This is a genomic window from Streptomyces sp. NPDC048825, from assembly GCF_043198355.1.
Lineage (GTDB): Bacteria > Actinomycetota > Actinomycetes > Streptomycetales > Streptomycetaceae > Streptomyces > Streptomyces xiangluensis.
This window is the reverse complement of sequence record NZ_JBICUR010000018.1, coordinates 57379-225506: the sequence shown is the minus strand read 5'-3', so window position 1 is coordinate 225506 and position 168128 is coordinate 57379. Positions and strand designations below refer to the sequence as shown.

Genomic DNA, 168128 nt, shown 5'->3' with positions numbered 1-168128 from the left:
ATGACGATCGAGTCCTTGCCGCCGGAGAAAAGAATCACCGGCCGCTCGAACTCACCCGCCACCTCACGGAAGATGTGCACACCCTCCGACTCCAGAGCGTCCAGATGGGAGAGCGCGTACGGGCTGTCCGTCTCCTCAGGAACAGTGGCGACGGTCGTCATGCGAGACCCCTTTCGGTGAGCAGCGCGTGAACCGCTGCCGCGGACTCCGGCACGGTCTGGGTGTGCGACTCGATGCGCAGATCGGGCGACTCGGGCTCCTCGTACGGGTCGTCGACCCCGGTGAGTCCGGAGATCTCGCCCGCCGCCTGCTTGGCGTACAGCCCCTTCACATCGCGCTCGGAGCACACCTCGACCGGAGTGGCGACATGCACCTCGAGGTACGCGGTGCCGCCGGCCATGTGGCGCTTGCGCACCGCCTCACGGCTGTCCGCGTACGGCGCGATCACCGGAACGAGCGTCTTGACGCCGTTACGGGACAACAGGTCGGCGAGGTAGCCGATGCGCTGCACGTTCGTGTGCCGGTCCTCGCGGCTGAAGCCGAGGCCCGCCGTCAGGAACGTACGGATCTCGTCGCCGTCGAGCACCTCGACGCGGTGGCCCTCCGCACGCAGCCGGTCGGCCAGCTCGTACGCGATCGTGGTCTTGCCGGCGCTCGGCAGACCCGTGAGCCAGATCGTGGCTCCGGTCACTTGGTTCTCCTGGTTCCTCGGCATCGTCGAAGGCACAGTCATGGTCAGTCGTGCAGCCCGCACTCGGTCTTGGCGCGGCCCGCCCAGCGGCCGGCGCGCGAGTCCTCGCCCTCGAGTACGCGGCGGGTGCAGGGGGCGCAGCCCACGGAGGGGTAACCGTCCATGAGGAGCGGGTTGGTGAGGACGCCGTGCTCGGTGACGTACGCGTCCACGTCGTCCTGCGTCCAGCGGGCGATCGGCGAGATCTTGACCTTGCGGCGCTTCTCGTCCCATCCGACGACCGGGGTGTTCGCCCGGGTCGGGGACTCGTCGCGGCGCAGGCCCGTGGCCCATGCGGTGTACTTCGTCAGCCCCTCTTCCAGGGGCTTGATCTTGCGCATGGCGCAGCACAGGTCGGGGTTGCGGTCGTGCAGCTTCGGCCCGTACTCGGCGTCCTGCTCGGCCACGGTCTGCCGCGGGGTGAGCGTGATGACGTTGACGTCCATCACGGCCTCGACCGCGTCGCGGGTGCCGATGGTCTCGGGGAAGTGGTAGCCGGTGTCGAGGAACACGACGTCCACGCCGGGCATGGCGCGGGCGGCGAGATGGGCGACGACCGCGTCCTCCATGGAGGAGGTCACGCAGAACTTCTTGCCGAAGGTCCTGGCGGCCCACTGAAGGATCTCGAGCGCGGACGCGTCCTCGAGGTCACGGCCCGCCTGCTCGGCGAGCGCCTTCAGTTCCGCATCCGGATCCGTCTCGATATCAGACTCTGCCTGAACCGTCGTCATATCTGTTCCCCTCCACCGTCAGTGCGCTGAAGCCCCCGGGACAGCAGCCCGAGGAACTTCAACTGGAAGGCTCGATTGCACGCTCCGCATTCCCACGCGCCATGTCCCTGCTCGCTCGGACGCAGGTCCTCGTCGCCGCAGTAAGGGCAGTAGAACGGCGCGGCTCGTTCGCTCACCGCTGCTGCCCTCCGTCCGCGTCCATGCGTACGCGGCCCACGAGAGCGCCGATCACGGCGCCCGCGCCGGCGCACAGGAGGGCGCTCATGGCCACGACCACGAGGAGGCTCACGACAACGCCTCCTCAGAGGCGCGAGCCGCCCATGTGGCGAACCTCTCGCCCTCCTCGCGCTCCGCCTCGAAGCGCTTGAGGACCCGCTCGACGTAGTCCGGCAGCTCCTCCGAAGTGACCTTCAGGCCACGGACCTTGCGGCCGAAGCCGGCCTCCAGGCCGAGCGCGCCGCCGAGGTGCACCTGGAAGCCCTCGACCTGGTTGCCCTCGTCGTCCAGGACCAACTGGCCCTTGAGACCGATGTCCGCGACCTGGATACGGGCGCAGGCGTTCGGGCAGCCGTTGATGTTGATGGTGATCGGCTCGTCGAACTCGGGGATGCGGCGCTCGAGTTCATCGATCAGCGAGGCCCCGCGCGCCTTGGTCTCGACGATCGCGAGCTTGCAGTACTCGATGCCGGTGCAGGCCATCGTGCCGCGCCGGAACGGCGACGGCTTGGTGGTGAGGTCGAGCGCCTCCAGGCCCTCGACGAGCGAGGCGACCTTCGACTCCTCCACATCGAGCACGATCATCTTCTGCTCGACGGTCGTACTCAGCCGGCCCGAGCCGTGTGCCTCGGCCAGCTCGGAGATCTTCGTGAGGGTCGTGCCGTCCACCCGGCCCACGCGCGGTGCGAAACCGACGTAGAAGCGGCCGTCCTTCTGCCGGTGCACCCCGACGTGGTCGCGCCAGCGCTCCACGGGCTGGTCGGGCGCCGGGCCGTCGACGAGCTTGCGCTTCAGGTACTCGTCCTCGAGGACCTGACGGAACTTCTCCACGCCCCAGTCGGCGACAAGGAACTTCAGGCGGGCGCGCGTACGAAGGCGCCGGTAGCCGTAGTCGCGGAAGATCGAGATGACGCCCTCGTACACATCCGCGACCTCGTCCAGCGGCACCCAAGTGCCAAGCCGCTGGCCGATCTTGGGGTTGGTGGACAGGCCGCCGCCGACCCAGAGGTCGAAGCCGGGGCCGTGCTCCGGGTGGTTCACACCGACGAAGGCGACGTCGTTGATCTCGTGCGCCACGTCGAGGAGCGGGGAGCCGGAGATCGCGGACTTGAACTTGCGGGGCAGGTTCGAGAAGTCCTTGTTGCCGATGATCCGGCGGTGGATCTCGTCGATGGCGGAGGTGCCGTCGATGATCTCGTCCTCGGCGATCCCGGCGACCGGCGAGCCGAGGATCACGCGGGGCGTGTCACCGCAGGCCTCGGTCGTGGACAGCCCGACGGCTTCCAGGCGGTCCCAGATCTCCGGGACGTCCTCGATACGGATCCAGTGGTACTGGACGTTCTGCCGGTCCGTGAGGTCGGCGGTGCCGCGCGCGAACTCCTGCGAGATCTCGCCGATCACCCGCAGCTGCTCGGTGGTGAGCCGACCGCCGTCGATCCGCACCCGCAGCATGAAGTACTTGTCGTCCAGCTCCTCCGGCTCCAGGATCGCGGTCTTGCCGCCGTCGATCCCGGGCTTGCGCTGGGTGTAGAGGCCCCACCAGCGCATCCGGCCACGCAGGTCGTTGGGGTCGATCGAGTCGAAGCCCCGCTTGGAGTAGATCGTCTCAATGCGTGTCCGTACATTGAGACCGTCGTCGTCCTTCTTGAACTGTTCGTTGCCGTTGAGCGGGGTGAAGTGACCCACGGCCCACTGGCCCTCGCCACGGTGACGGCTCACCTTGCGGCGGGGCGCGGCGGCAGCAGGCTTCTGTGGGGTGGCGGCCATGGTTACGTCCTTCGGGACAGACGGGGAAAGCGACTCGGAACCTGCGCATGGGGGCGCATGTGGGCATACGCGCGCGTCATTGCGCAAGGCGAGGCAAGGGGGAGAGGTGCGGCGGCGGTGCTGCCCGGGACCGGAAGGCCCTGTCGGATGCAGCTGCTCAGCTCGCCGGACAGATGGCGCTGGACATGCGGCCGAGGTCGACGTGGCGCCGACTCACCAAGGCAATTCCAGTTCCAGACATGACGGAAGCGTGTCATGGCGATCTGGACAGAGTCCAGCTTCGTCCGCGATGCGGACACCCTTGTCCCGTATCATGAGACAAGGGTGTTGTTGGTCACAAGCCCTGCCACGGGGCTTGTGTTTCCCGGTCTGACCAGGTCAGACGGCCGACGCCCCGGGCCAGGGACCGGCGGAGGCGATGTCCGGCTCCTCGGCCACCTTCGTGTCGAAGAGCTTGAAGCCGCGCCGCAGGTAGTTGTCCATCGCATGGTCCCCGTCCTTGCTGCATGTATGCAGCCAGACCCGTTTCGTCGGAGGCCTGCCCGGCCAGCGCTCGGCCAGGTCCCAGGCGCGCGCGGCCCCGTACGACAGGAGATGCCCGCCGATCCGCCGGCCCCGGAAGGCCGGGATCAGCCCGAAGTAGACGATCTCCGCGACGCCTTCCGCCTGCGCCTCCAGTTGTACGTATCCCGCGGGCGTCCCGCGCTCGTACGCGACCCAGGTCTCGACCCCCGGCCGCTCCAGGTCCTCCTGCCACTGGGCGTACGTCCAGCCCAGCCGGTCGGTCCAGCGGATGTCGCCGCCGACCGAGGTGTACAGGAAGCGGCTGAACTCGGGCGAGGGCACCTCGGAGCGGACGATCCGGACGTCGCCGGCCGGCTCGGCCGCGGGCAGCAGGTCGGCCGGAGAGGTCTGCTCCAGCGACCATGTGGTGACAGCGATGCTCATGCGGGTCAGCGATACCACGAAGGCGAGCCCGGCTTCAAAAAACGGCTCACTCCAACGAGCGGTCCACCGAGGACAGCGGAACCGCGTACAACACGCGTTCGGACACGGTGCCCGGCTGCCACGCGGTGGCCCGGTCCGCAGCCCGCTCCGGAAGCTCGTTCGCCCGGCCCGACGCGGTCGCCGCCCGCCCGGTCAGCGTCCACAGCTCGCCGGTCTCCTGCCAGTACGACATCGCCTCCGTGTCCCGCCCCCAGCAGGCGTACGACTCCTCGGCGCCGCACTTCGCGGCCTTGGCGGCGCTCTCGTTCTGCCGCCACAGCGTGCCGTGCTCGCCGCGCGCGTCCGGTGCGTGCCCGGTGTACCAGTTCGGCTCGCTCGCGCCGTTCGGCCGGTGCGAGAGGACCCCTTGCAGGCCGACGGCGTCGGTCTCGTACGCCTCGTCGGCGCGGACGCGTCCCCCGGCGTCGGTGGCGAGCAGGCCCGTGCGGTCGCCCGCGCTGCTGTAGTCGTAACGCCACACGCGCCCCGGCTCGCCGCTGTCCGGGCGGAACCACTCGTTGGCGACCAGGCTGTCCGGCGTGGAGGTGCGATCCAGGGAGACCGAGGCGAAGCAGGGGACGCGGTCGTTCGTGGTGGCGTCGCAGGCGCCGCCGGTGAGGCTGTACGAGCCCATGGCCGGCATCACATACCGGTAGCCGTGCGCCGACCAGCCGTCCTTCACCCTGCCGACGGCGCCGCTGACGACGTCGGCGCGCAGGATGCGGTTCATGTCGAAGACGAACAGGGCGTCGTTGCCGGCGGCGCCGTTCCGGGCGGTGACGATCAGCTTGTCCTGGTACCAGACCATGCCGCCGATACGGGAGCGGACGGCCTCGAAGTTCTTGCCGCCGTCCAGCGGGGCCACCAGCAGGACCCAGCGGTACTTCAGGTTCCCCGGGTCGTTCGCGTCGATGAAGGCGACCCGGGCGAGGCCCTGGTCCTCCTCCTGCGCGCCCGCCCCCTGACCGTCGTGCGTCCAGCCGGAGAGGATCACACGGTTGGAACCCCACCTGCCGTCCTCGTCGGAGTCCCCGGAGGTGGTCACCGACTGGGGCTGCCACTTCTGGGTCCGGGCGTCGCTGTCCGCCCAGCAGTACGCGCGTGTGGCGGCCGGCTCGACGGGCAGCGCGGCCTCCTCCGAGGCGCCGCAGTCCGCCCTGTTGCGCATCGTGTGGTTGGCGTTCTTCAGGACGCCGTCCACGCCGACGTTCCCGCCCATCCCGCTCGCGAGGGTGTCGAGGGTGTCCTGGCCGACGAGGTTCTCGTGCAGCTCGAGCTTGTCGGTCTCGGACGAGGAGCTGAGCGCGGTGAGGGCGCCCGGGTTGTCGCTGCTCGCGGCCTGTGACGTGCTGATGAGGCCCGCGGCGACGGTGAGGGCGAGAGCGGTCCCGGCCAGGCTCGCGCGCAGCGCGCGCCCCTTCTTGCGGCGGCGGTGCTTGCCTCGATACGCCATGGTTCCTCCCGCGTCGTCGGCCAACTGCCCTTCCCGATCAGTGCGTTGAACACGGGCGCGACAGTGTGGGGGGCCGTGGGAGGGATGGTACGTCAGGTGTCGCCGGGCCTGGGCGAATACGCCGGAATAGGTGGTACGAGAGGGAGGCGCCGGTTCGACGCCGCGCCCCCCTTGTGTCGTACGCCTGCCTACGCCCCGACTAGGAGACGGGCCGCGCCCGCTCCACCACCGAGGCCAGGTCCAGGCTGTGCGGCAGCGTCCCGAACGCCGCCCCCCAGTCCCCGCCGAGACGCGACCCACAGAACGCGTCGGCGACCTCCGCAGGCGCGTACTGGACGAGCAGCGCGCCCTGGAGCACCAGCGCGATCCGCTCGGCCAGGCGCCGGGCGCGGCCCTCGATGCCGTCCAGGTCGGCGAGTTCGGCCAGCAGGTTCTTGATCGCCCCGTCCAGCCGGTGGTCGGCACCACGGGCCCGGCCGATCTCCTCCAGGTAGGCGTTCAGGGCGTGCGGCTCGCGCTGCATGGCCCGCAGGATGTCCAGCGCCTGGACGTTGCCCGCGCCCTCCCAGATGGAGTTGAGCGGCGACTCGCGCAGCAGCCGCGGCATCCCGGACTCCTCCACGTACCCGTTGCCGCCCAGGCACTCCGACGCCTCGACGACGAGCGGTGTGCAGCGCTTGGTCACCCAGTACTTCGCGGCCGGCACGGCGATCCGCAGGAACGCCCGCTCCTGCTCGCTCCCGTCGTCGTACGCGGCGGCCAGCCGCAGCGACAGCGTCGTCGCGGCCTCGGACTCCAGGGCGAGATCGGCCAGTACGTTGCGCATCAGCGGCTTGTCGATCAGCTTGCCGCCGAAGGCCTCACGGTAGGTGCTGTGGTGCACGGCCTGTGCGACCGCCTGCCGCATCAGCGAGGCGGCACCGAGCGCGCAGTCCAGCCGGGTCACCGCGACCATCTCGATGATCGTGCGCACCCCGCGCCCCTCGTCCCCGACCCGGCGCGCCCAGGTCCCGTCGAACTCGATCTCGCTCGACGCGTTCGACCGGTTGCCCAGCTTGTCCTTCAGCCGCTGGATCAGGAACACATTGCGCGTGCCGTCTTCCAGCACCCGCGGCACCAGGAAGCACGTGAGCCCGCCGGGCGCCTGCGCCAGCACCAGAAAGCCGTCCGACATCGGCGCCGAGCAGAACCATTTGTGGCCCGTCAGCTCGTACGTCCCGTCCTCGGCGAGCGGACGCGCCACCGTCGTGTTCGCCCGTACGTCGCTGCCGCCCTGCTTCTCCGTCATGCCCATGCCGAAGAGAACGCCCGCCTTCTGCGAGGCGGGCCGCAGCCCTTGGTCGTAGACGGTGGAGGTGAGCCGCGGCTCCCACTCGGCCGCGAGCTCCGGGTCCGTGCGCAGCGCGGGCACCGCCGCGTGCGTCATCGACATCGGGCAGCCGTTGCCCGCCTCGACCTGCGTCCAGACCAGGAACCCGGCCGCCCGCCGCAGATGCCCGCCCGGCCGCGTCCACGCCGCCGTCAGGCCCGCCGAGACGCCCTTGCCCAGCAGCCGGTGCCAGGACGGATGGAAGTCGACCTCGTCGATCCGGTGACCGTAACGGTCATGCGTACGCAGCCTCGGCGGATTCTCGTTCGCCAGCACCCCCCACTCCTGGACCTGCACGGAACCGGCCGTGCGCCCCAGCCGCGACAGCTCCTCGCGCGCCTCGGCGAGGAGCCCCGGATCGAGATGCCGCTCGACCGCTTCCGTCAGCACCCGGTCGGCGCCGAAGACGTCATAGCCGACAAGGGGCGGAACCTGATTGGTCACTGCGTGGGTGCCGGTTGCCATGTGAGGAAACTACCCCCGGGTAGGGCAGCCGTCACGTTCGAGTGCGGAGGGTGAGGGACGCACGTCGGGGCAGATACGGTTAGGAGCGTGCAGCCAGCAAGTGAAACACCAGAGAGCCCACCCGGCAGGCTTCACCGGGCCCGTGCTCTCTACCGGAATGTCTCCAAGCGGAGAACCGCCTGGCTGCTGGTCAAGGACACTGTCAACTCCTGCATCGAGTACCGGATCCTGGGCCTCGCCGCGGAGGCCGCGTTCTTCACGCTGCTGTCCGTGCCGCCGCTGCTGCTGAGCATGCTGGGGCTGCTCGGCTACGTGGACTCCTGGACCGGCGCCGACACCATCGCCAGCGTCGAGACCAACCTGCTGGAGGCCTCGCGCACGATCCTCACGGACAAGGGCGTCTCGGAGATCGCCCAGCCGATCCTCCACGACGTGATGAAGGGCGGCAGACCCGACGTCATCTCCCTCGGTTTCCTCTTCGCCCTCTGGTCGGGCTCGCGCGCCGTGAACGTCTTCATCGACACCATCACCGTCATGTACGGCCTCGACGGGGTCCGCGGCATCGTCAAGACCCGGCTGATGGCGTTCCTGCTGTTCCTCGTGGCGCTGCTGATCGGTTCTGTGGCGCTGCCGCTGATGGTCGCGGGCCCGGACGCCGTGGTGAACCTCGTGTCGTGGTCGACGACCGTCGTGCAGATCCTGTATTGGCCCGTCGTCATCGTCCTGTCCATCATCTTCCTGACGACGCTCTACCACGTGTCCGTGCCGGTGCGCTCCCCATGGATCGAGGACGTGCCCGGCGCCCTGGTCGCGCTCGGCATGTGGGTGCTTGGCAGCTTCCTGCTGCGGATCTACCTGACCAACACCGTCGAAGGGCCCACGATCTACGGATCCTTGGCCGCCCCCGTCGCCGTACTGCTGTGGATCGGTGTCTCCGCCTTCGCCGTACTCGTCGGAGCGGCCGTCAACGCGGCCATCGACCGGGTCTGGCCGGCCGCCGCCACGGCCGCCGCCCGCGCCGTCAACGAGCAGCTGCGCGCCGCGCAGGCCGCCGACTTCGTGGCCCGCGCGGCGGCAGCCCGCGCCGCCGCCGACCCCGACGACCCGGACATGCCCTCCGAGTTCCCGGAGCGCTGGTCCCGCTTCCTCCCCCCGGAGGACGTGACGTCACGGCTTCGGACGACCGCGAAGAGCTCCCCGAAGAACGGGGACGAGCCGCCCACGCAGGACTGACCGCCGGCGCCGGAACGGGGCTAGACCTTCCACACGCCCTGCGCCGCGTGCTCCCGCGCGAAGTCCGTGAAGTCGCGCGGAGCGCGGCCCAGCACCTGCTCGACCCCGTCGGTGGTCTGCGCATTGCTGCCGTCGAGCAGCGCCTCGAAGACCTCCTGCAGGGACGCGACCTCCTCGGCCGGCAGCCCGAAGTCGCTCAGCATGGCGCCGTACTCCTTGACCGGCACCGGCACATAGCGGATCTCCCGGCCCGCCGCCGCGGAGATCTCCGCCAGGGCGTCACGGAAGGACAGCAGCCGCGCCCCGGTGATCTCCAGGGTCCGCCCCACGTACGAGGAGTCGGTGAGCGCCTTCACCACCACGTCCGCGATGTCCCGCGCGTCGATGAACGGCACCGGCACCTCGCCCGCCGGGAACACGAACTCACCGCCGCGCACCCCCTCCAGCAGCAGACCCTCACTGAAGTTCTGCATGAACCAGTCCGCCTGCACCACCGTCCACTCGGCACCCGACTCGCGCACCGCCCGCTCGGCCGGCTCCGCCTGCGCCTCACCGCGCGCCGACAGCAGCACCAGCCGCCGTACGCCGAGCTCCAGCGCCCGCCGCGCGAGGGCACCGATGCTCTCGGCGGCGCCCGGCGCACCGATGTCCCCCGGATACGCCACATAGGCCGCGTCGGCGCCACGCAGCGCCTCGTCCCATGTGGAGGAGTCGGCCCAGTCGAAGCGCACCGCGCCACCGCGCGATGCGGCCCGTACGTCGAATCCCGCCGCCTGCGCCGCCTGAGCCACCCTGCGCCCCGTCCTGCCCGAGGCTCCCGTCACCAACAGCGTCTCGTTCCGCGTGTTCTCTGTCATGAAATCCAGTGAACTGCCCTGCGCGGAAAGGGAACATCGCTGAAGCTCTCGTTCCTATAAGCGCGCGTCTACTCTGAGGTCATGGACGTACTCGCAGGCCTTCTGGAGGGTCCACGCGCGCGTGGCGCCTTCATGATCCGAGCGTGTTTCGATCCACCCTGGTGCGTACGTGTCGAAGACCGTGCCCCGCTCACAGTGATGCTCGTGGTCCGCGGTGACGCCTGGATCACCCCGGACGAGGGAGAGGGGCTGTTCCTGCGGGCCGGCGACCTCGCCATCGCGCGCGGCCCGGACCCGTACACCTGCGCCGACGACCCTTCCACCCCGCCGCAGGCGCTGATCGGGCCGGGCGCCGAGTGCTTCTATCCCGACGGCCGTTCCCTGAACGGGGTCATGGACCTCGGAGTCCGCACCTGGGGCGACCGGCTCGACGGCTCCACGGTCGTGCTGATCGGGACGTACACCATGCAGGGCGAGATCAACGGCCGGCTGCTCGACGCCCTGCCACCGCTGCTCCGCCTGACCTCCGAAGAATGGGCCTGCCCGCTCACCCCGCTCCTCACCGAGGAGATCGTGCGCGACGAGCCCGGCCAGGAGGTCGTCCTCGACCGGCTGCTCGACCTGCTGGTCATCGCAGCGCTACGGGTCTGGTTCTCCCGCCCGGAAGCCGAGGCGCCCGCCTGGTACCAGGCTCTCGCGGACCCCGTCGTGGGCCGGGTGCTCAGGCTCCTCCAGGACGACCCTGCGCACCCCTGGACGGTCGCCTCGCTCGCCGCGAAGGCGGGCGTCTCCCGGGCCGCGCTCGCCCGCCGCTTCAGCGAACTCGTGGGCGAGCCCCCGATGACGTATCTGACCGGCTGGCGCCTCGCCCTCGCCGCGGACCGGCTGCGCGACACCGACGAAACCATCGGCGCGATCGCCCGCCAGGTCGGCTACGGCAGCGCGTTCGCCCTGTCCAGCGCCTTCAAGCGGGTGTACGGGGTCAGCCCGCAGGAGCGCCGGACCCGAACCGCGTAACCTGACGTACGTGTACGCGGAGCGGCCCTCCCGGCTGACGGACGCCGTCGTCTGGACGAACACCCCGTCCGGCACCGGCGCCGGGCCCGTCCTGCCCGACGGCTGCATGGACTTGCTGTGGAACGAGGGACGACTGCTGGTCGCCGGACCCGACACACACGCATACGTCACCGAGGACACGCCGCGCTCCTGGGCGGGCGTCCGCTTCTACCCCGGCACCGCGCCCACACTCCTGGGCGTGCCCGCGCACGAACTACGCGACCGGCGCGTGGAGTTGGCCGACCTCCGGCCGCTGTCCGAGGTACGGCGCCTGGCCGCGCAGGTGAACGCGGCCGACGACCCGGCGAGCGGCCTCGAAGAGGTGGCGCTGCGGTGGGCGTCCGGCACCGCACCCCCCGACCCGCTGCTGAGAGAGGTCGTGGCCGCCCTCCACGCGGGCCGCCCCGTCGCCGCGACCGCCGACGAACTCGGCGTCGGCGCCCGCCAGTTGCACCGCCGCTCACTGACCGCCTTCGGCTACGGCCCGAAGACCCTCGCCCGCGTACTACGGCTGCAGCGCGCCCTCGCCCTGGCCCGCGCCGGGGTGCCCTACGCGGACACGGCGGCGCGGACCGGGTTCGCCGATCAGGCCCATCTGGCCCGGGACGTACGGGAGTTGGCGGGCATGCCGTTGGGTGAGCTACTGGGACGCACCGGGTAGCGGCGCGAACAGGCCCACGTCGTTGCCGTCCGGGTCGAGCAGGCTCGCGTACCGCTGCCCCCATTCGGCGTCCCACGGTTTGAGCCCGCTGTCGTACCCGGCGCCGACCATCTCCTCGTACACGGAGTCGACCTCGGCCGGGCTCTCGCACAGCAGGGCCAGAGAGATGCGCCCGCCCCCGCTCGGCGGCTGCCACTCCGGCGCGAAAGAGCGGATGGTCTCCTCGCTGTCGAGCATCAAGCGCAGCCCGCCCGGCAGTGGGGCCTCGGCGTGCGGCTGCTTCTCGGAGCCCTCGGGGAAGGACAATCCGAGGCGGCGGTAGAAGGCTACTGAGGCGGCCATGTCGGAGGCCACCATGCCGATCGCATCGAATCGTGGAGTCATGCGGCCACCGTAGGCAGGCAGTTGGAGCGTGGTCTTGTAGGAATCGGACACGTCCGGGCCGATACCGTCGCCCTGTTCTTTACCGGCCGCTGTCCACGCGGCATGTACGACCTCGACGTGGGCCTGCATCGCTGGGTGATGCGGGTGGTGGCGTACGCGACGCTGCTGACGGATGTCCATCCGCCGTATCGGTTGGATCAGGGGGCGCGTGAACCGTAAGACTCCCGCCCGTCAGGAGCCGGGGTGTCCGGCGCGTCGCGCCCGGATTCGGGCCGGCAACGACCCGTGCCCGCACTGCTACCCGCCCCTCACGCCAAAGAGCTGTACAGGAACGGAACTTGAAGCCGCCCGGTTTCGTCGGCTCGCGAATTATGCGAGAGGTATTGACGCTGATCACCGGAACCCTAATTATCCAGTTGCTCGACACTTCGACCCTTGTTCGGCTTATCGAACGCTTCAGGGCCGCACCACCACCGGCGCCCGAACAGCCACTGACGGGGCAAACCGGAGCCGCTTGCTCAAGGATGACGAGGTCCTTATGCGAAGACGTAGTTTCAGCCTCAGACGCCCGTCCGCGGTGCTCGCAGCCGCGGTCGCGGCCTTGGCCGCGTTGGCGGCGCTGCTCGTCGCCGGCCCGGCTCAGGCGGCCACCACCAGCGACGTGCGCGGTGTTGATTCCGGCCGCTGTCTCGATGTGGAGGGCTTCAGCCAGACCGACGGCGCGAACGTGCACATCTGGGACTGCCACGGTGGAACCAACCAGCAGTGGACGTTGACGGACAGCAACCAGCTGACCGTGTACGGCAACAAGTGCCTGGATGTCCGGGGCGGCGCCACCACGTCCGGGAGCCCGGTGCAGATCTGGACGTGTACCGGCAGTGACAACCAGCAGTGGCGGGTGAACTCCGACGGCACGATCGTCGGCGTGCGGTCCGGGCTGTGCCTGGACGTCTCGGGCTGGGGTAAGACCAACGGCACGGCGGTGCAGATCTGGTCGTGCCACGGCGGCACCAACCAGAAGTGGACCGGCCTGTCCGGGGCGAGCAACACGTGTGCTCTTCCGTCGACATACCGGTGGACCTCGACCGGTCCGCTGGCGCAGCCCGCGAACGGGCAGGTCGCGCTGAAGGACTTCACCACCGTGAAGTACAACGGCAAGAACCTGGTCTACGCGACCACCTCCAACGGATCGTCGTGGGGCTCAACGATGTTCAGTCCCTTCACGAACTGGTCGGATATGGGGGCGGCCACCCAGACCGGGATGACCGATGCCGCGGTGGCGCCCGAACTGTTCTACTTCGCGCCCAAGAACGTCTGGGTGATGGTGTCCCAGTGGAGTCAGTGGCCGCTCTACTACCGCACGTCCAGCGACCCCACCAACCCCAACGGCTGGTCCGCCAAGCAGCCGCTGTTCACCGGCACCCTCCCCCAGAACCCCGATCCGAACCGGAAGGACGCCCCGATCGACCCGACCATGATCGCCGACGACCAGAACATGTACCTGTTCTTCGCCGCTGACAACGGCAGCATCTACCGGGCGAGCATGCCGATCGGGAACTTCCCCAGCAGCTTCGGCTCCTCGTTCACGACGGTCATGAGCGACACGGAGAAGAACCTGTTCGAGGCGCCGGAGGTCTACAAGGTCAAGGGCCAGAACCAGTACCTCATGCTCGTCGAGGCTCGGGGTGTGAACGAGCAGCGCTTCTTCCGCTCGTTCACGGCCTCCAGCCTGAACGGTTCGTGGACCCCGCAGGCCGCCACCGAAAGCAACCCCTTCGCCGGCAAGGCCAACAGCAATGCCACCTGGACCAACGACATCAGCCACGGTGACCTGGTCCGCGACAACCCCGACCAGACCATGACCGTCGACCCCTGCAACCTGCAGCTCCTCTACCAGGGCAGGAACCCCTCCTCGGACGGCACCGAGTACCTGACGCTGCCGTACCGGCCGGGCCTGCTCACCCTGCAGCGCTGACCCGCCTGATCCACGGTGATCGCGAGGGGGTGCGGTCCGCCGACGCGTAGACGAGCGGTCTACGGCGTGGGCGACTCCACCTGCTGACCGACACTCACCGCCTTGAGGAACCCCAGCCGCGCGTCGGCTGGGGTTCCTCTCTTTCGTGGAGGGCGATGACCAGTGACGACTTGGCGTTCGGCTTCCTGTCTTGCTGGTGACCACCCTTGCTCAGCAAATAGCGTCGGATGGCATGGCAGCAGCTCAGCTCGACCCCCGCGTCCTCGTCTACACCCGAACCACGGCCTACCGCCACGAGTCCATCCCGGACGGCATCGCGGCCGTACGCTCCCTCGGCGCCGCGCACGGCTTCACGGTGTACGCCACGGAGGACGCCGGGTTCTTCGACGCGCCCGTCGATCCGTACGCGGCCGTCGTCTTCCTCTCCACCAGCGGTGACGTCCTGACGTCCGCGGGACGTGAGCACCTCGCCGCGTACGTCGAGGCGGGCGGCGGCTTCGTCGGGGTGCATGCGGCCGCCTGCACCGAGTACGACTGGCCGTACTACGGCGAGCTGCTCGGCGCCCGGTTCGCCCGCCACCCCGACTATCAGCCGGGCAAGCTCCTCGTCGAGGACCGGGAGCATCCGGCGACCCAACGCCTGCCCGCCGCTTGGGAGTTCACGGACGAGTGGTACGACTTCCGGGCCAGTCCGCGCGATTCGGTACGCGTCCTCGCCTCCGCCGACGAATCCTCGTACGACGGAGGCGGGATGGGCGACGACCACCCGCTGGTGTGGTGCCGGGAGCAGGGGACCGGGCGCGTCTTCTACACCGCGCTCGGGCATGCTTCGGAGGCGTACGAGGACCCGGACTTCCGGGCGCATCTGCTCGGCGGCATCAGGTGGGCGGCGCGACTTCAGCCGTAGGCCGGCCTTACGCGGACCCCGGCACCGGCCCCGTACTCTCCCGCACCACCAGCCGTGTGGACAGCTCCGTCCGGGTGCCCTCCGGCCGTTCGCCCGACATGATGCGGACCAGCAGGCGCAGTGCGGTCGCGGCCATCTCGGACAGGGGCTGACGGACCGTGGTCAGCGAGGGTGCGGCCCAGTGGGCCTCGGGCAGATCGTCGAAGCCGACGATGCTCATGTCGTCGGGGACGCTCAACTTCCGTTCGGCCAGGGCCTGGTAGCAGCCGAGGGCCATCTTGTCCGAGCAGACGAAGACGGCCGTGGGCGGTTCGGGCAGGTCGAGGAGTTCCAGCATGCGGCGGTGGGCGGTGACCTCGTCGAAGCTGCCGTAACGGAGGTACTCGGGCCGGTGGCGGAGCCCGGCCGCCGCGAGCGCCGAGCGATAGCCGGCGACGCGGGCGCTGCTGCACATCTTGCGCCGGTGGCCGGCGATGACCGCGATCCGCTCGTGACCGAGGGCGAGCAGGTGCTCGGTGGCCGTCACGCCGCCCTGCCAGTTGGCGGCGCCGACCGAGACCACGCCAGGTGGCGGATCGATCACCGGGTCGATCAGGACGAACGGGATGCGGTGCTGGTCCAGCCAGGCGTACTGGGACTGGGTGAGCTCCGCCAGGTTGAACAGCACACCGGCGGAGCCACGCGCGGACAGCTTGTCCAGCCAGCCGCGCTCGGGGCGCCCACCGCGCGTCCGGGTCAGGCCGGCCGAGACGACCACCTCGAAACCCGCGTCGTGCGCCGCCTCCTCCACGCCGTGCAGCACGGCGCCCGACCAGGAGGAGTCCAGCGAGTGCACGACGAGATCGACCAGTCCCGGCGACTTCGCCGCGTCGAACCGCGGTCTGCGTACGTATCCCAGCCGGTCGAGCGCCTCGGTGACCCGGCGGCGGGTCTCCGGCGCCACGTCCTCCCGGCCGTTGACCACCTTCGACGCCGTCGGCACGGACACACCGGCCTCGCGGGCCACGACCGCCAGCGTCGGGCCGGCATCGGTCCCGGTACGCACCATGGAAGCCCCACCTCTCCGCCCCGTCCCGAGGGCCGGCGAAAGTTTCGTATCGCCACGGTCTGGCACGCGGGAGGGCGTCGACCGGTTAGAAAGCGCTTCCTACATTACGGCCGCGGGAAGTGTACGGGGAAGGGGTGGTGTTCGTAGGAATGCTCGGAAGTCGAAACTTTCGAAATGTCGAACAGGCGGGACCTGTTCAGTCGACGACCGCGGTGGCTTCGAGCTCCACCAGATGCTCGGGAACGTCCAGTGCCGCAACGCCGATCAGCGTGGCCGGCGCCATCGGTGTGACGCCGAGCTTTGCCGAGGCCCGGTCGATCCCCTCCAGGAGCAGGGGCATCTTGTCAGGGGTCCAGTCGACGACGTAGAGGGTCAGCTTCGCCACGTCGGCGAAGGACGCGCCGGCCTCGGCCAGGGCGGTGCCGAGGTTGAGGTAGGCCCGCTCGACCTGAGCGGCGAGGTCGCCTTCGCCGATCGTGACCCCCTCGGCATCCCAGGCGACCTGCCCGGCGATGAAGACCAGCTTCGAGCCGGTCGCGATCGACACCTGCTGGTAGACCGGGATTTCCGGAAGTCCGCCGGGGTTCAGCAGTTTGATGGCCATGTTGTCAGCCTCCTTGTCGTGAGCCCGAGTCCTCGTGCTCTCTTGTGGTTACTCGGGAACTGTAAGAGAGTGAGCGCTGACATGGAAGAACGCACTTTTCGGTGACTGGGGAACCATATGGAGACCAAGCAGTTCACGGGCTCACCCGAGGACGCGGACCTGACCCGCGCGGACTCTCTGGCGCGGGAGATCTTCTCGGACGTCGCCAATAAGTGGGCGCTCCTGATCATCGAGTTTCTCGGTGACCGCACCCTGCGCTTCAGCGAGTTGCGGAACGAGGTCGAGGGCATCAGCCACAAGATGCTCACCCAGAACCTGCGCATGCTGGAGCGCAACGGTCTGGTCGAGCGGCGAGTGCACCCCACCGTGCCGCCACGGGTCGAGTACACGCTCACCGAGGCCGGCCAGGGCCTGCGAGCCACGATCGACGGAATGTGCAACTGGACCCGCCGGTACCTCGCCCACATCGAGGCCTCCCGCCGCCGCTTCGACGGCTGAGGGCTCAAGCGACCGTCCGTAAGTTCCGGGAATCGGCCGTAACCTCAACTCGCCCTGAGCGACCCCGAGATCGACGTGATCGCCTCCGGTCCCACCCGGCAGCACCCGCCGATCAGCCGGGCGCCGGCCTCCTGCCAGCCGCGTACCTCCTCGGCCGCGAAGGTGGAGCGGCCCGCCCAGGTGCGGGCCTCGGCGTCCCAGGTCTCGCCGCTGTTGGGGTAGACGACGACCGGCTTGCCGGTGACACGGGCGGCGATCTCGATCGCGCCGTCCACGTCCTCGGGGGCGCAGCAGTTCACGCCGACCGCGATCACCTCGTCCACGTCGGCGGCCAGGGCGAACGCCTCCTCCAGCGGCTGCCCGGCGCGGGTGCGGCCGCCTGCCACGCTGTACGACAGCCAGGCCGGCACCCCCAGCCCGCGTACCGCCCGCAGCAGTGCCTCGGCCTCGTCGGCGTCCGGCACCGTCTCCAGCGCCAGGACGTCCGGCCCGACGAACGCCAGTGCCTCCAGACGAGGCCGGTGGAAGGCCTCCAGTTCGGCCACGCTCAGGCCGTACCGGCCGCGGTACTCGGAGCCGTCCGCAAGCATCGCGCCGTACGGCCCGACCGAGGCCGCCACGTACAGCGGCCGCGTGACGCCCTTCGCGCGCGCCTCCTCGGTCGCGTCCAGGGCCAACTCGGTGCTCAGGGCCATGAGTTCGGCCGCCCGCTCCCGCTTGATCCCGCGCCTCGCGAAGCCCTCGAAGGTGGCCTGGTAGCTGGAGGTGATCGCGACGTTCGCACCCGCCTCGAAGTACGCGAGGTGCGCCTCGGTGATCGCCTCGGGCCGCTCCGCGAGCAGCCGCGCCGACCAGAGTTCGTCGCTCAGATCGTGCCCGGCGGACTCCAACTGGTTGGACATGCCGCCGTCGAGCACGAGCGTCCCCGCGGCGAGTGCGTCGGCGAGGAGAGGAGCGGAGAAGAGGGCGTCGCTGGTCATGCAACGACGCTAACGGAAGCGGGGGCAAACACCGTTGTGTGTCCAGTACATGAACAGATCGACCACGATGTGGGATTGGGGGATACGATCACGACCCTCCCCTCCCCCTCCCCCTCTCCCCACGGACGCCCCATGCCTGCCGCAGACACCACCGACGCCGCCGAGCCCGTACCCCCGTCGCCGACCGACGAGACCCCGGCGTCCATACGCCCCAAGGGCTTTGGTCTCGCCGCCGCCACCGCCCTCGTCATGGGGAACATCATCGGCGGCGGCATCTTCGCCCTCCCCGCCACCGTCGCCCCGTACGGCACGGTCAGCCTGCTCGCCTTCCTCGTCCTGTCCGTGGGCGCGGTGCTGCTCGCGCTGCTCTTCGGGAAGCTCGCGCGCCGCAGCCCCGTCACCGGCGGCCTGTACGTGTACCCGCGCGACGCGTTCGGCGAGTTCGCCGGCTTCCTGTCGGCCTGGTCGTACTGGACGATGACCTGGGTCAGCATTGCCGCGCTCGCCGTCGCGACCGTCGGATACGCCGACGTACTGCTGCCGCTGGGCGACAACAAGGTGCTGCAAGCGGCGGTTGCGATGGCCGCGCTGTGGCTGCCCGCCGCCGCGAACTTCGCGGGCACCCGCTGGGTCGGCGGCGTGCAGATCGTCTCGACCGTCCTGAAGTTCGTCCCGCTGCTCCTCGTCGCCACCGTCGGCCTCTTCTTCGTGGACACCGACAACTTCGGCCCCTTCAACGCCTCCGGCGAGAGCGTGCCCGGCGCTCTCGCCGCCTCCGCCGCGCTGCTCCTCTACAGCTTCCTCGGCGTCGAGTCGGCCGCGATGAGCGCGGGCGAGGTCCGCGACCCGGAACGCACGGTGGGCCGCGCGAGCGTCCTGGGCACGCTCGGCTCCGCGCTCGTCTATCTGCTCGGTACGGTCGCGGTCTTCGGCCTCGTACCGCACGGTGAACTCGCCGAGTCCGGGGCACCGTTCGCCGACGCCGTCGACGCGATGGCCGGCGGCCACTGGGGCGGCACGCTCATCGCCGCCGTCGCCCTCGCCTCGATGGTCGGCTGCCTCAACGGCTGGATCCTGATGAGCGCCCAGATGCCGTACGCCGCCGCCCGCGACGGGCTCTTCCCCGCGCCCTTCGCCCGCGTCGGCAAGGGAGGTGTCCCCGGCTTCGGCGTGCTGGCCTGCGCGGTCCTCGGCACGCTGCTCATCGCCCTCAACTACACGGCGGGCCCGGACACCACCTTCCGCGTCCTCGTCCTCATCACCACCTTCACCGGCTGCGTGCCCTACCTGCTGTCGGCCGCGGCCCAGCTGTACTGGCTCGCCCAGGGCACCCGCGAGCGCGTACGCCCCGCCGGGCTGGCCCGCGATCTGGTCGTAGCCGTTCTCTCGTTTGCCTTCTCGTTCTGGCTGATCGCGGGGGCGGGCTACGCGGCGGTCTACCAGGGGGTCTTGTTCCTGTTCGCGGGGATTCCCGTGTACCTGTGGCTTCGGGGGCGACGCGCCTGAGCTCCGCCGGTTGTGCGGTTTTCGGGTGCGGCGCCGTCGTGGCTGGTCGCGCAGTTCCCCGCGCCCCTAAAAAGCCTGCGGCTCCACTCGCCCCAGCCACGATGTGCCGGCACTCTCCCACCGGCGGGAGGGGACGTGGGCCGGTGCGTCGTATGCCCGTCGCGTAGGTTCTGTCTCAGGCCACCTGCGCCCTGTGGAAGCCGAAGGGCCGTATGCCCACCCTGCGACGGGCTGACGCACCGGCCCGCGGCCCCGACCCACCACGCACCCAAGGGGCGCGGGGCTGTGACATCAGCGGCTCCGCCGCGGGGCGCGAGCAACCACAACGAACCCGCAGCTTCAAACCGCGCCCCCAGCGGAGCGCCCCCGTAGGCCCCGCCTCACCGCCGGAGGCACTGGCTAATCTGCACGGGTGACCACCGACCTGACTCTGCTGCCGCGTGTCGCCTATCGCGGACAGGAGGTCACCGCGCCCCGGCTCCGCGGCCTCCTGGCGCTGCTCGCGGGCGACTTGCGCACGGGCTGCAGCATCGAGCGGCTTGTGGAAGGGCTGTGGCTGCCGGACGAGTTGCCGGAGCGGCCGGGAAAGGCCGTGCAGGTCCTCGTGTCCCGGGCGCGGGCGCAACTGGGCGCCGACGTCCTCGTCAGCACGCCTACCGGATACCGGCTCACCCTCGCCGAGGACCAGGTCGACAGCTCCGCCCTGCTGTTGTACGCCGCCGCCGGCGCGGACCGGGCCAGGGCCGGGGACCACGCGGGATCGCTGGCCGCGGCCGAGGCCGGACTCGCGCTGTGGGAGGGCACTCCTGACGGGGGCGGCGACACCGACGACCCCGTAGCCGCGTTACGCGCCGAGCGCGCCCCCGTCCGCGCCGCGCTCGTACGCGCGCAGGCGCTCGCGCTCGCCCGGCTCGGGCGCCACGCGGAGGCGGCCGGGCCGCTGGCCGTGGCCGCCTCGGAGTATCCGCGCGACGAGGAAGTGCTCGCCGAGCTGCTGCGCGGCGAGGCGGCGACGGCGGGCCCGTCCGCCGCGCTGACGCGGTACGAGGCGTACCGGCGTGAGCTGCGCGAGACGCTCGGTACGGATCCTGGAGCTCAACTCAAGGTCGTACAGCAGGAGTTGCTGCGGGGCGAGGCGCCCACGGTCCGGCACGGCGTGCCGCACGAGCCGAACCCGCTGCTGGGAAGGGACGAGGACATCGCGGCGGTGCAGCGGCTGCTGCGTACCTCCCGCGCCGTCACCTTGGTCGGCCCCGGCGGCCTCGGCAAGACCCGGCTCGCGCACGCCGTCAGCCGCCGGGCCGAGCAGCGCGTGGTGTATTTCGTGCCGCTCGCCGGTGTCACCGCAGACGCGGATGTGGCCGCGGAGGTGGCCTCCGCGCTCGGCGCGGGCGAGGGGCGGGCCGGCGCCATGAGCGGCCATGCCCCGGCGGACCCTGTGTCCGGCATCCTCGGTGTGCTCGGCTCCGGGCCCGCGCTGCTGGTGCTGGACAACTGCGAGCAGGTCATCGGGGGCGCCGCCGACCTCGTACGGGCCCTGGTCTCGTCTTCGAAGGGCCTGCGGGTGCTCGCCACCAGCCGGGCCCCGCTGGGCCTCACATCGGAGGCGGTGTACGCACTGCCGGAGCTCGGTCTCGACACCTCGGCCGAGCTGTTCACGCAGCGGGCCCGGGCCGCCCGGCCCGGCGTGGAGCTGCCGCCCGACGCGGTGGCCGGGCTGTGCCGCCACCTCGACGGGCTGCCGCTCGCCGTGGAGTTGGCGGCGGCGCGAGTGCGAGTCCTTTCGGTGCCGGAGATCGCCCGCCGCCTCGGCGACCGGTTCGCGCTGCTGCGGGGCGGGGCGCGGGACGTGCCCGAACGCCACCGCACGCTGCACGCGGTCGTGGAGTGGAGCTGGAACCTGCTCGACGAGGACGCGAGGGCAGCGATGGGCACGCTGTCCGTCTTCCCCGGTGGCTTCTCCAGCGAGGCGGCGGAGCAGGTCCTTGGCGAGGATGCGCTGTTCCTGCTGGAGCAGTTGGCCGATCAGTCGCTGATCACCGTCGCCGACACCCCGGCCGGCGTGCGGTTCCGGATGCTGGAGACCGTACGGGAGTTCAGCGCGGCCCGTCGCGCGGAGGCGGGCGAGGACGAGGAGGCCATCGGCCGGTTCCTCGTCTGGGCGCGGGACTTCGGGGTCGCGAACCACGACTGGCTCTTCCGCTCGGAACCGCTGACCGACTTGGAGCGGATCAGGGCCGAGCAGGACAACCTCGTGCTGGCCCTGCGGCACGCCCTGGCCCGTACGGACGGCCCCACCACCGCCGCCCTCACCGCCGTCCTCGCCGCCCTGTGGTCCATCGGTTCCAGCTACCCCCGCCTCGCCGCCCTCGCCGCGGACACCGGCCCGCCGCTGTCTCACTACTACCCCGAGCCCGAATACGTCGAAGTCGCCCGCGCCGCCGCGGTGTTGTGCACGACGAGCCTGTTCATGGGCTACGGCCCGCATGTCGTACGCCAACTCGTCACCCTCAGGCGGCTGCCCCCGGCCCCGCCGGACACGCTGCTGCGCGCCATCGCGGTGGTGCTGAGCGCGGTCCCCGAGATGCTTCCGCCCGACTACGAAGTGCTGCAGAAGCTCTGCGACAGCGAGCAGCCGCTGCTCGCCGGCACCGCCGAGTGCGTCGCCACCTACGTCTGGGAGTCGGAGCACGACATCGACCGCGCGCTCGCCTCGGCTCGGCGGATCATCGCCGCGCTGGGGCCGGTCGACAACCCGTTCCTGCAGGTCATGGGCCACTCCCGGCTGAGCGAGCTGTGCTTGCAGACGGAGCGGGGCGAGGAAGCGTACGAGCACCTCAAAGCGGCGCTCCAGGCGCTGCTGCGGCTCCGCGACGAGCACGACCTCATCGGCATCCGCTGGGGCCTCGTCCTCGCCTGCCTCCAGCGCGGCGACCCCGACGAGGCCGAGTACTGGCTGCGGCAGGCGGAGGGCGCCGACACCACGAAGCAGGAGGCCTACAGCATGGACATCCTCGGGCGCGCCGAGATCGCGCTCGCCCGCGGACTGACGGAGGTCGGGCTGGGCCTGTGGCGCAGCGCCGTGCAGCCGCTGCCCGCAGTCGGCTCGATACACGGCGGCGACCCCTTCTTCGACCGGTGGGTGCTGCAGATGCTGGCGGTGGCGGTGACGGCGCACGCGCACGCCGGCCGTCTCGAGCTGGTCGCGGAGTTGGTCGACCGGCTGCGGCAGGGGCTGCGGACCCTGCTCTCCGGTCCGTCCGGCTCGCCCATGGAGTTCCCTGTGTTCGGGACGGTGCTGCACGCGATGGGCATGGCGGGGCTCGCGTCCGGGGACACCTCCGCCGTACGGATGATCGCGCTGGCCGAACGGCTGCGGGTGATGCGCGATTTCCAGCCGACGATGTCGGCGGACCGCGCCCGGAAGGCGGTCGGGGCCGCCGGGAACGCTGCCAGGGCGGCGTACGCCGACGCGGTGTCGGAGTACGCCGCCCTGGGGCGGGACGAGCTGCGCGAGGCAGCCCGCGCGATCATCTCGGCTACTTCGGGTCGCGGTTGAACAGCGACGTCGACCAGCGGTAGCCGAGCACGGTCAGGCCGACGCACCAGGCGATCGCGATCCACCCGTTGTTGCCGATCTCGGTGCCGAGCAGCAGGCCCCGCAGGGTCTCGATGGCGGGCGTGAACGGCTGGTACTCGGCGATCGGCTGGAACCAGCCCGGGATCGCGTCGATGGGGACGAAGGCGCTGGAGATGAGCGGCAGCAGGATCAGCGGGTATGTCATGTTACTGGCCGCCTCGGGGTTCGGGCTGGCCATGCCCATCCCGACCGCGATCCAGGTGAGCGCCAGGGCGAACAGCGCGATCAGTCCGAACGCCGCCAGCCACTCCAGGGCCGTGGCGTCGGTGGACCGGAAGCCGATGGCCACGGCGACGGCACCGACGAGGACCAGGCTGGCGAGCACCTGCAGCACGCTGCCGACGACGTGCCCGACGAGCACGGACCCGCGGTAGACCGCCATCGTGCGGAAGCGGGCGATGAGGCCCTCGGTCATGTCCATGGAGACGGAGATCGCGGCCCCGATCACGGTGCTGCCGATGGTCATCATCAACAGGCCCGGGACGAGATAGGCGATGTAGTCGGAGCGGTCGGCGCCGCCGCCACCGATGCCCGCGCTCATCACGCCTCCGAAGACGTAGACGAAGAGCAGCAGCAGCATGATCGGCGTCAGCAGCAGGTTCAGGGTCATGGACGGGTAGCGCCGTACGTGCAGCAGGTTGCGGCGCAGCATCGTGTTCGAGTCGCGGACGGCGAGGGAGATCCGGGTCGGGCGGGCGGGAGCCAGGGGGGCGCTCATCGGACATTCTCCTTGGGCTGGTTGGGGACCTTGGTGCTGCCGGTCAGGGCGAAGAACACGTCGTCGAGGTCGGGGGTGTGCACGGTCAGCTCGTCCGCCTCGACGCCGGCCGAGTCCAGCCAATCGAGGATGGAGCGCAGCTCGCGCTGGCTGCCGTCGCTGGGGATGCTCAGGGACAGCGCCTCGTCGTCGCGGGTGGCCTCGCGCAGGGCGACGGCGGCGGACTGGTACGCGGCCGGGTCGGTGAAGCGCAGCCGCACGTGCCCGCCCGGGATGAGCCGCTTCAGCTCGCCGGCGCTGCCCTCGGCGGCGATCTTGCCGTCGCTCAGCACCGCGATGCGGTCGGCGAGCTCGTCGGCCTCCTCCAGGTACTGGGTGGTGAGGAAGACGGTGACGCCGTCGGAGACCAGCTCGCGGATGATGCCCCACATGTTGTGGCGGCTGCGCGGGTCGAGGCCGGTGGTCGGCTCGTCGAGGAAGATGATCCGAGGGTTGCCGACCAGCGTCATGGCGAGGTCGAGGCGGCGGCTCATGCCGCCGGAGTAGGTGGAGACGGGCTTCTTCGCCGCCTCCACCAGGTCGAAACGCTCCAGGAGTTCGGCGGCGCTACGGCGGCCCTCGCCGCGCGAGAGGTGGTGCAGGTCCGCCATGAGGAGCATGTTCTCCTCACCGGTGATCAGCCTGTCGACGGCGGAGAACTGCCCGGTGACGCCGATCGCGGCCCGCACGGCCTGCGGGTCGATGGCCAGGTCGTGGCCGCCGACGTGCAGCTCGCCGGCGTCGGCGGTGATGAGGGTGGAGAGGATCTTGACGGCGGTGGTCTTGCCCGCGCCGTTCGGGCCGAGCAGGGAGAAGACCGTGCCGGTCGGCACCGCCAGGTCGATGCCGTCGAGGACCGTCTTGTCCCCGTAGGCCTTGCGCAGCCCCTTGGCCGCGATGGCGAGTGAGTGCGATGTCGTTGTCGTCATGACGGAGAGGTTGCGGCAGGGCGCATTCAGCGCGGTTTCAGGGTGCTTTCAGCACCCTGAAACCGGGCTGCGCGCCGGCCCTCCGTGAGGAGTTCGCGGAGCCCGTGCACGGACACGGCCTCAGCGGGGCGCGCTGTCCCACAGGTCGGTGCGGTGGCCGTCGACCAGGGCGGCGATCCGGGCGAGGACTTCCTCCACGGGCAGCGGATCGAGCCGACGACCGTCGCGCAGGCGCACCGCGACCAGATCGCCGGCGGCCTCCTTGGCGCCGATCACCGCCTGGTACGGCACGAGGCGGGCCTCCCGGATACGGGCGCCCAGGCTGCCGCGTTCCGGTCCGGCGATCTCGGTCCGCAGCCCGCGGCGGGCGCAACTCGCGGCGAGCGCAACGGCGTTCGGCAACTCGGCGGCGGAGACGGGAAGGATCGCCACCTGGGTCGGCGCGAGCCAGGCCGGGAAGGCGCCCCCGTGCTCCTCGATGAGATGCGCGACGGCCCGCTCGACACTGCCGATGATGCTGCGGTGCACCATGACGGGCCGGTGCTTCGCGCCGTCCGCACCGATGTAGTGCAGCTCGAACCGCTCCGGCTGATGGAAGTCGACCTGGACGGTGGACAGGGTGGACTCCCGGCCCGCGCCGTCGACCACCTGGACGTCGATCTTCGGCCCGTAGAACGCGGCCTCGCCCTCGGCAGCCTCGTACGGCACACCCGATCGCTCCAGCACCTCGGTGAGGATGGAGGTGGACCGCTGCCACAACTCCGGGGCGGCGACGTACTTCCCACCGGGGCCGGGGAGGGACAGCCGGTAGCGCGCCGGGCTGATACCGAGCGCCTCATAGGCCCGGCGGATCATCTCCAGGGCGGCCTGTGCCTCCTCCGCCACCTGGTCCAGGGTGCAGAAGATGTGCGCGTCGTTGAGCTGGATGGCCCGTACGCGGGTCAGCCCGCCGAGAACGCCGGACAGTTCGGAACGGTACATGCCGCCCAACTCGGCCATGCGCAGGGGAAGTTCGCGGTAGCTGTGCGAGCGCGAGCGATAGATCACCGCGTGATGGGGACACAGGCTGGGCCGCAGCACGACCTGCTCGCCGCCCAGATCCATCGGCGGGAACATGTCGTCGCTGTAGTGCGACCAGTGCCCGGAGATCTCGTACAGCTCCCGCTTGCCGAGCACCGGCGAGTACACATGCCGGTACCCCGCCTCTCGCTCGGCGGTACGGATGAACTCCTCCAGGACGTGCCGTACGACCGCGCCGTCGGGCAACCAGTACGGCAGCCCCGCACCGATCAGCGGGTCGGTGTCGAACAGGCTGAGCTCACGGCCGAGTTTGCGGTGGTCGTTCATAGCGGTCTCCTCACGGACGGATCACGAACGGCTCCGAGCGAGTGACCGCACAAGCCGAAGCCCCGGGGCACTCGCCCCGGGGCTTCGGACTCAAGACATCGAATCAGCGCGCCGGGACACTCTCCGGCGTCGTCGTCATGTGGGCGCGCTTCATGCCGGGGACGGTAACAGAGACCGGGCGTCGTCCGCACGAGACTTTTCCCGCTACGTCGTCGAGCGGGCCCTCTTCCTCCCACACCACTCCAACGACTGGCGTCCGCTGGGAGGACGCCTCGGCCGGCCCGGTCAGGGCGTGATCGGGTGACGGTCCAGGAACTGGGCCAGGGCATCGGCGACCGGTCGGCCAAATGAGATGACTTGTTACGATCACCGCATGCCTGAGGCCGCCGTCCCGCTCTTCCCTCAGCTCGCGGACGAAGTCCGAGAGATATTCCAAGTCCCGCCGGACCGCGCGAAGTTGGAGCCCCTCACGCACAACCCGAAGAACGGCGTCACCGGAGGCGTGTGGCGGGTCCGCGTCGCCGACCGGTCGGCCGTGCTGAAGGTGCTGACCCGCGGGAAGCGCACGACCGCGACCTGGGCCGCCTCGGAAGATCCGCGGCACTGGAACTTCTGGCGGCGCGAGGCGCATGTGTACGAGGACGGGATCGCCCGGACCTGGGAGCCGTGGGGGATCACCGCGTCCAAGCTGCTCGCCTCCGTCGAACGCCCCGACGGCGACGTGGCGTTGTGGCTCGAGGATGTGGCGGGCGAACCGGCCACGGGATGGTCTGTCGACGCCCACGCCCGGCACGCACGGCGGCTGGGCGCGGCCCACGGCAGGGCGCTCGCGGAAGGCGTGGACGGTGTGGAGGGCATGGACGGCCGCATGGACGGCATGGAAGGCGTGGTCCTCGACCGGCCCTGGTTCAGCCGCCGTTTCCTGCGGGACTACACCGCCGCCCAGACGGTGGGCCGCGAGCTGCTCGACGACGACGCGGCGTGGCGGCAGCCGCTGGTGCGCGACCATTTCCCCGCCGGGCTCCGTGAGGAGATGGTGCGGCTGCGCCACGAACGCGAGTGGTTCCTGCGGGTCATGGAGTCGCTGCCCCGCGTCTTCAGCCACCTCGACCAGTGGCCGGCCAACCTCGTCTCGCACCACGGCAGAAGCGTGCTGTTCGACTGGGCGTTCGCGGGCGACGGTGCCCTCGGCGAGGACATCGGCAACTACATCCCCGACACGATCTTCGACGGGTTCCTGCCCGCCGCGCGGCTGCCCGAACTCGCGACCGCCGTCTACGAGGGCTACGTCCGTGGCCTGCGCGACAGCGGCTGGCAGGGCGACGAACGGCTCGTCCGGCTCGGCGTGTGTGCCTCCGCGGTGAAGTACGACTGGCTCACCGCCCTGATGCTGTCCCGCGCGGGCGACGCCCAGCAGCTCGACTACGGCGGCAGCCGCGCCGTGGAGGCCGAGCACCGCTACCGCGAACGGGGCATGGTGCTGGCCTTCCTGGCGGACTGGGCCCGGGAAGCCCGCGGCCTCGTGACCGAACTCGGCTTCGGCCACTGAACCTTCAGTCGCTGAACGCGGTCGCTCGTGTGACCTTCTCCCAGTCGGCGATCTCCGCACGGACCCGGTCGAGGTGGCCGACCACCGCATCCACGGCGTCGTCGCCCAGGGGAAGCCGCAGCGGAGTGCGCTCGGCGTTCAGCGCCGCGAGGATCGCAGCCGCCGCCTTCGCCGGATCGCCGGGCTGGCTGCCGTCACCGGCGGCGACCATCCGCCGCGTCGGCCCCACCGTCTCGGCGTACGCGTCGAGTTCCGCACTCGCGCTGATGTTGCCGAACAATCCCGTACGGAAGGCGCCCGGCTCGACGATCAGCACCTTGATGCCGTACGGCCGTACCTCGTCCGCCAAGGCCTCCGACATGCCCTCAAGGGCGAACTTCGTCCCGCTGTACGCGGAGAATCCGGCGAACGACATCTGACCGCCCATGCTGCTCAGCTGCACGATCGCCCCGGAGCGGCGGTCGCGCATGTGCGGCAGCACGGCGCGGACCAGGGCGGCCGGCCCGAAGACATGCACGTCGAAGAGGTCCCGCAGCTCGGTGTCCGTGGATTCCTCGAAGGCGCCGACATGGCTGCGGCCCGCGTTGTTGACCAGCACGTCGATCCGCCCGTGCCGCTTCACCACCTCCCGCACGGTCGTCTCGATCCGAGCCGCGTCGGTGACGTCCAGGGCCACCGCCTCCACCTGGTCGGGATGCGCCGCGACCAGGTCGTCCAGTGCGGCCGGACGGCGCGCCGTCGCCACCACGACATCACCCGCCGCGACCGCCGCCTCGGTGATCGCCCGCCCGAACCCGCTGTTCGCCCCGGTCACCAGCCATACCTTGCTCATCTCAGGCTCCTCGCTCGTCGACTCCCTGTGCCGACAAGCCTGTCCGTGAACCCGGTCGCCGGTCCAAGACCTGTCGTGATAACCGTTGGTTATGGACGTGCACGGCAGAGATCTGAGGTACTTCGTCGCGGTCGCCGAGGAACTGCATTTCACCCGGGCCGCCGAGCGGCTGTACGTCTCGCAGCCTGCCCTGAGCAAGCAAGTCAGGGCCCTGGAGAGGCAGTTGGGAGCGCCGCTGTTCGAGCGGGACAGGCAGGGGGTACGGCTGACACCGGTGGGCGCGGCGCTGCTGCCGTACGCCCGTCGGGTCCTCGCCGACTGGGAGGAGGCCCGGGGCGCGATGGAGCGGGCCAAGGCCGAGCAGGCCGCCGTCCTCGTCGTGGGCATGAGTACCAGCCCCGCGCGGGGCGGCCTGCTTCCGGCCATCCGCTCCCGGTTCACCGAAGCGCGCCCGGAAGCCACGCTTCGGCTGCGGCAGATCGGCTGGGAGGACCCGACCGCCGGGCTCGCGGACGGCTCGGTCGACGTGGCGTACGTATGGCTGCCGGTCCCCGACCTCGACCGTTATACGTACGTCGTGGTCGCCGAGGAGCCACGCCTGGTGGCCCTGCCCCAGACGCACCCCCTCACGGCGCGCGAGTCCGTCGACTTCGCCGATCTGCTGGACGAACCGTTCCTCGCCCTGCCCAAGAGCGCGGGCGTGCTGCGCGAGTACTGGCTCGCCCTCGACGAACGGCCCGGCGGCCCGCCGCGTATCGGAGCCGAGATCGCGAGCACGGACGAGACGTACGAGGCGCTGGTGGACGGCCGTGGCGTCTGCCTGGTCGCGGCCGGGAACGCGCCGCTGATCAGCCTGGGCGGTGTCGTCACCCGCCCGGTCCACGGCCTGTCACCCAGCAGACTCGCCCTCGCCGCCCGCGCCGACGACAACCGCCCACTGGTACTCGACTATGTGCGGGCGGCCCGGAAGGTGTCGAGCCTCGTCAGCTGACCGTCCGGACGCTTGACCGTCCAGGAAGGTTCACGCAGCATGCCGTCCACCCTTTCGTCCCGTACGCCTGCGCCTGCTCACCGGCACGATCAGCGCCGCCAGGCCTCCCAGAACCGCCGCTGCCACCCACCACGCGAGCGGTATGGAACTCTCCTCGCTCGCGTTCCGGGTGGCGGCGGACTTCGGGGCGGCGCCGGAGGGCAGGGGAGTGGAGCGGGAGGTCGCTGAGGGGCTCGGGGTGTTCTTGCCGGAGGTCAGGACGACGTCGTTGCCGTCGCCGCCGCGGTAGCTGATCCGGTACTCGGTCTTGCCCACCTTGAGCTTGGCGCCTTCCTTCAGGCCCTTGAAGGTACCGGTGGTCTTCGACTTGCCGGTGTGGTCGATGACGGTGACCGCCTTGGAAGACGCCGAAGAGGTCGGCTCGACCACGAGCTTCCCGCCCAGCCGCAGCGCGCCCCCGACCTTCAGCGCCCGGTCCTTCACGGTCAGTTGGCCGCCCGCGCCCTGCGTGTAGTCCCCGGTCACCGTCACTCCGCCGGCGACCTTCCCCGTACCCGTATTCGTCACCGTTCCGACGACCTTGCCCTTGCCGGCCAGGGACGAGCTGAGGTTCAGCGCCCCTCCGGACGCCTTGCGCACATCCAGCCGCGCGCTCGGTGAAGTGAGCCGGATCCCCTTGCTGCGCGCCAGACTCGCCCCGTCTAGCGCGAGCGTGCCCTTGGTGACGGTCGTTGTGCCCGAGGTCGTCACGCCGCCGGTCAGCGTGGTCGTGGCGGCACCCGACTGCGTGAGGGAGCCGCTGCCGCTGATCTTGGACAGGGAGAGCGGCTTGGCGGTGTTGCGGAGTACCAGCGAGCCGTTGTTGACGAGCTTGTAGAGGTCGCCCTTGGTGTAGAGGCCGCCGTCGCCGCCCGACTTGCCGCTGCCCAGGCGCAGTACCGCGCCCTTTTCGATGGTCGTCGAGCCGTTGTAGTGCTGGACGGCGGCGAAGGTGACGTCGTTGCCCCTCGTCCCCTTGATGACGATGTCGCCGGCGCCGGGAGCGGACAGGGTGTCGTGGAAGACGCCGCCGCCGATCGGCGCGCCCAGCGTCACGGGCCCGTTGTAGTTGAACGTGAGCAGGGAACGGGATCTCGCTGCGAGCAGGTTGATGTATACGGTCTCGGCGGTGCCCGGCATGAAGATCTTGTTCGTGGTGCCGTCGCCCCACTGGACGTTGGCGCCCTTGATGTTGGTGCCGCGCTTGTTGATGTTCTTCCGCGCGGGCGTCCAGTTCAGGGCGGGGTCGCTGAGCGAGGGGTTCGTGTCGCCGCCCTGGTTCGACCAGCTGTACTGGCCGGTCAGGACGACCTTGCTCCCCGGCCGGGACTGGACGTTGATGTCGCTGCCGTACTCGCGCTGGTAGAAGTCCATGCCCATGGTCACGGTCTGGCCCAGCGGGGTGTCCACCGTGTACGTGCCCTGATTGAGGATCTTGCGCACGTTCGGCAGCGACGTCGCGAACTCCGGGCGTCCGGCGTTCACCTGTGTGCCGTTGTCGATCACGCCGGAGAAGGAGTGGGCGCCCGACAGGTCCCAGGTGCCCCAGAGGAACCTCGGCTGGGTGATCAGCCCGGAGCCGCTGATGGTGCCCAGGTTGTAGGCGCTCTTCAGGGAGAGCCGCAGGGTGCCGTCGACCCGGATGTTGTCCTGGTTGAGCCGGAACGCCGGGGTGTTGTACGGGAAGTGGCCGATCAGCCCGGTGGTGCCGCCGTTGCCGTACTGCAGGGTCGCACCCCGCTCGACCGTGATCGCGGGCGGGTCCGGGTTGGTCGTGGTGACGTACGGGTGGTTGCCGCCCTGCGTCCTCACCGCTTGCCGCTGCCGTGACTTCGGCAGCGTGAAGTCGCTGTCCTTGGTCAGGATCAGGGTGCCGGAGCCGCGCACGGTGAGCGTGCCCTCGCCCCGGAACACCCCGTTGTACGTGGTCTTCCCTGCCGGCACCGTCACCACCGTGTCGCCGTCGAGCGTCACATCGCGGCCCGCGAGTACCGCCGCGGTGACGTCGTCGGCTGCGGCGGGTGCCGCCATCGCGCTCGGCGTGATGATCCCTGTCGCGAGCACGGCCAGCGCCGCGCCTGCTCCTGCTGCCCGTACCCGGATGTTCTTGTTCACGCCTGTGGAGACGGGAGCGGTGCGGGGCCGATAACAAAAAGTTGGGTCCGACTTTGGATCGGAAAGTGTCCGACTTTTTCTAACCTCCCGACCCGTTGACCTCCTCGTAACACACCCTTACCGTTTCGGCGTTCGGAATGGCAGATACCGTTCGAGATCTCGAATGGCCCAGTGTGAGGGAACGACATGAGCCGCCTTGACGAGAGCCCCGACATCCCGAGCCGCAGACTCGTCCTGAAGGGCGCCCTCGCCGCGGGCGCGCTCACCGCCGTGCCCGGAATCGCCGAGGCCGCCACCCCGGACGCCACCGGCGTGGGCTCCTCGTACGTCAACCCGCTCGTCCGCAACCGCGCCGATCCGCACATCCACCGTCACAGCGACGGCTACTACTACTTCACGGCCACGGCCCCCGAGTACGACCGGATCATCCTGCGCCGCTCCCGCACCCTGCGCGGACTGACGAAAGCATCCGAGTCCGTCATCTGGAAGAAGCACGCCACTGGAGACATGGGCGCGCACATCTGGGCGCCGGAGATCCACCACATCGACGGCAAGTGGTACATCTACTTCGCCGCCGCGCCCGCGCACGACATCTGGGCGATCCGCATCTGGGTCCTGGAGAACGCCGGCCGCAACCCCCTCGAAGGGGAGTGGACGGAGAAGGGCCAACTGAAGACGGCCTGGGAGACCTTCTCCCTCGACGCCACCACCTTCACCCACCGCGGCACCCGCTACCTCGCCTGGGCGCAGCACGAGCCCGGCATGGACAACAACACCGCGATCTGGCTCTCGGAGATGGCCAGTCCGTGGACCCTGACTGGTCCTCAAGTCCGGCTCACCACACCGGAGTTCGACTGGGAGACCATCGGGTTCAAGGTCAACGAGGGCCCGTCGGTCATCGAGCGCAACGGCCGCGTCTTCATGTCGTACTCGGCGAGCGCCACCGACCACAACTACTGCCTCGGGCTGCTGACCGCCGCCGCCGACAGCGACCTCATGGACCCGGCGAGCTGGTCCAAGTCGCCGACCCCGGTCTTCACCAGCAGCGACACCACGAAGCAGTACGGCCCCGGCCACAACAGCTTCACCGTCGCCGAGGACGGCCGCACCGACGTCCTCGTCTACCACGCCCGCCAGTACAAGGAGATCGTCGGCGACCCGCTGAACGACCCCAACCGCCACACCCGCATCCAGAAACTGGGCTGGAAGCCGGACGGCACACCGGACTTCGGCATCCCCGTCGCCGACACCCGGGTCCGCGAGCCGAAGGCGACCAGCCGCTACACGATGACGGCCTTCACCAACAGCAGCGAATCCAACCTGTACGTCTACGAGTCCGCGGACGCACTGACGTACAACCTGCTGAAGGGGCCCGCCTACACCCCGCCCACCGGCCTGATCCGCGACCCGTCGATCATCAAGCACACCGACGGGTACTACTGGATCGTCCACACCACCAACTGGACCGGAAACACCATCGGGTTCGCGCGCAGCAAGGACCGCGTCAACTGGTCCTTCGTCGCCAACCACACCCTCCAGACCCCCGGCCTGGCCCGCACCTGGGCGCCCGAGTGGTTCGTCGACGCCAACGGCAGCGTCAACGTGATCGTCTCGCTCGACACCACGAACAACTACATCTTCCGGCCGCACCTGCTCACCGCGACCAACGCCTCACTGCGCAACTGGTCCGTACCGAAGCCCCTTTCGGGCCTGGACGACTCCAACTACATCGACACGTTCATCGTCCGGCACGGCGGCAAGTACCACGCGATCACCAAGCAGGAGACGACCAAGTACCTGGAGTACGCGGTCGCCGACCGTCTCGCCGGTCCGTACACCTTCGTCGGCAAGGACGACTGGGCGGGCTGGGGCAGCTGGCGCGAGGGCTCCGCGCTCGTACGGCTCGACAACGGCGGCTGGCGGATCTACTTCGACGGCTACGCCGAGAAGAAGTACTACTACAGCGACAGTCTCGACGGTCTCAAGACCTGGACCCCGATTCGGCAAGTGCCCCAACTGACCGGCTTCGCACGTCACTTCACTGTTCTGAAGGAGAGTGTCTAGATGCCACATGCTGGGACAAGACGTGCCGCAACACGACGTGGTGGAGCAGGACGTGCTGGGATGAGGCGTCTGTACGCGATCCTCGTCGCCCTCGCTCTCGCGGTCGCCGGAGCGCTCGTGACCGCGGCCCCGGCGCAGGCGGCGCCCCAGACCATCACCAACGGCACGCAGTTCACCGACACTTCGGGCAACCCCTTGCACGCGCACGGCGGCGGGGTCATCAAGGTCGGCTCGTACTACTACTGGTTCGGCGAGCACCGGAACTCCGACAACACCTTCCGGTACGTGTCGGCCTACCGCTCCACGGACCTGAAGAACTGGGAGTTCCGCAACAACGTCCTGACCGAGGCCACCGACCCGGAGCTGGCGACCGCCAACATCGAGCGGCCGAAGGTCATGTACAACGCCGCCACCGGCAAGTACGTGATGTGGATGCACAAGGAGAACGGTGTCGACTACAGCGAGGCCCGTGCCGCCGTCGCCGTCTCGGACACCGTCGACGGCGACTACACCTGGCAGGGCAGCTTCCGCCCGCTGGGCCAGCACATGTCCCGTGACATCACCGTCTTCACCGACACCGACGGCACCGGCTACATGGTGTCCGCCGCCCGCGAGAACTACGACCTGCACATCTACCGGCTGACCAGCGACTACACCGGTATCGCCGCCCTCGTCGCCGACCCCTGGCACGGCGGCCACCGCGAGGCCCCGGCCCTCTTCAAGCGGGGCGGCGTCTATTTCATGCTGACTTCGGGCGCCACGGGCTGGAACCCCAACCAGCAGCAGTACGCGACGGCCACCTCGCTCGCCGGCCCATGGACGGCGATGCGCAACATCGGCGACTCGACGACGTACGGCTCGCAGACCGCGTACGTCCTTCCCGTGCAGGGCAGTTCGGGCACCTCCTATCTCTACATGGGCGACCGCTGGGGCAACTCCTTCGGCGGGACGGTCAACGACTCGCGGTACGTCTGGCTGCCGCTGACCTTCTCGAACTCCACCACGATGTCCATGTCCTGGTATCCGGAGGTCACCATCGACACGGCCGCCGGGACGATCACCGGCCGGGGCGGCCCGTACGAGACGCTGGCCGCGCGGCACAGCGGCAAGTGCGCCGACGTCCCCGACCAGTCGATCCTCGCGGGCGCCCAGATCAAGCAGTGGACCTGCAACGGCGGCGGCAACCAGCGGTTCTGGTTCAAGGACCTCGGCAACGGATACGTCCAGCTGATGGCCCGTCACAGCTCGCTGTGCCTGCGGGAGAACGCCTCCAACGTCACCCAGGAGGCCTGCTCCACCTCGGTCACCACGCAGCAGTGGTCGGTCACCACGTCCGGCGGTTACCTCACGCTGAGGTCCCGCGCCAGCGGCGAGTGCCTGGACGTGAACGGCGCGTCGACCGCCGACTCCGCCGCGATCATCACGTACGCCTGCAATGGAGCGACCAACCAGCAGTGGACTCGGGCCAGTTGACGCTCACGCTCAGTCCGTCCGGTGGAGGAGGAGTTCGGCCGACTCCTCCACCAGGCGGTGCAGCACCGGTACGTAGTTTCCGTCGCCACCGAGTTCGGTCAGGAGGCGCGCGGCTTCGTCGCGGAAGCGGTCCAGATCTGCTCGGTACTGCTGAAGACTGGCGGGCGCGAGAAGGAAAGCTGTGAGCTCCGACCTCGCTTCCTCGGAACTTCTCGCGGCGGCGTGCAGGTCCAGGAGACGGTTCCTGGACCGCGGTGACGCGTTCTCGAGGGCACAGGCGAAGAGGTACGTGACCGTTCCGTTCCGCAGGTCCTCATTGCGGCCGGAGAGGATGTCCTCCTGATCGTTGAACAGCTGCCACAGGATGCCGAAGACATCGCCGAACTCACGCCACATCCGTATTCGTTCATGTTCCGCGCCGGCCAATATCGCACCCATCGCCGTGATCATGCCGAAGGGTGCCCCGGATTTACCTCGGTACGTCGTGACCACCGAGTCGCGCGTAGCGCCGCCGGCGTCTCGACGCAGATCGCTCAACTGCCCCTCGGTGCCGACGATCCAGCAGGTCACGAGCTCGGCCGCCAGGGCGCCCCGCACCGAGTCGGGAACCTTTTGCGACTGAATGATGTGCAGAGGAAGGGGGTTTCCGCTGATGATCGACGCGAGCAGTGCCTCGTTCTCGCCGATCTCCCTGGAAACGCCCGCGCTCTCCCCGTCCGCCAAATCGTCGAGATAGCACGCGGAAGTCCACCACAGCACATGGATCGCGGACAGTGGAACGGCCGGTCCGGGATCTCCCGTCTCGGCTCCGTGCACCAGGAGCGGCAGCACTTGCAGGGGATACCTGAACTTCTGGTGCCGCAGAAGTTCGGTGACCGCGTTCTTGACCGCGGTCGAGGAGGGGCCGAGCCGTTCGATGCCGGCATTCATCTCGGCGTCGATGTCCGAGGAGAACTGCCGAAACAGGTCCAAATATGAGGTGGAATTCACAGTGACTTCCTTTTTGTCGTGCCGTTTGCGGTATCGATTCGATCACTCCGAAACGTGGGCCAGCCAGAGCGACTTCCGGTCATGGCCGATTCCCTTCGGGTGATACGGAGCCGAGATGCCACACCCCTCTAGAAAGCGCTTGCCATCGCGGGGTACGGTCCAGCGACCAGGAGGAGTCGACCTGTTGAAGGAGCCGCGTTGAGACGCACCCTGATCGCCGTGCTGGCCACGCTGACCGCAGCCACGGCTCTGTCCGCCACCCCGGCCTCGTCCGCCACTCCGGCGCAGGCGGGCGCCCGCGGCGCGGGCCTGGAGAACTGCACCGCGACGGCCTGTCACTTCGACGTCGCGCCCGGCACGTACGACGTACACGTCCGGCTGGGCGGCGACACCGCGGCGAGTACCGGCATCACCGGCGAGACCCGCCGCACCCTCCTCCCCGAGACGGCCACGGCAGCGGGCGAGCGCGTGGCCCGCAGCTTCACCGTGAACGTTCGCACCCCTGAAGGCGAACCCACCGGCCCCGACGGCACTCCCGGCCTCGACCTCGTCCTCGGCGGCTCGGCCCCCGCGCTGGCCGGCATCCGCGTCACTCCGGCCCTCGCCCACGCTCGAATTCACTCGCGCGGGGGGACCCCCATCGCCCGCCAGATCTTCCTCGTCGGCGACTCCACCTCCTGCGACCAGCCCGGCGCCCCGTACTCCGGCTGGGGCCAACAGCTGCCCCAGTACCTCCGCAAGGGCCTGTCGGTCGCCAACTACGCGGACTCCGGGGAGAGTACGGTCAGCTACCTCGACAACCCCGCGCTCTTCGCGACCGTCCAGCCGCTGATCCGCAAGGGCGACCTGGTCCTCATCCAGCTCGCCCACAACGACAAGCAGACCGACGAGGCGACGTATCGCGCGAACCTCGAAACGCTCGTCGCCGGCGTACGCGACCGGGGCGGCCGGCCAGTACTGCTCACGCCCATCGTCCGCCGCTGGTTCAACGCGGACGGCACCCTCAACAACGACACGGCGCTCCTGGTCAACGGCCTCGGCGTCGACCACCCCGCAGTCGCCCGCTCGGTGGCCGCCGCGCACGACGTACCGCTCATCGACATGACCGCCAAGACCAAGGCCCTGGTGGAGTCGCTCGGCGTGGAGGCCTCCAAGGCGCTCTACCTCTACAACGAGAAGCGGGACAACACCCACACCTCCGCGCACGGCGCGACCGTCTATGCGGACCTCGTCCGCGACGAGCTGGTCGCCCAGCGCCTGGTCCCCAGGGGCCTGGTGAGGTGACCCAAGACCCTGGGGCGTCCCGACCGGAACCGGGGCGCCCCAGGTACCTCAGCGCTCCGCTGGGAGGGCAGTGATCAAACCGCGGGCCGGTGGGGCCTGGTCGCGCCCGCGCGGCGGAGCCGCAAATCGATACAGCCCCGCGCCACTAAGAGGCCTCCGGCCTCCTCAGGGGCGCAGTACCGCACCGGACTTCACCAAAGGCCGCTCAGACAGGAAGCACGACCCATGATCGCAGGCGTTCCCGAGGACGACCGCACCCTCAGCCCGTACACCGGCTACACGCGCGCCCACTGGGCGGCGGCGGCCGACTCCCTGCTCGCCGCCGTGGAGCCCTACGCCTCCGAGGACCGAGCCCTCTACCACCTGCCCGGCGACCGTGAGAGCTGGTCGGGCCGCCTGTCGGACGGCCTGGAGGGATACGCCCGTACGCTCCTGCTGGCGGCCTTCCGCCGCGACGAGAAGGCCCTCGCGCGCTACGCCGACGGGCTCGCCGCCGGAACCGCGGGTGTCTGGCCGCGTATCGGGGACCACAGCCAGCCCCTCGTCGAGGCCGCCTCGATCGCCCTCGCCCTGCGCCTGACCCGCCCCCTCCTGTGGGACCGCCTCGACGACGGCGTACGGCAGCGGGCGGCGGCCTGGCTCGGCGACGCGCTGACCGCCGAACCCTGGCCCTGCAACTGGGAGTTGTTCCCGGTGACAGTCGGCGGCTTCCTGGCGGAGATCGGCTACGAGACCGAGGCGTCGCGGGCGGCGATCGACCGCGGCCTCGACCGCATCGAGCAGTGGTACGTCGGCGACGGCTGGTACACCGACGGTGACGGCCGCAAGTTCGACTACTACAACGGCTGGGCGATGCACCTGTACCCGGTGCTGCACGCCTGGCTCGCGGACGACACGCGCCTGCTCGACCTGTACGGCGGCCGGCTGTCGACCCATCTCGCCGACTACGCCCGCCTGTTCGGCGCCGACGGCGCCCCCATGCACCAGGGCCGCTCACTCACGTACCGCTTCGCGACGACCGCACCGCTGTGGCTGGGCGCGCTCACCGGGCGTACGCCACTGCCGCCGGGGGAGACACGACGGCTGGCGTCCGGCGCGCTGAAGTACTTCCTCGACCGGGGAGCCGTCGACGACCGAGGCTTGCTGAGCCTCGGCTGGCACGGCCCCAACTTCGCTGTCCTGCAAGGCTATTCGGGCCCGGCGTCCCCGTACTGGGCGAGCAAGGGCTTCCTCGGTCTGCTTCTCCCCGCGGACCACGAGGTGTGGACGGCGACCGAGGAGCCCGGCCCGGTGGAACGGCAGGACGAGGTGCGGCCGGTCGGCCCGCCCAACTGGCTGCTGCAGTCGACCAGTTCGGACGGCCTGGTCCGCCTCCACAACCACGGCAGCGAGGACGTCCGCTACGACCCGTACTACACGCGACTCGCGTACTCGACTGTTACGGCGCCTTCGGAGGCGTACGACAACAGCGTGATCGTCGACGAGGACCCGAGCCGAACGCGCATCGAGCCGTTGGGAGTCGGCGAGGGATGGGTGGCGTCCCGGCACGAGGCCGGGGGCTCTGCGCGGGTCACGAGCCTGGTCGTGGCGTCCGGCGCGGTGGAGGTACGCGCCCACCTGGTGACGGGCGCGCCTCCCGGAACCACAGTGCGGGTCACGGGCTGGTCGACGGGGGAGGGGCGGGTCGGACAGGACGGGCAGGACGGCCAGGAGGGGCTACGGGCTGAACTCCTCCCGGCCTTCGGCCTGTCGGGCACATCCACCCTGACCGGCGTGACGGGCGAGGAGCCCACGTTGTTCGTGGCCCTCGCCCGTCTCACCGCCGAGTCGGACCCCCTCCCGCTCCAGGCCCTGGTGTCCGTGGAGGTGGAGGGGGCGTATCAGGTGCGCGTCCGCTGGGCCGACGGCCCCGAGACGCGTTTTCGGTTCAGCGCGTCAGACGGGCGATCCGCAGGGTCTTCGTGGTCGGTGACGCCCCTGTGAGTGCCGTCGAGTAGGACGGCGTGACGGGCGCGTACGCCCAGGTGAGGGAGCCGTCCGCGAGGGTCGCGATGTCACCCGTGATACGGGCCTTGACGACCTTGTCCGGCGTCTTGAACCTGCCGTTCCAGTCGATCAGGCGCAGGTGTGTGCCGGTGAAGGTGCCCGTGCACGTGCCGTTCGCGCACTTGGCGTTCTTCAGGGACTCCCAGGAGACGAGGAGCCGGTCCTTGCCGTACGGGGCGATGCGGACGTTCACGTGCTCGGTGCCGGGGGCGTTCGTGAGGTGGACCGGCTTGCCCGCGGGCGTGTTGCGGTTCTTGAGGAAGGCGACGGCGACCTGATGGGTCTTCGTCTTCGGCTTCACCGTCCAGCCGCGGCCGCTCGCGTCGTCCGGGTTCTTGGCGGCGGAGGCGGCGCCGCGGGAGGCGAAGGCGGTGGCGTAGCGGCCGCTGGACGACTTCACGAGGTCGCCGGTTCGGCCCGGGAAGGTGCCGCCGCAGTAGCCCGCCCAGCACTGCTCGCGCTGCACGACCGGCGCGTTGTCGGGTGCGCCTATGCCGGTCGACACGAACAGGCCCGAACGCCAGTCGTCGAAGCAGAGGGAGGTGAAGGCTCCGGTGGGCTCGGCGTGCAGCGCGATGCCTTCGTTGTGGCTGCAGCCCCAGCTCCAGCCGCCGCTGAGCTTCGCGCCCTTGGCGCTGACGTACGCCAGCTTGTCGCCGAAGTGACCGTCGGCGAAGCCGCCCGCGCCGTGGACGACGAAGTACGCGCCGTACTTCTTCCCGTTCCAGGCGAGCTGCCCGTCGAGCAGCGGCGCCGTGTCGTGCGAGGCGGTGCCCGTGAGCTTCGTACGGAACGCCTGCTTGCCGTTCTTGTAGCGGACGAGCGCGGCGGCCGTCTCCTTCCACTTGTTGCTGTCGGAGACGCGGGTCACCAGCGCGAACCCGTCGTTGTGCGCGACCAGCCCGCCGACTTCCTTGGCGCCCTTGACGACCGTGTCGGAGCCGGAGCGCTTCCCGGCCTTTGTGAGCGGCGTGACGTGAATCCCGTCGGACGCGGGCCAGGCCACTCGGAGGGTGCCGTTCGGCGCCACGGCGGTCGCCGTGCGTGTCCACTCCCGGGTGTTGTTGTAACCCGCCGACAGATAGGGGAACTTGGCCGGGATCTTCACCGTGGTGTTCGTGACGGCGAGGTCGTCGGCGGCCTTCGGCGCGGGGTTCGCCGTGGCGGTCGCGTACCACGCACCGGTCAGCAGGACGCCCGCCGCGAGCGAACCCACCACGGGCTTGCGGGCGATTCGGCGACGGCGGTGTCTTGTTGGGGGTGTTACGGATGTTGCGGGTGTCATGCCTCCGAGTCGCCGCCGGCCGGGTGGAGGTTGCCGTGCGATCGAAGTTCGGAACGCTTCGGCCGGCACCGAAGTGTCCCGCTTCTAGCGTTGCGCTATGACCGACGACCGGATCTACACCCTCTACAAGGCGATCCGTGGGATCGCCGACCATCTTGTCGACCGCCTGGCCGAGTTGGAGCCCCGAAGCCTGCTGACCCGGCTCGCCCGGATCTGGGCGAACCGGCTCGGCACCCTGACCCCGGAACAGCTCGACCACTCTCCCGGCGACGGCTGGACCTTCCGCCAACTGGCCTTCCGCCTCACGGAACCCATGTACTACGCCGACGCGGTGGGTGACCCCTCATGACCGCCTTCGCCGAGCTCCACCACCGGGACACGCCCCTGCTTCTGCCCAACGCCTGGGACCACGCCTCGGCGGCGGCCCTCGCCGCGCAGGGCTTCGAGGCGATCGGTACGACCAGCCTGGGAGTCGCCGCGGCGGCCGGACTGCCCGACGGCGCGGGCGCCACCCGGGACGCGACGCTGGACCTGGCCCTACGGCTCGGGCAAGGGCCGTATCTGCTGTCCGTGGACGCCGAGGGCGGCTTCAGCGACGACCCGGACGAGGTCGCCGAGGTCGCCCGCGAACTCGCCGCCGCCGGAGCCGTCGGCATCAACCTGGAGGACGGCCTCGGCTCCGTGCGACTGCACGTAGCGAAGATCGCCGCCGTGAAGGCCGCCGTGCCAGGCCTCTTCGTGAACGCCCGCACGGACACGTACTGGCTGGGCGATGGCGACGAGCAGGAGACGGCCCGTCGCCTCGACGCCTACCAACAGGCAGGCGCCGACGGCGTGTTTGTGCCGGGGCTGACCGACTCGACACGCATCGCCGCCCTCGTGAAGACCCTCCACGTCCCCCTCAACATCCTCTACTCACCGTCCGGCCCGGCCGTCCCCCAGCTCGGCGACCTCGGCGTGCGCAGGGTCAGCCTCGGCTCCATGCTGTACCGGCGGGCACTGGGCGCGGCGCTGGAGACGGCCGCCGGCATCCGGGCCTGGCGCACGCCCAGCGGGAGCGCCCCCGCATACCACCAGGTGGAGGCGCTGAGCCCGCGCCGGGAGGCGTGAACCTGGTACGGTTATAGCTTTCGTGGGTACGTAGCCCTGTGGACTCCGACCGGCAAGGGACCGAGGAAAACCATGGATATGGACGTCCCCGGCGACAAGCGACTGGCCGCCGCCGTTGTGATGCACAAAGGGCGTGTGCTGCTGGTGCGGCGTAGTGAGACCGAGCGGTTTCTGCCCCGGGTGTGGGGTGTGCCCTGCGGGAAGCTCGAACCGGGGGAGAGCCCTCAGGACGGCGTTCTGCGGGAGTTGAAGGAAGAGACCGGGCTTCTCGGCGAGGTCGTCCGGAAGGTCGGCGAGTCGTCGTTCGTGAGTCGGTATCGCGGGCACGAGGTCAAGAACTGGCAGGACAACTTCCTGGTCAAGCCCCTCTCCCGGCACATCACGCTGCCCGAGCCCGACCAGGCGTACGCCTGGTTGAGCCCGGCCGAGCTGAGCACCGTCGACATCGACGAGTACAACCTGGACATCGTGCGGCAGGCGCTCCAGCGCCCATGACCGGGGCACAGGCGCTCGTCAGCTCCTGAGCAGCTCCGTCAGTGTGGCGAGTTCGCTCAGATACTCCTCCACCCTCAGCGGCACCTTCGGCACCGCGCCCGGATGCGGTCCCGCCGCCGTGAATACATCGGTGTGCCGCCGTCGCCCGCTGCCCGTCTCCAGGAAGAGCGTCACCGTCGGCTCCGCCGTCTCGGTCCACGCGCGGTGCAGGGTGTGGGCGGGGAGGGCGTAGGTGCTGCCCGCCGCGTACTGAGCCACGTGCGTCAGACGCAGCCGGGAGGGGCCCGCGGGCTCCAGAAGCCAGTCGGCGGCGGTGTCGGACAGGGACTCCTGGTAGCGGTCCGCCTCGATTCCTCCGTCGGCGTCGCCCGCGATGCGCACAGGCGCGTACAACTCCATCGTCAGCTGCCCCCGTACGACATAAGAGGCAAGCGGGGAACGGTGGTTGTGGATGTCCTCCTTGCCGACCGCGCCGCGGCCGGCGTGCCACAGGTGGGCGCGCAGCATGTGGTGCGGACCGCCGTCGATGAGCAGGAGCTTGTCGAAGCCGAGGACATGGCGGTACGAGAGCCGGGCGCAGCCCTCCGGATCGCCCTCGCCGGAGGCGAGTTCGGCGGTCAGTTCCAACAGCCGGTCGGGGGAGCCGAGTTCGGCGATGACGGAACGGGCCGCCAGCACCCGTTCGTGCTCGGGCAGTTCGCCGTCCAGTGCCTCGGCAAGGAGCCGCCTCGCCGCCTGGACCTGCCGACCACCCATGCACGCTCCCTCCGACTCAGCCATGCGGCTGGTACATCCATACGGCATGACCGCGCAGCGCCGAAAGACCTTGATAGGTCATCCACATGGGACGGCGCAGCTCGCTGGTGGTGTCCTCGCGGGGCCAGGTCCATATGCCGTCCGTCTGCGCGGCCCATACGGCGGTGGCCGCGCCGTCCAGCCGCTCGCGCCACTCCGCCTCCAGGCCGTCCTCGCGCGCGATGTCGCGGGCCCCCGGAGTGAGCAGGGCGCGGACCACCCAGGAGGCGGTGAAGTGCCGTACGTTCAGGACCTCGTGGCGTGACGGGTCGTCGGAACGTGGCCTGCGCACCTCCTCGCGGAGGCTGGACAGGTCGAGGCAGGAGTCGTGCGGGGCGTCCGGACAGGCCAGCAGCCAGCGGACGCCGTCCTCGCGGGCGGCGCGGGCGCCCGCGCTCTCGCCCAGGACGCGGGCCGCGCGGTCCAGGGCGACCACGGCCAGCGAGGTGTGCAGCGGGGACGGCGGGCCGTGCAGGGGCGCGAGGCGGTAGCTCCAGCAGCGGCGGTGCTGTCGGCGCGGGTCGGTGACGGCGCCGTCGACGAGGGCCTCCTGGAGGACCGGCAGTACGTCGGAGCGGGGCGCGGCACGCAGCAGGCCGCGCAGCACGGTCGTCACGACATGCGTCAACTCGCGCCCGGTGCGGTCGAGTTCGAGAGTGAAGCCGGACTCACAGCGCGCCACCTCCGCGGCCACCCGGGCCGGGTCCACGCCGGCCCTGGCCAGTGCGCCGAGCACCAGCGCGGTCACCTCGGGCCGGGCCACCGTCCCTTGCGAGCGCGCCGACCAGCCGCCGTCCGGCAGGCGCAGCCGCCACAGCGTCTCGACCAGGTCGCCCGTGCTCAACCGCCCGTCGGGGACACCGAGATCGAGCGCGATGTGCAGCCCGTACGCCGTACCGACCGGCGTCGGCCGGCCCGCGCTCTCGCCGAGCGAGTGCGGCCAGCCGGTGAGCCGCCCGCACCCCGGATCGTCGACCACGCAGAGCTGCTCGGCGAGAGCGTCGTATGCCGACGAGAACAGCTGGGGGAGCGGTCCTGGCCCGGACAGCGACGTCGATCCCGCGGTGAACTGCCCGGTCCCTGCGAGCGCGTTGCGTTCTGACCGGGCCCGCAGCAGCTCCGCCGCCAGCCACGCCGCGAGCGCCGTACCGAGTCCGGCGACCCCCGCGATCGCATACCGTGCGGCCTGCCCGTCGATGCTGTCCGGCAGCAGGCCGAACAGCGCCTGGAACACCGCGTAACCGGCGGCCGCGCAGCCGAAGCCGCCCAGCCACCGTACGAAACGGGGTGGCCGGGGACCGTCCGGCACGGGCGGCACGGGATCCGTTCTCAACGGCCCCCGTCCCAGCTGCTGTTGAGTCAAGGCGCGCTCCCTCCCCAGGGGCGGCACACGTGGGTCATGGCGAAGATTCCAGTCTAAGTGGTCAGTGGGACGGCTGGTGTTGGGACCGGAAGCACTCTCTCCATGGGTGCCACATTGGTGATACCCAGGTGATACCCGGTGGCCTCAGGAAGGCTTCCTCTCCTGACGGGGCCAGTGCTCCAGGAGTACGTGCAGGGCGTCGAGGGCCCGCTCCCAGGACGCCTGTACGTCGCGTGGGGCGCTGAATCCGCCACTGGCCTCGAGGCTGCAGTAGCCGTGGAAGGTGCTGCGCAACAGGCGTACGGCGTCCGTGAGATCGGGCTCCGAGAGTCCGTAGCCGCGCAGCATTCCGTATGTCACCTCGGCGGTCCGCCGCAGCACGTCGGACTCGGCGACCACGGCAGGGTCGACCCGGATCTGCGTGGCCGCGTACCGTCCGGGGTGCTCCAGCGCGTACTCCCGGTAGGCGCCGGCGAACGCGACCAGCGCGTCCTTCCCGGCCCGCCCGGCCACGACCAGCTCGATCCGCTCGATCATCTCGCCGCCCGCCAGCAACGCGAGCCGCGTGCGCAGCTCCTGCACGTTCTTGACGTGTGAGTACAGACTCGCGTCCTTCACGCCGAACTGCCGCGCCAGCGCGGTGACGGTGACCTTCTCGAACCCGACCTCGTCGGCGAGATCGGCGGCGGCCGCCACGACACGGTCGGTCGTGAGCCCGACTCGGGCCATGGGTGGTTACCTCCGCAGGAGCGCTGCCTAGTGCCTCTAGGCAGGGGCCCAATCTACAGAGGGAGGGGGCACGCTGGTCGCTCGGGCGGGTGGTACGGATCACGGGCTTCGTGAGCCCAGGAGTAGAGACGATACGCATCGTCTTGCTACAGTGAACGCATGGCTTTCTTCTGCTCTCTCTGAGTCCGGGCACGGCCAATACCGCCGTTTCTGCTGTCCGTAGACATTTCGCATCCCCAGGGAAAGCCGCATGCGTGAACGCGCCCATACAGCTGTGCCCGCTGCCGTGGCACAGCTGTCCGTCAAGAACGTCACCAAGTCGTACGGCACCCGGACCGTCCTCGACCAGGTCACCTTCACCGTCCGCCCGGGCGAGAAGGTCGCCGTCATCGGCGAGAACGGCTCCGGCAAGTCCACTCTGCTGGGGCTGCTGGCCGCAGCAGAGGTGCCGGACGCCGGGGAGATCACCGTCGGCTTCCCCGGCGGCACCGGCCACCTCGCCCAGACCCTCGACCTCGACCCGGGCTGCACCGTGCAGGACGCCGTCGACCTCGCCCTCACCGAACTGCGCGACATGGAGCGCCGGCTGCGCACGGCGGAGGAACGCCTCGGCGAGGCGTCGGAGGACGAACTCGCCGCGTACGGCGAACTGCTGATCGCGTACGAGGGACGCGGCGGATACGAGGCGGATGCCCGCGTCGACGCCGCCATGCACGGGCTCGGGCTCGCCGGGATCACCCGCGACCGCGTGCTCGGCTCGCTCTCCGGCGGCGAGCAGTCGCGGCTCGCGCTCGCCTGCGTGCTGGCCGCCGCCCCCGAGCTGCTGCTCCTCGACGAGCCGACGAACCACCTCGACGCAGCGGCTGTCCACTGGCTCGAGGAGCATCTGCGCGCGCACCGCGGCACCGTTGTCGCGGTCACCCACGACCGCGGCTTCCTGGAGCGCATCGCCACCACGATCCTCGAGGTCGACCGGGATGCGCGCACGGTGTACCGGTACGGCGACGGCTGGGCCGGCTACCGCGCCGCGAAAGTGGCCGCCCGACGTCGTGCGGAGCAGGAATACGCGGACTGGCTCCAGGAGGTGGCCCGTGCCGAGGAGCTGCTCGAGGCCGCCGGGAAGCGGCTGGCCACCACCGGCAAGGACCCGCGGCAGGGCTTCGGCAAGCACCGCCGCTCGCATGAGGCAAAGCTCGGCGGGCAGGTGCGGGCGGTCCGGGAGCGGCTGGCCCACCTGCGGCGTAACCCGGTGGCGGCACCGCCGGAACCGCTGCGGTTCACGGCGGCGCTGTCGGCGGCGGGCGGCGACGACCGCCTGCTCGTCGAGCTCGAGGGCGTAGCGGTCGGCGAGCGGCTGCGTCTGGACGGGCTGCTGGCGATCGCGCCCGGGCAGCGGCTGCTGGTCACGGGCGGGAACGGGGCGGGCAAGACGACGCTGCTGCGCGTCCTGGCGGGCGACCTGGAGCCGGATGCGGGCACGATACGCCGCTCTCCGCGGATCGGGTACCTGGCGCAGGAGTTGCCCGCGCGCTCCACGCGGCTCCCGCTTCTCGCCGCCTTCGCGGCCGGGCGACCCGGGCTGCCGGAGGAGTACGCCGAACAGCTGCTGGCGCTGGGCCTGTTCCGTGAGGAGGACCTGCACGTCCCGGTCGCGGCGCTGTCCGCAGGGCAGCAGCGGCGGCTGCAGATCGCGAGACTGGTGACCCGGCCCGCGGACCTTCTCGTACTCGACGAGCCGACGAACCACATCGCTGTCGATCTGGTCCAGGACCTGGAGTCGGCACTCGCGGCGTACCCGGGCGCGGTGGTCGCGGTGTCGCACGACCGCGGCTTCCGCGAGCGGTTCTCAGGACAGCGACTGGAGCTGTGCGGCGGCCGCAGATGCTGACCCTCGTCGAGGTAGCAGAACCGCTCCCGATCACGATCCGGCCGCGTGGCTCCTCCTGCTCGCAAAGCTCCCCGGCCTCATCGGCGCGAGCGAGCCGGACCGCGCACGCCGCGAGTGGCAGATCCTGGAACCTCTCGTGCGCTCACGCACGGCGTTCGGAGAAGCGTTCCCGGGGATCGATCTCCAGCCCATCCACGGCGACTCCCCGCCCGCGAACATCTTCTACGGCACCGACAAGTACACAGCGGCGTGGCCCCCATGGGCTGGTTCGTCTGCGGCGAGAGGGCTGTGCGACCCTCTCGATGTCATCTCTCTGAAAGGGCTGGTCATGACGCTCGGCATGGTTGTCTTCGACTTCTCCTCTCGCGCTTCGACGCGGGAGCCGTAGCCCCACCTGCCCTGACACGCGCGCCCGTGCTGCAGCACGGGCCGTTTGCCCTGCTCCTCGTCGAAGTGCTCTTCGTGCCCCTGCACGTTCGATCACGAGGAGTACTCGGTGTCCACCATCCACTGGACCGAGACGAACACCCCCCGTTCCGCCCACTGGCATTCCGAGAGCGCGACACCGCCTCCCAGCCGGGTCATCGGCGCGGACGACCGTATGAAAGCCGCCACGGCATACCGTCTGGCCTGCGAAGGCACCGCCTTGCTGTGGCGGGGCGACTTCCACAATGCACGTCAACTACTGCAGGCGATGAGCCGCCGCATCGACCGGAAACCTCCCCGGCAAGGCGACGGCCCGGCAGAATCCTTCCACCTGCACCGCCGGGCCCGCAGCCACCGCGCCCGCGTGCTGGGCAGGCTCCTCGTTCTGCTGGACGACGCCCACTGCCTGAACCTGCGCAGAGCCCCCGATGTGCGTCAGGCATGCACCGAGGCATACGGTCCGCCGTCCGAGCCGATGGCGGTCTCGCTCACAGAACTGCTGGGCGTGATCGGAGCGCATCAGTGGCGCACGAAGGGCGTGGAAGTATCGGCCCTCGACGCTCGTATTCACCCGCACTATGGCGTGTTCTCCCCGGTCAGGGGCGAATACGTCGACCTCGTTGCCCATGCGCCACTCCCCGCACCGGCGGACCACCGCGCGGGTCGCCGCACCGCATTCGACCTCGGGACGGGGACGGGAGTGCTCGCAGCCGTCCTGGCGGGCCGGGGGATCGGCCACGTTGTGGCCACGGACAGTAGCCCGCGTGCCCTGGCCTGCGCACGCGAGAACGTCCGTCGACTGCACTTCACCGGGCGCATCGACGTCGTGGGCCCCGGCCTGTATCCCGACGGGCGCGCGGACCTCGTCGTCTGCAACCCGCCCTGGATTCCGGCCCGGCCCACCTCCGCCGTGGAGCAAGGCGTCTACGACCCGGGCGGCAGCATGCTCCGCAACTTCCTGGACGGAATGACCGCCCATCTCGAACCGGGAGGTGAAGGATGGCTCATCCTGTCGGACCTGGCCGAGCGCCTCGGACTCAGGACGCGCAGCGAACTACTGGCCGGCATCGAGGCGGCGGGTCTGCACGTGGTGGACAAAATTGACACCAGGCCGCGGCATCCGCGAGCGAGGGACACCGCTGATCCCCTCCACGCCGCTCGGGCCGCGGAAGTCACCTCGCTTTGGCGTCTCGCCGGCAAATGACGTCCAGCGCCGCCGGCCGCCGTCCCCGGACTATACCCGTGGGGGTATCGTCCGGGGAGGGGTTTGACGGTGCTTCAGCTCAGTCGACAGGTGCGTACAGCACCCCCAGCTTGTCGATCTCCGTGCCCGCACGGCCCGTGAAGCCGACGATCTGCCAGCCCGCCGGGGCCGTGTACGTCACGGTGTTCGAGGTGGCCGAACCGGCCGTCACTGTACGGGACTTGTCCGTCGTGAAGGCCGCCGAGAAGATGCGCGTCCGGCCGTCCTTCTGGCCGCTGGTGAGCTTCACCGAGGTGAGGTGCTCGTCGGCGGCCAGGGTGAGGGACGTGGCCGTGCCGCCCGTACCGCCGTGGGTGAGGGACGTACCGCCGTCGTGGGTCAGGGATACGGCGTCCAGGCGGGCGTTGCCGCGCAGGGTGAGCGTGCGGGGCGCGGGCGTGGCCGGCAGTTTGTCCGCGTCGTTGAAGGCGGTGCCGTGCGGGCCGCCGAAGAAGTCGCTGGCGCGGAGGTTCGCGGGCAGGGTCCAGGAGAAGTCGACCGCGTGCGGGAAGTGGTCGGAGAGGTTGCCGCCGGCGGAGTCCAGGAACTTGGACCAGTCGTTGTTGTAGCGGGTGGCGTCGAGGTTCACCAGGTCGCTGCCGCGGTAGAGGACCTTGTCCACCACCTCGCAGCCGTTCGTCGGTGCCGTCTCGGGGCAGACGAGCGCTTCGCCGCCCTGCGCGGGGGCGTTGCCGCCGCGGACCAGGTCGACCCAGGGGTCGCTCAGGCCGTTCTCGTTCACGAGCGTGCGGATGTTGTCACCCGCGCGCGTGTAGCGCGTGTTGGTGTCGCCCATGACGATCACCGCGTTGCCCGCCGAGTTCGCCTGGATGAAGTCGGAGAGCTGGTCGATGTTGGCGCGACGGGCCGCGAGGGCGTCGTCGGTCGAGTCGGCGTTCGTGTGGACGTTGTAGAGGTCGACGAAGACGCCCTCCGCGAGCCGCACCCGGGCCAGCGAAAAGCCCTTCGGGGTCAGGCAGTTGGTGCCGGTGCACTTGTTCCACTTCACCCGCTGGAAGTCCTCGAAGGCATAGTCCGAGAGGGTGTTGAGGCCGTCGCCGAACGGGACGCCGCCGCTGGTCGCGGTGCGGTGCGGGTGGTCGTCGCCCGCGTACAGGGCGGCGTGGTAGTTGAAGTCCTCCTGCACATTGACGATGTCGTACGCCCCGAGTCGCGGGGAGATCAGCGGGGTGTTCTTCGCCGGGTTGCCGGAGCTCAGCCCCTCCGGGAGGCCCGCGACGTTGTACGTGAGGACGTTGAAAGTGCCCGACGAGGGAGCGGCGGCCGTCGCGGATCCCGTAGTCGTGGTGGCGGCGGGTGCACTGGCCGTGGCTGTGGTGGCGAGCCCGGCCAGGGCCAGCGCGCCCGCCACAAACGTTCCGATGAGCCTTCTCATGGGGGGTGTCTCCAGGGGACGGAGGAAGGGAGAGGGAGATCAACGGTGCTCAGGGTCGAGGCCAACTCGTGTTCTGTACAGGGGTAGTTGGGAGAATGCCGCGAGAATTGTGAAGCGTGGGAAGAGTTGATGCGACCAAGTCACCTGCGAATCACGATGTGGTTGAGCATTGTTCATGTTTCGCGCCGAGTCTCGCACCCGCGCGGTCATACCGACAGCGCGAAGGCGAAGAAGGCACAGAAGGCAGGCCGACATGGGTCACGGGCACGGACACGGTCACGCGCATGGACACGGGCATCACCACCACGAGCACGACCACCAGGGCACCGATCTCCCGGCCGCCTTCGACACCTCCGTACCCGACGAGGCCCTGACGCCCGAGCAGCACTCGCGCCGCTCCATGCTGCGGCGCGCGGGCCTGCTCGGTGCGGGTCTGACGGCGGCCGGAGTGCTCGGCGGGACGGCCGCCGCGCAGGTGTCCACGTCCGCGCCGGCCGCCAAGGGCCGCCGACGGGACGGATTCCTGTGGCTGGCCGGCGACCACCACATCCACACCCAGTACAGCAACGACGGCAAGTACCGCGTCTCCGACCAGGTCCGCCAGGGCGCCCGGCACGGCCTGGACTGGATGGTCATCACCGACCACGGCAACGCGACGCACGCCAAGATCGGCGTGGAGAAGGTCAACCCGGACATCGTCGAGGCCCGCGACACGTACGAGGACACCCTCGTCTTCCAGGGCCTGGAGTGGAACATCCCGGCCGCCGAGCACGGCACCGTCTTCGTCCACCCCGGCAAGAACGAGGTCTCCGTCCTCAAGCAGTTCGAGACCGACTACGACGGCGGCGTGAAGAAGGCGACGGACTCGACGCCCGCCAACGAGGCCCTCGCCGTCGCGGGCCTCAACTTCCTTGCGCAGCAAATCCAGCGGCGCAAGGTCAAGGACATCCTGATGCTCGCCAACCACCCCGCGCGCAAGGGCATCGACTCGCCGCACGAGATCCGCGCCTGGCGCGACGCCACATCCGCGCGCCACCAGATCGCGGTCGGCTTTGAGGGCGCCCCCGGCCACCAGGCCGCCGGCATCGAGAAGTCGGTCGGCATGGGCCGCGCCCGTGGTCTGTACGACGGCAGCCCGAGCGCCAACTCCTTCGCCGGTTACCCCCTGGAGAGCTACCGCACCTGGGGCGGCTTCGACTGGATGACCGCCACCGTGGGCGGCCTGTGGGACAGCCTCCTCGCCGAGGGCAAGCCCTGGTGGATCACCGCCAACTCCGACTCCCACAACGTCTACACGGACACCGCCAAGCGCGGCGGCCCCGACAGCGACTACACCGCCAACGGCAAGCACACCGACCCCGTCTACAGCGGCAAGATCGACCTCACCGAAGGCGACTACTGGCCCGGCCAGTACAGCCGCACCCACGTCGGCGCCGACGGCTTCAACTACGCCGCCGTCATGGACGGCATCCGCGCCGGCCGTGTCTGGGTCGACCACGGCCAGCTCATCAGCGGCCTGGACGTACGCGTCTCGGGCGGCAGCCGCTGGGCCACGCTGGGCGGCGCGCTGCAGGTCAAGAAGGGCACGCGCGTGACGCTGACGGTCGAGGTCGCGCTCGCCGGCGGCGCCAACTGGGCCGGTTACGTTCCCGAGTTGGCCCGAGTCGACGTCATCCAGGGCGACGTCACGGGTGCGGTGAAGGACAAGGACACCTTCACCGCGCCGACCGCGAAGGTCGTCAAGTCGTACGAGGTCGGAAAGTCCTTGGGCAGGGTCAAGCTCACGTACGAACTCGGCCGCGTCGACCGCCCGCTGTACGTCCGCCTTCGCGGCACCGACGGCAACCGCTCGGCAACGGGCCTGATGGGCAAGGCAGTCGACCCGTCCGGCCCGGCGATCGATGTCGTCGGCGACGCGGACCCGTGGATGGACCTGTGGTTCTACTCCAACCCGGTGTGGGTCCTGCCCTCGTGACCACGTTGGGGCGTGGCGGGGCCTTCTGGGTCGACACCGAGGCGACGTCGCTGAGCGAGGCGGACCACCTGCTCCAGTCGCTGGCCGCCGAACTCGCCCTCTCGGAGGGCGTGTTCGGCTGCACGCACCTGGTGCGGGGCGAGCGGCCACGGGTTGTGCTGTCGTTCACCGGGGCGTCGGCGGAGGCGTCGCGACTGCTGACGGACAAGGGGTACGAGGTGACGGCCGGCGTGCCTGACACGGCGGGCCGCGCCGTCCTGTACCCCGGGGTCGGGCGGCTGACCGGGACGGTGACGGTCGCGGAGGTGGTGTCGGGCTCGGCGATCGAGCGGGTTGCGGTGCTGGGAGGATCCGGCGAACCCGCGCCGGATCAGCGGATCTTGACGAGGGACTTCGTACGTCCGGAATGGCGGGACGGCGAACTGGTCCTCACCGCCATGCCTGCCGCGGGCGGGGTCCTGGTCCCGTTCGAGGTACCGGACCCGACGCCGTGCTGCGCGGACCACTGAACGCCGCCGCTCAGTGGCGGGCGGCGTACGTGACGAACTCCGTCCAGGTGGGGGGAGAGGGCGAGCTGGGGGAAGGGTACGACGGTCTGGGCGGAGGTGCCCGCACGTAATCCGGTGGTGGGCTGCAGCCCGGCACCGGCAGAGTGACCGTATGCCGACACCACCTCCCACACCCAGCGCTGCCTTCCTCCCGGGCCTCGAACTCTCCCGGATCCTGTACGAGGAGGCGGTGCGGCCGATCCTCGCCGAGGCGTACCCAACCCTGCGGTACACGGCCGCGCGGATCGGTTCGGGTTCCGAGGTGCTGGGCTTCGACACGGCGCGGTCGGCGGATCATGAGTGGGGGCCGCGGCTGAACCTGTTCCTGGCGGCCGAGGATGTCGCCGAGCACGGCGATCGCATCCACCGGGTGCTGGCGGATCGCCTGCCCAAGGATGTGCGCGGCTGGCCTACACACTTCCGGCGCCGGGTCGACTCCGTGCTGGACCCGGTGTCGGGTCACATGGAGCTGGTCGACGGGCCAGTCGACCACCGGGTGTCCGTGGACCCGCTCGGGCCGTGGCTCGTGGCGCAGCTCGGGGTGGACGCGCTCGCCACCACCGAACTGACCGTGTACGACTGGCTTTCCATCCCTCAGCAGCGACTCGCCGAGGTGACGGGGGGCGCCGTCTTCCACGACGGACTCGGCACCCTGGAGGCCGTACGGCGACGCCTTGCCTGGTACCCCGACCAGGTGTGGCGTCACCTGCTGGCCTGTCAGTGGCAGCGGCTCTCCCAGGAAGAGGCGTTCGTCGGCCGCTGCGCGGAGGTCGGGGACGACCTCGGCTCGGCGGTCGTCGCCGCGCGCCTGGTACGCGACCTGATGCGGCTGTGCCTCCTCCTGTCGCGGACGTACGCCCCGTACAGCAAATGGCTCGGCAGCACCTTCGCCCGACTGCCGGTTGCCGCCGACCTCACCCCGTCGCTACGAGGTGCGCTGGCCGCGACCGAGTACGCGGACCGGGAACGGCACCTCTGCGACGCGTACGAGAAGGTCGCCACCCTCCAGAACGCCTTCGGCCTCACCGACCCGGTCGACCCCACCCGCCGGCGCTACCACAACCGCCCGTTCCTGGTCCTGCACGCCGAACGCTTCGCGCAGGCCCTGAACCGGACGGTCACCGACCCGGAGCTGCGCTCCCGGCCGCTGATCGGCGGGGTGGATCAGTGGGTGGACAGCACGGACTTTCTTGGCCTCGTCGGTGGTCAGGACGCCGGGTCGAAGCCCTTCGACAGGCCGCTGTAGGCGGGCTTCGCCCCATGGCTCTCGTTGTACGGCAGTGCCGCCCCGTACCCGTGGAACGTGCCCGGCACCCACGTCACTCCCGGACCCGCCCCGCCAGCACCGCCGCCCCCAGCGCCGACACGATCAGCATCACCAGTGCCAGTCGCAGATCGGCCGCGCCCGCGAGGAGGCCCACGGCCGGGCCGGCGAGGAGGAAACCAGGCCACTGGCCGATGGTAATGACGGAGACGCCCTCGCCGGGCGGGACTCCTGGCTGCTGGCCGGCCAGGCCGATCGCCGCCGGGAGGACGCAGGCGATGCCCAGCCCGACGACGGTGAAACCGGCCAGAGCGAGCGGCAGGCCAGGTCGGACGAGGACGAGGGCCGTACCCAGGGCGACCGTCAGCAGCGAGAGCCGTACGAAAGCGCGTTGGCCCAGGCGGGCCACGAAGCGGTCGCCCAGCAGTCGTTGCACCAGGATCGCCACGGAGAAACATGTGTACGTCGTCGCACCGAGCGCCGAGCCCTCACCCAGGTAGTCGGCCGTGTATACCGAGCTCCACTGGGACGCCGCGCCCTCGACGAAGGACGCCAGGAACGCGATGGAGGCGAGCAGGATCAGCTGGGGAGTGAAGCGCTGCCGTACGGACCGACGGCGTTCCTTGCGGATCTCCTCGTCCGGCAGCCAACCGGCGGACACGAGCAGCAGCGTCCCGAGGATGCCGCTGCTCACCGCCATCTGCACGCCCGGCGACACCCCGGTGGCCGCGGCGAGCGTGCCGAGGGCGCCGCCGGCCAGTACCCCGCAGCTGTAGGCGGAGTGGAAACTCGACAGCAGGGGCCTGCCATAGCGGCGTTCCACCGCGACTGCCAGCGCGTTCACGGGTGTGGCCAGAAACGTCGCCGCGACACCCCAGAGCGTCAGCCCGGTCACCAGGGCGGGGACGGTCGACGCCCCCGCCAGCAACGGCGCGTTGAGCAGGATGAGGGCGGCTGCCGAGAGGCTCAGCAGGCGCGTGCTCACCCGCCCGATCAGCGCGGTGATCAGTACGATCGCGACGAGGTCCCCGGCGGCCGACGAACTGCTCATCAGCCCCCACTCGGACACGTCCAGGCCGACCGCACCCCGGATCGCCGGGATGCGCGCCATCCAGCCGCCCTGGGTGGCGCCCAGGATCACGAAGACCAGGCAGACCGAGAGACGGGCCCGTAAGTCGGACGAGGACGGGGACGACGATGACGATGTCGTGGCCGTCTTCAACCGTTCACCCCCGTGTAGTGCCGCAGACTCCACCTCCACAGCAACCTGGCGCCCAAGTACGCCACCGCCCCCAGCAGCGGGGAAGCCGCCGCCAGCCAGTACGGCATCCCGGTGTCGTGCCCGTGCCCGCTCAGTACGGCCGCCGGGAAGTACGCCACGAACGCGAGGGGCAGCCCGAACGTCAGGAAGCCGCCCACCGCCTTCGGCAGCACGTTCAGCGGATAGCTGCCGAAGGTGCCGAGCAGTTCCTCCAGCCAACGGCCCCAGTAGTCGGCGGCCGGGAAGCGGAGACAGGCGCAGGCCACCACCGTGAAGAGGGCCGCTTCCAGGAGCATTCCGCCGAGTACGCAGATGATGAGGTAGGTGATCCGGCCCGCCGTCCAGTCCAGTTCGCTGCGGGACAGCGCGCCCACCATCAGGCCCGCCGCCACCGTCAGGTCGCCGATCGCGTTCGTGGGGAAGTACTGGAGCTGTACCTGGCGGTAGACCGGCATCGGGCGGACGAGGTACGTGTCGATCACCCCCTCCTGGATGTGCCGGCTCAGACCGTGCACCCGGCCGAGGAAGAGGACGAACAGGCCGTGGGCCAGCATCCGGATCGCCGCGATCAGCAGGACGTCCGCGCTCTCCCAGCCGCCCATCCCGGTGAACCGGGTCAGCAGGACCGTCGCGAACACGATCACCGACACCTGCCAGATCGCACCGATCGCGATCATCATGAGGAACTCGGAGCGATACTCCAGCTGCGCCCGGAAGTTGAGCTTCGTGATCCGCCACACGGTCCGCCAGGACTTCAGCGAGAACGACACCTTCGGCGAGGACCAGGTTTTCTGCGAGGACACGGTCAGCCTCCCTGGGAGATCACGCGCCGGGCGGCCCGCCGCCACACCAGCCGGGTGAGCAGGGCGAGGGCCACCACCCAGGCGGCCTGAATCGCCAACTGCGCCCCGGCGTCCGACAGCTGGATCCGGCCCACGTACAGCGACAGCGGCACGCTCAGCGTCGCCTGGAAGGGCAGGAAGCCGCTGAGCGTGATGAACCAGTCGGGGAAGAACCACAGCGGCGCGTACACCCCGGACAGCAGGTTCTGCGCGAAGATCAGGATCAGCATCGCGGCGCCGTTGCGGAGCGTGAAGAAGCACAGCTGGTCGATGGCGAGCATGATGTAGTACAGGACCCACTGGCCCAGGAGCAGGCTCACCATGAACACCCCTGCCACGGCAGCCGACTTGGGCGGCTCTACGACTCCGGCGGCCACACAGACCGCGTAGCCGACGATGGCCCACGCGAAGCCGTAGATCTGCTCGCCCAGGGCCCGCAGGGCGTAGTAGCGCTGCGGCGGCAGCGGGCGCAGATACCAGTACACGATGGTGCCGAAGTGCATGTGCTGGATCACCGAGTCGCGGCCCGAGTACTGGTCCAACTCCCGTACCCGCGTGGCCAGTACGGCGAGCACGGCATAGCTGACGGCCTGCTCGCGGTCGAGCCCGGCGGTGGTCCCCGTCGCCGCGTACAGGCCCCGCCACAGCGAGGCGACCAGCACCACCTGGACGGTCAGTCGCAGCAGGGCGGCGGTCATACGCGGCGGGGTGTGCAGTTCGCCGAGGGGAGTGACCCGGGCGGCCCGCCAGGCGCGCAGGGCGGAGGGCATGGCCACGGGATCAGCCTCCCTGCGCCTGAGCCGCCGCCACGTCGGCGGCCGTGTCGCCCGCCTGGACGTACGCGGCCCGCATCACGTCCTCCAACTCGGCCTCGTCCAGGGCGATGTCGGTCACCTCGTACCGCTCGATTACCTGCTTCAGCGCCTGGTGCACCGTCGGGGCGGCCGGCCCGTCCGGGCCGAAGACCACCTGAGGGCCCTCCCGCCGTACGAGTACGACCCCGGCCCATGGCTCGACGAGGGCATGCGCATCGGCGAGCGTGGCCCGTACCTGCCAAGTCGAGCCGAACTTCCGGCGGATCTCGTCCAGCGTGCCGTCCAGGACCAGCCGCCCGTGGTTGATCAGCACGACGCGCTCCGCGAGCCGCTCGACCTCCGTCATGTCGTGCGTGGTGAGCAGCACCGTCCGCCCACGCTCCTCCACCTGGTACCGGAGGAACTCCCGCACCTGCTCCTTGACGACCACGTCCATGCCGATGGTGGGCTCGTCGAGGAAGACCACGGGCGGGTCGTGCAGCAGCGCGGCGGCCAGGTCGGAGCGCACGCGCTGGCCGAGCGAGAGATGCCGTACGCGCGTGTCCCAGAAGGAGGACAGGTCAAGGAGTTCGTCGAACTCCCGCAGTCTCGCAGCGTGTTCGTCCGCCGGTACGTCATAGATGTCGCGCAGGATCGCGAAGGACTCCCGCACGGGCAGGTCCCACCACAGCTGGGTGCGCTGCCCGAACACCGCCCCGATGTTGCGCGCGTTGCGCTCCCGCTCCTCGTACGGGACGACGCCCGCGACCCGTGCCTCACCGGCTGTGGGCGTGAGGATGCCGGTGAGCATCTTGATGATGGTGGACTTGCCCGCGCCGTTCGGGCCGAGCAGGGCGAGGAGTTCGCCGGGGGCGACGGAGAACGTGATGTCCTCGACCGCGGTCTTGGTCACCCAGATCGGGTTGAACAGGGAACGGAGGGTGCCCAGGGCGCCGGGGCGGCGGGTCGTGGAGCGGAACGTCTTGGTGAGTGCTCGTACTTGAATGTCACCGGTCACCGAACAGCCCTCGCACGTGAATCTCCGTTCTCGTCGGTCGCTCGTGGCGCCCTCAGCCTGCCTTAATCCACCGGCAATGCGCATGCGTGATCTGGGCGACACATACGGACCGCCCCATCCCAACGGGCACTTAATCCGCACGCCCTCGCGTCGACCTGATCAGCCACACGGTCGCCACCAGGCTCGCTCCCGACAGCACCGTCAGCAGCCAAGGCACCGCGCGAATGCCGGATGTCTCGATGCCCATCCCGAGCAGCGGAGGAGCCGCCACCCCACCGATCATCGAGGCTGCGATCACCCAGGCGCCAGCCCTTTTTGCCTGAGGGAGGGCCCTGTTGAGCCAGGGCAGCCCGGTCGGGAAGACCGGCGCGATGAACAGGCCCACACCCGCGTACGCCCATGGGGCCGCCCCCGGAATCAGCGTGAGCAGCAGGCACGCCGTCACCCCGGCCGCGCACACGGTGAGGATGCGCTCGGGCGAGTACCGCAGCGTGATCGGGACGACGAGGAAGCGGCCGACGGTCATCATCAGCCAGTACACGGAGGTCGCGGAGGCCGCGACGCCGGCGCTGTAACCGACGGTCTCCAGATGCGTGGGCTCCCAGCCGCCGACGCCCGCCTCCACGGCGACGTTGAGGATATAGAGGACGAGGAAGCCGATGAGTACGCGGGAGAGGAGGCTCCCGGCGGCGGCAGGTTTCTCAACGGAGGGTGACTGGGCCTGGCTGCCCACACCGCCCGTGCAAAGGATCAGCGCGCCCGCCAGTACCGCACACGCCCCGAAGGCGTACGCGTACCCGTCCGGGCCCGTCCAGGCGATGAGCGCCGGGCCGAGTACCGCCCCGATGCCGAAGTGGGCGTGGAGAATGTTGAGCATCGCCGTCGACCGGTTGCCGAAGCCGACCGCGAAGAGCTGGTTGAGGCCGTAGTCGATACCACCGAAACCGAGGCCGCCGAGGAAGGCCGCGGCGAGCGCGAGCGGCCAGTTCGGGGCGAAGGCGAAGCCCGCGCCGCCGGCCGCCATCAGGGCGTAACTCGCACCGAGCAGCGCCTTGTTGCTGATCCGGGAGTGGATCGCGTTGAAGGCGAGTACGCCCGCGACGCCGCCCGTGAAGTGCAGGCTGAGCCCGAGTCCGGCCGCGGAGGGGGAGAGGCCGTACTCCTCGCGCAGGCCCGGGACCGCCGGGCCGTAGAGCGCCTGGAACATGCCGATGAGGACGAAACCCACACACGACGCGACCGCGGCCGGACGGCTGAAGAGCCGCCGTCCGGCCGCGGTCGGTGCGACCGAGTCCGTGTCAGTCACGAATTTCCGAGAACACGAACGAGAACTCGGCGGCTGCCGCCCGCAGTTGGTACTGCGGCAGTGCGCCCGGACCGCAGGACTGCGAGCCGATGCCCTGCTGGCCGTGGTCGAGGTTGACCCACACACCGGCGGCGGAGCCGCTGTCGGATGCAGTGCCGGGGGTGAGGTCCGTCAGGTGCTGGGCCGCGTCCAACTGCTCGCTGGTCCAGCGCCTTGCCGTGAACCAGAACTCCGGGTCGCCCTCGATCCGCAGCCCGCCGAGCTCCGCCCAACGGACGTCGGCCCGCGCACCGTTCTCCTGCGGACGCACGTACGGAGTCTGCAGCTCGTCCACCGAGGAGTGCCAACGACCCAGCATCGAGGCCGACTTGGTGTCCGGATACGCCTCGCCGGGACCGCCGCCGAACCACTTGACCTGGTCCGCCTGCGCGAGCCTGAAGCGAATGCCGAGCCGCGGCAGCGGCACCGTCCAGTCGCCCTCGGGCGCCACGGACACGGTCAGCTTCAGCCGCGTACCGTCGGACGTCCACCGGTACACCGTGCGCAGGCCCACCTCCCAGGCGGCGGGCGCCACCCGGGTCCGTACGGTCAACGCGTCGTCGCCCAACTCCACGGCGTCCAGGCGGTGTCGCATCCGGTGCAGGCCGTACTTGCGCCACAGCTGGGCCCAGCGGATGTCGTCCTGCCAGGAGGCGCCCTCGTCGTTGTCGGTCGGCGCACGCCACACGTCGAGGCGCAGGTTCTGCACCTCCACCCCGCCGATCGTCTTCAGCGCACCGGTGCGTACGTCGAAGGACGCCGGGCCGAGGTAGATCAGCCGCTCGCTCGCCGAGGGGCTGTCACTTGCCGCGACGGACGGCAACGCCCGCTGACCGGCGGGCAGTTGAGCCCATGCCACCTCGTGGTCCTTCTTCCCCCACGCGGTGTCCTCCGCCAGCAGCGCTCGTATCGTCCACTGCGTCTCGCCCCCGCGTCCGTCCGACGGAGGCGGCGTCGGCAGCTTCACCTCCGCCGACTCGCCCGGCGCCAGCGCGGGCACGGACAGGCTGCCCGCCTCGACCGTCTTGCCGTCCACCTGGTACGACCACTCGAAGGCCAGCGCCGACAGGTCGGCGAAGTCGTACGCGTTCCTGACCCGTACGGTCCCGTCCGCGCCGTCGCCCTCGATACGGACCGGCTCGATCACCTTCTTGAACTCGACGAGCCCCGGCGAGGGCTTGCGGTCCGGGAAGATCAGCCCGTCGCAGACGAAGTTCCCGTCGTGCAGTTCCTCCCCGAAGTCGCCGCCGTACGCGAAGCCGAACCGCGCGTCCTTGATGCCGTGGTCGATCCACTCCCAGATGAAGCCGCCCTGGAGCCGGTCGTACGCCTCGAAGACCCGCTGGTAGTCGGCGATACCGCCGGGGCCGTTGCCCATGGCGTGCCCGTACTCGCAGAGGATGAAGGGGAGCCCGCGCCGCTTGTGCGTACCCCCGTCGAGGTCCCTGCCGATCTGCTCGACCTCGTCATGGGCCGCGTACATGCGTGAATACATGTCCGTGTCACGGCAGTTGATGTCGCCCTCGTAGTGGATGAGGCGCGAGCCGTCCCGGCCGCGGATCCATTCGGCCATCGCGGTGAGGCCCCGACCGGTGCCGGCCTCGTTGCCGAGGGACCAGATGACGACGGACGGGTGGTTCTTGTCGCGCTCGACCATCCTGGCCGTACGGTCGATCAGTGCCGGAGTCCAGCGGTCGTCGTCCACCGGGTTGTCGCGCCAGGCCTGCTCGACGAAGCCGTGGGTCTCCAGGTCGCATTCGTCGATGACCCAGAGGCCGTACTCGTCGCACAGGTCGAGGAAGGCCGGGTGCGGCGGGTAGTGGGAGGTGCGGACGGCGTTGATGTTGTGCCGCTTCATCAGCAGCACGTCCTCGCGCATCGTCTCCAGGTCGAGGGCACGCCCGCGCTCGGGGTGCCACTCGTGGCGGTTGACGCCCTTGAAGAGGATGGGCTTGCCGTTGACCTTGATCAGGCCGTCTTCGAGCGCGACCGTGCGGAAGCCGATCCGCAGCGGGATCCGCTCGCCCTCGGTGGCCAGCACGCCGTCGTACAGCGTCGGTGTCTCCGCGGTCCACGGCTGGACCGGGACCGTCACGGACTCGCCCGTCGCGACATCGATGTCCAGGGCAGGCACGGTGACCCGGCCGTCGACGTCGGAGTCGACGCGCAGGGTCCCGAGACCGTCCACGTGGTCGTACGAAGCGTGCACGAAGAAGTCGAGCGCGCTGCCCGCCGGGCGGTGCAGCAGCGTGACGTCCCGGAAGATGCCGGGCAGCCACCACTGGTCCTGGTCCTCCAGGTACGACCCCGCCGACCACTGGTGGACGCGGACGGCAAGGACGTTCCCCGTCGGCTTCAGCAGGTGGCCGACCGTGAACTCGTGCGGGAGCCGCGAGCCCTTGAACTCGCCGATGTCCGTGCCGTTCAGCCAGACCCGGGCGCAGGACTCGACCCCGTCGAAGCGGAGCACGGTCCCGCCGTCCCCAGGCCACTCCGAGGGCAGGTCGAAGACCCGGAGATGGTCACCGGTCGGATTCTCGGTCGGCACGCGCGGCGGGTCGACCGGGAACGGGTAGAGGTGGTTGGTGTAGATGGGCGAGCCGTGGCCTTGAAGCACCCAGTGGCCGGGGACCTGTAGCTCGGCCCAGTTCCCGGCGTCGTACCGGTCGGCCGCGAACGAGTCGTCCTCGGCGTCGGCGGTAGCCGACAGGCGGAAGCGCCAACTTCCATTCAGCGAAAGGGACTTGGCGTCAGAGGACGTGTACCGGGCGCGGGGCGGCAGGGCCCCGCTCCCGGGCGAGACGTCCTCGACGTAGTCGACGGAATGAGTCGTGCGGAATGACATCGGTCTCCAGCGTCCTGAGAGAAGGCGTCAGCCCTTGATGCCGGTTTGTGCGACCCCCTGCACCAGCCAGCGCTGGAGGAAGAGGAACACGAGCACCAGGGGCAGGATCGAGATGGCGGTGGCCATGAAGATCAGATGGAAGTTGACGGTCTGGTTGGTCATGTACGAGGAGAGCGCCACCTGGACCGTCCACGCCTCCTGGTCCTGGCCGATGACCAGCGGCCACAGGAAGGCGTTCCAGCCCTGGATGAAGGTGATGGTGGCGATGGCCGCGAAGAAGTTCAGCGAGTTGGGCACGACGACGCGCCAGTACGCGCCCCAGTACCCGAGTCCGTCCACGCGCGCCGCCTCCTCCAGCTCCTTGGGGAACCCCAGGAAGTACTGCCGGAACAGGAAGCAGGTGAAACCACTGAAAAGCCCCGGAATGATGAGACCGCGGAAACTCGACACCCAGCCGAGCGACGAGACCAGCACGAAGCTCGGTACGAAGGTGACGGCGGCCGGCACCATCAGGGTCACCAGGACCAGGTAGAAGATCTTGTTGGCGTGCTTGTACGGGATGCGCGCCAGTCCGTACCCCGCCAGCGAACACACCAGCAGGACGCCCACGGTGTGCGCGACGCCGACGACCGTGGAGTTCCACAGGGATGTCGCGTACGGCACGGTGTTGTCGCTGAACAGTTCGCTGATGTTGCCCCACTGGATGTCGGTGGGGAAGAACTTCCATGTCTCGCCGGTGATCTCGGCGTCGGTGGAGAGCGCGTTGCGGACGATCAGATAGAAGGGGACCAGGAAGAGGAAGGCCGCGACGCCGGTGGCGATGTAGAGGCCGGTGTTGCCGATGACGTTGCCGCGCTTGATGCGTTGCGGCTTGTCCGCCCGGGGCGCGGTCTTCTTGATCTCAGGCGTGGTGGTGGTCACTTGTTCTCGTCACCCCTTCCGAGGCCCATGAACCTGCCCTGCAGCAGCGTCACCGTGCAGATCAGGATGGTGAGGATCATGGCGCCCGCGCTGCCGGCGCCGTAGTCCTGGCTCTCGCCCAGGGCGGTGTAGTACAGCTCGACGAGTGGTGGCCGGCCCCATGTCGTCTTCGGGAGCAGGTTGAAGAACTCGTCGAAGGCCTGGTACGCGGCCACGAGAAGCAGCAGGATCACGGCGGTCGACGTCGCCCGCAGCTGGGGCAGCGTGATGTGCCGGAAGGTCTGCCAGCCCGGCTTGGCGCCGTCGATGGCGGCGGCCTCGTACAGCGACGGCGGGATGTTCTGCAGTGCCGCGAGGAACAGGATCATGTAGAAGCCTGCTTGCAGCCACAGTCGCAGAGTGAGGATGACCAGCCAGTACCAGGGCGGATCTGGGTCGGCCAGCCAGGCGACGTTCTCGATGCCGACCCAGTCGAGGACGGTGTTCATCAGCCCGAAGCGAACGCCGCTGAAGACGGACATCTTCCAGATCAGCGAGGCCGCGACGAAGCTGACCGCCGTCGGCAGGAAGAACACCGACCGGAAGAACGCCCTCATGAAGCGCAGTCGGTGCACCATCAGCGCCAGGCCCAGCGACAGCGCCCAGGTCATCGGCACGACGATCGCGGCGAAGACGGTGAAGGTCCCCAGCGACCTGACGAAGTCGCCGTTCGTCAGCATGTACTCGTAGTTGTCGAAGCCGACGAACTTGTCCGGTGTGACCGTGTAGCGCGCTTCGTAGAAGCTGAGCCAGGCGCTCCAGAGGATGGGGATGTAGACGAAGATCAGCAGACCGATGAGGAACGGTCCGGTGAAGAGCCAGAAGTTGAACGTGGTGCCCCGCACGCCCCGCCGCGGCTTGGTCTTGGAGACCTTGGCCGGGGCGGGGCGCGTGGCGTCACGCGTAGTCGTGGTCGACATGTCGTTACCTGTCCGGCGGCCTATCCGAAGAGCTTCTTGAGTTCGCGGTTGACCTTCGCATCCGCGGTGTCGAGGGCCTTCTCCGGCTCGACGCCCTTGCGCACGACGTCGGCGATCAACTCTTCGAACGCGGTGATCATCGCCTGCGTCCAGGACGGGTTCTCGAACCGTCCGTACTCGTTGAAGAACTTGACGCCCTCAGCCGGCAGACCGGACTTGAGCTTGTCGGCGGACTCGGCGATCGACGTGCGCGGCGGGACGTGGAAGCCGTAGCTGAGCGCCCAGTCCTCCTGGTGCTCCTTCTGGTCGATCCACAGCCACTTCACGTACTCCTTGGCCAGGTCGACGTTCTTGCCCTTGGCGTTCACGAACATCGACCAACCGCCGTTGAAGACGGACGGCTTGGCCCCGGACGCGGCGGCGGGGTAGGGGAAGATGCCGAGGTCGTCGCCGAGCGCCTTCTGCAGCGCGGGCATGGCCCACATGCCGCTCCACTGGATCGCGCACAGGCCCTGCATCAGGGCGGAGGGGTCCCAGGAGTCGGCGGGCGCGCCGGTCAGCAGATGGCCGGCCTTGAACATCGTGCGGTACTTCGACAGCGTCTCGGCCACGGCGTCGGTGTGGTACGCGATCTGGTTGTCGGCGGTGAGCTGGTCCGCGCCCGAGGACCACACCAGGGGGTACTGCGTCTGGACCATGTCGTTGCCGATGAACAGGCCCTTGACCTTGTCGGTGGTGAGCTTGGCGGCGGCCTCGACGAGTTCGTCGAGGGTCTGCGGCACCTCGACGCCCGCCTTCTCCAGCATCGACTTGCGGTAGTAGAAGAACTGCGGGTCGTCGATCATGCGGACGCCCCATATCTTCCCGTCGATGGTGTGCGACTTGATGTCGGCGGGGTTGAAGTCGTCCTTGACCGGGTTGACGAGGTCGCTGAGGTCGGCGACCTGACCGCTCCTGATCAGCTGGAGCTGCGGGTGGAACTCGAAGACGTCGGGCGCGTTCTTGGTGAGCAGGGACGAGAACAGCTTGCTCTCGAAGTTGGTGCCGGTGATCCACTGCGTGGCCACGTTGGCCCCGTCGAAGTCCTTCGCGTACCGCTTGATGGCCTCCTGCGTGCCGGCCTCACCGTACGCGTGGAAGTACTGCGTCAGAGACTTGCCCGAGGCGCCTCCCTCGGAGCGGCCGGTGTTGCCGCCGCACGCGGCCAGCCCGCCGGTAGCGGCCAGGCCCATGGCGGCCCGCAATACGGTGCGACGGTCCCAGTTGTTGCTGTTCAGTGCCGACATGCTGACGTCCTTGTCTCTCAAGTGCGGCTGCGGGCGCATTCGCTCAGTGAGCCTGAGGCCCAAATCCAGGTGCGGTGCGGGACGTTAACCTTCGGCTAAGGCTTCGGCAAGGGGTTGGACGAAGTCTGTTCGAAGCGTTGCGTTCAGTTCGGAATTCCGAACGAGGGGTGTTGTGAGCGGCGGATTCAGGGGCACGCGGAGGTGCGGTCCGCCGGATCAAGGTGGCCGGCGGACCTCGGTCCGGGGCCGGTTACTGCTTGGACCAAGTACGCCGGTTGTTCCTCTGACTGGCCTTCTGGGTGATCGAGGACAGGGCGCCCTCGAGCGCGAACGTCGCCGCGCCGAGGCACACCGGATCGGTGGGAATCGGGGACAGGACGATCTCCGTGGCGGCCAGTGGCCGCTTCAGCGCATGCCGGGCCACCGCCTCGCGCACCTCCTCGAGCAGGGGCTCGCCGAGGGCGGCCGCGACCCAGCTGCTGAGCACGACCACCTCGGGGTTGAGCAGGTTCACCAGATCCGCGATGCCGGCACCGAGGTAACGGGCCGTGTCCCGGACCACCTTGACCGCCACCGGATCCTGGGCGGCGACCCCACGGGCCAGGGCGTCGATGGTCGCCGTCTGGTCCTCGGGGTGGAGCAGCGGGCTGCGGGGGCTCAACTCCCGTAGGTTCAGCATGATTCCGGGGGCTCCCACATACGTCTCCACGCACCCGTGGTTGCCGCAGTGGCAGAGCCGTCCGTCCAGTACGAGCGTGGTGTGGCCCCATTCGCCCGCACTGTTGCTCACACCACGATGGAGCCCGCCGCCGAGAGCGAGCCCGGCGCCCACCCCCGTACCGAGGTTCACCACCACGGCATCCCCGCGCCCGCGGGCCGCGCCGAACCACAGCTCGGCGACCGCGCAGGCGCGCAGCGGATTGTCGAGATACAGGGGATACGAGATGTGCTCGGAGAGCAGATCGAGCAGAGGCACGTCGTGCCAGTCCCAGTTCGGCGCGTACTCCGCGATGCCGGTGGCGCGGTCCACCTGCCCCGGCACGCTGACCCCGACCCCGAGAACGCGCGCGCCCTCGACCCCGGCCTGCGCGACCACCGAGCCGACGGCCGCGGCCACATGCCCGACGACCTGCACCGGACGGCTCTCACCGGGGCGCATGTCCTCGTCCGCTCGGGCCAGCACGTTCAGCGCGAGGTCGAACAGCTCGACCCGTACGTACGTCTCGGCGATGTCCACGCCGATCAACGCGCCCCCCGACGCGTTGACGGCCACGAGGCCCCGCGGGCGGCCACCCGCAGAGTCCTCGAACCCGACCTCCGTGAGCATCCCGAGGTCGAGCAGCTCGCCCACCAGCGTGGCGACCGTAGCCAGACTCAGTCCGGTGGCGGCCGCCAGCTCCTGCCGGGACGTGGGTGACTCGGCGATGATCTGGCGCAGCACCTCATAGCGGTTCGCGGTGCGTATGTCGCGGGATGTGCGCTTCACCGGGCGGCCCCCTCGATCCCTTCAGACCCATGCCGAGCCACGTCGGCCCCGGCGCGGCGCAAGGCTATGGCCTGCACAGGACTTTCGACAAGGGGTTAGGAAAGGGGTTGTAAAAAGAGAGGGCTTACTAGGCGGATGCCTGGACGTCAGACACCGAGGACTTTGTGGACGAAGGTGTTCCGGAACGTGCCCGCCGGGTCCAGCTCCTCGGCCAGCGCCGTGAACGCGTCGATCCGCGGGTAGCGTTCACGCAGCGTAGCCGGTGCCGTGGTGAACACCTTGCCCCAGTGCGGGCGCGCATCGAAGGGGGCGAGTGCCTCCTCGATGCGCCGCACCACGGGCAGCACGGCTGCCGTGTCCGGGACCCAGGTGAAATGGAACGCCACGGTGTCCCGCCCGTACGCGGGGCTCAGCCACTGGCTGTCGGCGGCGACCGTGCGGACCTCACAGATCTGCAGGACCGGGGCGATCGTCGCGCGGATCGCGTCGAGGGCATGCAGGGCGTCGACCGTGTACGGGCGCGGGAGCAGGTACTCAGACTGGAGTTCGGCACCGCTGCTCGGGGTGAACTCGGCGCGGAAATGCGGCAGTCGCTCATGCCAGGGGCCCGGCACGCCGAACTGCTGCGTGCAGTTCTGCGCGGGCATGCCCGGCACGGGGTGCATGGCCTCGGTGGCGGGCGCCGCCCACGGGAAGTCGTGCAGCGGCTGGTCGGTGCGCCGCTTCACCCACGCCTGGACGAAGCCGGACTGCCGCCAGTCGGTGAACAGGCTCACGCTGTACGCCGATGCCGACACCGTCTCGAAGTCCAGCCCTGTCAGCGGGAATTGGCCATACACCTGCTGCGCGACCTCGAAGTCCGGCTCCAGATCGAGGGTGAGCGCGGTGACCACGCCGAGCGCGCCCAGGGAGGTCACGACGCCGTCGAAACGGGCGTCGTCGCGGCCGATCGTCAGCATCGAACCGTCGGCGGTGACCAGTTCCACCTCGCGTACGGTCGCGGCCAGCGAGCCGTTGGTGTTTCCCGAGCCGTGCGTGCCGGTCGCCACCGAGCCCGCCACCGAGATGTGCGGCAGCGAGGCCATGTTGTGCAACGCGAGCCCGTGCTCATGGACGCGCCGGGCGAGCTCCGCGTACCGCACCCCACCGGCCACCCGCACCGTACGAGCGGCCGAGTCCACCTCGACCGACGGCGGCAGCGCGGTCAGCGAGACCAGCACACCCTCGCTGCCTGGCTCGGCGATCTCGTTGAACGAGTGTCCGCTGCCCAGCACCCGCACCCGGCCACTCTGCGCGACGAGCGCACGCAGCGCGTCGAGCGAGTGCGGGCGGTGCAGCTCCTTGGCGGAGTAGGTGATGTTGCCCGCCCAGTTGGTCACGGGCTCTGTCATCCCTGCCATCCGTGTCGTCCCTCCCCGGGAAGCTTCCGGCGTGCACCGCCGGTGTGGTGCCACGGGTGGAAGCTACCTTGACGGGCGGCCGGGCTGCCTCTGCGGGTAGGCGGCGGTGTTCGCTGTGCCCGTCGCGGAACCCTCCGGAATTCTCAGCCGGCTTCCGGTGCGGCACTTGAGAAGCCGTACCCGGTGAAGTCGGTGAGCGGGATGTATCCGAGTCGTTGGTAGAGCGCGGTGCTGGTGAGGTTGGCAGGGTCCGCGAAGAGCACGACGTCCGTCGCGCCCGCGGCCAGGGCGGCCCTGCTCGTCTCGACCGTCACGGCGCCCGCGTAGCCACGGCCCCGGAGTTGAGCCGGGGTGTAGACGGGGTCCACCCGGACCATGCCGCCGACCATCGAGGTCGAGGCCGCCATGGAGACGGGAGTGCCGTCCGGCGTCTCCCAGAGCGTGAAGTGTCTGTCGCCGAAGCGCGAGCCGGCCCAGTCGCCGGCGTCGATGAGGTCTATGGAGCGGTCCTCTCCGACGTCGACGCAGAACTCACGGCACCAGCGCACGAGTTGCTCACGGTCCTGCTCACCCGCGACGCGACCACTGCCCTTTGGGAACGGCTCCTGTGGGGTGAGCGTGCCGAGACGGTGGAGACGGGCCCCCCAGTCGCGTACCGGCGCCGCGCCTGTGTGCCGCTGCCATGCCTCGGCGAAGGCGGTGGCGGTGTCGTGGTCAGCGGTGACGCCGGAGAAGGAGTGGCCGAGCCCGGCCAGGTGGGCGGCGAGGGAGTCGGCCTGCTCGGGGGAGAGGGTGGTGAGGGTCAGGCGGCGGGACGGAAGGCGGTAGAAGATGGCGTGGACCTCGCCCCCTCGCTCCAGTCCGCCGAATACGGTGGCTTCGGCGCCGGATGCGTCCGCCCCGCGTGTGCGCATTTTCTCGATCACCGTCAGTGGCGTGGTGTGCAGGGCGGGCCGCGAGCGCAGGAACTCCCCGGCGCGGGCGAGAAAGTCGTCGAGGTCTTCGGTGAGGTGCCAGCCATCCGGTCGCATGGCTTCATGATTGCTCACGCAGACAGCTCCTCGTAGTGGTGTTATTCAGCCACGTCCACCTCCCGCAGCCCTGCCGAAGGCTCCCGTGGCCGCCACCGGTGGAAGCTCTTTCAAGAAGTGGGGAAAGCGCTTTCATCTCCATTGACCCTCTCGTTCGACGACCCATACCGTAGAGACCGGTTGCCATAGACCGTTCGCCACCTACCTCACCGAGCCGGAGGCCAGTTCGTTGCCCGAGCATTCCCCGGGGAGCTCCTCACCCCAACGTGAGCGCCCCGTCGCGCTGTTCGCCATGAGCGCCGAGAACGTGTCGCAGGTTTTTCCGGCGGAGGTGCTGGCTCGTCTGTGCGAGGCCGTAGAAATCGATCCCACCTTGGTGGTCGAGGACTTCGCAGACCCTCGCGTACGCGAGGCCCTCTCCCGGGCCGAGATCCTGATCACCGGCTGGGGCTGCCCCACTCTCGACGTGAGCGCGCTGGACGCGGCACCGAAGCTGCGGGCCGTGCTGCACGCGGCGGGCTCGGTCAAGAGCTTCACCACCCCGGCGGTCTGGGAGCGCGGCCTCGTCGTGTCGTCCGCGGCCGGTGCCAACGCCCTGCCGGTGGCCGAGTACACGCTGGCCATGATCCTGCTCGCGGGCAAGGACCTCTTCGCTCACCGGGACCGCCTCCGTGCCGAACGCGCCTTCCCCTACGGGGAGATCGTGGCGGGCATCGGCAACTTCGGCCGCCGGATCGGCATTGTCGGAGCGTCCCGCATCGGCCGCCGCCTCATCGAACTGCTGCGCCCCTTCGACCTCGAGGTGAGCCTCGCCGACCCTTACGTCGACGAGGCCGGGGCCGCCCTGCTCGGCGTATCCCTGCTGCCGCTCGACGAGCTGCTGCGGACCAGCGACATCGTGAGCATCCACGCGCCGCAGACCCCGGAGACCCGCCATCTGATCGGCCGCCGCGAACTCGCCCTGATGCCCGCCGGATCCGTCCTCATCAACACCGCGCGCGGCTCGCTCCTCGACCACGACGCCCTGATCGACGAACTGCGCACCGAGCGGATCAGCGCGATCCTCGACGTCACCGACCCCGAGCCGCTGCCCGTCGGCTCTCCGCTCTTCGACCTGCCGAACGCGTTCATCACGCCGCATCTCGCCGGCTCACAGGGCAACGAGGTGGCGCGCCTCGGTCTCACCGTCGTCGAAGAGGTGGAGCGGCTGCTCGCCGGACGCGACCTCGCGCACCGCATCGACCACGCGGAGCTGGGGCGCGCCGCATGACGATCGCCGCAAGGAGGGGTGGTCGGCGCCCGCGCCGCGTCTCGTAGGGTGACGTGCACCAATACGGGGAGGTGTCCGGGCGGTGGCCAAGAAGTCGGGGCCGGAGGCGAGCAGGGACGCGTCCACGGTCAGGGACGTTGCCGCGCGGGCGGGGGTCTCCGCCTCGACGGTCTCGCGTGTCCTGGGCGGCACATACCCGGTCGCCGCGGGCACCCGGGCGCGGGTGCTCAAGGCCATGCGCGAGCTGGACTACGTGGTCAACGCGCACGCCCGCGCGCTCGGCGGTTCGACGAACAAGACCGTCGCGTTCGTCGTCGACGATGTGACCGGGCCCTTCTACGCCCATATCGCGCGCGGCGTGGAGGAACAGGCCTCCGAGGAGGGCCGGCTGTGCATGCTGTGCACCACGCACGGCGACCCGAAACGTGTGCTCGCCGTCGTCGAGACCATGCGCGAGCAGCGGGCCGACGCCGTGATCGTGGTCGGGGGCGCCTGGGAGGACAAGGCGTACCAGGAGCGGATGACGCACTTCGCGCACGGCCTGGACCGGGTGGGTTCGCGGCTTGTGCTGGTCGGCAGGCCGCCGCTCGGGCCTGGCATACCGGCCACGGTCGTCGAGTACGACAACGAGGGCGGCGCCTTCGCCATGACCACCCACCTGCTGTCGTCGGGGCACCGGCGCATCGCCTACGTCGGGCGGATGCCCGGCCTGTCCACGAGCGGGCAGCGGATCAGCGGCTTCACCCGCGCCCATGAACTGCTCGGTCTCGCTCCCGACCCCGAGCTGATCGTGGACGGTCCCTTCACTCGGTCGGTCGGCTATCAGCTGACACGTCAACTCCTCGCAGGCGGGCGGGAGTTCACGGCGGTGTTCGCGGCCACGGACATGGTTGCGGCCGGTGTGATCCAGGCCCTTCGTGAGGGCGGGCGGCGCATCCCGGATGACGTCGCCGTCGCGGGATACGACGACATCCCCGTGGCACGGGACGTCTATCCGGCGCTCACCACCGTCAACGTCCCGCAGGAGGAGCTGGGCCGGGCCGCCGTGCGGCTGGCTCTGCACCGGGACGAACTTCCGGACAGTCAGCATCTGGTGCTGGGCACGCATGTGGTGTTGCGCGACTCGACTCGGCGCGTCCGCTGGGCCGTTTGTCACGGGTAGGGCGTTCCAATGAGGCCGCTGCCTTCAGCACGGCCACCGGTGCGCCGCGCCCGACGCGGGATCGTGTGGCCGGTGCCGGTGCCGGTGCCGGTGCCTGTGCCTGTGCCTGTGGGGGTGCGAGTCAGGTATCGCACCCCCACAGGCTGCGCAGTGGTCCTTCTCTCCGGCTCAGGGAGGGGCTGCTCGCGCGGGCCGGTGCGTTTTCACACTCCCCGACTGGGAGGGATTTCCGTCACGGTGAGAGCTTGCGTATATCCAGGGCTGCGTTGCGGCGGTGGCGCCGCGCCTCGGGGAGATCGGCTCGGGCCAGGGCATGGCGGCGGGCATCCTCGTAGTGGTCGACGTCCACGATGAAGATGTGCACGCCGGAGTGGCCGTGCGTGGTTCGGATGGGGAAGGTGGCAGACCAGAAAGGCATGGTGCGTCTCCTGTCGGATGTTCCGGCCGCGCTGTAGCTGGGATGGCGCCGGTCAGGGGTGGGTATTCGTGTTCTGTTCCTCGCCGCTTCGGATGGTCGGGGTTTGTGGCGTGGCCGTCGGTCTGAGGGAGCCGGCACCGGTTTGCTGGTGGGTGCCTTTGGCGTTGACCCGTGCGCTTGGCCGGTGCCCGGCGGATGGGCGATGTGTCAGGTCCTGTGGTCTTCGGTGAGTGCTTTGGCATCGCGGAGGAGCCGGGCCTGGGCTTCTTCTATGTCCTTGATCCGTTCGTGGACCGTGCGTCGATGTGCCTGGAGGCTTTCGGCTGCTTGGGCGGCCAGTTCCCTGCGCCGGTCTGTGGAGGTTCCGCCTGCGCTGGTTCGGCTTTCGACGAAGCTTCGCGTGTTCAGGACGCCGGCCAGTGTCTCGGCGGAGTAGTTCCGGAAGTGCTGGTCGATCAGGTCCGGGCGCACGGCGCCGTCGGTTGCGCCGGCGCTCTCGTGGGCGGTGATGAGGCGCGCTACGGCCTCATGGGCGCCGCGGTAGCTCAGGCCCTGGGTGAGCACCAGGTCGTCGGCCAGGGCGCTGGAGGTTGACCAGTGGCGTCCGGCGGATTCGCTGAGTCGTTCCTGGTCGACCTCAAGGGTTGTGACCGCCTCGCTGAGCAGAGTGATCGCTCCGGCAGTGGCATGGCAGTAGGCGGGGATGCGGTTGTGCACATAGGCCTGGTCGGAGTCGGTGGAGGTGGCGAAGTGGAGGAGCCCGAGCTGGCTTGCGCCCCAGCCGGCGGCATCGCCTGCCAGGCCTCGTATCCGTTCCAGCACGATGGGGTTTCGCTTCTGCGGCATCATGCTCGACGTTCCGCACAACGAAGGGTCGAGGCGGACCATGCCGACTTCCGAGGAGGACCAGTAGTACAGGTCCGATGCACATCTGCTGATTCCCGAGAGTGTCAGTCCGAGTGCGCCGGCGAGTTCGGCTCCCACGTCGACGGATGACATCCCGGCGTCCCGGGCGTTGAGGATGGGCCGGTCGAAGCCCAGGTACGCCGCTGTGGCATGGCGGTCGATCGGCCACGCTGTGCCACTGTGCGCGGCTCCTCCCAGCGGACATTCGTTGAGGCGCTCGAACAACTGGGTCAGACGTGTGAGGTTGCGGGACACGGGCCAGTAGTGGGCGTTGAAGTAGTGGCCCAGCGTGGTGGGTTGTGCGTGCTGCAGATGGGTGTAGCCGGGTGCGAGAACATCGTCATGGCTCTCGGCGGCGTCGAGGAGCGCCTCGCCCAGGCGGACCAGCTCGCTCATCACTGCGAGGGCGCCCTTTCGGTCGGCCATGCGCAGCCCGGTGGCGTTCTGGTCGATCCTGCTGCGAGCCCGCTGGAGGTCGAGACCGCCCGGGCCGCACTTCTCCTCGAGGTACCGCTCGATCTGCAGCGTGATGGTCCCGATGGCCGGGTCGCCCGCCAGTGTCGCTCGCGGGTCTCCTTCGAGGAGTTCCAGCAAGGCGGCAACGACGGTCCGGCCCTGATCGTGGTCGAAGACCTGCTGGCGGGTCAGCATGAGCGCGTGAGCGAGGTCGATCAATACGAACAGCTCGGCGTTGGCGAGTTCGTTGGAGAGTTCGACGGCGTTGACATGTTCGACCAGGGTCGGCGAAGGCTGAGCGCCGAGCCGGCCATCGGTGAGTGTGGACTTCACTTGACGGCTCCTGCGGTCATGCCGGAGGCGATGTGCCGTTGCAGCAGGAGGAACGCGATCACGACGGGCACTGAGACGGCGAGAGACGCGGCCATCACCTGGTTCCAGTACACGTTCGCTTCGCTCGCGTAGGCCTGGAGCCCCACTGCGACGGTACGGGTCTGCTCCGTTGTGAGCACTGAGGCGAAGAGGACTTCGCCCCAGGCCACCATGAAGGAGAAGATCGAGACCGCGACGATGGCGGGCCGCGCGGCCGGGATGAGGATGCTGTAGAGCAGCCGTACGGGGCCCACGCCGTCGACCTTGGCGGCGTCGTCGAGTTCGCGGGGGATGGTTTCGAAGTAGCCGACGAGCATCCAGATGGAGAAGGGCAGCGAGAAGGTGAGGTAGGTGATGATCAAGCCGGCCCGGCTGCCGACCAAGGACAGGCCGGTGTAGCGGTCCACCATCACGAAGAGGAGGAAGAGGGGCAGCAGGAAGAGGATTCCCGGGAACATCTGCGTGGAGAGGACGGTCACCTTGAACGTCTCGCGCCCGCGGAACCGCCACCGGCTGATGGCGTAGGCGGCGAGTACGGCGACGGTGACCGACAGGACGGTGGCGACGCCCGCGACCACGATGGAGTTGGCGAAGTACTGGGCCAGCGGGACGGTGGACCACATGTCGACGAAGGGATCCAGAGTCGGCTTGGTCGGGACCCACCGGAACTCACCCTGCACCTGGCTCAGTGGCTTGATGGCGGTGCTCGCCATGACGAAGAGTGGCGCGCAGACGAACGCTGTCAGAAGCGTCAGGGTTGTCCGCCGGAAGATGCGGTATCCGCGGGTCTCATGCCTCATAGAGACTCGCCCTCCTTCGGGTCACAGCGAGGTAGGTGCCGGTCACGAGCAACAGGAAGAGCAGAAGCAGCACGCTCATCGCCGACCCGAGGCCGAAGTTCCATGTCACGAACGAGTTTTGGTAGATCTCCACGCTGAGCAGGCGGGCCTCCTTCGGAGCACTGCCGCCGAACAGCACGTACGGCGTCTCGAACTCCTTGAACGTCCACAGGAACATGACGAGAAGGAGGACCTGGTTCACGGGGGCCAGCATCGGCAGGGTGATCTCGCGGAGCTGACGCCACGGGCCGGCGCCGTCGAGGCTTGACGCCTCGTAGACCTCGTCAGGGATGGACTGCAGCCCCGCCATGATCATGAGGAAGGCGAAGGGCCACAGCCGCCAGATCGCCACGACGCACTGCGACCAGAACGAATTGGATCCGATGAGGAAGAACGCGTTGCTGTCCAGGACTCCGAGCTGGTCCACGAGGATGTGGTTGAGCATGCCGTTGTCCCGCTGGAGCAGAAACCGCCAGGTGATCACAGCGGCGAAGGCCGGCAGTGCGTAGGGGATGAGGAACAGCGTGCGCAGTATCCCGGTACCCCGGCGAGTGTGCTGGAGGGATACCGCAGCCGCCAGGCCCATCGACCAGGAGACGGCCAGGACGACCGATGTGAAGCCGAGGGTGACGAGGAACGAACTCAGCAGCGAGGTTCCTACAGGCTGATCGAAGTCCAGCACGGCCTTGTAGTTGTCCGCGCCGGTGAACGGGGCCTGCCACCATTGCGCGAGCTGGTACTGCGTCAGCTTCATGGCGCTCATTGCCAGACCGGCGAGCATCGGCCCGAAGTGCACAACGAGTTCCAGGACCAGGGCAGGCAGGAGGAAGACGTATGGGGTCCAGCGGTAGCGACCGTTCTTCAGGGCCTTGCCGTTCCCGGGGCCCTTGCCGCTTTGCAGACCCTTGCTGATCTTGCGGCGCCGCCGGGTTTCGGTGTCGTTGCCCGCCGCGCCGCGAGCAATGGGGGAGATGGTCATCGTTCAGCCGCCTTGCCGACAGTTCCCGACTCATCCACCTGCGCTGACCTTGGCCGATGCGTCGCTCAGGGCGGAGCTGATCTGCTTGGCGGTGGGCTGCTTGCCGGTGGCCGTGTCCGCGAGCCAGTTGACGACGTCGTTGCCGATCAGCGTCTCGAACTGCGTCTCCTGGGGCACTCTGGGCAGGGGGATGGCACGCGACGCCATGGTCTGTCGGGCAATCTTCGCCTCGGTCGTCTCGAACGCCTTGCCCTTGGCGTCCTTCACCGGGGGAATCGTTCCGTACGCGGCGTTGAGCGTGACCTGCTCCTGGGGGCTGGTGAGGAACTTGATCAGTTCGGTTGCCCCGTCCATGTTGTCGGTCGACTTCAGGATGGCTGCGTTGGTGCCGCCCAGGAAGGAGGCCACGTCCTTGCTGCCCGGCCCGGTGTTGGCGGGCATGGGGGCCACTCCGTAGTCCTCGGCAGTCAGGTCGTACTCCTGCAAGGTCCGTCCCAGGGTCTGGACCAGCATCATCCCGATGCGGTCCTCGGCGAAGGCCTCGTAGACGTCGGCCCAGTCCGCGTTCTCCGCATCTGACGGGTTGACGATCTTGTCCTTGCCCATCCAGGAGAGGTACTGCTCGATTCCTTCGACGGCAGCGGCCGAGTCGAACGCGGGCCTGTTGCCGCTGAAGTAATCCGCGCCGCGGGCCGAGCCAAGGATGTAGGCGTAGTGCACGGCGATGGTGCTGGCCTGACCTCGCACGCCAAGGCCCCACTGGTCGGTGCGCCCGTCGTTGTCGGTGTCCTTGGTCAGCTTCTTCGCGGTGGCGGCGAAGTCCTTCCAGGTGGCGGGCGGCTTCGTGATGCCGGCCTGTTCGAAGAGCTTCTTGTTGTAGTACAGCTGGTAGACCTTGCTGTAGAGGGGAACAGAGGTCGGCGTCGTCCCTTCGGCTCCGCCGGTCTGCAGCGACACCGGGGTGAACCGGTCCTCGCCGCCTATCTTGGCCATCAGGGCGTCGTCCCACTCGACGAGCGCGCCGGTGGCCTGCAGGGACGGGGACCAGCTGTTGCCCAGATTGATCACGTCCGGGCCCTTCCCGCTGGTCGTGGCGGTCAGGATGCGGTTGAGCAGGTCCGTGAAAGGGATCACCTCCAGGTTCACGCGAATACCCGTGCGCTCGGTGAACTTGCGCAGCTCCGGCTTGAGGATCTCCTTGTCCCGCTCGACGCTCGGAGACTGCTGCGAAGCCCAGTAGGTCAGCACCTTGGGGTTGGAGTTGGCGCTCTCGCTGTCCTGACAGCCCGCGACGGCGGCCACCACGGCGATCGCAGCCGCCATCGCGCAGGTTCGCGACGAAGTACGCATATCCGGCTCCCTTCCTCAATGTCATCGTTTACATTGGCGTTGCAGGGGAGTGTGCTCCCCGCAATGAGTCAATGTCAACGATTACAATCGCATTGGACGGCAGCAATGAGAGTGTCACCCCACGACATCGGAGAGTTACATTGAGTAGTGGCGATCGTCAGCGGGTCACCGTGACTGAGGTAGCGCGCGCCGCCGGGGTGAGCACGGCGACGGTCAGCCGCACGCTCCAGGAGCCGGACGTGGTGAAGCCCGCGACGAGGGAGCGGGTCATGGAAGCCGTGCGCCGGCTCGGTTACTCGCCCAACCCCATGGCCCGGGACCTTCGGTACCGCGGCCCCTCGGGCGTCGTCGGACTCGTGACGGCCGGATTCACCAACGTCTTCCAGGCGTGGGTCGCGGCCGGCGCGGAAGCGGAACTGCGTCGAGCGGGCCTGCAGTTGCTCATCGGCTCGACGGATGACGACCCCGCCCGCGAGCCCGAGCTTGCCAGGATCATGATCGACCGCAGGGTCAGCGCCCTGCTCATGATGCCCGACGGCGACGACCGCGACTTCCTGCGCCCCGAGTACACCTATGGCACACCGGTAGTGCTGGTCGGCCGCCCGGGTAACGGCCTCGACGTGGACGTCGTGATGACCAGGGATGACCGGGCAGTGGACGAAGCCACCGACCAGCTCCTGAACCTCGGGCACCGACGGATCGCAGCCCTGGCCGGCCGAGCCGGCTCCTTCCGCGCCGCCCAGCGGCTCGCGGGCTACCGCGCCGCGCTCGCACGGCACGGGCTCCCCGAGCAACCAGAACTCATCGTCACGGACCTCACCAGTCCGCAAGAGGTCAAGGCCGCCATCGCCAGGGTGATGGAGATGCCTGAGCCTCCGACCGCCCTGCTCGCGCTCAACCTCGGTATCAGCAGCGGAGTACTGCTGGACCGCATCGTCAACCATCGCAACGACATCGCCTTCGTCGCACTCGACGAGAACGATTTGTCTGCTGGACTGGGCATTTCGGCAATCACCCGAGACCCGGCGGAACTCGGCAGGCATGCCGCCCTCCTGGCCATCGAACGGATCGCCAATCCGACGGCAAGTCCACGCACCGTGACGCTGCCCAGCCTTCTCGTCCAGCGCGGTTCCGGCGAGCTGCCGCCTCCTCCCCCCGATTCCGGCGCACCTGCGCAGACCGGGGCCGCACCAGACCAAAAGATGTCCGCCGACGGGGTCACCAGCTGACTCGCGGCAGAAAGAAGCCCGGCCCTGGCCCATCCGGCCCTCGATGACAACCGGTCTCTAGATGAAGGGCTGTCGTTCGACCTGCTACCGGTTCGTAATCCCGTGTATAGCCCCTGGGTTGAGCAGTGGGGCACTTTTTCCGTGCGCGATGTCTTGCCACTTTCCATGGGGACTCATAGCTTCCGTAGAGACCGGTTTCTACGGAAGCTATCGTGAGGATCCCGCATGCCCGTCACCAGAAGATCCGTCCTGGCCGGTGCCGCTGCCGGGACCGGCGCGCTCGCCCTGAGTGGCTGGTCCACGGCGGTCGCCAGCCAGGCCCCAGCCGTCGAAGCGGCGGCAGCCGAGGGCGCGCGACGCCTCGATCTCCTCGACTTCGGTGACGACGGCTCCGAGGCGGCACATGACCTGCACGCCCCGGACTCGGCGGTCGTGGACGGCAACGCGGGGGACAAGGCCCGGGTCGCGCGGCCCCTCGACTCCGCCGACATCAAGGCCGGTGACCTCCGCTTCATCATGAAGGTCGACCCGGTCCACCAGAACTACCTCACCGTGAAGTTCTGGGGCGGCGACACCTCGACGTACAAGACGATCGCGTACATCAACGGTGAGCAGATCGGCTACCGCCGCTCCGGTGACTACGAGGCCCTGAACACCGGCACCAACCGCCCGCTGCCCGGGCGCTTCTTCTACGCCACGACGATGCTCCCCCTGGAGCACACCCGAGGGCAGCAGACCGCCGAGATCACGCTGCGGACGTACGACAACGCCTTCAACGCCAAGGTCACCGCCGACTCCCGCGGCTACTACCGGGCTTACACCCACACCGGCGCGTACCTCGACGTGAGCGACGAACCGCAGGCCGACTACACCCCGCGCACGGAGACCGTCACGGCCCTGCCCGAGGAGCAGAAGCAGGCACTGGTCGACGACTACGTGGCGAGCCAGGTGAAGCTCTTCAGCGACTACTCGGCGAGGATCGACGCCTCGGCCACGGCCCGCTTCTCCATCGTCCGCTACCAGGACGAACTCCGCTTCTACGCCACTGCGTTGACCCAGGCCGCCTGGTGCCCGGCCCAGTCCGCCGTCGACAAGAAGGCCGCCCTGTTGCGCGTCTTCAAGTGCGTCGACAACCACACCAAGGACTACTACGGCAACACCAAGCTGCTGGCCCGCGGCGGCCACCAGGGCGACTGGGGCGGCTACCACGGAGCGCTCGGCGAGGCCCTGTACGTCGTGGAGAATCTGATCGCCGACAACGATGTCTACGGGCGTGAGGCATTCGAGGCCTTCCTTGACGAGCCCTTCACCACTGGCACGAGTGAGGGCGAGACCTCCCTCGAGGACGTCGACTTCGACGGCTCACCGCTGACCCGCCGCGCCGCCTGGGGCCGCGTACTCAAGGCCAACTTCGACTACGCCCGCTCCCGGCTCTCGTACATCTACAACCAGGTGATGTACACGTACGAAGGCGCCTGGGAAGCCCACGAGGGACTGCGCGTCATCGGCTCGAAGTTCTTCGAGGGCAAGGCCCGCAGCCATCGCATCGCGGGCGAGGCGCTCGGCTGGCTGCCCTTCCTCGGCGAAGAGGTGCTCGTCGGCCCGGACGGCCAGGACCTGGACCTCTTCCACTCGCTCTTCTACCACGACACCACGGCCCGCTGGACCGACGACTACATCAAGTACGTCATCAAGGGCCTCGCCAAGTCCAAGCTTGACCAGGAGGGCAACGTCGTACGCCGCCTCCCGCTCGGCAAGCACTTCACCGGCATCACCGAGGCAGGCCACACCCGCGAGAACGGCTACGTCGCCAACTACGGGGAGTCCACGAACTACCTCCCCGAGTGGTTCCACCGCACGTGGGGACACAAGGGCGACGAGGAACTCAACGACCACGTCCTGGAGTTGGCGCTGCGCAATCTGCACGCTCGCTCCCACGCCCGGATGACGGACCTCGACGACAACCTGAAGCGTTCCATGCGCATGGAGATGGTGATCGACGAGCGCAACACCAACTACCCGGGGTTCCCCGGCTATGTGCTCCGTAGCTCCGAGGGCAAGATCCTCAACTACGTTTCCCTGGCCCACCACATCGCCCAGCACCCCGACCGGTACGCGGGCGACGCATGGAAGCAGGTCCGCGCCCACGCCCGCGAGGCCGTCGGCTTCGCCCAGCAACAGCTTGCCGACCACCAGTACTTCAACATCTTCGCCTCGGCGAAGGCCAAGAACAAGTACGACCTGAAACTCGGCGAGACCTACGCCTACCTCAAGGCACACGAGCCGACCGGCATAGTCCACCCCCACACCGACTTCGACTGCTACACCGCCGCCGAACTCGACGCGCTCGCCGTCAAGAAGAGCGAGTACGAGCGCTTCGCCTGGGTCGACGTGGACTGCATGTTCGTGTCGCTGCGCGACAGCGATCTGCACCTGTGGGGCCAACTCAACGAACGACAGCGGGGTTTCGCCCGCAACGGCCGGCTGCACGCCCGATACGCCAACCGCGATCACCTCGTGCAGCTCAACTCCGACGGGCTCTTCCAGTACGAGGACTACTGGGCCCGGATGGACAACATCGACGTCGACTTCATGGAGGACCAGCAGACCGGGGACGGCGGGGCGCCGCAGGCTCTCGCCGGCGAGATCGCCCCCATCACCTACCAGCCCGGCGTCGGCACGGTCCGTCGCGAGAACTTCGAGGCCGACCACGCCTATTCGGGCTACCCGGACCTGCTGACCGCCCGCTACGGCCGCTACTTCTTCGTCTTCAACACGACGCGCAAGGTGTATGGAAACGAGCGCGCGTACGACGTGCGGATCCCGGCGGGTCACTCGGGCTCCACAGTCCTCGACCTGGTCAGCGGCAAGGAGCTGGAGATACAGGACGGCAGGGTGACCGTACCGGCGAAGACCGGTGTGGTGCTGAAGTTGTCGTCGGCCGACATTCCCCAACTGCCGCCCGCCCACGTCGACTTCGTGCACACGCTGCCAGGCGACGGCGCGGTCACCGTCACTTGGCAGACCACGGCTGGCGCCACCCACTATGAGGTCCGGCGCGCCACGCGTCGGCCCGGCCCGTACGACCTGACCGCGTCGAGGGTGACGGGCAGGCACTTCACAGACACCGAGGTTCGTACCGACGAGACGTATTACTACCTGGTCACGGCGGTCAACGAGGTGGGTTCTGGGGCGGGTTCACACGCGATCCGTACCAAAGTCCCCGCCTCCGTCTCGCCCGCTCTCGCCAATTCCGGCTGGCGCGACGACGCCTTGGGCACCGCCCGCTCGGGCAGCGCGGCCGTACGCGGGTCGACGATCCGCGTGCTCGGCGCGAGGGGCGAGGGGCTCGGCCAGGGCGACGACTATCAGCTCCTGAAGCGAGACATCGAGGACGAACTCCACTTCGTCAGCCGCCCGTTGCCCGGCAGCTTCACGCTGACCGCTCGCGTCGACACCGCCCGGGGTCCGCTCACCGGCCTGATGCTCCGCGACAAGCTGGACGCCGACACCCGCCACGTCTACTTCGGCGCCGACGCGGACGGCAATCTCGTCTTCCACAACCGCACCCGCGACAGCCGCCACGACTGGCAGGACGACCTGCGCTCGCCCATCACCCGGAAACCGGAGGGCCAGAGCCTCGCCGCCACCCCCTGGCTCCGGCTGGTCCGGGACTTCGCGACGCACCGGGCCCTCGCGCAGGTCTCTTCCGACGGCTCGGTGTGGACCACGGTGGGTTCGCTGTTCACGCCCTTCCCGTACGCCGTCCACGCCGGCCCCGCGGCCACCGGCGACGCCACGTTCGTGAAGGTCGCGCTCGACGCGCTCCCTCCCGACGCCCTCCTCGTCTCGCTCGAGCGCGACGCCGACACCGTCACCGTCCGCTGGAACAAGCCCGAGGACGCCCTGTCCTTCACACTCGCCCGCTCCACCGACGGCGAACAGTGGGAGACAGTGAAGGACAACACCCGCGCTTACACCTACAAGGACGAGGGGCTGCGGCACGGCAGGCGCTACTACAAGGTGACGGCCTCCCTGGTGGGCGGCGGAACCCGGGCCGGCGGGGACCCGGCGGTCGCCGTGGCCGAATCGATCGCCTCCGTCCTGGCCCGGGCACGCAGGACCGACACGGCGGACTGGACCAAGAAGTCGTACGCGGCCTTCACCGCCGAACTCGACCGCATCGAGCAGGCGACGGGCGACGACGAGGACACCCGCATCGACCAGGTGTACGCGGCCTATGAACTCCTCGTCTCCGTCGAGACGCTGATGCGGAAGGTCGAGGTCACGCCGTCGATGGTGCGGGCGTCCACCATCGAGTGGCCGGGAACCGGGACCACCGCGTCCAACGGCTGGCGGGCCTTCGACGGTGACATCACCACGTACACCGACACCCTGGCCGCCGAGAGCTGGATCGACATCGACGCGGGGGCCTCCGGCCCGATCACCGTCGACCGTATCCGCGTGTACCCCCGCGTCGGTCAGCTGAGCCGGGCCAATGGGACGGTCTTCCGTGGCTCGAACGATGGCGGTGCAACCTGGACCGATTTCCACACGGTCAGCGGGGTCAACTCGACCCAGTGGTGCGAGTTCAAGCTCACAGAGCGTGCCTCGTACCAGCGGATCCGCGTCTACGACGGGCACAACGGCCGCTGCAACCTGGCAGAGGTGGAGTTCTGGTACCAACTGCCGGACGAGCTCTGAAACAAGGGTCGCGGCCTGCTCCTGCACGAGGGACACCAGGTCCGTGGACGCTCCTCATGCGTGGCGAAACGGAGGCGCGACATGGCAGGAATCGCGTTACGCGCAGCCGTTGACACAACCGGAAGCCGGCATCATTGGCAGCCGCCACACCTCCGTCGGCAAGACGATCTGGGCCGAACAGCCCCTGCCGGATGAGCGTGCGCGCGACGGTCGGCCCAGTGCGAGCGGCTGACGCACACCCTGCGACGCTCACCGATCACTCCGGACGGTCATCAGCGGTCGCCCGAGCGGGTCGGGCCGCGCGCAGACGGATGCCGTGGTCGCGCGGCCGCCGAGGTCCGGTCCGTGGCCGCGCGGGTCAGTTCCCGCTGAACGGCGGATGAATACGTTTCCTCCAACGCCCGTGAAGCGGGAGGAGGCGTAATGTCTGGCACACGATGCCCACACTCCGTGTCGTGCCGCATTGGAGTAACAGGCGCGGTGATAGAAACGCCGCAGAGAACAGCAAGACACCCGAGTATGGACAGTGGTACTACGTATTGCCGCTCTCGAACTAAGGCGTGGCGGCTGACAGAAAGCCCGAGATCCCTGCGGCTCCCTGATTTCAGCCCTGGCCCACCAATTCCTTCACTTTGTCCAGCATCGCCTTATCGATGTTTGCCCCAAAATCCTTATATACCGTCTTTTCTTTTTTGTATTTAACGCTTTTCACGGCCCAGCTCTTCAATCTGGCAAGGGCTATTGAGCACCTTAGTAGTCCCTTGTCAAAGGCGGCGGAAAGCGGTGCAGTCGCCTCAACGGGGCCAGATCGCAAAATTAGTGTAACGGCGGCATGGGGCTCTATGGCCACCCAGGAAGATCCTCTCACTGCTGCGGGTTCATTTCGGCCATCGTGAATGCTTTCCACCCTTAGGTCGGTAGGGGGTATTTTTGAATGCGCCCCCCTTGTTCGCAGCGCGGCATAAGGGCTCAGTATTGCCGCTCTACTTCCCTTGTTGACAATCATCAACTCCACCATAAATGGGCTGGAGTCTACGATATTCTTGAGTCCGCCCGTGAGTATGTCAGCCCATGAAAGGTCACTCCTGAGGGTGGTAATGGCGTATCGAAGGCATTTGTCGAGGCGATCTACATCAAATGCCTGGATTGTCGCCGCTAGGTGCTTTACCTGTTCCTCAATTTCAGGTGGATCAATGGGAATGGATTGCGATCGGCCGTCGGGAAAGGTCAGCACGACAGATTCCGTGCTGTCAACATGGCGACTTACAACGGAGCAGACTTCTGGCTGATGAGTGGCACCCTGGTCTAGCTCGGAGAGCACAAGTTTGCCGCTGCGCAAGCCTGTAACAATCTCCGAGAATACGAGCGGACCGTCATTCATGAGACTGTACACAAATTCGGCCTTCTCTTCTTGGGCCCTGCACTGCCAGAGTCTCATCTGCATCCCCCGTGCAAATTCAATCTGCCGGGGTGCCTCTGCTTCGACGTCTTGCGCGCGGCTGCGAATATCCTGAATTCTGCTCTCGGTCGCGTTCCTTTCAAGGTTCAGATCAGAAAGACCGAACGATTTAGCCGCTTCCATGAGTCCATCTCCGACGAGTACCGTATCCTCAGGGTTGCGACATTTCGTAATAGATATCAGGTTGAGGTCCAAGCGCACGCGGTCACGAAAAAAGGTTAGCCAGGTGCCCACTGATCCGCCCACAACTGCGAGAGAGAGTGCGATAATGTATGTGATCATTCTCATCACCCTGCAGCAGCAGCTCGACACTAGATAGACCGCCTGCGCGCCATGAATCCCTGACTCCATTCGAACGCCGCGCTTTCGTTCCTGCAAGTTGGTGAGCCCGGGTGGAACCTCGCACCGCCAACGCTGTGGAAGACCTCATGGCCTACGGCAGCGGACTGGATCTCATCGAGCGTCCGGTGTCCCGAGATGAGGTGGGGCACTCCCGACGTCAGAGCGCCGACTTGGTTGTGACCGCACCGAGGTATTGGATTACACCGATCCCAAGGCCGGAACCCTCCAAACCGGGGACCACTTGATCACCAGCCAGCGAGCAACACCCGCCGTCCATGCTCCCCAACCGAGCTTGAGGCCAGCCGGGGCACGGACTGCCTCAGGTGAGGCTCAGTCCGCGATCGGCAGGTACACCCCGGTTCCCGCTAGCCGCGAACTTCTTCGACTTCTGGAGCATCCCCTCAGCGATCTCCTCTGGCGACGCCCCCTCAGCCGCGTCACCACCGAACCGCTCCGTGATGCTTTCGCTAATCTTCATCGAGCAAGAACTTCGGCCCGCACATCGAGGAGATGTGAGCCGTTTTGGCGGGCTCGGTCGGCAGGGTCTCGTCACGCAACTCCCGTGCCGTATCCGGGTCGAGGGGGTCGCGCGCTCTGGCCCCCGAAGTCCCCTGTACGGCCCCTGGAGGCCCGGACGGCACCCCGCACATCGGGGTTGGCCGTGCCCGTAACACCGCCGTCCGGCACCCGCCCCCGAGCGGGCCGCCGCCACCCGGTCGGTGCGTGGGAGGGGGAGACCGGATGGCGGCGGGGGCGGGGGAGAAGCGCGAGGTCAGTCGTCGATCCCTCGTATCGGGTCATCAGTCAGACGGGTGTCCGGCCACTGCTCTACGGCCGTGGCCGTGTCCAGAGGCGAGAGGAGAATCAAGGCCCCGGCACCGCAGCTCCGCAGGCAGGGGCATACCGTGAGGAGCCGAGCACACGAGCCGGAAGTGCACGGAGCGAGGAGGTCGGGATGGGCAGCCGTACCGGACTGGTCGAGGATCTGATGGAGCGGTTCCCGCATGTGCCACGGGAGGCCGTCTTCAAGGAGGACCTGCTGCGCGGGGGAGTGGCCTTCGACGACTCGGCGCTCAGTGACAATGAGGACGGGGACGTCAAGCCGAAGTCGTACTTCATCTTCTCCTTCGACCACGGCACGCTGCCCGAGCTCGGCGAAGCCGCGCTCAGGCGTCCGCCCGAGGAGATCATCCTCACCGGCGGCCCGTACGACCTGCGGCGGACCGTCGTGTCCGTGCGCGTCAATCCCTCCTCGCCGTACCGGGTCGCCGCAGGCGAGGACGGTGTGCTCGGGCTCTATCTCGACGGGAAGCGGATCTCGGACGTCGGGGTGCCGCCGATGCCGGAGTACTACCGGCACACGCTCGCGAGCGGGAAGTCCGTGATGGAGGTGGCCCCGACGATCCAGTGGGGCTACCTGATCTATCTCACGGTCTTCCGGGTCTGCCAGTACTTCGGCGCCAAGGAGGAGTGCCAGTACTGCGACATCAACCACAACTGGCGCCAGCACAAGGCGGCGGGGCGCCCGTACACCGGTGTGAAGGACGTCGAGGAGGTCCTTGAAGCACTGGAGATCATCGACCGGTACGACACCGCCCAAGCGTCCACCGCGTACACGCTGACCGGTGGTGCGATCACCTCGAAGGTCGCGGGCCGCGACGAGGCCGATTTCTACGGGCACTACGCCAAGGCCATCGAGGAGCGCTTCCCGGGGCGGTGGATCGGCAAGGTCGTCGCGCAGGCGCTGCCGCGTGACGACGTACAGCGCTTCAAGGACTACGGCGTGCAGATCTACCACCCGAACTACGAGGTGTGGGACCGCCGTCTCTTCGAGCTGTACTGCCCCGGCAAGGAGCGTTACGTAGGCCGCGACGAGTGGCACAAGCGCATCCTCGACTCGGCGGAGATCTTCGGCGCCCGCAATGTCATCCCCAACTTCGTCGCGGGCGTGGAGATGGCCGAGCCCTTCGGCTTCACGACGGTCGACGAGGCGATCGAGTCGACGACCGAGGGCCTGCGGTTCTTCATGTCGCACGGCATCACGCCGCGGTTCACCACCTGGTGCCCCGAGCCGACGACACCGCTGGGCAAGGCCAATCCGCAGGGTGCGCCGCTGGAGTACCACATCCGGTTGCTCGAGGCGTACCGCTCGACCATGGAGGACTTCGGGCTGTCCTCGCCTCCCGGATACGGCCCGCCCGGGCCGGGGAACGCGGTCTTCTCGGTGAGCTCGTTCATGGACAGTCTGCCGGCGAACGAGGAGGCGTCCGCGGTGTGAGGGACGGGTCTGAGAGACGGGTGTGAGGGAGGAGTGCGTGGGAGGGCCACGAGGGACGTGTTCGCGCTGGTGGAGCGAGGATTTGCGTTGATGGGGACGGGGCTTCTGCGGCACCAGAGGTAACCGCATATGCAAGTGACGCTTGTCAGTTGTGCGGGTCGCGTGAAAAACTCTGGTCCCCCTTGAGTTGTCCCCGCTCAACTGCCGTATTGCCTTCTTGAGTTGACTCCCCTCTTTCTCGGATGCAGGTGAAGTCCCCGCCCATGCCTGACCTGCCGACCCCTCAAGACGCCGCTGAGGCCACGCTGTTCTCGGAGTGCTGGGACGCGGTGCTGTCGTACGCCGATCTGTGCACCGCCGGTTCCTCCGGCGCCCGCCAGCTGGCTTCCGAGGCGTTCTCCCATGGCATACGTGAGGTGCGCGCCACCGAGGACAGTGGCGGCAAGAGCTTCGGGCGCCGGTCGCGGACGCCCCGGCTGCCCCGAATCCCGACGTTACTGACCTCCGTACGCCAAACGGCTGCCCGCTGGGAATCGCAGGGCCAAGGGGACCGCCTCGACCCCGATCTGCGGCTGTGGCTCAACTCCGAGAAGGCGGAACGCTATTCGGGACCGCCACTGCAACGGCCGCTCGCACTGCGCGCGCTCAGGGACATGCAGGAAGCGGACGCGGCGCTGCTCTGGCTGGCCGAGGTCGAGGCGATACCACTGCCCGCCGTGACCGGCCGACTCGGCCTGGATCCGGAGGGCGCCTCCGAGGAACTCGCCCAGGTGCGCCGCGTGTTCCGCGACCGCTGCCACCGCAACCATCTCGACACCCCGCTCGACGCAGAGTGCCGCAGCTACGCCCGGCTCCTCGACGCGGTCACCCGCTCGCCCGGCGCCGACACCCCGGAGGACCTCTCCCGTCACCTGGCGCGCTGCGTCGAGTGCGCGGAGGCCGCCGCCTGTCTGCGGCCCGGCGGTGGCGGGGTGCCCGCGGCTCTCGCGGGTGGCGTGCTCGGCTGGGGCGGACTCGCGTATCTGGAACGGCGGCGCAGAGCCGTGGAGTCGGGGCTCAGCCGGTCGAGCGCGGACCCGGACGAGGTGGCGGCGCCGCCGGATCCCGAGGAGGCCAAGGCCCGGATCGGGCGCGCCGGGCTGCTGGTCGCAGCCGTCATCGTGTCCATGCTCGCGCTCGTGGTCTCGCTGGGGGCCTTCGACTCCGACGGCGAACCCGTCGCACAGGACGAGTCGGCGTCGGGCCGGCAGCCGGTGGGGGACCAGGTGCCCCCGGCGGACGCCCTGCCGTCCGCCACCACGTCCCCCGCTCCGGAGCCCTCGGACTCCGACGCCTCGAACTCCGGGTCGGGCTCGGATGGCGACGAGAACGACGAGAACGACGAGAACGACGAGGACTCAGACAAGGGCCAGAAGCCTCAGGGCGAGGCAACGGCCTCCCACGAACCCGACGACGACCCCGAGCCCACGAAGCCCGCCTACTGCAAGGCCAATTACGACCTGGTCAACCAGTGGCCGGACGGCTTCCAGGCCACCGTCACCGTCACCTCCACCAAGGCCCTCGACGACTGGCGCGTCGGCTGGAGGTTCCGCGACGGCCAGCGGATCACCCAGATGTGGGACGGCAAGGTCGACCAGGACGGCTCCAGGGTGACCGCCACCGCCGCCGACTACAACAAGGTCGTACCCGCCGGCGGCAGACTCGCGGTCGGCTTCCTCGCGTCGTGGGAGGGCGAGAACTCGGCGCCGTACGACGTCACGTTGAACGGGCACGACTGCACGCACGCGAGCTGAAGGCCTGCTCCGGAGCGACCTCGGGCCCGCTGGGCCGGTCTGGACGGCTGCTCATGCGGCTGCGCGTCCTGGCGATGTCGTGCGCGACGGGCCGCCGGTTGACCTCGCGCGCCGGACGCCGGCCCACTTGCCCTCGGCTGCCGGGTCCGCTTGACTCCGGCCCGCCAGGACGCCAATTCAGCGGCGGAGGACACCATGGAGATCACCCGCAGAGAGCTGTTGTCCGCACTGTCAGCCGCCGGTCTTCTGCCGGTGATCCCCTCGGATCCGGCGAGCGCCGCCGAGGTCGTCGCAGGCAGCGCGCGTCTGCTGGCCAACACCGTGGCGGTGTTCGCCGGGACCGCCGAGTCCAACGCCCGGCCGGAGACGATCGCCAAGCTCGCCGCCATCGACACTGCCGCGCGGACGAACCTGACGTTGATGGATGCGGCGGGAGCGGGCGAGCTCTTCGCCGGACTGGTGCTCGGCACCGACGAGGCCAACCTCAACACCGCGTTCCGGCGGCTGTACGAGATCGCCCTCGCCACCCGCACACCGGGCGGCGCCTCCGCGGATCTGTACGAGAACACCGCCGTGCAGCGCCGGGTGATCGACGGTCTCGTCTGGCTGTACGCGCGCTACTACGGCGACCAGTCCAGGGGCTACTACGGCAACTGGTTCCACTGGGAGATCGGTCTCTCCCAGCACATCAGCAAGACCCTGGCGCTGCTCTCCGACGAGGTGGAGGAGTACCGCCCCGACCTCATCCGCACCTACGTCGCCTCGATGGACGCCTACCTCCGCAACGGCGTCGACGGGGACGTGAACCTCGACTCGCGCTTCCACACCGGTGCCAACCTCGCCGACATCACCACCAACCGGATCCTGCAGGGCGCGCTCCTCGGCGACGCCACCCGTATCCGCAAGGCCCTCACCGACCAGCTGACGGTCTTCGTCACCATCGACCCGTACCACCTCAACCACGGTGTCACGGACGGTCATTACGCCGACGGATCCTTCATTCAGCACGCTTCTGTCGCCTACACCGGCTCCTACGGCAAGGCCCTGCTGACCCGTGTCGTCCAGGCCCTCAAGATCCTCCACGGTACGGGCTTCGCGCACGGCGGGGAACTGGTGCCGACCGTGCACGGCTGGGTGAAGGACGGCTTTGCACCGCTGATCTTCGAGGGCTGGATGATGGAGATCGTCAAGGGGAGGGCGGTCGCGCGGACGGACACCGGCTACACCGATGTCGCGGTGCTCGTCGAGGCCGTCGTCGACCTCTCCTCGCTCGCGACCGGCGCCGATGCCACCGCCCTGAAGAGTTACGTCAAGTACGTCCGGTCGACCTCGCCCACCACCCTCGATCCGGCCGGCTTCGTCTCCCCGGTCAGCATCGTGCGCTACGCCGACATCATCGGCGACGCCGGTGTCCCGCCCGCGGACCTCAGCCCCGCCTCGCGCAGCGTCGCCTTCAACGCCATGGACAGGACCGTGCACCGCAGATCGGGGTACGCCTTCGCGCTCGCTCGCAGCTCCGAGAGGATCAGCAAGTACGAGTACATGAACGGCGAGAACCTCATGCCCTGGTTCCAGGGCGACGGCGCGTACTACCTCTACCTCTCCGGACAGGACCAGACCCAGGCGTACGGCGTCGACTACTTCACCACGGTCTCGCCGTACGGCCTCGCCGGTGTCACCGCGCCGGCCGAGCGGCGGCAGACGATTCCTGAGCTGTACGGGAAGCCGTACTACGACAACCCCGGCCACCCACTGAACTTCACCTCGTCGTCCGAGTCGCAGAACAAGTACGTCTACTTCCCGCGTGGCACCAATCGGCACTCCGGCGGCGCCGTCCTCGGGGCGTACGGCGCGGCCGGGATGGTGCAGTCCGACGACGTCGCGTACCGCGACAAGGGCGCGGGCCTGCTGCCGGACGACTTCGTCGTCTACCGCAATGCGAGGGCGACCAAGTCGTGGTTCCTCCTCGACGAGGAGATCGTGGTGCTCGCGGCCGGGGTCGGCGACAGCGCCGGGCGGGCCGTGACCACGACGGTCGACGCCCGTACCGCCGCACCGGACGATCAGGTCTCCGTTGTCGGGATGCTCCGCGACGGCCGTCCCTGGGCCGGCACGGGCATCGGAGACCTGCACTGGCTGCGCTACGCCAATGCCACGCAGCGGACCGCCGTCGGCTATGTCTTCCTCGACACCCCGCCGGTGAGGGTCGCCCTGGACAGGGTCACCCGCAGCCGCCGGGTGGTCCGCACCTCGAACCCGGACACCGCTGTGACCCGCAGTGTCTTCGGCGTCACGGTCGACCATGCTCCTGGAGCCCGGCCAACCCGCCTGGCCTGCGCGTTGGTGCCGAATGCGGCGGAGACCGGCCTGCGTTCGTACCTTCACGACGGGCCGCTGAAGGTCCTGTCGAACACCTCACGCCTGCAGGCCGTCACCCACACCGGCCTCGGCCTGACGGCCGCCAACAGCTTCACACCCGGCCGCCACGAGGCCCCCGGGATGCGTATGCGCATCGACGGACCTGCCTCGGTGATCGTGCGACGCGAACGGCGAGGAGCCAGGGGCAGCCTGACCACCGTCGCCGTGTCCGACCCGACGATGCACCGGGACACGGTCACTGTCCTGCTCCCCGGCCGGCCACTGCGAGAGGTCACATCGGACGACGGGGTACGCGTGCGCGCGACCCACGGCGGAACCCGGCTGGACTTCGACACCCACCACGCGTACGGACGGAGCTTCACGGTCACGCTGCGCGGCGAAACGTGAGACAACACCCTGGCGGGGAAGGAACGGGGGGCCAGTGACGACCGGAGTGATATCGCTCAACGTGTGCTGCGGGCTGTCGTCCGCGCTGCCGTCGGTGAAGGAGCGGGCGGTCGAGTTCTGCTCGGTGCTCGAAGCGTCGGATGCCGGCATCGTGAACCTTCAGGAGGTCTGGACTCCTGGCCTGCTCCGGGTGCTGCGCAGCCGGTTGCGGTCGTTCCCGTTCGTCGCCGTCAGGGGTGGCGTGGCCGGTCAGCCGGCCGGGGGCCTGGTGTCGTTCTCCCGGCTGCCTGTCCGGTCGGTGTCGTACGTGTCGTTCCGCGGCGCGCGCCCTCGGGCGGGCGGGGTGCTCTTCCGGAGTGCCGTGGCGATCGGAAGCGGTCTCCAGGGAGTGCTGACCTTCGAACTCACGGGACGCCGGACGGTCCTCGGGAACGTCCATCTGAGTGCCAACAGGGACGGTGACTGGACAGCCGGCAACCGGCACCATGCCTTCCAGCGAACGCAACTTCAGATGTTCCACCGAACGCTCCGGCGGGCCCGTCGTCCCGATACGGAACTCGCGGTCGCCTGCGGCGACTTCAACGTCTCCAGCGACAGTCCGCTCTACCCGATGGTGGTGGACGGAGGCGCGTGGCGAGACGCGTTCGCCGGGTCGGGCCGGCCGACCTACCACTCCGAACTCCTGCCCAGCGGCAAGCAGGCGCACCGCATCGACTACGTGCTGGTCGCGGGCGATCCCGAACGTCCTCCGGTCACCGCGACCTCGCTGTTGTTCACGGACCGGGTTCGACTGGCGGACGGGCGCAGCACATTCCTGTCGGATCACGCCGGGCTGAGGGTCGAGGTGACGCTTCCCGGGCCTGCGGCGTAAAACACGTGGGTTCCAGAAACTCGATTTCCCCATTGAGAGTGACGGTGTGACGTGGTGGGGGCGTCGTTGCCGCGCGTTGGCGAACTTGCCTTGGCGCCGGGTTTCTCGGTCGGCGAAGTACGCATTGCTGAACGCGTTGTCGTAATTCGATGGCCTCGTGGCCCGGGCACCTCTAAGGTCGGTGCTGTTCGAGCGGCGACCGGCGGTCGCCGTGGGTACTTGGCTTGGTTGGGGAGGTGTGACCGATGGCTGTCGTTGAGATGGGCGCTGCCCGCATCCGGAAGTTCATCCATTCCACCTCCGTGGCCTCCGGCTGACCTCTTTCTTCTCCCGCGCCTGTGCGCGTGTGCCGGGGCCGCCCTTGTGAAGGGTTTCCCTTGACTTCCTTTTCTTCTGCTTCTTCGTCTGCTGTCTTCTCGGCATTGGCTCCATACGGCTGGGACCAGGCGTGGGCGGACGAGTTCGACCTGTACGACGCCGAAGGGCTCGTGGCCGGGCGGGTGATCCGGGTCGACCGGGGACAGTGCGACGTGGTCACCGCCGACGGGATCATGCGCGCCGACACCGCGTTCGTGACACCGCACGACCCGCTGCGCGTCGTCTGCACCGGCGACTGGGTCGCCGTCGAACCCGCGGGCAACCCCCGCTACGTACGGACGTATCTGCCGCGCCGTACCGCCTTCGTGCGCTCCACCTCCTCCAAGCGGTCCGAGGGGCAGATCCTCGCGGCCAACGTCGACCATGCCGTCGTCGCCGTCTCGCTCGCCGCGGAGCTCGACCTCGGCCGCGTCGAACGGTTCCTCGCGCTCGCCTGGGAGTCCGGTGCGCAGCCGGTGGTCGTGCTGACCAAGGCGGACCTGGTGCCGGACGCGGTGACGCTCGGGCACCTCGTGCAGGACGTGGAGACGAGCGCGCCGGGGGTGCCGGTGCTGCCGGTCAGCGCCACGTTCGGGGACGGACTGGACGTCCTCGCGGCGGTGGTGTCCGGCGGCACGTCCGTACTGCTCGGGCAGTCCGGCGCGGGCAAGTCGACGCTCGCCAACGCGTTGCTCGGCGAGGAGGTAATGGAGGTCCAGGCGACGCGTGACCTGGACGGCAAGGGCCGCCACACCACGACGACGCGCAACCTGCTCGCGCTGCCCGGCGGCGGGGTGCTCATCGACACCCCGGGGCTGCGCGGCGTCGGCCTCTGGGACGCCGGGACCGGGGTCGGCCAGGTCTTCTCGGAGATCGAGGAACTGGCCGCCGAGTGCCGCTTCCACGACTGCGCGCACATCGCGGAGCCGGGGTGCGCGGTCCTCGCCGCGGTCGAGTCGGGTGCGCTGCCGGAGCGGCGCCTCGACAGCTACCGGAAGTTGTTCCGGGAGAACCAGCGGATCGTGGCCAAGACCGATGCGCGGTTGCGGGCGGAGCTCCGGCGCGAGTGGAAACGGAAGGGAGCGGAAGGGCGCGCGGCCATGGAGGCGAAGAGGGGACGCCAGCGGTAGGGGGCGTCTGCGGTAGGGGGATCCACCGCGGATCGTGTTCGAGGCGGCACGGACGCGCGGGCCGCGCCCGAGGGCGCGGCCCGCGTTGTCAGCGGTCCCGTCGCGGACCGCGTCCGCTGCTCACAGCCCTCCGGTGTACTCGAAGATGTAGAGCCCGTGGTCGCGGTCGGAGGCGGCGACGTACTCCTTGCCGCCGGACTCGAAGACCTGGGCGCCCCAGAAGTTGTTGCCGCCCTCGTCGATGTAGTGACCCACCTCGACGATCTCGTCGTCGACGATCTTCGCGACGCGCAGCCCGGCCGCGTAGTACGAGAAGTAGAGCAGGTCGGCCCGCATTTCGGAGACGGCCACCTCATGGATGGAGAGGTCGCCGGATCCCGACGCGTGGGCGGCGTCGTGGGCCTCGGGAACGGCGTAGGTGTCCAGCTCGGTGAGCTTGCCGCTCTCGTTGCGGTAGAGGTGCGCGTAGCCCCAGCCGTCGAAGTACGACGAGAAGGTCAGCCGGTCGCCCTTGGTGCCGAGCGCAACCGGCAGCTGCTCGGGGCCCGTTCCGGCGAGGCAGGCCGCGTCGTCGTAGGCCTGGCCGAAGATGGCGAAGCCCTGGCCGCGCGGTGCGACACCGAAGGCCGGGATGTCTCCCTCGACGCTCATGCCGAGCGTCTGGTCGCAGGCGTCCGTGCCGGTGCGGTTGAAGATGAGTACGGCGTCGTAGCCGCCCGCCGCGATGACGCTCGCGACCTTCTCGGTGAAGGTGCACACGCCGCGCTCGACGACGGCGACGTCCACGGCGTTCGGGTCGCCGGCCGGGACCGCCGGGTCGCCGGGGCAGGCCCGGCCCGCGAAGACCGAGTCGCCGGTGATGGTCTGCCCCTCTTCCAGGCGCGTGGTGTTGCTGCCCTGGCTCGCCGTCAGTTCGGTGCCGTCGGTGAGGTTGCGGGCGGTGAGGGCGTACGGCCCGAAGTCCTCGTCGGCGCCGACGACGTACTTGTTGTCGAGGGTGAACTCGGCCTGGTGGGCGTTGCCTTCCGGCGCGACCTCGAACCCGCTCTCCAGGGCCTCGGGGTCCAGTGCGGCGAAGTCGGTGTCGCCGAGGTAGGTGGCCTTGGTCGGGTCGGTCACGTCGAGGGTGACGTACCCGCCGTCCCAGTAGGAGGCGAGCATGATCTGCCGGCCGCCGATCTCCTTGACGACCATGTCGTGCAGGAAGATCTCGCTGAGGTTGGCGGGGGCGCCCTGGACGATCTGCGGGAACGCCTCGTCGAGGTCGTACTCGGCGATGACCTTGGCCTTCTTGGGATTGGTGATGTCGACGATGTCGACGTCCGGGCCCTCTTCGTTGTCGACGATGACGGCGTACGCCTTGCTGCCCGCGTCCCAGGCGTAGACGCTGTGGATCTCGTTGGCGTCCTTCTTGCCCTGACCCATGACCGTCTTGTCGCCGACGCCCTCTGCGAGCGGGATGGGGTGGGCCGGATCGCTGACGTCGTAGATGTTCATCCCGCCGAAGCCGGCGGTCTCCTTGCACTTCTCGTTGTTGCTGACCAGCACGTCCCCGTTGAAGTACGGGGTGTCGATGTGCAGGGTCTGGATGCCCTCGCCCGGGGCACTGCCCTCCTTCGCCTGGATGAAGGCGACCTCTTTGGGCGTGGCCGGCTTGCGGATGTCCACGACGTGCACGCCGTTGTACTTGCAGGTCGCGCCGCCCCAGGCGGCGAGATAGGCGTGTCCCTTGAACACTCCGACGTCGGCGATCTTCTCGGGCTCGACGTTCTTCAGGCCGAGTTTGCTGACGAGACGGACGTTGTCACTTCCGGCCGGTAGGTGGCCCTCGTCACCACCGTGCTGGTGGCTGTGGTGATCGTGCGTGGCCTTGGCGTTGTCGATACCGCCGTCGTCGGCGGAGACACCGTCATGTGCGTGGGCGAAACCGGCGAAGGTACCGGCGACGAGGCCCACTGCGGCGAGACAACTCGCGACGCGTACGCGGGATCTCGCTCTGCCCATGGCTCTTCCCATGGCTCTCCTTGGTCTGAGAGTGAAGAAGGCGCGGGGGGCGGCGAGGGGAACGTACTCTTTGCCTGGCCTGTGAGGAAAGAGTTGCGGAGCCGCGTTAACGTGATCTTATTTTCCAGAGACGTCGGACGGGGTGTCAGAGTCCGCTGTGGGCAACGCAGTTCGCGAGGCGGCAGCCGGCCGTGAGGTGGCGCCGGACGAGCCGAGCGCCACGCCCACCGCGACCAGCAGGCTTCCGCCCAGCTGCGCGAGGCCGAAGGCGCCCGTGCCCACCAGGGGCGCGGTGAGGGCCGCGGCGACCGGGGCCACACCGGTGAGCAGCGCCATCCGTTGGGCCCCGATCCGCTGCACGGCGGCGAACCACAGCAGGAAGCACACCGCCGTCACCATGACCGCCTGCCAGGCGAGCGCCGCCGCCTCCACCCCGGTGGGCGTGCGCAGCCAGCCGCTGCCGTCGAGGAGAAGCCCCGCGGCGCCGGCCTCCACCGCCGCCAGCAGGCACACGCACACGGAGAGCAGCATCGGGCCCAGCGCCCGCACGGCGGGGGCGATCAGCAGCATCACGGTCACCTCGCCGGCCAGGGCCGCCACCGACCAGAGCACACCGGCCAGGTCCGTACGTCCGAAGCCCTGCACCACCGCCGCGCCCGCCGTCACCACCACGGCCGCGAGAACCGGGCGGGCGGCGGGCCGGCGCCGCTCCACCAGAGGGGTGAGGGCCGCGACGACCACCGGCGAGCAGGCGACCACCACCCCGGGCACCGTCGGCTCCGCGGTGCGCACGGCCTGGAGTACGGACACGTTCATCCCGACCAGCCCGGTCGCCGCGATCACCGCGAGCCGCAGGCACAGCCGTGTCGTGAGCCGCCGCAGAGGCGACCGGTCGGTGCGCGTGGCGAGCAGACACAGCAGCAGGAACCCGGCGGCGTAACGGACGGACTGCCCACCCAGATGCGGGAAGTCCGACATCGTGCTGCTCGCCACGAACGAGATGCCGAGCAGGGCGGTGGACAGCCCGCCGTACAGCACACCGAGCCCCTGTGGCTGCATCCCAGCGAGGCCGTTCAGCCGCCGAGATAGGCGTTGACGATGTCCTCGTCCGCCACCAGTTCGGATGCCGGCCCGTGGAGCTTCAGCGCGCCCGACTCCAGGACGTACGCACGGTCCGCGATCTCCAGCGCCGCCAGCGCGTTCTGCTCCACGAGCAGCACCGTGGTGCCCTGCTCGCGGATCCTGGCGATGGTTTCGAAGATGACGTCCACCAGGACGGGGGCCAGGCCCATGGACGGCTCGTCGAGCAGCAGCAGCTTCGGCTTCGCCATCAGTGCCCGCCCCACGGCGAGCATCTGCTGCTCGCCGCCCGACATGGTGCCCGCTTTCTGGTTGATGCGTTCCCGCAACCGGGGGAAGAGGTCGAGGACCATCTCCCGGTCCCCCGCGATCTCCTCCTTGTCCTTGCGCAGGAACGCGCCCATGTCGAGGTTCTCGTCCACGGTCATCCGGGGGAAGATCCGCCGGCCCTCCGGGGAGTGGGCGATGCCCCGCTTGACGACCTCGTGGTCCGCCTTCCCGTTCAACTCCTCGCCCTGGAAGGTGATCCGGCCGTGTCGCAGCGGGAGCAGGCCGGAGATGGCCCGCAAGGTGGTGGACTTGCCGGCGCCGTTGGACCCGATGAGGGTGACGATCTCGCCCGGGTGGACGGTCAGCGACAGGCCCTTCACGGCGGCGATGTTGCCGTAGTAGACGTGGATGCCGTCCAGCTCCAGCATCGGCTCGCGAGTGCCGGTCACGCCGTCCTCTGCGCTGGTGCCGCTCATGAGCTCTTGCCCCTTCCGGACTTTCCGAGGTACGCCTCGATGACCCGCTCGTCGTTCCTGATGTCGTCGGGGCCGCCCTCGGCGATCTTCTCGCCCCGGTCGAGCACCGTGATGCGGTCCGACAGCTGCATGACCACGCTCATGTCGTGCTCGATGAGCAGGACCGACAGATCCTTCTCGTCCCGCAGCCGGTGCACGAAGGAAACGAACCGGGCCGATTCCTGCGGGTTCATACCGGCCGTCGGCTCGTCGAGGAGAAGGATGCTGGGCTGCAGTGCCAGTGCCCGGGCGATCTCCAGCCGCCGCTGGTCGCCGTAGGAGAGGCTGCGGGCGTACTCGTCGGCGAACTTGCCGATGCCGACGAAGTCCAGCAGCTCCCGGGCGAGTTCGCGGGCCTCGCGTTCCTCGCGGCGCTGCCGTGGGGTGCGTACGACGGTGTGGAACGGCCCCGACTTCAGCCGGGAGTGCATGGCCACCTTGACGTTCTCCTCGGCCGTCATCAGGCCGAACAGACGGATGTTCTGGAACGTACGGGCCATGCCGAGCGCGGCGATCCGGTGCGGCACCAGGTTGGTGGTGTCCTTGTCGCCGAGGAGCACCCGGCCGCTGGTGGCCCGGTACAGGCCCGTGAGCACGTTGAAGAAGGTCGTCTTGCCCGCGCCGTTGGGCCCGATGAGGCTGACCACCGACCGGTCGGGGATGGTGAAACTCACGTCGTTGACGGCCACCAGGCCGCCGAACTTCACGGTGATGTGCTCGGCGCGCAGCTTCGGCGGGGCGTCCGCCGCGGCCTCCTGAGGCGTTTCCTGCGAGGCGGTCGTCATATCGTGTTCCCTGCCTTCTCCCCGAGCCCGTCCCCGGTGCCCTCGGTGCCGGTGGCGGCCACCGCGTCAGCGACCACCGCGTCAGCGACCACCGCGTCGGCGACCGGCGCGTCTGCCGCCGCCTCCAGTTCGGCGTCCTCGGCCTCCAGCGCCTCGTCCAGCTCCGGTGCCGCTTCCTCCATGTCGGCGCCCAGCGCCTCGCGTTCGGTCCGGCTGGGTTCGCGCAGCACGAGCTTGGTGCGCGCTTCGGGCAGGATGCCCTCGCGCCGGTAGATCATCATCAGCACGAGAATGCCGCCGAAGAGAAGGAAGTTGTACGAGGGGAAGTTGATGTCGGTGCCGAGGTTCTCGTTGATCGTGTTGCCTATTTGCGGCAGCCCCGTGGAGTTGATCCAGGCGAGGACGAGCGCGCCGAGGGTGACACCCCAGACGTTGCCCATGCCGCCGAGCACGACCATCGCGAGCAGCGTGATGGAGATGGAGAAGTTGAACCGGTCGGGCAGCACGCCGCCGACGTGCGTGGCGAAGGCGACACCGGCCAGACCGCCGGCCACCGCGCCGACGGCGTACGCGGCGAGCTTGGTGCGCATCAGCGGTACGCCCATCATGCTGGCGGCGAGCTCGTCCTCGCGGATGGCGAGCCAGGCGCGGCCGAGGCGGCCCTCGCGCAGCCGCAGAGAGATGAACATGACGACGGCCGCGATCACGACGAAGATCACGAACTTGTACACCAGGTCGAACGGGCCGAGCGTGAACCCGCCGATGCTGATCGGGTCGACCGGGGTGATGCCCTGGGCGCCATTGGTGAGGTTGAAGCCGCCGAGGTCGCCACCGTTGGTGAAGACCTGCGGGATGATCTCGCCGAAGCCCAGCGTCACCAGGGCGAGGTAGTCGCTCTTCAGACGGAGCGTCGGCGCACCGATGATCACGCCCCACAGGGCGCAGAAGGCGGCGCCGATCAGCAGGACGAACCAGAAGTTGAGGTGGATACCGGCCGCGGACGACTGCGCGCCGCCAAGAAAGTGGATGTTGACCTGGTAGAAGTGGCCGGACATCAGCCAGCCCGCGGTGTAGCCGCCGAGCGCCCAGAAGGCGACGAAGCCCAGGTCCAGCAGGCCGGCGTAGCCGACCACGATGTTCAGGCCGAGGGCGCAGATCACCCAGACCAGGGCCTCGTTGACCGAGCTGAGCGGCAGCCAGGTCTGGAAGAACTGCTGGCCTCCCTCGGGGAGGCTCGGCACCATGTAGTAGTAGGCCAGGAACACCAGTAGGGCGGCCGCGGCGTAACCGAGCGGCCAGCGCACGTGGTGCGGCACGGGCAGGACAGGCAGCCGGCCCGTCCTGGCGGAGGTCTTCGCGGAGGCCATGGACTACACCTTCTCCGTGGTCGGCCGGCCCAGCAGGCCCTCGGGCTTGAAGACCATGAGCAGGATGAGGATGCTGAACACGACGCTCTGGGACCACTGCTGGCCGAACCCGTAGGGCGCGCCGTCGTTGATGCCCTGGATGACGCCGATGAGGACGCCGCCGAGCACCGCGCCGGTGATGTTGCCGATGCCCCCGAGGACGGCGGAGGTGAAGGCGATCAGGCCCATCTGGTAGCCCAGGTTGTACGCGGTGGTGCCCACCACCTGCTGGTACATCACGCCCGCCGTCCCGGCCAGGGCGCCGCCGATCAGAAAGGTGAAGGAGATGGTCCGGTTGACGTTGACGCCCATCAGCCGGGCGGCGTCCTGGTCCTGGGCGACGGCCCGCATCGCCTTGCCCTGCCTGGTGCTGGTGACGACCCAGCGGAGCAGCAGCAGGACCGGGACCGTCACGGCGATGACGAGGAGCAGGCTGTAGTCGACCTTGAAGTCGGCGAAGCCGATGGATCCCTCCGGGAAGATCGACGGCCACTGCTTGGGTGTCGAACCGTTCCACTTCAGGCCGATGAACTGCAGGACGAAGCTCATGCCGACGGCTGTGATGAGCGCGGCCAGCTTGGGGGCACGCCGCAGGCGCCGGTAGGCGAGGAATTCGATCGTGACGTTGATGCCGCCGCAGAAGACCATGGTGCCGACCAGGGTCACCAGGAACAGCACCCAGCCCAGGAGGTTGGACTGGTCCTGACCCATCACGGTGGTCAGCAGGAATCCGCTGCACAGGGCGCCGAGCATGAACAGATCGCCGTGTGCGAAGTTGATCAGCTCGATGATGCCGTAGACCAGGGTGTAGCCCAGTGCGATCAGCGCGTAGAGCATCCCCAGGTTGAATCCGTCCGCGCTCGCGGAGAAGAACTGGGACGGTGACTTGACCAGATTGGCGCCGAGCCAGATGACGACGCCGAGGAGAATGACGTAGGTGGCGTACCGCTGGATCAGAGCCTTCCGGTCGATCGCGGTCGGAGCCACCAGGCTGGTGGCGGTTGCTGCCATGAAGTTCCTCGGGAGTGGGAGCGGGGCGTACGCGAAGGGGGCGCAAGCGACAGGGGCGTACGCGAAGAACGAGAGCCGGAGCCGTGCCGGGGGCGGGTGCCGAAGCTGTGCGGGGCGGGCGCCACGGGACTCCGCGGCGCCCGCCCCGCACTACCGGTTCAGCTGACGGGCCAGGGCTTGAGGTAGGTCTCCGTCTTGCCCTTCAGTTCGAGGACCGAGATGTCGAGGACGTTCACGTCACCGGTCTCCTTGGAGATGGTGATCTCCTTGCCCACCGCCGACTCGCCGGCCGGGATGGTGATCCCCTCACCCTCGAACACCGCGTCCCGGACGCTCTTGCGGGTGCCGTCGGACTTCTCGATCGCCGCCAGGATCACCTGCAGCGCCTCGACGCCGTAGAGCGCGTAGTTGGTGGCCGGGTCCTCGCCGTACTTCTTCTTGTAGGAGTCCAGCAGCTTCGCTGCGGTGCCGCCCTCCTCGCGCAGCACCTCCGTGGACAGGCCCGCGAAGGTGAGGTACGTGCCCTGCGCCTGGGCCAGGCCGTCGAACTCCGGGTAGCCGGTGAAGCCGTCCGGGGTGATGAGCTTGACCTTGTCGTTGTCGCCGAGGACCTTGACCTTGTCCTTGACCAGCTGGCCGCCGTTGTTGTCGAAGATACCGCCGAGGTAGACGCAGTCCGGCTTCTTGGACTTGATGCTGGTGAACAGAGCCGCGTAGTTGGGCTGCTTGACGTCCCAAGCCTGGTTGCCGAGCACGGTGATGCCCTGCTTCTTGGCCTCGTCCTCGAAGGCCTTGGAGACGCCCTTGCCGTAGGTCTGGTTGTCGTTGAGGACGAAGCACTTCTTGACGCCGAGGTCCTTGGCGGCGAACTGCGCACCGGCCGCGCCCTGGTAGTCGTCGGTGGCGATGACGCGCGCGTAGCTCCGCTTGCCGCTCGGGGAGTACTTCTCGGGGTCACCCGGATCCCAGGACTTCGTCAGACCGGGGTAGGTGTTCGCGTGGGACACCATCAGCATCGGACCCTTCGGGTCCGCGTTCAGCACCGGGGCGATGATCTGCGCGCACCCGGAGTTGTAGGTGCCCATCACGGCGACCTCTTTGGCGTTGGCCACATGGTCCTGCGCGTTCTTCGCACACGTCGCGTCGTCCCAGGCACCCTTGGCGGCCGTGGAGTCGTCGTAGACCTTCAGCTGGACCTTGTACTTGCCGGCCTTGCCGCCGACCTGGTCCAGGTAGAGCTTCATGGCGTTGACGGTCGCCTCGGACGCGTCCTTGGAGGCGCCCTGAAGCGGCAGGTCGACACCTACGACCAGGGTGTCGCCCGATGACGACTCCTCAGCACCCCCGGAGGCGCTGCCGCCACAGGCACTTGCCGCCAGGCCGGCCACAACTGCCATCGCCACGAACTTGGCTGATTTGAACATCCCACTCCTCGGTTGCCGCAGGTATGCGGCAATCTGAGGCCTGTGTGTTACAGCTGAGGTCCCTGGAAGCTATCGGAAACGTTTCGTATTGACCGGACATTTGATTGTTATCGATCGTCTATTTTCGGACACAGGGGATTCGGAGGATCCGGCCCCATGTCGTCCGGTGGGTGCGGCGCCTTTCCCGAGCCGGCCGCCCTCGCCGACCGCGACGACGCGTATGAGGCCCTGCTCGCGCTGCCGGACCGGATCCCAGCGCCGCATCCGTCATCCGCGCCCTCGGCGACCCGGAAGTGGCCCCGCCGGGCAACCACGTCCTCGACACCTGGCGCACCTGGCGTTCCTACGCCCTACGCCCTGCGGCATCTGCAGGGCGATGGTCAGCACATGCCAGGGGTCACTCCGCCAACCCCCAGCGCGGCGCCTCCTCGTTCGGCTCGACAGGTGCGATCCGCAGGTCCGGACGGTCACCCTTGGCGGTGATGAGCGCCGACTCGCCCTTGCGCAGGGAGATTTGTATCGTGCCTTCGCCGACGGAGGCGTATCGCAGCGGACGTCCCCGGCTGTCCTGTACGTCGATCGGGCCCGCAATGCCATGCCGTACGACGCACGGGGCGCCCGCTTCGCTGACCAGCCGGACCCAGCGGGTCACCCCGCCCTCTCGCACCGCGCTGAGCAGGAACGCGCCCTGCGTACGGAAGTTGTGGACCGTCAGGTCTGCCCATGCCGCGGGGAGCGCGGGGAAGACGCGAATGGTGCCGCCCCAGGACTGGCAGACCATGTCGTGCAGTGACTGGGCGGCCGACAAGGGGGTTTCGATGACCGGGCCGGTCTCCTTGTACATGGTGTTGGGCTGGATGAAGCGGGACATCAGCTGTCCCAGGTAGGCGAGTGCGTCCTCGCCCTTGCCGAGCAGGGCCGAGATCGAGGCCGCGCCCGTGAACGTATAGCCCTGGAGAGCGCCCTCGAAGCCCACCCAGTGGGCCAACGACCTCTCGATCAGGGCCTTTTCGTCCGGCGTACTGCCCGTCAGCTCGTACAGCGGGTACACCGCCAGCAGATGCGAGTAGTGGCGGTGCGACTTCGCGAAGGGGATGTCCGCGCCGATCATGAAGCCGTTCCCGTCGGTCGGATACGCGACCCGTCGCGCCAGCACCTCGCGCCAGCGCGGCGCCAACTCGTCGTCGATGCCGAGGAGGTCGGCAGACTCCAGCAACGTACGACAGCCCCATGTCAGCAGCATCAGGTCGTAGTTGCAGTCCCTCGAGTTGCCGCCGTACTCCGGTGAGAAGGTGGCCGGAAGATGCAGCTTGCCGTCCGCGCCCGGCTCCAGGAAGTGCAGGTAGTAGTTGATCGCCTTGCGGAGGAGGGGGAACAGGACGTCGCGGAGGATCGACTCGTCCATGGTGTGGCGGTAGCTGAGCCAGACGTTGTGCAGGGTCCAGGTCAGGTTGCCGACCTCGGGAGTCGGAGGGTCCTGGCCCGGGATGCCGACGCCGTAGCCCAGTACGGGGCCCGTCGCGCCGCCGTTGACCAGCGAGGCGTCGGTGGTGCGCGGGATGCCGAGGGAGTCGGCCCGGTACGCGGGCGCCATCTCGGCGGTGAGGTTGTCGCGGAACTCACTCAATGCCCTTGTCACGGCGTCTAGTTCGAGGTGGTTGGAGCCGTGGATCAGCCAGTACTCCAGCTGCACGTTCAGGTTCCACCAGGTCGCCGGCCACGGCGTGGACTCGACCCAGGGACCGCACGTGGCCATCACGGGCGCGTCGCGCCGGGCCGCGGACGCCGTCTTGTAGAGCTGGATCCAGTAGAAACGCTGGATGCGCGCGTCGGGCAGCGAGAGAAAACCCTTCCGGTAGAAGGACCGCCACCAGGCTCGATGCGCCACCGCCAGGAGATCGTACGAGAGGAGTGAGGCGCTTCGGACGGCCTCTGTCGCCCGCCCGAGCGCCGTCGACTTCGGGTACGAGTGCGCGACATGCGCGTACAGCGTCCGTGTACGGCCCCGGGTGCGTTCCCGCCACGCGGTGACATGCTGACCGCCGGACAGCAGCGGCTGTACGGCGGTGGAGATGCCGTCGTGTTGCCCCGTCTCGGCGGGCGGGTTGGCCGCGTACCCCTCCGGCAGCGGCCGGAAAGCGGCGCGCGGGCTGATCGCCTCCGCGGGGTGGAAGACCCACTTGAAGTCGCGCTCGCCCTCGCTCGGCGTCACCTCGATGGCCAGTACGGAGCGGGAGTTGTGCACCAGGGCGCGGATCGCGAGCGTGCCCCGGTCGGTGGTGAGCGTGCCGGTCAGCTCGGCGTCGCGCAGGCCGAGGCGCCAGTCAAGGCCGGTGATCGCGCCCACCGGTTCGAGTGTGAAGTAGCCGATCGGCAGCCGCGCGAGCCCGAAGAGCGAGCCGAACTCCGGGCGGTGGTCCTGGACTTCGGAATGCTGCACGTTGAAGCGGATGGCCTCGGTCTCCCTGCCCGGTTCGGCGTAGATGCCGGACCCCAGGAAGCCGTTGCCCAGGAACGGGCCCTCGTACCAGGTCTTCGGCATCCGCTGCCAGACCAGGTCGGCGTCGTCGAGGACGGTACGCCAGGGGTCGGAGGAGGGCGCGTCGGCTGCGCCGGAAGCCGCCGTGGCCGGTGCGGGCAGGCCGCCTGCGAGCAGCGTCCCGCCGAGCGCGGAGCCGGTGGCGAGCACGGTACGTCTGGACGGGCTGGGCATGGCGCCTCCTGGCGGCTCGCACGACACAGGGACGTGGCAGATTCATCGGAGCTATCCCCCAGCGCAAGTTAGAGATGACACGGGAGCACGTCAATAAGCCGGGAGAGATCCGATGTGTTGGTGTGGTGTCAGTCCTGGCGCTCTCGGGCTACCCAGCCCCGCTCGTGCGCCTGCCAGCCGAGCTGGAGTCGCGTCGTCACGCCCGTCAGTTCCATGAGCCGTTTCACCCGGCGCTGTACGGTCCGCAGGCCCAGGTCCAGTTGCTTGGCGACGCTCGCGTCGGTCAGTCCGGCGAGGAGCAGGGAGAGGATCTCCAGGTCGGCGGTGTCGGGTCCGTCCGGCTCCTGCTCGGCGGGTGAGCCGGTCGCGCCGAGGCGCAGCGGGAGCGCGTCCCGCCACACCGACTCGAACAGTGCAGACAGCGAGGCGAGCAGCCCGCTCGCGTGCACCACGAGCGCGGCGGGTTCGAGGGCGCCCGACGCCAACGGCACCATGGAGATAGCCCGGTCGGCGATCTCGAGCTGGGTCGGCACCTTGTCCACGACCCGTATCCGTTCGTCGCGGCCGAGCGCCTCGGACAGTTCGGCGATGCCGGTGGGCCGGTGCAGCACTGCGCGCTCGACGACCACTCGGTGGCGGGCGGCCTTCTCCTTCGCGTCGTTCGCCGCCCCGGTCACGAGGGACGCGTCGGCGGTGACCAGCGCGCACACCTCCTCGCGCGCACCGAGCCGGAGTTGCAGAAGCCGCTGCGAGACGGCCGCCGCGCCTGTCACCACCTCGACCAGATCGTGCCCGGCGGGCTCGGCGGCCTGCGCGCGGTACTCCTCGGCGAGCCGCGCCGCCGCCAGCTCCGCCTTCTCCAGCTCCTGACGCCGCTGGGTGAGCAGCGCGCCGAGGGCGACCCCGGGCGGTGCCGCGACCCAACGCCCCGGCCGCGCCGAGGACTTGGCCGCGAGGCCGTGCCGCTCCAGCCGACGCAGCGCCCGCTCCGTGTCGTACTCGCCGAGCGTGAGCCGCCGCGCGAGGTCCGGCACGTCGGCGGCGCCCACGGACACCAGCGCCCGGTACGCCGACTCATGTGTCTCGTCCAGACCGATCGCTCCCAGCATCCGGCGACGCCCCTCCTCGATGACCGACCGTGGCGGAAACGTGCCACGGCGCAAACGTGCCGCCGCACATCATTCCCGTACCACCCGCCTCTCTGCCACGGTTGCGTCACTCTGCCTGGGGTGCGTCACTGTGGCACCAGCTGCCGTTGTCGTCGGGGCCACCGGGCGGTTTTTCCGGATGCACCGTTTTCATCCGGCCCGTCCAGTGGACAATTGGGGGCATGAGCCAGCAGGGGGAGACGCCCACCGGTCATGAGGACGACTGGTGGCGGCAGTTGTACGACGACTCCACCGAGGACACGGGACCGGCGGCCGCGGCCGACTCCCTCGACGACCGGTTCGCCTCGGCGGCGGGAACGGTCGGAGTTGTTCCGCATCAGGGTCCGCCCGGCGGGGGCGCCCCCGCGCAACCGTCGGCCTCGGGGCCGCCGTCCACGATGCCGCAGCCCTCGGTGCCGCCGGGCACCGACGCCTTCCGGCGCAGTGGGCTTCAGCGGCAGCGGGCGCCCTGGGAGCCGCCGCCTCCCGAACCGCCGGGGCCGGCCTCCTTTCCACCGGGTCCCAGGCCGTCTCCACCGGGTCCCAAGCCGCCGGGATTCCGTACGGAGGCGTCCGGCGGCGATACGTCCACGGAGACGCCGGGGGCAGCGCCGGTCGCTTCCGCCTCCGTCACCGGTGAGCGGGGCGATGCGCCCGCGGATGCCTCGTACGGCAAGGGAGTTGAACGAGCTGATCGGGCCGAGCCCCCGGCCGACGGCCCCGCCACATTGATCGACGCCCCTTCAGACGGCCCTTCGGACACCCCGTCGTACGACCCGTCAGCAGCCGCTTCAGACACGCCATCCGCCCTCCGGGCCCCCGCCCCACCCACCGTCGGCTACGTCGGCTCCGGCCCGCCCACCTACGACCCCGAACCCACCGCCCTGCCGCCCGCGAACCCCGACGATCTCGACGACCTGGTCGCCGACACCGTGCTGGACGGGGCGCACTACGGAGTTTGCACGCTGCGGGCCGCTTCCGTGCGCGGGGACTCCGCGAGGTACCGGGGCGAGCCACGGCGGGACTCGTTGCTGACCGCGCGGTTCGGGACGGGGGAGCAGGCGCTGGTACTCGTCGCCATGGCGACCGGGGCGCGGGCCACACCCGGCGCACATCTGGCCGCCGCCGAGGCCTGCCAGTGGATCGGGCGGGCCGTGGGCCGCAGCCATGCGCGGCTCGTCGAGGACATCAGGGCAGCCCGGCGCGGAGACCTCAAGTCCGGGCTGCACCGGCTCGTCGACCGCAGCCTCGGCAAACTCCGGGCCACCGCCGCCGAGCAGGGCATCGACCCGGAGGAGTACTCGGCGAGCCTGCGCTGTCTGCTGCTTCCCGCCGACCCCGAGTGCCGTACGCGCGTCTTCTTCGGCGTCGGAGAGGGCGGTCTGTTCCGGCTGCGCGACGGCGAATTCCAGGACATCGAGCCGCGGGTCGCCGAGACCACCGGCGAGGCCGTGGTCGGCTTCGGCTCGCCGCCCTCCGAGACCCCGGAGGGCGACCGGCTGACCATGGACCTCGGCATCACGACACCCCCGAGCCCGTACGAACCCGCCCCCCAACCGCCCCGCCCGCCCTTCCGCTTCCGCGCTTCCGTGGCCCGCCCCGGCGACACACTGCTGTTGTGCACCGGCGGCCTGGCCGAACCGCTGCGCGGCGCATCCGAACTCGCCCACCACCTGACGGCCCGCTGGACGGAAAGCGAGCCACCCGGCATGGCGGCCTTCCTCGCCGACGTCCAGGTGAGGGTCAAGGGATACGCCGACGACCGCACGGCGGCGGTGGTCTGGGAGGCGTGACGCGTCCGTTTGAGGTCCGCGTGGAGCGGCCGGAGGACGGCCGATTTCCACCGGGTTGTCCCTTCCCGTACGGGGAACCCGTGGCCGTATCGCAGGTAGTTGACCAATCGACATGACTGGCGCGTTCCAGGGCGGGGCATGCATCCCGTGTAAGTGTTCGAGCAAGAGGGGGCGACTTCGACGTGCGGGCGGGGGTCATGAAGAGGCAGGCACGAGGGGGCGGTCCCGTGGTGTACGGGGCCTTCTCGGTGAAGGCGACAAAGACGGTGAAGCCGGCGGAGGAATCGGCGAACGACGCGAGGGACCGGCAGGGCGGTCCGCAGCTCAGGCGCAGGCTGCGGCGGGCCGATCTGCGGGCCGTGCCCGAAGTGCGCAAAGCACTGCGGGAGTTGCTCTCGCGCTGGGGGAAGCCCGGCGGGGCCGAGACGGCGGAACTGCTGACCAGCGAACTCGTCACCAACGCCCTCGTCCACACCGACAGCGACGCGGTGCTCACCGCCACTGTCGGGCCGCGTGGACTCCGGGTGGAGGTGCGGGACTTCCTGGGCCGCAAGCCGAGTCTGCGGCCGTCGAACGCCGACGAGGGTACGCATCGCGACGATACGCACGGCCGAGGCCTGGCGCTCATCGAGTCACTCGCGGACGAGTGGGGCGTACGGGCGCACCGCGTGGGCAAGTCGGTGTGGTTCGAACTGAACGGCGGCGCGGCCTAATTCAGGCCACGCCGCCGCAGAAAGTAAGGCCACTATGTGGGGGAAGCCGCAGGGGAACACCAGCATCGGCATCAAGCCTCAGCCGAACTGCTGCTCCAGGTCCTTGAGCTTGCGCTCCAGGGAGTCCAGCCGCGGCAGAGCCATGGTGTCGTCCTCGGCCGTGAGGTCGACCGTGACCGGCTCGGCGCCTCTAGCGGCCGCGAGGGAGGGACGGGAGGCGCGCATGGGCAGTGGTTCCGGCGTCGATATGGCAGGCTCCGCGGTCACCTGAGCGGGGGCCGCGGGCGCCTGCACGGCCTGCACCTCGACCTGCCTGCCGCCGCGCCCGATCAGTCCGCGGTGGCCGCGGGTGAGCGCCTTGATGCGGGCCCGGTCCAGCCGCTCCTGGTCGCGCCGGCGCTGCCGGTTCGTCTCCTTCTGCCGCTTGTCCTCGCGCACTTCCTCGACCGCCTCGTCCAGGCTGCGCACACCCTCGAGGAGCATCAGCGACCAGGCGCCGTACGTCTCACGGGGAGCACGCAGCCAGCGGACGATCCGGATCTGCGGCAGCGGGCGGGGCACCAGGCCCTGCTCGCGCAGCGCCGCCCGGCGGGTCTGCTTGAGGGCCCGGTCGAACAGCACCGCGGCCGACAGCGACATGCCGGCGAAGAAGTGCGGGGCGCCCGCGTGGCCGGCGCCCCGGGGGGCGTGCACCCAGTTGAACCAGGCGGCAGCGGCCGCGAACGTCCACACAAGTATCCGGGAACCGAGGGCCGCGTCGCCGTGGCTGGCCTCGCGTACCGCGAGCACCGAGCAGAACATCGCGGCGCCGTCCAGGCCGAACGGAACGAGGTACTGCCAGCCGCCGGAAAGATTCAGGTTCTGCTCACCGAAGCCGACCAGTCCGTGGAAGGAGAGCGCTGCGGCGACCGCGGCGCAGCAGAACAGCAGCACATAGGAGGCGGTGCCGTAGATGGCCTCCTTGCGCCGGCGTCGCTCCTCGCTGCGTTCCCAAGAGTCGTCCGCTTCTACTTTCTCCCCGGCGCGCTTGCCGCGCGCGAGCACCGCAACCGCCGCCAGCATGCCCAGGAGCAGTACGGCGCCCGGAAGCAACCAGTTAAGCGATATGTCGGTCAGTCTCATCTGGGGTCCCTTGCATTGGGATAGGGCGTAACGCCCGCCATAGTGGCCCAATCCCGTCGGCCCTCAGGGGTTTTCGGCGCAAGAGGCCGCCAAGGGAGTGCAAGGGGATGCGCAGGGCGACGTTCTGCTCGAACTGCCAGTCGAGGGACAGGAGTTGAGTGCGAATAAGATTACCCGTATCGGTGGTTCCACGGATAGTTCCTGCGACAAGTGAGGAAGTTGTGAATCGCTCGTAACCTGTGGGGTCGCTCGCGGCTCGCAGTGGCTCTCAACTGGCCCTGGCGGCAACCCACTTGATGCGCAGGGGTGCTCAACCAGCCGTCGGCGCCGTCAGCTTCTCGATGCGGACCGCCTCGCTGTTGCGGGGGCAGTTGGCGCACGTGTCCTCGGGTTCCAGGGTGTAGAAGAAGCAGCAGCTGGCCCGGTCGCGGGTGGACAGTGACTCGCCGTCGGGGCCGGTCAGTCGGCGGAAGGCGGGGGTGCCGACGTACGGGCGGGTCGTGCCCGGGAGCAGCCGCTCCAGCTCGGCCATCACGCGCGGCTCCTCGCCGAGTTGCCCGCCGATGTAGTGGAGGCTCTCGACCAGGTCGTCGGTCACCGTGCCCCACAGGGCACGGCCCCGGCGGCGCATCCGGGGACCGAAGCCGCCGAGTACCGGTTCGAGATGCTCGGCGACGGCTGCCCGTACCTCTTCGCGCAGGGCCTCCTCGTCCGGTACGACGCGGGCGCCGGGCAGCGTGGCCGCCGGGTCGTCCGGCAGGCAGGCGAATCCGCCGACTCGTACCGCCATGCGGCCCAGCTCGCGCTGGTAGGAGACGTTCTCCAAGGGGAAACGGGGCACGCGGCGCAGCAGGAACCACGGCACCGTGAACAGCAGGCAGGCCGGCCAGGCGTACCGGTGCAGGCCGAAGCTGGCGATGACGTCGGGGCGGGCCTGCTGTTTGTAGTCCTTGAGCACCTGTGCGTTGTCCCACGCGAGGAACGCGTCGAGGTCTTCTCCGCCTGCTGCGAGCCGGTCGACGGATACCCAGCCGCCACCCTGCGGAGCCTCCTCCTCGGGGCCGAGTTCCGTAATGCCCAGGTAGGGATACGCCTCGGTCAGGCGGTCGTACGCCTCCGTGACGACCATGTACGGACCCCCACCCATCACGCTCGTCTGCCAGGTAAGGCTTACCTTATCCGATGTGGTCGAGGTTTGAACTGCCGCCCGCTGCGCCTATCGTGCAGGCTTACGACCACATCACCCGCAATAGCCACAAGTACCGCCAACCCCGGAGGAGACCCCCCGTGAACCAGGTCGGCCCGCGCAACGGCTCCGCCGGGGACACGGGGGATACGTCGGCGGAGGCCCGCCCCGCCCCGGACGTCCGCCCGAGGACGGCGGGAGCCAGGGTGCCCCCGCAGCAGGGGGCGGCGGATGCGGACCGGGAGCGTACGCGCGGTGCCGCGGGCAATCGCGCAGAGGCGGGCCCCGGGAGCGGCACGCCACAGGACGCTGCCGGGCACTCGGACCCCGCCCGGGGCGAGCACACCCACAGCGAGACCCCGATCCCGCAACCACGCGCGGCACGCGGGCGCCCGCAGGCCGGTGCGGCGGGCGGGCCCGCCCCGTCCACCCAACCGCCGGCCCCGCGCCCCGTCGTCCAGCGATCCTCCGTCCGAGGCCAGATCCTCGACGCCCTCCGCGTCGCCCTCGTGGGCGGAGAGCTCGCGCCCGGCGAGGTCTACTCCGCCCCCGTGCTCGGCGAGCGGTTCGGGGTCTCCGCGACTCCCGTGCGTGAAGCGATGCAGCAGCTCGCGGTCGAGGGGGCCGTGGAGGTGGTGCCGAACCGGGGGTTCCGGGTTGTGGAGCGTGGGGCGCGGGAGCTGGCCGAGCTTGCCGAGATCCGGGTGCTGCTGGAGGTGCCCGTCATGCAGCGGCTGGCCCGCAGTGTGCCCGCCGAGCGGTGGGCGGAGCTGCGTCCTCTCGCCGAGGCGACGGCGCGGGCCGCGGCCACCGGCTGCCGGGCCACCTACGTCGAGTCCGACCGTGCCTTCCACCGCGCGGTGCTCGCCCTCTCGGGCAACGAGCAGCTGGTACGGATCGCCGACGACCTGCACCGCCGCGCCCAGTGGCCGCCCGTCACCGGCCCTGCCTCCCGCCGCCGCGCTGCCCTGACCGCGAACGCCGCCGAACACACCGCGCTCATCGACGCGTTGATCAACAAGGACGTGGCGACGACGCAGTCCCTCGTACGGGATCACTTCACGGGCGCGTAAGCGCTCCGCGGGGAACGGTGACTGATCCGCGGGCCGGTGGGGGCTGGTCGCGCCCACGCGGCGGAGCCGCATATGTCACAGCCCCGCGCCCCTAAGGGGGCGCGGTACCGCACATGACCAAGCAGCCTAGCCCGGCACCATCACGCCGTAGCCGCCGGCGGATCCAACCGCGGTGCCAGCCACGTCGGTACGCCCCCGAGGAGCCGGAACAGCCTTGCCGCCTCGGCCCGCAGCCGGGACGCGTCCGGCTCGGTCTCGGCGTCGGCGAGGGAGGCCAGCGCGGGGGCCGTACCGACCAGGTAGCCCAACTCCTCGCGGATCCGCAGCGATTCGGTGAAGCCGTGCCGGGCCTCCGCCAACTCTCCTTCGCGCAGGGCGAGTCCGGCGAGATGACGCCAGGTGAAGGAGAGCAGCAGCGCATCGCCCTGGGCGGTTGCGCCGGCGTGGGCGCGACGGTACGCGGCGCGGGCCGCCTGCGGGGAGTGCGCGAGGTTCTCGGCGAGCAGCCCGCGCCGGAAGTCGAGCAGGGCCCGGCCCGGAGCGCTCGGCGCGATCAGCGCCGCCGCCCGGCCGAGCGCGGCCCGCGCCTCGTCCGCCCGGTCCCGCACCCCGAGCAGCGTGGCCGCGTACGCCAGCTGCCCGCGCTCGCAGGCCGCCGCACCCCGCTCCTCGTCACTCCGTGCCAGCGCCTCAGCCGTGCGCAGCGCGTCCTCGGCCTCCGCCCAGCCCTGCTCGGTGTAGAGGCACCGCTCGACGAGGAGCGAGGCCCGCTGCAGCGCGGCGGGAGCCGTGACGGGTTCGAGGAGTGCGGCTGCGTCGGCCCAGCAGGCACGCGAGCGCAGCCGCCATACCGCGGTCTGGAGTGGATCGTCCCCTGCAGCCGTTCCGTAACCAGACATGGCGGGATACGCCACGTTGCCCTCCCCGAGCACGCCATTGAGCTGTTGAGTGGTGGCGGCATCTCAGCACGAATGGACGCGCCTGGCCAAGGGGGTGGGTGAAAGATTTCACAAAGCCATGGGACAACGAACGGCACTTCATGCCACCTTCCACCGCTCTCGGCTTCTCGCGAGCGCCGTGCGCCCCCGTGATCTCAACTCATCCGCAACGCCAGAAAGAAGTCGAGCTTGTCCTCGAGCCGTGACAGGTCGCGGCTCGTCAACTGCTCGATACGGCCCACCCGGTAACGCAACGTGTTGACATGCAGATGCAGGCGGCCCGCGCACCGCGTCCAGGAGCCGTCGCAGTCGAGAAACGCCTCGAGCGTGGGGATCAGCTCGGCGCGATGCCGGCGGTCGTAGTCCCGTAGCGGATCAAGGAGGCGAGCCGTGAAGGCACGGCGCACGTCGTCCGGCACGAACGGCAGGAGCAGCACATGCGAGGCCAGCTCCTGATGCCCCGCCGCGCACACCCGGCCGGGACGGGCGGCGGCGACCCGGCGGGCATGCCGGGCCTCCTCCAGCGCGCCCCGCAGTCCCTCCGCCGAGTGCACGGCCGCGCTGACGCCGAGCGTGAGCCGGCCGTCGTCGTTGAGGCCCGCCGACAGCGGGCCGCGGACGGCCTCCAGCAGCGCGTCGGCGAGCAGCCCCGACTCCGAGCCGTCGTGCTCCGAGGCCATGGCCGACAGGGGTACGAGCGCGATCGCCTCCTCACCCGTATGGGCCACCGCGATCCGGTCGGACGGCTCCGGCCCGGACGACACCGGATCGACGAGGATCTCCTCCAGCAGCGACTGGGCCACAGGACCGCCCTCGATCTCCCCGCCGTCCCACTCGACACGGGCCACCACGACCTGCCAGTGCGGGGCCGCACCGAGCCCCGGCAGCAGCACGGGCGCGGCAACCCGCAGCCGCGCCGCGATCTCGGCGGGCGCCGCCCCGCTCTGCACCAGCTCCAGCACTTCCTGGGCGAGTCTGCGCCGCACCGTACGCGCCGCGTCCCGCCGGTCCCGCTCCACCGCGATCAGCTGCGTCACCCCGTGGAGCAGGTCGAGCCGCTCCTCCGGCCAGTCCCCGGCGTCCGCCTCCACCGCGAGCAGCCAGTCCGACAGCACCGTCTCCCGTACGTCGCGCGAAGCCGCCGCCCCTCTGCCGCTGCTGAGGATCGGGAACAGGGAGTACGTCGTGCCGCCCGCCCACACGCGGTACGGCCCGCGTCGCCCCGTGCGCGCCGCCGCCAGGTGCTCGGCGGCCAGTTCGGCGCGCACCTCGGCGGGCGGCCGGGGCCCCGAGAGGTTCGAGCCCGCGATCGCGCGCCCGGCGGGGGACAGCACCCAGGCCCGTAGATCCAGATCCGAGCCGAGCAGATCCAGGACCACGTCCGGGCCGCCGCCCGCCGGGCCGGAGGTCATCATCCGGCGGTGCCGGTCCACCACGGCCGCCAGATCTCCGGCCCGCTCGCCCGAGACCTGCCGTACGACATGCTCGGTGATCGTCGCGAAGGCCACCGACTCGTCGACGGCGAACAGCGGCAGCCGGTGCCGGGCGCAGGCCAGCACCAGATCGTCGGGGATGTCGCCCAGCTCGGCCTCACCGGCGGCCAGGGCCGTGACCCCGGCCGCCACGAGGATCCGTACGAAAGGCTCGGAGTCCGCCGCTCCACGGCGCCACGCGAGACCCGTGAGGACCAGTTCACCGCCGGAGAGATAGCGGCTGGGGTCCCGCAGATCCGTGGTCATCACCCCACGCACGGCGCGGTCCAGCTCGTCCTCGCCGCCGAGCAGCCTGAGGCCCAGCGCATCGGTGTCCAGCAGTGCGCGCAGCCGCATTCTCGTCGCCGCCGTTCCTTGTCTGGAAATCTTTGGTTCCCGGGGGACCGTGTCCGGTGTTTCCCGAGGAAAACGATGACGTTGCAGGCGTCCCCCGTTCAGATGAATCTACAAGACGATCGCCCTGGCCAGCCGACTCCTTCATGGTTTCCGTGACTGACCCAGGTGAGGGACCCCGAGGTGTACTGGTCTCAATCCCTGTGAACAGCTCCTGATCGAGCCGATCCCGCAGCCGTCTACGGTCTGGCTCAAACGGAACGCCCCACGATACGAAGAGAGAGCCCCTCATGGACTTCCTTCGCCCCGGCAGCTGGGAGGAGGCGCTCGCCGCAAAGGCCGAGCACCCCACCGCTGTGCCGATTGCGGGCGGCACCGATGTGATGGTCGAGATCAATTTCGATCACCGCCGGCCCGAGTACCTCCTGGATTTGAACCGCATCGGCGACCTGAGCGACTGGGAGGTCGGCGAGGACAGCGTGCGGCTCGGCGCCTCGGTCCCGTACACGAGCATCATGGAGAACCTGCGGGCCGAACTCCCAGGTCTCGCCCTCGCCTCCCACACGGTCGCCTCCCCGCAGATCCGCAACCGCGGAGGCGTCGGCGGCAACCTCGGCACCGCCTCCCCGGCCGGCGACGCCCACCCCGCGCTCCTCGCGGCGGGCGCCGAGGTCGAGGCCGAGTCCGTACGAGGCTCCCGCCGCATCCCGATCGACGACTTCTACACCGGTGTGAAGCGCAATGCTCTCGCCGCCGACGAACTGATCAGGGCCGTCCACATCAAGAAGGCCGACGGGCCGCAGCAGTTCTCCAAGGTCGGCACGCGGAACGCGATGGTGATCGCGGTCTGCGCCTTCGGTCTCGCCCTGCACCCGTCGTCGCGCACGGTCCGCACCGGCATCGGCTCGGCCGCGCCCACGCCCGTGCGGGCCAGGGCCGCCGAGGAGTTCCTGAACGCGGCGCTCGACGAGGGCGGCTTCTGGGACAACGGCAAGATCATCACCCCGTCGGTCGCCAAGCAGTTCGCGGACCTGTGCGCCGCCGCCTGCAACCCGATCGACGACGTCCGGGGCACCGCGAACTACCGCCGCCACGCAGTGGGCATCATGGCCCGCCGGACGCTGACCTGGACCTGGGAGTCGTACCGCGGCACCGCCGCCACGGAGGGAGTCGCGTAATGCGCGTCAATTTCACGGTCAACGGCCGCCCCCAGGAAGCCGACGACGTCTGGGAGGGCGAGTCCCTGCTGTACGTGCTGAGGGAGCGCCTGGGGCTGCCGGGTTCCAAGAACGCCTGCGAGCAGGGGGAGTGCGGCTCGTGCACGGTCCGGCTCGACGGCGTACCGGTGTGTTCGTGTCTGGTCGCGGCGGGCCAGGCCGAGGGGCGCGAGGTCGTCACGGTCGAGGGGCTGGCGGAGTACGCACGGCAGCGGGCCTGCGGCGGTGATTCCCGCGCAACCGCTTCCCGCGCAACCGGTTCCCCCGCAACTGATTCCTGCGCAACCGATTCCTGCGGTACATCCCTCGACGAGGCCAAACGGTGGGCCGCGCACGGTACCGACTCCCAGACCGGGGAGGGCGGTGAACTCTCCCCGATCCAGCAGGCGTTCATCGACGCAGGCGCCGTGCAGTGCGGCTTCTGCACCCCCGGCCTGCTGGTCGCGGCCGACGAGATGCTGGAGCGCAACCCGACCCCGACCGACGAGGACATCCGCGAGGCGCTGTCGGGCAACCTCTGCCGCTGTACCGGCTACGAGACGATCATGAACGCGGTCCGCCTGGCGGCCGCCCGGCAGGGAGAGGCGGTCTGAGCATGGCAGGCAACAACGCTCCCCTCGGCACTCCCACCAAGGTCACCCAGGGCTCGCGGACCAAGGGCGGTATCGGCGAGTCCACGCTCCGCCCGGACGGCACACTCAAGGTCACCGGAGAGTTCGCGTACTCCTCCGACATGTGGCACGAGGACATGCTGTGGGGCCAGATCCTGCGCTCTCCGGTGGCACACGCGGAGATCGTGTCGATCGACACCTCCGAAGCCCTCGCGCAGGCCGGCGTGTACGCCGTCATGACGTACGACGACCTGCCGACCGACGTGCGGCACTACGGACTGGAGTTCCCGGACACCCCCGTACTGGCCCATGGCCGCGTACGCCACCACGGCGAGCCCGTCGCGATCGTCGCCGCCGACCACCCGGAGACCGCACGCCGCGCCGCCGCCAAGATCAAGGTGGAATACCGCGAACTCCCGGTCATCACTGACGAGTTGACCGCGACCGCCCCCGACGCTCCGCTGATCCACGAAAACCGCACGGATCACTACGCCGCCCACGTCACGCACCCCAACATCCTGCACCGCCAGCCGATCATCCGCGGAGACGTGGCGGAGGCCCGCCGTAGCGCCGACTTCGTCGTCACGGGCGAGTACACCTTCGGCATGCAGGACCAGGCGTTCCTCGGCCCGGAGTCCGGTCTGGCGGTCCCCGCGGAGGACGGCGGCGTCGACCTCTACATCGCCACCCAGTGGCTGCACTCCGACCTCCGCCAGATCGCCCCGGTCCTCGGCCTGCCCGAGGAGAAGGTGCGGATGGCGCTGTCCGGCGTCGGTGGCGCGTTCGGCGGGCGCGAGGACCTGTCGATGCAGATCCACGCCTGTCTGCTGGCGCTGCGCACGGGCAAGCCGGTGAAGATCGTCTACAACCGGTTCGAGTCCTTCTTCGGCCACGTCCACCGCCACCCCGCGAAGCTCTTCTACGAGCACGGGGCAACGAAGGACGGCAAGCTGACGCATCTGAAGGCCCGCATCGTCCTGGACGGCGGCGCGTACGCCTCGGCCTCACCCGCCGTCGTCGGCAACGCCGCCTCGCTCGGCGCGGGCCCGTACGTCATCGACCATGTCGACATCGAAGCCCTCGCCCTCTACACCAACAACCCGCCCTGCGGCGCCATGCGCGGCTTCGGCGCGGTGCAGGCCTGCTTCGCGTACGAGGCGCAGATGGACAAGCTCGCCGACAAGGTCGGCATGGACCGGGTCGAGTTCCGCCGGCTCAACGCCATGGAGCAGGGCACGATCATGCCCACCGGCCAGCCCGTCGACTCACCCGCCCCGGTCGCCGAACTCCTGCGCCGCGTCAAGGCGATGCCCCTGCCGCCGGAGCGCCAGTGGGCGAGCTCCGAGGGCGCGGACGTACGCCAGCTGCCGGGCGGCCTGTCCAACACCACGCACGGCGAAGGCGTCGTACGGGGTGTCGGGTACGCGGTAGGCATCAAGAACGTCGGCTTCTCCGAGGGCTTCGACGACTACTCAACTGCCCGCGTCCGCATGGAAGTTGTCGGCGGCGAGCCCGTCGCCACGGTCCACACCGCGATGGCGGAGGTCGGCCAGGGCGGCGTCACCGTCCATGCGCAGATCGCCCGCACCGAGCTCGGCGTCACGCAGGTGACGATCCAGCCGGCCGACACGCAGGTGGGTTCCGCGGGCTCGACTTCTGCGTCGCGTCAGACGTACGTCACTGGCGGCGCCGTCAAGAACGCCTGCGAACTGGTCCGCGAGCGGGTCCTGGAGATCGGGCGCCGCAAGTTCGGTACGTACCACCCCGCTTGGGCCACCGCCGAGCTGCTGCTGGAGGGCGGCAAGGTCGTCACCGACGGCGGTGAGGTGCTGGCCGACCTGGCAGACGTACTCGAAGACGAGGCGGTCGAGGTCGAGGAGGAATGGCGGCACCGGCCCACCGAACCGTTCGACCGGCATACCGGGCAGGGCTTCGGACACGTCCAGTACAGCTTTGCCGCACACCGGGCCGTGGTCGAGGTCGACACCGAACTGGGCCTGGTGAAGGTCATCGAACTGGCCTGCGCCCAGGACGTCGGCAAGGCCCTCAACCCGCTCTCCGTCGTCGGCCAGATCCAGGGCGGCACGACCCAGGGCCTGGGCATGGCCGTCATGGAGGAGATCCTCGTCGACCCGAAGACGGCGAAGGTCCGCAACCCGTCCTTCACGGACTACCTGATCCCCACGATCCTGGACACGCCGACGATGCCCGTCGACGTGCTGGAACTCGCCGACGCCCACGCGCCGTACGGACTCCGGGGCGCGGGCGAGGCACCGACGCTTTCGTCAACTCCGGCGGTACTGGCGGCGATTCGGGATGCGACGGGTCTCGAGTTGAACCGGACGCCGGTGCGGCCGGAGCACCTCACCGGCATGTAACTGCTCCGGGGTGGAGGGGGAGTTCTCCTGGGGACTCCGCCTCCGCCCCCCGACCCCCGGCGTCAAACGGACGCCCGCCGCTCGCCCCCCCCGTACCCGTGAGGAGACCGAGATGCTGGACATCGCCGAAGAGCTGCACCGGTGGGTCGAGCAGGGCCGCGACTTCGCCCTGGCCACCGTGGTGGCCGTCGGCGGCAGTGCGCCCCGCCAGCCCGGCGCCGCCCTGGCGGTGGACTCCGAGGGGTCGGTGATCGGTTCGGTGTCCGGGGGCTGTGTGGAGGGGGCGGTGTACGAGCTGTGCCAACAGGCGTTGGCAGACGGGGAGTCGGTCCCGGTTCTGGAGCGCTTCGGATACAGCGACGCGGACGCGTTCGCGGTGGGCCTGACATGTGGCGGCGTCATCGACATCCTGGTGACGCCGGTACGCGCCTCGGCGCCCGACCGGCAGGTGTTCGCGTCGGCCCTGTCCGCCGCCGCCCGCGGGGAGGCGGCGGCGGTCGCGCGTATCGTCTCGGGGCCGACGGAGTTGCTGGGCCGCGTGCTGCTCGTGCGTCCCGACGGCTCATACGGCCCGTACGAGGGCGGATTCGGCGCCCATCCCGAGCTGGACCGCACGGTGGCGGCCGAGACGTGTGCCTTCCTCGACGCGGGCCGCACCGGCACCCTGGAAATCGGAGAGCAGGGCTCTCGTTGCGGAGCGCCGCTCACGGTGCTGGTCGAGTCGTCGGTGCCGCCGCCGCGGATGATCGTCTTCGGTGCGATCGACTTCGCGTCGGCGCTGGTGCGCATCGGCAAGTTTCTCGGGTACCACGTGACGGTGTGCGATGCGCGTCCCGTCTTCGCGACGGCGGCCCGCTTCCCGGAGGCCGACGAGGTCGTGGTCGAGTGGCCGCACCGGTACCTGGAGCGGACGTCGGTGGACGCCCGTACGGTCCTGTGCGTCCTGACCCACGACGCCAAGTTCGACGTACCGCTGCTGCGGCTGGCGCTACGGCTGCCGGTCGCGTACGTGGGTGCCATGGGGTCGCGCCGCACGCACCTCGACCGCAACGAGCGGCTGCGTGAAGTGGGCGTGACGGAGCTGGAGTTGGCGCGGCTCCGGTCCCCGATCGGGCTGGATCTCGGGGCCCGTACGCCCGAGGAGACGGCGCTGTCGATCGCGTCGGAGATCGTCGCGAATCGGCGTGGGGGGAGCGGGGTTTCGCTGACGGGGGCGCATACGCCGATCCATCACGACGGGACGGCTGCTGCGTCGGTGGCGGGGCGGATGGGGTCGGTGGCCTGAGATCGGGCGTACTGCGTATAAGAGCCGTCTGCTGCAGCCACCTTGACGGGCCGCCAGGTACGCGACGAGGCTCGTGGGAGCGCTCCCGTAAGTCCGCAAGTCCCCGGTGACCGTTGCGAACCAGGAGTGACCCATGAGACGTATCTCAACAGGCCTGGCCGCCTTACTGGTTGGCCTGGCCTCTCTGCTGAGCGCGCCGACGGCAGGCGCGGCGGATGTGGCCGACGCTGTAGCCGATGCCGAACGGCACAGACCCGGCCTGTACGTTCCCGAGGCGAACCCGGCGGCGTATCGCCAGGCCTTCGAGTTGACCCGGGCGGGCCGACTCCGGGACGCGGCAGGCATCCTCACCATGGCGCGCACACCGCAGGCGGTCTGGTACGGCGACCAGACGCCGACCCAGGTCGAGCGGCAGATTCGCGAGGTGGCACGCGATGCGGACCAGGACGACACACTGCCCGTCTTCGCGCTCTACAACGTGCCCGGCCGCGACTGCTCCAACTACTCGGGCGGCGGCGCCTCCAACACGGCCGAGTACAAGGCGTGGATCGACGCGGTCGCGCGCGGGATCAGCAGCCGCGACGCGCTCGTCGTTCTCGAACCCGACTCCCTCGCCCTCGTCCCCGCCGACTGCGGCCAGGACGACGCCCAGGGCACGCTGACCGCCGCCCGGTACACCGAGGTCAACTACGCGGTGGACAAGCTGGAACCGCTGCGCGGCACGCGGGTGTACCTGGACACGGGCCACCCCGGCTGGCACACCGTCAACTCGATCGTCCCCCGCCTCCTCAAGGGCGGCATCGCCCGCGCCTCGGGCTTCTTCACCAACACGTCCAACTACCAGACCGACGACGCCAACTCCTGGTACGGCAAGCTGATCTCGTCCTGTCTCGCATACGCCGACGGAGGCGGCGACGTGGCCGACTGCCCCAACCAGGGCTGGCCGCGCGCCGACGCCCGCGCCTGGTTCGACGAGAACGTACGCGTGCCGGCCTCCCGTATGAAGCACTTCGTCACCGACTCCAGTCGCAACGGCCAAGGCCCGTGGACCCCGCCCCCGGGCAAGTACACGGACCCACAGGACTGGTGCAACCCACCCGACCGCGGCCTCGGCACCCGCCCCACCCTCCGCACGGGCGACCCGCTCCACGACGCCCGCCTGTGGATCAAGATCCCGGGCGAATCGGACGGGCTGTGCCTGCGCGGCACGGAGGGTCCGGAGGACCCGGAGCGCGGGATGATCGACCCTGATGCGGGGGACTGGTTCCCCGAACAGGCCCTGGAGCTGGTGCGGTTGGCCAACCCGCCGATTCTCGCCGGAGGTTGAGGGGCCAGGAATTCGACGAGCAGCGGGCCCGCCTAGCCGGCGCGCCCGCTGCTCAGGCATCCGAGGAATTGAGCCGACTCGGAGCACTTTGCCGCCAACCGTGGACGACTGAGCCACGGTGTCGTCCGATTCGGCGGTGCGATGCCAGGGCGCCAGGCAAGACCGGAACACCCCCAGGCAGTCGCACAGGATGTTCCCAGGTCGGCCACAGAGACTTCTAGGAGCGGCGGGGTCCCGGTGACCTCACAATGGGTACCGTGGCCCATGTTCCGATCGCTCGTCATCTGCTCCGCGCCAAGGATCTCGCGGACGCCCGCTACTCCGAGTCACTCACTGTGGCCGACATGGCCGCGGCCGCCGCGCTGTCCCCTGCCCACTTCAGCCGCTGCTTCAAGGCCGCGTTCGGCGAATCGCCGCACCAGTACCTGCTGACCCGTCGCCTGGAGCGGGCCGCCACCCTGCTGCTTGCGACCGACTGGACGGTGGCCGCGATCGGCGTCGCCGTCGGTGTGCGGAGCATCGGTTCGTTCACGACGAGTTTCCTGAGGATGTACGGGATGACCCCGCAGGCGTACCGGGCGGCGCACCCGCCCGCCGCACGGCATGTGCGCATCCCCCGCTGTGTGGCGATGACCTACGGACGGCCACGAAACCGCACGTTTCGAGAAGACACGGCGTTGCCGGCTGCCTAGCGTCGGTTCCAGGCAACCGACCGAGGAGTGACCATGACGACGATCAAGATCGCCAATGCGCAGTTCTGGGTGCACGACCAGGACGCGGCGCTTGACTTTTACACAAAGAAACTCGGCTGGGAGGTGCGGGCGGACGTGGCGATGAAGACATGGGGCTTCCGGTGGCTGTGCGTCGCCCCGCCTGGCGGGGACGGTCCGGCGCTGGTGCTGATGCCGATACCGGGGCAGCCGATGCTGGACGAGGCGAGCAGTGCCCAGCTGTCGGATCTGGTGGCCAAGGGTGCGGGCGGCACGCTGTTCCTGGAGACCGATGACTGCAAGGCCGCGTATGACGAACTGTCCGCCCGTGGCGTCGAGTTCAACGACCCGCCCACGGCGCAGTCGTACGGGATCGACACGTCGTTCCGGGACCCGTCGGGCAACAACATCCGGCTCACGCAGGTGCTGGAGTTCGATCCGGAACGGCACTGAACCGAATCCGCAGGGCACGTGAAGCTGATCATGCAGATGCTTGGGGATTGCACATGACCGCCGACACGGCGATCAAGGCAGCTTCAACAACCCGTCCACCGCGCGCCCGAACATCCCCCGGGCCACCCACGCCAGTGGCCGGTCGAAGGCGGTCGGCAGTCGGCGTACGCGCAGTTCCTCCTGCCACACCACCCGTGAACCTCCGTTCCCGTATGGATGCACGGCGATCTCGGCCCACCCCGTCACGAAGGTCCCACGCTTGAGCAGACGGCACATCCCTGAGCGTCCCTCCGTCGGCGGTCGCCAGCTCCCGACCTCCATCGGGTCGTCGAACGCGAGGCGGCCGATTCCCGATCGAGCCACGAAGACCGTGCCCTCGCGGGTCGGTGGTGGGGTGACGACGGTGACCCGGGTGAGCGGTACGACGTCCCCATGGCGTTCCCATGTCGTCAGCCGCCGCCAGACCTGGTCGACGGGACTCGGAGCTACGCGTTCCAGGAGGAAGAGGACCATGGGGCGATCGTAGGCAGGCGAGCCGCGCGGGTGACTCGCCGAGCCCGCGTGCGGCGGCGCCGATCAGATCGGCGTTGCTACGTCGCCGTCAGCTCGGCGACCAACTCGTCCAAGGTGTTTGACCGCCAATCGAAGGTGTCGGTCCCCTTCGGAGGATCCCCGCCTGGTCGATGAACGTAGGCGGTTCGCATTCCCGCTGCCTGCGCTCCGCGGAGGTCCCAGGCGTGGGCGGCGACCATCAGCACGCGCTCCGGTGGGCATCCTGCCGCGTCGATCGCGAGCCGGTAGACCTCCGGTGCGGGTTTGTAGGCCCGGGCATCCTCGGCGGACAACGCCTGGTGCCAGCGCAGCCCGGCGTATGCGTGGAGACGGAGCAGTGTCGCGCGGCCGGCGTTGGAGAGCCCCAGTACGGGAAATCGCCGCGCGAGGCGCGTGAGTCCGGCGACGGAGTCGTTCCAGGGCTTCAGGCGCTGACTCGCGGTAGCCAGTCGCCCGATGGCCTCCGAGCCGGTGAGTCCGGCACGGTCGGCTACGCGCTGAGCTGCCTCGCGGTCGATGATCTCGGTGTTCGCGTACGCCCGGCTCTGTTCCTCGATGCGTCGCTGCTCGTGCTCGACATGCTCTTGCCACACAGTGAGCAGCTGGTCGGCCGACGCATCGTCGGACGCGGGCACCGCTTCGCGAATGGCCGCTCGAAGTCCGCCGGGCTCGTCGACCATCGTTCCGAGGACGTCCAAGACGACGACCTCGATGTCACTCGCATCGGCCATTCGCTCTCCTGTTGACGGTGGACGGGCGCGGGCGCGACGTAACCTGCGTGACCTGCCAGATTTGCACTCCGCTGCGGCCGGCCGCACTTGGTGATCCGGCCCGCAGCAGGTCACGTCCACTCGCGAAGGGTTTTGGCTGTGCATGGGACAGCGTCTGGGTGATCTCTAACATTCCTGGATCTACCTGTCGGTGGGCAGCCGCCGTACATCACAGTCGTGTTCGGGACCGGACCCCCATCGTGGGCGCGACCAGCCACCCCGAACCGCACGCACCCACCCGCCCCACGACCCCACCCCCTCAACCGCCTGACCCAACCCCTCAAACGTCCAGCAAATCCCGAGCCCGGACCACCGCCCCCGTCTCGAACGACCGGTTCGCCGCCAGCCCCGTGACCAGGGACCGCGCCCCGTCCGTCGCGTCCGCCGCGCGGCCCAGGGCATCCGGGGTTTCCGTCCGCTCGCCGAACAGGTCCGCCAGCATGCGGACGTCCCCTCCCCCGTGGCCGCCTTCGCCCGTCGCGACCTTCACCTCACGCGGCGGCTCCCAGAAGCGGCGCAGCAGCAGTTCCGTACGGCCCGCCTCCTCGCCGGCCGACGAGCCGTGCATGACAGGATTCGAGCCCTCCGACCCGACGACGTCCGGGCGGACCCACGTCGTTTCCTCCACCAGCAGCTCCAGCCGCCCCGAACTCCCGTTGAACGAAACCCGGTAGCCCTCCCAAGGGGCGTACGCCGTCAGGTGGTACGTCAGCGTCGCGCCCGAGGCGTACCGCACGAGTACCGCCATGTCGTCCTCGATCGTCACTCCAGGGCCGAAGACGTTCTGGTCGCGGTGGTACCCGTCCTCCCCCTCTGCGTCGAGATACAGCGAGCGAAGCACGGGCGAATCCGCGAGTCGTACGGCGAAGGGGTCGCCGTCGGCGGCGGGGTCGCCATGAGCCCGCGTATACGAACGCGCGAATCCTCGCCGCCGCCCCGCACTCTCCCCGTAGAAGAAGAGACCGCCTTGTGCGAAGACCGTCTCGGGCGATGTGCCCAGCCACCAGTTCACCAGGTCGAAATGGTGAGTCGCCTTATGGACCATCAGGCCACCGGAGTTGGCCTTGTCGCGGTGCCAGCGCCGGAAGTAGTCCGCGCCGTGCCTCAGATCGAGCAGCCACTCGAAGTGCACCGAGCCGACCTCGCCGATCTCGCCGGACGCCAGGCACTGACGGACGGCTGAATGCACCGGGTTGTAGCGGTAGTTGAAGGCGACCCGCACCTCGCGGCCCGTGCGTCGCTGGGCGTCCAGGATGCGCCGGGCCCGTGAGGCGTCCGTCGTCATCGGCTTCTCGGTGACCACGTCGCAGCCCGCTTCCAGAGCCCGCACGATGTACTGGTCGTGCGTGCGATCCACGCTGCACACCACGACCAGGTCGACGCGCTCATCACGAAGCATGAGCTCGAAGTCGTCGGCCGCGTACGCCGGTACGGGCGCCCGTCCGGGGTGGTCGGCGGCCAGCCACTCGTTGTGGACGGCCATGCGGTGCGCGTTGACATCGCAGAAACCCACCAGCTCGATCCGGTCCGCGTAGGGACCGGCCAGTGCCTCGGTGAAGAGCCGGGCCCGCGCGCCCAGCCCCACCACGGCACAGCGACGGCGGCGCCGTTCGGTCTCAAAGGTCATAGGTTTCTCCGTTCGCTGGGTGTCGATGACGCCGGTGAAGATCCGTGGCAGTTCCGCCGGTGAAGATCCGGGTCAGTTCCTGGGAAGTGGCGCACGGGGGCTTGTACGGACATCCGGACGATACCTAGGGTCGTTCTGCTCGCAAGCGCTTTCTGCCCGAGAGAGGTGACCCCACACATGCCCGGAAACAGGACAACGAGGTCCTGCATGACGGCCGCCGTGCTGGCACTCTGTGCGACGCTCACCAGCTGTACGGGATCCGGCGATTCGGTCGGCGGTGGCGAGGTCGTGCTCCGCTACACCTGGTGGGGCAACCCGGACCGGGCGGCCCGCACCGAGGAGGCCGTCGCGCTGTTCGAGGAACGGAACCCCGGCATCGACATCCAGACGTCGTTCTCGGGATACGAGCCGTACAAGCAGAAGCTGGCCACGCAGGCGGCCGGCGGCGACGCCCCCGACGTGATGCAGCTCGACTACCGCATGATCGACCAGTACGCCTCCGGTGGCGTCCTCCTGGACCTCGCGAAGCAGAAGTCCGCGCTCACCACCGCCGACATCGACAAGGGCCTGCTGGCCACGGGCGTCGTGGACGGCAAGCAGTACGCGATTCCTCAGGCACGCGGCACCGAGACGACCGCGTACGACGCGAAGCAGTGGAAGGCCTCGGGCGTCGAGCTGCCGCGCGAGGGCTGGACGTGGAGCGACTGGGCCGACGCGATGCGCGCCCTCGCGAAGAAGACCGGCAAGCCCGGCGGCACCGACCCCGGCCAGAGCGAGGACTGCTTCGAGGTGTGGCTGCGCGGCCAGGGCAAGGAGCTCTACACCAAGGACCACCAACTCGGATTCACCGCCGCCGACTTGACCAAGTGGTGGACCTTCACGGACAAGCTGCGCCGCGAGGGCGCCGTATCGCCGGCCGAGGAGACCACCCAGATCGACGGCACGGTCGAGAACACCCCGCTGGGCCGCGGCAAGGCCATCTCCGACATGAACTGGGACGCGCCTGCCAGCGGCTTCCTCGCCCTCGTCCCCGGCGGGGTCAGCCTCGCGCCCATGCCGTCGGGTGAGGACGGCAGGCCCGGCCAGTACTTCAAGCCGTCGATGTTCATGGGCATCGCCGAGGCCTCCGAACACCCCAAGCAGGCCGCCCGGTTCATCGACTTCATGCTGAACGACATGGACGCGGCGAAGATCCTCGGCGCGACCCGCGGCATCCCCGTCAACGAGACGGTCCGCGAGGCGGTCGCGCCCGGGCTGAAGGACTTCGACAAGACGATCGCCGACTACCAGGCCTCCGTGGACGGCGACCTCAACGCCCCGCCCCAGGCGCCCCCTTCGGGCGACAGTGCCCTGCAGACCACCTTCATGCGCGACTACGACCAGGTGTCGTACGAGCGGATGTCGCCCCGCGAGGCGGCCGAGGACTACGTCACCGAGGCGAAGGCGGAGCTGCGCTCATGACCACCACAGAGATGCCGACGGCCGCCTCACGAACTCGGCAGACCGCCACCGGAAAGAAGCCCCCGAGTCGCCAACGCGAGGGCGCCGCCTGGGTGTTCCTCTCCCCGTGGGTCCTCGGCGCGGCCGTGCTGACGCTGCTCCCGATGGCCGTCTCGCTCTATCTCTCCTTCACCGACTACGACTTGTTCAACCCGCCGCAGTGGGTGGGCCTGCGCAACTACACGCAGATGTTCACCGAGGACCCGCGCTACTGGCGTTCGGTCGTCGCGACCCTCACGTACGTAGTGATCGCCGTGCCCCTCCAACTCGGCCTGGCGCTGGTCGTGGCGCTCGCCCTGAAGTCCATGAAGCGTGGACGCGGCTTCTACCGCTCGGCCTTCTACGCGCCCTCCCTGCTCGGCGCCTCCATGTCCATCGCCCTGGTGTGGCGGGCCGTCTTCAACGACGGCGGCACGGTCGACAACCTGCTGGGCACGGGCGGTTGGGTCAATCAACCCGGCTGGGCGCTGTTGGCCATCGCGCTGCTGACGGTGTGGCAGTTCGGCGCGCCGATGGTCATCTTCCTGGCCGGACTCCAGCAGATCCCGGGGGAGTTGTACGAGGCGGCCGCTGTGGACGGGGCGAGTCGATGGCGGCAGTTCCTGTCCATCACCGTGCCCATGCTGTCCCCGGTGATCTTCTTCAACCTGGTGCTCCAGACCATCCAGGCCTTCCAGGTCTTCACCCCCGCCTTCGCCATCAGCGCGGGTAAGGGCGGCCCGGCCGACTCCACACTCTTCTACACCCTCTACCTCTACGACCGCGGCTTCGTCGCCTCCCACATGGGCTACGCCTCCGCGATGGCCTGGGTCCTGCTCCTCGTGATCGGCGCCGTCACCGCCGTACTGTTCCGGACCTCGCGCTCCTGGGTCTTCTACGCGTCCGAGGGGGACCGATGACCACCTCAACCGCCGCAACTCCCGCCGTCCGCAAGCCCATTGCCTGGCGTCGCGTCGCCCTGCACGCCGGCTGCCTGGCCGCGCTGCTGGTGATGCTGTACCCGTTGGCCTGGCTGCTCGCGACCTCCGTCAAGCCCGCCGACGAGGTGATCGCCAGCCTCAACCTGCTGCCCAGCAGCCTGGAATGGTCCAACTACTCGACCGCTCTGGAGGGCGTGAACGAGGTCTCGGTGTGGCAGCTGCTCGGCAACTCCCTGTTCATCGCGGGCGGCGCCGTCATCGGCAACGTACTGAGCTGTTCCCTGGCCGCGTACGCCTTCGCGCGTCTGCGCTTCCGCTTCCGCGGGCCGCTGTTCGCGTTCATGATCGCGACGATCATGCTGCCGCACCATGCCGTGCTGATCCCGCAGTACATCATCTTCAACCAGCTCGGCATGGTGAACACGTACTGGCCGTTGATCCTGCCCAAGTTCCTTGCCACGGAGGCGTTTTTCGTCTTCCTCATCGTGCAGTTCATGCGGGGGCTGCCGCGTGAGCTGGAGGAGGCGGCGCGGATCGACGGCGCCGGGCCGTTCCGCAGCTTCTTCAGCGTCATCCTGCCGCTGACCCGGCCCGCGCTGATCACCACCGCGATCTTCACCTTCATCTGGACCTGGAACGACTTCTTCACCCAGTTGATCTATCTCTTCTCGCCGGAGAAGTTCACGCTCACGCTGGCGCTCAGGCAGTTCGTGGACGCCTCCAGCCAGTCGGCCTTCGGCCCGATGTTCGCGATGTCGGTGATCGCGCTGCTTCCGATCGTGCTGTTCTTCCTCGCGTTCCAGCGCTTCCTGGTCGAGGGCATGGCGAACTCCGGGATCAAGGGATGAGCGCCGGGCAGGCCCGCGAGACGGGCGAGATCTTCGGACCGCGGATGACCCTGTTCGCGGATGTGCTGAGTGTGGGCGTCTGTACGGCGCTGGTGTCGCTGCCGGTCGTCACGCTGCCGGCGGCCCTGTCCACGGCGTGCGCGGTGCTGCGCGGCGCGCGGGAGGACCAACCCGCCACGGCGGGACGGTACTTGGCGGTGCTGCGGCAACGGCTGCGGGCCGGTGACCTCGCGGCCGGTGCGCTGTCCGCGGCGGGCGTGCTGCTCCTGCTCGCCGACCTGGCGCTGGCCCGGGCGGGCCTGCCGGGCGCGCCGCTCTTCGCCGCCGTCGCCGCGCTCATCGGTACGTACGCCACTGTCGTCGGCCTGCGCGCCTGCGCCCGCCCCGAGTCCCTCACCGACTGGCGCGCGGCGGTGCGTGAGGCGGCCCGGGATTCCGTACGGGATGTGGGCGGCAGCGGTCTCGTACTCCTGGCCGTGGCGGCGGCAGCGCTGTGCGCGTGGATGCTGCTGCCGTTGGCGTTCCTGGCACCGGGGCCGTTGGCGCTGGCGCTCACGGCGATCGACGTACGGCTGTCTTCGGGAGTCTCTCGAACGGAGTCTGCATGATGGGCCGTAGAACCTTCCTCGCCTCCACCACGGGCGCCGCCGCTACCGCGAGTGCGGCCGTGGGGCACGGAACCGCCTTCGCAAACACGGGAGTTGAGGGGGATGAGGACGTGGACTTCCTGGCCTTTCTCACCACGGCTGCGGACACCCGCGCCAGGTCGGTTCTCGACGGGTACGCCACCTACCTCACCGAGCTGCGCGACAGAGGCAAGGCCCGCTCCTCCGCCCGCGCGATCCGCACTCTCACCTCGGTCTACGTGCACGCACCTTCGGCGTACCACCACGACGAGGCGTTGCTCGGCCCGCTGGAAACGCTCGCGGACACGCTGGCCGAGGAGCAGTTCGACGACGGGCTCTGGGACCAGGGCGCGGCCCACTCGCCGCCGGACACCGCGTTCTCGATCGTCGACCTGAATCTGGCGTACAGCCTGCTCGACGAGGACGGTCACCGGCCGACCGCGAAGCTGCGGGCGACCGTCGAGCGGATTCTGCGTGCGGCGGGCCCGGGGCTCGCCACCGGTGGGCTGCACACGGCGAACCACCGCTGGCTGGTGTGCGCGGCGCTGGCCCGCATCCACCGCCGCTGGCCCGACCCGGCATACCCGCGCCGCATCGACGCCTGGCTCGCCGAAGGCATCGACCAGCTGGCGGGCGGCGAGTACAGCGAGCGCAGTCCCACCTACTCGGCTGTGGTGACCAATCCGGCCCTTCTGACCCTCGCACGCCACCACGGACGCCGGGACCTCTACGCCGTCGTGCGCAAGAACCTCGCCGCCACCTTGTACGTCATCGAGCCCAACGGCGAGGTGGAGTCGGTCCATTCGCGCCGTCAGGACCAGACGGTCCTGCGATACCTTCCCGAATTCTGGCTTCAGTACCGGGAGCTGGCGATCCGCGACGGCGACGGGCGGTTCGCGGCGGTGGCCGCGCTGCTGGAGGAGCGGGGAGCCGGCCAGACCTTCGGCGAGACCCCGCCGGGAGACCGGCTCGCCGAGGTCCTCGACCGGCCCGAGCTGGCCCGCAAGCTGCCCCGAGTCGCCGAGCTGCCCACGGACTTCGAACACCACGACGAGAGCTGCGCCCTGATGCGCGTACGACGGGGCGACGCCACCGCGAGCATCTACGGAGGCACCGACTTCCCCGACGTGCACGCCATTTCGTCGGGGCTGTCCACCAACCCCACGTTCTTCAAGATGCGCAAGGGAGGGGCCATCCTTGACTCCCTTCGCCTCGCCCCGCAGTTCTTCTCGCTCGGCCACTTCCGGGCGGAGAACCTGGAGCGCACGGAAGGCGGTTGGCGCCTCACTGCCGAGGTTCGCGGCGCCTACCATCAGCCCCTGCCCCCTCAGCACCGCCGCAGTGACGGCCTCTATCCGCTGACCAATGACGGCCGCTTCTGGTCGGCCATGGACTTCCCGCACCGGCCGAAGGAGTACCGCACGCTCCGTACCGAAGTAGTGGTGAAGGAGGCGGCGGACGGCTCATGGACACTGGACGTCGAACTGGCCGGCTCCGAGGTGCCGTTCGCACTGGAACTCTGCTTCCGCCGTGGCGGCACCCTGACCGGCGACGGCCTGGAAGCTGTGACCGACTCCCCGGACACGTACCAGCTCGTCCGCGGAGAAGCCACGTACACCGTCGGTGACGACCGCATCACCTTCGGCCCCGGCAACGGCAAGGGCGGCAAACAGCCGCCGGTGGTGGACGCAGGGGAGCGCTACTCCTGGATGAGCGGTTCGCTCACACCGGACGGGGTGCGGGTGCTGATCACCGGCAGGTCTCCGCTGAGGTACCGGCTGAACCTGCGCTGACGGGCAAGCCGTTCCTCGCGCACACCCGGTGGATCTCCTCCACCGGGTACGGGGTCTCCCTGCTCTCGTCATGGAACGTGCGGTTGAAGCCCGACACCACCGCGGCCAGCGGTGCCCAGCGGGCGATGATCGCCGCCGCCGCGTCGGGGATTCCCGCGAGGCGCTCGCCCCGGGCGCAGGCGCGCACCGCCGCCTCGCGTTCCTCCCGCTCGTAGTCGTACAGGTCCTTGAGCAGCCAGTTCACCAGCCAGGTCATCGTGTAGGCGCGGTCGTAGACGCGGTGCCGGTCGTAGAAGGCGGCGTGGCTCTGCGACAGGTCGAAGCGGGAGGAGAGCGCGAGGCCGAAGTCGGTGAAGTACAGGCGCCGGCCGTCGGTGAGGATGTTCCGGAAGTGGGCGTCGAAGTGCAGGAGCCCGCGCGCGTTCATGAAGGAGACGCCCGCTTCCAGTTCCCGCTCCACCATGGGGCAGGCCGCGTTCGCGTCCTCCGTGCGCATCTGTGCGCCGAGCCAGGTGTGCAGGTTCTGCGGGATGTACTCCAGGAACAGCGCGACGCTCGCAGATGACCGGCCGAGCGCCTCGATCCGGTGGCGTACCTCAGGCCCGCCTCCCCAGTAGGCGACGGCCCGGTCCACATCGGCCAGTTCTTCGGGGACGGGCTGTGCCGTGTCCGGCAGCACGCGCCAGTGATACATCATCGGGAAGCCCTCGTACGCGTCCCCGAGCACCCAGTTGGTGGTCATGATGTGCACGGCGAGCTCCCGCCAGACCCCGAAGCCCGCCCCGCCGATGGCCCCGATGCCGTACTGACAGAAGGCGGGAAGCCCGAACAGGTTCGCCGTGGACCGGACGTTCTCCGGCAGCGACTCCAGGTCGGTGAGCGGCACCCGCTTCACGAACACCGGGCGTCCGGCGACCTCCATCAGCACCGACTTCCCGCCGATGCCGGAACCCAACGGCACGGCGGTGTCGACCAGTTCACGCAGTTGATGATCGCTGCACAGGGCGAGCGTCGTGGAGACGGCGCTGTGGGCGGCCAGCCGGGCACCGCGTGACATGTCAGGGGACTCTGGCTCCGCCACTACCGCGCCCACCCGTCTCCCGGCATGGCCGCCACCCTACGTACCCCCTTTCGGGCGGCCAGATGGCCCCCTCCCTCCGTGCCGCGCTGCGCCCCTGCGAGGCGTGCGCTAATTTGTCCGCGTTTGATAGTTTTTCGCTATTTTCAGACTGGATTCAGGCCGGTCTTTTCAGGCCGGGGTGAAGGGTGGACATGCCCAAGACCTTGCACGTCCCGCTCGTCGACGCCGAGCGGCGCCGCCCGTCGGCACGGGCCCGTGCCGCGCGGCGCTTCGGCGGTCAGAGCGGGCTCGCCCTTGTGGCAGGTGCTTTCACGCTCGCTCAACTGACTCTCGTACGCCCCGGAATGGGCCTCGGCTGGGACGAGGTGGTGTACGTCAGTCAGGTCAGCCCGCAGGCCCCGGCGGCGTTCTTCAGTGCGCCGCGCGCCCGCGGCGTCTCGCTGCTGGCCGCCCCCATCGCCTCGTGGTCGACGTCCACGGCCCTGCTGCGGGTCTATATGGCGCTGCTGTCCGGACTCGGCCTGTTCCTCGCGCTGCGCGCCTGGCGGGGACTGTTCCCCATGCGTGTGCTGGCCCTGGCCGGCGCGCTGTTCGCGACGCTGTGGGTGACCCTGTTCTACGGACCGCAGGTCATGCCCAACTACTGGGTCGCGATCGGTGGCCTGGCCCTCGTCGGATACTTCCTGCGCGCCCAGGCGAACCGTTTCGACCGGGCGGCGCTGTGGGGCGTGGGCCTGAGCGCGGCGCTGATGGCGTGGATGCGGCCCACCGACGCGGTCTGGGTGACCCTGCCGTTGCTCGCCGTGCTGCTGTGCGTGCGCCGTTGGCGGCGATGGCCGCTGCTGGCGTCGCTGGTCGTGGGGCTGGCGGCCGGGGCGCTCGAGTGGGTCGTCGAGGCGTACGTCGCTTATGGCGGCCTGAGGCAACGGCTGGCCGACGCCTCCCTGGTCCAGGGCGGCCTCGGCTGGAACCTCGCCGTGGACGACCAGTTGCGCTCCCTGGTCGGCCGTACCCTGTGCCGCCCGTGCACCGCGCCGTGGCCGCACCCGGCGGTGCTGATCTGGTGGTTCGTCCTGCCCCTGCTGGCCGCCCTCGGCCTCGTGGTCGCCGTCCGGGCGGGCCGGACGGCCGTTGCCCTCCTGCCCTTGACCTGCGCCGCGACGGCCGCCTTCCCCTACCTGTTCCTGATCGGATACGCGGCACCACGCTTCCTGCAGCCCGCCTACGCACTGCTGGCGCTCCCGGTCGCAGCCGCGCTCGTCCACCTGGTCACCACCCCGCGGAGCCGAACGCGGCGGAAAGTGGCCGTGACCCTGGTGGCGCTCGGTCTCGTCGGGCACCTCGCGATCCAGTACGCGGTGCTGAACCACATCGTGGACCGCACCCACGACGCCCGCCGCGACTGGGCCCGCACGGCAGCTGAGCTGCACCGGCTCGGCGTACGGCCGCCATGCCTGCTGACCGAGTACGAGGCCATCCCGATCGCCTTCTACACCGGCTGCTCCTCCGCCAACACCGACGGCAACAACGCCAACACCACCCCTCAGGACATCGAGCGAACCGCCCGGCGGCTGCCGGTCGCCGCGCTCGTCGCGCCGGAGGCACAGCCGCCCGCGTACGCCCGCACCTGGCCGTACCACCGGATCGGTGAGATGCGGATGTATGTGGCACCCGCTTCTACCGCGGGGCGGGGCCCGGGCGCATGACCGCGTCGGCGTGCGCATACCTGGTCCTACCTTGGGGTACGCGGAGAAACGCCCAGTCCGGAACCGCAACGCACTGACAGGAGGAAGGCCATGATCGCCATCCCCGAGGCAGTGCTCACGGCCGCGGCGCAGGAAGCTCTGCGCGATCTCAAGCGCCACCGTTACGACCCGTCGGCCCTGGACACCCTGATCGCCTCCGATGTCCTCGTGCCCTTGCCGGCCGACATTGCCGCCCGCGATGCCGAGGACACGGACATGATGACGCTGCCCGTACTCGAGTACCCGCCGGGAACCCAGGCCGTCGTGGTCTTCACCTGCGAGGAACGGCTCTCGGACGCCTTTCCCGACATCCACTGCTACCGGCAGCTGCAACTCGAGACCCTGGCAGTCAACTGGCCCACCGAAGCCGACCTCACCCTGGCCATCGACCTGGGCCACCCTGACGCGGTCACCTTCACCTCCGCGGCCGTACGCAGCGTGCTCTCCCACTGCCAGCGGTGACAGAGCGGCGCCCCGGGCCCGTACGAGAGTGACCGACGGGCGATTGTCAGTGGCTGGTGTCACGCTGATTAGACACAGGACCTGCGAAAGGGAATCGCCGTGATCACCACTGACCTCACTCCCGGCTCCCCCTGCTGGCTCGACCTCGGTTCCCCCGACGTCCCGGCCGCCGCGGCCTTCTACGGCGCGGTGCTCGGCTGGGAGTACGAATCCATGGGCGAGGGGGGCGACATGGAAGGCGGGATGTTCAAGAAGGACGGCAAGACCGTCGCCGGGCTCGGCAGGCTCAGCGAGGAAGGTGCCCGCTCGGCCTGGATGATCTACTACACCGTCACCGACGCGGACGCCACGACCCGGGCCGTTCAGAGCGCGGGCGGCACGGTGCGGGTGGCGCCCCGGGACCTGGGCGACTGGGGTCGGATGGCGCAGTACAGCGACCCGCTCGGGGGCCAGTTCGCCGTCTGGCAGCCGGGGAAGAACGCGGGCTTCGAGCTGGCGGACGAGGCGGGCTCGCTGTCCTGGACGGAGCTGTACACCAGCGACGCCGCTTCCGCGAAGGAGTTCTACGGCAGTGTCTTCGGCTGGCAGTTCGGTGACATGGAGCTGCCGGGCGGCGGGGGCTCGTACTCCCTCATCACCCCCTCCGGACTTCCCGAGGAGCGCATGTTCGGCGGCGTCATGGAGCTCAGCAAGGAGGATCTCGCGCTGGCGAGCGGGGTGCCGTACTGGCACCCGGTGTTCGCGGTGACCGACTGCGACGCCGCGGTCGCCAGGGTCACCGAGAACGGCGGCAGTGTCCAGATGGGCCCGGATGACGCGGAGGGCGTGGGCCGCCTGGCAGTCTGCCTCGACCCGTCGAACGCGGACTTCGTCGTGCTCACGCCGGAGACTCCGGCGACCCCGGCGCAGGGCTGAGGCCCGCGGGGATCCATCAGAGAGCCCGCGAACGGTCCGGTCGTGGGGGGGGGGGGGGGGGGGGGGGGGGGGGGGGCCCCCCCGCCCCCCCCCCCCCCCCCCCCCCCCCCCCCCCCCCCCCCCCCCCCCCCCCCGCACCACCGCCCGCACGAGATGCTGTCCGTCATCCGGTCACCGGCCGGCCGTCACGTCGGGCGCCCGTGCCAACTGCCCACCCCCGCACGGCGCTTCCCTTTTGGTCGACCTTCACCTTGCGCTTGGCCGCTCCCGCTCTCACAGGCTCTTGTTAGGTTAGGCTAACCTTCGTTGCGTGCAAGCAGGCGAAGAGAACTCCGCGGCCGCGCGTCCCCGCGGTCATGAACTGTCGGCCACGGATGTCACCGTGGCGTACGACGGCGTCGATGTCGTACACGAGGCGTCGCTGACCCTGCGGGCCGGCGAAGTGACCGTGCTGGTCGGCCCGAACGGCAGTGGGAAGTCGACACTTCTGCGTACCCTCGCGCGGCTTCAGCGGCCCAGGACCGCCACGCTCGTTATCGACGGCACCGACGGCCTCGCACTGACCCCTCGTGAGTTCTCGCGCCGGCTCGCCCTTCTGACGCAGGGGCGTCCCACGCCCAGCGGGCTGACCGTGCGGGACGTCGTCGAGTTCGGCCGCTACCCGTACCGGGGCCGCTGGGGCAGGGCGGACCCGCACGGCCGCGCCGCGGTGGACCGCGCGCTGGCCATGACGGGCGTCGCGGAGCTCGCCGAGCGCGGCGCCGAGCACCTCTCCGGAGGGCAGCTCCAGCGCGTCTGGCTCGCCGGCTGCCTGGCCCAGGAGACGGGCGTACTGCTCCTCGACGAGCCGACGACCTACCTCGACCTGCGCTACCAGGTCGAACTCCTCGACCTCATACGCGACTTGGCGGACGACCACGGGATAGCCGTGGGCGCCGTCCTGCACGACCTCGACCAGGCCGCGGCCCTCGCCGACCGGATCGTGCTCCTCGACGCGGGGCGGATCATCGCGGACGGCCTCCCCGACGACGTACTGACCGCCGAGCGGCTGACCGCTACGTACGGCATCCGCATCGAGGTCGGCATCGACCCCTTGACGGGCCTGTTGCGCACCCGCGCTATCGGCCGCCACCACTCGCGAAGCGAAAGGCTCCACACCACCTCATGAGACGCCTCCTCCTGACCGCGGCGGCCGCCACCGCCGCGGCGCTCACCCTGACCGCCTGCGGGACCACCGAGCCCGCCGCCGACGAGGCCGACGCGAAGCCGTCCGCGGAGCGCATCACCCTCACCGACGCCTCCGGCGAGAAGGTCGAGCTCGACGGACCTGCCAAGAAGGTCGTCGCGACCGAGTGGAACTGGGCGCGGGCACCGTCCGGCTCGTACTGGCCGGCAGCGCCCTCGCCCTCGGCCTCACCGCCCTCACCGAGGGGCTGCTCCTGCTGTTCCCCCAGGAGACACAGGGCATCTACCAGTGGAATCAGGGCAGCATCTCGCAGAACGGGTTCGACGGCGTGCTGCAGATGGCGCCGATCGGTCTCGCAGGTCTCGTCGGGCTCCTGCTGCTCGCCCGGCGGGTCGACGCCCTGGCTCTCGGCGACGACGCCGCCCGCGGCCTCGGCGTCCCGGTCCGGGCCACCCGGGTCACGGGGGTCGTCCTCGCGGCGCTGCTCTCCGCGGCGGCCGTCACCCTCGCCGGGCCGATCGGCTTCGTGGGCCTGTGCGCGCCCGCCTTCGTCCGCCCCCTCACCCGCAGGATCCGCGCGCTCTCCCGAACGCGTACCAGTCTCCCGGTCGTGGGTCTCGCCGGTGCGGCGCTCGTCCTCGGCTCGGACGTACTGCTGCGCGCCATCGTGCCCGCGGACGTCGCCGTCGCCGTGCCGACGGGCGTCGTCACCAGCCTCGTCGGTGCCGTCTTCCTGATCGTGATGGCCACGCGGGTCCGGGACACCGCCGGAGCAGCCGCACAGGACCGGCTGGGCATCAGGAGCCGGGCCGTCTTCCTCACCACCACGGCCGTACTGGTGGCCGTGCTCGTCGGCGTGACGATCGCCGCCGTGCTGCTCGGCGACAGCAAGCTGCTGCTGGGCGACGTGGCGAACTGGGCACAGGGCCGAGCCGGCCGGACCATCAGCTTCGTACTCGACACCCGGGTGCCCCGCGTCCTCTCGGCCCTCCTCGCGGGCGCGGCCCTCGCCCTGGCCGGGACGCTCGTCCAGGCCGTGACCCGAAACCCGCTCGCGGACCCCGGCATCCTCGGCGTCTCCGGCGGGGCCGCGCTCGGCGCCGTGCTCCTGGTCACGACGGTGTCCTCCGTCGGCTCGTGGAGCGTGGCCGGTGCGGCGTTCGCGGGGGCCGCGATCAGTTCCGTCCTCGTGTTCGGGCTCTCCGCGCGGGGAGGGTTCCAGCAGAACCGGCTCGTCCTCGTCGGCTTCGGCGTCGCCACCGGGACGTCCGCCCTGATCAGCCTCCTCATCATCCTCACCGACCCGTTCAACGCGACGATGGCGCTCACCTGGCTGTCGGGCTCCACCTACGGGCGGACCCTGCCCGATGTGGCGCCCCTCGCGGCCGTACTCGCCGTGGGCCTCCTCGTAGCATCCCTGCGGCGCACCGAGCTCGACCTCGTGTCGCTCGACGAGGACACCCCGAGGCTTCTGGGGCTCGGCCTGAGCCGGGGACGCCTCGGCTTCCTGACGCTGGCCGTTCTGCTCAGCGCCACCGCCGTAGCCGCCGCGGGGACGATCGGCTTCGTGGGACTGGTGGCACCGCACGCGGCCAGGGCCCTGGTGGGCCGACAGCACGCCCGGGTGGTGCCGGTCGCGGTGCTGCTCGGCGCGACGCTTGTGTGTACGGCGGACCTGCTGGGCCGTACGGTGATCGCGCCGGCCCAGCTTGGCGCCGGCCTGATGACGGCGGTGATCGGTACGCCGTACTTCTTGCACCTGCTGGTGCGCAGCCGACGGTAGGACGCATACCGTGCGCTTGGCGCTCCGCTGAAGGCCGGTGTGTCACCTGCGGGTCCGTTGTGGCTGGTCGCGCAGTTCCCCGCGCCCCTGGGGGCCTGCGGCCCCTCAGGGCGCGGTACCGCACCGGACCTCACCAAGGGCGCTCAAGCCCCCGTACCCGTCCGTGTGCCCATCCCGGGGCAGCGGGCCCTCACTGAACAGGAGCCCTCGTGATCTCCGCCGTCGTCATGCCCGAACCCGGTGCACCGCTCGAAGTCCGCTCGTTCGCCCGGCCCGAACTGGAGCCGGGCGCGATCCTGCTGCGGACCCTGGGAAGCGAGGTGTGCGGTACGGACGCGCATTTGTGGAAGGGACAGCTCGCGGGTGTGCCGTACCCGATCATTCCCGGCCACGTCAGTGTGGGGCGGATCAGCGCGCTGGGACCGGGCGAGGTGCCTCGGGATGTGAACGGAGCTCCGCTGCGGGTCGGGCAGACCGTGACGTTCCTCGACGTGTACGGGACCTGCGGGCGCTGCTGGTACTGCACCGTCGGCCATGCGACCACGCGCTGCCCGGAGCGGAAGGTCTACGGGGTCACCCTCTCGGCCGACGACGGACTGCTGGGCGGCTGGGGGGAGTACATCCACCTGAAACCGGGCGTCCACGTGATCCCGCTGCCGGACGAACTGGACTGGCGCGCGTTCCTCTCCGGAGGCTGCGGCATGCCCACCGCGCTGCACGCCGTGACGCTCGGCGAGATCGCCTTCGGCGACACGGTCGTGGTCCAGGGCTCAGGACCGGTCGGCCTGTGCGCCGCCGTCCTCGCCCAACTGCGCGGCGCCGGCCGGGTGATCGTCATCGGCGGGCCGGAATCCCGACTGGCCGCGGCGACCCGTTTCGGCGCCGACACCGTCATAGACATCGGCACCACCACGCCCGACGAGCGGATCGCGGCCGTCCGGGCAGCGACCGGAGGACGTGGCGCGGACGTCACGATCGAGGCGACCGGCGTGCCCTCGGCGGTGCCCGAGGGCATGCGGCTCACCAGGGACGCCGGGCGATACGTGATCGTAGGCCAGTACACCGACACCGGTGAGGCCACCTTCAACCCGCATCTCGACCTGAACCAGAAGCACTTGGACATCCGCGGCTGCTGGGGCAGCGATGTGGGGCACGTCTACCGGGCGGTCCAGGTCATGGCACGTTACGGGCAGATCTTTCCCTGGACCGACCTCATCACCAGGGAGTACGACCTCGCCGAAGCGCAGGCCGCGCTGGAGGACGTGGCGGCCCAGCGGGTGGTGAAGGCGCTCATCGTGCCGCGGCAGGAATGAGTCTGTGCGTCACAGGCTCGCCGCGTGATCGGGGACATAGGTCTGCAGATCGCGCGGCGGGCGCTCGTAGCCCGTCGACGCAGGCCGCTCCGGCAGCTCGAGGACCGGCGGCGGCACCTCGTGGTACGGCACGGACTCGAGCAGGTGGGCGATCATGTTCAGCCGGGCCCGGCGCTTGTCGTCACTCTCCACGACGTGCCAGGGCGCCTCGGAGATGTCGGTGTGCACCATCATCTCGTCCTTGGCCCGGGAGTACGCCTCCCAGCGGGTGATCGACTCCAGATCCATCGGCGACAGCTTCCAGCGCCGCAGCGGATCCTCCAGCCGGCGCCGGAAGCGCTCCTGCTGCTCGGTGTCGCTCACCGAGAACCAGTACTTGCGCAGCAGGATCCCGTCCTCCACCAGCATCCGCTCGAAGATCGGGCACTGGCGCAGGAACAGCTGGTACTCCTCCTTGGTGCAGAAGCCCATCACGTGCTCGACTCCGGCGCGGTTGTACCAGGACCGGTCGAACAGCACGATCTCCCCGGCGGCCGGCAGATGCTCGACGTACCGCTGGAAGTACCACTGGGTGCGCTGGCGTTCGGTCGGCGTCGGCAGCGCCGCGATGCGCGCGACGCGTGGGTTGAGGTGTTCGGCGACCCGCTTGATGGTGCCGCCCTTGCCCGCCGCGTCCCGGCCCTCGAAGACGACGACCAGCCGGGCGCCCTCGGCGCGCACCCACTCCTGCACTTTCACCAACTCGGTCTGCAGGCGGAGCAGTTCCTGTTCGTATGCCGCGCGCGGCACCTTCGCCGCCTTCTTGCCGGTCATGCCGCCTCCAGTGCCCGGTGACCTACGTCAATGACCTCAACGTAATCGACGTCGTCACTGGTGCCCCGGTGCGGGGAAGAGGGTTCCGTCCGCTCTGCGGGTCAGGAGGGGGAGGCGTTCTCCCGGTGACTCGAGCCGCGACTCGACGGGGCGCCGGTCGGCTCCGAGGAACGGGCCTGCCCGGAGACGTCGAACTGCACGTCCACGACTCCCTCCACGGCTCGGATCAGCCGTGCTGCCACGGGGACCAGGGACGTGTCCTTGATGCGTCCGCTCAGCGTCACGACCCCGTCCCGTACCGCCACGCGTGCGGATGACGTCGGCGCGGGGAAGAGGTACGACACCACTTCCCGGCGTACCTCCTCCGCGATGTCATCGTCTTCGCGCAGGAACACCTTCAGCAGGTCGGCGCGACTGACGATGCCCTGCAGCATGCCCAACTCGTCGACGACCGGGAGCCGTTTGACCTTCGCGTGCGCCATGGTCCGCGCGGCCTGGGCGAGCGTCTCGTCCGCGTGGACGGTGAGGGCCGGAGAGGTCATCAGCTCCCCGGCGGTCACCGCGCCGGCCTTCGCGAGGTCGGACAGGCGTTTCAGCTGGGTGGCCCGGTCGGGGTCGCTGTCGCGGAACTCCTCCTTGTGCAGCAGGTCGGCCTCGGAGACGACCCCGACCACCCGGCCCTCGCCCTCCAGGACGGGCAGGGCGCTCACCTTCCAGTCCTGCATCATCCGCACGATCTCCTTGAAGGAGGCGCCACGGCCGATGGCGGCCACGGTGTCGGTCATCACGTCGCTGACGATGTGCGGGGAGCCGTACATGATCTCTCCTTGCGTGTGGTCGCTGTCGCTCCGATGCGTCGGCGCGGTCACAGGAGGCTCCCGCTGCCGTACGGGGCGTACAGGTCGAGCAGCCGGATGCGGGCCGAGCGCAGGCGGTGGGCGAGGACGTCGCCCACCCACTGGGTGACGGCATGGCCGAACGCGGGGTCGTCCTTGCACATCGAGCGGATCGCGGTGGCGTCGAACTCGTAGGCGCGCACCGGGCTGTTCGCCGTCGCGCCCAGGTGCCAGGCGTGCGGGGCGAACAGCCAGGACCAGCCGATGAGCTCGTTGTGCCGGAGGGTCTCGATGACGGCCGCGCGGCGGCCGGGCACGTGCATGTCGAGGTCGACGCTGCCGGTACGGATGATCCAGAACTGGTCGGCGCGGCCCCCTTCCTCGAAGAGGCGCGTGCCCTCGGGGAACGACACCTCCCGTGCAAAGCGCATCAGCCGCTGCCGGTGCTCGGTGGGCAGCGCCTGCAGCATGCCGGCCGTGGCGGGAGCGTTCATGACATGCCTCCAGTCAAGGGGGTACGGAACCTGCCACTTCCAGAGTGCTCCTGTGCCATGCGGCGGGCGATGGGCCACTCGGCCCTATGGCTGGGCTGCCCGGTACCGCGTCCGGTCCCCTCGGGGTTTCAGCCTGCGGATGACGGCCTCGGGCGTACGGGCCAGGGCCTCACGTGGAGCGCGGGTCCAGCAACGGGCCAGGGCCTCACGTGGAGCGCGGGTCCAGCAACGGGCCAGGGCCTCACGTGGAGCGCGGGTCCAGCACCAGATCGGGGCGCGGCCTGCGGCCAGTACCTCCGGCCGGGCCGCGAGGGGCGGCGCAGTGCAGAAGGGACAACGGGTCGTTCTCCAGCCGGGCCGGGACCCATGGCCCCTCACTCCTCCGGCCTCATCCGGCTCAGGGTGGGTGGAAGAACGCAGCACCGCTGCACCAGGCGAAGGACGGGCCGACCGATGAACCCCAATGACGGATTCCGCGAACTCGAGCGGCAGGAGTGCCTGCGGCTGATGGCCACGGTGCCCGTCGGCCGCATCGTCTACACACGCCGGGCCCTGCCCGCTGTGCTGCCGGTGAACTTCGGCCTGGACGGCGACGGCACGGTCCTGCTGCGTACCTCCGCGGTCTCGGAACTGGTCCGCGCGATCGACGGCGCGGTGGTCGCCTTCGAGACCGACGACGTCGACGCGGACCGGCACTCCGGCTGGAGCGTCGTGGTCACGGGCACGGCAACGCTCGTGACCGATCCCGGCGAGCACGAACGCCTGGCCCGCACCGGCCCGGACTCCTGGGTGCCCGCGCAGCGGGAGCTCTTCGTCCGTATCGAGCCCGAGCTGGTCACCGGGCGTGAGCTCGTCGGTGGACGCACCCTGTATGGAGTGGGCCGCACCGCCTGAACGTCTCGCGTGTTGTGAGCGGTTCCTCCCCACGACCGGGATGGGCCGGTCGGCCCTGTCGGGTACTCGGCGGAACGGGGGAGGGTGGGGACGTACGTACGGACCCGCATGCACCTCCGACCGAACCCGATCCGGAAGGGACCCCATGATGTCCGTCGACACCCAGCAGGCGCCGACGCCACTCATCGACGACGAGCTGAGGATGCTGGACGCCCACTGGCGCGCCGCGAACTACCTGTCCGTCGGCCAGATCTACCTCATGGCGAACCCCCTGCTGACCGAGCCGCTGCGCGCCGAGCACGTCAAGCCGCGCCTCCTCGGTCACTGGGGCACATCGCCCGGGCTGAACCTCGTGTACACCCACCTCAACCGTGTCATCCGGGCCCGTGACCTGGACGCACTGTGCATCTGGGGCCCCGGTCACGGCGGCCCCGCGGTGGTCGCGGGTTCCTGGCTGGAGGGCTCGTACACCCAGACCTATCCCGACGTCACGCGGGACGCCGCCGGGATGGCGCGGCTGTTCAAGCAGTTCTCGTTCCCCGGCGGTGTGCCGAGCCACGTCGCGCCCGAGACGCCCGGCTCCATCCATGAGGGCGGCGAACTCGGCTACTCCCTCTCGCACGCCTACGGGGCCGCCCTGGACAACCCGGACCTGCTGGTCGCCTGCGTGGTCGGCGACGGCGAGGCGGAGACCGGCCCGCTGGCCGCGTCCTGGCACTCCAACAAGTTCCTCGACCCCGTGCATGACGGGGCCGTCCTGCCGATCCTCCATCTCAACGGCTACAAGATCGCCAATCCGACGGTGCTCGCCCGGCTCCCGGAGTCGGAGCTCGACGAGCTGCTTCGCGGTTACGGCCACGACCCTCTCCACGTCACCGGCGACGACCCGGCCGCCGTCCACCAGGCGATGGCGCAGGCCATGGACACCGCGCTGGACCGCATCGCCGGATTCCAGCACGCCGCACGCGAGGGCGGCGCGACCGAGCGCCCCCGCTGGCCGGTGATCGTGCTGCGCACCCCCAAGGGCTGGACCGGCCCGGCTCAGGTCGACGGACTGCCGGTGGAAGGCACATGGCGCTCCCACCAGGTCCCGCTGTCCGCCGTCCGCGACAACCCGGAACACCTGCGGCAGCTGGAGGCGTGGCTGCGTTCGTACCGCCCCGAGGAGCTGTTCGACGAGCAGGGCAGCCCCGTACCCGACGTCCTGGCCTGCGTCCCGGACGGCGCCCGCCGTCTGGGCGTCACGCCGCACGCCAACGGCGGACTGCTGCTGCGCGAACTGCCCCTGCCCCCGCTGGAGCGCTACGCCGTCCCCGTCGACAAACCCGGCGCGACCCTGCACGAGCCCACCCGCGTCCTCGGCGAGTTGCTGGAAGACGTCATGCGGAACACCGCCGACCGGCGCGACTTCCGCCTCGTCGGCCCCGACGAGACCGCCTCCAACCGCCTCCAGGCCGTCTACGCCGCCAGCGGCAAGGCTTGGCAGGCCGGCACCCTGGACGTGGACGAACACCTCGACCGGCACGGCCGGGTGATGGAGATCCTCTCCGAACACACCTGCCAGGGCTGGCTGGAGGGCTACCTCCTGACCGGCCGGCACGGGCTGTTCTCCTGCTACGAGGCGTTCGTGCACATCGTCGACTCGATGGTCAACCAGCACATCAAATGGCTGCGCGTGACCCGCCGCCTGCCCTGGCGCGCCCCCATCGCCTCCCTCAACTACCTGCTGACCTCGCATGTCTGGCGCCAGGACCACAACGGCTTCTCGCACCAGGATCCCGGTTTCGTCGACCACATCATGAACAAGAGTCCCGAGGCCGTACGGGTCTATCTGCCGCCGGACGCCAACACGCTGCTGTCCGTGGCGGACCACGCGCTGCGCAGCCGCGACTACGTCAACGTGATCGTGGCCGGCAAGCAGCCCTGCTACGACTGGCTGTCGATGGACCAGGCCGTCGCGCACTGCGCGCGGGGCGCCGGGGTCTGGGAGTGGGCCGGCACGGAGAACGGCACCCGTGAGCCGGACGCGGTACTGGCCTGCGCGGGCGACGTGCCCACCCAGGAGGTGCTGGCCGCAGCCCAGTTGCTACGTCGGCACCTGCCCGAGCTGTCGGTACGGGTCGTCAATGTCGTCGACATCGCCCGGCTGCTGCCGAGCGAGGAGCACCCGCACGGCATGACCGACTTCGAGTACGACGGGCTCTTCACGCCGGACAAGCCGGTGATCTTCGCCTACCACGGCTACCCGTGGCTGATCCACCGCCTGGCCTACCGCCGTACCGGCCACAAGAACCTGCACGTGCGCGGTTACAAGGAGATCGGCACCACGACCACGCCGTTCGACATGGTGGTCCGCAACGACATGGACCGCTACCGCCTGGTCATGGACGTCATCGACCGCGTGCCCGGCCTCGCGGTACGCACCGCCGCCGTACGCCAGCGGATGCAGGACGCGCGCCAACGCCACCACGACTGGATCCGCGAGCACGGCACCGACCTGCCGGAGGTCGCCGACTGGTCGTGGGACGGCTGACCGATGCCGACAGGGCCCGGACCGGGGGCCTCTCGGCCCACCCGTCCGGGCCTTGCGGCCTCTCCGACGGGCATCGACGACGCGGCACATTGAAAGCACAACAGACGCAACGAGAGCCCGGGAGAACGAGAGCCGCCCACATCCGGCGCGTCGCACCCCTCGAAAGGGATGAGCATCATGGCAGTGCACGACCACCGTTCCTGGGGACTGAGTGGGAGCGAGCCCGACTCAGCCGCACGCCCCGAACGGTCTTGGGCGCACTGGTCCCCGGCGTACTCAGCCCCGGGGCGGCGACACGCATCCTGTGCGTGGTCCGATCCCGGGAGGCCGGTTCCCTGTGCGACCTGGCCAGGTGGGTACGGCCAGTGGCGACGGGGAGGCCCCGAACCATCTCTCCGGTGGAGCGGGGGCCCCGCACGCTGGCGCCGTACCCGGCGTCCCAGATCGCACGGCAACGCTAACCCGACCGGCCCAGGGCTCTGCAAGCCTGCGAGCTGACCATCACACGATCGAGTTAAAGCGGCCTTGTGTGCACTCCTCGGTGAACAGTTGCCAACCCCCAACGGCATCTGGGATTCCGCTTCCCGTCCATGCGCGGGACCGGGGCGGCTCACGCCTCTGCCGGCGAGACGACCGCCGCCGCGACGGCGACCCGTGCGTACGTGTTCGCCGGGCTCCGCCTGTTGACTGGGTTCGTCTTCCTGTGGGCCTTCCTCGACAAGACGTTCGGCTTCGGCTACGCCACCCCGTCCGGCAAGGGCTGGATCGACGGCGGCTCGCCGACCATGGGCTTTCTCGGCGGCGTCTCCGTCGGCCCGATGGAGTCCACGTTCCATGACTGGGCCGGGGCGGCCTGGGCGAACTGGCTGTTCATGCTCGGCCTGCTCGGCATCGGCCTCGCCCTGATCGCGGGCATCGGGCTGCGGCTCGCGGCCGTCGCGGGCACCGCGATGATGGCGCTGATGTGGATCGCGGAGTGGCCGCCGGCCAAGCACCTGTCCGACGGTTCGGTGAGCATGTCGACCAACCCGTTCGTCGACTACCACCTCATCTACGCGATCGTCCTCATCGCCCTCGCGGCAGCGGGCGCCGGCGCCACCTGGGGCTTGGGCAGGGCCTGGGCGCGGCTGCCCTTCGTCAGCCGCAACCGCTGGCTCCTCTGAGGGCCGCGGGCTCGTCGGACCGGGGCACCTCCGCTCGTCGGCGGGGGTGCCCCGGTCGTCTTGTGCCACCGGCGGCGGGCTCGGCCCGACGGGCCCAACGGCCCGGCACAGCAGGGACGTACGGCGCGCTCCGGGGACGCCGACAGGCCCTCCCGGCAGGCATCGCGGGCGACGAGTATCGGAAGCGCAGAGATCCTGCGGGCAGAAGTTCCACATGCGGAGTGAGGGAGAGACCGGCCATGACGGTAACGGTGACAGCTGGACCCCGGGTGGCAACCGAGGCATGGCGGGGCTTCGCCGGTACGCACTGGCGGGACCAGGTCGACGTACGCGACTTCATCCAGGCCAACTACACGCCCTACGAAGGCGATTCGACGTTCCTGGCCGGGCCGACCGAGCGCACGCTCGCGGTCTGGGGCAAGGTCGCGCGGCTGTTCCCCGAGGAGCGGCGCCGGGGCATCCTCGACGTGGACACGGGCCTCCCGTCCACCATCACCTCGCACCGGCCGGGCTTCATCGACCGCGACCGCGAACTGATCGTCGGCCTGCAGACCGACGCACCGCTGCGGCGGGCGATCATGCCCAACGGCGGCCTGCGGATGGTCGAGAACGGGCTGAAGGCGTACGGCTACAAGGCCGACCCCTTCGTCAAGCGCGTCTTCAGCACCTACCGCAAGACCCACAACGACGGTGTGTTCGACGCCTACACCCCCGAGATGCGCGCCGCCCGCAAGGCCGGAATCATCACGGGGCTGCCGGATGCCTACGGCCGCGGCCGGATCATCGGCGACTACCGACGCGTCGCGCTGTACGGAACCGCCCGGTTGGCCGGGGCCAAGCGGGCCGAGCTGGCCCGGCTGGACGCTCAGCCCTCCACCCCGGACGTCATCCGTGACCGCGAGGAACTGGCGGAGCAGGTAAGGGCGTTGGGAGAGCTGACCCAGATGGCGGCCTCGTACGGCTGTGACGTCTCCCGCCCCGCCGCCACTGCCCACGAGGCCGTGCAGTGGCTCTACCTCGGCTTCCTGGCTGCCGTGAAGGAGCAGAACGGTGCCGCGATGTCGCTGGGCCGCACCTCCACATTCCTGGACGTCTACCTCCAGCGCGACCTGGAGAAGGGAACCCTCGACGAGACCCGGGCCCAGGAGCTGATCGACGACTTCGTGATCAAGCTGCGGATCGTACGGTTCCTGCGCACTCCCGAGTACGACGCGCTGTTCTCCGGTGACCCGACCTGGGTGACCGAGTCCATCGGCGGCATCGGCACCGACGGCCGCCCGCTGGTCACCCGCACCTCCTTCCGCTTCCTGCAGACCCTCTACAACCTGGGCCCGGCCCCGGAGCCCAACCTGACCGTGCTGTGGTCGCCGATGCTGCCCTCCGGCTTCAAGGAGTTCTGCGCCCAGGTCTCCATCGACACCAGCGCGATCCAGTACGAGTCGGACGACCTGATGCGCCCGCGCACCGGCGACGACACCGCGATCGCCTGCTGCGTCTCGGCGATGGCGGTGGGCAAGCAGATGCAGTTCTTCGGCGCCCGGGTCAACCTCGCCAAGGCCCTGCTGTACGCGATCAACGGCGGCCGGGACGAGATGACCGGCGAGCAGATCGCCCCCGCGATGCCTGCCCTGACCGGCGAGTACCTGGACTACGAGGAGCTGTCGGCGGCGTACGACGGCATGCTGGGCTGGCTGGCGGCCACGTACGTCAACGCGCTCAACGTCATCCACTACATGCACGACAAGTACGCGTACGAGCGCATCGAGATGGCGCTGCACGACCACCCCGTGCACCGCTTCATGGCGTGCGGCATCGCCGGCCTGTCGGTGGCGGCAGACAGCCTCTCGGCCGTCAAGCACGCGCGCGTGAAGGTCATCCGGGACGCGACCGGGCTGGCCGTCGACTACCAGATCGAGGGCGAGTACCCGGCGTACGGCAACAACGACGACCGCGCGGACGCGCTGGCCGCCAATCTGGTGCGGTCGTTCATGGCGAAGGTGCGCCGGCATCCGACATACCGGAACGCCGAGCACACGCAGTCGGTGCTGACCATCACGTCGAATGTCGTGTACGGCAAGCACACCGGCAACACCCCCGACGGCCGGCGCGCGGGCGCCCCGTTCGCACCGGGCGCCAACCCGATGAACGGCCGGGACCGGCACGGCGTGGCCGCCTCCGCGCTGTCGGTGGCCAAGCTCCCGTACGAGCAGGCCCGCGACGGTATCTCGCTGACCACCACGATCACGCCCGAGGGGCTGGGCCACGACCCGGACGAGCGCGCCGCACACCTGGCCGGGATCCTCGACGCGTACATGGCCTCCGGCGGCTTCCACATGAACGTGAACGTCCTGGACCGGGCGACGCTCGAGGACGCCATGGAACACCCGGAGAAGTACCCGGAGTTGACGGTCCGCGTCTCCGGTTACGCGGTCAACTTCGTCCGCCTGACGCGCGAGCAGCAGCTCGACGTGATCAGCCGTACCTTCCATGGATCGCTGTGAGCACCACGGTCGAGCCGGTGACGGGCCGGGTCCACTCCTGGGACCTGTCCACGGGAGTGGACGGTCCCGGGACCCGGTTCGTCCTGTTCGTCAGCGGCTGTCCGCTGCGCTGCCTGTACTGCGCGAACCCGGACACCTGGCACATGCGCGACGGCAAGCAGACGACGGTGGACGAGGTGATGGCCGAGATCGAGAAGTACCGCGCCTTCATCACCACCGCGGGCGGGGGAGTAACGCTCACCGGCGGCGAGGCCCTGCTCCAGCCCGCCTTCACAGCCGAGATCTTCCGCCGCTGCAAGGAACTCGGCCTGCACACGGCGCTCGACACCTCCGGCTTCCTGGGCGCCCGCGCCACCGACGAACTCCTCGCCGACACCGACCTGGTCCTGCTCGACATCAAGTCCTTCGACATCCGCACCTACCGCAAACTGACCGGCGGCGACCTCGCCCCCACCCTCAACTTCGCCACCCGCCTGGACCGACTCGCCGTCCCGGTATGGATCCGCTACGTCCTGGTCCCCGGCTGGACCGACGACCCGGCTGCCGTCGACGGCCTTGGCGCATTCCTCGCCGGCCTGTCCAACGTCGACCGCGTGGACGTCCTGCCGTTCCACAAGCTCGGCGCCCACAAGTACGAGGGGCTGGGGATTTCGTTTCCGCTGCGGGACACGCCGACGCCGGACACGCAGTTGACGGAACGGGTGCGGGAGCAGTTCCGGGGGCACGGGTTGAGGGCCCTGTGAACGAGCGGCCGATCACGGTGAGCAAGGTGCGCAGTTGAGTCCGTTGAGCGACAGGTCGCCGCCGTCATGGTCCGGCCCGGACAGCGCGTGCGGGCGCGGGGCGAGTGACGCGCGGTCCGGGCCGTACGAAGTGAGCGGTACGCGAACGGTGGACTCGGCGTCGTGCTGGGGCTGGACGAGGGCCCGGCGCTGCGCGTGCCCGCGGCCGAGCTGCTGGCCGTACGGAGTGAGGGGGATGTGTCACCGCCGGCGTGAGGAGCTCGTGATCAGCGGGGCGGGGGAGCCGCCTGCGCGAGTGCCTCGTGCGGCAGGCGTGCGCGACGCGAGCGTCTCGGGATGGCGGGATGCCGGGGCGAGTAGGGCCGACCGGCCCTGGCCCTTCGGTCCGGAGTCGCGCAGGATCTGGGGTAGACAGGAACGGTGCCACCCATGCGGGCGAACAGGCAGAGCAAGCAGAACAAGGAGTTTCCGATGGCGGACGGCGAGCAGCCCGGACCCGACAACCCGATCCGGGTCTTCCTGCTGGACGATCACGAGGTGGTACGGCGCGGGGTGCACGACCTGCTGAACGACGAGCCGGACATCACCGTGGTCGGCGAGGCCGCCAATGTCGAGCAGGCCCTGGTCCGCGTGCCCGCGCTGCGCCCCCAGGTCGCGGTGCTCGATGTGCGGCTGCCGGACGGCGACGGGGTGACCGTGTGCCGGGAGCTGCGCTCGCGCATGCCGGAGCTGGCCTGTCTGATGCTGACCTCGTTCGACGACGAGGAGGCGCTGCTGGACTCGATCATGGCGGGGGCGTCCGGGTATGTGCTGAAGCAGATCCAGGGCTCGGACCTGGTGTCGGCCGTCCGTACGGTGGCCAAGGGCCAGTCCCTGCTCGATCCCAGCGCCACCGCCAAGCTGATGGCCCGGCTGCGTCAGGGCCAGGAGCCGGAGCCCGAGCCCGACGCCCTGCCGGGACTGACCGAGCGGGAGCGGGAGATCCTGGCCCTCATCGGCGAGGGACTGACCAACCGCCAGATCGGCCAGCGGCTCTACCTCGCCGAGAAGACGGTCAAGAACCACATCTCCCGGCTGCTGGCCAAGCTCGGCGTGGAGCGGCGTATCCAGGCCGCCGTCATCGCCACCCAGGCCCAGGACCGGCTGAAGCAGCAAGGCCGCTGACGCCACACGGCGAGCTGGTGGCCTGACGTCCCCGGCTCGCCCCGTACCCCGTATGGCTCGAGCCCGATCGCATCCCCGGTCACCGGGCCGGCGCAGCGGCATGTCCACACCTGGCTCATCGGGGTACACGTGGATGCGACCCGCTGCGCGTCGGGCGTGTGAGGAGGACGTCATGGCTTCGCGACATGGACAGCTCGACGAGAAGGCCGTAACGGGGCTGGTGGCCGAGGCTGCCGCTGCTCCGTCCATGCACAACGCGCAGCCGTGGCGCTTCCGCTACCTGACCGGCGAGCGCGTCCTGATGTTGCGGGGCGACCCCGAGCGGGCCATGCCCCACTCCGATCCGGACAACCGGGCGCTGCACATCGGCTGCGGGGCGGCACTGTTCAACCTGCGCGTCGCCGCCGCGCACGCGGACCTCGTGGCCCGGACCTGGCTGCTGCCGGAGCCCGGCGACCCGCTGGCCCTCGCCGCCGTCCAGCTGGCCGACGACGCCGAAGGCGCGCGGGACCAGGACCTGGCACGGCTGCACCCGGCGATCCGCCAGCGGCACACCAGTCGCCATCCCTTCGCCGAGAAGGACGTCCCCGAGGACGTACGGGCCACTCTGGGGGACGCCGCCGAGCATGAGGGTGCCGTACTGCTCTTCCCCGGACCCTGGCACGCCGAGACCGTGCTCGACCTGATCCGCGACGCCGAGAGCCGGGACACCTTGGAGCCGGACGCGAACGAGGACCTGGCCCGCTGGACCCGGCTCGGCCCGGAGGCGGATACGGCCGTCGACGGAGTCCCCGAGTACGCGTTCGGGCCGCGCAAGCGAAACGGCAAGGCCCCCGTACGGGACTTCGCCGGACGCCGCCCCGTCGCGGACCGCGGAACCACCAGCTTCGAGTACACCCCGCACCTGGCCCTGCTGAGCACTCCCGGAGACGGACCGGCCGACTGGCTGCGCGCAGGGCAGGCCCTGGAGCGCGTCCTGCTGGAAGCGACCCTGGTCGACCTGGCGACGTCCCTGACCTCGCACGCGCTGGAGGACCGCGCGCTGCGGCTGCTGGCCCGCGACCCGGGGTCGGGTGCGGGCCAGGTGCAGATGGTGCTGCGGCTCGGTTACGGACCGAGGGGGCCGGCCACGCCTCGGCGCCCGGTGCGGGACGTATTGGAGATCGTGTAAACGACCCGGAACCTCGGCGGGTGACCGGGCGCGGTCATGCCGCGGAAGGCGTCGGAAGACGCGGCGCATGTGCAGCACACGGCGCAGGGCGGCCGGGTTCCGCAGCGCCCGGCCGGCGATGCGCAGGGCGAAGATCAGCCCTTCGTCGTCGACGAGCCGGCGCGGTTCGAGCAGCGCCGTCGGTCGTAACCCGCACCGTTAAAGATCTCTAGCCGGCTCTGCACAGCCCCACCCTACGTACCTGGCGGGCGCAGCTTTGTCGCTCGGAGGCAGAGACCCCACTGCCGACCCGCGAGCCGGTGGCACTCATTCGCGACGGACTTGTGTTTTCCGGCCACCGTGGCGCATTGTGGTCGCTACGTCGCTCCTTCGTACCCTCCCCCGGAATCGAAGGGCGCCGCGGCGCCCCGCCGGTCCGTACCGCAGGGCGCACCCTGGGTGCCCCGGCCCGCGTCCCCCCGTCGCCGGCCGGGGCACCGTGCGCTCCCTTCGTCTCAACGTTGACCGCCCGGGAGAAACGACGGCGTTTACTACAGTGCGACTGTCGATGCTTTCGGTGGCACAGTGGCGGTATGTGCGGTCGGTACGTGGCCACCCGCAGCCCACCACGTCGGCGCGCTGACCTGCACACCGCCGCGGACAGGCTCACACGCCATCCTGGAGCCGTGGCGGTGCTGGACGAGGAGGACGTCGGCCGGCTGATGAGCTTGTTCAACTCACAGCCGGAGATCGCAGACCTGCGGCGCGTCGATTCAGCGCCGCTGTGCCCGCCACCGGCGTGCGCATGAGCGGCCACGCGTTCTTCGGGACGCGTGTGATGGCCGACGGGGACTGCTCACCTGTGCCGGACGGCCGTCCGGACCGGACCGCACCCCAGGGCGGCGGACCTCAGCCCCGCCGCCTCATTGCCTGTTCAGCCTTCACGTCGGCCGCGTACCGGTCCACATGCTCCTGGCCCGACAGCCGCCGGATCGCGTACATGATCTCGTCGGTGACGGCCCGCAGCACCGTCTTCCGGTGCGCCATGCCGGCGAAACGCGAGAAGTCCAGCGGCTTGCCGAAACGGATGGTGACCGGCGTGAGTCTCGGCAGGACACGTCCCGAAGGCCAGATCGCGAATGTGCCCACCATCGCGCAGGGGATCACCGGAACCTGCGCGGTCAGCGCCAGCACGGCCACCCCGACCTTGCCCCTGTACAGCCGGCCGTCGGGGGAACGCGTGCCCTCCGGATAGATCGCGAGCAGTTCTCCCTTGGCCAGTACCCCCAGCCCCTTCCGGAGCGCCGCCTGCCCGGCGGCCCCGCCCGACCTGTCCACCGGAATCTGCCCGGCACGGCGGAGAACGAGCGCGGTCAGTCGGCCCCCGAGGCTGGGCGCCGTGAAGTACTCCGCCTTGGCCAGGAACGTGATGCGCCGATTCAGGACCGTGGGCATGAGGAGGGCGTCCGCGAAGGACAGGTGATTCCCGGCGACGATCGCCGCGCCCTGCGCCGGAACATGCTCGAGCCCCTCGATCCGTGGCCGGAACAGCAGCCACAGCAGCGGCCCCAGAAGGACGTACTTGAGCAGGTAATAGAACACGGGCGGCTTCCCCACTTCCGAAGCGGCTCCTCGGTACGGCCGGGCCGGGTCCCGGGCCGGATCCTCTCCGCCCCGGACCGGGTGCACGGGCGCCTGGCGGCTCGCGAGTTCCTGCGCGCCGGACGGGCACCCAGGCTCGCCTACGCCCGGCCGTCCAGCCCGCCCCCCTCGCCCGTCACCCGGACCTTCGTCCCCTGGAGCGCGAGGTTGTCACGGGTTACCTCACGCAGTCGGCCGATCATAGGGTCGCCGGACTTCGGTAGGGGCCCCGGTGACTGAGTCACCTGGCGCAGCCGACGTCCAGCACTTCGACCACGTCACCATGGCGGATATACACAAGCCAGCACCATTCGCCGAACACTGCGGCCAGGGCCGCGGCCTCTGTCGTCGAGTCCTCGGCCACAGCTTCGATGAGCGTGATGATCTCCTCATGCACTTCGTCCGGGACCTCGAACAGCGTATGCGCAGCCCGGTGGATCATTTCGACTCTCATTTCGCCCCCTGCGGACGGCACGAGCAGCAGGGCGCAGAGCTGTCGGCTCTGCCCGGGCCAGTGGACGGCTACGACCAGATTCCCTGACCACGATAAATCCATCATCCCGTCCTGTGCGGGCTCACTTGGGCTCTTTCGACGGCTTGGCTTTGGCGCCTGGCTTGCCCCGGCCCTTCCCGGTCTTGTTCGCCTTTGTCGGCGAAGAGGTCGCCTCGTCTACTGAGCCGGTCATCTGGGCGCAGTAGGCAGCCACCTGCTGTTTACCGCCTGCGGCTTGGACGAGGCGCTGCCAGGCCGTGGCGTTCAGGTCGTGGCCTCGGTTCTTGATGCGTTCGTATGCGCGGCAGTGGGCCTCGAGGTCTTTTGCCGTGTCGGGGTGCTGCTGTGAGGACGTGGTCGGTGCCGTGCTGGGCCCGACAGTGGGGAGGACGTTGTCCTTCAGCCCACCGGGCGGCTGGTGACGCATGCCGCTGCTGTGGCAAAGCGCGTGGGAGCCAGGATTCCCGGCACTCTGCCCCACCCTGACGGTGAGGGGAGCTGACAGTCGCCCTTTAAGGGGGTGGTGCGGGTTCGGCTGGTCCGCGGGGGGCCGGAGCCATGACGTCGGCTGTGGTGGTGGTCGGCCGCAGGGAGTCGCCGGGCAGGGTAGGCCCTGTGCCCTTCACTGTCGGTGACGATCAGGTCGGGTCGCCGGGTTCGGCCCGCAAACGCTGGGCCACGTCGCGCAGCTTGACGTTGTGGTGCTGGGAGATGCAGCGCAGCACGTTGAAGGCGTCGTCTTCGCTCAGCTGGTGGCGTTCCCTGAGGATGCCCATGGCCTCGCCGATGGCGTGCCGGGTTTCCATAGCGTGCTCGAGTTGGTCGATGGTGCGGGCGCTGGACAGGGCGACGGCGGCGTGTGACGCGAGCAGCCAGCCCGCGGTTGCGATGTCCTTGCTGAAGGTTCCGGGGCGGCGGGCGTACAGGTTGAGCGCGCCGAAGTCCTCGTTGTCGGTGTAGAGCAGCACGCCGGTCATGCTGCCCACGCCCAGCTTGTGGGCCTCCGCGGCGAAACGTTCCCAGGCGGGCTGTGGTTGGCTCAGGTCCGCGATCCGGTATATGCGCTCGCCGTCCTTCCGGCGGGCAAGATCGAAGCAGGGGCCCTCGCCCAGCTTGCCCTGCAGGTGGTCGGACTCCTGGACGATGTCGCCGCACGCGGCCAGGGTCACGGCCTGGCCCTTGCGTACCGCGAGGATTCCGGCGGCACTGCAGCCGTCGACCAGCTTCACCGCCGACGCCACGATCTCATCCAGGGTGTCCTGGACCGAGTCCCGTGCCAGCAGATCCCGCGCGAGAAGAGCCATCTGCTCGGCGTACTCCTGCCACTGCACCGCCACCACCCGCTTCACTCACCGGTTCGGCAACAGTACGCCAGCCCCTCCATGCCTTGATCAGTCGCTGTCGCAGGAGGTCCGGGAGGGTACGGGAGGCCGGCCACACGCGGGTGTGCGCACTCGCCTGCCCGGTACCGCTGACTCCTGTCGCCCTTGCCAATCGGGCCGGGCCGACCGCTGGCATGAGCGGGCTGTCCACCACGGCATATTCGACGACCTCAACGGCCTTCAAACAGGGTCGGCGGCACGAGACGGCTTCTTCCACGCCATCCGAAATGTACCTCGCAGGTGAATATTTGGGTGCGTTCCCAAATAGGCCGCCATATTTCGGCTGCTGCGGATGGCGGTGTAACACTGGGGCGCCTGCGCGACGCAGAAGTAGGGGGAAATCGGCCACAGACCGAGGCTGAATCTCAGCGCCTGGGGCGACCTCGCCGACAGGACAGCGTCAGATCGGAATTTCTTGTGAACAGCACCGACCCGGCTTCCGGATACCAGAGGACCCACGACCGGTCCCCTGGGCCCGACCGTGCCGCGCACAACCAGGCCACTGCACGGCGTGCAGCACTTGCGATCTGCACGATGGCCGACGTCGCTGCCGGGGTGCTGGGGTTGTGGATCGTGCTCCACCTGCTCGATGCGAATCAGGCGAATCCGTTTGTTGAATTCGTGCGCGGAACGGCGGACTGGCTGTCCGGATGGGCACAGGATATTTTCACCATGGACACAGAGGACCTACGTATTGTCCTCAACTTTGGCCTCCCGGCCGTCATCTATTTGCTGCTCGGCCATGGGATCGCCGCCCGGCTCAACCGGGCCTGACAGCATTACAGGAAATTCCGATTCCGGCATGACAGCGAGCGTGCGGAATGACCACGACAGCGGAAGGGCCAGTGCTGTGATGCGTACTCCCAGTGAGTCTGATCACGTGCCGATCTATGAGGATCTGGTGCGTGAACGAGGTGATGTCGTGGCGGAGGCGCAGATGGCCGCCGAGCACACGCAGCACCAGGCGGCGGAACTGCTGGGCAGACAGCATGCCGACCAGCCGCACCTCCCAGCGGGGTGACGGGCGTGAGCCGCCTGCGCTGCCGGGGGATGCCGTGAAGACCGGCCAGGTGCCCTGTGCGGGACGCGTGTGGTCGGCATGCGATGTCCCGTCGATGCCACGGGTGAGTCGCCGTTCATCCGCGGCGGAGCCGGCGCGGTCGGCGGACGTGTGGGAGTCGTGCGTCCCCTGGGTGGCTGCGGCGGCGGTGGCGAGCACGGCCTGCAGCTGCCGGGCGGTCTCGGCGGCGTCGCGTGGCCGGTCGGCGGGGTTTTTGGCCAGCAGCGCGTGGATGGTGCGCAGAGCTCCGACGGGGCGTCGGGGCGTATCTCGCTCAGCTGGGCCGGGGCTTCGCGGACGTGGCGGTAGAGGACCTGGGCGAGATCGGTCCGGTGAACCGGTCGCGCAGCCGGGCCACCGCCGGAGCCGGAGTACCCAGGTGGGTGGCCGCCCACAGCGCCCGTCCGATCTGGGCGACGTACTCCACCAGCTCCTCGGCGGTGGGCATGTCCGGCGGCGTTGCGCTCACGCCCGTCCTCCCCTGCGGACGCACCTGCCGATGGGGGCAGCCGGGCAGGACAGACCGACTTGTGGGGGAGGGTAGCGGGGCCGCTCGCGGCCCAGACAGCTCAGACACAGCCGTGCGCCGGGTGCCCGCCATGCGGTTCTGCCTGCACCGCACGGGCCCGCCCGGCGGACTTGCCGGCCTCGGGCGGCCTGCATCCTCGGCCCTGCCCCGAGAAGGGGGGTGACACTCTCGGCGTCCGCTGCGCTGAATCAGGAAGGACCGCCACGACGGTCTGTGACGCCCCCACTCAGTCGGGCAATCACGCACCGGGGCGGGGCAGGCACACCTTCATCCCCCCGTCGCTTGCCCGCCCCGCGCGAGCGCCCACCCCGCGGGCGCACCGCGTCTCCCGCCCGACGGCGGCTTCTGTAGGGTGGGCACCCCATTGCGCAAATCTGCTGATACCAGCAGATTCCGGAGCGGGCTGGTTGCCTGTGTGGGGGAAGGGGACGCAGACGTGCTGGTGGCGGAGCGGTATCGCCTCGACAGTCCGCTGGGGCGCGGCGCGATGGGCGAGGTCTGGCGCGCCACCGACGAGATCCTGAACCGCCCGGTCGCGGTGAAAGTCCTGCACACCGAGCAGCCGGAGCAGTTGGCGGCGACCGATGCCGAACGCTTCCGCCTGGAGGCCCAGACCGCAGGCCGCCTCAACCACCCCAACCTGGTCGGTGTCTACGACTTCGGCTCCCACGGTGGCCGGCTCTACCTGGTCATGGAGCTCGTCGACGGCTGGAGCCTTGGCCAGGAACGCGACCGGCGCGGTGTCCTGCCCCCGGACGAGGCCGTCGGCATCGCAGCGCAGATGGCCGCGGGCCTGGCCGCGGCCCACCGCCAGCAGGTGATCCACCGCGACATCAAGCCCGGCAACGTGCTGCTCACCGCTGACGGCACCGTGAAGATCACCGACTTCGGGATCGCCCGCTTCGCCGACGACGCCACCAGCACCCTGACCGCCACCGGCAAGATCGTCGGCTCCGCCGCCTACCTGGCCCCCGAACGCGGACTGGGCCAGCCCGCCCAGCCCGCCTCCGACGTCTACTCCCTCGGCTGCGTGCTGTACGAACTGCTCACCGGACGACCGCCGTTCCCCGGCACGACCGCCGTGACCGTGGTCAAGCAGCACGTCGAGGCCGCCCCGGTCCCACCTCACCAGCTGCGCGCCGAGATACCGGCCCCGCTCGCCGACTACGTCCTGCGCCTGCTGGCGAAGGACCCCGCGCAGCGCCCCACCGCCGAGCAGACCGCCACCTGGCTGGCCAGCCCTACGGAACCGCCCGGCTGGCCCGAACCGCAGCAGGTGCCCCCCGCCGCCCCGCCGCTGCCGCCTCCGTCGGCGCATCTGGCCAGGACGGATGGTCTGCCCACCGTGGCGCGCACCCGTGCCACCCGGCACCCTGCGCTGCCCCACAAGGTCCTGCTCGCCATCGTCGGGGTCATCGTGCTCGGCATCTCGGCGGCCATCGGCGTCGCCCTGTCCTCGGACGACAGCGGCGGCGCGTCGCCGCATCCCGCGCGCACGACAGCGCCCGCCACCTCGCCGACCGCTGAGCAGCCCACGACCGAACCCCCTGCACCCGCGTCCTCCGCACCGGTGACCGACCCCGGTTACGACGAGGAAGAGGCGAAGAAGCAGGCCGAAGAGGAGCGCAAGGCGGCCGAGGAAGAGCGGAAGCAAGCAGAGGAAGAGCGGAAGAAGGCGGAGGAAGAGCGCAAGAAAGGGGCGGAGGAAGAGCGCAAGAAAGGGGCGGAGGAAGCCCAGCAGGGCGACGGCTGAAGCCCGACACGCACAGGGGCCGCCCGATGGGCGTACACCTAGGACCCGCGTGCTGCTAACTGCCATGGCCGGCGCGCGCCACGGTAGCGAGGAGGACTTCAGGACCGTCTACCGGACCCTGCAGCCCGCCCTGCTGGGCTACCTGACCGCGCGGCTGGGCGACGACGACGCTGCCGCGGAGGCGGCCGCTGCCGTGTGGCGGGAGATCGCCCAGGGGGTGTTCTCCTTCCGGGGCGACGGCACCGACTTCCGTATCTCGGACGCATCCCTCGCCCGCCGCGAGGTCTCCGACCAACCGCGGTCGGGTCAAGCCGAGGCTCGGACAAGCGGCACCGATGACGTCCGGCGCCCGCTGTCGGCACTGCCCCCGGACCGTCCCTCACCGTCTTTCCACCCGCGGCCACGGCTCCCTGAACCACGTGGCCACGGCCTCCTCGTCGCGTTCGGCAGCCCGCCGTAACGGCACCTGCACCGTTGCGAACGCCACGTCCGGCTGGGCCTGTTGTGGACGCTCCACGACCGGCGGGAGGACTGGCTGCGCGCCGGCCAGGCACTTCAGTACGTACTCCTCACGGCGACCGCGCGCGGGCTGCGCACCTCACTCCTGCACGAGGCCATGGAATGGTCCGACCTGCGTGCCGCGACGGCCCTCCCGCGAGACAAGCGATGCCATCCACAGGTGCTGATCCGCTTCGGTTACGGCCCGGACGGCGCCGGCACACCGCGAGGCCACTAAGGGGGGCTCAGCTGTCGTAGTCGACCGTGAGGGTGTCGGAGGCGGCGTAGGTCTGGCACGTGAGGACGTAGCCCTTTGAGACCTCCGCTGGTTCCAGGGCGTAGTTGCGGCGCATGTCCGCTGTGCCGTCGGTGACCAGGGCGCGGCAGGTTCCGCAGACGCCGCCCTTGCACGCGAACGGCAGGTCGGGGCGGACCTGTTGGGCGCCGTCGAGGATGCTGCGGTGGCGTGGCGCGGCGAACGTGGTCGCCCGGCCGTCGAGGACCACGGTGATCTCGCTCGTCGGGCCCCGGTCGGTGGCGTCGTCGCGGTCGGTGGCGGGCGGTGCGGGGGGCTCGTCGTCTGCGTGGAACAGTTCCTGGTGGACACGGTCCACCGGGACGCCGAGTCCGGTGAGGAGCGCGCGGGCGTCGCGCACCATGCCGTGCGGGCCGCACAGCCACCAGTGGGCGACCTCCCGGACGTCGAGGAGAGCGTCCAGCAGCGCGGTGAGCCGCTCCGTGTCGAGACGGCCGGAGAGCAACTCGGCCTCGCGCGGCTCGCGGGAGAGGACGTGGGCGAGCTGGAAACGGGCCGGGTACCGGTCCTTCAGGTCGGCGAGTTCGTCCGCGAACATCACGGTGCCGGTGCGCCGGTTGCCGTACAGGAGCGTGACGCGCGCGTCCTCGTCCGCGGCGAGGACGGACGCGGCGATGGACAGCATCGGCGTGACACCGGACCCGGCGGCGACGAGTACCTGGTGGCCGAGGCCGCCGGCACCGGTCAGATCCGGGGCGAACGCGCCGGTCGGGGCCATGACCTGCAGGGTGTCCCCGGGGCGTACGCCGTGCACGAGCCAGGAGGAGAACAGCCCGCCCGGTACCACACGGACGCCGATACGCGGTGCCGTACCGGCCCGTGCGCAGATCGAGTACGAGCGCCGCTCGTCGCGACCGTCGATCTCGCGGCGCACGGTGAGGCACTGACCCGGACGGAACGCGAACTCGGCGGCCAGGCGGTCGGGGACGTCGAAGGTGAGAGCGGCCGCGTCGGCGCACAGCGGTTCCACGGCGGACACCCGCAGGGCGTGGAAGGCCGGGCGGCGGCGGGACCGAACGGGAGGCAGGGTCATAGCAGGTCCTTGACGTGAGGGAATGGCTCCAGACAGGCACGACAGCGCCGAAGTGCCGTGCAGGCGGTGGCGGCGAAGCGCGAGATCTCCTCGGTGTCCACCGAGGCGCAGCGCGGGCAGGGAACTTCGGTCGGTGCGGTCGACAGGGTCAGCCAGGTCCGGCCCGGTTCCGGACCCTGCGCGCCGCGTGGGCCGGGCGGCGCGATGCCGTGCTCCGCCAGCTTGCGGCGGCCCTCTTCGGTGATCCGGTCCGTGGTCCACGGCGGATCGAGCACCGTGACCACCCGCACGTCGGTGAAGCCGGCGGCCCGCAGCCGGGCCGCCACCTCGGCGCGCATCTCGGCCACGGCGGGGCAGCCCGCGTATGTCGGGGTGAGTCGTGCGACGACGGTTCCGTCGGGCGTCACGTCGACGCCGTGCAGCACCCCGAGGTCCGCGAGCGTCAGCATCGGCAGTTCGGGGTCGGGGACCTCGGCGGCGATCCGCAACGCCCGTTCCGCCGACGCCGTCACCACGACGCGTCCGGGTGTGCGCGGGCGACGCTCTGCAGTTCGGCGAGGAGAGGCGCCAGATGCGGGGTGTGCTCGCCGTCCCTGCCAGAGCCCGGGACCGAGGACGCCGGCGCATCGAGCCGGGACACGTCGTCGGGTCGGTTCAGCCCGGCATCGGCCAGCACGTGGAACAGCTCCAGCCGGGTCCGGGCGGCGACGTCCACCGGATCCACGCCCAGGCGTGCGGCCGCGCGGTCCGTCCGCAGCTCGTCCAGCCAGGGGGCGAGGGAGTCCAGCGCGGCCCGTACACGACTGGCGGACTCGGCGGTGCCGTCACCGAGCCGTACCGTCCACTCCGCGGCGTAACGGCGGTGGTAGGGCAGCTCCTTGACGCTCTTCGCGGCTATCGCGGCCAGCACCGGGTCGGGTGCGGCGGTGAGCGCCTCGCACACGGCCAGCCGCCAGACGGACAGCACCAGCAGACGGGCGACGGTGAACGCGAAGTCGCCGCCCGGCAGTTCGGCGAGGCGTACGTTGCGGAAGTCCTCCGGGTCGCGGAAGTAGGCGTACGCGTCCTCGCCGCGGCCCGTGCCGTCGGCCCGGCCCGCCCTGGCGTACAGCAGACGGGCCTGGCCGAGGAGGTCGAGTCCGATGTTGGCCAGCGCCAGCTCTTCCTCCAACTCCGGGGCGCGGGTGCACCACTCGGCCAGCCGCTGCGCGGACACCAGGGCGTCGTCGCCGAGCGCTGCACAGCAGGCGGCCAGATCCTCCGCGTCGACCCCGTCGGGCACCGCCAGGTCCACGCCGTGCAGGGGGTCGGTGAAGCCGGTGCCGAACGCCCAGCGCGCGCTGTCGCCGTCGACGTACACATCCTCGTCGGTCATGCGCTGCTCCTAAAAGTTCCTGGATGTTCCCTAGATGTGGGGGACGTCGTCGGGGATGTCGTAGAAGGTGGGGTGCCGGTAGACCTTGTCGCCGCTGGGCGCGAAGAAGGGATCCTTCTCGTCGGGCGCGGAGGCGGCGATGGTGTCCGAGCGCACGGCCCAGATGCTCACGCCTTCGTTGCGCCGTGTGTAGAGGTCGCGGGCGTGCAGGAGGGCCATCTCGTCGTCGGCGGCGCGCAGGGAGCCGACGTGGACGTGGTTGAGCCCGCGCTTGCCGCGGACGAACACCTCGTACAGCGGCCAGTCGCCCTTCGTCGTCGTACTCATGCCGCCGCCCCTTCCCGCAGCCGGGCCTTCCGCTTGTCGGCGTGCGCGGCGGCGGCCCGCCGTATCCAGGCGCCCTCCTCGTGCGCGGCCCGGCGACGGGCGATCCGCTCGGCGTTGCACGGTCCGTCACCGGAGACGACCCGCTTCAGCTCCTCCCAGTCGGGGGCGGAGAAGTCGTGGTGGCCGCGCTCCTCGTTCCATCGCAGGTCCGGGTCGGGCAGGGTGACGCCCAGCTTCTCGGCCTGCGGGACGGTCATGTCGACGAAGCGCTGCCGCAGCTGGTCGTTGCTGTGCCGCTTGATCCTCCAGGCCATGGACCGTGCCGAGTTGGGGGAGTCGTCGTCGGGCGGGCCGAACATCATCAGGGACGGCCACCACCAGCGGTCGACGGCATCCTGCACCATGGCGCGCTGTTCGCCGGTGCCCCGCATCATGGTCAGCAGCAGTTCGTAGCCCTGCCGTTGGTGGAAGGACTCCTCCTTGCAGACGCGGACCATGGCACGTCCGTACGGGCCGTACGAGGTGCGGCACAGCGGGACCTGGTTGCAGATGGCCGCCCCGTCCACGAACCAGCCGATCACCCCGACGTCGGCGAAGGTGCGGGTGGGGTAGTTGAAGATCGAGGAGTACTTCTGACCTCCGTCGATCAGCCGCTCCGTCAGCTCCGTGCGGTCGGCGCCGAGCGTCTCGGCCGCCGAGTAGAGGTAGAGCCCGTGCCCCGCCTCGTCCTGCACCTTGGCGAAGAGGATCGCCTTGCGGCGCAGCGAGGGCGCCCGGGTGATCCACTCGCCCTCCGGCTGCATGCCGATGATCTCGGAGTGGGCGTGCTGGGCGATCTGCCGGACGAGCGTGGCCCGGTAGGCGTCGGGCATCCAGTCACGGGGTTCGATGCGCTGGTCACGGGCGATGGTGTTCTCGAATGCGGCCTCGGGGTCGTACGGCCGCGGGGGCGCTGCGGTGGGGGCGTTCACGATGGCGTGTCCTGTCGTGGGTCGGGGGAGGGGGCCGTGGAGGGGGAGCGGTCAGTGACCGCGGAAGACCAGGGCACGGCGTTCCCTGTTCTGGGAGGTTCTGGAGTTCCTGTCAGAGTTCCTGTCACCATCGGTAGAACCCCTGACCGCTCTTGCGGCCCAGCTCACCGCGGGCGACCTTCTCCCGCAGCAGCCGCGGCGGCGCGAACCGCTCGCCGAGCGTCGCGTGCAGGTGCTCCGCGATGGCGAGCCGTACGTCGAGTCCGACCACGTCGGTGAGGCGCAGCGGGCCCATCGGGTGCCGGTAGCCGAGGTGCATGGCCGTGTCGATGGCCTCCGCGTCGGCGACCGCCTCCTCGACCATGCGGATCGCCTCAAGGCCGAGGGCGAGGCCGAGGCGGCTGCTGGCGAAGCCGGGCGAGTCCTTGACGACGACGTCCTGTTTGCCGAGGGCGTGCGTCCAGCGGACCGCCGCGGACCGGGTCGCTTCGGTGGTGTCGGGGGTCAGGACCAGTTCGACGAGGGCGGAGACGGGAACGGGGTTGAAGAAGTGCATCCCCAGGAACCGCCCGGGCCGCTTCAGCGCCGCCGCGAGTTCGGTGACGGACAGGGAGCTGGTGTTGCTGGCCAGCACGCATCCGTCGTGCACGACGTCTTCGGCGGCGGCGAGCAACTCGGCCTTGAGTGCCGCGTCTTCCGGGACCGCCTCGACGACCAGGTCGGTGTCGTGGGGCAGTTCGGCGATCGAGGAGACGACGGCGACCCGGTCCGGCACGTCGAGATCCGATGGCCCGGCGAGTGCGAGCGTCCCGCGCTCGGTCGCCTGCCGAAGTCCCTTGGCGATGCGCTCCAGAGCGGCGGCGCCTGCGGAGCCGTCGCGCTCCACGACGGCCACGCGCGACCCGGCGGCCGCGAAGGACTGGGCGATACCGGCGCCCATGCGACCGCCGCCGATCACCCCCACGGAGGGCGGTGCTGCTGCCGAGTTCATGCCAGGCCTCCCGTCTTCTCCGCCTTGTCGGTCTTCTCCGTCTTCTCCAGGAAGCGCGTCATGCGCTCCTCCTTGTCCGGGCTCTCGAAGAGCACCGCCTGAGCAAGGTCGTCGGCCACGGGATGGGCACCCGGGGCATCGGTGACGAGCTTCGTCAGCCGCAGGGCGAGGGCCGAGGAGCGGGCCATCCGGTCGAGCAGCGCGTGCGCCTCGTCGATCAGCCGGTCTGTCGGTACGACGTCCATGACGAGCCCGCAGGCGAGTGCGGCCGGCGCGTTGAGGGTGCGTCCGGCGAGCAGGAGCTGCTTGGCCACCGACTCGCCCACCAGTTCGCGCAGCCGCCAGCACGCACCGGCGGCGGCGAGGATGCCGAGGCCCGGTTCGGGATTGCCGAAGACCGCGTCGGGCCCGGCGATCCTGAGGTCGCAGGCGTACGCCAACTCGGCGCCGCCGCCCAGCGCCCAGCCCGGCACCGCGGCCACGGTGGGCAGGGGCAGCCTGTGCACCCGTTCGAAGAGGCGGCTGTTGATGCCCTGGAGGGCCTCGTCGCGGCCCCGAGCGCGCAGTTCGCCGATGTCGGCACCGCCCGCGAAGACCCCGCCGTGCCCGGTGAGCAGCAGGAACTTCGGGGCTCGCTCCAACTCCTCGCACACCCTGTGCAGTTCGGCGATCATGCGGCTGTTGATGGCGTTACGGGCGGCGGGCCGGCGCAAGGTGACGACCACCCGGTCCGTGCGCTCCTCGACCGAGAGCGTCTCGTACGGCTGGTTCTCGTACGGGCCGTCCGCGGGTGTCTTGTTCATACGCGCTCCACGAGCATGGCCACGCCCTGTCCCACCCCGACGCAGAGGGTCGCCAGGCCTCGCCGGCCGCCCTCCCGCTCCAGTCGGCCCAGCAGGGTGAGCAGGATGCGGGCGCCGGAGCAGCCCAGGGGGTGGCCGAGGGCGATGGCGCCGCCGTCGGCGTTGACGCGGTCCGGGTCGAGCTTCAGCCGGTGCACGACCGCAAGGGCCTGGGCGGCGAAGGCCTCGTTGAGTTCGACCGCGTCGAGGTCCCCGACCGTCCAGCCCGCCCGGTCCAGGGCCTTGGCGGTGGCCGGCACGGGGCCGAGCCCCATCAGGTGGGGCTCGACCCCGGCCGAGGCGGCGGTGATGACACGGGCCCGGGGAGTCAGCCCGTAGCGCTCCACCGCCGCCCCGCTCGCCACCACCAGGGCGGCAGCCCCGTCGGACAGCGGCGAGGAGTTGCCCGCCGTGACGATGCCGCTCGGGCGGAAGACGGTGCGCAGGCCGCTCAGCTTCTCCAGCGTGGTGGCCGGTCGCGGCCCTTCGTCCTGGTCCACCTCACCGTCCGCCACCGGCACCGGGACGATCTCCGCCGCGAAGCGGCCCGCCGTCTGCGCGGCCACCGCCCGGCGGTGGCTGCGCAGCGCGAAGGAGTCCGCGTCCAGGCGGCTGATGCCGTCCAGGGTGGCGACCTCCTCCGCGGTCTCGCCCATCGACAAGGTCGTCGTCGCGGGGAAGCGCGGGTTGGTGAAGCGCCAGCCGAGTGAGGTGTCGTGGACGTCGCCGGGCCGGGACCAGGGTGTGCCCGGCTTGGCCATCACCCAGGGCGCACGGGTCATCGACTCGACCCCGCCGGCCACGACCAGCTCGGCCTCGCCCGCCCGTATCGAGTGCGCGGCGGACGCGACGGCCGTAAGCCCCGAGGCGCACAGCCGGTTGACGGTGTACCCGGGCACGGTGTGCGGAAGTCCGGCCAGCAGTACGGCCATCCGCGCGACGTCCCGGTTGTCCTCCCCGGCCTGGTTCGCGGCGCCGAGGATCACCTCGTCCACGGAGTCGGCCGGGATCCCGGCGCGGCGCACGGCCTCGCCGACGACGAGCGCGGCCAGGTCGTCGGGGCGCACGGAGGACAGGGCACCGCCGTAACGGCCCTGCGGGGTACGGGCACCGTCGATCAGATAGACCTCATCGGACATCGGCGTGCTCCTCGGCCGGCGCGTGACGACGGGACTGGAGGACGGAGAAGCGGCCGGTGACGAACGCCGGGTCGGTCAGCGTCGCGTTGGCGGCAGGGTTGGCCGACGTGCCGTGGAAGTCGCTGAAAGCGGCGGACTGGTTGGGGAACACGTCGCCGCTCAGGTTCTCCGACAGGTGCACGCCGGCCTCCAGGGCCGTCGCCCGCGCCGCCGCCAGCACGTCCTTGCCGGTCGCGTAGACGCAGGCGGTGAGCGCGCCGTGGCGCCGTACGGTGTCGTGCAGGACGCGCAGGGAGTGCGCGGTGTCGTCGGTGGCGATGACGAAGGAGACCGGCCCGAACCACTCGCTCGTGTAGGTCTTCTCGTCGGCCTCGGCGTCGAGCCGGGCCACCAGCGGGGTGCGGACGACGGCGTCCGGGTGGTCGGGGTGCATCACGGCCCGCGAAGGATGGGCGGTACGGCCCAGGGCTGCCGCCTCCTCCACCCGTGCGAGAACCCCGCCGTTCACGATCGCGCCGAGGGTGGCGGCGGCGCGGGCCGGGTCGCCGAGCAGATCGTCCAGCGCGGAGCCCAGATCGGCGGCGAACTCGTCGGCCGTACGCGGCCCTTGGTCGGTGGGGAACCCGTCGCGGGGCACGAGGATGTTCTGCGGGGTGGTGCACATCTGGCCGCTGTAGAGCGACAGGGAGAACGCGAGGTTGCGCAGTAGTCCCGCGTAGTCGTCCGTGGAGTCCACGACGACCGTGTTCAGACCCGCCTTCTCCGTGTGTACGACGGCCTGGCGGGCGTTGTCCTCCAGCCAGTCGCCGAACTCACTGGAGCCGGTGAAGTCCACGATCCGTACGTCGGCGTGGGTGGCCAGGGCGGGAGCGGTGCGTTCCTCGGGGCGGGAGGCGGCCAGCAGCACCACGTCCGGGTCGAACCCGGCTTCCGCCAGCACCTCGCGGGCGATCCGCACGGTGATCGCCAGCGGCAGCACGGCCCGCCGGTGCGGCTTGACGATCACCGGGTTGCCGGTGACCAGGCTCGCGAAGAAGCCCGGATAGCCGTTCCAGGTGGGGAAGGTGTTGCAGGCGACGAGCACGGCAACGCCACGGCCGACAGGTGTGTACGTCTTGTCCATGACCAGCGGTCCGCCCCGGCGCCGGGGTTTGCTCCAGCGCGCGGTGGCCGGATGGCGTCGCTGTGCCTCCCAGGCGTACGCCACCGCTTCGAGGCCGCGGTCCTGGGCGTGCGGGCCGCCCGCCTGGAAGGCCATCACGAAGGGCTGGCCGGTGGTGTGCTGGACGGCGTGCGCGATCTCGAAGCTCGCCGCGTTGAGGCGGGCGAGGATCTCCGCCGCCACTCCCGCCCGGACGTCGGGGCTCGCGCAACGCCATGCCGGGGCCGCGGACTTGGCCGTCGCCACGGCGGCCTCGGGCGCCAGATGCGGATAGCTGACGCCGAGGGGGAAGCCGTACGGCGACACCTCCGTGGCGGGGACGGTGCCGGTGGTGGGGTGCCCGTCGA

140 protein-coding genes and 6 pseudogenes (1 of these 146 running past the window's edge) are annotated in these 168128 nt (G+C 69.8%); 68 read left to right on the top strand and 78 right to left on the bottom strand.

Going from position 1 to position 168128, the window contains the following annotated elements:
* From ACGFNK_RS35735 to ACGFNK_RS35695, 9 genes and pseudogenes are all read right to left on the bottom strand, one after another.
* Positions 1 to 161, bottom strand: a pseudogene (locus tag ACGFNK_RS35735) (sulfate adenylyltransferase small subunit); the annotation flags it as partial.
* Positions 158 to 733 carry an adenylyl-sulfate kinase gene (gene cysC, locus ACGFNK_RS35730; RefSeq protein ID WP_393422712.1) on the bottom strand — a complete coding sequence of 192 codons (576 nt, stop codon included), beginning with the start codon at positions 731 to 733 and terminating at the stop codon, positions 158 to 160. The pseudogene ACGFNK_RS35735 and the gene cysC, both read right to left, overlap by 4 nt.
* Positions 734 to 735: 2 nt before the next feature.
* Positions 736 to 1461, bottom strand: coding sequence for a phosphoadenylyl-sulfate reductase (locus tag ACGFNK_RS35725; RefSeq protein ID WP_393422710.1), 726 nt, complete (start codon positions 1459 to 1461; stop codon positions 736 to 738).
* Positions 1458 to 1637: a hypothetical protein gene (locus ACGFNK_RS35720; RefSeq protein WP_189327815.1), complete on the bottom strand. Its 180-nt coding sequence runs from the start codon at positions 1635 to 1637 to the stop codon at positions 1458 to 1460. Before ACGFNK_RS35720 ends, ACGFNK_RS35725 begins: the two co-directional genes overlap by 4 nt.
* Positions 1638 to 1746: 109 nt before the next feature.
* Positions 1747 to 3444, bottom strand: a complete 1698-nt coding sequence (locus ACGFNK_RS35715; protein WP_393422705.1) for a nitrite/sulfite reductase — start codon at positions 3442 to 3444, stop codon at positions 1747 to 1749.
* A 157-nt stretch (positions 3445 to 3601) separates the two neighbouring features.
* Entirely contained in the window at positions 3602 to 3685 is an 84-nt protein-coding gene (locus ACGFNK_RS35710) for a putative leader peptide (protein WP_309486338.1), read from the bottom strand.
* A 137-nt stretch (positions 3686 to 3822) separates the two neighbouring features.
* A complete protein-coding gene (locus ACGFNK_RS35705; protein WP_393422703.1) occupies positions 3823 to 4392 on the bottom strand; it encodes a GNAT family N-acetyltransferase in 570 nt (189 codons plus the stop codon).
* Between the two features lie 46 nt (positions 4393 to 4438).
* Complete coding sequence (locus ACGFNK_RS35700) at positions 4439 to 5884, bottom strand: hypothetical protein (RefSeq protein ID WP_393422701.1); 1446 nt, start codon at positions 5882 to 5884, stop codon at positions 4439 to 4441.
* Positions 5885 to 6083: 199 nt separating this feature from the next.
* Positions 6084 to 7718, bottom strand: a complete 1635-nt coding sequence (locus tag ACGFNK_RS35695; RefSeq protein ID WP_393422699.1) for an acyl-CoA dehydrogenase family protein — start codon at positions 7716 to 7718, stop codon at positions 6084 to 6086.
* Positions 7719 to 7805: 87 nt separating this feature from the next.
* On the opposite strand from ACGFNK_RS35695, the gene ACGFNK_RS35690 reads away from it, so the two are divergent.
* Positions 7806 to 8951: a YihY/virulence factor BrkB family protein gene (locus ACGFNK_RS35690; RefSeq protein ID WP_393422697.1), complete on the top strand. Its 1146-nt coding sequence runs from the start codon at positions 7806 to 7808 to the stop codon at positions 8949 to 8951.
* A gap of 20 nt (positions 8952 to 8971) precedes the next feature.
* Here ACGFNK_RS35690 and ACGFNK_RS35685 read toward each other — a convergent pair whose 3' ends face one another.
* Positions 8972 to 9808 (bottom strand): NAD(P)H-binding protein, encoded by an 837-nt coding sequence (locus ACGFNK_RS35685; RefSeq protein WP_393422695.1) that lies wholly within the window; start codon positions 9806 to 9808, stop codon positions 8972 to 8974.
* A gap of 81 nt (positions 9809 to 9889) precedes the next feature.
* Here ACGFNK_RS35685 and ACGFNK_RS35680 point away from each other — a divergent pair, with 81 nt between their 5' ends.
* On the top strand, positions 9890 to 10825 hold the full coding sequence (locus ACGFNK_RS35680; protein WP_393422693.1) for an AraC family transcriptional regulator: 936 nt from the start codon (positions 9890 to 9892) through the stop codon (positions 10823 to 10825).
* A 10-nt stretch (positions 10826 to 10835) separates the two neighbouring features.
* Complete coding sequence (locus ACGFNK_RS35675) at positions 10836 to 11525, top strand: helix-turn-helix domain-containing protein (protein ID WP_393422691.1); 690 nt, start codon at positions 10836 to 10838, stop codon at positions 11523 to 11525.
* Here the strand turns inward: ACGFNK_RS35675 and ACGFNK_RS35670 are convergent.
* Positions 11505 to 11909: a VOC family protein gene (locus tag ACGFNK_RS35670; protein WP_393422689.1), complete on the bottom strand. Its 405-nt coding sequence runs from the start codon at positions 11907 to 11909 to the stop codon at positions 11505 to 11507. The genes ACGFNK_RS35675 and ACGFNK_RS35670 overlap by 21 nt on opposite strands.
* 538 nt (positions 11910 to 12447) lie before the next feature.
* Between ACGFNK_RS35670 and ACGFNK_RS35665 the strand changes: the two genes are divergently transcribed.
* Both ACGFNK_RS35665 and ACGFNK_RS35660 read left to right on the top strand, forming a co-directional pair.
* Positions 12448 to 13884 (top strand): non-reducing end alpha-L-arabinofuranosidase family hydrolase, encoded by a 1437-nt coding sequence (locus ACGFNK_RS35665; RefSeq protein ID WP_393422687.1) that lies wholly within the window; start codon positions 12448 to 12450, stop codon positions 13882 to 13884.
* Positions 13885 to 14116: 232 nt separating this feature from the next.
* Positions 14117 to 14791 carry a ThuA domain-containing protein gene (locus tag ACGFNK_RS35660; RefSeq protein WP_393422685.1) on the top strand — a complete coding sequence of 225 codons (675 nt, stop codon included), beginning with the start codon at positions 14117 to 14119 and terminating at the stop codon, positions 14789 to 14791.
* Between the two features lie 7 nt (positions 14792 to 14798).
* On the opposite strand, the gene ACGFNK_RS35655 is transcribed toward ACGFNK_RS35660, so the two are convergent.
* Both ACGFNK_RS35655 and ACGFNK_RS35650 read right to left on the bottom strand, forming a co-directional pair.
* Positions 14799 to 15839 carry a LacI family DNA-binding transcriptional regulator gene (locus tag ACGFNK_RS35655; protein WP_393422683.1) on the bottom strand — a complete coding sequence of 347 codons (1041 nt, stop codon included), beginning with the start codon at positions 15837 to 15839 and terminating at the stop codon, positions 14799 to 14801.
* 196 nt (positions 15840 to 16035) lie between these two features.
* The gene (locus tag ACGFNK_RS35650) at positions 16036 to 16443 is read right to left on the bottom strand and encodes a RidA family protein (RefSeq protein ID WP_393422681.1); all 408 of its coding nucleotides are present in this window, start codon (positions 16441 to 16443) and stop codon (positions 16036 to 16038) included.
* Positions 16444 to 16560: 117 nt separating this feature from the next.
* Between ACGFNK_RS35650 and ACGFNK_RS35645 the strand changes: the two genes are divergently transcribed.
* Positions 16561 to 16941 (top strand): winged helix-turn-helix transcriptional regulator, encoded by a 381-nt coding sequence (locus tag ACGFNK_RS35645; RefSeq protein ID WP_393422679.1) that lies wholly within the window; start codon positions 16561 to 16563, stop codon positions 16939 to 16941.
* Positions 16942 to 16985: 44 nt separating this feature from the next.
* Here ACGFNK_RS35645 and mmuM read toward each other — a convergent pair whose 3' ends face one another.
* Positions 16986 to 17921 carry a homocysteine S-methyltransferase gene (gene mmuM / locus ACGFNK_RS35640; protein ID WP_393422677.1) on the bottom strand — a complete coding sequence of 312 codons (936 nt, stop codon included), beginning with the start codon at positions 17919 to 17921 and terminating at the stop codon, positions 16986 to 16988.
* 132 nt (positions 17922 to 18053) lie between these two features.
* On the opposite strand from mmuM, the gene ACGFNK_RS35635 reads away from it, so the two are divergent.
* Entirely contained in the window at positions 18054 to 19427 is a 1374-nt protein-coding gene (locus ACGFNK_RS35635; protein WP_393422675.1) for an amino acid permease, read from the top strand.
* A gap of 412 nt (positions 19428 to 19839) precedes the next feature.
* Complete coding sequence (locus ACGFNK_RS35630) at positions 19840 to 22986, top strand: ATP-binding protein (protein WP_393422673.1); 3147 nt, start codon at positions 19840 to 19842, stop codon at positions 22984 to 22986.
* Here ACGFNK_RS35630 and ACGFNK_RS35625 read toward each other — a convergent pair.
* From ACGFNK_RS35625 to thrS, 3 genes and pseudogenes are all read right to left on the bottom strand, one after another.
* Positions 22967 to 23785 (bottom strand): ABC transporter permease, encoded by an 819-nt coding sequence (locus tag ACGFNK_RS35625; protein WP_393422671.1) that lies wholly within the window; start codon positions 23783 to 23785, stop codon positions 22967 to 22969. The two genes, ACGFNK_RS35630 and ACGFNK_RS35625, sit on opposite strands and share 20 nt — an antisense overlap.
* A complete protein-coding gene (locus ACGFNK_RS35620; RefSeq protein WP_393422669.1) occupies positions 23782 to 24753 on the bottom strand; it encodes an ATP-binding cassette domain-containing protein in 972 nt (323 codons plus the stop codon). Before ACGFNK_RS35620 ends, ACGFNK_RS35625 begins: the two co-directional genes overlap by 4 nt.
* A 120-nt stretch (positions 24754 to 24873) precedes the next feature.
* Positions 24874 to 26106 (bottom strand): annotated as a pseudogene (gene thrS, locus ACGFNK_RS35615) (threonine--tRNA ligase); the annotation flags it as partial.
* Positions 26107 to 26473: 367 nt separating this feature from the next.
* Here thrS and ACGFNK_RS35610 point away from each other — a divergent pair.
* The gene (locus ACGFNK_RS35610; RefSeq protein ID WP_393422667.1) at positions 26474 to 27649 is read left to right on the top strand and encodes an aminoglycoside phosphotransferase; all 1176 of its coding nucleotides are present in this window, start codon (positions 26474 to 26476) and stop codon (positions 27647 to 27649) included.
* A gap of 4 nt (positions 27650 to 27653) precedes the next feature.
* Here the strand turns inward: ACGFNK_RS35610 and ACGFNK_RS35605 are convergent, their stop codons facing one another.
* Positions 27654 to 28481 carry an oxidoreductase gene (locus ACGFNK_RS35605; protein WP_393422665.1) on the bottom strand — a complete coding sequence of 276 codons (828 nt, stop codon included), beginning with the start codon at positions 28479 to 28481 and terminating at the stop codon, positions 27654 to 27656.
* A 91-nt stretch (positions 28482 to 28572) separates the two neighbouring features.
* On the opposite strand from ACGFNK_RS35605, the gene ACGFNK_RS35600 reads away from it, so the two are divergent.
* Positions 28573 to 29472 (top strand): LysR substrate-binding domain-containing protein, encoded by a 900-nt coding sequence (locus tag ACGFNK_RS35600; protein WP_393422663.1) that lies wholly within the window; start codon positions 28573 to 28575, stop codon positions 29470 to 29472.
* Positions 29473 to 29502: 30 nt separating this feature from the next.
* Here the strand turns inward: ACGFNK_RS35600 and ACGFNK_RS35595 are convergent, their stop codons facing one another.
* Positions 29503 to 31626 carry an autotransporter gene (locus ACGFNK_RS35595; protein WP_393422661.1) on the bottom strand — a complete coding sequence of 708 codons (2124 nt, stop codon included), beginning with the start codon at positions 31624 to 31626 and terminating at the stop codon, positions 29503 to 29505.
* Positions 31627 to 31812: 186 nt separating this feature from the next.
* Between ACGFNK_RS35595 and ACGFNK_RS35590 the strand changes: the two are divergent.
* From ACGFNK_RS35590 to ACGFNK_RS35580, 3 genes and pseudogenes are all read left to right on the top strand, one after another.
* Positions 31813 to 32877, top strand: a pseudogene (locus ACGFNK_RS35590) (family 43 glycosylhydrolase); the annotation flags it as partial.
* 36 nt (positions 32878 to 32913) lie between these two features.
* Positions 32914 to 33690, top strand: coding sequence for a glycoside hydrolase family 43 protein (locus ACGFNK_RS35585; RefSeq protein WP_393422726.1), 777 nt, complete (start codon positions 32914 to 32916; stop codon positions 33688 to 33690).
* Between the two features lie 60 nt (positions 33691 to 33750).
* On the top strand, positions 33751 to 35163 hold the full coding sequence (locus ACGFNK_RS35580) for an RICIN domain-containing protein (RefSeq protein WP_393422659.1): 1413 nt from the start codon (positions 33751 to 33753) through the stop codon (positions 35161 to 35163).
* A 9-nt stretch (positions 35164 to 35172) separates the two neighbouring features.
* On the opposite strand, the gene ACGFNK_RS35575 is transcribed toward ACGFNK_RS35580, so the two are convergent.
* Positions 35173 to 36153 (bottom strand): polyprenyl synthetase family protein, encoded by a 981-nt coding sequence (locus tag ACGFNK_RS35575; RefSeq protein ID WP_393422657.1) that lies wholly within the window; start codon positions 36151 to 36153, stop codon positions 35173 to 35175.
* Between the two features lie 198 nt (positions 36154 to 36351).
* Here ACGFNK_RS35575 and ACGFNK_RS35570 point away from each other — a divergent pair, with 198 nt between their 5' ends.
* Together ACGFNK_RS35570 and ACGFNK_RS35565 are read left to right on the top strand one after the other, a co-directional pair.
* Complete coding sequence (locus ACGFNK_RS35570; RefSeq protein WP_393422655.1) at positions 36352 to 37437, top strand: rhamnogalacturonan acetylesterase; 1086 nt, start codon at positions 36352 to 36354, stop codon at positions 37435 to 37437.
* A gap of 225 nt (positions 37438 to 37662) precedes the next feature.
* Positions 37663 to 39420, top strand: coding sequence for a DUF2264 domain-containing protein (locus tag ACGFNK_RS35565; protein WP_393422653.1), 1758 nt, complete (start codon positions 37663 to 37665; stop codon positions 39418 to 39420).
* Here the strand turns inward: ACGFNK_RS35565 and ACGFNK_RS35560 are convergent.
* Positions 39365 to 40768 (bottom strand): hypothetical protein, encoded by a 1404-nt coding sequence (locus ACGFNK_RS35560; RefSeq protein ID WP_393422651.1) that lies wholly within the window; start codon positions 40766 to 40768, stop codon positions 39365 to 39367. The genes ACGFNK_RS35565 and ACGFNK_RS35560 overlap by 56 nt on opposite strands.
* 97 nt (positions 40769 to 40865) lie before the next feature.
* Between ACGFNK_RS35560 and ACGFNK_RS35555 the strand changes: the two genes are divergently transcribed.
* The 3 genes from ACGFNK_RS35555 to ACGFNK_RS35545 all read left to right on the top strand — a co-directional run bounded on the left by ACGFNK_RS35555 (position 40866) and on the right by ACGFNK_RS35545 (position 42373).
* Positions 40866 to 41117, top strand: coding sequence for a hypothetical protein (locus ACGFNK_RS35555; protein WP_393422650.1), 252 nt, complete (start codon positions 40866 to 40868; stop codon positions 41115 to 41117).
* A complete protein-coding gene (locus ACGFNK_RS35550; protein WP_393422648.1) occupies positions 41114 to 41878 on the top strand; it encodes an isocitrate lyase/phosphoenolpyruvate mutase family protein in 765 nt (254 codons plus the stop codon). Before ACGFNK_RS35555 ends, ACGFNK_RS35550 begins: the two co-directional genes overlap by 4 nt.
* Before the next feature lie 72 nt (positions 41879 to 41950).
* Positions 41951 to 42373 carry an NUDIX hydrolase gene (locus ACGFNK_RS35545; protein ID WP_393422646.1) on the top strand — a complete coding sequence of 141 codons (423 nt, stop codon included), beginning with the start codon at positions 41951 to 41953 and terminating at the stop codon, positions 42371 to 42373.
* Positions 42374 to 42391: 18 nt separating this feature from the next.
* Here the strand turns inward: ACGFNK_RS35545 and ACGFNK_RS35540 are convergent, their stop codons facing one another.
* The 3 genes from ACGFNK_RS35540 to ACGFNK_RS35530 form a co-directional block, all read right to left on the bottom strand.
* Entirely contained in the window at positions 42392 to 43129 is a 738-nt protein-coding gene (locus ACGFNK_RS35540) for a hypothetical protein (RefSeq protein ID WP_393422644.1), read from the bottom strand.
* 16 nt (positions 43130 to 43145) lie between these two features.
* The gene (locus tag ACGFNK_RS35535; RefSeq protein WP_393422642.1) at positions 43146 to 44531 is read right to left on the bottom strand and encodes a hypothetical protein; all 1386 of its coding nucleotides are present in this window, start codon (positions 44529 to 44531) and stop codon (positions 43146 to 43148) included.
* Positions 44532 to 44675: 144 nt separating this feature from the next.
* A complete protein-coding gene (locus tag ACGFNK_RS35530) occupies positions 44676 to 45260 on the bottom strand; it encodes a WHG domain-containing protein (RefSeq protein ID WP_386350601.1) in 585 nt (194 codons plus the stop codon).
* 250 nt (positions 45261 to 45510) lie between these two features.
* Between ACGFNK_RS35530 and abc-f the strand changes: the two genes are divergently transcribed.
* From abc-f to ACGFNK_RS35515, 3 genes are all read left to right on the top strand, one after another.
* On the top strand, positions 45511 to 47148 hold the full coding sequence (gene abc-f / locus ACGFNK_RS35525) for a ribosomal protection-like ABC-F family protein (RefSeq protein ID WP_393422640.1): 1638 nt from the start codon (positions 45511 to 45513) through the stop codon (positions 47146 to 47148).
* 136 nt (positions 47149 to 47284) lie between these two features.
* Complete coding sequence (locus ACGFNK_RS35520; RefSeq protein ID WP_393422638.1) at positions 47285 to 47536, top strand: hypothetical protein; 252 nt, start codon at positions 47285 to 47287, stop codon at positions 47534 to 47536.
* Between the two features lie 108 nt (positions 47537 to 47644).
* Complete coding sequence (locus tag ACGFNK_RS35515; RefSeq protein ID WP_393422636.1) at positions 47645 to 48778, top strand: methyltransferase; 1134 nt, start codon at positions 47645 to 47647, stop codon at positions 48776 to 48778.
* A 79-nt stretch (positions 48779 to 48857) separates the two neighbouring features.
* On the opposite strand, the gene ACGFNK_RS35510 is transcribed toward ACGFNK_RS35515, so the two are convergent.
* Positions 48858 to 50213, bottom strand: coding sequence for a jacalin-like lectin (locus ACGFNK_RS35510; protein ID WP_393422634.1), 1356 nt, complete (start codon positions 50211 to 50213; stop codon positions 48858 to 48860).
* A 253-nt stretch (positions 50214 to 50466) separates the two neighbouring features.
* On the opposite strand from ACGFNK_RS35510, the gene ACGFNK_RS35505 reads away from it, so the two are divergent.
* From ACGFNK_RS35505 to ACGFNK_RS35495, 3 genes are all read left to right on the top strand, one after another.
* Positions 50467 to 52188, top strand: a complete 1722-nt coding sequence (locus ACGFNK_RS35505; protein WP_393422632.1) for a PHP domain-containing protein — start codon at positions 50467 to 50469, stop codon at positions 52186 to 52188.
* Positions 52185 to 52697, top strand: a complete 513-nt coding sequence (locus tag ACGFNK_RS35500) for a hypothetical protein (RefSeq protein WP_393422630.1) — start codon at positions 52185 to 52187, stop codon at positions 52695 to 52697. Before ACGFNK_RS35505 ends, ACGFNK_RS35500 begins: the two co-directional genes overlap by 4 nt.
* Positions 52698 to 52848: 151 nt before the next feature.
* The gene (locus ACGFNK_RS35495; RefSeq protein WP_393422628.1) at positions 52849 to 53982 is read left to right on the top strand and encodes a DUF4037 domain-containing protein; all 1134 of its coding nucleotides are present in this window, start codon (positions 52849 to 52851) and stop codon (positions 53980 to 53982) included.
* Between the two features lie 73 nt (positions 53983 to 54055).
* Here the strand turns inward: ACGFNK_RS35495 and ACGFNK_RS35490 are convergent, their stop codons facing one another.
* The 12 genes from ACGFNK_RS35490 to ACGFNK_RS35435 form a co-directional block, all read right to left on the bottom strand.
* Positions 54056 to 55222: an MFS transporter gene (locus tag ACGFNK_RS35490; protein ID WP_393422626.1), complete on the bottom strand. Its 1167-nt coding sequence runs from the start codon at positions 55220 to 55222 to the stop codon at positions 54056 to 54058.
* Positions 55219 to 56064, bottom strand: coding sequence for an ABC transporter permease (locus ACGFNK_RS35485; RefSeq protein ID WP_393422624.1), 846 nt, complete (start codon positions 56062 to 56064; stop codon positions 55219 to 55221). The genes ACGFNK_RS35490 and ACGFNK_RS35485 overlap by 4 nt, the downstream gene beginning before the upstream one ends.
* A 2-nt stretch (positions 56065 to 56066) precedes the next feature.
* Positions 56067 to 56873 (bottom strand): ABC transporter permease, encoded by an 807-nt coding sequence (locus ACGFNK_RS35480; RefSeq protein ID WP_393422724.1) that lies wholly within the window; start codon positions 56871 to 56873, stop codon positions 56067 to 56069.
* 10 nt (positions 56874 to 56883) lie between these two features.
* Positions 56884 to 57915, bottom strand: a complete 1032-nt coding sequence (locus ACGFNK_RS35475; protein WP_386350578.1) for an ATP-binding cassette domain-containing protein — start codon at positions 57913 to 57915, stop codon at positions 56884 to 56886.
* A 130-nt stretch (positions 57916 to 58045) separates the two neighbouring features.
* Positions 58046 to 59221 (bottom strand): MFS transporter, encoded by a 1176-nt coding sequence (locus ACGFNK_RS35470; RefSeq protein WP_393422622.1) that lies wholly within the window; start codon positions 59219 to 59221, stop codon positions 58046 to 58048.
* Positions 59214 to 62105 carry a glycoside hydrolase family 2 TIM barrel-domain containing protein gene (locus tag ACGFNK_RS35465; protein ID WP_393422620.1) on the bottom strand — a complete coding sequence of 964 codons (2892 nt, stop codon included), beginning with the start codon at positions 62103 to 62105 and terminating at the stop codon, positions 59214 to 59216. Before ACGFNK_RS35465 ends, ACGFNK_RS35470 begins: the two co-directional genes overlap by 8 nt.
* 27 nt (positions 62106 to 62132) lie before the next feature.
* The gene (locus tag ACGFNK_RS35460) at positions 62133 to 63026 is read right to left on the bottom strand and encodes a carbohydrate ABC transporter permease (RefSeq protein WP_393422619.1); all 894 of its coding nucleotides are present in this window, start codon (positions 63024 to 63026) and stop codon (positions 62133 to 62135) included.
* Complete coding sequence (locus tag ACGFNK_RS35455; protein ID WP_393422618.1) at positions 63023 to 63985, bottom strand: carbohydrate ABC transporter permease; 963 nt, start codon at positions 63983 to 63985, stop codon at positions 63023 to 63025. Before ACGFNK_RS35455 ends, ACGFNK_RS35460 begins: the two co-directional genes overlap by 4 nt.
* 20 nt (positions 63986 to 64005) lie before the next feature.
* A complete protein-coding gene (locus ACGFNK_RS35450) occupies positions 64006 to 65271 on the bottom strand; it encodes an ABC transporter substrate-binding protein (RefSeq protein WP_393422616.1) in 1266 nt (421 codons plus the stop codon).
* A 250-nt stretch (positions 65272 to 65521) separates the two neighbouring features.
* Positions 65522 to 66757, bottom strand: a complete 1236-nt coding sequence (locus ACGFNK_RS35445; protein WP_393422614.1) for an ROK family transcriptional regulator — start codon at positions 66755 to 66757, stop codon at positions 65522 to 65524.
* 146 nt (positions 66758 to 66903) lie between these two features.
* Positions 66904 to 68148 (bottom strand): FAD-binding protein, encoded by a 1245-nt coding sequence (locus ACGFNK_RS35440; RefSeq protein WP_393422612.1) that lies wholly within the window; start codon positions 68146 to 68148, stop codon positions 66904 to 66906.
* Positions 68149 to 68300: 152 nt separating this feature from the next.
* The gene (locus ACGFNK_RS35435; RefSeq protein WP_393422722.1) at positions 68301 to 69188 is read right to left on the bottom strand and encodes a GNAT family N-acetyltransferase; all 888 of its coding nucleotides are present in this window, start codon (positions 69186 to 69188) and stop codon (positions 68301 to 68303) included.
* A 292-nt stretch (positions 69189 to 69480) separates the two neighbouring features.
* On the opposite strand from ACGFNK_RS35435, the gene ACGFNK_RS35430 reads away from it, so the two are divergent.
* Positions 69481 to 70458, top strand: coding sequence for a hydroxyacid dehydrogenase (locus ACGFNK_RS35430; RefSeq protein WP_393422610.1), 978 nt, complete (start codon positions 69481 to 69483; stop codon positions 70456 to 70458).
* An 82-nt stretch (positions 70459 to 70540) separates the two neighbouring features.
* Entirely contained in the window at positions 70541 to 71620 is a 1080-nt protein-coding gene (locus ACGFNK_RS35425) for a LacI family DNA-binding transcriptional regulator (protein WP_393422608.1), read from the top strand.
* 232 nt (positions 71621 to 71852) lie between these two features.
* Here the strand turns inward: ACGFNK_RS35425 and ACGFNK_RS35420 are convergent, their stop codons facing one another.
* From ACGFNK_RS35420 to ACGFNK_RS35400, 5 genes are all read right to left on the bottom strand, one after another.
* Positions 71853 to 72038 (bottom strand): hypothetical protein, encoded by a 186-nt coding sequence (locus ACGFNK_RS35420; protein ID WP_393422606.1) that lies wholly within the window; start codon positions 72036 to 72038, stop codon positions 71853 to 71855.
* A 207-nt stretch (positions 72039 to 72245) separates the two neighbouring features.
* Positions 72246 to 73733, bottom strand: a complete 1488-nt coding sequence (locus tag ACGFNK_RS35415; RefSeq protein ID WP_393422604.1) for an argininosuccinate lyase — start codon at positions 73731 to 73733, stop codon at positions 72246 to 72248.
* Positions 73730 to 74572, bottom strand: a complete 843-nt coding sequence (locus ACGFNK_RS35410; RefSeq protein WP_393422602.1) for a carbohydrate ABC transporter permease — start codon at positions 74570 to 74572, stop codon at positions 73730 to 73732. The genes ACGFNK_RS35415 and ACGFNK_RS35410 overlap by 4 nt, the downstream gene beginning before the upstream one ends.
* The gene (locus ACGFNK_RS35405) at positions 74562 to 75590 is read right to left on the bottom strand and encodes a carbohydrate ABC transporter permease (protein WP_393422600.1); all 1029 of its coding nucleotides are present in this window, start codon (positions 75588 to 75590) and stop codon (positions 74562 to 74564) included. Before ACGFNK_RS35405 ends, ACGFNK_RS35410 begins: the two co-directional genes overlap by 11 nt.
* A 30-nt stretch (positions 75591 to 75620) precedes the next feature.
* Positions 75621 to 76940, bottom strand: a complete 1320-nt coding sequence (locus tag ACGFNK_RS35400) for an extracellular solute-binding protein (protein WP_393422598.1) — start codon at positions 76938 to 76940, stop codon at positions 75621 to 75623.
* Positions 76941 to 77110: 170 nt separating this feature from the next.
* Between ACGFNK_RS35400 and ACGFNK_RS35395 the strand changes: the two genes are divergently transcribed.
* A complete protein-coding gene (locus tag ACGFNK_RS35395; protein ID WP_393422596.1) occupies positions 77111 to 78169 on the top strand; it encodes a LacI family DNA-binding transcriptional regulator in 1059 nt (352 codons plus the stop codon).
* Positions 78170 to 78394: 225 nt separating this feature from the next.
* On the top strand, positions 78395 to 82873 hold the full coding sequence (locus ACGFNK_RS35390; RefSeq protein WP_393422594.1) for a Tat pathway signal protein: 4479 nt from the start codon (positions 78395 to 78397) through the stop codon (positions 82871 to 82873).
* 604 nt (positions 82874 to 83477) lie between these two features.
* Here ACGFNK_RS35390 and ACGFNK_RS35385 read toward each other — a convergent pair.
* The gene (locus ACGFNK_RS35385; RefSeq protein WP_393422592.1) at positions 83478 to 84614 is read right to left on the bottom strand and encodes a hypothetical protein; all 1137 of its coding nucleotides are present in this window, start codon (positions 84612 to 84614) and stop codon (positions 83478 to 83480) included.
* Positions 84615 to 85004: 390 nt separating this feature from the next.
* Positions 85005 to 85255, bottom strand: a pseudogene (locus ACGFNK_RS35380) (phosphomethylpyrimidine synthase ThiC); the annotation flags it as partial.
* Positions 85256 to 85629: 374 nt separating this feature from the next.
* Here ACGFNK_RS35380 and ACGFNK_RS35375 point away from each other — a divergent pair.
* The 5 genes from ACGFNK_RS35375 (at position 85630) to rsgA (ending at position 93869) form a co-directional block, all read left to right on the top strand.
* Positions 85630 to 86952 (top strand): radical SAM protein, encoded by a 1323-nt coding sequence (locus tag ACGFNK_RS35375; RefSeq protein ID WP_393422590.1) that lies wholly within the window; start codon positions 85630 to 85632, stop codon positions 86950 to 86952.
* Between the two features lie 263 nt (positions 86953 to 87215).
* The gene (locus tag ACGFNK_RS35370; protein WP_393422588.1) at positions 87216 to 88745 is read left to right on the top strand and encodes a cellulose binding domain-containing protein; all 1530 of its coding nucleotides are present in this window, start codon (positions 87216 to 87218) and stop codon (positions 88743 to 88745) included.
* Between the two features lie 195 nt (positions 88746 to 88940).
* Positions 88941 to 91511, top strand: coding sequence for a polysaccharide lyase family 8 super-sandwich domain-containing protein (locus ACGFNK_RS35365; RefSeq protein ID WP_393422586.1), 2571 nt, complete (start codon positions 88941 to 88943; stop codon positions 91509 to 91511).
* A gap of 34 nt (positions 91512 to 91545) precedes the next feature.
* Complete coding sequence (locus tag ACGFNK_RS35360) at positions 91546 to 92382, top strand: endonuclease/exonuclease/phosphatase family protein (protein WP_393422584.1); 837 nt, start codon at positions 91546 to 91548, stop codon at positions 92380 to 92382.
* 422 nt (positions 92383 to 92804) lie between these two features.
* Positions 92805 to 93869: a ribosome small subunit-dependent GTPase A gene (gene rsgA, locus ACGFNK_RS35355; RefSeq protein ID WP_393422582.1), complete on the top strand. Its 1065-nt coding sequence runs from the start codon at positions 92805 to 92807 to the stop codon at positions 93867 to 93869.
* 120 nt (positions 93870 to 93989) lie between these two features.
* Here rsgA and ACGFNK_RS35350 read toward each other — a convergent pair whose 3' ends face one another.
* The 9 genes from ACGFNK_RS35350 to ACGFNK_RS35310 form a co-directional block, all read right to left on the bottom strand.
* Positions 93990 to 95873: a PA domain-containing protein gene (locus ACGFNK_RS35350; RefSeq protein WP_393422580.1), complete on the bottom strand. Its 1884-nt coding sequence runs from the start codon at positions 95871 to 95873 to the stop codon at positions 93990 to 93992.
* Between the two features lie 117 nt (positions 95874 to 95990).
* A complete protein-coding gene (locus ACGFNK_RS35345; protein WP_393422578.1) occupies positions 95991 to 96932 on the bottom strand; it encodes a DMT family transporter in 942 nt (313 codons plus the stop codon).
* Between the two features lie 14 nt (positions 96933 to 96946).
* A complete protein-coding gene (locus ACGFNK_RS35340; protein WP_393422576.1) occupies positions 96947 to 97699 on the bottom strand; it encodes an ABC transporter ATP-binding protein in 753 nt (250 codons plus the stop codon).
* Positions 97696 to 98523, bottom strand: coding sequence for an ABC transporter ATP-binding protein (locus ACGFNK_RS35335; protein ID WP_393422574.1), 828 nt, complete (start codon positions 98521 to 98523; stop codon positions 97696 to 97698). Before ACGFNK_RS35335 ends, ACGFNK_RS35340 begins: the two co-directional genes overlap by 4 nt.
* A complete protein-coding gene (locus ACGFNK_RS35330) occupies positions 98520 to 99890 on the bottom strand; it encodes a branched-chain amino acid ABC transporter permease (protein WP_393422572.1) in 1371 nt (456 codons plus the stop codon). Before ACGFNK_RS35330 ends, ACGFNK_RS35335 begins: the two co-directional genes overlap by 4 nt.
* A 3-nt stretch (positions 99891 to 99893) precedes the next feature.
* Positions 99894 to 100940, bottom strand: a complete 1047-nt coding sequence (locus ACGFNK_RS35325) for a branched-chain amino acid ABC transporter permease (protein ID WP_393422570.1) — start codon at positions 100938 to 100940, stop codon at positions 99894 to 99896.
* A 158-nt stretch (positions 100941 to 101098) separates the two neighbouring features.
* Positions 101099 to 102364 carry a branched-chain amino acid ABC transporter substrate-binding protein gene (locus ACGFNK_RS35320; protein ID WP_393422568.1) on the bottom strand — a complete coding sequence of 422 codons (1266 nt, stop codon included), beginning with the start codon at positions 102362 to 102364 and terminating at the stop codon, positions 101099 to 101101.
* A 397-nt stretch (positions 102365 to 102761) separates the two neighbouring features.
* Positions 102762 to 105077, bottom strand: a complete 2316-nt coding sequence (locus ACGFNK_RS35315) for a glycoside hydrolase family 95-like protein (RefSeq protein ID WP_393422566.1) — start codon at positions 105075 to 105077, stop codon at positions 102762 to 102764.
* 128 nt (positions 105078 to 105205) lie between these two features.
* Positions 105206 to 106186: a helix-turn-helix domain-containing protein gene (locus tag ACGFNK_RS35310; protein WP_393422564.1), complete on the bottom strand. Its 981-nt coding sequence runs from the start codon at positions 106184 to 106186 to the stop codon at positions 105206 to 105208.
* 221 nt (positions 106187 to 106407) lie between these two features.
* Here ACGFNK_RS35310 and ACGFNK_RS35305 point away from each other — a divergent pair, with 221 nt between their 5' ends.
* Both ACGFNK_RS35305 and ACGFNK_RS35300 read left to right on the top strand, forming a co-directional pair.
* Positions 106408 to 108018, top strand: coding sequence for a protein phosphatase 2C domain-containing protein (locus ACGFNK_RS35305; RefSeq protein ID WP_393422562.1), 1611 nt, complete (start codon positions 106408 to 106410; stop codon positions 108016 to 108018).
* Positions 108019 to 108245: 227 nt separating this feature from the next.
* Entirely contained in the window at positions 108246 to 108731 is a 486-nt protein-coding gene (locus ACGFNK_RS35300) for an ATP-binding protein (protein WP_393422560.1), read from the top strand.
* Between the two features lie 78 nt (positions 108732 to 108809).
* On the opposite strand, the gene ACGFNK_RS35295 is transcribed toward ACGFNK_RS35300, so the two are convergent.
* Positions 108810 to 109853 carry a DUF2637 domain-containing protein gene (locus tag ACGFNK_RS35295; protein ID WP_393422558.1) on the bottom strand — a complete coding sequence of 348 codons (1044 nt, stop codon included), beginning with the start codon at positions 109851 to 109853 and terminating at the stop codon, positions 108810 to 108812.
* A 310-nt stretch (positions 109854 to 110163) separates the two neighbouring features.
* A complete protein-coding gene (locus ACGFNK_RS35290) occupies positions 110164 to 110982 on the bottom strand; it encodes a (2Fe-2S)-binding protein (protein ID WP_393422556.1) in 819 nt (272 codons plus the stop codon).
* 158 nt (positions 110983 to 111140) lie between these two features.
* On the opposite strand from ACGFNK_RS35290, the gene ACGFNK_RS35285 reads away from it, so the two are divergent.
* Entirely contained in the window at positions 111141 to 112112 is a 972-nt protein-coding gene (locus ACGFNK_RS35285; RefSeq protein WP_393422554.1) for an FCD domain-containing protein, read from the top strand.
* A gap of 140 nt (positions 112113 to 112252) precedes the next feature.
* Here ACGFNK_RS35285 and ACGFNK_RS35280 read toward each other — a convergent pair whose 3' ends face one another.
* On the bottom strand, positions 112253 to 113026 hold the full coding sequence (locus ACGFNK_RS35280) for a hypothetical protein (protein WP_393422552.1): 774 nt from the start codon (positions 113024 to 113026) through the stop codon (positions 112253 to 112255).
* A gap of 179 nt (positions 113027 to 113205) precedes the next feature.
* Positions 113206 to 114879 (bottom strand): PucR family transcriptional regulator, encoded by a 1674-nt coding sequence (locus ACGFNK_RS35275; protein WP_393422550.1) that lies wholly within the window; start codon positions 114877 to 114879, stop codon positions 113206 to 113208.
* Positions 114880 to 115166: 287 nt separating this feature from the next.
* Between ACGFNK_RS35275 and ACGFNK_RS35270 the strand changes: the two genes are divergently transcribed.
* The 7 genes from ACGFNK_RS35270 to ACGFNK_RS35240 all read left to right on the top strand — a co-directional run bounded on the left by ACGFNK_RS35270 (position 115167) and on the right by ACGFNK_RS35240 (position 122857).
* Positions 115167 to 116054 (top strand): FAD binding domain-containing protein, encoded by an 888-nt coding sequence (locus tag ACGFNK_RS35270; protein WP_393422548.1) that lies wholly within the window; start codon positions 115167 to 115169, stop codon positions 116052 to 116054.
* Positions 116054 to 116686 carry a (2Fe-2S)-binding protein gene (locus ACGFNK_RS35265; RefSeq protein WP_393422546.1) on the top strand — a complete coding sequence of 211 codons (633 nt, stop codon included), beginning with the start codon at positions 116054 to 116056 and terminating at the stop codon, positions 116684 to 116686. Before ACGFNK_RS35270 ends, ACGFNK_RS35265 begins: the two co-directional genes overlap by 1 nt.
* A gap of 2 nt (positions 116687 to 116688) precedes the next feature.
* Positions 116689 to 119082 (top strand): xanthine dehydrogenase family protein molybdopterin-binding subunit, encoded by a 2394-nt coding sequence (locus ACGFNK_RS35260; protein ID WP_393422544.1) that lies wholly within the window; start codon positions 116689 to 116691, stop codon positions 119080 to 119082.
* Between the two features lie 112 nt (positions 119083 to 119194).
* Positions 119195 to 120367 (top strand): XdhC family protein, encoded by a 1173-nt coding sequence (locus tag ACGFNK_RS35255; RefSeq protein ID WP_393422542.1) that lies wholly within the window; start codon positions 119195 to 119197, stop codon positions 120365 to 120367.
* Positions 120368 to 120500: 133 nt separating this feature from the next.
* The gene (locus ACGFNK_RS35250; protein ID WP_393422540.1) at positions 120501 to 121694 is read left to right on the top strand and encodes a glycoside hydrolase family 6 protein; all 1194 of its coding nucleotides are present in this window, start codon (positions 120501 to 120503) and stop codon (positions 121692 to 121694) included.
* A gap of 248 nt (positions 121695 to 121942) precedes the next feature.
* Complete coding sequence (locus ACGFNK_RS35245) at positions 121943 to 122386, top strand: helix-turn-helix transcriptional regulator (protein WP_393422538.1); 444 nt, start codon at positions 121943 to 121945, stop codon at positions 122384 to 122386.
* 33 nt (positions 122387 to 122419) lie between these two features.
* Positions 122420 to 122857, top strand: coding sequence for a VOC family protein (locus ACGFNK_RS35240; RefSeq protein WP_393422536.1), 438 nt, complete (start codon positions 122420 to 122422; stop codon positions 122855 to 122857).
* Positions 122858 to 122929: 72 nt separating this feature from the next.
* Here the strand turns inward: ACGFNK_RS35240 and ACGFNK_RS35235 are convergent, their stop codons facing one another.
* The 3 genes from ACGFNK_RS35235 to ACGFNK_RS35225 form a co-directional block, all read right to left on the bottom strand.
* Entirely contained in the window at positions 122930 to 123370 is a 441-nt protein-coding gene (locus tag ACGFNK_RS35235) for an SRPBCC family protein (protein WP_393422534.1), read from the bottom strand.
* A 77-nt stretch (positions 123371 to 123447) separates the two neighbouring features.
* Complete coding sequence (locus tag ACGFNK_RS35230; RefSeq protein ID WP_393422532.1) at positions 123448 to 124140, bottom strand: haloacid dehalogenase type II; 693 nt, start codon at positions 124138 to 124140, stop codon at positions 123448 to 123450.
* A gap of 319 nt (positions 124141 to 124459) precedes the next feature.
* Positions 124460 to 125806 carry a Gfo/Idh/MocA family protein gene (locus ACGFNK_RS35225; protein ID WP_393422530.1) on the bottom strand — a complete coding sequence of 449 codons (1347 nt, stop codon included), beginning with the start codon at positions 125804 to 125806 and terminating at the stop codon, positions 124460 to 124462.
* A gap of 177 nt (positions 125807 to 125983) precedes the next feature.
* On the opposite strand from ACGFNK_RS35225, the gene ACGFNK_RS35220 reads away from it, so the two are divergent.
* From ACGFNK_RS35220 to ACGFNK_RS35200, 5 genes are read left to right on the top strand one after another with little or no spacing between them, the layout of a single operon-like run.
* Positions 125984 to 127267: an ABC transporter substrate-binding protein gene (locus ACGFNK_RS35220; RefSeq protein ID WP_393422528.1), complete on the top strand. Its 1284-nt coding sequence runs from the start codon at positions 125984 to 125986 to the stop codon at positions 127265 to 127267.
* Positions 127264 to 128205, top strand: coding sequence for a carbohydrate ABC transporter permease (locus tag ACGFNK_RS35215; RefSeq protein WP_393422526.1), 942 nt, complete (start codon positions 127264 to 127266; stop codon positions 128203 to 128205). The genes ACGFNK_RS35220 and ACGFNK_RS35215 overlap by 4 nt, the downstream gene beginning before the upstream one ends.
* Positions 128202 to 129074 carry a carbohydrate ABC transporter permease gene (locus ACGFNK_RS35210; RefSeq protein WP_189323797.1) on the top strand — a complete coding sequence of 291 codons (873 nt, stop codon included), beginning with the start codon at positions 128202 to 128204 and terminating at the stop codon, positions 129072 to 129074. The genes ACGFNK_RS35215 and ACGFNK_RS35210 overlap by 4 nt, the downstream gene beginning before the upstream one ends.
* On the top strand, positions 129071 to 129682 hold the full coding sequence (locus tag ACGFNK_RS35205; RefSeq protein WP_393422524.1) for a hypothetical protein: 612 nt from the start codon (positions 129071 to 129073) through the stop codon (positions 129680 to 129682). The genes ACGFNK_RS35210 and ACGFNK_RS35205 overlap by 4 nt, the downstream gene beginning before the upstream one ends.
* Positions 129679 to 131493 carry a hypothetical protein gene (locus tag ACGFNK_RS35200; protein ID WP_393422522.1) on the top strand — a complete coding sequence of 605 codons (1815 nt, stop codon included), beginning with the start codon at positions 129679 to 129681 and terminating at the stop codon, positions 131491 to 131493. Before ACGFNK_RS35205 ends, ACGFNK_RS35200 begins: the two co-directional genes overlap by 4 nt.
* Here the strand turns inward: ACGFNK_RS35200 and ACGFNK_RS35195 are convergent.
* On the bottom strand, positions 131450 to 132550 hold the full coding sequence (locus ACGFNK_RS35195; RefSeq protein WP_393422520.1) for a protein kinase family protein: 1101 nt from the start codon (positions 132548 to 132550) through the stop codon (positions 131450 to 131452). The genes ACGFNK_RS35200 and ACGFNK_RS35195 overlap by 44 nt on opposite strands.
* 215 nt (positions 132551 to 132765) lie before the next feature.
* On the opposite strand from ACGFNK_RS35195, the gene ACGFNK_RS35190 reads away from it, so the two are divergent.
* The 7 genes and pseudogenes from ACGFNK_RS35190 (at position 132766) to ACGFNK_RS35160 (ending at position 139978) form a co-directional block, all read left to right on the top strand.
* Positions 132766 to 134280: a hypothetical protein gene (locus ACGFNK_RS35190; RefSeq protein ID WP_393422518.1), complete on the top strand. Its 1515-nt coding sequence runs from the start codon at positions 132766 to 132768 to the stop codon at positions 134278 to 134280.
* Positions 134281 to 134370: 90 nt separating this feature from the next.
* The gene (locus tag ACGFNK_RS35185) at positions 134371 to 134781 is read left to right on the top strand and encodes an SseB family protein (protein WP_393422516.1); all 411 of its coding nucleotides are present in this window, start codon (positions 134371 to 134373) and stop codon (positions 134779 to 134781) included.
* Between the two features lie 99 nt (positions 134782 to 134880).
* Complete coding sequence (locus ACGFNK_RS35180; protein ID WP_393422514.1) at positions 134881 to 135696, top strand: VOC family protein; 816 nt, start codon at positions 134881 to 134883, stop codon at positions 135694 to 135696.
* A 310-nt stretch (positions 135697 to 136006) separates the two neighbouring features.
* The gene (locus tag ACGFNK_RS35175) at positions 136007 to 136864 is read left to right on the top strand and encodes an ABC transporter ATP-binding protein (protein ID WP_393422512.1); all 858 of its coding nucleotides are present in this window, start codon (positions 136007 to 136009) and stop codon (positions 136862 to 136864) included.
* Positions 136861 to 137055, top strand: a pseudogene (locus tag ACGFNK_RS35170) (iron-siderophore ABC transporter substrate-binding protein); the annotation flags it as partial. The gene ACGFNK_RS35175 and the pseudogene ACGFNK_RS35170, both read left to right, overlap by 4 nt.
* Positions 137049 to 138665 carry an iron ABC transporter permease gene (locus tag ACGFNK_RS35165; RefSeq protein WP_393422510.1) on the top strand — a complete coding sequence of 539 codons (1617 nt, stop codon included), beginning with the start codon at positions 137049 to 137051 and terminating at the stop codon, positions 138663 to 138665. The pseudogene ACGFNK_RS35170 and the gene ACGFNK_RS35165, both read left to right, overlap by 7 nt.
* A 209-nt stretch (positions 138666 to 138874) precedes the next feature.
* Positions 138875 to 139978 carry a zinc-binding dehydrogenase gene (locus ACGFNK_RS35160; protein WP_393422508.1) on the top strand — a complete coding sequence of 368 codons (1104 nt, stop codon included), beginning with the start codon at positions 138875 to 138877 and terminating at the stop codon, positions 139976 to 139978.
* Positions 139979 to 139987: 9 nt separating this feature from the next.
* Here ACGFNK_RS35160 and ppk2 read toward each other — a convergent pair whose 3' ends face one another.
* The 3 genes from ppk2 to ACGFNK_RS35145 all read right to left on the bottom strand — a co-directional run bounded on the left by ppk2 (position 139988) and on the right by ACGFNK_RS35145 (position 142121).
* Positions 139988 to 140791: a polyphosphate kinase 2 gene (ppk2, locus tag ACGFNK_RS35155; protein WP_393422506.1), complete on the bottom strand. Its 804-nt coding sequence runs from the start codon at positions 140789 to 140791 to the stop codon at positions 139988 to 139990.
* Between the two features lie 101 nt (positions 140792 to 140892).
* On the bottom strand, positions 140893 to 141609 hold the full coding sequence (locus tag ACGFNK_RS35150; RefSeq protein ID WP_393422504.1) for a CBS domain-containing protein: 717 nt from the start codon (positions 141607 to 141609) through the stop codon (positions 140893 to 140895).
* A 47-nt stretch (positions 141610 to 141656) separates the two neighbouring features.
* Positions 141657 to 142121 carry a Crp/Fnr family transcriptional regulator gene (locus tag ACGFNK_RS35145; RefSeq protein ID WP_393422502.1) on the bottom strand — a complete coding sequence of 155 codons (465 nt, stop codon included), beginning with the start codon at positions 142119 to 142121 and terminating at the stop codon, positions 141657 to 141659.
* A gap of 453 nt (positions 142122 to 142574) precedes the next feature.
* On the opposite strand from ACGFNK_RS35145, the gene ACGFNK_RS35140 reads away from it, so the two are divergent.
* The 8 genes from ACGFNK_RS35140 to ACGFNK_RS35105 all read left to right on the top strand — a co-directional run bounded on the left by ACGFNK_RS35140 (position 142575) and on the right by ACGFNK_RS35105 (position 153078).
* Positions 142575 to 143015 carry a pyridoxamine 5'-phosphate oxidase family protein gene (locus ACGFNK_RS35140; protein ID WP_393422500.1) on the top strand — a complete coding sequence of 147 codons (441 nt, stop codon included), beginning with the start codon at positions 142575 to 142577 and terminating at the stop codon, positions 143013 to 143015.
* Between the two features lie 148 nt (positions 143016 to 143163).
* The gene (locus ACGFNK_RS35135) at positions 143164 to 145548 is read left to right on the top strand and encodes a phosphoketolase (RefSeq protein WP_393422498.1); all 2385 of its coding nucleotides are present in this window, start codon (positions 143164 to 143166) and stop codon (positions 145546 to 145548) included.
* Positions 145549 to 146138: 590 nt separating this feature from the next.
* Complete coding sequence (locus ACGFNK_RS35130) at positions 146139 to 146711, top strand: hypothetical protein (RefSeq protein WP_393422496.1); 573 nt, start codon at positions 146139 to 146141, stop codon at positions 146709 to 146711.
* A 239-nt stretch (positions 146712 to 146950) separates the two neighbouring features.
* Positions 146951 to 149212, top strand: a complete 2262-nt coding sequence (gene pflB, locus ACGFNK_RS35125; RefSeq protein WP_393422494.1) for a formate C-acetyltransferase — start codon at positions 146951 to 146953, stop codon at positions 149210 to 149212.
* Positions 149209 to 149955 (top strand): pyruvate formate-lyase-activating protein, encoded by a 747-nt coding sequence (pflA, locus tag ACGFNK_RS35120; RefSeq protein ID WP_393422492.1) that lies wholly within the window; start codon positions 149209 to 149211, stop codon positions 149953 to 149955. The genes pflB and pflA overlap by 4 nt, the downstream gene beginning before the upstream one ends.
* A gap of 471 nt (positions 149956 to 150426) precedes the next feature.
* Positions 150427 to 151119 carry a response regulator transcription factor gene (locus ACGFNK_RS35115; protein ID WP_344393890.1) on the top strand — a complete coding sequence of 231 codons (693 nt, stop codon included), beginning with the start codon at positions 150427 to 150429 and terminating at the stop codon, positions 151117 to 151119.
* Between the two features lie 172 nt (positions 151120 to 151291).
* Positions 151292 to 152290, top strand: coding sequence for an Acg family FMN-binding oxidoreductase (locus tag ACGFNK_RS35110; protein ID WP_393422490.1), 999 nt, complete (start codon positions 151292 to 151294; stop codon positions 152288 to 152290).
* 665 nt (positions 152291 to 152955) lie between these two features.
* Positions 152956 to 153078, top strand: coding sequence for a hypothetical protein (locus ACGFNK_RS35105; RefSeq protein ID WP_393422488.1), 123 nt, complete (start codon positions 152956 to 152958; stop codon positions 153076 to 153078).
* A 100-nt stretch (positions 153079 to 153178) separates the two neighbouring features.
* On the opposite strand, the gene ACGFNK_RS35100 is transcribed toward ACGFNK_RS35105, so the two are convergent.
* The 4 genes from ACGFNK_RS35100 to ACGFNK_RS35085 all read right to left on the bottom strand — a co-directional run bounded on the left by ACGFNK_RS35100 (position 153179) and on the right by ACGFNK_RS35085 (position 155734).
* Positions 153179 to 153871: a lysophospholipid acyltransferase family protein gene (locus tag ACGFNK_RS35100; protein ID WP_393422720.1), complete on the bottom strand. Its 693-nt coding sequence runs from the start codon at positions 153869 to 153871 to the stop codon at positions 153179 to 153181.
* 280 nt (positions 153872 to 154151) lie between these two features.
* Positions 154152 to 154352, bottom strand: a complete 201-nt coding sequence (locus tag ACGFNK_RS35095) for a hypothetical protein (protein ID WP_393422486.1) — start codon at positions 154350 to 154352, stop codon at positions 154152 to 154154.
* Positions 154353 to 154485: 133 nt separating this feature from the next.
* On the bottom strand, positions 154486 to 154830 hold the full coding sequence (locus ACGFNK_RS35090; protein WP_393422484.1) for a hypothetical protein: 345 nt from the start codon (positions 154828 to 154830) through the stop codon (positions 154486 to 154488).
* Positions 154831 to 155041: 211 nt separating this feature from the next.
* Positions 155042 to 155734 carry a GAF and ANTAR domain-containing protein gene (locus tag ACGFNK_RS35085; protein WP_393422482.1) on the bottom strand — a complete coding sequence of 231 codons (693 nt, stop codon included), beginning with the start codon at positions 155732 to 155734 and terminating at the stop codon, positions 155042 to 155044.
* A gap of 468 nt (positions 155735 to 156202) precedes the next feature.
* Here ACGFNK_RS35085 and ACGFNK_RS35080 point away from each other — a divergent pair, with 468 nt between their 5' ends.
* Both ACGFNK_RS35080 and ACGFNK_RS35075 read left to right on the top strand, forming a co-directional pair.
* Positions 156203 to 156559 carry a hypothetical protein gene (locus ACGFNK_RS35080; RefSeq protein WP_393422480.1) on the top strand — a complete coding sequence of 119 codons (357 nt, stop codon included), beginning with the start codon at positions 156203 to 156205 and terminating at the stop codon, positions 156557 to 156559.
* 106 nt (positions 156560 to 156665) lie between these two features.
* Positions 156666 to 156806 (top strand): hypothetical protein, encoded by a 141-nt coding sequence (locus tag ACGFNK_RS35075; protein ID WP_393422478.1) that lies wholly within the window; start codon positions 156666 to 156668, stop codon positions 156804 to 156806.
* Between the two features lie 313 nt (positions 156807 to 157119).
* Here ACGFNK_RS35075 and ACGFNK_RS35070 read toward each other — a convergent pair whose 3' ends face one another.
* Positions 157120 to 157314 carry a hypothetical protein gene (locus ACGFNK_RS35070; RefSeq protein WP_393422476.1) on the bottom strand — a complete coding sequence of 65 codons (195 nt, stop codon included), beginning with the start codon at positions 157312 to 157314 and terminating at the stop codon, positions 157120 to 157122.
* A 496-nt stretch (positions 157315 to 157810) separates the two neighbouring features.
* On the opposite strand from ACGFNK_RS35070, the gene ACGFNK_RS35065 reads away from it, so the two are divergent.
* From ACGFNK_RS35065 to ACGFNK_RS35055, 3 genes and pseudogenes are all read left to right on the top strand, one after another.
* Positions 157811 to 159127 (top strand): serine/threonine-protein kinase, encoded by a 1317-nt coding sequence (locus ACGFNK_RS35065; RefSeq protein WP_393422474.1) that lies wholly within the window; start codon positions 157811 to 157813, stop codon positions 159125 to 159127.
* A gap of 64 nt (positions 159128 to 159191) precedes the next feature.
* Positions 159192 to 159587: a hypothetical protein gene (locus ACGFNK_RS35060; RefSeq protein ID WP_393422472.1), complete on the top strand. Its 396-nt coding sequence runs from the start codon at positions 159192 to 159194 to the stop codon at positions 159585 to 159587.
* A gap of 12 nt (positions 159588 to 159599) precedes the next feature.
* Positions 159600 to 159863, top strand: a pseudogene (locus tag ACGFNK_RS35055) (hypothetical protein); the annotation flags it as partial.
* A gap of 7 nt (positions 159864 to 159870) precedes the next feature.
* Here ACGFNK_RS35055 and paaE read toward each other — a convergent pair.
* From paaE to paaN, 9 genes are all read right to left on the bottom strand, one after another.
* Entirely contained in the window at positions 159871 to 160974 is a 1104-nt protein-coding gene (gene paaE / locus ACGFNK_RS35050; protein ID WP_393422470.1) for a 1,2-phenylacetyl-CoA epoxidase subunit PaaE, read from the bottom strand.
* Positions 160971 to 161489 (bottom strand): 1,2-phenylacetyl-CoA epoxidase subunit PaaD, encoded by a 519-nt coding sequence (paaD, locus tag ACGFNK_RS35045; RefSeq protein ID WP_393422468.1) that lies wholly within the window; start codon positions 161487 to 161489, stop codon positions 160971 to 160973. Before paaD ends, paaE begins: the two co-directional genes overlap by 4 nt.
* Positions 161483 to 162349 (bottom strand): 1,2-phenylacetyl-CoA epoxidase subunit PaaC, encoded by an 867-nt coding sequence (gene paaC, locus ACGFNK_RS35040; RefSeq protein ID WP_393422466.1) that lies wholly within the window; start codon positions 162347 to 162349, stop codon positions 161483 to 161485. Before paaC ends, paaD begins: the two co-directional genes overlap by 7 nt.
* A gap of 30 nt (positions 162350 to 162379) precedes the next feature.
* Positions 162380 to 162676, bottom strand: coding sequence for a 1,2-phenylacetyl-CoA epoxidase subunit PaaB (gene paaB / locus ACGFNK_RS35035; RefSeq protein WP_388677224.1), 297 nt, complete (start codon positions 162674 to 162676; stop codon positions 162380 to 162382).
* Positions 162673 to 163647 (bottom strand): 1,2-phenylacetyl-CoA epoxidase subunit PaaA, encoded by a 975-nt coding sequence (gene paaA, locus ACGFNK_RS35030; RefSeq protein WP_393422463.1) that lies wholly within the window; start codon positions 163645 to 163647, stop codon positions 162673 to 162675. Before paaA ends, paaB begins: the two co-directional genes overlap by 4 nt.
* 124 nt (positions 163648 to 163771) lie before the next feature.
* Positions 163772 to 164638 carry a 3-hydroxyacyl-CoA dehydrogenase family protein gene (locus ACGFNK_RS35025; RefSeq protein ID WP_393422461.1) on the bottom strand — a complete coding sequence of 289 codons (867 nt, stop codon included), beginning with the start codon at positions 164636 to 164638 and terminating at the stop codon, positions 163772 to 163774.
* Positions 164635 to 165441 (bottom strand): enoyl-CoA hydratase/isomerase family protein, encoded by an 807-nt coding sequence (locus tag ACGFNK_RS35020; RefSeq protein WP_393422459.1) that lies wholly within the window; start codon positions 165439 to 165441, stop codon positions 164635 to 164637. Before ACGFNK_RS35020 ends, ACGFNK_RS35025 begins: the two co-directional genes overlap by 4 nt.
* Positions 165438 to 166619 (bottom strand): thiolase family protein, encoded by a 1182-nt coding sequence (locus ACGFNK_RS35015; protein WP_393422457.1) that lies wholly within the window; start codon positions 166617 to 166619, stop codon positions 165438 to 165440. Before ACGFNK_RS35015 ends, ACGFNK_RS35020 begins: the two co-directional genes overlap by 4 nt.
* Positions 166609 to 168128, bottom strand: the 3' portion of a protein-coding gene (paaN, locus tag ACGFNK_RS35010; RefSeq protein WP_393422455.1) for a phenylacetic acid degradation protein PaaN. Its footprint extends 208 nt past the window's final position; 1520 of the gene's 1728 nt are visible here — the last part of the coding sequence; the start codon falls outside the window, past its right edge; the stop codon is at positions 166609 to 166611. Before paaN ends, ACGFNK_RS35015 begins: the two co-directional genes overlap by 11 nt.

Bases quoted from the DNA above. Each gene is read 5' to 3' on its own strand.
- cysC (WP_393422712.1), bottom strand. From the start codon at position 733: ATGACTGTGCCTTCGACGATGCCGAGGAACCAGGAGAACCAAGTGACC.
- ACGFNK_RS35725 (WP_393422710.1), bottom strand. From the start codon at position 1,461: ATGACGACGGTTCAGGCAGAGTCTGATATCGAGACGGATCCGGATGCG.
- ACGFNK_RS35715 (WP_393422705.1), bottom strand. From the start codon at position 3,444: ATGGCCGCCACCCCACAGAAGCCTGCTGCCGCCGCGCCCCGCCGCAAG.
- ACGFNK_RS35710 (WP_309486338.1), bottom strand. From the start codon at position 3,685: ATGTCTGGAACTGGAATTGCCTTGGTGAGTCGGCGCCACGTCGACCTC.
- ACGFNK_RS35705 (WP_393422703.1), bottom strand. From the start codon at position 4,392: ATGAGCATCGCTGTCACCACATGGTCGCTGGAGCAGACCTCTCCGGCC.
- ACGFNK_RS35700 (WP_393422701.1), bottom strand. From the start codon at position 5,884: ATGGCGTATCGAGGCAAGCACCGCCGCCGCAAGAAGGGGCGCGCGCTG.
- ACGFNK_RS35695 (WP_393422699.1), bottom strand. From the start codon at position 7,718: ATGGCAACCGGCACCCACGCAGTGACCAATCAGGTTCCGCCCCTTGTC.
- ACGFNK_RS35685 (WP_393422695.1), bottom strand. From the start codon at position 9,808: ATGACAGAGAACACGCGGAACGAGACGCTGTTGGTGACGGGAGCCTCG.
- ACGFNK_RS35680 (WP_393422693.1), top strand. From the start codon at position 9,890: ATGGACGTACTCGCAGGCCTTCTGGAGGGTCCACGCGCGCGTGGCGCC.
- ACGFNK_RS35670 (WP_393422689.1), bottom strand. From the start codon at position 11,909: ATGACTCCACGATTCGATGCGATCGGCATGGTGGCCTCCGACATGGCC.
- ACGFNK_RS35665 (WP_393422687.1), top strand. From the start codon at position 12,448: ATGCGAAGACGTAGTTTCAGCCTCAGACGCCCGTCCGCGGTGCTCGCA.
- ACGFNK_RS35660 (WP_393422685.1), top strand. From the start codon at position 14,117: ATGGCAGCAGCTCAGCTCGACCCCCGCGTCCTCGTCTACACCCGAACC.
- ACGFNK_RS35655 (WP_393422683.1), bottom strand. From the start codon at position 15,839: ATGGTGCGTACCGGGACCGATGCCGGCCCGACGCTGGCGGTCGTGGCC.
- ACGFNK_RS35650 (WP_393422681.1), bottom strand. From the start codon at position 16,443: ATGGCCATCAAACTGCTGAACCCCGGCGGACTTCCGGAAATCCCGGTC.
- ACGFNK_RS35645 (WP_393422679.1), top strand. From the start codon at position 16,561: ATGGAGACCAAGCAGTTCACGGGCTCACCCGAGGACGCGGACCTGACC.
- mmuM (WP_393422677.1), bottom strand. From the start codon at position 17,921: ATGACCAGCGACGCCCTCTTCTCCGCTCCTCTCCTCGCCGACGCACTC.
- ACGFNK_RS35635 (WP_393422675.1), top strand. From the start codon at position 18,054: ATGCCTGCCGCAGACACCACCGACGCCGCCGAGCCCGTACCCCCGTCG.
- ACGFNK_RS35625 (WP_393422671.1), bottom strand. From the start codon at position 23,785: ATGAGCGCCCCCCTGGCTCCCGCCCGCCCGACCCGGATCTCCCTCGCC.
- ACGFNK_RS35620 (WP_393422669.1), bottom strand. From the start codon at position 24,753: ATGACGACAACGACATCGCACTCACTCGCCATCGCGGCCAAGGGGCTG.
- ACGFNK_RS35610 (WP_393422667.1), top strand. From the start codon at position 26,474: ATGCCTGAGGCCGCCGTCCCGCTCTTCCCTCAGCTCGCGGACGAAGTC.
- ACGFNK_RS35605 (WP_393422665.1), bottom strand. From the start codon at position 28,481: ATGAGCAAGGTATGGCTGGTGACCGGGGCGAACAGCGGGTTCGGGCGG.
- ACGFNK_RS35600 (WP_393422663.1), top strand. From the start codon at position 28,573: ATGGACGTGCACGGCAGAGATCTGAGGTACTTCGTCGCGGTCGCCGAG.
- ACGFNK_RS35585 (WP_393422726.1), top strand. From the start codon at position 32,914: ATGACGGCCTTCACCAACAGCAGCGAATCCAACCTGTACGTCTACGAG.
- ACGFNK_RS35580 (WP_393422659.1), top strand. From the start codon at position 33,751: ATGAGGCGTCTGTACGCGATCCTCGTCGCCCTCGCTCTCGCGGTCGCC.
- ACGFNK_RS35565 (WP_393422653.1), top strand. From the start codon at position 37,663: ATGATCGCAGGCGTTCCCGAGGACGACCGCACCCTCAGCCCGTACACC.
- ACGFNK_RS35560 (WP_393422651.1), bottom strand. From the start codon at position 40,768: ATGACACCCGCAACATCCGTAACACCCCCAACAAGACACCGCCGTCGC.
- ACGFNK_RS35555 (WP_393422650.1), top strand. From the start codon at position 40,866: ATGACCGACGACCGGATCTACACCCTCTACAAGGCGATCCGTGGGATC.
- ACGFNK_RS35550 (WP_393422648.1), top strand. From the start codon at position 41,114: ATGACCGCCTTCGCCGAGCTCCACCACCGGGACACGCCCCTGCTTCTG.
- ACGFNK_RS35545 (WP_393422646.1), top strand. From the start codon at position 41,951: ATGGATATGGACGTCCCCGGCGACAAGCGACTGGCCGCCGCCGTTGTG.
- ACGFNK_RS35540 (WP_393422644.1), bottom strand. From the start codon at position 43,129: ATGGGTGGTCGGCAGGTCCAGGCGGCGAGGCGGCTCCTTGCCGAGGCA.
- ACGFNK_RS35530 (WP_386350601.1), bottom strand. From the start codon at position 45,260: ATGGCCCGAGTCGGGCTCACGACCGACCGTGTCGTGGCGGCCGCCGCC.
- abc-f (WP_393422640.1), top strand. From the start codon at position 45,511: ATGCGTGAACGCGCCCATACAGCTGTGCCCGCTGCCGTGGCACAGCTG.
- ACGFNK_RS35510 (WP_393422634.1), bottom strand. From the start codon at position 50,213: ATGAGAAGGCTCATCGGAACGTTTGTGGCGGGCGCGCTGGCCCTGGCC.
- ACGFNK_RS35505 (WP_393422632.1), top strand. From the start codon at position 50,467: ATGGGTCACGGGCACGGACACGGTCACGCGCATGGACACGGGCATCAC.
- ACGFNK_RS35495 (WP_393422628.1), top strand. From the start codon at position 52,849: ATGCCGACACCACCTCCCACACCCAGCGCTGCCTTCCTCCCGGGCCTC.
- ACGFNK_RS35480 (WP_393422724.1), bottom strand. From the start codon at position 56,873: ATGCCCTCCGCCCTGCGCGCCTGGCGGGCCGCCCGGGTCACTCCCCTC.
- ACGFNK_RS35465 (WP_393422620.1), bottom strand. From the start codon at position 62,105: ATGTCATTCCGCACGACTCATTCCGTCGACTACGTCGAGGACGTCTCG.
- ACGFNK_RS35455 (WP_393422618.1), bottom strand. From the start codon at position 63,985: ATGTCGACCACGACTACGCGTGACGCCACGCGCCCCGCCCCGGCCAAG.
- ACGFNK_RS35450 (WP_393422616.1), bottom strand. From the start codon at position 65,271: ATGTCGGCACTGAACAGCAACAACTGGGACCGTCGCACCGTATTGCGG.
- ACGFNK_RS35440 (WP_393422612.1), bottom strand. From the start codon at position 68,148: ATGACAGAGCCCGTGACCAACTGGGCGGGCAACATCACCTACTCCGCC.
- ACGFNK_RS35435 (WP_393422722.1), bottom strand. From the start codon at position 69,188: ATGCGACCGGATGGCTGGCACCTCACCGAAGACCTCGACGACTTTCTC.
- ACGFNK_RS35430 (WP_393422610.1), top strand. From the start codon at position 69,481: ATGAGCGCCGAGAACGTGTCGCAGGTTTTTCCGGCGGAGGTGCTGGCT.
- ACGFNK_RS35420 (WP_393422606.1), bottom strand. From the start codon at position 72,038: ATGCCTTTCTGGTCTGCCACCTTCCCCATCCGAACCACGCACGGCCAC.
- ACGFNK_RS35410 (WP_393422602.1), bottom strand. From the start codon at position 74,572: ATGAGGCATGAGACCCGCGGATACCGCATCTTCCGGCGGACAACCCTG.
- ACGFNK_RS35405 (WP_393422600.1), bottom strand. From the start codon at position 75,590: ATGACCATCTCCCCCATTGCTCGCGGCGCGGCGGGCAACGACACCGAA.
- ACGFNK_RS35400 (WP_393422598.1), bottom strand. From the start codon at position 76,940: ATGCGTACTTCGTCGCGAACCTGCGCGATGGCGGCTGCGATCGCCGTG.
- ACGFNK_RS35390 (WP_393422594.1), top strand. From the start codon at position 78,395: ATGCCCGTCACCAGAAGATCCGTCCTGGCCGGTGCCGCTGCCGGGACC.
- ACGFNK_RS35385 (WP_393422592.1), bottom strand. From the start codon at position 84,614: ATGATCACATACATTATCGCACTCTCTCTCGCAGTTGTGGGCGGATCA.
- ACGFNK_RS35375 (WP_393422590.1), top strand. From the start codon at position 85,630: ATGGGCAGCCGTACCGGACTGGTCGAGGATCTGATGGAGCGGTTCCCG.
- ACGFNK_RS35370 (WP_393422588.1), top strand. From the start codon at position 87,216: ATGCCTGACCTGCCGACCCCTCAAGACGCCGCTGAGGCCACGCTGTTC.
- ACGFNK_RS35365 (WP_393422586.1), top strand. From the start codon at position 88,941: ATGGAGATCACCCGCAGAGAGCTGTTGTCCGCACTGTCAGCCGCCGGT.
- ACGFNK_RS35350 (WP_393422580.1), bottom strand. From the start codon at position 95,873: ATGGGCAGAGCGAGATCCCGCGTACGCGTCGCGAGTTGTCTCGCCGCA.
- ACGFNK_RS35345 (WP_393422578.1), bottom strand. From the start codon at position 96,932: ATGCAGCCACAGGGGCTCGGTGTGCTGTACGGCGGGCTGTCCACCGCC.
- ACGFNK_RS35340 (WP_393422576.1), bottom strand. From the start codon at position 97,699: ATGAGCGGCACCAGCGCAGAGGACGGCGTGACCGGCACTCGCGAGCCG.
- ACGFNK_RS35335 (WP_393422574.1), bottom strand. From the start codon at position 98,523: ATGACGACCGCCTCGCAGGAAACGCCTCAGGAGGCCGCGGCGGACGCC.
- ACGFNK_RS35330 (WP_393422572.1), bottom strand. From the start codon at position 99,890: ATGGCCTCCGCGAAGACCTCCGCCAGGACGGGCCGGCTGCCTGTCCTG.
- ACGFNK_RS35325 (WP_393422570.1), bottom strand. From the start codon at position 100,940: ATGGCAGCAACCGCCACCAGCCTGGTGGCTCCGACCGCGATCGACCGG.
- ACGFNK_RS35320 (WP_393422568.1), bottom strand. From the start codon at position 102,364: ATGTTCAAATCAGCCAAGTTCGTGGCGATGGCAGTTGTGGCCGGCCTG.
- ACGFNK_RS35315 (WP_393422566.1), bottom strand. From the start codon at position 105,077: ATGCCCAGCCCGTCCAGACGTACCGTGCTCGCCACCGGCTCCGCGCTC.
- ACGFNK_RS35310 (WP_393422564.1), bottom strand. From the start codon at position 106,186: ATGCTGGGAGCGATCGGTCTGGACGAGACACATGAGTCGGCGTACCGG.
- ACGFNK_RS35305 (WP_393422562.1), top strand. From the start codon at position 106,408: ATGAGCCAGCAGGGGGAGACGCCCACCGGTCATGAGGACGACTGGTGG.
- ACGFNK_RS35295 (WP_393422558.1), bottom strand. From the start codon at position 109,853: ATGAGACTGACCGACATATCGCTTAACTGGTTGCTTCCGGGCGCCGTA.
- ACGFNK_RS35290 (WP_393422556.1), bottom strand. From the start codon at position 110,982: ATGGTCGTCACGGAGGCGTACGACCGCCTGACCGAGGCGTATCCCTAC.
- ACGFNK_RS35275 (WP_393422550.1), bottom strand. From the start codon at position 114,879: ATGCGGCTGCGCGCACTGCTGGACACCGATGCGCTGGGCCTCAGGCTG.
- ACGFNK_RS35270 (WP_393422548.1), top strand. From the start codon at position 115,167: ATGGACTTCCTTCGCCCCGGCAGCTGGGAGGAGGCGCTCGCCGCAAAG.
- ACGFNK_RS35265 (WP_393422546.1), top strand. From the start codon at position 116,054: ATGCGCGTCAATTTCACGGTCAACGGCCGCCCCCAGGAAGCCGACGAC.
- ACGFNK_RS35260 (WP_393422544.1), top strand. From the start codon at position 116,689: ATGGCAGGCAACAACGCTCCCCTCGGCACTCCCACCAAGGTCACCCAG.
- ACGFNK_RS35255 (WP_393422542.1), top strand. From the start codon at position 119,195: ATGCTGGACATCGCCGAAGAGCTGCACCGGTGGGTCGAGCAGGGCCGC.
- ACGFNK_RS35250 (WP_393422540.1), top strand. From the start codon at position 120,501: ATGAGACGTATCTCAACAGGCCTGGCCGCCTTACTGGTTGGCCTGGCC.
- ACGFNK_RS35245 (WP_393422538.1), top strand. From the start codon at position 121,943: ATGGGTACCGTGGCCCATGTTCCGATCGCTCGTCATCTGCTCCGCGCC.
- ACGFNK_RS35240 (WP_393422536.1), top strand. From the start codon at position 122,420: ATGACGACGATCAAGATCGCCAATGCGCAGTTCTGGGTGCACGACCAG.
- ACGFNK_RS35235 (WP_393422534.1), bottom strand. From the start codon at position 123,370: ATGGTCCTCTTCCTCCTGGAACGCGTAGCTCCGAGTCCCGTCGACCAG.
- ACGFNK_RS35230 (WP_393422532.1), bottom strand. From the start codon at position 124,140: ATGGCCGATGCGAGTGACATCGAGGTCGTCGTCTTGGACGTCCTCGGA.
- ACGFNK_RS35225 (WP_393422530.1), bottom strand. From the start codon at position 125,806: ATGACCTTTGAGACCGAACGGCGCCGCCGTCGCTGTGCCGTGGTGGGG.
- ACGFNK_RS35220 (WP_393422528.1), top strand. From the start codon at position 125,984: ATGCCCGGAAACAGGACAACGAGGTCCTGCATGACGGCCGCCGTGCTG.
- ACGFNK_RS35215 (WP_393422526.1), top strand. From the start codon at position 127,264: ATGACCACCACAGAGATGCCGACGGCCGCCTCACGAACTCGGCAGACC.
- ACGFNK_RS35210 (WP_189323797.1), top strand. From the start codon at position 128,202: ATGACCACCTCAACCGCCGCAACTCCCGCCGTCCGCAAGCCCATTGCC.
- ACGFNK_RS35205 (WP_393422524.1), top strand. From the start codon at position 129,071: ATGAGCGCCGGGCAGGCCCGCGAGACGGGCGAGATCTTCGGACCGCGG.
- ACGFNK_RS35200 (WP_393422522.1), top strand. From the start codon at position 129,679: ATGATGGGCCGTAGAACCTTCCTCGCCTCCACCACGGGCGCCGCCGCT.
- ACGFNK_RS35195 (WP_393422520.1), bottom strand. From the start codon at position 132,550: ATGTCACGCGGTGCCCGGCTGGCCGCCCACAGCGCCGTCTCCACGACG.
- ACGFNK_RS35190 (WP_393422518.1), top strand. From the start codon at position 132,766: ATGCCCAAGACCTTGCACGTCCCGCTCGTCGACGCCGAGCGGCGCCGC.
- ACGFNK_RS35185 (WP_393422516.1), top strand. From the start codon at position 134,371: ATGATCGCCATCCCCGAGGCAGTGCTCACGGCCGCGGCGCAGGAAGCT.
- ppk2 (WP_393422506.1), bottom strand. From the start codon at position 140,791: ATGACCGGCAAGAAGGCGGCGAAGGTGCCGCGCGCGGCATACGAACAG.
- ACGFNK_RS35150 (WP_393422504.1), bottom strand. From the start codon at position 141,609: ATGTACGGCTCCCCGCACATCGTCAGCGACGTGATGACCGACACCGTG.
- ACGFNK_RS35145 (WP_393422502.1), bottom strand. From the start codon at position 142,121: ATGAACGCTCCCGCCACGGCCGGCATGCTGCAGGCGCTGCCCACCGAG.
- ACGFNK_RS35140 (WP_393422500.1), top strand. From the start codon at position 142,575: ATGAACCCCAATGACGGATTCCGCGAACTCGAGCGGCAGGAGTGCCTG.
- ACGFNK_RS35135 (WP_393422498.1), top strand. From the start codon at position 143,164: ATGTCCGTCGACACCCAGCAGGCGCCGACGCCACTCATCGACGACGAG.
- ACGFNK_RS35130 (WP_393422496.1), top strand. From the start codon at position 146,139: ATGCGCGGGACCGGGGCGGCTCACGCCTCTGCCGGCGAGACGACCGCC.
- pflB (WP_393422494.1), top strand. From the start codon at position 146,951: ATGACGGTAACGGTGACAGCTGGACCCCGGGTGGCAACCGAGGCATGG.
- ACGFNK_RS35115 (WP_344393890.1), top strand. From the start codon at position 150,427: ATGGCGGACGGCGAGCAGCCCGGACCCGACAACCCGATCCGGGTCTTC.
- ACGFNK_RS35110 (WP_393422490.1), top strand. From the start codon at position 151,292: ATGGCTTCGCGACATGGACAGCTCGACGAGAAGGCCGTAACGGGGCTG.
- ACGFNK_RS35095 (WP_393422486.1), bottom strand. From the start codon at position 154,352: ATGATCCACCGGGCTGCGCATACGCTGTTCGAGGTCCCGGACGAAGTG.
- ACGFNK_RS35090 (WP_393422484.1), bottom strand. From the start codon at position 154,830: ATGCGTCACCAGCCGCCCGGTGGGCTGAAGGACAACGTCCTCCCCACT.
- ACGFNK_RS35060 (WP_393422472.1), top strand. From the start codon at position 159,192: ATGGCCGGCGCGCGCCACGGTAGCGAGGAGGACTTCAGGACCGTCTAC.
- paaE (WP_393422470.1), bottom strand. From the start codon at position 160,974: ATGACCCTGCCTCCCGTTCGGTCCCGCCGCCGCCCGGCCTTCCACGCC.
- paaC (WP_393422466.1), bottom strand. From the start codon at position 162,349: ATGACCGACGAGGATGTGTACGTCGACGGCGACAGCGCGCGCTGGGCG.
- paaB (WP_388677224.1), bottom strand. From the start codon at position 162,676: ATGAGTACGACGACGAAGGGCGACTGGCCGCTGTACGAGGTGTTCGTC.
- ACGFNK_RS35025 (WP_393422461.1), bottom strand. From the start codon at position 164,638: ATGAACTCGGCAGCAGCACCGCCCTCCGTGGGGGTGATCGGCGGCGGT.
- ACGFNK_RS35020 (WP_393422459.1), bottom strand. From the start codon at position 165,441: ATGAACAAGACACCCGCGGACGGCCCGTACGAGAACCAGCCGTACGAG.
- ACGFNK_RS35015 (WP_393422457.1), bottom strand. From the start codon at position 166,619: ATGTCCGATGAGGTCTATCTGATCGACGGTGCCCGTACCCCGCAGGGC.